Below are 201548 nucleotides of genomic sequence, written 5' to 3'. Positions count from 1 at the left end.
ATTGATCCACTGGATCAATCGCTTAACGTCTTCACCTCGTCAGGCTCATAACCTGAAGGTCAGAGGGTCAAAGCCTAACACCAAAACCAAAATCCAAACAGCCCGCTCGATCTACAAACAGTCCACTGGACCGTTTGCCTCACGATCTCACCTCCTCAGGCTCATAACCCAAAGCGCACAGGGTCAAAGCCTAACAACGTAATCAATTTTTTATCGGTGCGTTCGATCTGCAAATAGTCCGCTGGTGTCTTGCCACCTGCCGCTGGGGCACTGATATGACATTTCTCAAACAGAGTTTCCGGCACTAGTGGATTCTACCGGCTGCATCCGTTAGCCGCTCAGTACTTCCTCCCAACAAGGAATTATCTCTACATAGCTGTCGTTTGTTTTTCGGATGAAATTTTGAGAATTAGTGAAGCTCGCTGAGCTGCTGAACCCGCCCAATTGGTCAACTTACTATCGGAATCGTAAAAATTCGGATAATTTGAAAACACGTGCCCCATCTCGATCAAACCTATTTCTGAAGGAAAGGGAGCATAGTTTTGTCTATTGATTTTCCAAATTGGCCACCGAAACCTTACAGCTCGGACAGTTGGCCGCCATATTGGCTTCGATTTGAAACGGAATACCCTGGTTCGCAACGGCGCTCACGATTGGTGTCGCATAGTGTTGCCCCTTACATCATTAACGTAACGGGTGAACTGCCTGATCGTGAAACCCTAGGGGCCATTGCGTCGAACTACCTTGAACGAGTCGAGGAGTATTTAAAGCGGCAAGAGGAGTCTCTGGGCTGGCCTGACGGTTGGGGCGGAACGCAGATTATCGAGAACGCTAGATCTGAAAGCTGGGACCTGGTGCATTGGCTTGACGTCTGGCCTCCTGTGGGCAGTAAGAAGAAAGAGAACCCTCCACAAATTGCCTCTTGGAACCTGTCCAGGACGGCAGATCACAAGCTACCTGCGACTATTGTTATGGTTGCTACAGAGTTCCTGAACGATCAGGGTAAACCTGCTGAATTTTCCATCGGCGTCAGTGTTCCCATGCTGGTGACAGCGCCGTCAGACGGTGTGTTCAAGGTGATTATTCGTTCGTTCACGGCCGAATACCCTGATAGATCCAAAAAAAGCTGGTCGACTGTAGACGCCAAGGCGAATTTCCCAAGCAGAGATGAACGCCAAAAAATGCTGGGTGCCCTTACCAACGAACTCACAAATTACCCCTCTGAAATTTTGGGTAAAATCGCAGCTTCGGCAGAAGTTCTTCCACGTTCAATACAACTGGAGCAAATCTTTGTTTTGTCCGACTTGGCGCCGGGCTTTTTAGCCCAACCGTTCGTGATCGAGACGGTCTCAAAGGCGCGTGGAGCGGTCGACCGCTTTCCGAATTCACTGAGCTATCTGGTGGTCAACAAGATTAAGGCGACACCGAGAGAAGGGGGCCAGCAAGCTCAATATGATTTCAAGCTCCTGACCACGGAAACCTGTTCTTTGATCACGCATGTTGGTGAAGGAGAGGCCCGAGTTTGGTCTCAAACACCGCCCGCTTCAAAGATTCCTTTTGACCCTGCCCAACCTGACTTGCCTTACAATTGGAAGCTGCGTCGGCCAACACGCACAGATGACATGCTTAACCGATTCAGAGAGTTGCGGGACTTTGCGAACAATAGGGATTTTTCGCTGGAAAACACCGGATTTAGGGTTCGCCTGTGTCCTGAATTTGTACCGGAAGATAAAGTGCCGGGGAATCCTGGTCCGACAAAGAAGATAGATTTACCTGCAAACAGGGAAATCCAACTTCGCAGCAACGCGTATTCGGCGTTGCTTGCCTATGCGAACTCCCACGACTTTTTCAGGATGCTGGATGCGTTTGATGTCGTCCTCGACGATTTTGTCGTGCGCGCGGAAAGGAACATTCAGATTTTCTACCGCTACGGCATTGCACCCGGTCCGGGAAAAGACGGGCGCACAGTGAACGCGCAGGTTGCCTATGATTGCAAAGACGACTCTGCGACGCTGCCAACCATTCGCATGAATCTGGCCCTGGCAGAGCTGACACGCTGGGATCGACCCCTGAACAACGCCGGCGAACGCACTTGGGCGCAACCTTTGGGGATCGCGACAGACAGGCGGTGGATGTTGCACGAATTTGGCCATTATCTGCTGGCTGCGCGCCTTGGGAAGCTTGAATTTGATTTTGCCCACAGCGCGGGTGATGCAATGGCCGCGATTATATGCGATCCGGAGTCCCAGCTGGCAGACCCACGCAACGGGGTCGCCGAAAGCTTTCGCGGGATCACCTTTCCATTCGTATTTTCAACACGTCGCCATGACAGATCACCCACATTGGGATGGGCCTGGTACGGAGAGTTGAACCGGTCTGTCATTGAATCGCCGCCCACCGGTTGCGACGACTTGAAGGGGTATCTGACCGAACAAATCCTTTCGACGACCCTCTTCCGGTTATATCGCGCATTGGGTGGAGACTCGATGGATGCAGATGCACCGGATGTGTACCTGCGCCAGCGTGCTTCCTTTTTGACGATGTATTTGTTGGTACGGGCCATTCAGTCCTTTGGTCAATCGCCGTCGACTGCAGAAATGCTGGAGCTGGCCATGGAGCAGATCGATCGAACTCAGGCGGGTAGGCTGGAGGTGGATTGGACCTATTATTTTGATGCTACACCTCCACCCGTTGGAATGCCGCAATCCGATGGCTGGAAGGGCGGGGTAGCCCACAAAGTGGTGCGTTGGGCGTTTGAAACGCAGGGTATGTTCGTTGAGGATCGCGAAAAGACACATAACGGTATGGGCAAGCCTCCCGATGTTGACGTCTTTATCACCGATCGGCGCCCTCTGCGCGAAATGGTCAATGGCAGCTGGTTCGACTATGGCCCCGGTAGCTATTGCCCCGTCTCGCTGGGCTGGAGTGATGACGCTTTGTGGCTGATGTCAGATCAGATGACGGTTGGGAATCGAGGCTCTGAAGTTGCAGAGGATTGCGCCCTGCGTAAATGGTTTGGGTTTGTCTTTGATGCCGACGAGAATTGGGGCCTTACGTCTTCGATTACCTGGCTGCCGGGATTTACAACGCAAGAAGTTATCCCAAACATTGGTCCTGGTGAATCCCAGAACCTCTCGTTCGACGACACCGATCCGGCTTTGGCAGATGCGGTGCAAGAGGCACTTGTAAACCTACCGACAAACAGCACCGGATATGTTTTGGTGCTTCTTGAGCTTACATGCCCGGACGATCGAGCCAACACAGACCCTTTACAGGCTCTGGGCGTAGCGGTCGGGACGAGTGTCAACGACCTGCCCAGGACACCCCGCGAACTGACGGATCTGGTTGCCAACGACAACAACCTTGGATTGTGGGTTGTTAAGGTCCCGTGACTTCAGGCACCGGGTCGGTGCCCCAGGGTGTGGGCCATTCTGGTTTGGATGCTTCCAGCACAGTTTGAAGCGTTGGACAATCAATCCCCGCGATTGGATTTGAGTCCGAGTCCGTATGGTTGTTTCTGTCGAACAGAGCATCCCAGATACCGGCCGCGAGGTGACGGCTGGCTGTGCTATCTGATGGGTAGTGCACTCCGATACGTTCGCGGTTCACGGCAATTCGATGCGCAATTGACAGGAGCGGCGACGGGATCGGATTGGTTCCATTCAGATCACTCCATCTTGGTTTGCGCAGCAGATGTCCATCTTCCGGGCTTGGTATGACGTCCACGCCATCAATCTGAACTTCGTCTTTCAGGACGCCATACCGATAATAGATCCCTGGTATCTCTAACAGCAGCAGCGAAATGAAATGCCCAAGAAAGGAATGCCCGCTGGGAAAAGCCGGATGGGCTGGCGGGCCGAAAGGCACGGTCAGGCCGGGGCGCAAGATTGACGGCCGCACTCTTTTATAGTGTGCCTTGTATGACATGTAGACCACATTCCCGATTGCCAGACCAACTTCGATCAGCTTCAGCGTATTGGGGTGATCAAACGAGTTAGCTCCCAGAAAATGGATCAGGTAATCCGGTAAGCCGTCGGCCTGAACATCGGACTCAACAAGGTAATTCAGACGATCATCCTGCATATAGTATTTTAGCTTTTCCAACTCACCTTTGATGAAATTGAAAGCCGCTACTTTCTGAGCAGGTGTGCTTCCCGGTTGCCATTCCAGGTCACCTGGTTCCAACCAACCCCGTGTTTCCGGATTGATCCCTACCAGACTGCTGCCGGTGGAGGTGGGCAACCACTTTTCATATTGCCCCGCAATTTCCAGCGCTGCCAACGTTCCCGGTTCCTCCCGGTCGGCAGCGCGCAACCATTCGCCAAGATGCGGGTCAAACGGAAGCGTCCAAAACCGCAATTCGGGATCCCAGTCGGCGGTTGTCCAGACCAAAGGGTCCCTGTCCGGTTGATAAGGGTTGATGATAAATTCCAGCGGGAACGGAGATACGCCGGAATTGTCGGGTGTAAACTCAAGTGCCCAGGGCAGCAGCGCCAATTCGATTGGGGTGGCGTAGTAACTGCGAATGAAGCCGATTCCGCCATCTGCACCAACCGGGATCGCGCCCATGCCCATGCCGTTACCCATGCCCATGCCCATGCCGTTACCCATGCCCATGCCCATGCCATTACCCATGCCCATGCCCATGCCATTACCCATGCCCATGCCCATGCCGTTACCCATGCCCATGCCCATGCCGTTACCCATGCCCATGCCGTTACCCATGCCCATGCCGTTACCCATGCCCATGCCCATACCGTTACCCATGCCCATGCCCATACCGTTACCCATGCCCATGCCACTACCCATACCCATGCCGTTGCTTGTGCTCTTTCCCGACGTCATCAAAAATCTCCTTATCGTGTGTAATGGGCTTGAAAATTCGTCAGTCAAAAGTCCTTCAACGCGGCAAGCCCGCTATAAATAACCCACTTTTTAAGGCCAATTTGTCTTCTTTACGTACAAAAGGATACCACGAAACAAAGCGATCTACTGAGAAATCTTTGTCGAGCTGCAATATCTCGGTCCCCACAGACCGCGCTTTATTCTCCTGGCCATTCATTGCCAGACTGGCGGCCAATATCCTTAGGGTTGCAATAAAGCGAGGATTGACCTGCCGTGCCTTTTGCAGCCATGAAACGGCTTCGGCGTAGTTGCCGGCTACAAATTCGGCAATGCCGACACCTGTCCACCAGGTGAAATTCAACGTGTCAAAAGGACTGAGCTTAAAGGCGTTTTGAAACCGCGGTATCGCTTCGTCCCTGCGGCCCAGATAGGACAGAGTCACGCCGCTGGTAGCCCAACCCAAGGCGTTGTTCTGATCCAGTGACAGCGCCAGATCAAACATCGACATTGCGTGATACGGGTCACCTTCGATCAGGCTGGTCAGGTGCCCCGCAACCACCAGGCAAAATGGATCGTCAGGATCCAGCGTGATGGAATGACGGGCATGTTCAACAGCCAGCTTCTTGTCGCGTTCAGGGTCGTCAGAGCGTTCTTCGCCAAAGAGATAATTCAATCGCCAGGCAGAATAGGCATAGGCCCGGGCATAAGTCGGGTCGAGTTCGATGGCTCGCTGCAACGCGATACCGGATTGCAAATACCCGTTATCGGTGAATCGATACAGTTCCGACGCTGCTTTGAGAACGCAATCATAGGCGTCAAGACTGTCAGTTGAACGATTTCGCACGCGCTCGATCCCATGCGCATTCAAGCGTGGCTCGAACGAGCCGACAACAGAGGCCACAATCGTATCCTGGAAATCGAACAGGTCTTCGGCGGTACCGTCAAAAGACTCGGACCAGATTGACCGATTTAGGGCAACATCGACCAATTCCGCCGTAATGCGAAGCCGGTCGCCCTGGCGGCGGACGCTTCCGTCCATTACGTAATTGACACCCAGTTGCGATGCTATTTCCTGAAGGTCTATCGAACGTTTGGCAAATCGCAGCGTCGATGCGCGCGCGATTACGTGAAAGGCGTGGCTGCGGGATAGGCCGCTGATTATGTCTTCTGTGATCCCCGACCCAAAATATTCTTCCATTTCATGGCCCGAAGACGCGCGAAACGGCAGGACGGCAACTGTGGGCCGCGATGTCCATTCAATAAACGGTTGATGCAAAGTTGCGTTCTCTTCCGAGGACTCCTTCAAAGGCACAACCTGGAACAAGTGGATGATGCGGTTGATGTTCTTCAGCCGCGGCGTTCCCAGATCTCTGAAGCGAACGTTGACCTTGCTTCCTGCCAGTTCTCTTATCAGCCCAGTTGCCACGATCTGGCCGGGCGCGGCAGCGTCATGAATACGTGACGCTATGTTTACGCCATCTCCTAAAATGTTCTCTTGGTTCACCAGGACATCTTCGACATTCAAGGCTATCCGCAGTTGCAGATCTTTTTGGTCGTTTGTGGTAACGAGATCGCGTGGCTCGGTTTGGGCGTCAACGGCCCATTTTAACGCCGCTACAACACTGCCGAACTCAACGAGGATCGCGTCACCCACTGTTTCAACCAACCGACCTTTGTGCCGTTCAAGCAGTGGCAGCAACAATTCTTCTCTGAGTGATTTCCACTGGTTGCTGGTCCGAACGTCGTCTTCTGCCATAAGGCGCGAGAACCCTGCCACGTCTGCAAAAGCAACTACTGCAAGCCTGCGGGTTTCAGAAACCAGAGGTTCGTTTTCATCCACCATTGAAGGTCTTTCTGAAGAATCTCGTTCGTATTCGGTAAGTATAGAACTGAAAGCAGATTAGCGGCACAAAGGTCGTCGGTCTATTCCCCCGCCTGGTATTAGCGGAAATCTTGCGGCTTGGACTTTCGCTTGTTGTCCAGTCGATCAGCAACGCGTCTTTGGTTCTGGGGCTTTGTGCCGGGCCAATGAGATCTTACAGCGAAATTAAGCGGACAGTTCATAGATCTCGCATGTGACCCGTTCTTGTGTGACTGGCCCGAGGTCGAAAAAAAACGACTCAAAACATATTAATGTGATAATTTGTTGAGACGACGAATGAAGAGGGCGCCATTTCGCGTGTTTTGAGGGGGATCTGATGAAAGTTTTCCAAGTTCTGGCAATAGTGAGCGGGTTTTGCGCCACAGCTGTGAATGCACAAGAAAACCCAATCCAACATGATGCGGAGTTTTACATCCTGATGGCCCAACATGCCGACCAATGGGCGCAGGATGACGCGGATGTCGACGATGCCCTCGCGGCTTTCCGAGAGGGCAACGGAGGGAAACCGCCGAATATCATCAGCGTTTTGATTGATGACATGGGCTTTGGTGACATGGGCATCCCTGAACTGAACGCGGTGCGCGGGTATGAGACGCCTAACATCAACGACTTTTCTGATCAGGCCATGCGGATGGTTCGGATGTATACCGAACCCTCATGTACTCCGACCCGCGTCGCGCAAATGACCGGGCGGTTGCCGGTGCGTATGGGGATGGGTGACACAACAGTCGACATTGCCGGTTTTGGTCTGCCGGATGAAGAGGTGACGCTTGCAGAGGTATTGAAGCAGGCCGGTTACGCGACAAGCCATGTTGGAAAGTGGCACATGGGGGATATCGCCGAAAGCTGGGCCATGAACCAAGGCTTCGACTATGCCCAGCACGCCATCCACCAGCAGGGTCAGCTGACCATCTTCAATGACGATGCGATCAAGGAACAGGTCTCGGTCGCGATTAAAGACTATGATGACAAATACACTCTGGATAGCTGGTTCCGTCCCGATGCTGCCGCGATGATGACAGTGATCGAAGGCGAGACCGGCGGCCCGATCCGCGAGATCCGAATGGAGTCCGGTGAGCGCTGGAACGCGGCGAAGTATGACGAGATGAACCAAGCCTTTCAGGACAAAACACTGGAGGAGCTGGACCGTCTGGCAGCTGGCGATGCGCCTTTCTTTCTTCAGTATTGGCCGATGATCCCGCTGGATAACACACGCGCCGGTCGGTCCGGCCCCGAAAGTGTGAATGGCGGCCTCTATGTGGACAAGATGCAGCTGTTGGATGAATGGCTCGGCGATTTGTTTGCGCGGCTGAACGAGCTTGAGTTGACCGACAACACTGTTGTGGTCGTCATGGGCGATAACGGACATTTCACCAAATACGCGCCGCAGTCAGGTTTTACACCGCTGATCTATGCGGGTGGCAAAGGCGACACGACAGAAGGTGGCGTCCGCGTGGATGCCTTCATCCGCTGGCCCGGTATGATCGAGGCCGACGGGCTGCTTAACAGCATCATCCATGTCTCGGACCTTTATACGACACTTTCCCGTTTTGCCGGGGCGGAGTCATTTATACCTCGGGATCGGTTGGTGGACGGTGTGGATCAATCCGCAGCGCTGCTGTTTGCCGATGAGACCAAAGCTCGCCGCGACCACGTCATCATCTATTCGGTAAACAAGCCCGAGGCGATCGTGAAGGATCAGCTTAAGTTGAAGCTGCCGGGACCAGGCGAAAGCGCAATTCTGGCGAAGTTCTTCGATCTCTATCGGGACACACGCGAAGAGTATTCAGTTTCGACCGAAGTCGGTGCATGGGGCGGACAGGAATTTGCGAGAATTCTGGGACGTCACATGGCCCGAAAAGAGAAATTCCCCGACACGCCCCCGGCATATGGCGTGCCGTACGAAGGTATCGAAAACATCCGCCCGGAAACCCAGAAAGCCGTTGAGGCGTTTCTGATCAAAAGCCAATCGCCGAAGCAATAGAATTTAGCCGTGCGTGGTCGAACTGCGCTCGGCGGGATGCCTGAAGTTAAGGATTGCGCCATGTTTGGAACGATAATCTATTTCCTGGGTTTGATCGGATCCTTGGGTATTGGGTTCGTCTATTTCCGTGACCTGGGTGACGTTTCTCAGATGCTTCTCAAGGTAAAGCGCGAAAACATGGTGCGCTTTATCCGTAACGAATACCGGTTTATTGCCATCGGGTTGGGCGCGTTTGCCGTTGCGACCCTTGCGCATTTCGCTTTGGGTTCCGGGCCTTTCTGGCTCTGGCTTGTCAGTGCGCTGCTGGTGTTGTTTCTTTACGGGTTTCCCTATGTCTGGGTGCATCTTGGACTCAGAAATCAGCTTAACACGGCGAAATACTTCCCGATTGATATCGCCAGCGACTACGTTGGGCCGACAGCACCCGTCATAGTGATCGAGAACGACGGCCATGCCCGAGCCCATCCGGATGCGCAGATCATGCGGCCACATCTGGCGGGAGATGAAATAGGGCTTGGAGGCAAGGACATCGTCATGACCTACTGCGCCATGGCCAATCTGGGGCAAGGCTACTCGCCCAGCATTGACGGCAAACGCCTGAACCTTGAGGTGCTGGCTCAGCACGGCAACAACCTGATCCTGCGCGACAACGACACGGGCGAGCCGATCCAGCATATCTATGGTTTTCGCGAAGCCGACCGTGATCCGAACACTGAAGGCCCGGCATGCCCCATGCGCCCTGAGGCGCAGATGAAACCCTGGCCCACATATCGGATGACCTTCCGAGGGTTCCGCAAAGTCTTTCCTGACGGACAGGTCTATTTGAACAAACCTTCCTCGAATCCGCTTCTGCGGCTGCTGGATACGGTCACCGAAATCACGTTCGGATGGGGCATCAGTCGCCAGCATCAGGAAGACGCTCCGGTAATGGACAACATGGATCGTTCAGATGATCGACTGCCCAACAAGACCTATGTTTGGGGCATCACGATAGGGCAGGACGCGGCGTGCTGGACTGACGACTTCGTTGTCGAAAACGACTGGATTGTAAACGCCACTGTCGGGGGTCGGGATGTCGTGGTCAGCCTTGATCCCCGATTTGAGAGCCTGGGCGTTTGGTACAACGACAGCGGTAAACCCGTGACCCGTTGCGACTTTTGGGGTGTTTCGGATCAGGGCCAACTGAATCGGGTCGAAACCCTTCGGGCCGGTGTGTTCTGGCATGTTTGGTCCGAGTTCTTTCCAAACACTGACATCAACCGCGTTGGTACGCCCGTGGCGCAGACAGAAGAAACAGCAGCCTGAGGACATCAATTGAGACCTAGGGAACACCGGATTTAAGGAGAGAAGAAATGGCAAGGAAAATAAGAAATCTGGTAACCCTCCTGGGGATCGCCTTGGCAGGATCAACGGCCACGAGCGTTTCAGCACAGCAATCGGATTGGTCCTATCAAGCAACGATTTACCTGTTCATGCCTGAAACGGAACTGTCCCTCGCCACTCCAAGCGGCACGCTGGACGGTACTTTGAGTTTCTCGGATGCGCTTGAAAATCTGGATTTTGCGTTCATGGGAGCTTTCGCCGCGTCCAATGAGCGTTGGTCGTTACTGGCAGACTACAATTACACCAATCTATCGTTCGGCAACGCCACATCCGGTCCGGCGTTTTCAGGTTTGGATACGTCTACAACAATCAAGTTTTTCAGCGGCTATGTCGGCTATCGGGTCTTCCAAGCCCCAACGATCAGCGTAGATGTCACTGGTGGATTTCGATGGTTCAGCACGAATACAACCTTCACACTACAGCCAGGGGCAGTCGCAGGACGAAGCGTGACAGCCGACGACAACTGGACCGACCCGATCGTCGGAGCCCGCGCGCGGGTGCAGTTTTCGGACAGGTGGTCCGGGACCGGGTTTGTCGATTATGGGGGTTTCAGAAGTGGTAGCGAAACCTGGCAGGTTTTGTTGACTGCTGACTATGCAATAAATGACCGTTGGCAGATACGGGGCGGTTACCGCTATATTTCATTTAGCCACGACATCAACGGCAATGATTTCGATTTCGATCAATCAGGCCCACTGCTGGGCGCGACCTACAGGTTCTGACCACCTTAAGTTAACGCAGCCTTCTATGCTTCCAACATTGCTCGGTCTCTCGAGACCGACAATGAAGCTATGTCAAAAGCCGAGCAAAGAATGATGGCGGAGACGAAGGGATTCGAACCCTCGAGACGGTTTCCCGCCTACTCCCTTAGCAGGGGAGCGCCTTCGACCACTCGGCCACGTCTCCGCCGACGGGTATATCCGTGCAAGCGACGGAAATACAAGGTCAATTCTGGAGCGTTTGGCACTTTTCTTTTAAATCACGGAAATCCTTGAATTTGCTGCAATTCACGATGAGTGACCGGACAGTCAGACCGATGTTGGCCAATGGCCATGCTCTGCGAGCACGTCTAGGTATGGTGCAGATCACCATCCGGTCACGATCCGGTAACGCCCCGATGCGAATCGTTCTCCAGCCCAATAGGAGAACAACATGCCGCAACCTACTGTTCCGTCTGAACCGTGGCAGCGCCTTGGAAAACCCGATCATGAACTTAGCCGTGATCAGCGCCGTTCGAGTGTTCTGATTACTACCGCAGAGAAGGCGATCAAGGATCACAACGGTGAATCGGACCTGTTTGCAGGGGTATGGCCCACGAATTTCTCGAAGGGTCTGCGGCATGATGAAAACGGGATTGTCGATGCGCAGGTTTACACTGAGTTTCTGGAAGAAGTGGCCGACCCTACCTGCACCGACAATCATGGAAACAGGCTGGCGCTGTTTGATACACCAGCCTATTCCGGGCCCTTCCGCACCACGCCATCAGAGGGTGGTGAATTTAGATGGCGTGCGTGGGAAGGGCCCATCCTGGGCCACCGATTGGGCCTTAACGGCTCGGATGCCGGCGGTTTAGGTATCGCTCCGGCGCCGGAGCTTGGGTCGGATGAACTGGCGGCTGAGATGGCAGAAGTTTACGCGATGGCCTATCTGCGGGACGTGCCATTTGAAACCCTTCGGAACCGTGGGGATGACGTGGACAAAGTGGTTGGCGCACTTGGTCAGCTGGAATGGTTTCGTCGTGACGGGCGCCCTACGGATGCCAATGGCGCGGAAATCGGGAAAGTTTCAGCAGCCCGGCGGGTTCGGGATGGCGAAGGTCTGTCACCTCAGACCTTGTTCCGTGGCTCCAGCCAGGGCTGCGCGCAGGGGCCGTACCTGTCGCAATTCCTGGTTCAGGGGCATGACCCGCTGACAACAGAAAATGCGAGTTCGCAGGGGCAGCAGATGGTACAATCTGCGCCCGCCGGAGCGATGCCGTTCGGCGCGTTGCGGATCGATCAGAGGATCGCACCTCAGGCCATGGGTGTGGACTATCTGCGCGATTGGGCGGAATGGCTGGATGTTCAAAACGGGGCCGACACAACCGGCGAACAGGCTTTTGAAAGCGGTGGTCCGAAATTCATTGAAACTCCGCGAGATCTTGCAACTTACGTGCATTTCGACACGATTTATCAGGCCTTTTTCAACGCCTGCCTGCTGATGCTGGGTCGGGACACCAAAACGGACGCAGGATTGCCCAAGGCAAGACATGCCTGCACGCGCGATCCCGGAGCATCGTGGGATGGTGCGCATGTGCTGTCGTTGCTGGCGGAAACCGCAACCCGTGCCTTGCGGGCCGTAAAAAGCCAGACCTTTCAGGTGCACAACCGTGCCCGCCCGGAAAAGCTGGGCAGCATCGCCAGTCTGATAGCGAATGGCCATGGTTCCATGCTTGGGACGTCTGAACCTCTTGCTGCCGCCCATCTTGCAAAGCTGGAAAACGCGGTTTGCGAGGGTTTCAGCCTGATGGGCGCGATTGCAGCCGCACCTTCCAACAGGCGGTTCGCGCATAACGCGATATCCCATAAGGGTCTGCCGCAAAACGATCGCAACTTGTTGCTGCCCATTGCCTATCCCGAAGGCTCCCCGATGCACCCGTCATATGGGGCCGGGCACGGCGCGGTTGCCGGGGCTTGCGCCACTGTGCTCAAGGCGTTTTTCAGGACCCATGCACCGGACGGGTCGCGGGTTTCATTGGCAGAAGCGGCCATGCCGCGGGTTCTTGTTCCTACTGCGGGAGGCAAAACGCTGACCGAGTCCGCCCGGCCGGAAGACAGTGCCGCCAACCTGACACTGAATGGTGAGCTGAACAAGCTGGCTGCGAATGTTGCGATAGGGCGCATTCTGGCAGGGGTTCATTTCTACAGCGACTATTTCGACAGTGTCCGGATGGGTGAGCGTGTTGCTGTCGGCATTCTGGCCGAGCACATGGCGAAATCGCCGGGTTCGGCGAAAGTGTCGCTTGAGACGTTTGACGGAGATCGCCTCAGCATCGTCGGAAATCGCGCGTCAGACAGCGAGATTCATATTGTGAACAGCACGCCCGAAAGATGGTGGACTCGCCATCTGCCTGAACAGGCAGGCTGGGAAGGGTGAAGGTGCCTGACACCGTGAAAGGCAGTTCTTCATGATGTTCCCACACTCGTCACCCGTTGCGATGCCCCGAATGGAAGCGAAACCACCGGGTTCTTGGTGCCCGACCTTTCATCCCTTTGTTTCCAAACCTCAGCGGTGTTCATCAATGTCTGTTTTCTATTCACCGGGCCTTGCTGATCAAGGCGTGAACAATGCCGCCCTGTCAGCGTGGAATTCAAGTATTCAGGACATTTTTGACAGGCGTGGCGTCAGCCCGTTTCTGGTCATGGATCCACGTGACATAGAGTTGGGCCAACGCATGATTGGGTTCAGATGGCCCGCCAATCCGCGTGAACCTCGGGATTGTTTGGGCGCGGATCTGGCTGCACGCCTGTCTGACCAGGGCTGGTCCGGCAGAGTGGAATTGCACAATGAATACCTGGAATACGCGCTGGTGATGCGGCGCGATGCCGACGGGAGAATGCGTCCGAAGCGCTTTGTGGCCACGACCGAGTTGATGGAATGGTGGCGAACCATGGCGGTGTTCGACATGAATCATTTCCTGTCGGCGGTCGCCTCCGTTACGGGGCGTTATTACTCCTGCGAGGACCTGTTTGAAGCTTCGCCGACGAACTGGAATGCGATGGACGTGCCGCAACGCGAGGCCCGTTTCCACAAGAGACTGGTTGGTGCAGGTCACGCTCACCCGCCGGAACATACGCTGAATATCCGGCATGCTCTGTTTCTGTCGAATGACACGAACAGCCTGAGCGATCTGATCCATACCATGCATCTCTCTTCCTTCCCGTATCTTGTAAATAACGGCGAAAACAGGCGACGGGCACGGCTGGAGGAAGTGCTTGATTTCGCCAATCGGCGGGATCTGCATTGCCGACATGCCGGGGCTCGATTGGCGAGAGAGACATTTGATCTGGCTTACTGGAAGGGCGGAGGGGCTCCAACTGGCCGCGCCATGGCATTCTCTGATCCGTTGGGCCTCTATATTCGGGCGTTCCACGTATCCGAGTTGTGCGTTGGTGAGGTCAATGTGCCTATGGATTGGGTGCGGTTTGCGCGCGGTGAACACGGAATGCCCATGCGTCTGGAGTTCGGTCCTGCTGACGATGATCCGCGATTTCTGGATGATGTTACATTGGGGTCAGGCGCCTCGGCGCGGCCAGTCTCGGGCTATACATTGGCCAGCTTGATCGAGGTCGGCCCCCTGATTACGGTTGCTGCCAACCCACGCCCGATCACCCGCGTTGAGTTCATTGAAATTCCGGGCGTTGATCCCGGGCAGTTCGTGTGTGGCTTGCCCGAGACCCGACGTTGCAAGCAGATTTCGGAATTTGCGGACCGGAGCGAAGCAGAAGGTTTTGCCGACCCGGCATACATAGGTGAAATCAAGAGTTGACGGGTGTCTAGACCAGCACGGCTTTGACCACTGGCAGAGGGATTTCGGGCGCAGTCATGTCAAATATCGCAACCGGGCGGCCAGCTGCCGTGCTGGCTGCGGTCAAAACGGCCATCAATGTCGGGTCGGGTTTGTCCCACCTCTTTACGTCGAACAGGGTTGTCGGATCTGTGGGGCGGTCAGTTAATGCCCCGCGATACCGCCAGAACAGACGCGCCTGTTCGGCATCCATGCCGTCAACCGTCACACCGTTAAATTCAAGCATCACCATGTTGCGCCAGGAGACCACGGCCTCGGATGCCGCGTGCCAGACACCCTGCACCAGATCGGTGGAAAACGCTGTGCCATAGGTCGGCCGCCCGCCATCTGCATCTTCACAGATCGCGCGCAGCAAAAGGCCGATTCCCGGAACTTCGCGGATGTGAACGCTCAGATGCCGCAAGTGGGTACCCAGCCAACGGGTCAGATCGTCGGGCAGCGCTGTTTCCGGCAGCAGATGTTCAAATCTATGTGATCCAAGGGCGTGCTCCAGACACTCCAGCGCCGCCCACAAGGCAGCCGCCTCATGTGTTGGACCAGCAGCAGCCCCCTTGGACGTAATCGTCCCTGTACTGCCCGGAGCCCCCAATGCAAGCGCTTCAATCGGCATCACGTGGATGTCTCCATCCGACGCGATAAGGCTTTCGCGGATTTCCGGCCCATCGGCGCTGTATTGCAAAGCATAGCGTTCTATTGCCTCAAAACCGGCCAGGCGTGCTGCCTCTTCTTCGGTGCGTGCAGTCCCAAAAGAAACCCGGTGTTTCATAGCACCCGCAGGCGTCAGGGCCCCATTGCGCAATTCGACCATACGGAAGGCTGCATGGATCGGTGCGCCTTTGGGAAATTCGGCAAACGAGGGTTTGGAAATTAGTCGTGCAGTTTCAGCACTTTCAATCAACGCATCAGTCATTTTCGTTTCCGGATAAACATATAACAGGTTATACAAATGGGCATTGTTAATAGAGAAGGAGATTTTACATGGCTCGTTTGACAATCAATCCGAATTATTCTTTGAAAGATTTGGGATGTGAAGTTCTGAACGCCGCGCGTGGCAGCGCGCTTGGGTCGCAAGATGACAAGGATGCCGCAGAACAGAAGATACAGGACATTCTGGCAGATAGCGGAAACCCGGCGGTCAAGTTTGTCTATGACACCAAAGATCTGGTTCATATCGTCATTCCGGATCTGAGCGACAAGAAGCCGGACCCGAACCCCGATCACGATTCATGGTGCTGCAGGCTGGCCTACGAAGCGATGGGCGGCATTGTTGTTTATGGGTGCGGATCCTGACCGCGGCATCGGCGTTCGCCTGAGGACATTTTGTGACTAAGGCAAAAGACAAGATCTTCCTGACCGGTCCGTTTCAGGTGATATGTAATGACGGTCAGGATGCTACACCGCGTAGCACCAAGGCAAAGGCGCTTCTCGCCTTGGTGTTACTGTCCAAAAACGCAGTGCGCAGCAGGGCGTGGTTGCAGGACAAACTATGGAGCCAAAGCTCTCCTTCCCAAGGAGCAGCTTCGCTTCGAAAAGAACTGAGTGTTCTAAGCAAACATCTAGCCAGATTTGATCTCGGTTTTCTTGAGGTTGGGCGCGAGAAGGTGTCAATCGATCTAAAAACGCTTGAAGTTGATCTGTTCGACGAACCGCTTCAACCAGATCGAGCCGAACTTTTGGAAGGTTTGGATGTTGCTGACCCCGAGTTCGAAGATTGGCTTACCGTTGAACGGCAGGCGTATTGGGAGATTTCCTTCGATGAAAACACCGCTGCTCCGCTAGGCGGACGTGGACCATCCCATTGGGCGCACCATCGACCGGCTATTGTTGTCGAACCCTTGGAGGTTGTTGGTGATAACCATGAGGTTGCCGTGGCTGCGGCTTCAATACGGGACGAGTTGCTTTTCTTGCTGGGGACACTTTCTGATGTGATCGAATTGCGCGATGCGCGTAGACAGGAAGGCCCTATAGATGGCTATGTTCTCAGCGGCAGCGTGGTCGGCGCAGAAGGCTTGCGGGTGGCAGCTCAACTGACTTCAACTGCGGATCAGGTTTGTCTGTGGACGCAACGATTCCGGTTTCGTGGGCAGGACACTTTTGACGCCGTCGAAGAGATTGCGATGAAAGTCGTCGAGGCTTTGCAATTGCGTCTGCGGGATGGCCACTGGTCCGAAATCTGGTCGGTGCGTTCAACATCAACCGAAGTTTGGACAGCGTTTCAAAACGGGCGAATTCAAGAAAGCTTCACGACCAAGGATGGTCTGTTTCGCGCCATTCGGCAATACGAAGCCTGTTTGCAGCGGGACCCGGATTATCTGCCAGCGCGTATCGCGATTGGCTTCTGCCGGTTGGACTTAATCCGTCTGGGCATGGACGATACACCCGTCCAAACCCTGGCCATTGTTGAAGCCGATAGCGCCTTGCTGCGGGAAAAGCACCCTACAGATCCCTATTGCGCCGCGCTGGAAGCCTTTACACACAACGTCGCGAGCCGAACAGGAAAGGCGTGCCAGTTGATGCGCACGGTGCTCGAGCGGTTTCACAGCAGTCCTGAACTGTTGGGGTATTACGGCGTGTTGCTGATGTATGATAACCGATTGAAAGAGGGAGTGTCAGTGTATCAGCAAGCGCTTGCGCTGACGCCGCACCCGCCGATTTGGATAGAGGCAAACCTTTCCATGACCTTGGCTTTGTCCGGAGACAATGCAGCGTGGCAGCATGCGCATAACGTCCTGCGGGTAGATCCCGGCAGCGTGCGTGCGCGGGTTGTGCTGTGTATGTTGTCGGCAGCCGCCGGGAACCAGTCCCTGGCCCGTCGACATGCCCGGCGCATTCTGGAATTGCAGCCGGGTTTCACCGCCGAGCGCTGGGCCTGGCCCGGCTGTTTCAAAAACAAGAAACACTACAATGAAGGCGCGCGGCTTTTGGCAACCGCCGGTTTGTGACCGGATTCAGCTTTCTTCCAGCACCTTGCGGGCCACGCGAAAACACTCCAGCGCCTGTGGAACACCGCAATAGATTCCGACCACGTGGATGATGGCGCGAATTTCTTCCTTGGTCACACCGTTGTTGATGGCACCCCGGCAGTGGATTTCCCATTCGTGCATTTTCCCCAGCGCGCCGATCATGGACAGGTTCATCATCGAACGCGTTTTGGCGTCGATCACGTCATCGCCCCAGCCAAAACCCCAGCACCAGGCCGTCATCGCCTCTTGAAAGGGGCGGGTGAAGTCATCGGCGGCGGCGAGATTCTTTTCCACATATTCCGCGCCCAGCGTTCCCTTGCGTTGTTCCAAACCTTTGAGGAACAGGTCTTCGTCAAAAATATCGGCCATTGCGGGTCTCCGGTGTGTCAGCGTGTCAGGCGGTGTTTGTAAAGGTGATCATAGTGGGGTTTCATCCGGCGGTGTACCTGCTTCACCCGGTCAGGCGCTTCCGTGATGTCGATATGCTTGCGCGGCTGCGGGGCAAGACCGGTCGATTTCGCAAGGTTGCCGTGGAACGATCCTCCGTCCCACCAACTGTGGGCGGATGGATTCCCGCCTGCTTCCCAGGTCAGGGCCTCTTCTATGAAGGGGACACCCACCGCCTCGCAGAATGCTTCGGTCATGCCATGGGGGTCTTCCAGCAAGTCATCGCTGTCAATCACCGGTGGTGGCGCGCCGTTCAGGGCTGTCAAAAGATCAAACAGCGCGCGCTGTTCCGGAAAGCCAACCTCGCCTTCGGCAAAATCCGGCCATTGCTTGTACATGGACGTGATGGTCTTGGCCGGATCACGGATCAGAAACGCATGGGTGAAATGAGACAGGAACCCGGCATCCCACATGTGGTTGATGTAATGCGGGAAGTCTTTGAGAAAGACCGGACCCTTTTCCGCCCGCGCCTGAACATCCTGCCAGACACTGTCCAGCGTCAGCCCCGGTGTCGTCACGTCCCCCGGCTGAAACCGGTGCCATAGCGGGTCTTCGCCCTGATACCACGCCTCGCCGAAGGGTTCGTGCAGACAGTCCAGATCTCCGCGTTGCCGCATCATCCACTCAAACGCCGTCGAGGTGGATCGGGGCACAGCCCATAGCGCGAGGATTTTGTGCATAGTGATGGCCTTTCGTTTCGTCACAAACGTTTCAGCAATTGCCCATGCGGCGTGTCGGGGGCGATGCCGAGGGATTTGAAGATGCGCCAGTACAGCGCGATGTCATGGCCAATCACCGGTTTGCCCAGCGCCGCCTCAAGCGTACCCGCCAGATGCAGCGGGCGTTGCGGCAGGCCACCAGGACCGGTGCGGAAATTGCACATGCCATTGATCAGGATCGCATCGGCTTGGGGCGCTTTATCGGCGACGTATTCAAAGCTCTTCAGTGCCAGATCGCCGTCAAATACCCAGCGGTAGGAATTGACCTCGTCCTGACTGTCGAACCATTCCTGATCGTGGAAATTGCCTGCCCAAACCACATCAAATCCGGCCTCTTGCAGAAACCCGACAGTGCCTTTCCACCATTCAGGCCAGTGATAGGCCGCGTTCAGCGCCACCTTTTCGATGTTCATCTCGCGCAGAGCCTCGACCATGGCATAGCCAGCCATGTGGAAACGGGTGCCATGCTTGTCGGACAGGTCTTCGCAATGCAGTCGCACGCCCTCGACCCCCAAACCGCAGGCGTGCACCCAGTTCGAGCCGACCTGACCGCAAACATCGACGCCGTTGCGGGACATACAATGCACGAAATCCTCAAGCATGCCGAAGTTTTGTTTCCGCTGATCCAACCCGTGCACATAGTCGGGCACATGCAGCATCCATCCATGCACGCCGACGGTTTCGGGGCACATGCGCAGAAAGTCCGTTGGTGCAGCATCGAAATCGAACGGGGGCGAGGTGAAACCAACCTGATGGGGGAACAGCTTGTGTTCGGGGTGCCAGTCTTCGGGCATCAACATCAGGACGCTCCCGGACTGCCGCTGTCATATTTGGGCAGATCGTCAGCAATGGTTAACCAGGGCAAACGTTCGGACCAGAAGACATGCGCCTGCGGGACATATGTTTGAGGATGATCCAGTGTAGCCGCGTATAGATGTGTTTCGATAGGCCAGCGGTGGCTTTCAAAACTGAGCGGAGTTCCGCATGTGGCGCAGAAGCCTCGTAACACGCCCGGCGAAGATTCCCTTATGGCGCGTTGCCCTGTCCACGCCACATCGTCACGTTTCATCCCAAAAAAACTAGTCATCGGGGACCCGGTGGTGCGCCGACAACTTTCGCAATGGCAATGTGCCCCCCATAACGGATCACCGCTTGCACTGTATCGTATCGCGCCGCAATGGCAGCCTCCTGTGAACTCAGCCATCTACAGCCTCCCGCATCCATTGCTGCAGTCTTGCGATCGAGTGTTCCGACATCACGCCGCAACTGGGATCCAGCACCAGCGGCCCGGGGCGGTAGCCGCGGGATTTCAGGCCGCGGTGAACGCTTTCGACAAGCTGTATGTCCTCCTCGACCGTGGTTTCGCGGTCCTGCACCGCCAGTTGCCGGATCACCGCGCTTTCCGATCCGCCCTCGGTGTACCAGCCACGCCAGACGGTGCAGTGGTCCGAGTCCACGGCGCGCCAGTGATAGGTGTTCAGCACATTGCCCGGGTAGCACTGGAACGAGAACATCGGCCACAGGAACCATGACTGATAATCGCCCGCGTGCGGCACTGACAGATCGATGGGATAGGTCATCTTGTCGAGGCTCTGACACTCGGTCGTATGGCGCAGGACGTAGCCACCGCCTGCGTCGGGTTGAATGTCATAGGTCTCGGGCTTGACCACGCCTTCGGCAAAGGTCGGGTGGTTGGTCGGGCAGTGGTAGCATTCCGAGTAGTTCTCGATGCTGACCTTCCAGTTGCAGTTTTCCGGAATCTCAACCCATTCCAGCGGTTCCAGATCGTCGATATGCGGGACGAAGGCGCGGATTTCCTCGCGCACACCGGGATACCACTCGTCCATCGGCGCGGCGTCGTCGTCGAGGTTGACGAAGATGAAACCGTTGAACACTTCGGTACGGACCGAGGTCAGGCAGATGGCGCTGCGGTCGAAACCGGGGACAGATTTGATGTTGGGACCGGCGCGCAGCTGACCGGACAGCTCATAGGTCCAGGCGTGGTAGGGGCAGACGACGACTCGGGTGTTGCCCGCACCGGTCACCATCTCATGCGCGCGGTGCTGGCAGACGTTATAGAAGGTGCGGATTTCCCCGTCGCGGCCACGGATGCAGAACAGGTTTTGCCCGGCGATCTCAAAGGCGAAATAGTCCCCCGATTCCCGCACCTGAGCCACATGGCCTGCAAACTGCCATGTACGGGCCAGAAGTCCCTGCATCTCCTGCTCGAAAACCGCAGGGTCGGTATAGTATCGGGCATCCAATGAGTGGGTCAGGGGTGCGTTCATTCGGGCTCCTCCGCGTAGAGGCCAAGTTGGTGTCTGCGTTGGTGAAACCGTTCCACCCGCTCGACGATCTCATCACTTGAAACGGTGATCACAAAGGACAGTAACGTTTCCAGCAAGGCGATGGTCGAAACGGATGACGGGAAGAATTGTGGGGTATCGGCAGCAACGACAAAGCCGTGCTGCGCGTTCAGGATGACTGGGCTGGCCGGGCTGTCCGAGATGCCAATGACTGTCAGCCCCTGCTGGCGCGCCAGCTTGATCGCGTCGATCACTTCGGTTCGATAGGGGTGGCAGGTGATCGCGATCAATACGTCCTGCTGGTCCGCCCATGCCAGATCATCCACCGGAGTTGATCCGGGGCGGGGAATCGCGTGGAACTGCTTCATGCCCGTCGAGGCCAGATAGGTGAAGTTGCGCGCGTTGGAATTGTTGACGCCCACGCCCAGAGTGAAAATCTGGCGGCAGTTCCAGATATCCTCGGCGGCGGATTTCAGGCTTTCAGCGCCGATCCCTGCGAAAGTTTCCTCGATATTGCGGATCGCGGCGCCGATCATATCGGCATAGAGCCCGCCAAGCTCCCCGGATTTGCCAATGTCCTGCAACCAGCGGGCGCGGTCCGGAAACGACACTGTGCCTCGTCGAATCGCGTCGCGGAACGGTGCGCGGAAATCCTCGTACCCTTCAAACCCCACCTGCCGCGCCATGCGCACGAACGTGTTGGGTTTGACATTGGCGGCTTCTGCAATCTCGCGCACGGTCGAAACCCCAACATCCGTGGGGTTTTCCAGCACGTAGCGCGCCGCCTTCTGCGCTTCGGGAGTAAGGGCGTCCCACTCCTGGCTCAGCCGGTCAAGTACGATGGATGATACATTTGTGTCATTCATGATTGACGATGGTACAAATGTGGAATTAGCCTGTCGAGCAGAAAAGCGACTCGGTAAGAGGAAAAATCATGTCCGAGAAGAATCTGCCGTCACATGCCCGCGTGGTCATCGTGGGCGGAGGTGTCATGGGGGTCGGTCTGGCCTATCATCTGGCGCATGAAGGGTGGGGCGATGACACCGTCCTGTTGGAAAAGGCTGAGCTGACCAGCGGCAGCACCTGGCACGCGGCGGGCCAGATCACGCATTCGACCTCGAGCTTTGGGCTGGGCAAATGCGTGGATTACAATATCGGTCTGTATTCCGGTCAGCTTGAGGCCGAAACGGGCCAGCCTGTGACATGGCATGGCTGCGGGTCCTTCCGTCTGGCCTATACCGAAGATGAGATGGACTGGCTGCGCCACACCCTGTCTGTGGGCCGGTCGCTGGGCTTCAACATCGAACTGGTCGGGCCGGAAAAGGTGGCCGAGTTGCATCCGTTCTATAACCTCGAAGGCGTGTTGGGCGCGCTGCATACCCCGGATGACGGCCATGTAGACCCAACCAACGTGACCATGGCGATGGCAACGGGCGCGCGACAGAAGGGCGTCCGCATCTTCCGCAACTGCCGCGCGACCAACATCACGCAGGCCGACAACGGCGAGTGGGTGGTTGAGACCGAGCAGGGCACCATCACCTGCGAGCATGTGGTGAACGCAGGCGGCACCTATGCCCGTCAGATGGGCGAATGGTCCGGGCTGCAACTGCCCATGACCTCGATGACGCACCACTATTTTGTGACCGAGCCGGTGCCCGAGTTCCAGAATCTGGACAAAGAACTGCCAGTGATCCGTGACGACCGCAAAGTCTCGGGCTACATCCGGATGGAGCAGCAGCGGGGATTGATCGGGATTTACGAGAAAGAGAACCCGAACTCGGTCTGGCACGATCACTGCCCCTGGGAATACGAGAACTGGTTGTTCGACGCGGATTACGACCGGGTGATGCCGTGGCTCGAGGAAAGCCTGAACCGGATGCCGATCTTTGCAGAGCTGGGCATTCAGCGTGACGTGCATGGCGCGATCTCACACCCGCCCGATGGCAACCCTCTGATCGGGCCTGCGCCGGGTGTTAGGAACTACTGGTGCTGCTGCGGGACGCAGATCGGCATCGGTTGGGGGCCAGGTCTAACCCGTGAGCTGGCGCGCTGGATGGTGCATGGCGCCGCCGATATCTCGATGCGCGAATATGACCCGCGCCGCTTTGGCAGCTATGCCACCAAGGACTGGCAGGTGATCAAGGCCGAGGAAGACTACTGCCTGCGCCACGAGATCCCGTTCCCGCATTTCAACCGTCTTGAGGGGCGTCCGATCAAGCCGTCGCCGCTGTATGAACTGCTGAAATCCAAGGGCGCGGTGCATGAAGAAGTCTATGGTTTCGAACGCCCCCGCTGGTTCGCGCGGGACGGTGTGGAGCAGCGCGACCACTATTCCTTCCGCCGGACACCAGCCGACGACATGGTCGCGGCTGAGGTCAAAGCGGTGCGCGAGAGCGTCGGCATCATGGATGTAACCGCCTTCACTAAGGTTGAGGTCTCGGGACCGGACGCTTATGCGATGCTGGACCGGCTGACCGCCAACCGGATGCCGCAAAAGGTCGGATCGATCACGCTGACACACATGCTGAACCGGCGCGGCCGGATCGAGCTGGAGACCACGATTGTCCGTATGGCCGAAGATCGCTTCTATCTGGTCTGCGCCGCCTTCTTCGAACAGCGCCTGCTGGATCATCTGACGCAGCAGCGCGCGGATGAGGATGTGCAGATCACCGCGCTGTCCGCCGACTGGTCGGCCCTGTCGCTGAACGGCCCCCGCTCGAGGGACGTGCTGGCGCGCTGCACCGATGCTGACCTGACCAATGCCGGGTTCCGATGGCTGTCGGCGCAGGAAGTCACCGTCGCGGGCCATAAGGTCTGGGCCTTCCGCATGTCCTATGCCGGTGAGCTGGGCTGGGAGCTGCACATGCCCAACGCCGCCTGCCTCGATGTCTACAATGCACTTTGGACAGCGGGTGAGCCGCATGGCATCACTGACTATGGCAGCTTCGCGATGAACGTGATGCGGATGGAGAAGGGCTTTAAGGGCGCGGGTGAATTGACCAACGAGGTCACTCTGGCCGAGGCCGACGTGCTGCGCTTTGCCCGCACCGACAAGGAGTATCTGGGTAAGGACAAGACCCTGAACACCGACCTGCCCTGGGTCTGTGCCTATCTGGAAATCGAACCGGATGGTGAGATTGACGGCCACGGTGGCGAAGCGGTCATGTTGAACGGTAAGGTCGTGGGCTCGACCGCTTCAGTGGCTTACGGGCACACGGTCGGCAAGATTCTGGCCTTTGCCTATGTCAAACCCGAAGCAGCCGAAGCCGGAACCGAGTTGGAAGTCGTGATCCATGGCAAGCCCCGCGCCGCGCGCGTTCTGGGTGAACCGGCCTATGACTCCGAAAGCCTGCTGCCCCGAACAGATGCAATTCTGGAGACCGCATAATGAACCTGCCCGATACAATGAAAGCCATGGTCACAATGGGCCATGGCGGTCTGGAACAAATGGTGCTGCACAAGGACTGGCCGCGCCCGCAACCCGCGGCCGGAGAAGTGCTGATCAAGGTCGCCGCCTGCGGCCTGAACAACACAGACGTCAACACGCGCTCGGGCTGGTATTCAAAGACCGTCACCGACGCGACGACCGGCGGCGCGTTCGAAGAAGTGGGTGAGGACGACCCCACATGGGGCGGCGCGCCGATCACCTTCCCGCGCATTCAGGGCGCCGATATCTGCGGTGAAATCGTGGCTGTTGGCGAAGGCGTCGACAGCGCGCGGGTTGGAGAGCGTGTCATCACCGACGGTTGGCTGCGCGACCCTGCCGACCTCTGCAACATGGACAAGACCGGCTATTTCGGTTCGGAACGCGATGGCGGTTTTGCGGAATACGCCACCACGCTGGCGGTAAACGCGGTACCGATCAACTCGGACCTGTCGGATGCGGAACTGGCGACGTTCTCCTGCTCCTATTCCACCGCCGAAGGGATGCTGACCCGCGCCAACGTCACCGACAAGGACACAGTGCTGGTGCCCGGCGCTTCGGGCGGCGTCGGCGGCGCTTTGGTGCAGCTGGCGAAACGGCGCGGGGCGCGCGTGATCGCAATGGCGTCAGAGGCGAAGCATGCCGATGTGGCCGAGCTTGGCCCCGACATGATCCTGCCCCGCGCGCCGGATAACCTGCGGGCCGCGTTGGGCGATGAAAAGATCACCGTGGTTGCCGATGTCGTCGGCGGCCCTTACTGGCCGAACCTGATCGACATTCTGGAGCGCGGTGGGCGGTATACCTGCTCGGGCGCAATTGCCGGGCCGATGGTCGAGTTTGACCTGCGCACCTTCTACCTGCGCGATCTGACCTTCACCGGCTCGACCGTGATCGACCCTCAGGTCATGCAGAATCTCGTGAAGTACATCGAGGCCGGTGAGATCAGGCCCGCGCTTGCGGCGACCTATCCGCTGGAGGAATTGCGTGAGGCGCAGGCGGCGTTCATCGCCAAGAAACACACCGGTAATATCGTGGTGACCCCATGACGCTGGATGACGTGCTGGAGGCCGCTCGGCAAATTCATAAGGCGTATCCCGATCTTGCGGATTTTGGCGCGTGGCCAACCGATCTTGCAAAATCCGAGTTGCAGCCGAACCACATCCCAGCAGCAGAGCTGGTACGGGAGACCGATCCCGTAGGCAACAACCTGACCGACGCGCTTATCGATGCGATCAAGGCGACCACACATCTGGCCCAATGGAAACATACCTATACCGAGGACGAGGTCGGTGCCGATTTCCTGAACCGGTATGGGTATTATGAGTTGTTCGGGCCCACCGGACACTATCACTCGACGCAGTTGCGGGGGTATGTCGGCTATTGGGGCGCGGGGCTGAACTATGGCTGGCACAGCCACCAGGCCGAAGAGATCTATCTGACCCTTGCAGGTGGTGCCCTCTTCAAGGTCGATGGCAACGAAGAATTCGTCGGCCCGGGCCAAACCCGCCAGCATGGCAGTTGGCAAAGCCACGCGATGACCACAACCGACCAGCCAATTCTGACCTTTGTCCTGTGGCGCGGGGCAGGAATGGGCGATTTACCACAGATGGATGCCGCATGAAGATCACCCGTATTCGCGTCTACCAGACCGGCCTGCCTTATGTGGGTGGGGCCTATGTCTGGGGTGCAGGCAACGCGATTGAGACCGCGATAGCCTCGGTCGTCGTGATCGATACGGATGCTGGCTTGCAAGGCTGTGGAGAGTTCACGCCCTGCGGCGAAAACTATATGGTGGCCCATTCCGAAGGCGTGGCGGCGCTGGCCCGACTGGTTGCACCGAAACTGCTGGGGGAAGACCCGCGGCAGGTGGGGCGCATCGAACAGCTCATGGACCATCTGGTGCAGGGGCACGGCTATGCCAAGGCCCCTTTCGATGCAGCCTGCTGGGATATTCTTGGCAAAGCCTGCAATCAGCCGGTCTGGATGTTGCTGGGCGGCAAGCTGACGGACGGTGCGCCGATGTATCGGGTGGCCCCGCAAAAAGCGGTGGATGAGACCGTGGCCGAGATGAACCGCTATCGCGATCAGGGCTATCGGCAGTTTCAGGTCAAGGTCGGTGGTGACTGGGCCACTGATATTGATCGTATCCGCACCACGGTGCCCCTGCTCAATCCGGGCGAAAAGGCGATGGCCGATGCCAATCAGGGCTGGCGCGTCGACAACGCCATCCTGGTGGCCCGCGCGACCCGCGATCTGGACTTCATTCTGGAACAACCCTGTCGCACCTACGAGGAATGCCAGCAAGTGCGCCGCGTGGCGGAACAGCCCATGAAGCTGGATGAATGCCTGACCGGCATGCAGATGGCGCAGCGCATCGTTGCGGATCGCGGAGCCGAGATCTGCTGCCTCAAAATCTCGAACCTTGGCGGACTCAGCAAGGCGCGGAGGGTGCGGGATTATCTGGTCGAAAACCGCATTCCCGTGGTCAGCGAAGATACCTGGGGCGGAGAGATCACCACCTCGGTCGTGGCGCATTTCGCCGCCTCGACACCGCCTGATTACCTACAGAACACGACGGATCTGATGAACTACAACACTCGGTCAACCGGGGTCGGCGGCCCGGTGGCACGGGACGGCAACCTCTACGCGCCCGACACGCCGGGATTGGGTGTGATCCCGGATTTCGAAAGCCTTGGTGCCCCGGTCGAGGAGTTCCGCCTATGAGGACGCAAGCCGCAGCAACCCAGATGATCGACGATGCCCGTGTGCGGGTGACACGGTTTGATTTCGTCCCAGGTGCAGAAACCGGCTGGCACCGTCACGCGATGGACTACGTCATTACCGCGATCACCGATTGCCACATGCGGCTGGAACTGCCCGACGGTTCAGTCAACGAGGTGACGGTTCCTGCCGGAACCGCCTATCGCCGCGACGAGGGTGTCGAACACAACGTAATCAATGCCGGGGACGCCCCAATGTCCTTTGTAGAAGTGGAACTGAAATGAAAATCACCCGAATCTCGGTCTATCACGTCGATCTGCCGCTGGAACATCCGTACTGGCTGTCCGGCGGGCGGCTGAAGTTCGAAGTGCTGGACGCGACGCTGGTCAAGATCGAAACCGATAGCGGCCTTATTGGCTGGGGCGAGGGCACGCCATGGGGGCATACCTACGTCCCCGCACACGGGCCGGGTATCCGCGCCGGGATTGAGACGATGGCGCCGTTTGTTCTGGGCCTCGATCCACGCCGGGTGCTGGATGTCGAACGGGCGATGGACACCGCGCTGCCCGGGCATCTCTATGCCAAAAGCCCGATCGATATGGCCTGCTGGGACATCGCCGGACAGGCGGCAAGCCTGCCTATTGCCGATCTGATGGGCGGCGGATCGCGGACACCGCGCCCGATTGCCTCTTCGGTCGGGGCCAAGACGGTGGATGAAACCCGCGAGGTGATGGAACGCTATCGCAGCCGCGGCTACGTCGCGCATTCGGTCAAGATCGGTGGCGATGTGGAACGCGACATTGCCCGCGTCCGTGACGTGGAAAGCATCCGGCGGCCGGGTGAGATTGTCTTATATGACGTCAACCGGGGTTGGACCCGGCAGCAGGCTCTGCGCGTGATGAGCGCCTGCGAGGACCTAAACGTCATTTTCGAACAGCCCGGCGAGTCGCTGGACGACATCGCGGCAATCTCGGGCCGCCATGCCTCGCCCGTATCGGTGGACGAAAGCCTTGTCACTTTGCAGGACGCCGCCCGCATCGCCCGCGACGGCCTGGCCGAGGTGTTCGGGATCAAGCTCAACCGTGTCGGCGGCCTGACCAAAGCGGCGCGGATGCGGGATATTGCGCTTGCTCACGGGATCGACATGTTCGTGATGGCCACCGGCGGCTCGGTTCTGGCCGATACCGAGGCGCTGCATCTGGCCGCCACCATCCCCGATGACAACTGCCATGCCGTCTGGGCCTGTCAGGACATGATCACCGTCGATATCGCCGACGGACGAGGACCGCGCAACATCGACGGCCATCTTCACCTGCCGGAAACCCCGGGACTTGGCGTTTCGCCTGACGAGGATGCCCTCGGACTCCCTGTCGCAACCTATGAGGCCCCGCAATGATCCGCCTCTTCATCTGGCCAAAAATATCCCGGGGGGTGAATTGGCTGCAGGCCAAGAGGGGGGCTGGCCCCCTTGCCAACCCAACTGCCACGCGCGACATTTCCAGAAGGCGACCGGAATGAAGATCACCAAGATAACGCTCTGGTCCGTCGATCTGACCAGCCACGAAACCTATCACATGGCCGAAGGCAAGACATGCGCCACGGTGAAATCCCATATCCTGTGCCTTGAAACGGATACCGGCTTGAAAGGCTGGGGCGAGGTCTGCCCGATCCCTCACTATCTGCCCGCCTATGCCGACGGTGTTCCGGCGGCTGTGACTGAAATGGGGCCGGAAATCCTGGGCATGGAACCGTTCGGTGTCGACGCTCCGATGCGCAAGCTGGACGGCTTCTTGCAAGGCCATCGCTATGCCAAGTCCCTGATCGACATTGCACTGTGGGACCTGTTCGGACAGGCCACGGGCCAGCCGGTCTACGCGCTGCTGGGTGGCCGCACGCGGAAGGACATGCCGCTTTACCATTCGATCACCTGCGTCGCCCCCGATGACATGGCACGGATCGCCAAGGTCGCGTTCCAGACCGGCATCCGCCAGTTTCAGGTGAAGCTGGGGGTCGAGGCCGATTGGCAGGCCGATACCGAACGCCTGATCAAAGTGCGCGAGGCCGTGGGGCCGGGGCCGCTGGTCTATGGCGACTGGAATTGCGGTGCATCGCGTCTGCAATCCACCCGGACGGGCCGGGCGGTGGCGCAACACGACGTCATGCTGGAGCAGCCCTGCAAAACGCTGGAAGACTGCGCTGCCGTGCGGCAGGCGACCGGCCTGCCGATGAAGATCGACGAAAACGCCCATGACCTGACCTCGCTGATACGCGCGCATGAGTTGGGCTGCATGGATGCGGTGGCGCTGAAGCTGTCCAAGTTCGGCGGGTTGTCGGCGATGCGCCGGGCGCGGGACCTGACAGTACATCTGGGGGCCGAGATTTGCGCCGAATGCACCTGGGGGTCGGATATCGTCACCGCCGCCTCGCTGCATTTCGCGGCCTCGACCCCGCACGGGTCGCTGATGAACACCTGTGATTTGTCCTCCTACGTGTCGCCGCGCCTCTGCCCCGATGCGCCCAACCGCGAAAACGGTCGGATTACCCCGCCCGAAGGACCGGGCCTTGGCGTGACCCCTGACCCGGATATCCTTGGCTCCCCAATATTGGAGATCGTGTAAAATGCTGAAAATCAACACACAATCCGAATGGATCGCTCGCGCAAATGACGTGCTGCCCGCCGGAGGTTTCGGCAATTTCGACCCCGGTATCATCATTGCCCACGGCGAAGGCAGCCGCGTCTGGGATGAAGATGGCAAGGAATATATCGACTATCTGATCGGCTCCGGCCCGATGCTGCTGGGCCATGGTCACCCCGAGGTGATGGAGGCCGTGCTGGAGCAATTGCCCAAGGGCATGACCTTTTTTGCTAACAATGCCAAAGGTATCGAACTGGCCGAGGCAATCATCAACGCAGTGCCTTGCTGTGAACAGGTTCGTTTTGTCGCTTCGGGCGGTGAGGCGGACATGTATGCGATCCGCCTTGCCCGCGCCTATACCGGGCGCAACAAGATCCTGAAATTCGAAGGCGGTTATCACGGCATGAGTGCCGAGGCGCAGATGAGCCTGGCCCCCAGCCGCCGGGTCAATTTTCCGCAGGCGGTGCCGGACAGTGCCGGTATTCCCGACAGCGTGGCCGAACAGATGCTGATCGCCCCGTTCAACGACCTAGGCGCCGTCGCGGCCCTGCTGGACGAAAATGACGACATCGCCGCGATCATGGTCGAGCCGCTGCAGCGGATCATTCCGCCCCTGCCCGGATATCTTCAGGGGTTGCGTGATCTGTGCGACAAACACAGCGTCCTGCTGATTTTCGACGAGATCGTCACCGGCTTCCGCCTCGCCTATGGCGGCGCGCAGGAGAAATACGGTGTCACGCCCGATATCTGCACTTTGGGCAAGATCACCGGCGGCGGCTTCCCTCTGGCTGCGCTGGGGGCCAGTGCCGAGATCATGAAGCACTTCAACAAGGCGCAGGTCGGGGAAGACGGCTGGCTGATGCAGCTGGGAACCCTGTCCGGCAACCCGGTGGCCTCGGTCGCGGGATTGAAGACCATGGAGATTCTGCGGCGTGATGGTGTGTATGACCAGCTACGCGCAACCGGGGCGGCGTTGCAGAAAATGCAGGTAGATGAACTGACCAAGGCTGGTATCCCGCATCAGGTTTGCGGGGACGAAACACTGTTCGACATCTACTTTACCCAAGCCGCCTGCCGGGATTATCGCAGTGCCAAGCATGACGATCCGAGCCGCAATGCACTCTACAACGATACGTTGCGCGCGCATGGGATATTCAAGTCCCCGGGCAAGCTGTACCCGTCGCTGGCGGTGACCGAAGCGGATCTGGAGCAGACCAGAGAGGCCGTGCGCCACGCCGTTGCTGCAATTTCCTGACTGCGGGTTGTGTGAAAGGTAAACGGGTCGCTGTTGAACCCAACAGCGACCCGCTACCTTTGGAAGCCGGGGGTCAGTCTCGCCCCCTCGAATACTGATTAAAACACCGGCAATCTGAAAACTTTCGATACTTTCGAGACTGACCCGACTTCCTTATCGGTATGTCACTTTAATGCACGACTGCGACACCTTCTACAGTGACCCAGTTCACATTCGGCAAATTTATTTTGAATTTTTCCAATCGAATAGATCAGGGCCTGCTTGTTCCAGCAGCTCCGCAGCCATCGCGCGGGCTATCTCGGGTCCGTCTTCGACCGCGCCCGTCATATCCCTGTTCGCGGTTTCTGTTCCGTCGGGGCGCAAGACTTCGCCGCGCAGCCTGATTGTGCCACCGTCCAGCTCGGCCAGACCTGCGATCGGGGTTTCACATGATCCGTCCAGCGCCGCCAGCAGAGTGCGTTCTGTCGCCAGGCGCTGACCTGTTTCCAAATGATGAATCGCTTCAAGCATTTCTGCCGCGCGCATGTCATCGCCGCGTCGTTCGATACTGATTGTGCCCTGCGCAATGGCAGGCAACATGTCATCGGGTGAAATTGCGCTGGCCGGAACGTCATCCATACCCAGCCGGCGAATGCCGGCCATGGCCAGAAAAGTGCAATCCGCAACCCCGTCTTCCAGCTTTTTCAAACGTGTCTGCACATTTCCGCGAAACTCGACCACTTTCAGATCGGGCCGCCGGTTCAACAACTGCGCCCTCCGCCGCAGAGAGGACGTTCCTACCACGGCTCCCTCGGGCAGATCGTGGATCGAGCCCAGACGCGGTGAGATGAAGGCGTCGCGCACGTCCTCTCGCGGCAGGAACGTGTCCAGAACCAACCCGTCTGGCTGTGCGACGGGCATGTCTTTGGTTGAATGCACGGCGATATCGATCTCGGCGCGCAGCATCGCCTCTTCGATTTCTTTGGTGAACAGACCTTTGTTGCCGATTTCCTTCAGCGGGCGATCCGCATCGATCATGGCCCGATTGTCGCCGGTGGTTTTGATAACCACAATCTCGAACGCGTCCTGAGGCAAGTCAAACGCATCGCTCAGGCGCTGGCGGGTTTCATAGGCCTGAGCCAAGGCCAGTGGCGAACCACGGGTGCCGATTCTGAGGGGCGATGCGGGTGTGGGCAGGTTCAAAGTCATGGGCACAGCTTTAGTCGCGTCACATTGCCCTGACAATGGGGGCCAAGCTTGACAAATTGCCGCCGAAGGACGACCCGTTGCCAAAACCGGAATGCTGGGGACAAACATGGCCGAGACAAAGAAACTGCTGCGGGCGCTGGCGGGCGAGGTGCAGGATGTGCCGCCGATCTGGATGATGCGTCAGGCAGGCCGGTATCTGCCCGAGTATCGCGCCACCCGCGCACAGGCCGGGGATTTTCTGTCTCTGTGCTATAACCCGGAATTGGCCGCCGAAGTCACTTTGCAGCCGATCCGGCGTTACGGGTTTGATGCGGCGATCCTGTTTGCCGATATCTTGCTGGTGCCACAGGCGCTGGGTGCCGATCTTTGGTTCGTGACCGGTGAAGGCCCGCGCTTGTCCACCATCACGCAGCAATCCGAATTCGATGCGTTGAAACCGGTCGACGCGATTCATGAAACGCTGTCGCCCGTCTATGAAACGGTGCGCATTCTGTCGCGGGAATTGCCGTCGGAAACCACTTTGATCGGGTTTGCTGGCGCTCCATGGACGGTGGCCACCTACATGATCGCCGGGCGTGGTACGCCGGATCAGGGTCCTGCTCATGCGTTGCGCGAAGGCGACACGGCTTTGTTCGAGGCGTTGTTGGATCGTATCACCGCAGCAACGATCGAGTATCTTTCTGCTCAGATCGAAGCCGGGGCCGAAGTGGTCAAAATCTTTGACAGCTGGGCGGGGTCTTTGAAAGGTGAGGCTTTCCGCAAATACGCGGTTGAACCGTGCCGGGTGATCACTCAGGCCATAAAAGAACGCCATCCCGGTATCCCTGTGATCGGTTTTCCGCGTGAGGCAGGCGACGGGTATATCGGGTTTGCAAGGGCGACCGGCGTGGATTGCGTGGCGCTGGACAATTCCGTGTCGCCCGACTGGGGTGCTGAGCATGTGCAGGTTGACGGTTGCGTGCAGGGAAACCTGGCCTCATCGCATATGGTGACGGGCGGGCAGGCATTGGTGGACGAAACGCGGCGGATCGTCGAGGCTTTTTCAAAGGGGCCACATATCTTCAATCTGGGGCATGGGATCACGCCGGACGCGGATCCTGAAAATGTTCAGTTGATGATCGATACGGTGCGCAGCCGGTAAGCGGGGAAAGGGGGCCAGCCCCCTTCTTGGCCTGCGGCCAATTCATCCCCCGGGATATTTTTGGCCAGATGAAGAGCGGATCAGCGCGGAGTGTCGAGCTCGGCCAGGATTTCTGCTGTGTGCTCTCCGCGCATGGGGCTCGGCTTGGGGTGCCAGTCATGGTTCGAAAACCGTGGGGCGGCGGTGGCTTGCAGGGTGCCTTCGATTGTTTGCCAGCTGTTTCTGTATGTGTTCATGAGATGAGATTGCGCCTCATCCGGGCTGAGAACAGGGGCGACGCAGGCGTCGGATCCGCGAAACAGTGCATCCCAGTGATCGCGAGGTTTGCTTGCGAAAATGCCAGCCAGGCGACGTGTGAGAGCAGGCCAGAGGGTTTTGTCGTATTGTCGCTGGAACTCCGAATCGTCTGAGAGACCGAGTAAACTCAGAAACTGCGCGTAGAATTTGGGTTCGAGGCATTGAACCGTGATGAAACCGCCGTCGGCGCAGGGATAGGTGCGGCTCCAATGCGGGCCGTCCAGCAGGCTGTGGCCGCGGGTTTCCGACAGGTTGCCGGTTTGGCGCATGGTCATCAGAAGGTTCATCATATGGGCTGAGCCGTCATAGATTGCGGCGTCGACGACGGTGCCCTGACCGGTTCTTTGCGCGTTGATCAGCCCGGCGAGAATGCCCGTGACGAGATACATTGCCCCACCGCCAATGTCGCCAACCAGCGTTGACGGGGTTTGCGGCGGCTGATCGGGGTGAGAGGCATACCAGAGCGCACCGGACAGGGCGATATAGTTCAGGTCATGCCCTGCCGTATCAGCCAGTGGGCTATCCTGCCCCCAGCCTGTCATGCGCCCATAGATGAGTTTTGGGTTGCGGGTCAGGCAAAGGTCAGGGCTGAGGCCCAGCTTCTCCATCACGCCGGGACGGAAACCTTCGATCAGCGCATCTGCTGTATCGATCAGGCGGCGTGCGGCCTCCAGATCGCCGGCATTCTTCAGGTCAAGCGCGATGGATCGTTTGCCGCGGTCGAGAAGCGAGCGTTCCGGCATACCCGGGGTTGCGGCACCGTCTTTACGGTGGATGGTGATGACGTCCGCGCCCAGATCGGCCAGCTGCATGGCGGCAAACGGGCCGGGGCCCAGCCCTTCGATTTCGACAACACGTATTCCGTTCAGCATCGGCGCCCTCCATTGTGGGCAAAGTTTGCGGGTGGGTCAGTGGATTGCAAGGCAGATTAAGCCACAGCGCTGGCGACTTTTGAAAAAACGCGCAGAGTATTGTGCGAAATTGACCTGTTACACGCTGGTCTTGCGCGATAGGGTCTCGGTTGGAACGGGGAACAGATATGACGACCATTTTGTCCATCGGGGATCTGCGAAAATCTTACGCCGACGGGTTCGAGGCGCTGAAAGGCGTGTCACTGGACATTGAAGAGGGCGAGATACTTGCACTTTTGGGACCGAACGGCGCGGGAAAGACGACCCTGATTTCCACGATTTGCGGGATCACGACCCCGACCTCTGGTGCGGTGACTGTCGGAGGGCACGATATCCAATCCGACTATCGCGCGGCGCGCAAGATGATCGGGCTTGTGCCGCAAGAGATCGCGCTGGAACCGTTTGAAAAGGTCTGGAACACGGTTCGGCTGTCACGAGGGTTGTTCGGGCTGGGAAAGGACAATGCCCGGATAGATGAGATTCTGCGCAAGCTGTCGCTTTGGGATAAGCGCAAGAACGCAATCAAAGAACTGTCCGGCGGCATGAAGCGCCGGGTGCTGATCGCCAAGGCTTTGGCTCATGAACCTCGGGTGCTGTTTCTGGACGAACCCACCGCCGGTGTGGACGTCGAGCTGCGCAAGGACATGTGGGAGATCGTGGCGGAACTGAAACGGGACGGTGTCACCATCATTCTGACCACCCATTACATCGAAGAGGCCGAAGCCATTGCTGATCGCGTCGGTGTCATAGACAAGGGCGAGTTGCTGCTGGTGCAGGACAAAGACACGCTTATGGCGCAGATGGGCAAAAAACAGATCGAGGTCATGCTGACCGAACCGATCACCCGGATTCCCGAATGCCTGGCTGACCATAACCTGACCTTAAACGGCGCGGGTGATTGCCTGATCTACACTTACGACACGCATGCGGACCGTACAGGTATCACAACGCTGCTGAATGACGTGTCGCAAGCCGGGTTGGTGTTGCGGGACGTACAGACGCGGCAATCAAGTCTGGAAGAGATTTTCGTTAACCTGGTATCCGGAGAAGCGGCATGAACTGGACCGCCATCGCTGCAATATACCGGTTTGAAATGGCCCGGTTTTTTCGCACCCTGGCGCAGAGCTTTCTGTCACCGGTTTTGTCCACTTCGCTGTATTTCGTGGTGTTTGGCACCGCCATTGGCAGCCGCATTCAAGAGGTCGAGGGCGTCTCCTACGGGGCGTTCATCGTGCCGGGGCTGATCATGTTGTCGGTGGTGATGCTGTCGATCTCGAACGCGTCTTTCGCGATCTATTTCCCGAAGTTTCTGGGCACCATCTACGAACTGCTGTCTGCACCGGTCAATTTCATTGAAATTGTGATCGGATATGTCGGTGCTGCCGCGACCAAATCTCTTTTCGTCGGGCTGGTGATATTGGTTACGGCGACCTTTTTTGTGGACATTCAGATCGAACATCCTTTTGCGATGGCGGCGTTTTTGATCCTGTCTTGTCTCAGCTTTTCGCTATTGGGGTTCATTATTGGCATCTGGGCCAGCAATTTTGAGCAGATGTCGCTGGTGCCGCAGCTTGTCGTCACGCCGCTGATCTTCCTTGGTGGTACGTTTTATTCGATCTCGATGCTGCCGCCTCTGTGGCAGACCATCACCTTGTTCAATCCCGTGGTCTACCTGATTTCGGGGTTTCGCTGGTCATTCTACGGGCTGGCCGACGTCCCGATAGTCTTCAGCCTGCTGGCCATTGTCGCCTTTACAGTGATCTGTCTGGCGATCATCGGATGGATCTTCAAAACCGGCTGGCGCATTCGCAGCTAACCCCGGTTCAGGCGTTGCATTTTTGCCCATCGACTGTGGGAATTTGGTTCACGTCGCGTTTAAGGCTCGCAGAGTCCCTTGTTTACGAGTTGGGGGCACTCTACATCGGCACCCATGAAACTCAGCCTGCCGTTTGTCAAAAAGCACCCCTGTGTTGCCGTTGTCCGCTTGTCCGGCGCCATTGGTATGGCCGGGCGTGGGTCTTTGAACGACACCGCTCTGGCCCCGGTCCTTGAGAAGGCGTTTCGCAAAGGAAAGCCCGTGGCTGTCGCGCTCGAGATCAATTCTCCGGGCGGGTCCCCTGTGCAAAGCTCTTTGATTGGCGCGCGTATCCGGCGTTTGTCGGACGAGTTGGACGTGCCGGTTATCGGCTTTGTCGAGGACGTTGCGGCGTCCGGCGGCTATTGGTTGGCTGCCGCCGCGGATGAGATCTGGGCCGATGACAGCTCGGTTCTTGGATCGATCGGTGTGATCTCGGCCGGGTTCGGTGCGCATGTCTTTCTGGCGCGGCAAGGGTTTGAGCGGCGTGTGCACACGGCCGGCAAATCGAAATCGATGCTGGACCCTTTCGCACCTGAAAAGAAAGAGGATGTGGCGCGCTTGCAAGGGCTGTTGGGTGACATCCACGAAAACTTCATTGCATATGTCAAAGCCCGCCGGGGCGACAAGCTGGATCACAGTGCGGAATTGTTCACGGGTGAGGTCTGGTTGGCGCGTCGTGCGCAGGAACTGGGCCTGATAGACGGTATCGCCCATCTGAAACCCAAGATGCAGGAACGTTTCGGCGACAAGGTAAAATTCCGCCGCTATGGCGTGCGCAAACCGATCTGGTCGCGCTTTGGGGCCAGCATGGCGCAGGACGCCATCGCTGGGCTAGAGGAGCGGGCGGCCTACGCGCGTTTCGGTTTGTGACGTGATTATCAAGGCAGTCACCCTTTTCCTGATCGCCATGGGTGTTTTGGCAATGTTCGGCAAGCTGCGCTTTCCGGGGCAGAAGAAACTGAGTTCGGCAAAGTGTCCGCGCTGCGGACGTTATCGCATCGGCAAAGGCCCCTGTGCCTGCGAAAAAGGAGGCCGGACTTGATTACCACATGGCTGTTGTCTGGTCTTGGTCTGTTGATCCTGCTGCTGGCTGGCGATGCACTGGTGCGCGGTGCGGTGAACCTGAGCTTGCGTTTGGGCGTTCCGGCGCTGATCGTCAGTCTGACGATTGTGGCGTTCGGCACATCGGCACCCGAGTTGCTGATTGCGATCAGCGCTTTGAAAGAGAACGCTCCGGGTATCGCGCTGGGCAATGTCGTCGGATCGAACACGGCCAATATCCTGCTGGTTCTTGGTCTTCCCGCGCTTTTGGCAACGCTCCACACCAGCGAATGCGATAGCCGCAGGAACTATGTTTTCATGCTGATGGCGTCCGTGCTGTTCATCGGGCTGGCCTTTTGCGGAACCTTCACCTTCTTCAGTGGTTTGATTCTGCTGGCGGCTTTGGGCCTTGTTCTTATGAATGCCTTTCGTGAGGCAAAGGCGCATCGCAAGGCCTGTGGCGCAGCCTGTGCCGATGATGAAGAGCTTGAAGGTCTCGAAGAAGCCGACCCTGACATGCCCTATTGGAAGGTATCGATCTACCTGATCCTCGGGCTGGTGGGGCTTCCGATGGGGGCGCATTTGCTGGTGGACAATGCGACCATCATTGCACGGACCTATGGCGTCAGTGAAACGGTCATTGGCCTGACCCTGATCGCGGTCGGAACGTCTTTGCCCGAACTGGCCACGACCGTTATGGCCGCTCTGCGTCGGCAGGCCGATGTGGCGCTGGGCAATGTGATCGGCTCGAACATGTTCAACCTTCTGGCCATTATCGGGATCGCAACCTGGTTCGGCCGCATTCCGGTCGATCCCGAGTTCCTGCAATTCGACCTGTGGGTCATGCTGGGCGCATCGCTGCTGTTGGTTCCGTTTGTGTTTTTCAAACAGGACATCTCGCGCATATGGGGGTTGGTGTTGACTTTCCTTTATGTGCTTTATGTCACCGTATTGCTGGTGTGATCTGACAAAACGAGGTGAAGCATGACCCGAGCTTTAGTGACCGGTGCCGGTATTCGTCTGGGCCGGGCCATGGCGCTTTATCTGGCGGGTCGTGGGTACGACGTGGCCGTGCACTACGCCACATCAGAAGGTCCTGCGCAGGAGACCGTGGCAGAGGTTCAGGCTTTGGGTCGTCAAGCAGTGGCTTTGCAGGCTGACCTGCTGGACGAAGCTCAGGTCCGGGCTCTGCTGCCCAAGGCGGCCGAGGCGCTGGGCGGTCCGATCACCTGTCTGGTGAATAACGCGTCAATCTTCGAGTACGACAATATCCATACCGCGACCCGGCAAAGCTGGGATCGCCACCTCGACAGCAACCTGCGCGCGCCATTTGTTCTGACACAGGCCATGGCGGATCAGGGGCTGACCGCTGGCACCGACGAAAACGAAGAGCCGCAAGCCGCTGGCCTTATCGTCAACATGGTGGATATGCGGGTGCGCAAACTGACGCCCGAGTTCATGTCTTACACCATCGCTAAAATGGGGCTGTGGACGCTGACCCAAACGTCGGCACAAGCGTTGTCCCCGACGATCCGCGTCAACGCGATCGGTCCCGGCCCGACGATGCAGGGACACCGCCAGAGCGAAAAGCACTTTCAGGCACAGCGATCCAATACCGTATTAGAGCGTGGTTCGAATCCGTCGGATATCACCGCTGCACTTGGGTATTTTCTGGATGCACACGCGGTTACCGGGCAGCTTCTGTGTGTGGATGGGGGTCAGCATCTGGGATGGAAAACACCGGATGTCCTGGGCGTAGAATAAACAATTTTGCCGCAAGTTTTGCACCGCTCTCATTCACGTTACCTGCACGTTACAAAAATGTCTTTTTTTTCATACACTTGCTAAGTACCAGAAAAAATATCCACTAATAACAATGAGTTGCGATATTGCCTATTTTTTGTGCAAGTAGAGGAAAAGGCAAGGAAACAAGGGGATTTCCGATCCTCCGAAAACTTATCTTCACACTTATCCACAGAAACCGTGGATTTGTTTTCTCTTGATCTGAAAGGCCTGAGATTGCAGCCATTGTCAGAGAATCATATCTCAGGGTCATGACCACCGACAGCGAATCGTCCTCCACCGGCTATGCCTGCATTCAGCGTTATGTGAAAACGCTGGACAGCTCGCCCGGCGTTTACCGCATGCTTGATGCGGATAGTCGGGTTTTGTACGTGGGCAAAGCGCGAAACCTTAAGGCGCGGGTGTCAAATTACACAAGGCCGGGTCATTCGGGGCGGATCGAGAAGATGATTGCTTCGACCGCGTCGATGATGTTTCTGACCACCCGAACCGAGACCGAAGCGCTGCTGCTTGAGCAGAACCTGATCAAGCAGCTCAAGCCGAAGTACAATGTGCTGCTGCGGGACGACAAAAGCTTTCCGAACATCCTGGTTGCCAAAGATCACGCCTTTCCGCAGATCAAGAAACATCGCGGGGCGAAGAAGGAAAAGGGTGCCTATTTCGGCCCCTTTGCCAGCGCTGGTGCGGTGAACCGGACACTGAACCAGCTGCAGAAAGCATTTCTGCTGCGCAACTGCTCGGATTCGATGTTTGACAGCAGAACGCGGCCTTGCCTGCTCTATCAGATCAAGCGGTGTTCAGGGCCGTGTGTCGATCTGATTTCGGAACGGGATTACCGCGAAAGCGTCAAGGATGCGGAACGCTTCCTGTCAGGCCGTTCAACTAAGGTGCAGGAGGATTTGGCCGAGCAGATGATGGCCGCGTCCGAGGCGATGGAGTTCGAGCGCGCCGCTGGTCTGCGTGACCGCATCCGGGCGCTGACGCAGGTCCAGACCTCGCAAGGCATCAATCCGCGTGGCGTGACTGAGGCGGATGTAATCGGTCTTTATATGGACAGCGGGCAAGCCTGTGTTCAGGTGTTCTTCATCCGCGCCAACCAGAATTGGGGCAACAAGGATTTCTATCCACGCGTAGGGCCGGATGTTTCACCAGCCGAAGTGATGGAGGCCTTTCTGGGCCAGTTTTACGACAACAAGGAACCGCCACGGCAGTTGATCCTGTCGGACGGGATCGAAAATGCGGATTTGATGCAGGACGCCCTGACTGAAAAAGCTGGGCGTAAGGTTGCAATTCTGGTCCCGCAGCGCGGTGAGAAGCAGGAACTGGTTGCAGGCGCGTTGCGCAACGCGCGAGAGTCTCTGGCCCGCCGAATGTCGGAAAGCGCCACGCAGGCCAAGTTGCTGCGCGGTGTGGCCGAAGCGTTTGATCTCGACGGCTCGCCGGACCGGATCGAGGTCTACGACAACTCCCATATTCAGGGCACCAACGCGGTGGGCGGCATGATCGTCGCTGGCCCCGAAGGCTTCATGAAAAATGCCTATCGCAAGTTCAACATTCGCGGTGATGACCTGACACCAGGTGACGATTTCGGCATGATGAAAGAGGTGCTGAACCGCCGCTTTACCCGTCTGCAAAAGGAAGACCCGGATCGGGGTAAAGGGCTCTGGCCCGATCTGTTGTTAATTGATGGCGGTGCGGGGCAGGTGAGCGCCGTGCACGAGATCATGCAGGCCCATGGCGTTGAAGATATTCCCATGGTCGGCGTCGCCAAAGGGGTCGACCGGGACCATGGCAAGGAAGAGTTCCACCGGATCGGCCAGCGCCCCTTTGCCTTGAAACGAAACGACCCAGTTCTGTACTTCATCCAACGCTTACGGGACGAGGCGCACCGGTTTGCCATCGGCACCCATCGCGCGAAACGGGCCAAGGCCGTGGGTGCAACGCCGCTGGATGAAATCCCGGGTGTTGGGGCCGCACGCAAACGTGCTTTGCTGACCCATTTTGGAAGCGCCAAGGCGGTCAGCCGGGCCAATCTGGCGGACCTGAAAGCCGTTGAGGGGATTTCGGCGGGGCTGGCGCAGAAGGTCTATGACTTCTTCCACGACAAGGGCTAGGTTTGCCGCCCACGCCACAGGATATAGAGGCCCGACGCAACGATCAGCGCGCTGCCGATCCACATCGTACGGTCCAGGCTCTCGCCAAACATGACCACGCCCAGCCCGATGCCGAACAATAGCCGGGTATAGCGGAACGGGGTCACGGCGGACACTTCGCCTGTGCGCATGGCTTTCATCAGAGACGCATAGGCCATAACCCCCATCAGCACTGCGCCGATCAGATGCAGGCTGGTGTGGACGCTAACTGGCTCCATCGGTACACCCTCCCAAAACCTGTAGGCGAGGCCAGCCACGATGATGCTGAGGAACCCGTAGAACCCCAGAACCTCGGTGCCCAGCGTGGCAGGAGCTGCGCGGCTGGCCAGATCACGTCCGGCAAATCCCAACATCCCCAACACGGCCAGTATCGACAGTATCGAAAAGCTGTCCCCGGTTGGTTGCAGGATGACGACAACGCCGATCATCCCGACGAAAATGGCGCCCCATCGCCGCCAACCTACCGTCTCGCCAAAGAACAGCGCAGCACCGGCAACCACAACCAAAGGCGTTGCTTGCAGGATCACGGTGGCTGAGGACAAAGGCGTCAATGCAATGGCCAGCACATAAAACAGCCGCCCGAAAACCTCGAACAACACCCGAACTTTCATCGGACGGGAAAGAACGTCGGGATGCAGTAATCGTAGCCCGCGAGACAATGCCACCGAAGCAAAGATCACGGACCCGCCCGCGCCGAACAGAACCAGCACCTGCCAGATCGGAAGCACGGCTGACGCCGCTTTCAGCAACGCATCCTCAAGCGCAAAGCCCGCCATCGCGGCGATCATCCAAAGGCTGCCGACCATGTTTGATCGGGCGTCGGTTCGAATATGCGCTGTCATCCGGCACTTTCGGGCTTGCGTTCAACCGGCAATCTGAACGCAAAGCCGGAAAAGGCCAAGAGGTACAACTCTGAGACGTCAAACCTGCGGCGCTTTGACCAAGCGTTTATGCACGATGCAGTTTTTTGTCTGTTTGGCTTTTCTGTCCCGAACCAGCGATATAGGGTCCAAGCCATGAAGTGGAACTTGCCCAATATCCTGACTGTCCTGCGCCTGCTGGCGGCACCCGGTCTGGCCGTGATGTTTTTGTATTTTACCCGTCCGTACGCGGACTGGTTCGCTTTGCTCCTGTTCCTGTCGGCGGCGATCACGGATTGGTTCGATGGCTATCTGGCGCGTGCGTGGAAGCAGGAAACCAAGATCGGCGCGATGCTGGACCCGATTGCCGACAAGGCGATGGTGGTGATTGCGCTTATGATTCTGGTGGGCTACTCGCAAGATAGCTGGACGCCGTGGCTGGTGCTGCCCGCCACCGTGATCCTGTTTCGCGAGGTGTTCGTCTCGGGCCTGCGTGAATATCTGGGCGATGTGGCCGGGACGCTGAAGGTCACGAAACTGGCCAAGTGGAAGACCACAGCGCAGATGATCGCCATCGCGGTTCTGTTTTCGCAGGGTATCTTTGAACACTATGCCGTGATGGCGAGTTTCGGCATGGATGCTGAGCTTGTGGAGCAGATCATCACAGGTCAGGTCGAAGACGTGAACCACCTGCGCTGGAATGTCGAAGGCATGTATTGGGCTGGTCAGATTGGGCTGTGGTTGTTGTGGATTGCCGCCACGCTGACATTGATCACGGGCTATGACTACCTACGTAAAGCCATGCCACATCTGAAAGAGGGCTAAGCGATGGATGTACTGTATTTCGCATGGGTGCGCGAACGCATCGGCCTGCCGAAGGAAAAGGTCGAAACACAGGCCGCCACGGTCAGCGATCTGGTGGCGGAGCTGAGCGCGCGGGAAGACCGCTATGCCGCGGCTTTTGCCGACCTGTCTGCCCTGCGCGTTGCGCTGGATCAGGAGCTGTCGGATTTCGATGCGTCCCTTGCAGGTGTTCGGGAAGTGGCGTTTTTTCCACCGATGACAGGCGGTTAAGCGATGCGGATCGCGGTTCAGGAAGAAGCATTCGATCTGGGGGCTGAGGCCAACGCCTTTGCTGCCGGGGACGGTGCCAACGGTGCCATCGTCACCTTCACCGGGGTGGTGCGCAACCTTGCGAGCGGTGATCTGGATGTGATGGAGATCGAACACTATCCGGGCATGACCGAACGCGCCCTGACAAGAATCGCCGAAGAGGCGCAGACGCGCTGGTCCCTTGGCGACGTTCTGGTGATTCACCGCCATGGGCGTCTGGCCCCGGGCGACAAGATCATGATGGTGGCCACCGCTGCACGGCATCGCAAGGATGCGTTTGAGGCGGCGGAGTACCTGATGGATTACCTGAAATCTCGTGCGCCCTTCTGGAAGAAAGAAATCACCCGGTCGGGTGCGGAATGGGTTGCCGCCAAGGATGAAGATGAAGACGCGCTGACCCGGTGGTGATCAGATCAGCCGTGTTCACTTCATCAGATTGCTGAGCTCGGTGTCAGGGATCGCATCTTTTGAATAGCTGAATGTGCCTTTGGATTTCACTTCTTCCGCAGCCCGTCTCAGCGCCCCAAACGCCGCACGTGCGAAAGACCCGCCAACACTGATGCGCCGCACGCCTGCGTCAGACAAGTCAGAGACGGTATAGGTCGGTCCGCTTAATCCCATCAGAACATTCACCGGCTTGTCGACCTCGCGGCATACGGTCTTGATTGCGTCCAGATTCGGCAGGCCGGGGGCATAAAGCACGCCTGCCCCTGCGTCGGAGAACAATTGCAATCGTTTGATCGTATCGCCCAAATCGGGGCGTCCCCATAGGTAGTTCTCCGCCCGTGCGGTCAACAGGAATGGTAAGTCCGCAGCCGTTTCCGCAGCGGCTTGAATGCGATCAACCGCTTCGTGCAGATCATAGATCGGTGCTTCGGGATCGCCCGTGGCATCTTCGATCGATCCACCAACGAGGCCGATCTCTGCCGCCCTGCGGATTGTTTCAGCGCAGTCTTCGGGAGCGTACCCAAACCCGCCCTCAAGGTCGGCAGAGACGGGCAGGGCGACCGCGTTGACGATATCCGACGCATTGGCCAACACTTCATCCTGGTCCAGTTCCGCGCAAGAATCGCGTTTGCCTTGGGAATAGGCGTATCCTGCGCTGGTAGTGGCTAGGGCGTCAAAGCCCAAACCGGCCAGCAGCTTCGCTGAGCCTGCATCCCAGACATTGGGCATCACGAAAGCCTTTTGTCCGAAATGCAGGTTTTTGAAATGGTCGAACTGAATCTGTTGTCGTGACATTGGTCGCCCCCAGGTTTCGGTACGACCTTATCGAGATGAGAACGTAATGAGAACAAGAAAGCGCAAGCGCTCGGTTAGGACACTTAGTCGGCGTTGTTGATCCGTCCGCGCAGCTCCTCTGCCTCTTGCCGAGCGGCGCGCAGGCCGTCCATGGCGGCGGCAAGCTCGGCTTCGGTCTGGGTCAGCTGGTTCGTCAGCTCGGCCTCGCGCTGCTGCAGATAGGTGATGGCCTGATCGCGGGTTTCCTCGGCCTCGTGGAGTTCCTGACTCATCCGGTCCAGATCGGCCACGTCGCTTTGACGCACGCGGGACAGGCGATGCGCCAGCCAGTTGGCAAACCAGCCCATGCAGAAGGCTGCGAACAGGATGATGGCCGTGGCAATTATGAATTCGGTTCTGTTCAAGTTACTGGTCCCCTGCATCCGCATCAGATGCGGTCGTATCGGTTTGGTCCGCATCGGACGCTTCCACCTCTGTCTCAAGCGCTTCAAGCCCGGTTTCGGTGTTCTCGACAGGCTCGGGGCGGATCAGGCGGAATTCAATGCGGCGGTTTTCTTCGCGACCTTCTTCGGTGTCGTTATCCGCGATGGGCTGTGTCTCGCCATATCCGACCGCAGTGTAACTGCTGGTGGGAATGCGCCGCCCACGCAACTCGTTCAGGATGGATTGCGCCCGTGCCTGGCTGAGCTGCTGGTTCATCTCTTCGCGGCCCTGACTGTCCGTATGGCCCTGAATCTCCATACGGATCGGACCACAGTCGCGCAGGATATCCGCGATCTGGTTCACCGTATCGCGCGAGTCGGAGGCAATCGTGGCCGAGCCGGGTTCGAAAGCGATTTTGCTGACGCCCTGAACTTCGGCAATCTGCGCTTCACAGATTTCAGGATCGGGCAAGGCATCTTCTGGCTCTGGCGGCGGTTGATAAGTGATCATCAGGGTGAATTCCTGCCCCTCACCCAGTTTATCCGACAACTGACCCGCAATGCGGGCATTGGCGTCTTCTTCGTGGCTGAGGCCGGACAGCTCGACCGTGTCGGGTGTCACGGTCAGCGAGCCGTTGTGAAGCTGTGCCAAAGCCTCCAAACCGGTCAGAACACGCACAGGCCAATCGGCAGGAAGCCCCGGCACAATGCGGGTTGCGGTATAGACCTGGTCCGACCCAAAGGCCGCACGGGCATAGCTGTCGACCATATCGCGCAGGGTTTCATCGCCCAAACGCCCGCGCAATTGCACCAGCCCTTCGGGACTGCGGGTTGCCGAGAATTCTATGGGTCCGGTCTGTTCGCTGGTATCAGGTTCCTGCAATACGGCGTGCAGCGCAAAGACCTGAGGCAGCGCTGTTTCAAGTTCCCCCACGATCCGATCGAACTTGGCCGGATCAGTGCCTTGTGCCGCAATCAATGTGATATCCGCATCCGAAATCGTGACCGAACCCTTGCCGATTCTGGCCAGCGCCTGAATGCTTTGTTCGGCGGCCTCGGGCCAGCGTGGTGAAGGCTCACCCAGGCCAATAGTGCAGGTATAAGTGCCCGACAATCCTGCCTCGCGCGCGGCGGCCACGATCTGATCGCGGGCTTTCTCATCCTGTGCCGAGCAGGCATCAAATCGCCCGCCTTCATCATTGATCACATAGCGCAGCGTAAATGGCGTGATGACGGGGCGAGGTGCCGAAATCGCCAACCCGATCCGCAAACTTGGCGGCGCGGCGCGGGTCAGATCCCGTTCAAGGCGCTGTTTTTCCTGCAAGCTGTCGGCAATGGCGGTAATCCTGACCAGATCAGGGCTGGCGGAAATCTTGGCGCGGGGCAGGCTGGCCAAGGCTTCAATCGCGTAGGATATCGCCGCATCCCAGCCGTTGGGCTTGGGGTAATCGGCCGTTTCCATCAGGTCTGACACCGCAACGTCGCGGTCCAGATTGCTCAGACGTTGGATCAGTTCAGCCCTGTCTTCGCTGGCGGGGATCAGGCCGATGATCGAGATACCGCTGTCGTTACGCAGGATTTCCGCCGAGAATCGCGGAGGGGCCAGGGCAGAGGTGGCCGCAACCTCCATTTCATCAATCACGCGGGATGTATCGACTTCGGTTCCGGCTGCGGTCAGCGCGTTAAAGCGGGTTGCCTCGTCCGGTGCAGTGCCCGTCAGAACCACGCGCAGGCCATCGGATTCGACCTCGGCCCAGTCGTGTCCTTTCAGGTCCAACGACCGGCGCACGGCGAATTCCGATGTCTCCTCGATCTTGGTAACGGCATAGCTGGCTGCCAAAAGAGACACCCCGGCTGATACAAGAAAGATCAGGGAAACAGCGATAAAATACGGCAGACGCATGTTTGGGTTTGACACTCCTCAGGCGTTTGGGGCGATCTTTACAGGCCCCGGTCAGCAGGTGCAATCAGAGCAGCAATGCGACGCAAAGGAAGATCAGCGGAATAAAGCCGGTATCCCGATTGGCGCGGAACAATTGCAGCAGCTTGGCGTTGTCTTCGATGTCCAGCGCGCGCAATTGCCAGACCATGTGCCAGCCCATTGCCCAAGGGCCGCTCAGCGCTATGACCATTGCCAGAAATGACGCGTTTGGCACCCCTGCATCGATGATGGCCAGCCCCATCAGCGACACGGTCGCGACCAGAAAGTACTTCAGCCATTTCGCCGTATCGTTTCCGAATAGCCGCGCGGTGGATTTGACGCCTATCAGTTCATCGTCATCAGCATCCTGATGGGCGTAGATCGTGTCATAGAACAGGGTCCACGCGATGCCCGACAGGTACAGCGTCACCGCCGGCCATCCCACTGAGCCGCTGTGCGCTGCCCAGGCCAGAAGCGCCCCCCAGTTAAAGGCCAGTCCGAGAAACACCTGAGGCCACCACGTGAACCGTTTCGCAAACGGGTAAATCGTGACCGGCAGCAGGGACAGAACGCCCATGGCAATGGCCGCCTGATTGAAGCTGAGCAGGATGCCCAACGCCAAAAGGCATTGCAGGATCATCCAGGCCGCAGCCTGCCGGACGCTGACCTGACCCGAAGGAATCGGGCGCGAGCGTGTGCGTTCAACCTGCCCGTCGAATTCCCGGTCCGTGATATCGTTCCAGGTGCAACCGGCACCGCGCATCAGAAACGCGCCCAGAGCGCACCCAATGGCAATCCACAGGTCTTCCAATCGAGGCTGGCCGTCATTCAGGATGGCAAGTGCCAATCCCCACCAGCACGGAATCAGCAGCAACCATGTCCCGATAGGTCGGTCCGCACGGCTGAGGCGCAGATAGGGCCGAGCAAAGGCCGGGGCATGGGTGTCGACCCAGTTGCCGCTGACGGCATCGGAGACTTGACCATCTGGTGTTGGGGCATTGCCTTGCATATGTAAGGTCTCATGAGTGCGAAGATCAGACTGTATGTAGAGCAGCCCTTGGGTCAGGGGCAATCGGTTCCTTTGACGCGCGACCAGGCGCATTACCTGTTTGGCGTTATGCGGCTGTCGGTTGGCGGGACTGTGGCGCTGTTCAACGGCCAGGATGGCGAATGGCTGGCCGAGGTGGCCGAGGCCAGAAAACGTGGCGGCGTTCTGACCTGCACCGCGCAGACGAAACCTCTGCAATTGCCGCCCGATCTTTGGTTTTTGTTTGCACCGATCAAAAAGGCGCGCACCGATTTCATCGTTGAAAAAGCCGCCGAGATGGGCGCGGCCCGCATCCTACCGGTGCAGACCGAATTCACCAATTCCGAACGTATCCGGCAGGACCGGCTTCAGGCGCACGCAGTAGAAGCGGCTGAGCAATGTGGCGGAACCTTCGTGCCCGAGGTCGCGGATTTGCAACGGCTGGACCGTGTATTGGAAAGTTGGCCGGAAGACCGTCAGTTGATGTTCTGCAACGAGGCCGAAGTTGGCTCGGCCCTGCGTTTGGCCGCCAATGAAAAGGGGCACCCGTGGGCGATTCTCATCGGCCCGGAGGGGGGCTTTTCCGATAAGGAGCGTGCCCGCCTGACGGCGCTGCCGTATGCGCATGTTGTCAGCCTTGGTCCGCGTATCCTGCGGGCGGATACGGCGGCCGTTGCGGCGTTGACTATGTGGCAACAGGCGTTGGGGGATTGGTCGTGATGTGGCGCGCAGCGCTACAGAAGGACATTCCAAAAGTTCAACGGTTTTTACGTCTGCACATCCAAAGCTCGATGTTTCCATTGGGTAACTTGCGAGACTACGGTCTGAGTGGTTCCCATCCTCGTAGCATGTCGTTTTGGTTGCTGGGGGATCCGTTGCGAGGTGTCTTGGGTATTACCAATGAAGGAATGGTTTTCCCGCAATGTCCCAGCCCGTTGCATGCAGAGCTCGCTGAGATCTGCGATCTGATCGGCAGTCGAGAGGTCTCGGGAATCATTGGCGAATCAGAACAGGTTCGAAAAATCATCGACGTAGCAGGCTGGCGAGACAGGTCGACAGGTCTCAATGACGATGAACCGGCATTCTCGCTAAATCTAGCGGAGCTTGTTGTTCCGCAGATGGAAGACGTGAGCCTTGTTGCTTTGTCAGAAGTGGATCGCGATCAAGCGATTGCATGGCGGAAGGAATACCTAAGGGAGACCCCGGGATTGCTGTATAAGGAACCGTACAAGCAGGCCCTGGAGGATATTGAACGCTATCTTTTGCGCGACAGTCATAGAGCCATGATTCACAACGGCAAGCCTGTTGCGATGACAGGATTTAACTCTGCGCTTTCGGATGTCGTTCAGATAGGTGGGGTGTTTACACCTCCTGATCTGCGAAGACGAGGGTACGCGCGCACCGCAGTCGCTTTGCATTTGAAAGAGGCGCGCGAGGCAGGAGTGGGCCGAGCCGTACTGTTCGCCGCTTCAAATGCAGCCGCTCGTGCTTACATTGCTATTGGCTTCGTGCCAGCCGGTTCATTCTCACTGGTTCTGTTCAATGATCAAACGGAGTCCGCGTTATGAGTTTCATCCGACCCGAGGCAAAACTGGCGCTGTGGCGCTGGCGCGAAGTTTTGGTCGCGGCCTTTGTCCTGATCCTTGGCCTCAGCTGGGTCAGCGGGCCGGGCGGGTTGCTGGCATGGTTGGGCTGGTTCCTGATCCTGGTGTCGGCGGCTTTGACCGTGATCGGCGTACAGCGCGCGCGTTTCAGAACCGGTGCGGGTGGGCAGGGTGTGGTGACGGTTGATGAAGGCCAGATCACCTATCTGGGCCCGCTGGATGGTGGCATCGTTGCGACCCGAGAAATCGAACGGCTTGCGCTCGACCCAACCTCCAGCCCGGCACATTGGGTTCTGGATCAACCGGGACAACCGACGCTTCACATTCCTGTGAATGCTGAAGGGGCCGAGGCCTTGTTCGATGTGTTTTCCAGCCTGCCGGGCCTGAAAACCGAGCAAATGCTGTCGGAACTCAACGGCAAGTCGCGGCATCCGGTCGTCATCTGGGAACGTATACCTTCGCGCCCGGCACATATCCGGTTGCATTGACACTGGCGTCATTTGCGACCACGAGTGACTTTCAAGACAGACACATCAGGATCGGAGCACGGTTCATGTCCATCCCTCAGTCCGGCGGCGGGCCGATCGAACGCCATGAGCAACTGGCCGAATATCTGGAATCGGGCTGCAAGCCCAAGGCAGATTGGCGAATCGGAACCGAGCATGAGAAGTTCGGCTATTGCAAGGACACGCTGAAACCGCTGCCATTCGAAGGCACAAGGTCCATCGTTGCGGTTCTGGAAGGGTTGCGCGACCGTCACGGCTGGGATGAGGTGCGTGAAGGCGGCAAGCTGATCGGTCTGGAAAAGGACGGCGCCAATGTCAGCCTGGAACCTGGTGGCGCATTGGAGCTGTCGGGCGCTCCGCTAGAAACCATCCACGAGACCTGCGATGAGGTGAACACTCATTTGCGTGAAGTCAAGGATATCGCCGATGAGATCGGCGTGGGCTTCATCGGTCTGGGTGCAGCCCCGATCTGGACGCATGAGGAAATGCCGCTGATGCCCAAGGGGCGCTATCGGCTGATGAACGACTACATGGAGGAAGTCGGCACCATGGGCCGCGCCATGATGCGCCGGACCTGTACCGTTCAGGTTAATATCGACTTCGGGTCCGAGGCCGACATGGTGCAGAAACTGCGCGTGGCGCTGGCGTTGCAGCCGGTGGCGACGGCGCTGTTTGCCAATTCGCCCTTCTTCGAGGGTAAACCCAACGGCCAGAAAAGCTGGCGCAGCCACATCTGGCGGCATCTGGACGATGCGCGCACTGGTATGCTGCCCTTCGTGTTCGAAGAGGGGTTCGGGTTCGAACGCTACGTGCAATACGCGCTCGATGTGCCGATGTATTTCGTCTACCGCGACGGTGAATATATCAACGCTCTGGGCATGTCCTTCCGCGACTTTCTGCAAGGCAAACTGCCCGCGCTGCCTGGTGAAACGCCGACCCTCAGCGATTGGGCCGATCATCTGACCACAGCCTTCCCCGAGGCGCGGATCAAGAAATTCATGGAAATGCGGGGTGCCGATGGTGGCCCGTGGCGTCGCCTCTGTGCGCTGCCTGCCTTCTGGGTCGGCCTGACTTACGATCAGGGTGCGCTGGATGCGGCCTGGGATCTGGTCAAGGGCTGGGACGCTGAAACGCGCGAGGAACTGCGCGTTCAGGCCGCGGTTCATGGCCTTCAGGCACAGGTCGGCGACATCAACATGCACGATCTGGCGCGTGAGGTCGTGGCGATTTCCGAGGTTGGTCTGAAATCCCGTGCCTTCCCCGGCGCGGGCGGGCTGGTCCCGGATGAGACGCATTTCCTCAACGCGCTCAAGGAAAGCATCGATACCGGTAAGGTTCCTGCCGATGAGTTGCTGGATCACTACAATGGCGACTGGAATGGCGACCTGACCCGGATTTTCCCCGAATACAGCTATTGATCCGCACCGTCCCGCTTGCATTCACGGGGCGGGGCCGATAGCAGGTTGGCGACCAAATTCAGAGGGCGTCATGGACGATCTTAAGGCAAAATATCTGGGGCAGATCGCCGAGGCGGGCGACGAAAACGCGCTTGAGGCGATCCGCGTCGCCGCCGTCGGCAAAAAGGGCGAAGTCGCGCTGAAGATGCGCGAGCTGGGCAAGATGACGCCCGAGGAACGCCAGATTGCAGGCCCCGCGCTGAACGCCCTGAAGGATGAGATCAACTCGGCGCTTTCCGCGAAAAAGGCCGCGCTGGCCGATGCCGCGCTGGATGAGCGTCTGCGCACCGAATGGCTGGACGTCACCCTGCCGACCCGCGCGCGTCGTCAGGGCTCGATCCACCCGATCAGCCAGGCGACCGAGGAACTGACTGCGATCTTTGCCGAACTGGGCTTCTCGGTGGCCGAAGGGCCGCGGATCGAGGACGACTGGTACAACTTCGACGCCCTGAACATCCCCGGCCACCACCCCGCACGGGCCGAGATGGATACGTTCTACATGCACCGCGCCGAGGGCGACAATCGCCCGCCGCACGTGCTGCGAACGCACACATCTCCGGTGCAAATCCGTTCGATGGAGAAGCAGGGCGCGCCAATTCGTGTGATCTGTCCGGGCGGCGTGTACCGCGCCGACTATGACCAGACCCACACGCCGATGTTCCATCAGGTCGAAGGTCTGGCCATCGACAAGGATATCTCTATGGCGAACCTGAAATGGGTTCTGGAAGAGTTCGTGAAGGCGTTCTTCGAGGTCGACGATGTCGAACTGCGCTTCCGCGCCTCGCACTTCCCCTTCACCGAGCCGTCGGCCGAGGTCGATATCCGCTGTTCCTGGGATAACGGCCAGCTGAAGATCGGCGAGGGCGACGACTGGATGGAGATTCTGGGCTCCGGCATGGTCCACCCCAAGGTGATCGCTGCGGGTGGGATTGATCCTGAGGTCTATCAGGGCTTTGCCTTTGGCATCGGCATCGACCGTCTGGCGATGCTGAAATACGGGATTCCGGATTTGCGGGCGTTCTTTGATAGCGACCTGCGCTGGCTGCGCCACTATGGGTTTGCGGCGCTGGATATGCCGAACCTGCATGGTGGTTTGAGTAGGTAAGGTGTTTTGGGAGGAAATTTCTCCCGAGGCCTGGTCTCGAATTGCGGTGCTATTGCAAGCGTTGGTTACAGTATTTGTTGCTGTGATCGCAGCACTACTTGCGATGTGGCAAAAGTCCAAAGTTCAACACATGGAGAGGCATTTCCAGTTCCGAGATGAGCGAATGCAGCAATATAGTAAGTTCATCGGTGAGATGAATGCTGCTTTGTTTTGGTATTTTGACTACATTGAGAGAAGTCGTAGCGTCCTGCCTGACTTGGAGATGCGAAGTAACCTAGAAAAGGTGTGTAGCTCTCTAGATACAGAAGCTATGCAGATTCAGGTTAACTGCCCAAGTTTTGTGGTTCACTCTGTTCTGAACGTGAACGGACGGCTTCAAGCAATGTCAATTGGTGCGTTGAGGGGAATAGAAAACCCGATTTCAAGCGAAGACTTCGAAGCTGCAAAGAGTAATATGCTTAAGTCAATGCGTACCGATTTACTGTTGATTGAGACTGTAACGAACAGAAGTCGATATAACCAACGGATACCTAAGCAGAATAGGCGATATGAGAAACAAACTGGTTTCCCTTTAAGTTACTAGGCGCGGAGTAAAGGCCGATAGGCCGCCGCGCTATCGCCAGACCGCCCGCACGGGCTGGCGATTTGTCTCCGCCAGAGCCCCGCTCGAACAGCGTGCGGATTTGGCTGGAAAAAAGTGCCCGACACAACCCGAGGATCGCCATCCCGCGGTCTGGCGATGGCGCGGCTTGTCACAATATCCCACAGGGTTGTTAAGTGACTTCGGTCGCGGGCCGAGTAGGGTCACCAGCATGATCTATCGACTGCTCTGCCTTCTGTTGCTGACCGCCTCACCCACCTTCGCCATGGGGCCTTGGAACACCGAATGCCACGGCGATACGGCCTGTGAGGTCGGCGACCGCTCGTACCATGTGCTGGAACCCGATGGCTGGGACGGTGAAACGCCTCTGCCCGTGCTGCTGCATTTCCACGGCTGGGCGCGGCAGGGGACTGTGGTGGTCAATCACGAACGCATCGCCGGGGCCACGAAACGGCGTGGCGTGTTGCTGGTGGCCCCTAACGGGCTGGGCAAAAGTTGGGATTTCTGGACCTCGGACACTGGCGACGTGCCCTTTGCCGACCGGGTGTTAGAGGACGTGGCCAGACGCTATCCGATTGACCCGGAGCGCATCTATGTCTCGGGCTATTCCTTCGGCGGCGCGATGGCTTGGCGCTTTGCTTGCGAGTCGGGGGATGACATCGGCGCGCTGCTGGGCGTGGCCGGAACCATCCGCCAGACCGAGGATTGCCCTGAGGCCCCGCGCGAAGTGCGCCATGTACACGGGCTCAGCGATACGGTGATGGATTTTCCTTACGGCGCGAATGGCGACACCACCTATCCGGTGGCGCTGTGGCGGCAGAAATATGGTTGCGACACCGCCACCCCGGCCGGGGATTGGAGCGTGGTGCCGATCCTGACCCTCAGCCGGGTGGAATGGGCCGATTGCGCGCAGGGGCAGGTCACGCTCGATACCCATCCCGGCGGGCATTTCATCCCGCATGGTTGGATCGGGCGGCAGTTGGATGAGCTTTTGGGCCGCACCCCCACCTATCCGTGACGCGCAGCGCTTGCACCCCGGCGCAATCTTTGCCATTGCCTGTGCCAAACGGATGTTTGCCCAAGAAGGCCGCTTGCAATGAAATTCACTCTGTCCTGGCTGAAAGACCACCTCGATACGGATGCGTCGGTTGACGAGATCGCCGAGGCGCTGACCGATCTCGGGCTCGAGGTCGAAGAGATCGTGAACCCGGCGGACCGGCTGTCGGGCTTTACCCTGGGCTATGTGAAACATGCCGAGAAACACCCCGACGCCGACAAGCTGCGCGTCTGCAAGGTCGACACCGATGAGGGTGAGCTGCAGATCATCTGCGGTGCGCCGAACGCGCGCGAAGGGATCACCGTCGTGGTCTGCAAGCCGGGCATGTATATCCCCGGTCTGGATCTGACCATCAGCGTCGGCAAGATCCGTGGCGTCGAGAGCTTTGGCATGATGGCATCTGAGCGCGAACTGGAGCTGTCGGACGAACATGACGGCATCATCGAGCTGCCTTCGGGTGAGGTCGGTGACCGCTTTGTCGATTGGCTGGCCGAGAATGAGCCGTCGAAAGTTGATCCGATGATCGAGATTGCGATCACGCCGAACCGTCCGGATGCGCTGGGTGTCGCAGGTATTGCCCGCGATCTGGCGGCGCGGGGCGTCGGCACGCTGAAGGAACGCGATTACGTGCCGGTCCCGGGCGATTTCGAAAGCCCAATCAAGGTAACGATCGACGAGGATACGCTGGACGGTGCACCGCATTTTACCGGACGCTTGATCACTGGTGTCAAGAACGGCCCTAGCCCGCAATGGCTGCAGGATCAGTTGAAGGCGATTGGTTTGCGCCCGATCTCGGCTCTGGTCGATATCACCAACTACATGACATTCGACCACAACCGCCCTCTGCACGTGTTCGACGCCGACAAGGTGCAAGGCAACCTGCGTGTACATCGCGCCAAAGGTGGCGAGAAACTGGTGGCGCTGGATGAGAAGGAATACACCCTGCAGCCCGGCATGATGGTGATTTCGGATGACAAAGGTACTGAATCCATCGCGGGCATCATGGGTGGTGAGGAAACCGGCTGTACCGAAGAGACTGTGAATGTCTTCCTCGAAAGTGCGTTCTGGGATCATGTGCAGATCGCGCTGACGGGCCGTGCGTTGAAGATCAACTCGGACGCGCGCTATCGCTTTGAACGTGGTGTAGACCCCGAATACACGCTGGAAGGGCTGGAGCACGCGACACAGATGATCCTGGATATCTGCGGCGGTGAGGCGTCCAAGGTTGTCGATGCAGGCAAAGCGCCAAACCATGCACGTGCCTATAAGCTGGATGCCGAACGTGTGCAGTCTCTGGTCGGTATGGACATTCCCGAAAGCGAACAACGTCAGACCCTGACCCGGCTGGGCTTTCGTCTGGAAGGCGAGATGGCTCATGTACCAAGCTGGCGCCCCGATATCATGGGCGAAGCCGATCTGGTGGAAGAGGTGGCGCGGATTGCGTCCCTGACCAAGCTGCAGGGCAAACCTCTGCCGCGTATTACCGATGGTATTCCGAAACCGGTGATGACTCCGACGCAGCGTCGTCAGTCCATGGCGCGGCGCACCTGTGCGGCGTTGGGGTATAACGAATGCGTTTCCTATACGTTCATCGATCAGGCCTCGGCGGCGCTGTTCGGCGGTGGCGATGAGGCGACGCAGCTGGAAAACCCGATATCGTCCGAGATGAGCCATATGCGCCCCGATCTGCTGCCCGGCCTGTTGCAGGCCGCAGCCCGCAACCAGGCGCGTGGCTACGCCGATGTTGCCCTGTTCGAGGTTGGCCCGGTATTTCATGACGGCGAGCCCGGTGATCAGCAAACGCAGATCACAGGTTTGCTGGTCGGACGCGACGGACCCAAGGATGTACATGGCGCATCCCGCCCGGTTGATCTGTACGACGCCAAGGCGGATGCCGAGGCTGTACTGGCTGCCATTGGAGCTCCGGCAAAGGTTCAGATCATGCGCGATGGCGACGCCTGGTGGCATCCGGGCCGCCACGGCAAGATCTGTCTGGGACCGAAAAAGGTATTGGGCGTGTTCGGTGAGCTGCATCCGCGTATCCTGCAGGCGATGGACATCAAAGGCCCGGCGATGGCTTTCACCATCTGGCCGGATCAAGTGCCGATGCCGCGCAAATCCGGAGCGACCCGCGCCGCGCTGGAGTTGCGCGATCTGCAAGCGGTTGAGCGTGACTTTGCCTTTGTCGTCGATGCCGATGTCGAGGCGCTGACGCTGGTAAATGCAGCCGCAGGGGCGGATAAGGCTTTGATCGAAGATGTGCGCGTCTTTGACGAATTCATCGGTGGCAGCTTGGGTGAAGGTAAGAAATCCCTGGCCATCACAGTGCGTCTGCAGCCAACGGACGCCACGCTGAAGGAAAAAGACATCGAGGCTGTGGCCGAAAAGATCATCACCAAGGTCACCAAGGCGACCGGCGGCGTTCTGCGCGGCTGATGTCGGACCGCCTCCGGCGGGAGTATTTTTGAAAAGATGAAGGGGCGGTTGCGCCCTTTCCGTTTTTGCGGAGGACGAAAGATGCTGAACGTTTACCTCTCTGGTGAAATCCATACTGACTGGCGTGAACAGATCATCGACGGCGCGCAGGGGCTGGATGTGACCTTCAACAGCCCAGTGACCGATCACGCAGCCAGCGACGATTGCGGCATTGCCATTCTGGGGGATGAACCGAACAAGTACTGGCATGACCATAAGGGTGCGATGGTCAATGCGATCCGCACCCGCAAGGGCATTTCGGATGCCGATGTGGTGGTTGTTCGGTTTGGCGACAAGTACAAACAGTGGAACGCAGCTTTTGACGCGGGCTATGCTGCGGCACTGGGTAAATCCATCATCGTGCTGCATGGCCCCGATCATCAGCACGCGCTGAAAGAGGTGGACGCGGCCGCGTTGGCCGTGGCCGAGGAGCCCGCTCAGGTGGTCGAAATCCTGCGATACGTGCTGACGGGTACGCTACCAGGCTGAACTGTGGAAAGAGGGGCCCGAATGGGCACCCTTCCAATGGCGATATGATTAGGGGCGCGGGGGTATGTTTTTACCGCGTAGCACCGCCGGGCGCTGCATGAAGCGGTCGACATAGGCGACGACGTTGGCGTAGTCGTGCCAGCCAACAATCTCTTTCGCACCGTAGAAGTCCAAGGCATTCAGCCACGGCGCAAGGGCGATATCCGCGATGGAGTAATCGCCCGCGATCCAGTCCTGCCCGTCCAGTTGAGTGTCGACCACGTTCAGCAGGCGCTTTGCTTCGTTGATATAGCGTTCGCGGGGGCGGGGGTCTTCGATTTCGCTGCCTGCGAATTTGTAGAAAAAGCCAAGCTGGCCGAGCATGGGGCCAACCCCGCCCATCTGAAACATCAGCCACTGGGTGACGCGATGTTTGTCTGAGGCGTTCTGACCCAGCAGCATGCCTGACTTCTCGGCCAGATACAGTAGGATCGCGCCGCTTTCGAACAGGGCAAGCGGTTCACCATCCGGCCCATTGGGGTCGATGATCGCCGGGATTTTGTTGTTTGGATTCAGCGACAGAAACTCAGGGCTTTTGACATCCGCGTCTGCCAGCGTCACCAGATGCGCCTCATAGGGCAGGCCGGTTTCTTCCAACATGATTGACGCCTTCACGCCGTTTGGAGTCGGATAGGAGTACAGTTGGATCTTTTCAGGGGATTGCGCGGGCCAGCGGGCCATGATCGGATGTGGTTCGGTGTCCAGCATTGAAGGCTCCTGTTTGGATGTCCTGTCAAAACTAAGGATCATTCCCCGAGCATGTAAGCCCTCGGGATGTGTATTTCCGGTCAGGCTGTGTTTTCTGGCGAACAACGGGGAAAACCAAGGAAACTCGCACCTAGACCTGCAGGTAAACTTGGCTCACTATTTGCCGACCCCCGCGAAAACTTCGCGGGTTTCTTGCTGTTGAAAGGAGATGCGCGTGGATGAGGTCGTAACACAGGTGGGAGCATATGCCCCGCTGATCATGAATGCGGTCAAAGCGCTTGTCGTTCTGATCCTGGGCTGGATCGTAGCTGGCGCCATCGGGGGCATGGTGCGCCGCCGGATCAACTCGACCCCGCATATCGATCCCACACTTGGGAACTTTATGGCAAGCCTCGTCAAATGGGCCATTTTGGCCATGGTGTTGGTTGCCGTTCTGGGAATCTTCGGGATCGAGGCCACCAGTATCGTCGCCATTCTGGGTGCTGCGTCACTGGCCATCGGTCTGGCGCTGCAAGGCACGCTCAGCGATTTGGCGGCCGGTGTGATGCTGGTTGTGTTCCGCCCTTACAAGCTGGGCCAATATGTAGATATCGGTGGCACGGCGGGGACGGTTAAGGACCTGAACCTGTTCACGACCGAACTGGTCACGCCCGACAATGTGCAGATCATCGTGCCGAACGGTCAGTCCTGGGGCTCGATCATCACAAACTACTCCGCCCATGACACGCGCCGCGTCGATCTCGTGTTTGGTATCGACTACGGGGACAGTGCGGATGATGCCATGAAGATCATTCTGGATGTGGCCAAAGCGGACAGCCGTATTCACAGCGATCCCGAGCCATGGGTTCGGGTCACAAATCTGGGCGACAGTTCGGTGGACCTGACGGCTCGGCTCTGGTGCGCGGCGGCTGATTACTGGGACGTCAAGTTCGAGCTTACGAAAACGATCAAGGAAGCCTTCGACGCCAAGGGTGTTTCGATCCCTTATCCACATTCGGTGGAAATACAGAAACAGGGGTGAGGGCTCCCGCCCGTCGAGCGGGTATTGGAAATGCCCTCCTCCGGTTGGGCCGGGCACCGCGCAGAGGCGCGGTGCCTTTTTCTTTGTCCGACCCTCTGGCTTTGAACCAACCGCGCCACGCCTTTGGCGTGGCGCTGCGCCCAACGCTGTAAATCGCTTTTTTCAAAAGCGATTTCAGGGGCGAGAGGTTTTACGACTTGACGACCACGTTGGGCGAAACCACGTCGATGCCCAGAGCTTTGCCGACAGCGTAGTATGTCAGCTTGCCGGCATGGACGTTCAGGCCTTCCAACAGGTGCGGGTCGTCCTGACACGCTTGTTTCCAGCCTTTGTCCGCCAGCGACAGCATGAAGGGCATTGTCGCGTTGCCCAAGGCGATGGTCGAGGTGCGCGCCACGGCACCCGGCATATTGGCCACACAATAATGCATGATGCCATCGACATCATAGATCGGGTCGGCGTGGGTGGTGGCTTTCGACGTCTCGAAACACCCGCCCTGGTCGATGGCAACGTCGACCAATACGGCACCGGCTTTCATCGTCGACAACTGAGCACGCGAGACAAGTTTCGGAGCCTCAGCGCCGGGGATCAGAACCGCACCGATGACCATATCGGCATCCTGGATCAGCTCGGCCGTGGCACCCGCTGTCGAATACTGGTTCTTGAAGGTTCCGCCAAAGACGTCATCCAGATAGCGCAGCCGCGGCAAGGACCGATCCAGAACGGTGACGTCAGCGCCCATGCCGGCCGCGATCTTTGCCGCGTGCGTACCGACGACGCCGCCGCCGATCACCACCACTTTGGCCGGTCCGACACCGGGTACGCCGCCCATCAGAACCCCGCGCCCACCGTTGGCCTTCTGCAAGGTCCACGAGCCGACCTGAGGCGCCAGACGACCGGCGACTTCGGACATCGGGGCCAGCAGGGGCAGGCCTCCGTTCGCGTCGGTCACGGTCTCATAGGCGATCGCGGTACAGCCCGATTCCAGCAGGTCATGCGTCTGATCTGGGTCTGGAGCCAGGTGCAGATAAGTGAACAGCAACTGCCCTTCGCGCAGCATCTTGCGTTCCACTGCCTGAGGTTCCTTGACCTTGACGATCATGTCAGCGGTGGCGAACACCTCTTCTGCTGTGTCGATGATCTGGGCACCGGCCGCGACATAGGCGTCATTGTCGAAACCCGCGCCGATGCCTGCACCGGATTCGATCAGGACTTCGTGACCGCGCGCAATCGCTTCCTGAGCGGCGTTGGGCGTCATCCCGACGCGGAATTCCTGAGGTTTGATTTCCTTGGGGCAACCGATTTTCATGGGGCTCTCCGTTTATAAACTGCCTAAATTATGTGCAGTTTTCAGTGCAATTTCTGTGAAAGAAAACGTGCCAATGGACTTTTCTTTGGAATAATTTCCCGTATTTTTAAAAAACTTTGCAAAGGAGTTGCACGAATGAGCTTGGATACGACTGATCGCAAGATTCTGACCGCGCTTCAGAAAAACGGCCGAATGTCGAATTCGGAGTTGTCGGAGCAGGTCAATCTATCTCCGTCTGCCTGCCACCGGCGCGTTCAACGGCTGGAGAGTGATGGCTATATCCGCAACTATGTGGCCCTGCTCGATGCACGGAAAATGAACGTACCCACAACGGTGTTTGTGGAGATCACGTTGCAAGGTCAGGCCGAAGAGGTTCTGGATGCATTCGAAAAGGCGGTGGCCCGGATACCGGATGTGCTGGAGTGTCACCTTATGGCGGGCACTGCGGATTACATCCTGAAAGTGGTCGCGGAAAACACCGAAGACTTCGCCCGTATCCATCGGCAGTACCTGTCCCGGCTGCCGGGCGTGGCGCAAATGCAGAGCTCGTTTGCGCTGCGCACCGTGTTCAAGACCACGGCTTTGCCGGTCTGATCTTCAGGCGGGGCTGGGATAGGTGAATATCAGCAGATGGGTCAGATTGAACCCGAAATGCATTGCCACCGGCACCCAGAGGCGCCCGGTCGCGTAGTATCCCAAGCCACACGCCAACCCCAGAATGGAGGCAAAGATCACAAGCGCCGGACCCCCGCCGAAATGTGCCAGTCCGAACAGCAGGCTGGCTGCGATCACACCACCAGTGGCCCCAAGGCGCGTGGCGATAGCGGATTGCAGATATCCGCGAAAGAACGCCTCTTCCGTCAGGCAGGTCAGGAACAGGTTGGACAGGGCGAACACCAGCCACCAGTTGGGCACTGAAAACTCCGGGTGCACCGCCCCCAGGGACAGACCCAAAATAAACAGACCGGGCAGGAGCAGCAAACCAGCCAGCAACGGCATGGGTTTGACCTGAATTGCGCCGCGCAGAATGCCGGCCCACGCCAGAAGAACGGCAAAGAAGACCATGGGTTTGTCCAGATTCAGATGCATGGTGAAGCTTGTACCGCCGACACCCGCCTGAACCTGATCCAGCACCTTCAAATTATGGAAGCCGGGCAGCAGATGTGCCCCCATGGCCAGACACCAGAGGATCAATACTACGTGCCCAGTGACAGCAGGCCAACCTTTCAGGTGCGGAAGCAGTGAGGCCCCGACCAAACCCAAAACCACCGCAGCGATCGCCACAGGTGACATCAACCCTGTTACTGAGGCGATGCTGACAAACAAAGCCAGCAGCGACAAAGCGATGCCAGTTCGCCGGGTCAGGGCTGTCACTTGCGCAGAGATCAGGATCAGCCAGGGCCAGATCGCAGGCATCAGGGAAAGAAAGAAGGTCACAGCGGTCTCATCAGTTAATCGCACCCCGTCTTGCCGCACAAAAACAGGGCAATGCAAGCAGCGAACCGGAAGCCGGATGCCTTGCGTCAATTCTGACGCTTGTATCCCGTGGGTCAGACGTACAAGTTTAAGTTAAAGGCTGTATACCCGCGCTGGACCTGTTTTTCAGATGAGCACCAGTTGCAGGCGTCGTAGCATTAGGCATCAATTTATCTGATGACATTAGGTGGTTACACTAGCTCGATATGGTCCGGACCCGAAGAATAAGAAGGAGCTGACTTTGGCATACGAAAACAATGGCGCCCCCAAAGATTGGTTAGAAGCCGAGTTGGAGGACACGCTGGACGAAGATTTCGAGATTGAATTCAGCGAGCCGATGCTGTCAATGGAAGTCCGGAAAATCTATCGGGAGCAGCATCCCGACATGCTGGATCGTAAGGTTTATTTCCGCAATCTGCTACGCCTGCAAGCCGAACTGATCAAGGTTCAGGACTGGGTTCAGCATACCGGGGCCAAGGTTTGTATTCTGTTCGAAGGCCGTGACAGCGCGGGCAAGGGGGGCGTGATCAAACGGATCACGCAGCGTCTGAACCCACGTGTCGCACGTGTTGTCGCTTTGCCTGCCCCAAGCCGTCGCGAACAAAGCCAGTGGTATTTCCAGCGCTACGTGCCGCATCTGCCCGCCGCGGGAGAGATCGTTCTGTTCGACCGCTCATGGTACAATCGGGCCGGGGTCGAGCGGGTAATGGGTTTTGCGTCCGAGGATCAGGTTGAACAGTTCTTTCAGGACGTTCCCGAATTCGAACGGATGCTGGTGCGGTCGGGGATCATATTGTTGAAATATTGGTTCTCGATCACGGATGAAGAGCAGCAATTGCGATTCCTCATGCGAATTCACGACCCGATGAAACAGTGGAAACTGTCGCCGATGGATCTGGAATCCCGCATCCGCTGGGAATCCTATACCAAGGCGAAAGAGGATATGCTTTTCCGCACCAACATTCCCGAGGCCCCTTGGTACATTGTCGAAGGCAACGACAAAAAACGCGAGCGGCTGAACTGTATCGAGCACCTATTGACCAAGGTTCCTTATACGGACGTTCCGCAGGAAAAGGTCAATCTGCCGGACCGGCGGTATAACCCGGAATACGAGCGCCGCGTTTTGCCGGACGAGCTGTACGTTCCGAAGATTTACTGAAACGGACGAAGCGAGGCAGCGTGACTGCCCCGCTCCAGAACCTTGTCAGGCTGCTTCCATCATGCAGCCCCAATCGAAGACGTTAAACATGTCGGTATCTCCGTCGTCTTCTCCTGCTGCGCCAGAGCAGGCGCCAACCGTATCTTCAACCGGGTCCGTGTCTTCACCCGAAACGATGTCCATGTCGTCGCCGGCCGTATCGGCCGTGGTCATGTCATCGTCATTCCAGTCAAACTGATCGAAACGCGCCTGAAGAGCATCGATGAAGGCGTCCAATTCGGCGAGGAAGGCAGCCACGTCGAAACATCCGCTGTCCGGCTCTTCAACGCCCGGAGTTTCGGTTCCCGGTTCTTCCGTTTCGACAACGTCGGTGTCGGGTGTTTCGGTTCCGGGTGCCTCCGGCTCGGAAACCTCAGTATCCGGCGTTTCCGCTACAGGTTCTTCCGGTTGAGTCACACCAGTGTCCGGCGTTTCAGGTGCCGGTTGTTCTGGCTCTGCGACCTCGTCAACAGGTGGGGTCGGTGCCGGTGGAACCGGAGCATTGCCGTTGTCCAGCATCACTGCCGCGTCGGTAGTCGCAAAGTTCTGCGTGACCATCACGGCGTTGAAGCCTTGCATGTCTCCCGTTTCAACACCGATGCCGATGTATTTGAAATCAGGGTTCAGGATATTCGCACGGTGCCCCGGGCTGTTCATCAGGTTCTGGTGCAGTTGGGCAACGTCGTCGCTGATACCGGGTGCGCCGCGTTCCGATTGCCAGGCTATGTTTTCGCCAGTGCGCCAGCTGCCTTCCAGATCAAAGCCCGCTGCTTGCATCCGTTGCGTTGCGGTGGAACCGCCCGAACCGGTGTGGCTGAACGTGTCCGTGTTCAGCATCCAACTGCTGTGGTCTTCGGATGATTGGTTCAGCTGTCTTTCCAGCTGCAACGGGTTCAGCCCGCGGGATGTGCGCTCGGCATTGATAAGCGCCAGCATTTCTTGCTCGATTGTACTTGCAGTCGACATGGTAGCCTCCGTTATAGGTGTCGTCTGATTGGACGAGGCCAGTTACAGGCGCCTTGCGGAGGTCAGATAGTGGTGCGGAAATTTTAGGCGAATTCTGGCAGGGCAATGCTACCGATGCGGGATTCGCTGCGCTGCAAAATGCCGGGCAAAATGTTGCTGGTGGGAAAACGGCGGCTTGCCGCACATCCAAAAGCAGGTGTCGGCGGAATAAAACCGAACCCTGAAACGACAAACCCCCGGGCGGTGCCTCGGGGGTCGTCAAATAGTGTCATCCAAAGCTGGACGAGCGAGGTTTTAGAGCAAACCCTCGCGCTGGGCTTTCTTGCGCGCCAGTTTACGGGCACGGCGAATCGCTTCAGCTTTCTCGCGCGCTTTTTTCTCGGACGGTTTCTCGAAATGTTGCTTCAGCTTCATTTCACGGAACACGCCTTCGCGCTGCAGCTTTTTCTTCAGGGCACGAAGCGCCTGATCGACGTTATTGTCGCGAACACTAACCTGCATGTGGTTGTCACCACCTTTCTAGATAGAGTTGCAAGGAAATTGCAGGAGTTGGCCGTATAGCAAAGCCGCTCTAACTTGTCTAGTACTGGGTCCGACAACCGGAGAACTGCCATGACGACCACCTATGAAGATGCAAAACAGCAGCTTTTGGACGCGATGCTGACCCATGTTCCCTTCGATGGGTGGTCAGAAACCAGCTTTCGCGCCTCCATTTCCGATTGTGGTCTCGATGACGGTTTGGCCCGCGCGATTTGTCCGCGTGGGGCGGTTGATCTGGCACTGGCCTATCACGCGCTCGGGGATCAGGCGATGCTGGATCGCATCAAGTCAGAGGACCTGGGCGGGCTGAAATTCCGCGATAGGATTGCCGCTGCTGTTCGGTTCCGGTTGCAGGCCGTTGAAGACAAAGAACTGGTGCGCAGGGGTATGACGCTGTTTTCCCTGCCGACCCATGCGGCCGACGGTGCCAAGGCGGTTTGGCAGACCTGTGATCTGATCTGGGACGCGCTGGGCGATACCTCGGATGATGTGAACTGGTACACGAAGCGGGCCACTTTGTCGGGGGTCTATTCCTCGACTCTGTTGTTCTGGCTGGGGGATGACAGCCCCGATCATCAGCGCACGTGGGAATTTCTGGACCGCCGGATTGAAAATGTCATGGAGTTTGAGAAACTCAAAGCTCAGGTGCGCGACAACCCGGTGTTGAATCCGTTTCTGGCGGTTCCGAACTGGTTGGCAGGTCAGGTCAAGGCGCCGGTGAAAATGCGCGCTGACCTGCCGGGCATGCTGAACCCCCGAAAGTAGTGCGTCTTGGCGCTGGGCCTTGGCGCTGATGCCTGCTAGGCATTGCGCAAAGGAGGTGCCTATGACCCAGATGATGCGCGCTGTTGAGATCACCGAACCGGGTGGCCCTGACGTATTGCAAATGACCGAGCGTCCTGTCCCAGAACCGGGTGACGGGCAGGTGGTGTTGAAAGTGGCCTATGCCGGGGTGAACCGCCCCGATGCGTTGCAGCGCGCAGGCGCTTATGATCCGCCGCCGGGTGCCAGCGATCTGCCGGGGCTTGAGGCGTCGGGCGAGGTTGTGTCGGTGGGTGCGGGGATCGAAGGGTTGTCCGTCGGCGATCAGGTCTGCGCATTGCTGCCGGGCGGAGGTTATGCCGAATACGTCACCACCCCTGCCGCCCATTGCCTGCCGGTGCCTGCAGGCATGGGAATGAAAGAGGCGGCGTGCCTGCCCGAGACCTTTTTCACCGTCTGGTCCAACGTTTTCACGCGCGGAGGGCTGAAGGCGGGCGAACGGTTTTTGGTTCATGGGGGCTCTAGCGGAATCGGCACAACGGCTATCCAACTGGCCAATGCCTTTGGTGCTCGGGTCTTTGCCACCGCAGGGTCGGACGAGAAATGCGAGGCTTGCGTCAAGCTGGGTGCGGAAAAGGCGATCAACTATCGCGACGAGGACTTCGTGGCCGTCATGCGGGCCGAAGGCGGGGCGAACCTGATCCTCGATATGGTGGGTGGCGATTACATCCCGCGCAACGTCAAAGCCCTGACCGAGGATGGGCGTCTGGTTCAGATCGCGTTCCTGCAAGGTCCGAAGGTCGAGCTGAATTTTGCCCTGATGATGGTCAAGCGCCTGACCCTGACCGGCAGCACGCTGCGCCCGCAAAGCGATCTGGTCAAGGCTCAGATCGCGCAAGATTTGCGCGAGGCCGTATGGCCGCTGCTAGAGGCTGGCAAGGTTGCACCTGTTATGGATAGCGAATTTGATCTGGCCGAGGCCGCCGCTGCCCATGCACGCATGGAAAGCTCGGGCCATATTGGCAAGATCGTCCTGAAAGTCGCGGGTTGAAAACCGGGCGCGCGGGTCCGTCCTGCGCGCTCACGCAACCGCGCGGCGGTACAGGTGCCACGTGGCATGGCCTAGAACCGGCATTACCACGATCAGGCCCAACAACATCGGCAGGGCACCCAGAAACAAAAGAGCCGCCACGATGAAACCCCAGGTCAGGACGACGCCGGGATTGTGACGCAACACGCGAAACGATGTCACGACCGCCACGGGCAGACCCACTTTCCGGTCCAGAAGCAACGGAAAACTGACCACACTGATGGCCAGTGCGCAAAGCGCAAACACGAAACCAACAGCGATTCCGACGATCATCATCGTCCAGCCTGCAGTCGTCGTGAAGGCCTGCTGAGCAAATGCGCCAAGCGATGCGGGGGCTTCAGGGCCCATTGTGTGCGTATAGATGCTCTGTGCGACCATCAACCAGATTAGCAACAGCATCACAAGATAGAACCCCAAAACCAGAATTGCGCCGAATGACGGTGATCGGAACACACCGAATGCATCCAGCCAATGCGCCGCGCTGCCCTGCTCGCGTTTCCGGCTGATTTCGTAAAGGCCCACGGCGGCAACAGGTCCGATCAGGGCAAAGCCAGCGACCAGAGGCGCCAAAAGCGGGACCATGTTCATGTTCAGGGCAAAGCCGAACATCAAAAGTCCGGCGATCGGGTAGATCAACACAATGAAAACGGCGTCCGCCCGTGTTTCAATAAAGTCCTGATATCCCGCCCTCAGACAGGCGCGCAGGTCTTGCATCGTCAAGGTCTGCACCATTGGCAGATGCTTGGTGTCCGCACTGCCGAGTTGCGAGACGCTTTCCGAGACGTGATCACCGGCCGCCCCCAGATTCTGGGCGGCCCAGCTGATCGGATTTCCGATTGTTTTAGCCATTTTCATCCCCTTCCCTGGCGAGAGTCGCGCCGCGGAGCGGATCCGGCAATTCGTTGTCCGTGGCCGGACCAGCCGACAACGCCTGACCCAGTATAGCACAGTTTGGCGAAATCCCGATAAACACTGCGGCACCGGACGGATTGCCCTGCCTCGCAGGCATGTTAGCTTGATGTCAGCAACAGGAGGTCAGGATGCAGACAACAGCAAAGACAGTTGTAATTCACGAATTCGGCGGGCCCGAGGTGTTGCGGATCGAGGACAGGCCATTGGGCGATCCCGGACCGGGTGAGGTGCGTATTCGTCATCAGGCCTGTGGTTTGAATTTTATTGATGTTTATCAACGTACTGGCCTCTATTCCCTTGATCTTCCCCATGCTTTGGGCATGGAAGCCGCAGGTATCGTCGAGGTGGTTGGGGAAGGGGTGACACATCTGCAACCGGGTCAGCGGGCGGCGTATGCGGCAGTCCCCCCAGGTGCGTATTGCGAGGCCCGCGTGATGCCTGCGGCACAGGTATGCCCGCTGCCGGATGACATCACATTCGAAGCCGCCGCGGCAATGATGCTGAAGGGATTGACCGTTGAATACCTGTTTCATCGAACCACGCCGCTGAAACGAGGGGATACGGTGCTGTTTCACGCGGCGGCTGGTGGGGTAGGGCTGATCGCCTGCCAATGGGCGAAATCCGAGGGGATCACCCTGATCGGGACGGCAGGGACAGACGAGAAATGCAGCCTGGCCCGGTTCAACGGGGCCGCGCATTGCATCAATTACCGGACAGAAAACTTTGCCGAACGCGTGGCTGAGATCACCAAAGGTCAAGGTGTGGACGTGGTGATGGACTCGGTCGGGGCTGACACGTTCGAAGGATCGCTGGATTGCCTGAAGCCGTTGGGGATGATGATTTCCTTTGGCAACGCCTCTGGTCCGGTGCCACCCGTCGACATCAGTGTTCTGGCTCAGAAAGGGTCGCTCAAGATCACCCGGCCCACCTTGCTCACGCATATCGCGGATCACACCGTATGTCAGGCAATGGCGCGCCGTTTGTTTGGCAAGGTCGAGGGCAGAGAGGTCAAGATCCACATTGATCAGCGTTTTGCGCTTGACCAGATCGCCGATGCCCACCGTGCGCTTGAGGCACGACAGACGACCGGCAGCACAATTCTGGACCTCTGAACTGAGACCCGGCTAGAAAAGCCGGGTCCAAAAGCAGGTCAGAACCGATAGGCGACCCGGACTTGCAGTGTGGTTGCGTCCACATCCACCGTGCTTCCATTGAAGTTATCGAATTCGTGGTACAGCAACTCTCCACCGACGCTCACGTTCGGTGCCACGATTTGCTCGTACCCAGCGCCGATGAACCAGCCATCATCGCTGCCGAGGTTGTCTGTTCCTGCTTCGGCGTATCCGGCAATTCCGTACAGCAGGCCTTGCGGGTTCACCTTGTATCCTGCGCGCGCTTTCAGGCGCCATACATCTTCTACGGTCACCGCGACGTTAGACAAGTCCACGTCTGTCCAGTCGTAGTCAAAACCGCCGCCAACGACCCAGTCGCCTAGGTCATAATCATAACCCAGGATAATACCGCCAATCGCACCATCGCCATCGACGCCGGCCACATTGGTGTCCACATCAAGATAACCCAATTGCAGACCGCCGTAGAATCCGGTCCAGTTGCCCGAGGATTGCGCCATGGCCGATCCCGCAACCACGGTCGCGACAGTGGTGATGAGAGCCAGTTTCAAAGTCATCTCATTTCCTTTCGATTGTCACTCTGCTTCGGTGAAGTTCAGCTCACTTATGCAGACAATTACGATCCGACCGCGTGACCGGATCAGTGTTACCTACGAATTCCAGCCCAAATTCTGGCGCTAAACCCCGAAAGGCCACGCCGGTGCCCTGTGAATCCGGGCACTTCTGATACAGAAAAGGTAGGAAGGATTGAGAAGTCTTCAAACGACATGCGGCGACGGAACACTCCGCCGCCGACACGTCCGATTTTTTCAGCGGATTATTGCGCTTGCAGTTCCGCCGGGGTCTTGTCGGCAATGGTTTCCCAGTTTGCGCTTGCGCTTTCGATGAAGCCCGGGATGTCGCCTTCCCAGCGTTCCTGGATGTCTTGCGACAGGTTCAGGTACAGCTTGTTGTCAACGATTTTCCAGTGGTTCGGGTCACCGTCGAATTTGAAGCCCATGGCCGCACCGAAGGCACAGTAGCCACCGTATGCGGGCAGGTATGCTTCCGGGTTGGCTTCGAATGCAGCTTTGTTTTCTTCCGACGAGAAACGGTACATCGCGTCGTCATGCAGCGTGGTGATGCGATAGTCGCCCTTGGTTGCTTCGCCATCGGTGAAATAGGCAACCGGGTCATAGCCCTGCATCGCCAGACCGGTCGAGCTTGCGTTGATTTCCACACCAGCGGCCAAAGCCGAAGTTGCCAGTGCAACAGACAGAGCGACGCCGCCGACCAGAGATTTAAACTTGTTCATTGCTTCACCTTTCGTGAAAGGAGCCTGTTCAGTGAGTTCCCGAAGGCCCCGGTTGTTGTCCTGTGTGGCCCGTAATTGACCGTCACGACAGCGATTTGGGGAGCGGTTCGATCACGTTCAAAGCAATGAATTGTGATTGTGCGTCAGAGAATAACACCTGTTCAATTATGCAGGGTCAGCATTCGGCGTCCGGTTTTAGGTTCAGGACAAACGCAATGACTTTGCTGGCCGGCATTTCACACGGTTTCAGCAACGCACCGCTGGCGTGCGTCTGATACATGTTCAAGCTGACATAGTCGGTCCCGCCCAGTTCATGCGCGACCAGCTTGTGGGATTTTCCCCCAGCCATCTGTTGACGCACGACGACATAACGTTGGTTACCGGACGTACCTGTGAAACTGCCTTCGGGCAGTGCAAAGAAGGCGGAAACGAAACTGTCCGGCGCGGTCACGACTTTCCGATTTTCGGCTCGGTTCCGGCCTTGATCCGCGCAACGTTGGTGCTGTGGCGCCAATAAATCAAAAGTGTCAGGATAATCCCCAAGATAAAGGGTTGCCCGTTTGTCAGCACCAGCACCCATGCGGTCGAGAGCGCGGCAGCGGCCAGCGCTCCGACCGATGATATTCGCCAGATCAATGCCGCGACCAGCCAGGTGAGGCAACAAGCGATCCCGACACGCCAATCCAGTGCCAGCCAAAGACCCAGAAAAGTGGCCACTCCTTTTCCACCCTTGAAACCCAACCAGATGGGATAGCAATGACCTAGAAAGGCCATAAGGGCCGCGACCTGCGCGGCGTCTTCTCCGGCATAGGCGCGGGCAATCAAAACGGCGACCGCGCCTTTGGCCGCGTCAAACAGCAAGGTCAGTGCGGCAGCGGCCTTGTTCCCGGTGCGCAGAACGTTCGTCGCCCCGATGTTACCCGACCCGATTTCACGCAGGTTGCCCAGCCCCATGACCTTGGCCAGGAGCAGGCCAAAGGGGATAGAACCCATCAGATATCCAGTCACCGCCCATTGGAACAGTTCACTCGTCGAGTTGTCGAAAGGGGGCATCAGGAACTCCGAAACACTTCTTTACCTGCGACATAGGTCGAAATGACCTTACCTTGCATCCGCTGGCCGTCAAACGGCGTGTTCTGCGATTTGGATTTTAGGGCAAAACGATCAAGCACAAATGGCACATCCGGGTCGAACAGAACCAGATCTGCCGGGGTGCCTTCCGCCAATCGACCGCTTGTCAGACCAAGCCGTTTGGCCGGGTTGAACGCCATCGCCCGGAACAAGGTCGGCAGGTCCAGTTGTTCGGCGTGATACAGACGCAGCGCTGCGGGCAGTAACGTTTCCAGAGCCACGGCCCCTGACGCCGCCTCTTCAAACGGCAGGCGTTTGCTTTCTTCGTCCTGCGGTGTGTGCATTGAACTGATGATGTCGATCAGCCCTGATCGTACCGCCTCGATCACCGCTTGCCGGTCGTCCTCAGACCGCAGGGGCGGTTTGACCTTGAAGAAGGTGCGATAGTCGGCCACGTCCAGCTCGTTCAGAGTCAAATGATGGATCGAGGTGCCAGCGGTGATGTCCAGCCCGTTGCGCTTGGCCCGTTCCAACGCGGGCAGCGCGCGCGCGGTGGTGATCTGGTCAGCGTGATACGCGGCTCCGGTCATCTCCAGCAGGGCGATGTCGCGGTCCAACCCCATACGTTCGGCCATGGGGGAAACGGCAGGCAGTCCGCGCAGGGCTGCAAACTTGCCGCTGGTCGCCGCCGCCCCGGCGCTGAGCCCCGGTTCCTGAGGATGGGCAATCACCAGCGCACCGCAGGATTTTGCATAGGTCAGGGCGCGGGAAAATACCTTGGTATTGGTGATGACGTGGTCGCAATCGGTAAAGGCCACCGCGCCTGCATCCTGAAGGAACCCGATCTCGGTCATCTCACGCCCTTCGCGCCCTTTGGTCAAGGCGGCCATCGGCAGCATATTGACCGGTGTATCGGCTTGTGCCCGGCGGGTGACGAATTCCAGTGTCTCGGGTGTGTCGATTGCGGGGGTGGTGTCGGGGCGGGTCACGATGGTGGTCACACCCCCGGCCGCAGCGGCGAGGCCCGCCGATTTATAACTTTCCTTGTGGCGTTCGCCGGGTTCACAAACCTTGACGCCGATATCGATGATGCCGGGGGCGAGGCACTTACCGTTGCAGTCGATGATCTGGCCTGCAGACTTCGGCGCGCTTCCTTCGCCTCGGGCGACAATCCGGCCATCGTCCACCTGCAACCAGCCAGTTGTGTCCGTCCCGGCCTCGGGGTCGATCAGGCGGGCGTTGGCGAAAATGAGATCAGTCATGTCGAGGCCTCTCGGGCTTGGGTCAACGCCTTCAAAGCGGCATCGGGGTCGGAAAGGTTGTTAAATGAGAAAAACGGGTGACGGTCAAAAGTCACTCGTGTTCGATGGCTTGAAAAGTCCAGAAATCGGTCGATTTCAAGGTCTTTGGACTTCAGGTCCTTGTTGAACTCCCACGCTTTTCGCGACGTGACAACATAGACACGTCGTGTGCGAACCAACCGATCTCCGTAGATTAAGAACGGAAAAGCAATTGTTGAGATAAAGATTTTCCAGAAGTCCCAAGCGCTGTCGATGATCCAAGGGCTTCCTGCCCAAACCCCTATGAGAAGAATGATAGAGACTTTGTAGGCCCAGCCATACTGAAGTGGAAATAAACCCTGATCCGGTTGCCCAACCCACAAAACATCTTCGCCGTCAGGAATTTGTTCTTGCCACCATTCGCCGTTCATACCATCGCCCTTTCGATAGCAGCTTTGGTGGTGGCGGGATCGGCCTGGTATTTGATCAGGTGCTTGTCGCCGCCCTTGGTGACGATCTGGACGAAACTGCCCATGGTGTTGACCGCTTGGATCTGGTTCAGCGGCACCTTGCGCGGACCCGGGCCTGTCAAAGTGGTGTCCGACATCTCCCAATTGGCAACCAGCTCTTCCGAGGCCAGATACCACGCGCGAAAGCCGATGGCCGCCAGACCTGCGGGGGCTCCGGTCCAGATGTACGGGTTTCCGATCAGCCACAGAACGAGCATGGCACCGGCCATAGCAACGGCAGCCAGCCATGCATTTGTGCGGATATAGGCCCCTTTGTCCGGGGCGAAGGTCACAAGATCAGCCATATGACGCCTCCGATGACCAAAAACGCGGCCAGTGCCAGAATGGCCGACCCAACGCGGTGGGGTTTGTCATCGGCTGGAGTGGCTTGCGGGGCCGAGAAGGGCTTGGCGCTTTCGGTATCGATGACCCCTCCGGTCCAGTTTGTGGCTTCTTCCGTGAACAGGCCGATCATGCGCAGGCGCGGATCGGGCTTCAATGTCGCGGGGCGTCCCCGGAAGGCCGCGCTGCGCAAGACAATGACCCAACCGTCGATCGCGGCCAAAGCATCCCGGTCCAACTGGTCAGCGGGTACGCCGCAGCCCTCGGTCAGATAGCCGTACAGCCCGAGATCTTCGAGGTCGGATACCGGGAAAACATCGATCTGCTCAGGATCCAGACCGTTGACCCCAAGTACCTGATCGGCGGCACCCGGTTCACGCAGGAACTTCGCCTCTTCCGGGCGCATGTCCAACGCGAACAGGCGCAAGACGCCGCGTTCATGGGGGGCGATGGTCAGATCGCTCATGCGGCTTCGCGCAGGTTGCGGGCCAACAGGTCCATCGCGGCCATGCGGACGGCGACGCCCATTTCCACCTGTTCCTGAATGACGGATCGGTTGATGTCATCGGCCAGCGTACCGTCGATTTCGACCCCGCGGTTCATCGGGCCGGGATGCATGACGATGGCATCGGGTTTGGCCTGTGCTAGCTTGGCAGCGTCCAGACCATAGCGGTGGTAGTATTCGCGCTCCGAGGGGATGAACCCGCCATCCATCCGCTCTTTCTGAAGGCGCAGCATCATGACGACGTCGACGTCTTTGAGGCCTTCGTTCATGTCGTCGTAGATCTCGGCCCCGAATTCGGCGAACTGGCCGGGCACCAACGTTGGTGGCCCGATCAGGCGGATGCGGTTTTCCATCTTGCCCAGCAGGATCAGGTTCGAGCGCGCAACGCGGGAATGCGCGACATCGCCGCAAATGGCGATGTTCAGCCGGTGCAGCCGCCCTTTGGCGCGACGGATGGTTAGCGCGTCCAGCAGGGCCTGTGTGGGGTGCTCATGTTTGCCATCGCCCGCGTTCAGAACGGCGCAGTTGACCTTTTGCGCCAGCAGGTCCACAGCGCCGGAATGCGGGTGCCGGACCACCAGAAGGTCAGGATGCATCGCGTTCAATGTCATCGCGGTATCGATCAGGGTTTCACCCTTTTTGATCGAGCTCGCCTGCATCGCCATGTTCATAACGTCTGCGCCCAGTCGTTTGCCCGCCAGTTCGAAACTGGCCTGTGTCCGGGTCGAGTTTTCAAAGAACATGTTGATCTGGGTCAGCCCCGACAGCACGTCCGAATGTTTGGTCGACTGGCGGTTCATGGCGACATAGGTCTCGGCCAGATCCAGAATTTCGGTGATATCGGATTGGGACAGATGCTCGATGCCAAGAAGGTGACGATGGGCGAAACGCATGGGCGGGCTCCTGTCTGACAATCGGGCCGCTTATAGAAAGCTGCGCGGCCCAAGGCAACCTAAGGTTCCGTGCCCTCTGGCAGTTTTTCGCAGCCGCCCTCGGGCAGGCATAGTTCGCCCGGTTTGCACCATTTGCCATAGCCGCAGTCGACGGCCTTGATCGGAACACAGCCCTGATGCGCCGAGCATTTGAAGCCGGGGCGGCACTGCGATCCGGTTTCTTCGCACAAAAACCATCCCGGACGGGAACAACCGCCGCCGGGCAAGCAGAAGGAGCCGCGCGCGCAGGTGCGGCCGTCGTCGCAAGTTTTGGGTGGTGTGGTGTCCAGCTCGGGTGCGATCCGTTCGCACTCGCCACGTCCGTTGCAGAAACTGCCGCCCGGACAATCCAAGCGTGATGTGCATTTGTTCGCGCCTGCCGGCGCACATCTGGTTCCGCCCGCGACGCAGCGTTCGAATGGTCCGCAGGTGCGCCCGCCGCCGCAATAGGTGCCGCCCAGCGGAATGCAGTGGCCATCGAAGCTACATCTTTGGCCCCCCGAACAACAGGTGCTGCCGCATTTGAATTGGCCCGCACGGCATTGTCCTTGGGTGTTGTGGAACGTCGCCATCGCGGGATCGCCGGCAATAGCCAGCACAAGCCCGATCAGGAGGAATTGCAGAATTCTGAGCATCGCCCCCGGATGGTCGGCGCGACAGAGCGACCGATCAAGCCCTATTCGCTTTCCCTCAGCCCTCAGGCAGGTAAATTATCCGTATGGAATCGGGCTTGGACTATTATTCTGCGCGGGCGCTGCTGGAATGGCAGATCGAACTGGGCGCGACCGAGGCAATCGGAGATGCGCCGGTTGATCGCTATGCGTTGCCCGATACCACCCCCAAAACCAAGAAAACAGAAGCGGCCCCCGCGCCCCCTGCCAAACCCAAGCAGGTTGACCCGGTTTCGATCGCCCAGACGGCAGCTCAGGGGGCGGCCTCTTTGGATCAATTGCGCGCTACGATGGAAGCTTTCGACCATTGTGAGCTTAAACGCGGGGCGCGGCAGTTGGTTTTTGCCGACGGCACCCCCGGCGCGAAGGTGATGATTATTGGCGAGGCCCCCGGGCGCGACGAAGACCGCGAAGGCAAGCCCTTTGTCGGTCGCGCCGGTCAATTGCTGGATCGAATGCTGGCGGCGATTGATATGGATCGCCATGAGAACGTCTATATCACCAATGTGCTGCCATGGCGGCCCCCGCAGAACCGTGACCCCAAGCCCGAGGAAATCGGGATGATGAAACCCTTCCTGGAACGCCATGTAACGTTGGCCAAGCCCGAGGTTCTGGTGGTGATGGGAAATATCAGTTGTCAGGCGGTGCTGGGGAAACGCGGCATCACCCGTCTGCGTGGCAAATGGGATCAGGCGATGAACCTGCCTGTGATCCCGATGTTCCACCCTGCATACCTGTTGCGTCAGCCGCAGATGAAACGGCAGGCCTGGGCGGATTTGCTGGAGTTGAAGGCACGGTTGAGAGGTGGCGCATGAAAATTCTGGCATTCTCCGACCTGCACATGGCGCGCAACCGGGCAGCCGATCTGGTTGCCGCCAGCGCCGAGGCGGATCTGGTCATCGGAGCCGGAGATTATTGCAACATGCGGCAAGGGCTGGACGAGGCGATGCAGATGCTGTCAGGCATTTCGGCACCATTGGTCCTGATCCCCGGCAATGCCGAAAGCGCTGGTGAACTGGCTGACGCTGCACCCGAAGGCGTACACGTCCTGCACGGGACCGGCATGAGCGTAGATGGGCTGCGTCTTTTCGGTCTGGGATACGGCGTACCGCCGACACCTTTTGGAGACTGGTCCTGTGACCTGACCGAGGGGGCTGCTGCCGAGATGCTCGATAGGTGCGACGCGGCGGACATCCTTGTCGTTCATTCACCGCCCAAAGGGTACGGCGATCAGACCTCGCAAGGCCTGTCGGTCGGATCGACAGCCGTGCGGGATGCGATAGAACGTCTTCAGCCCGGATATGCAGTCTTCGGCCATGTGCATGAAAGCTGGGGTTATCGCGGGACATTGGGCCGGACACATTTGGCCAATCTGGGTCCGACTCTGAATTGGTTTGAGGTGGGTACGTGATCGAATTCCAGACCTTGCTGGTCTTTATTCCGGCTGCCCTGGCACTGAATCTGACACCGGGTGCCGATATGATGTTCTGCTTTGGGCAGGGGCTGCGGTCCGGGGCGTGGCCCTCGGTATCGGCAAGTGCCGGGGTGTCTGTGGGCTCGATGATACATGTGCTGCTGGCCGGGCTGGGTTTGGGCGCGGCGGTGTCAGCGCTGCCTTGGCTGTTTGAAGTGATCCGCTGGATGGGTGCAGCTTATCTTATGTATCTGGCTTGGGGTGCTATCCGAAACGGTGCTGCGACGGGGGATGCGCCTATGCGGTCGACGCGTATGGCTTTTCGGGACGGAATGTTGGTCAACCTGACCAACCCAAAGGTCATTCTGTTCGTACTTGCTTTTATTCCGCAATTCGTCGACCCGACTTTGGGCTCTGTCCTGCTGCAATTCCTGATCTTCGGGCTGATCATCGCGTTTGGCGGGTTTTTGGTGAACGGGCTGGTCGGTATCTTTGCCGGGGGTGCAGGCAAAGTGTTGATCGGCAATCCGCGCGCCTCTCGCATCATTGGTTGGATCACGGGCGGTATTTTTGCGGCCCTCGCGATCCGGCTTGCCATTATGGAAAGGGCCTGACGCAAGATGTCACGCATTGACGAAACCAAGGAGTTCATTCCGGTCAGAATTGCCGTCCTGACGATCTCGGACACCAGATCAATGGAAGAGGATCGCTCGGGCCAGACATTGGTGGACCGGATCGAAAAGGCGGGCCATGTGGTTGCGGATCGCAAGATCATCCGGGATGAGCGTTCTCAGATCGCCGATCAGCTGCGTGTCTGGGTGGCGGATGATCAGATTGACGTCGTGATTTCGACCGGAGGCACCGGACTGACCGGGCGCGATGTGACCGTCGAAGCGCATCGGGACGTCTATGAGAAAGAGATCGACGCTTTTGGCACCGTCTTTACCATCGTCTCGATGGAGAAAATCGGCACCTCCGCGGTTCAGTCGCGCGCAACCGGGGGTGTTGCAAGTGGGACATACCTGTTTGCGCTGCCCGGCAGCCCGGGGGCGTGCAAGGATGCGTGGGACGGTATTCTGGAAAAACAGTTCGATTACCGGCATCGCCCCTGCAATTTTGTGGAAATAATGCCCAGATTGGACGAACATCTGCGACGGAAGTAGACTGGTCGTACGTTCAAATCCGTATAACCGCTTTGTGGCTTGGCATAATTCGTGATCCAGCTACATTTTGTGGACGGCAGCTTGGTGCAACCGGGGTAACTGATTTATGCGATTTCTACGGCAAAGTCTTGTCGGTATCTTTCTGGCGTTTCTGACGCTGGCATTGCTGTTTGTCGCCGCCCAGACCATCGTGGGTGCGGTGCAGGATGTCCTGACGCGGGAAGATGCAACGCCCCCTGCGCGTGAACGTGAATTTGCGGTTGCGGTGCGATCGGCTGAGGCGGAAACCGTCATTCCTTATCTAGAGGCTTTCGGAGAGGTTCAGAGCCGTCGCAGGCTGGAACTGCGGGCGGCACTGGGTGGCCGCGTTATCGCGCTGGCGGAAGATTTTGAAGATGGGGGAACGGTAACGGCAGGCGAAGTTCTGGTTGAACTGGACCCGGCAGATGCCCAATCCGCGCTGGATCGGGCCAAGTCTGATCTTTTGGACGCCCAATTCGAAGAGCGTGACGCGGAACGGTCATTGTTGCTGGCGCAGGACGAATTGAAAGCCGCCGAAGCGCAGGCGGACTTGCGGGAACGGGCGTTGCAGCGGCAACGCGACCTGGAATCCCGGGGCGTAGGAGCCGCGGCCAGCGTGGAAGAGGCCGAACTGGCGGCTACATCTGCTCAACAGGCGGTTCTGGCGCGTCGCATTGCACTTGCGCAGGCGGAATCCCGCGTCGATCAGGCAACGACATTGCAGGCCCGGGCGGTGATCGCTCTGGAAGCGGCGGAACGCGACCTTGACGATATGACGGTGCGGGCCGGTTTCAGCGGTACCCTGACCGATGTGACACTTGTGGAAGGACGGCTGGTGTCGGCCAATGAAAAGCTGGCGGAACTGGTTGATCCCAACGCTCTTGAGGTGGCGTTTCGGGTATCGACTGCACAATATGTGCGGCTGTTGGATGAGAACGACAGGTTGATCAATGCGCCGGTCACCATATCGCTTGAGGTAACCGGCACCGATCTGACCGCCACGGGCCATATCAGCCGCGACAGCGGGTCAGCTGGTGAAGGCCAGACCGGACGCTTGATCTATGCGCGCCTGCAAGAGGCATCGGGTTTCAAACCCGGAGATTTTGTTACGGTATCCGTTCAGGAACAGCCGCTTGCCGGTGTGTTCCGCTTCCCGTCCTCGGCTTTGGATGCGTCGGGAACGGTTTTGGTGCTTGGGCCGGATGACCGTCTGGAAAGCCTGCCGGTGCAGTTGGTCCGCAGGCAGGGTGACGAGGTTTTGTTGCGCGGCGATGGGCTGGAAGGGCGCGAAGTTGTGACCGGACGTACGCCGTTGCTTGGGCCGGGCGTGCGGGTGCGCCCACAAAGGCTCGAAGCTGTGGCCGACCCCGGCATGGTTGAGCTGTCCGATGCAAAACGTGCCGAACTTATGGCCCGGGTCGAGGCCAACGATGCTATGCCGCAGGACGAAAAAGCGCAGGTTTTGGGTCAGTTGCAGGAAGCACGCGTGCCAGCGTCTCTGGTACACAGCATTGAAACCAGGGCCGGAGGTTGAGCGCCATGATGCGCGAGATACCCGGCGCGGCGGGCGGCCTACTCAGTTACTTCACCCGGCATAAGACAATTGCCAATCTGTTGCTGCTTGTGATGCTGGTTCTCGGCGCAGCAGCAATACCGAACATGCGGGCGCAGTTCTTTCCGGATGTTGTTTTGGAACGTGTCGATGTGAGCGTCACATGGGATGGTGCCGGTCCCGAGGATATGGACGCCGGAATCGTGCAGCTACTGGAACCTGCACTTTTGGCCGTCGAAGGCGTGACCAGTACCGAGGCCAGCTCGCATCCCGGCTGGACGCAGGTCAGATTGGAGTTCGAACCCAACTGGGACATGTCCCGCGCTGTTGAAGAGGTCCGGACAGCGATAGACAGCGTAACGGATTTGCCGGAAGGGTCCGAAGAGCCCGAAATCAAACGCGGCGCGTGGCGGGACCGGGTGACGGATGTTGTAGTCAGTGGACCCACCGATACCAACCAACTGGCGAAAATGACGGATGAGCTCATCAACCGTTTGTTCACTGCCGGTGTTACCCGTACGACCATCCGGGGCATAGCGGCACCGCAGATCATTGTCGAAGTCGCTACGGCGCAACTGATCGCTAACGACATCTCCATGGCAGATATTGCAGCAGCGATCGGATCCGAAGTGAATACCGATCCGGCTGGTGAGGTGGAAGGCGCAGGCGCACGCATTCGGGCCGGGATAGAAAAACGCACCCCTGAGCAGATTGAAGGCATCGCGCTTCGGACCAATGCCGATGGATCGAAGCTGACGGTTGGTGATATCGCAACGATCCGGGTCGAAGGTGTGACCCGGCATCGCAGTTACTTTGTGGACGAACACCCGGCCATGTCCATAAGGGTGGACCGGTCAAATCTGGGCGATGCGATAGCCATCCAGCGCTCGGTTGAAGATGTTGCCCGCGCCATGCAGGCCAGCGTACCTGAAGGTGTAAAGATCGAGCTGATCCGCACCCGGGCGCAGGCGATCACCGACCGGCTGAACATCCTTGTCGATAACGGGCTGATGGGCCTTGGCCTTGTCGTCTGCCTGTTGTTTCTGTTCCTGAATGCGCGCATCGCCTTCTGGGTCGCTGCAGGAATTCCAGTGGCGATGTCGGCGGCCATTGCGCTGATGTATCTGGGGGGCCTGTCGCTGAACATGGTCTCTCTGTTCGGCCTGATCATCACTTTGGGTATCGTGGTCGATGACGCCATCGTGGTGGGTGAACACGCAGATTTCCGCGCCCGTCGTCTGGGCGAAGCGCCTGTGGTGGCCGCTGAACGTGCGGCCCGGCGTATGGCGATGCCAGTACTGGCTGCGACGGTAACGACGGTGATTGCGTTTTTTGGTTTGACGCTGGTTGGCGGAAGGTTCGGAGAGCTGATCCGCGATATTCCGTTCACGGTGATTGCGGTTCTGATCGCGTCGCTGATCGAGTGTTTTCTGATCCTGCCCAATCACATGGCGCACGCGATTGCCCATTCAGCCAAGGAACACTGGTACGATCTGCCAAATCGTGTCGTCAACCGCGGTTTCCGCTGGGTTCGGGACAACCTGTTCCGCCCCCTTGTCGCTTGGGTGATATGGGCGCGTTATGTCGTTGTTGCGCTGATGATCGCCATCTTGGCCAGCCAGGTCGCTCTGTTCATTCGTGGTGACGTCAACTGGCGCTTTTTCAACGCACCTGAACGCAGTTCGGTGACTGGCGGCTTTATCATGCGCGAAGGGTCGGTGCGGTCTGATACGCTTGAAATGATGCACATGTTGCAGGACGCAACCAACGAATTGGGCCAGATCTATGAAGAGCGCTATGGCCGCAACCCGATTGACTATGTCCTGGCCGAGGTCGGCGGTACCGCTGGTCGTGGCCTTGCTGCGGCAGACGGAAAAGATGGCAGTGTCCTTGGGGGCATTTCAATCGAGTTGATCGACGCCGACCTGCGCCCCTATTCCAGTTTTGAATTTGTGGGCGAGTTGCAGGATTTCGTGCCGCGTCATCCAAAGCTCGAAGTGATCAGTTTCCGCGGTTGGCGATCCGGCCCCGGCGGCGACGCCATTGATGTGCAGTTCTATGGCTCGGACGTGAACGTGTTGAAGGCGGCTTCGGAAGATCTGCAAACCGCACTGTCGAAATTCCCCGAAGTGTCGGCGCTTGAAGACAATCTGGCCTATGACAAGGAAGAGTTCCTTCTGGACCTGACCGCGCAGGGGCAGGCGCTGGGTTTCCGGATCGAAACATTGGGGCGTGTCCTGCGCAACCGCCTGAACGGAATCGAAGCGGCAACCTTCCCGGACGGGCCCCGCAGTGCCGAAATCCGGGTGGAACTGCCCGAAGGTGAACTGACGGCGGATTTCCTTGAACGTACTCTCATGCGCTCTCCGGACGGGGTCTATGTCCCGTTGGCCGACATTGTTTCGGTCGAGCGCAAGTCAGGTTTCTCGACCGTCCGGCGCGAAAATGGCCTCAGGGTTGTTTCGGTATATGGCGACATCTCGGAAGACGATCCGGCGCGCGCGGCTGAAATCGAACGGGCGATGCAGGACGAGATTCTGCCCAATATCGCGGCGGAACGACAGGTCGAATGGCGCATGTCGGGTCTGAGTGAGCAGGAAAACGAATTCCTGGCCGAGGCGCGCACCGGTCTGATCTTGTGCCTGACCGGGATCTACCTTGTACTGGCATGGGTATTCGCCAGCTGGACAAGACCGCTGGTGGTTATGGCGATTATCCCATTCGGTCTCGTTGGTGCGATCTGGGGTCACTACATCTGGGAGGTGCCGCTGAGTATGTTCACCGTGGTCGGATTGCTTGGTATGACGGGGATCATCATCAACGACTCGATCGTTCTGGTGACCACGATAGATGCCTATCAACAGGATCGCGGGCTGGTTCCGTCGATTGTCGAAGGCACGGCAGACAGGTTGCGGCCGGTGATGCTGACCACGCTGACCACCGTTCTGGGACTTGCGCCATTGCTGTACGAAGGCTCGCAGCAGGCGCAGTTCCTGAAGCCCACCGTGATCACGCTGGTTTACGGTCTTGGGTTCGGGATGCTGTTGGTGCTGATTCTGGTGCCTGCTCTGCTGGCGATCCTCAATGACGTGGCGCGGCCGATGACGGCCATGCGCCGCGCGGCGCGGGCACCTGACAAGGTGGTTCGTGGCGCGCTGGCGGTGACCGGAGGCGCATTGGCGCTCTGGTTCGGCCTGACGATGGTCTGGCCCGCCGCAACCGGCGCGCCGATTGGCGCATTGCAGAGCCTCTATGCAGGTGGAGACGGTGTGGCGGTGCTGCAAATGGGGCTGGGCGCGTTTCTGGCCGGGGCGATACTGATCGTGGTCCTGAGTGTCTTGCTGTCAGGATTGCTCTATGGTCGGCTCACAAGATCGGCAGATGCTTAACCCGCGCGCAATGCGTACTCTAAAAGTTCAATGACCCGAGCGCTCATCGGCAGTTCGCCCTGACGTATTTGGTCAATCGGAAACCAGCGGGCATCCAACGCGTCGTCACCGGCTTTTGGCGCACCGGATTGATAGTGACAGGCGACACCCACCAGCAGGTAATGGGATACGACCTGCCCATCGTCATCCTGCCGAAGCAGATCCAGGTTGTTAAGGTAATGCGAGGGCTGCGCGATGACCGAAGTTTCCTCCTGCAACTCACGCTGCGCTGCCTGCAAAACGGTTTCCCCCCATTCCACATGGCCGCCGGGGAAGCCCCAAAGTCCCTGATCCGGCTGTTTGCTGCGCTGAACCAGCAGAACCTGATCCTGATGCAAAACAACCGCCAAGGCGCCGATCTTCGGAGTTTGGCTCATGCAATCAGCCTGCGCTGCAGCCCTGAATATCGACCGCGTGATTTGCCCCCAGAACAGTGATCCGAACCTCGGACCGGTTCAGCGCAAACGGCTCGCCGGACGCGTTGATAATCTCGGCCTTGGCCACCAATGTATCCCCCTGCCGCTCGGAAACGGGTTGCGAGGCCCAAAGGACGGGATTGCCGGGCTCGATTACGGCGACTTCACGGCCACCCGCCGACGGCATCGTCACCCGCGCCTCGATCCGCATACCGTCTTTTGTTGGTGTCAGATTGCAGGTGGCATTGGAGACGCGTGCCTCGCGCGCAGAATAGGGCCTTTGCGCCAGCGCCGCGGCAATCGCCGGGTTGCGGTCCGCATCGGCGTCGAGCGTATGGTCAAAACCCAGACGCTCCGGGATGCAAACGTCCTTGCAGACCCCCAGATCCATTTCACCTTGCAGGCGGACCGGTTTGGCGGGATTGCGCGGTGTGATCTCGATCGGCAGAACCAGTTGGTTTTCATAGCCGATGGACTGCAAGCCGTTTTGGTCGAAAATTGCAGGCGCAGGCCAGGTGATTTCCACGTGACCGACATTGCTGGAACGTTTCCAGTCGAACTCGGGCGGGATGCCGGCATCTCCGGGCGCGCGCCAATAGGTTTTCCAGCCGTCCTTGAGCGTCAGTTTCAAAGCGGTCAGATAGGTGCCGTTTGCAGTCCGGCCACCGTCCAGAACATCCAGTTGAACCACGCCGTCCAGACCCTGCGCAGCTACTGGAGCGGACAGACTCAGACACGCGAATGCGGCGACAGCGGTGGATTTCATTGACGTCTTCATAACCACATACATGCGCGGGCCAGGGCCGGATTCCAAGTCACGATCGGGTCACTGCGATGAAATCTGTCGAAATATCCGTTGTTCTCTTGCAAACAGAGGTTCGGGGGGGCCATTGTTGAAGTGAGCTGAGAAAGAGATGGCGGCATATGGACCTGACCGGAAAACTGTTGATTGCGATGCCCGGCATGGGCGATCCGCGATTCGACCATTCGGTACTGTATATGTGCAGCCATGGCGACGATGGCGCCATGGGTTTGATCGTAAACAAGCCGTCGGATTTGCGAATCAAGACCTTGCTGGGGCAGCTGAACATTGCCTGTCGTATACCGGTGATCGGAGAACGCCTTGTGCATTTCGGCGGCCCGGTTGAGATGTCGCGTGGCTTTGTCCTGCACAGCGCCGATTATGAGGCCAACCTGCATTCCATGCATATTTCCGAGGATTTCAGCATGACCGCGACGCTGGATGTGCTCGAAGACCTCGCCTCGGGCACCGGGCCGCTGAATTCGATGCTGGCGCTGGGTTATTCAGGCTGGGGCCCCGGCCAGCTTGAGGATGAGATTGCCATGAACGGCTGGCTGACCACTGAGGCGACATCGAAGCTGGTTTTTGATGTGCCTGATGACGAGAAGTGGGAAGCAGCATTGGCAACGCTGGGCGTGGATCCTTTGACTTTGTCGGCCAGCGCAGGCCGCGCCTGATCAGCTGTCGCGGGGAGCAGCGGCGCGGCGTAACCGGTCGTTGATTGCGGCCCCCAGTCCGGTGTCAGGAATCGCAGATACGGCTATCGGTCGGCCGCTCTCGTTCAGCTGATGTAGCGCGGCAAAGAGGTTCGCGGCCGCCTCGGTCAGGTTTCCGTCGACAGACAGGTTCAGGTCGCACTCGACCGGCCCGAAGCCCAGCAAGACCTCTTCCCCTTGGCGCGCCGTGGCGTTCAACCGGACCGGTGCATCCGGTGCATAATGCGACTGCAACTGCCCCGGCGCGGTTAGCAGATCACCGGATTGATGGAATTGCAGGCGTAGGTTCAGCAGGTCTTCGATCTGCTCCAACGCAACACCGCCCGGGCGCAGCAATGTGGGCTTTCCGGCAAGACCCACGATAGTGGATTCAAGTCCGACGCCGCAGGGACCGTCATCCAGAACACCTGCTATTTTGCCCCCAAGACCCGACCACACGTGGGCTGCCGTTGTCGGGCTGATCTGACCCGAAGGATTTGCTGACGGGGCCGCGACCGGTCCGTCAAAATCGGACAACAAAGCGCGCGCTGTCGGATGTGCGGGCACGCGTACCGCCAACGTGTCCAGCCCGGCGGTGACCAGTGAGGAAATCCCATGCCCGTCGCGCAAAGGCAGAACCAATGTCAGTGGGCCGGGCCAGAAGGCCTGCGCCAGTTGCTCGGCCTGATCCGACCATTGCACAAATCGCTGCGCGGAGCTGACCGAGGCGACATGGGCGATCAGCGGATTGAAACTGGGCCGCCCCTTGGCCTCGTATATCGATGCAACGGCCTGCCCATCGCGGGCATCGCCGCCCAGCCCATAGACCGTTTCGGTCGGAAAGGCGACCAGAAGGCCTTGACGCAACAGATCGGCGGCCCGGGCAATGCCGTCGGGATCTGCCGTCAGTTCCTGAGTGCCGGATGAGATCATATCTGATGACGCCGCGTTTTGGTTGCCTGAAACATGAGGAAGAGTACGTAATCTGTCCAAGCCCATACGCTTACCGGTGCTTGCACATGATTCCAAGCCCGCCGATGTATTCTGACCCGTTAGACCCCGAGAGAAGCCATGCCATATCGCGCCCCAATCTCAGATTATCAATTTCTGCTGGACCATGTGGTCGGGTTCGACCAGGTCGCCGCCACAGAAACATTCGCAGATGCCAGCCCGGACGTCGTCAGCGCCATCCTGACCGAGGCGGGCAAGATGTGCGAAGAGGTTCTGGCCCCGTTGCAGCGCGCCGGTGATCTGGAACCTGCGCGGCTTGAGAATGGTGTGCTGCGCAGCTCTCCGGGGTTTGGTGATGGCTGGAAGGCGGTTGCCGAAGGCGGCTGGGTTGGGATCAGCGCTGATCCTGAATATGGCGGCATGGGATTGCCGATGACCATCACCACTGCCGTGAACGAAATGATGAGCGCCTCGTGCCTTTCCTTGCAACTGGCGCCACTGATGGCGCAGGGTCAGATCGAGGCGTTGGAGCATCACGCAAGCGACGCATTGAAGGCGTTGTACCTGCCCAAGATGATTTCCGGCGAATGGTCTGCCACCATGAACCTGACCGAGGCTCAGGCAGGATCGGACGTAGGGGCGTTAACCTCAAAGGCTGAACCAAATGGCGACGGCACATACTCGGTGACCGGGCAGAAGATTTTCATTTCCTGGGGTGACAACGACTTTGCCGAAAACATCTGCCATCTGGTTCTGGCCCGCCTGCCGGATGGCGTGCCGGGCACCAAGGGGATTTCGTTGTTCCTGGTGCCGAAATACATCCCTGATGCGGATGGCAATCCGGGAGTGGCCAATGACCTGAAAGTGGTTTCAGTGGAACATAAGATGGGTCTGCACGGCTCACCCACTTGCGTGATGCAGTACGACGGGGCCAAGGGATGGCTTGTCGGCGCGGAACATGGTGGTATGGCGGCCATGTTTACCATGATGAACAACGCACGTCTGGGTGTGGGCGGTCAGGGCGTAGGTGTCGCGGAAGGCGCCTATCAGCACGCCTTGGCCTATGCGCTGGAACGCAAACAGGGCAGGACGCCGTCCGGTGCGATCATCGATCATGCGGATGTGCGCCGCATGATCATGGATATGCGCGCTGATATCTTCGCGGCGCGTGCGATTTTGCTGGCCAATGCGACCGCAATTGACATGGCGAAGGCCACGGGCGACGCCGATTGGGCTGCGCGGGCCGCGTTGTTGACCCCTATCGGAAAGTCTTTTGGGGCACGTACTGGGATTCGTGTGGCTGAAACCGGAGTTCAGGTGCACGGTGGCATGGGATTTGTCGAGGAAACCGGCGCGGCGCAATATTCCCGCGATGTGCGCGTCACCGCGATTTACGAAGGAACCGATGGCATTCAGGCCATGGATCTTGTTGCACGCAAGATGATGGACGGGGGTGAGGCCGCTTCGAACCTTCTGGACGAGATCGAAGACCATGCCGAGCGGGCCCGTGCCACGATGCCCGATCTGGCCGGTCCCGTGTGGGAGGCCAGCGAAACCCTGCGCGAAGCGACCGAGTGGCTGGTGGCGCAAGACGACGTGAACGACCGCTTTGCAGGTGCGACAGCCTATCTGCAGGCTTTTGCCCGGGTGTTGGGTGGGCATTACCACCTGACCGCCGCTCTGGCCGATCCGGATGGACCACGGGCGAAGTTGGCGCGCTATTATATCAATGCTTTGTTGCCCGAACATTCGGGCCTGTTGGCGCGGGTGCAAAGCGGGGCGGATGACCTCTTTGCGCTCAGCCCGGAGGAGTTGGCAGCCTGATGGACGGGGATTGCGTTTTGGGGATCAGATATCCGTGGGCTGAACCGCCCGCGCCGGGTGAAGCCACCCGGATTGCCGAGGGTGTCCTGTGGATGCGCCTGCCTCTGCCGATGGCGCTGGATCATGTCAATATCTATGCTCTGGACGATGGCGACGGATGGACGGTGATCGACACGGGGCTGTCCTCGAACAAAACACGGCGCATCTGGGAAAATCTGATGGATGGCCCCTTGAAAGGGAAACCCATCAAACGGGTGGTCGTGACCCATCACCATCCCGATCACGTCGGCAATGCCGGGTGGTTTCAGTCGGAACACGGGGCCGAGCTGATCACAAGCCGCACCTCATGGCTGTTTGCACGGATGCTGACGCTGGACGTTCAGGAAACATGGCCGGAAGAGACGCTTGATTTCTATCGCAGCGCTGGCATGGCACCCGAGGTTCTGAAGGCGCGGATGAAAGACCGCCCCTTCAACTTTGCCGATACGGTCTATCCCATGCCGCTGGGCTTTACCCGGATCAAGCAGGGCGATGTGATCCGCATGGGTGGGCGCGACTGGGATGTGCATATGGGCAACGGCCACGCCCCGGAACATGCCACCTTCTGGAGCCGAGACGACAACCTGGTGCTGAGCGGGGATCAGATCCTCAGTTCAATCAGCCCAAATCTGGGTGTCTATGCGACTGAACCCATGGCCGATCCGGTTTCGGCGTGGCTTGAGACGTGCGAGCGGTTGCAAGCACTGGCCCGCCCCGATCATCTCGTCCTTGGTGGGCACAAACTGCCCTTTACCGGCCTGCCGCTGCGCATGAAGCAGTTGATCGATAACCACCATGGTGCACTGGATCGCCTGCTGGATCATCTGGATCAGCCCAAAGCGGCTGCGGAGTGTTTTCTGCCACTTTTCAAGCGTACGATCCGCGAAGGGGAATACGGCCTCGCGCTGGTCGAGGCGGTTGCACATGTGAATCATCTTTACCACATTGGAGCAGTAACCCGGACGCAACATGCGGACGGGGCTTGGCTGTATCAGCGCAAAGGGTAGAAGAATGCAGGACCAGATCGAAACCTCGGCCGAGGCCGCCGAAGCCGCCGCTTTGCCACGATGCTATGAGGTACACGCTGATCCAAAGGCTGAATCGGGAAAGAAAAACCTGCCTGAGCCCTTGAACAAGCCGGTGGAAAGCAAAAGCCCGGCGCAATGGGCCTATGAGCGGCTGATCATGTATATCCAGAATTTCGAAAAGACGCTGGACGGCGATCACGAGGTCGCAATGGGCTTTACCGGTGGTGATGCTGGCGTGATGCGGATCGAAGGGATGGGGTATTTCGACCCCGATATGATCACCTTCTACGGCTCGGACGGGGCCGGAGCCCGCACGCAGCTGGTGCAGCATGTCAGCCAGTTGAACGTGATGCTGAGGGCGTTGCCCAAATCGGTCGAAGATAAACCCGCCAACCGCATCGGGTTCCGTCTGGCGGCGGATCTGGAAGACAGCTGACTTGCAATTCACGCTTGCGCGCCTTTGAATGACTGCATCAGTCCGGAGGCCGTCGCGTGACCAGATTTTTCCAAGCAGTAACACATGCCTACGCCGGGGCCTGGGCCCGGCGCCGGGTCTTTGTGCCCATCTATATCGCCGTGCGCCTGCTGCTGGTGGCACTGATCGCGCCGGGGGTTGCGGTGGCGGTCAATCTGGCGGTTTCTCTGTCAGATCAGACGGCACTGACCGATCAGGACATTGCGATGTTCCTGCTGTCACCGGCGGGGTTTATCGCAGGTATCGCGGCGCTGAGCCTGTTTCTGCTGGCCGAGGTCTTTGTGTTCTCGGTCATGGCCGGGTCGCTGCGGATGGGCGAAAGCGATCCGTGGCGCGCGGGCAGCGCGGCGCTGGCGTTGAACCTGTCCCGCTTTCCGGCGTTGTTCGGCTTTGCCGTGCGCTTCATCCTGCGTGTCCTGTTGCTTGCCCTGCCGTTTGTGGCAGTTGCAGGGCTGATCGCGTGGTGGACGCTGACCGAATATGACATCAACTACTACCTGACCTTTCACCCGCCCGCGTTTCAGGTGGCCGTCATTTTGATCGGGCTGGTCGTTCTTGCGTTGGCCTGGGTCTTGATCCGGCGTCTGTCCGGTTGGGCGCTGGCCCTGCATCTTGTTCTGTTCGACGGGGCTTCACCACGCGTGGCCTTCGCCCAAAGCGACCAGAAGATGGAAGGCAAGCGCGGGCGGTTGAAGATCGAACTTGTCTTGTGGTTGGGGATGCGCCTTGCGATTGCCGCTCTGATCGCAGCGGTGGCCGGTCTGTTGTTTGCGATTGTGCCAGTTCAAGGCGGCGATAGCCTCAGGCTTGCCCTGATCCTGAGCCTGATCATTGCAGGGCTGTGGTCCTTGGCGGGTTTGGTTCTGGCGGCAACGGCGCTGGGCGCTCTGGCGGTCTTGCTGGACGGTTTTTTCGACACAGACCTCAAAGAGGTCCCTCACCCCGAGCCGAGAAAGATCCGCGCCCCTGTCTTTGTGACCGTCGCGGCGGCTCTGGCTGCGTTGGGCATTGGCCTTTGGTTCGGTCAAAGCCTGCTGGAACGGGTACAAGCACCGGATCATGCCGAAGTCATCGGCCACCGGGGTGCCGCCGCCATACGGCCTGAAAACACCATGGCCGCTGTTCTGAAAGCGATCGAGGATGGCGCGGATTGGGTCGAAATAGACGTTCAGGAAACAGCTGATGATGTGGTCATCGTCGCCCATGACAGCGATTTCATGAAGCTGGCCGGGGTAAACCTGAAGGTCTGGGATGCGACGATGGAGGATGTGGCAGATATCGATATCGGCAGCTGGTTTGGGCCGGAATATGCCTCGGAGCGTACACCGACTCTGCGCGAGGTGTTGGAAGCGGCCAAGGGCAGGTCCAAGGTCCTGATTGAGCTGAAATACTATGGTCACGATGTTGATCTCGAAAACCGGGTGATCAATCTGGTGGAAGAGTTAGAGATGCAGGACGACATTGCCACCATGTCCCTGAAGTATCCGGCGGTGCAAAAGATGAAAAAACTGCGACCTGACTGGCGGTCCGGCGTGCTGGCCGCCACGGCCGTAGGAGACTTGTCGGGGCTGGAAGGCGAATTCGTCGCGGTCAATGCGGGGATGGTGACACCGGGGTTGATCCGGCAAGTGCAGGATGCGGGCAAGGATATCTACGTCTGGACGGTGAATGATCCTTTGCAGATGTCGCGAATGGCCTCGATGGGAGTGGATGGCCTGATCACCGATCGCCCGGCCATGGCCAATGAGGTTCTGCGCGTGCGTGCTGAAATGGGGCCGGGTGAGAGGCTGTTGCTGTGGTTGGCCACAACGTTTGGATTGCAGGTCGATACCGAGGCGATGCGCGATGAAAGCCCTTAACCTGACGTTGCTTTTGTCGGTGTTGCCGATGTCTGCTATGGCTCAGGACCTGATGCGCGGGTTTGAACTGCCCAGCCACCGCGCACTGATCGAGCAAAGCGACGGTGCCGAACTGACCGCGTTTGAAACCGACGGCTGTTCCGGCGGGTTGTCAGCCAGCTGGCGTTGGGTGGCAAAGCAATTCCCGCAGGTCGGCGAGTTGTATGAAGAGCACCCGCCATGGGAATATTGCTGCGTGACCCATGACCGGGCGTATCATAACGCTGGCGGTGCGATGTCTACCGAGGAAAGCTATGACGCGCGTCTGGCCGCAGATAATGCCCTGCACGCCTGCGTGGAGGCGCACGGAGACAGCCATGCAGACGACTATGCCGTTCGATACGGCATGACACCGGAACAGATTCGCAGCGTGCACGCGATCACTGCGGATGCCATGTACGGGGCGGTGCGATTCGGTGGTGGGCCATGCAGTGGCCTGCCGTGGCGCTGGGGGTTCGGGTATCCTGGCTGTTCGGTTTTCAAGTAAGCACGCCCTGCGCGCGAATGACGTGGTGACAGGCGTTTTGTTTTCTATTATCCAACAGATCAAACACGTGAATTGGGAATCTGAGACTCATGGCTGAACACAAGCACGGCGAAATGGACATCACGGTCCAAACCAAAACTTTCAATGGTTTCATCAAAGCCACCACATGGTGTGTGGTGGCCATTGCCTTCCTGTGCCTGTTCCTGGCAGTTTTCGCCGCCTAAGCGTTTCGGTGGCTATCTTGCTCAGGTTTTTGATCGCCTGCCTTCTGGTCGCTACGGTCGCGGGCTGTGCGGGTTCAAACCGTCCGCAGGCGGATCAGGCCGAAATCGTCTCGAGATCTTATCGCGATCCCGGGCCGTCTACTCTGACGCTCTATACAATGATCAATACGCGCACCGGTTCGGGGGCGCATACATCTTTGATGATTGGTGCAAGTGAACGTGTGATCTTTGATCCTGCGGGTTCGTTTCGGGCCGATGTCGTCCCTTTGAAGGATGATGTCCTTTACGGCATAACACCCGCCGTTGAGCGCGCATATCGCAGCGCACATGCGCGTGAGAGCCATTATGCGCGTATCCAGACACTGGTCGTCACCCCGCAACAGGCAGAGATAGCCTATCAGCTTGCAAAGCAGACTGGTCCTGTTGCCGGTGCGTTCTGCGCGAATTCCACGGCTCGGCTGCTGCAGCAAGTCCCCGGATTTGAACAGATCGACGTCACTTTCAGCCCAGTAAAACTGTCCGACCAGTTCGGGCAGATTCCCGGTGTCGTAACGCAGGAATACCGTGAAAGTGACGATGCCGATCTGCAAAAAGGGTTGGCTGCAAACAATGCGCTTCTCAATCAGATAGACGCAACCTCAACCCAATAGATACAGCAGTCCATAGAGCGTGGCGGCCCCGGAAAAGATGGCCGCCAATACGTTCTTGCTGACCACTCCCACTGCCAATGCAACCGCTGCCGCTGACATGCGGGGCAGGTCCGGCTGCCCCTCGGTGGCCGAAGGCCAGACCACCAAAGGTGCAATCAATGCGGGCAGGATGGCCACGGCTGTGTAACGCAGATGGCGGAGCAGCCAGGCGGGCATCGGACGATCCCCCACAAGCCCAATAAAGGTGAAACGCAGTGCATAGCTGCCCACTGCCAATCCCACGATAATGATCCACATGGTGGTTGGGTCGATCTGGGTCATGACCTTCTGCGCTCCAACATCAATTCCGCCTGTGCGCCTGCTATCATCCCGGCAGCGCCTGCAATCAAAAGGCCCAGATTGTAGGGCACACCTACGGCCAGCAGAGCTACGACAATCGCAACCAAAGCGGCGATCACATGAGCCAGTGTGCGCATCATCGGTCCGATCATGGCCAGAAACGTGATCGGCAACGCAAAATCCAGTGCCCAGCTTTCCGGGATCTGGGTGCCAAGAACAGCCCCAAGACAGGTTGCCAAAATCCAGAGCGGCGTGATCGGCGTAACCGAGCCGACAAAATACGCCATGCGCTGGGGAATTGTCAGGTCAGGCTCTCTCTCGAATCGCACAATGGAACAGGCATAAGACTGATCGACGATCAGATAGGCGGCGCAGGCGCGCTGCCAAAGAGGGGCCGCACCCAGATAGGGCGTGAGCGATGCGGAATACATCGCCACGCGCAGGTTCACAGCCAGTGCCGAGACTAAGACGATGATCGTTGGTGTCTGGTCCTGCAAAAGTTGCAGCGCCGTGAATTGGGCCGCTCCGGCAAATACTGTGGCCGAAAAGGCGATGGTTTGTACGATATTCAGCCCGGCTTCGGTTGCAAAAACACCGAACAACAGGCCAAAGGGGACGGCGACGAAGATAAAGGGCGTTCCGTCCCGAAAACCTTTCCAGAAGTATGACTTGGATGTGGCAGAGGCCATGGCTAAATCCTATGGTAATGCTGCAGAAGTAACTGTCTTGGGAAGGGGTTGCAATTGGCCACGGAATTCGACCTGTCGGACTATCTTATCGCCCCCGATCCGGGTGCAGCCCGCCTGACGCGCGCGGTCGAGGGCGTGGACCAGAATGGCGAGGCCAGCCAGATCTCGGTGGTCGAAGAGCGTCCCCTGACGATCTTCCTCAATTCGCAGGAAATCGTGACGGCGATGACAATTGGCGACTATCCTGAATATCTGGCGCTGGGCTTTCTGCGCAATCAGGGCATGTTGCTGGCCGATGATCAGATTACCCGCGTGGATTATGATGACGATCTGGAGACCGTGGTTGTCCGCACGGCGCGCGAGACGTCGTATGAAGACAAGCTGAAGAAAAAGACCCGTACCAGCGGGTGTGCCGTGGGAACGGTGTTCGGCGATATGATGGAAGGTCTTGAGGATGTGCGCCTGCCACAGGTGCAGGTGCGGACCTCTTGGCTGTACGATCTGGCTTCCAAGATCAACCGCACACCGTCGCTGTATCTTGAGGCCGGGGCAATCCACGGCACGGTCCTGTGCCGTGAAAACCGTCCGTTGGTCTATATGGAGGACGTGGGTCGCCACAACGCCGTCGACAAGATCGCAGGCTGGATGCTGTCCGAAGGTGAGAGTGCTGGGGACAAGATCCTCTATACCACCGGTCGCCTGACATCCGAGATGGTGATCAAAACAGCGATGATGGGCATCCCTGTTCTGGCGTCCCGCTCAGGCTTCACCGCCTGGGGCGTCGAAATCGCGCGCGAGGTTGGTCTGACCCTGATCGGCCGGATGCGCGGACAACGTTTTGTTTGCCTGTCGGGTGAGGATCGCCTGCTGCGCGACGTGGACCCGGCGACCGTCGCGGTCGAGGACAGGAAACATCGTCGGAAGAGTGCCAATGAGTGACATTGTAAAGAAGCCTCTCGGCATTATCCTCGCAGGTGGGTTGGCCACCCGGATGGGGGGTGGCGACAAGGGCCTGCTGCAGATCGGAGGGCAGAGTCTGCTGTCGCATGTCGTTGACCGCTTGTCTCCGCAAGTGAGTGGACTGGCGCTAAATGCCAATGGCGATCCGTCTCGCTTCTGCGATCTGAACATGCCCATTTTACCTGATACAATCGAAGGTTTCGCCGGGCCTCTGGCCGGTGTTCTGGCCGGGCTCGACTGGGCGGCAAAGCAGGGGGCTGACAGCATCGTGACCGCCGCCGCAGACACACCGTTCTTCCCGCGAGATTTGGTGGCGCGCTTGCAAGAGGCTGCGGAAGGACAGGCGCACCCTCTGGTCTTGGCCACTACGCCGCGTACAAGCGATGAAGCGCTGAAATCGGGCGGCGGTAAACGGGTCAACCGGCACCCGACCTTTGGGCTCTGGCCCGTGGCGCTGCGTGATGACTTGCGGGCGGCTCTGACAAACGGGCTGCGTAAGGTCGTGCTGTGGACCGACCAGCATGACGGGCGCGAGGCGTTGTTCGAGGCTGACCCGTTCGACCCGTTCTTCAACGTCAACACGCCGGAAGACCTGGACCGCGCCCGGACATTGTTGGAGCAGATATGAGGGTCTATGGCGTCACCGGCTGGAAGAACGCCGGCAAAACCGGGCTGATGGAACGGCTGGTGGCCGAGATCACAGGGCGGGGCTTTACGGTCTCGACGGTCAAACATGCGCATCACAACGTCGATGTGGATCAACCCGGCACTGACAGTCACCGTCATCGCGTCGCGGGGGCCAGCGAGGTTCTGCTTGCCTCGGGCCAACGCATTGCGCTGATGCAGGAATTGCGCGGCGCGCCGGAGCCTCCATTGGACGAACTGCTGGCGCGGCTTTCGCCGGTTGACCTGGTGCTGATTGAAGGCTTCAAGCGAGAAGATCACCCCAAGATCGAAGCGTTCCGTGCTGAGGCAGGCAACGAACTGATGGCGCCAGAAAACAGCACCATCCACGCCGTGGCCAGCGATACGCCCTTGGATTTGGGCCGCCCGGTTTTCGACCTGAACGACACCGCCGGGATTGCGGATTTCATACTGAAAGAGGTCGGTTTGTGAGCCAGTTCCAGACCTTTGCGATGGTGGATTGGTCTGGTGGAAACGATACCGGTCCGACCCCGCGCAAAGATGCGATCTGGGCGTGCGTTGTGCGCGAAGGGCGTTTGCTGGAACCCGAATACCTGCGCAATAGGGTGGTTGCAGAACAGTGGTTGGAGGCCCTGATCCGAACCGAGCTCGAAGCCGGCCGCCACCTGTTTCTGGGGTTCGATTTTCCCTTTGGCTATCCCGCAGGGTTTGCCCGGGCGATGACCGGCACGGACGATCCGCTGGCTCTGTGGGACTGGTTCGGGCAACATATCGAAGACACCCCCAATGCCAACAATCGGTTCGATCTGGCAGGCCGGATCAATTTGAAGTTCGGGGGTAAAGGCCCGTTCTGGATGAATGGTCTGCGCCGCGATATTGACGGTTTGCCACGTACCAAAGCGAACTATGCCAATCCTTTTCCTGAGCGTCGTGCGGTTGAAGCCTTGGCGAAAGGCAGCTTCACCTGTTGGCAAATGGCCGGTGCAGGTGCAGTTGGTGGGCAGGTGATGATGGGTCTTCCGGTTCTGAACCGGCTACGTCATCGCTTTGCCGGACAAGTCGCGATCTGGCCGTTCCAGCCGCTGGATCAACCCGTCGCCTTTGTGGAAATCTGGCCTTCTCTGACCTTGGGCGCACCACCTGACGGGCGGATCAAGGATGCTTGGCAGGTCGAACAGGTCGTCTTGACTCTGTCGCGTTTGACAGAGCAGGAGTTGGATGCGCAATTGAATGTCTCAGCGGCAGAGGAAGGTTGGATATTGGGTGTACCTCAGGACAAGCCGAACATAGCCCCACCCCCCTTACGCAATGATTGTTTTGCGCTTCCGGCGGGTGTGGAGTGGACCCCGGTGGATGACGCGCTGGCCTATTTGCGGGACAGGTTGCATCCGATTACGCCTGCCGAAACGGTGGTACTTACGCGTGCGACCGGACGGATTCTGGCCGAGGATGTGATCGCCCAACGCTCGAACCCGCCGCAGCCGAACACGGCGGTGGACGGGTACGGATTCGCGGGCCCCGCCCCCAATGGCCCGCAGGTGATGCCGCTGACTGAGGGACGTGCGGCGGCGGGTATTCCTTTTGACGGTGACGTACCAGAAGGTGAGGCTTTGCGTGTGCTGACGGGTGCAGCGCTGCCCGATGGGGTGGACACCGTTATTCTGGAAGAGGATGTTACGGTCAAAGACGGGCATATTGCGTTCCGCGGTCCGCTGAAAAAAGGGGCCAATACGCGGCGCGCGGGTGAGGATGTGGCCACAGGAGACATGGCTCTGCCCGCCGGACGCCGATTGACGCCCGCCGACCTTGCGTTGTTGTCAGCCGTGGGGATCGCGGAAGTGAAGGTGCGCAAGCCGCTGCGCGTGGCCGTCCTCTCGACCGGTGACGAACTGATCGAAGCCGGAGAGCGTGCCGGTCCGGGTCAGATCTTCGATGCCAACCGCCCGATGCTGTTGTCCTTGATCGAACGTATGGGGTTTGTGCCCGTGGATATGGGGCGTGTTTCGGATGACCGTGACGCCCTTCGGGATCGGTTGGATCGGGCGGCTGAACAGGCTGATGTGATTTTGACCAGCGGCGGGGCATCCGCGGGCGACGAAGATCACGTGTCCGCCCTGTTGCGTCAGGCCGGGGCAATGCAACACTGGCGTATTGCGTTGAAGCCCGGGCGGCCGCTGGCGCTGGGTCTTTGGTCCGGCGCGCCGGTGTTTGGGTTGCCGGGAAACCCGGTTGCCGCCATGGTCTGCACCCTGATCTTCGCGCGCCCGGCTTTGGGCCTGATGTCCGGCGAGGGCTGGGCCGAGCCACAGGGTTTCGACGTGCCTTCCGCCTTTGAAAAGCGAAAAAAACCCGGCCGCCGCGAATATCTGCGTGCAAGAATACGGGATGGGCGGGCCGAGGTATTCCACTCGGAAGGCTCGGGCCGGATCAGTGGGCTCAGCTGGGCCGAGGGGCTGGTCGAAATCGAGGATGGCGCGCGGCATATCAAGCCCGGTGATATGGTTCGTTTCTTGCCTTACGGGAGTTTCGGGGTGTGACCGTCAGAATTTCGCGCGGGTTTGCTGACGAAGAACGCGCGGAGGTGGCGGCTTTGTTCTGGCAGGCATTTGCAGCCAAGCTAAACAAGGTCATGGGCCCGGATGAAAAAGGTCTGGCCTTCTTTGAAGTTGTATTGAACCCGGATTTTGCGCTGGTCGCGCGGGATGAAACAGGTCGGATGCTGGGTCTGGCGGGGTTCAAGACCCGCGACGGTGCCTTAGCCGGTGGCAGCATGTCGGACCTGGCAGGGATCTACGGCTGGTTTGGAGCCATATGGCGCGCGCTCGTTCTGAGCGTGATGGAGCGCGAATTGAAACCGGGAGTGTTTCAGATGGATGGTATCTTTGTTGCCGCCGAGGCACGCGGCAAAGGGGTGGGCACTGCTTTGCTGAATGCGATCAAGTGTGAAGCCCGCGACCAGAACATGTCGGAGGTTCAGCTTGATGTCATCAACACAAACCCCCGCGCCCGAGCCTTGTATGAACGCGAAGGGTTCCGACCTGTGGGTGAAGAAAAAACCGGGCCACTGAAGTACCTGTTCGGTTTCAGCAGCGCGACAAAGATGTCCTGGGCTGTGACCGAGGACTAATCAAACGTCCCGGCCACGCGCCCCAACAACATGAACGCGCGCGCCGTGCGGGTTTCCCCCAGTGCGCTCAGGTCTGCATCGCTTGCCGTGGGTTCGAACTCGGCCATCATCTTGTCGAAACGGCGCAGAAAGTGGTGAGCGGCGTCACGGAAAATCGGATCCTGCTTCATACGTGCAGCAGTTAGCGCGAGCGAAGACCTGTCGCGCACGCCACCCAGCGCCGCAACGGCGCGCCCGCGTGTGCCTTGTGCGAACTGGCGCCAGATTTCAGGCCGGGCCATGTCGGGGCGCAAGTCATCCATGTAGATGCCTTCCTGGCTGAGCAGCGTCAGAACATCTTGCGAGGCCTGCACAAGCTGTGCCGTTTTGCGGTCCTTCAATGCCACGCGCAGCGCATTGAACCCTTCGGTGTCGTCCTGCGTTTCCGGGAAATTCAGGGCGCGAATGAAAATCTCAGTGCTCAGTGGTGGCGCGATTTCTTCTGCGGGTGTGCCAAGCTCAAGCGAGGTCTGGCCGCCCGGTGTGGAGACCCGTTCCGGGGCAGAGGACGGAGCAGTTCGCTTTGTCGAGAACGTCGCCAAAGCATCCTCGGTCTTCCGGGTGGCAGCTGCAATCTCATCCAGCTTTTTCGTCACCGCAGGTTCATAGGTGCTGGAGGCACGCTGCTGCTGTGCCACATAGGCCTGTCGGATCGCGTCAATCGCAGTTTGCAGACGCGCGCTTTCTTCGCGCATCACGCGGCTGGCGCGCATCGCTGTGGCCGCAACCCAGATCATCGCAACGGGCATGAAAACGGCTAGAAACGTGACGACAAAGCCACCGCTTTGCGCCTGATCTGGCAGCACCAGAAAGACAACCGATACCACCAGCCAGATCAGGCTGAGCACCAGTGCGGCAATCTCAATTTCGGTCACAGACGGTGTCTTTGGGCGATCGTAGATTCCCAGCGACGTCGGTCTTTCGGTTTCCGGGTCAGGTTTGGGCCCCGACATTATATGCGCTCCGGTCAGGCGTACTCGATACTCAGGATTTCGTATGAGCGCACACCGCCGGGCGTGCGCACCTCGACACTGTCCCCTTCGTCCTTGCCGATAAGGGCGCGGGCGATGGGGGATTTGATGTTCAGCAGGCCGTTTTCGATATTGGCCTCGTATTCGCCAACGATCTGCCAGGTCTTTTCTTCATCGGTATCTTCGTCGACCAATGTAACTTTTGCGCCAAACTTTACCGCGCCCGACAGTTTTGCTGGGTCGATGACGTCGGCCAAAGACAGGATACCTTCCAGTTCCTTGATGCGGCCTTCGATGAAACCCTGCTTTTCGCGGGCAGAGTGGTATTCTGCGTTTTCCTTCAGGTCGCCCAGTTCCCGCGCCGATGCGATGGCTTCGATGATCGCCGGGCGTTCGACGGATTTGAGGTTTTTCAGCTCTGCCTCGAGTGCGGCATTGCCCGCAGGCGTCATCGGGATCTTTTCCATACTCTCTACGTCCACGCAAAAATTGAGTCGCCCCGCCGCACGGAAGCGTCGGGGCGAATGTTGGGTCAACGAGTACCTGACCCAAATGCCACGTGAATTGCAAGAGGTGACAACGGTTACAGCGATCAATTCGCGACTTCGCGCCGGTTTGATTTGGGATGCGGCCGGTGGCGATGATCCGGATGCTTTGATTTAAGCCACCGCTGGGACGGGGTGCAGAGCCACAACATTTCAATCATATTGCACCACTTCGAACTCGATGCCGTTGTCGTCGCGGAAATAGAACCGACGTCCCGGTTCGTAATCGGCGTGGTTGTGGGGTTCGAACCCGGCCTTGCGCACCTTGGCTTCGGTTTCGTCGATATCTTCGACCAGAACACCCACATGGTTCAGCCCGCCAATGACGTCATAGCTGCTTTCGCCCGACTGTTTCGGTTTGTCAGGTGTGTACAGCGCAAGGTAGGTGTGGGCCGAGCCGACATGCACCGTGTATCCACCAGCAATCGCGGGGCCTTCCCACCGGGTTTTCCAGCCAAAGACATTCTCCATCCACGCGGCCGAGGCCTGCGGGTCGCGGACAGTGAAATTGGTATGTTCAAGCGTCGCCATCATGGAATCTCCTGTTTTTTAGGCTTGTCCCGACTCACCGTAATTTCTAAACCTAACTTTAGGTCAAGGTATTTTTGAGGTTGCGATGGCGGTATCGGAAGGGCTGGCAATTGGCGCTTTGGCCCGGCGCACCGGGTTGGCCGTGTCAGCGATCCGGTATTACGAAGCCCAAGGATTGATCTCGCCCTGGCGCAACGCTGGTGGGCAGAGGCGCTATCAGCGGGCTGACATTCGGCGATTGAGTTTCGTCATGATCGCACAGCAATTCGGTCTCACATTGCCTGAAATCCGCGAAGTGTTGTCGGGTCTTCCGGGAAATCGAACGCCTACACCGCAGGATTGGAAGGCGATAAGCCTGCAACTTCGCGCTCATCTGGACCAGCGAATCGATACCCTGACGCGGTTGCGCGACAATCTGGACGGCTGCATTGGATGCGGGTGCCTCAGCCTACCGAAATGTGCGCTTTACAACCCCGATGACCGCGCAAAATCCAATGGTAGCGGTCCCAGATACCTGATGGGGGACAAGCCGGATGCCTGAAGTGTCGAATAGCGGCACTGTTACGCCGTGTTTCGATTGACCAAGGTCTTTCGGACCATGTAATCAGCCGTGAAACAAAATTGCGCCGACCGCACGAAGAAAGCGCTAATTCGGAAAGTTAGCTAAGGAGCCCGCGATGGCCGAGATTGAACGCGAAGCGATGGAATACGATGTGGTGATCGTGGGTGCAGGCCCCGCGGGCCTGTCGGCGGCCATCCGTCTGAAACAGCTGGATGCCGACCTGAACGTTGTCGTTCTGGAAAAGGGTTCCGAAGTAGGCGCGCATATCCTGTCGGGCGCGGTTCTGGACCCTTGCGGCCTGGACGCTCTGATCCCGGACTGGAAAGAAAAGGGCGCGCCGCTGAACGTGCCGGTGCACGAAGACAATTTCTATATGCTGGGTGAGGCGGGCAAGATTCGCATCCCCAACTTCCCGATGCCGCCGCTGATGAACAACCATGGCAACTACATCGTGTCGATGGGCAACGTCTGCCGCTGGATGGCCGAGCAAGCCGAAGAACTGGGCGTTGAAATCTTCCCCGGTATGGCTTGTTCCGAGCTGGTTTACGGCGACAATGGCGAAGTCAAAGGCGTTGTTGCCGGTGTCTTTGGTCTGGAGCCCGATGGGTCTTATGGTCCGGGAACTGAGCCTGGTATGGAGCTGCACGGCAAATATGTCTTCCTGTCGGAAGGTGTTCGCGGCTCGCTATCCAAGGAAGTCATCGCCAAATACGATCTGTCTGCTGGCAAAGAGCCGCAGAAATACGGCGTTGGCATGAAAGAGATCTGGGAGATCGACCCGGCCAAGCACAAAGAAGGCAGCGTCACGCACACCATGGGCTGGCCTCTGGGCAGCAACGCGGGTGGCGGGTCGTTCATTTATCACCTTGAAAACAATCAGGTCTATGTCGGTTTCGTGGTTCACCTGAACTACAAGAACCCGCACCTGTACCCCTACATGGAGTTCCAGCGCTTCAAGCATCACCCGATGGTGGCCGAACTGCTGAAAGGCGGCAAGCGCGTCGCTTACGGCGCCCGTGCAATCACCGAAGGCGGTTACCAGTCGATGCCCAAGCTGGTGGCTCCGGGTGTGGCGCTGCTGGGTTGTTCGGCGGGCATGGTCAACGTGCCGCGCATCAAGGGCAACCACAACGCGATGCTGTCGGGCAAGGCTGCCGCCGAGGCCGCGTTTGACGCCATCAAGGCCGAGCGTTCGGGTGATGAGCTGACCGCTTATGAGGCCGACGTGCGCGATGGCGCAATTGGCGCGGACCTGAAGAAAGTGCGTAACGTCAAGCCGCTGTGGTCGAAATACGGCCTGACCGCCAGCCTGATGCTGGGTGGCATGGATATGTGGACCAACACGCTGGGCTTTTCTCTGCTGGGCACGCTGGGCCACGGCAAGAACGACGCGGAATCCACCGAAGAGGCCAGCAAGCATCAGCCCATCGACTATCCCAAACCCGATGGCACGCTGTCCTTTGACCGTCTGACCAACGTGTCCTTTGCGGCAACCAACCACGAGGAAAGCCAGCCTTGCCACCTGCGCCTGACGGACCCGGATATTCCGGTCAAGGTCAACCTGCCCAAGTTCGACGAACCAGCGCAGCGTTACTGCCCCGCAGGCGTGTATGAAATGGTCGAGGATGAGGACGGGCCGCGATTCGTCATTAACTTCCAGAACTGCGTCCACTGCAAAACCTGCGATATCAAGGACCCCAGCCAGAACATCACCTGGACCACACCGCAGGGTGGGGATGGTCCGAACTATCCCAACATGTAAGCAAAAACATGGACAATGGCAGGGTCGTGAAGGCTCTGCCATTGCCTCTTTCCGACCGAAGCCCTAGCTTGTTTGACAGTCAACGATAGCAAGGCAGGATTTCGGTGGTTTCCCTGGTTCGTCGCGCGGCATTGTCCGTGCTTCTCATGTCGTCGGTCGCAGTACCGGCTTTTTCGGATTCGGGTGCCGGGTCATATCTGGCCGGGCGGCAGGCGATTTACGAAAGCGACTATTCTGCTGCTGAACGGTATTACGCGCAGGCCCTCAGGTTTGATCCTCAAAATGCGCTGTTGCTGGAAAGCGTTGTTGTCGCCCGCATCGCTCTGGGCGAAGTTGCCCGCGCCCTGCCCATCGCAGAACAAATCGAAGAAGCCAATTTGCCCAGTCAGGCCGCGCGCATGGCGATTTCGGCCAACCTGATTGCAGATGGAAAATTGGACGAACTTCTGGCTCGCGACCCTGAAACGCAGGGTATCGGTCCTCTGGTTGACGGTTTGATGACCGCCTGGGCCTATCTGGGTCAGGGTGAGATGACCAAAGCGATGGAGCAGTTCGATTCTGTCGCCACGCAGGATGGCCTCAAGGAATTCGCGCTGTATCACAAGGCCATGGCCTTGGCGTCCATCGGTGATTTCGAAGCTGCCGAGGCGGTTTTTGGTATCGACGACGGCACGGTTGCCCGGTTCTCGCGCCGGGCTGCGCTGGCCCGCACCGAAGTTTTGTCTCAGCTGGATCGAAACGAAGACGCCATTCAGTTTCTGGAAGATGTGTTCGTCGCAGGCAGCGACCCGACCATTGAAGCGTACACCAGCCAATTGGCGGTGGGTGAGACTTTGCCGTTTACGCACGCCCGCTCGGCCACGGACGGAATGGCAGAGATATTCTTTACCGTGGGTGCTGCCCTGAACAGCGAAGCCTCGGCGGATTATGTCCTGCTCTACACGCGGTTAGCCAATTTTCTGCGCCCTGACCACGTCGACGCCATTCTGCTGAGCGCAGAGTTGCTGGACAAGTTGCAGCAATATGATCTGGCCGTTGCGGCCTATCGTACTGTCCCGACAGACAGCAACGACCATCACGCGGCTGAATTGGGCCGGGCCGAAGTATTGGACCGGTCGGGAAAAACCGACGCGGCAATTGAAGTTTTGCAGAATCTGGCAGCGCAAGACCCCGATCTGCCCAGCGTGCATGTTTCTCTGGCGGATTTGCAGCGGCGACAGGAGAACTATGCGGCTGCGGTAGCCTCCTATGACACTGCGATTGCCCTGACGGATAGCGCGGCGGGCGGAAACTGGTTCCTGCACTATGCGCGCGGCATTAGCCATGAACGCCTGAAGCAGTGGGATCAGGCCGAAGCCGATTTCCGTCGGGCGCTGGAGCTGAACCCCGATCAGCCTCAGGTTTTGAACTATCTGGGCTATTCTCTGGTGGAACGTAAAGAGAAGCTGGATGAGGCGCTGGACATGATCCAACGCGCCGTCGCGGCCCGCCCGGACAGCGGCTATATCGTTGACAGCCTGGGCTGGGTGCTGTTCCGTCTGGGTCGCTACGACGAGGCGGTTGAACACATGGAGCGAGCGGTCGAGCTGATGCCCGTCGATCCTGTGGTCAATGATCATCTGGGTGATGTCTATTGGGCCGTCGGACGCGCGCGAGAGGCCGAGTTCCAGTGGAGCCGTGCCCTGTCTTTCATTGATCCGGAAGATACCGATGGCGAGGCGGATCCGGGTCGCATTCGGCGCAAGATCGAGGTCGGGCTGGATACCGTTCTGGCCGAAGAAGGTGCCGAGCCCTTGAAAGTCGCCAATGGAAATTAAGGCGTTTGCGCCCGCCAAGATCAACCTGACCCTGCATGTGACTGGCCGTCGAGACGACGGCTATCATCTGTTGGATTCATTGGTGGTTTTTGCCGATCTGGGCGATCAGCTGACATTCAGACCCGGTCCCGAGCTGTCCATGGATGTGCTTGGCGAGTTTGCCGATGGCGTGCCCACGGACAGCCGAAATTTGGTCTGGAAAGCGGCTGAGGGCGTCGGTTGGACTGGGCATATCGATCTGAGCAAATCTCTGCCTCACGGGGCCGGCATCGGTGGTGGATCGTCGGATGCGGCGGCCACGCTTCGGGCTTTGTCAGGGCAGGGTCACGACGTTCCGGCGGACCTGCCGTTGTCATTGGGGGCTGACGTGCCCGTTTGCCTGGAAGGCCGCGCGATCAGGATGCAAGGTATTGGCGATCAATTGACTGCGGTGAACCTTCCGCACCTGCCAGCGGTTCTGGTCAACCCGAACGTGCCGGTGCCGACAGGCTCCGTTTTCAATGCGCTGGCGTCCAGTGACAATCCGCCGATGCCTGACGGTATCCCGCAGTTTGTAAGCGCAGACGATTGCGCCCAGTGGCTGCGTGAACAGCGCAATGACCTGCAGGTGCCAGCCACGAGCGTCGCGCCCGAGATTGAGCAGGTTCTGGATGAACTGAACACGACAAATCGCGCGCTGGTGGCGCGCATGTCGGGCTCGGGCTCGACCTGTTTCGCGCTGTATCCGACGATGAAAGACGCGCATTTTGCGGCTTATGAGATCGGCGCAGCCCATCCCGATTGGTGGTGTCGCGCCACTCAGCTTAATTGAGGCGCGAAACCACGTAATCGGCCAGTTCGCGTAACAGGCTGCGAATCTCATGATCTGGCAGCACGTCCAGCGATGCCTTGGCTTTGTTGGCCCAGCCCAGTGCGTCTTGCCGGGTTTCTTCGAGCGTGGCGTACTTGTCCATCAAACCCAGCGCATGTTCCAGATCACCATCCTGCTGGCGGCCCTTTTCGATCGTGCGTTCCCAAAAGGCGCGCTCCCCAGCCGTGGATTGCGCCACCGCCTTGATGACAGGCAGAGTCAGCTTGCGCTCACGGAAATCATCGCCGACGTTCTTGCCGGTAGCCTTGCTGTCGCCCTGATAGTCCAGCAGGTCGTCCGCTATCTGGAACGCGATCCCCAAAGAGTCACCATAGTCGAACAATGCTTTCACTTGCTCTTCCGAGGCACCGGCGATCACGCCGCCCACCTCGGTTGCGGCCGAGAACAATGCGGCTGTCTTGCCACGCACGACCTGCAAATAGACGCTTTCATCGGTTCGCAGATCGGTTGCCGCGGTCATTTGCAGCACCTCGCCTTCGGCAATAGTGGCCGAGGCGTTGGCCAGAATGTCCAGAACCCGAAGGGATCCGGTTTCGACCATCAGTTGGAAGCTGCGGGAAAACAGGTAGTCACCAACCAGAACGCTGGATTTGTTATCCCACAGCAGGTTTGCGGTTGGACGACCGCGCCGCTGCGCGCTCTCATCCACAACGTCGTCATGCAACAGGGTGGCGGTGTGGATAAACTCGACCGTCGCAGCAAGGCGCACGTGGTGGTCACCCGGATAGCCGAACAGACGCGCGGCTGCCAATGTCAGCATTGGGCGCAGACGCTTTCCACCCGCTTCCACCAGATGCTGAGTCACTTCCGGGATACGCGGCGCATGGTCCGACGCCATCCGAGTGCGGATCAGCCCGTTCACGGCCTCCATCTCACCCGCCAGAATTTCAGCGAGGCGCTCATGCGGTTTCGAGATCATGTCGACGGTCATCACACTCCTGATACAAGGCTCGACTTCCGCCTCGCCTTGCCCTTACATCCATCCCCATGAAAGAACTTCTGCGCAGCACCGATCCCACCATTCTGGCCTTTGCATCCGCTCTCCTTGAAGGCGAGGATATAGACTGCTTTCAGATGGACGTAAATATGAGCATCCTCGAAGGCGGCATTGGAATCTTTCCCCGCCGCCTTATGGTGCGGGCCGAAGACCTGAGCCGGGCCGAGCGAGTGATGCGCGATAACGAGATCCCGCTGGGCCGATGACGCGCTTTGCCGACAATGAATTGACGAGCAACGATTTCCTGGGTGGCCGGGTGCGATTGCTGCAACCTGCGTCAGGATATCGCGCCGGGGTAGACCCGGTTTTGCTGGCCGCGTCCGTGCCTGCCAGGGCCGGGCAGTCCGTGCTGGAACTGGGATGCGGCGCTGGCGCTGCCATTCTGTGCCTGTCCGCGCGGGTGCCCGGGCTGCAACTGACCGGTGTTGAATTGCAGCCAGCCTATGCCGATCTGGCCCGCCGGAACGCCGAAATCAACGGTGCCAAGCTGGATGTCGTCGAGGCGGACCTGACAGCCTTGCCCGATGAGTTCCGACAGCGTCACTTCGATCACATTATTGCGAACCCGCCTTACTACCGTGCCGGGGCGCATAGTCCCGCCAGCGACACGGGGCGCAGTATAGCGCTGGGCGAAGATACCCCACTGAGTGACTGGATCATCGTCGCGGCCAAACGCCTTGCCCCGCGCGGGTACCTGCACATGATCCAGAAAGCCGATCGTCTGCCCGATATGCTGACAGCCTGTCAGGAAAAGCTGGGTTCAATCGAGGTCCTGCCGCTCAGCGCGCGGGTGGGCCGCGAGGCGGAACTGATCATCCTGAGCGCCCGCAAAGCGGGGCGTGCGGCTTTTCGCCTTCACGCGCCATTGATTCTGCACGCAGGTGAACGGCACGAAAAAGACGGCGAAAGCTATACAAAGGCGGTCTCGGCAGTGCTTCGGCAGGCCGCCGCGCTGCCCCGGTTCTGACGCCCATCGGCAATGACCAGCCGAATTTGTCGGATTTATTACAGAATCTGTGCGTCTGCAGCGTGACAGGGTGGAAACGATGTGATCAACTTCTTACGTGACATACAGACACGTAAACAAGGAGGATCGCAATGAGCGTGAGCGCACATCTGACGGAACTGAAGAAAAAGCACGAATCTCTCGGTCTAGAAGTGGAACAAGCCCAACGCTCGCCAGGCATCGATGATCTCCATATTGCTCAGCTGAAAAAACAGAAGCTCAAGCTGAAAGAAGAGATCGAACGCCTGTCTGCTTAAGTTTTCAGGCTGGCGCGGGCCGCTATCAATGCCCCGCCGGTGATCAAAACGGCCGCGATCGCAAGCCCCCAGGATGGGGCGGCGATCCCGGCCACAACCAAAGCAAGGGTCGACAGTAACGGGGCCGCGTATGATGAGGTTCCGAGCATCTGGATGTCCCCTTGCTTGACCCCAATGTCCCACACATAAAACGCCAGTCCGACGGGTCCGAGGCCAAGTGCCATAACCGACATCCAGCCAAGGGTCGTTTCTGGTAGTATCGTGTCTTCTAGGGCCAGATGCAGCAAACCGGACGCCAGCGCCGCTGCCAGACAAAACACCGCGACAGAGCTTGTTGGTGTGTCACCCAGTTTGCGCGACAGAACGGAATAGCCCGACCACGTCAGGGCGCAGAGCAGGGCCAACGCGTATCCCGGCAGATGTTGCGCCTGAAAGCCTGCGCTGCCGCCTCCGGTGATGATTACGGCGGCACCGGCAAAGCCAAGACAGGCTCCGATCAGGTGGCCAGCGCGCAAATGCTCACCCGGCAACAGGCCAGACAGCAGAACGATCAGCAAAGGCCAGAGATAGGCGATCAGCCCAGCCTCGGCGGCAGGGGCCATGCGCAGGGCTGAAAAATACAGCGCGTGATAGCCGAACAGGCCCAATGCGCCAAACAGATAGGTCGTCCAGGGAACCTGCCGTAACCCGTTCAGCCCGCCCGTAGACGCCGCCCAGATCAGCCCAAGCGTGCCGCCAATCGTGAAACAGATGGTGTTCAGCAGCAGCGGTGGTGTGGGTGCTGACCCGACTGTGAACAGCGCAAGCAAAGCCCACAGCAAAACTGCGACGAAACCGATAACGGTGGCGCGGGATCGGGTCATGAATCTCTGAGTTCCTTTTCGGAGATGATCTCAAAATCATCCCACATATGCGCGGTCTTTTCGATTTCCGCAAAGAACCATTCCCGAAAGGCGGCGATTTGCGGGCGGTTCTTGATTTCAGGCAAGCACAAAAAGCGGAACCGCGCCTGGGTCTGGACAGCCACCTTGAAGGGCGCGACCAGCCGACCTTCGCGCACGTCTTTGATGATCAGAGGCCGCCGCCCCAGTGCAACACCCAGGCCGGCACAGGCCGCATCGATCGCATGATCAGGTTGCGAGAAGTGCGTGCCGGTGGACGGAGAATAGGGTACGCCGACCGCACGAAACCATGATGGCCAGTCGCAGCCGGGCGCGACCTGAACAAGCGAGTCGTCGAATATCAATGGCGCATCGCTAAGCGACCCGGGGGACTGAAATCGCTCATGCAGTTCCGGTGTCATGACCGGTGTTACCCAATCAGGACGGGCGGCATAGGAGGCCAGACCGGTGTCGTCCGAAATCCCGAAACGGATCGCGACGTCCACGTCATCACGCCGCAGATCGACGACCTTTAGGGATGCGGACAGCCGAAGTTCGATTTCGGGATGGATTCGGGCAAATTCGAACAGGCGCGGGGCCAGCCATTTCGCGGTCAATGCGGGGCCTGCGGTTACGGTAAGACTGGTTTCATCATTTTGCCTCCGCACAGCACGCCACGCGGCTTGCAAGGCGGCAAACCCTTCTGCTGCGCCGGGGGCAAGGGACCGGCCCGCCTCGGTCAGTTCGACGGCGCGGTTCAGGCGGCGAAACAGCGGTCGCCCCAGGTGTTCCTCAAGTGATTTGATTTGAAAGGACAGCGCAGCCGGTGTCACATGCAGCTCTTCTGCCGCCTTCGCGAAAGACATGTGCCGGGCTGCGGCATCAAAAGCGCGCAGTGCGGTCAGCGGGGGCAGGTAATCGCTCATAGTGAAGTAAAACTTAACTGAAGATCCAAAAAGCTCGTTTGTCGACTTCTTTCTTAGCCTTCATATTCAATTCAGGTCAAACAAAACTGATTTGAAAGGAGACCGCCATGATCGAGATGACAGCAAATCCCGCCACCCAGATGGCGATCCTGCGCGCCCATCAAGAGCGTAGCCGGGTGGTCTGGCAGTTTTGGGGATGGATTTTCGGTTCCCGCTGATCGCAGCGCGCGCGATCTTACGGGATAAGAAAGGGCCGGTCCAAAAGGACCGGCCCGCTTTTTCTTCTAAAACCTGGATCAGACGAAAAACTGCGCACCGTTGGCCGAAATGGTCGAGCCGTTGATGAACTGCGAGTCGTCCGAAGCGAGGAAGGCCACGCAGCGCGCGATTTCCTCAGGCTCACCCAGGCGACCGGCCGGAATCTGACCGATGATGGATTCGCGTACCTTTTCAGGCACGGCCATAACCATTTCGGTTGCGATGTAGCCGGGGCAGATGGCGTTGGCGGTGATGCCGGCGCGCGCACCTTCCTGCGCCAGAGACTTCACGATGCCCAGGTCGCCAGCCTTGGTCGCAGCATAGTTCACCTGAGCGAACTGACCTTTCTGACCGTTGATCGAGCTGATGACGATGACGCGACCAAATTTGCGTTCACGCATACCGGGCCAGACGGGGTGCACGGTGTTGAACACGCCGGTCAGGTTGGTGTCGATCACGTCTTTCCACTGATCGGGTGTCATTTTGTGGAACGGCGCGTCGCGGGTGATGCCCGCGTTGGCGACGACGATATCGATGGGGCCAACCTCAGCCTCAACTTTTTCGATGCCTGCTTTGGATTCGTCGTAATCGGCGACGTTCCATTTGTAAGTCTTGATACCGGTTTCTTCGGTGAACTTGGCCGCGGCTTCGTCGTTCCCCGCGTAGGTGGCCGCAACGTTGTACCCTTCGGCTTTGAGCGCCTTGGAAATTGCTGCGCCGATGCCGCGAGAGCCGCCGGTAACGAGTGCTGTACGTGCCATTTAGGAATCCTCCAATTTAAGTCGTCTTGGTAATGCTGTTACTTTGAGAGGTGATCGTGCGCAATATTGTTTCGTCATGAATATCAGAATTCCGGGTGGCAATATCGTCGCATCTAAGGGGTAGGGTCTCAATGTAACAAAAAAGGGCGCCCAGCGGACGCCCGTTTCTATTTGGCTATCAACGCAATTAGTCGCGCTCCACGCACAGGGCGACACCCATGCCGCCACCGATGCAGAGGGTCGCGAGACCTTTCTTCGCGTCGCGACGCTTCATTTCAAACAGAAGCGTGTTCAGAACGCGGCAGCCCGAAGCGCCGATTGGGTGACCGATGGCAATTGCGCCGCCGTTGACGTTCACGATCGACGGGTCCCAACCCATGTCCTTGTTGACGGCGCAGGCTTGCGCGGCAAAGGCTTCGTTGGCTTCGACCAGGTCCAGATCGTCAACCGACCAGCCAGCCTTTTCCAGCGCCTTGCGCGAGGCGTAGATCGGACCGACGCCCATGATCGACGGGTCCAGACCAGCTGTCGCGTAAGATGCGATGCGGGCCAGAGGCTCAATCCCGCGCTTTTCGGCGTTTTCAGCCGACATCAGCAGGGTGGCGGCCGCGCCGTCGTTCAGGCCCGAAGCGTTGGCCGCAGTGACCGAGCCGTCCTTGGTGAAGGCCGGGCGCAGTTTGGCCATCGCTTCCATTGTTGCGCCGTGACGGATGTACTCGTCCTTGTCCATCACGATGTCGCCCTTGCGGGTCTTGATGGTAAACGGGACGATCTCGTCGGCGAATTTGCCAGCGTTCTGCGCGGCTTCAGCTTTGTTCTGCGAAGCAACGGCGAATTCGTCCTGCATATCGCGGCTGATCTGCCATTTCTCGGCAACATTTTCAGCGGTCTGACCCATGTGATAGCCGTTGAACGCATCCCACAGACCATCGCGGATCATCGTGTCGATGTATTTCATATCGCCCATCTTGTGACCGGCGCGCAGCGCGGCGGCGTGGGGCGACAGGGTCATGTTTTCTTGACCGCCAGCAGCAACGATTTCGGCGTCACCCAACTGAATGTGCTGAGCACCCAGCGCAACGGCACGCAGACCCGAGCCGCACACCTGGTTGATGCCCCAGGCTGCGCTTTCCTGCGGCAGACCGGCATTGATGTGCGCTTGACGTGCGGGGTTCTGTCCCTGGGCTGCGGTCAGAACCTGTCCCATGATGGTTTCGCTAACCTCGCCTTTTTCAACTCCGGCGCGCTCGACAACTGCTTCTAGGACGGCAGCGCCCAGATCATGTGCAGGGGTGTTCGCAAACGAACCACTGAAGCTGCCGACACCTGTGCGTGCGGCGGATGCGATTACTACGTTGGTCATATGATCAGTCCTTTACCGTCATGGGCCAGCGGAATTTCTGACGGCGCAGGCCGAGAGTTGCCCTCTCGAAACAAGAGCGCCCCGTGATCCCCCGCTCAAGTACTCTTGCAATAGCGTAATGCTGCACATGCAGCAACGGGCAGCTTGTCTCACTGTCGGAAAAAGCAAGAATATGTAGATCAGCAGGTGCTCAACTTCCTGTTTTTGATCTATTTTCAGGCTTCCAGGGCTCCGAGACACTGGGTGCGCCGTAAAGGAAGCCCTGCAGGCAATCCACACCGCTGGCGACAAGAAAGGCGGCGTCCTCCTGTGTTTCGACCGATTCGGCCGTGACCAGAATTTCAAATTCGCGCGCCACAGCGATCAGGGCGCGGACCAGTGTCTGGTTGTCAGGATTGGTGCTTATGCCCCGCACAAACTGCCCATCGATCTTGGCTGCGTCGAACAAAAATTCGCGAAAATGGCGGAAACTGAAATTGCTGGCGCCGAAATCGTCCAAAGCAAAGGCGATACCGCGATCCTGCAATCGATCCATGAAATCGACGACCAATTCCGGCACCTGCATGGCCGAGTTTTCGGAAATCTCGAGAATCAACCGCTCTCCCAAGCTGGCATCCCGTTTTAGGAATCTGTCCAGTATGCTGGACCAGTTGGAATAGCCGATTGAGCGGGCAGACATGTTGATCGACAGGCGAATGTCGGGATTTTTTACCAATATGCGCAGCCCGAGCTCTAACGCGACGCAGTCCAGTTCGCGACCGATGGGGGTATTTTCAACCTGTGGCATGAATTCGCGCGCGGGGATGACGCGTCCGGTTTCATCCAGAACGCGTATGAACCCTTCGTAAAACGCAACGCCATGCGGCGCGCGCGCTTGGATCACCGGCTGAAAGGCCAGTTTGCATTGTTTGTGGTTCACCGCGTCGGTTGCCATCTGAACAACCGAGTGATCCCGCGTCGAAACCGCCGCGTTCAGCGGGCTGTCCGATCCTGCGGGCAGGTTCGCCAATTTCTTGTTTCCCATAATCGCGAGTTCCCATGTGTCCGGGATAGGTGTCTGGACACAATCTCGGGGTAAAGAGATGAATCTGCGGTTAAGGGATCAGAAGAATTTTGGAAGGTGGCTTCAGCGGGCCGATTGCCATGCGCGCGCCAGTGACGTCGCTGCTCCGAGTATCGCCCCCATGGCCCCCAAAGCCATCATCGCAAAACCCAGCGCGATCAGAGATGCGACAGCACCAACAAGGGCAGCAAACATTGCAAGCAGTACCCCGAACAACCCAACAAAGGTTGAGATGATTGCTAGACGATTCATGCCGACCCTCGCTCACTCTTACGCCAAACCTGACTTCCGATATGGCGTGGACAGAGAGAATTTCAAGGAGCCGGGAGGTCTTAGTAGGCAGGTTCAGGCCCGTTTTGCCTGTCCGCTGGGCAGGTTTTTGTCGAATTGCTCAAATCCGGGCGTTCCGCGATCCTCTGGGTGGCGGGCCAGATGCTTGGCCTTGATCTGCTCGGAATTGTCTCGGCTGCCATCATGGCTGTAGCCCGGCGGTGCAAAGCAATAGGCCAGCCTCTGGCGCAGGGACAGGCCAGGTTGTGTGGCGTCTTGCCATATGCCGACCCATTCATGGAACGCCACGCGCAACGGGTTGAAGGTGCCGATATTGTGAACCAACCCGTAATCGACCCGGTCGCTTTCCTGTTCAGGCACAAACGTTCCGAACATCTTGTCCCAGATGATGAAGACCCCGGCGTAGTTGCAATCCAGATAGCGGGCGTTTCGCCCATGATGAGCGCGGTGATGGCTGGGGGTGTTCATCACGGCCTCGAACCAGCGCGGCATTTTGCCGATCGCCTCGGTGTGGATCCAGAACTGATAGATCAGGTTCAGGCCGCCGACGAACAGAACCATCGCGGGGTGAAACCCCAGCAGGATCAGCGGCGCACGCACCACCATCATGAAGGTGAACGTATAGGTCCATGTCTGCCGCAACGCGGTGGTCAGGTTGTAATGCTGTGAGCTGTGGTGATTCACATGGCTGGCCCAGACCCAGCGGATGCGGTGCCCAAACCGATGCACCCAATAATAGCGCAGATCATCCAGCACAAAGCACAGGATGATTATGGGAATCGAGGTGCCCAGATTCAGCGGCGTGATCTGCCACAACCACATGAAAAACGCGTAGGCGATGAAGCCCAGCAAAAAGCCGGACGCGATGTTTCCGGCCCCCATGATCAGCGAGGTCACCGCATCACGCGTTTCATACCGCCCGCCTTTGCCTTTGACCGCGATCCACAGGAATTCGGCCAGAATCGCAGCAATGAAAAAGGGGACGGCCCATTGCACCGCATCGGGAAAACTTATGTGGTCTGTCATGCGGGCTCCATCAGGTCACGCCAAAGGCGGCGTTCGAATTCGTCCAGGCGGATGAGTGTTTTGGGCACCGAGAATTCGTGAAACTGAATCTCAAAGCCTTCGGAATGTTCCAGAAGATCAAAACCCTGCAGATGCCGGGCGACGGTGTCAGCCCCAAAAGACCAGAGCAGTCCGTTACCGGTACTGGTGCGGATCACTGCGGCGTGGCCATCATGGGCTACCGTCACGTCGACCACTTCGTCGTCCGGAAAATGCCGCGCCCATTGCGTGCGTGCGATGTCCGGCGTCAGCATCACCTGCCGCGATCTGCCAGACAGATGCAGCAACAGGGTGATACCGGCTATGCCGCCGACCACCAGCACCAATAGAATTTCGAGTGGCATTCCATCCTCCTGAGCGCAGAGTGCAAAGGAGTTGAAACTGTGTCAAAGGTGGCGTGACGTCAGCTTTTTTCCAGCCGTTCCAGTATCTCGTGCTGCACCACACGTTCGACGAAGGGCACCAGCCCATCAGGGCCGGATGCCCGATCCTTGAGGTGGATGCAGATATCGGGTCTGCGCGCAGCGATCATGCCGACCATTTGACCGCGCACGGTATCATCCAGACCTGCGCCCATAATCGCGCAGACAATACGCGGCTCAGCTTCCAACTGCCTGCGAACTTCATCGGGATCATGCGCACCCAGCCATTGGATCGGCAGATGATCCAATTGCCGTGCCACATCACCGATCACATTTGGCAACCGTCCGATCAGCAGTACGACGGGTTTCATCATTGCCTCCATTTCAACTATAACACCGGCCCTGCCCGGCAGGGCAGAGACAGTATATCACGAGATTGAAATGGGCTGATGTCTTTAGTTGTTGATCGAATAAACGGTTGTTTTGCCCTTGCCTTTTTCACGTGTCATTCGGGCTGTGGTCCCGTCAATTTCCCAAAGCTGACAATCGGTGCCCAGTGCTTTGCCTTCCAGCACGCCGTTCCGGCACCAGAATTTTTTGTTCCAAACCCAGGTTCCGCTAAATTTTTTGCCACTTTTCAGTTTGGCTGAAATCGTGCCATCCGCATTTGCAACAAACACATTGCCTTGTTCGTCGATCAGCTTCTTGCCAACCAACTCAGCATTGAACTGTTTCGCTGTTTTGATCCGTTTGTAGTCGGCGTGTGCAGTGCCAGCCATGGCCAGTGCACCTGCAACAGCGACGAAGAAAAAAACATGCTTCATATTGAACCTCCTACTCATAACGCGTGGGAGGGTACCACGATTCCGCAAATTTTTCTAAACGCGTTAACTTTCTGCGCCAACAAGCGTCGAGATGATCGCTTTCGCACTGTCCGAGTTCCATTCGGCGTCACCGATCAGGCGGGCGATTTCCTGACCTTCCGGGTTCAGAATCACCGTAATCGGCAGCGCAATCACTCCGAACTCGCGCGCAGCGGCCGAACTGGGATCCTGATGGCGGGGCAGGTTGGTGATGCCGTTCTCTTCAAAGAACTTATTGATGCCAGCGGGTGAGTTGCGCCCCGTAGCCAGTGTCAGCACCTGAAACTTGTCGCCGCCAAACTCGTCCTGAAGTTCAGCGATCTGAGGCATTTCTTTGCGGCAGGGCGCGCACCAAGTGGCCCAGAAATTCAGCAGCACATACTTGCCCTCGTAATCCGCAAGCGTACCGACGCCCCCGTCATCTTCCAGCTGGAACTCGATCGACTTGGCGGGTTTGGGTTCCTTGTGCAGGATCAGGCGTTTCAGGCTGTCTTCGCGCAGCGGGGCGAGTGTCTCGGCATCGGTCGCCAAAGCGGCATTTGCACCCAGCGCAAGGGCCATATAAAGGGGGATCAGACGAAATAGGCGCATATCAACTCCGGGTTTTCCAACATGACCGATCAATCCTCGAACCAGATGTGGGGCGGCCGCTTTGCCGCTGGACCAGACGCGATCATGGAGGCGATCAACGCCTCGATCGGGTTCGATCAGCGGATGGCAGCCCAGGACATCGCAGGCTCGCGCGCCCATGCCGCCATGCTCGCGGCCACAGGCGTTATAACTGATAGTGACGCCAACGCCATTCGGGAAGGGCTGCTCACCGTTTTGTCAGAAATTCAGAACGGAGAATTTCAGTTTTCGACCGCGCTGGAAGACATCCACATGAATGTCGAGGCACGGCTGAAAGAGGTGATCGGAGAGCCTGCGGGCCGTTTGCACACGGGCCGCAGCCGTAACGATCAGGTGGCGACCGATTTCAAACTCTGGGTCCGTGATCAACTGGATGCGGCAGAAACCGGGTTGCTGGCCCTGATCCGCGCGCTTTTGGCACAGGCCGAAGCCGGGGCGGATTGGGTCATGCCCGGGTTCACCCACCTGCAAACCGCGCAGCCGGTGACGTGGGGCCATCACATGATGGCCTATGTCGAGATGTTTGGCCGTGATCTGTCCCGCGTTCGCGATGCCCGCGCCCGGATGAACGAATCCCCGCTGGGTGCCGCCGCGCTGGCCGGAACATCTTTCCCCATCGACCGTCACATGACGGCTGAGGCGCTGGGCTTTGATCGCCCTTCTGCCAACTCTCTGGATGCTGTCAGCGACCGGGATTTCGCGTTGGAATTCCTGTCGACCGCGTCGATCTGCGCCGTGCATCTGTCGCGTTTTGCCGAAGAATTGGTCATCTGGTCCTCGGCCCAGTTTCGCTTTGTGACGCTGTCTGACCGCTTCTCGACCGGCTCGTCGATCATGCCACAGAAGAAAAACCCCGATGCGGCAGAACTGATCCGCGCCAAGGTTGGGCGCATCTATGGCGCCAACACCGCGCTGATGATGGTGATGAAGGGTCTGCCGCTGGCCTATTCCAAGGACATGCAGGAAGACAAGGAACAGGTCTTTGATGCTGCCGACAACTGGATGCTGGCGCTGGCGGCAATGGAGGGCATGGTCAAGGATATGACCGCCAACCGCGTGAGCCTTGCCGCGGCTGCCGGTTCGGGTTTCTCGACCGCGACCGATCTGGCCGACTGGCTGGTCCGCGTTCTCGGCCTGCCGTTCCGCGATGCACACCACGTCACCGGTTCGCTGGTTGCGATGGCTGAAAGCAAGGGCTGCGACCTGCCTGATCTGACGTTGGAGGACATGCAGTCGGTCCATGCCGAGATCACAAATGACGTCTACACTGTCCTTGGTGTCGATAATTCAGTAAACTCACGCCAGTCCTATGGCGGCACAGCGCCGGATCAGGTGCGTGCTCAGGTAGAAAGATGGAAGGCAATAGTGTGATGACTGCGCTGCGTGCAATCCTTATTGCGGTTTCCGGTCTGATACTGGCCGGGTGCGGTGCTGATGGTGAGCCTGTTCCACCCGCGCCCGCTCAGCCCACGGTCAGTGCAACCGTCGGGGTTGGCTCGAGCGGTGCGTATGTTGGCGGCGGCGTAGGTTTGAGCCGCGGGCCGCTGGGCATCTATCTGGGGTTCTGACCCAAACCTACATTGCGCATCGGTACCGCAAGCCTCATGTTGGGGAAGGGTACAGGTGTGGCAGGCTTATAAAGAAAAGGCGCTGAGTATGAGAACGTTGGGACTGCTTTTTGCATTAACAGCCTTGATGGCGTGCGAACCCTCTTCCGCAAGGCGTTCTGAACCGGTGGCAGAACCCAAGCAATCGGGCAGCGGCATATCGATCTCGGGTTACGGCCGGGTTGGCGTTTCGACCCGAAAATAACCGGGCCGAAGGGCTCGGAATCCATTGATCCGAGGCAGCCTTCTGGTCTAAGCGCGCAGATATGGATCACTTTCTCTACCGCGACGGCGCGCTTTACGCCGAGGATGTCCCTGTCTCCGAAATCGCAGCCGCGGTCGGAACGCCGTTCTATGTCTATTCCACGGCGACGTTGCTGCGGCATTTCCAGCTGTTCGATGATGCGCTTGAAGGTACGGATCACCTCGTTTGCTATGCGATGAAAGCGGCCAGCAATCAGGCGATCTTGAAGACGCTGGCACAGGCAGGTGCGGGGATGGACGTTGTTTCGGGCGGAGAATACCTGCGGGCCAAGGCGGCAGGCGTTCCGGGCGACAAGATCGTGTTTTCGGGTGTTGGCAAGACAGCGGATGAGATTCGCACGGCACTCACCGGTGGCATTCGCCAGTTCAACGTCGAATCCGAGCCTGAAATGGAAGTGATCAATGCCGTTGCACTGGAACTGGGCGTCGTGGCACCGATCACCGTTCGGGTGAATCCGGATGTGGACGCCAAGACCCATGCCAAGATCGCCACCGGCAAATCCGAGAACAAGTTCGGTATCCCAATTGCACGCGCGTCAGAAGTTTACGCCCACGCCGCCAGCTTGCCGGGGTTGGAGGTCATCGGGATCGACGTCCATATCGGCTCGCAACTGACCGAGCTTGAACCGTTTGAGCTGGCCTACACCAAGGTCGCTGAGTTGACGGAACAGTTGCGTGCCGAAGGGCACAACATCCGCCGTCTCGATCTGGGCGGCGGCCTGGGCATCCCCTACACCCGTTCGAATGATTCGCCGCCCTTGCCGATGGAGTACGGCGCGTTGATCAAGAAAACACTGGGCCATCTGGACTGTGAGATCGAGATCGAGCCGGGCCGTCTGATCGCGGGCAATGCGGGGCTGATGGTTAGCAAGGTCATCTATGTGAAATCGGGTGAAGGTCGCGATTTCCTGATTGTCGACGGGGCCATGAACGACCTGATCCGCCCAGCTATGTATGAGGCGCATCACGATATCGTCGCGGTGCAGGAACCTGCGGCAGGTGTCGAACAGCAACCCTATGACATCGTGGGCCCGGTTTGCGAATCCGGTGATACCTTTGCCAAACAGCGCAATATGCCACCGCTGATGTCTGGCGACCTGATCGCCTTCCGCAGCGCAGGGGCCTATGGCGCGGTTATGGCCAGCGAGTACAACACGCGCCCTCTGATCCCCGAGGTTCTGGTCAATGGCGATCAATTTGCAGTCATTCGTGAACGGCCAAGCTTTGACGAAATCATAAACCGCGATACCATACCTTCGTGGCTTTGACGCGATAACCGCTCGGGCCCAACCCGGAGGCCCGCCTTGACCGACAGATCAAACCTGCCCATTCCGCCCCTGTCCCTGTGGCTGACCCATCTCGGCATGGTGGCCGAGCAGGTTTTGCGCGCATTCTGGCCGGTGTTCTCGATTGTTCTGGTTTTGCTTGCGGCACTGATGCTGGGGCTTCAGGACCACGTTTCGGTGGAAATCGTCTGGGGAATTGGCGCGCTGTCTTTGGTGTCTTTTGTCGTGGCGGTCGTGCTTGGCCTGAAAAGGGTCAGTTTGCCATCGCGCGCAGACGCTCTGATGCGCCTGGATGAGACGCTGCCGGGTCGCCCGCTTCAGGCCTTGATGGATGATCAGGCTATCGGCGCTACGGACCGGGACTCAGTTGCCCTGTGGCAAGCGCACAAAGACCGGATGGCGCAACGTGCCGCGATGGCCGAGGCCGTGAAACCAGACCTGCGGTTGGCGTCACGGGACCCGTATGCGCTACGCTATGCGGCGTTGCTGGCTTTTTTTGTTGCGCTGATCTTTGGCTCGCTGTGGCGCGTGGGGTCGGTGGCGGATATGGCCCCGGGATCCGCGATCGCCGGGCAAGGCCCGACCTGGGAAGGGTGGGTTGAGCCGCCCCGCTACACGGGCCTTCCAACGCTGTATCTGGCGGATCAAACGGATGCCGAACTTTCCGTTCCCAAGGGCAGTCGGATCACCTTACGGCTCTATGGCGAGGTTGGTGCGCATAGCTTGACCGAAAACAGTTCAGTCTTGGGGGCCGAGGCTGTGACTGACCCGGAACAGGAATTCGTGGCCGAACGCTCGGGTCAGCTGCGCATTGACGGACCGGCAGGGCGGGAGTGGGCACTGCAGATCATTGACGACACCGCCCCACAGATCGCGGTTGACGGAGCGGCAGAGTCCGAGGCGGGCGGGCAGATGAAACTGCCATTCGTCGCCGCTGATGATTATGGCGTGGTTTCAGGTTCTGCCCTGATCGAACTTGATCTGGCAGCGGTTGATCGCCGCTATGGTCTGACGACAGAGCCAGAGCCGCGCGACGTGATTGAGATTGAACTGCCGATGCCCATCACCGGTGATCGGGCGGATTTTTCCGAGGATCTGATCGAGGATTTCTCGCAACATCCCTGGGCGCATTTACCCGTTCGGATTACTTTGATGGCTAAGGACGCGGCGGATCAGCAGTCGTCGTCCGAACCATATCTGACCGACCTGCCTGCTCGTCGTTTCTTTGATCCGCTGGCGGCGGCTGTCATCGAACAGCGCCGTGATCTGCTCTGGTCGCGCTCCAACGCGCCGCGCATTGCGCAGCTGCTGCGGGCTGTGTCGCACCTGCCTGAGGACCTGTTCCGTTCGGAGACAGCCTATCTGCGTCTGAGAGTCGTGCTGCGGCGGCTTGAGGCATTTGACCAATACGGTTTGAAACCCGAACAGCAGGCTGAGATCGCTCAGGCCCTCTGGGACCTTGCTGTGTTGATCGAGGACGGCACCTTGGCAGATGCGCTGGAACGGATGCGGCGCGCGCAGGAACGTTTGACCGAGGCGATGCAGAACGGGGCCAGCGACGAGGAAATTGCGGAACTCATGCAGGAGTTGCGCGAGGCGACGCAGGATTACCTTCAACAGCTGCAACGGCTAGCTCAGCAAAATGGTGAGGAAGGCGAACGTCAATCCGGCCAGAACGGCGAATCCCTGCAGATGACGCAGGATGACCTGCAACGCATGATGGACCGTATTCAGGAACTGATGGAACAAGGCCGTATGGCCGAAGCCCAGCAAGCGCTGGAAGAGTTCCAGCAGATGATGGAAAACATGCGCGTGACCCAAGGCCAGGGCGGAGGTCAACAGTCCGAAGGTCAGCAGGCCATGGAAGGTCTGGCAGAAACCCTGCGCGAACAACAAGGTCTGAGCGATCAGGCCTTCCGTGATTTGCAGGAACAGTTCAACCCGGGGGCTCAAACCGGTGAGAGCCAGGGCAACGAGGGCCGCAGCGGTGGGCTGGGCCGGGGACAAAGCCACGAAGGCCAGGGCGGTCAGGGTGAAGGTTCGGATCAGGCCGGAGAAGGCCAGCAGGGTCAGGGCTCACTTGCGGATCGTCAGCAGGCGCTGAGAGATGAACTGGGCCGTCAGCAGCAGGGTCTGCCCGGCGCAGGTACGCCTGAAGGCGACGCCGCGCGTGAGGCGTTGGATCGGGCCGGGCGTGCAATGGACGAGGCGGAACAGGCCCTGCGTGGGGATGATCTGGCCGAAGCGATCGACCGGCAATCTGAGGCTATGGAAGCCCTGCGTGAAGGCATGCGGTCACTGGGCGAAGCTATGGCGCAGAATCAGCAAAACCAGCCGGGGCAGGGAACGCAGGATGGCGACATGCAAGCCAACAACCGTGATCCTCTGGGCCGGAATCCGGGCGCTGCCGGGTCGATCTCGACGGATGAGAATTTGCTACAGGGTGAAGACGTTTATCGCCGCGCGCGTGAATTGCTGGACGAAATCCGCCGCCGCACCGGAGAATCGGACCGCCCCCAGATCGAGTTGGAATACCTCAAACGGCTGTTGGAGCGGTTCTAGACCTCAGTTCTGCGCGCCAGACCCTGCCTGAGCCTCAAGCCAGATGCGGGCCTGATCTACCAGCGAAACATAAGAGCTGAGTATCGGGTCGGCCTGAGGTACGGCCTCACCGATTTGCTGGGCGTTTCCGTAGATCAGATACAGCACCACGCCAATGATCAGCATCAGCGCAAAACCGCGCAGAAATCCACCCGATTTGCGGGGTGTCGGCACAGCCTCGTCCGCTTCGTCCGATCGCATGGTGGAATTGATCGCCTCAACATCCGGCAAGGCATCCTTTTGGCCGGCATCGACAGCCGTTTCCGAAGCCGAAGGCCGTTTTGGCCGCACCTTGGGTTCCGGCGGCGGATCAAGCCCAAGATCGGGCTGGCTTTCCAGGCTGCTGCCTTCTTGCGCGCGCAGTTCTGCCTCTCGGGCGGCTTCTTCTTTGAGGATGTTGGCAACGGAAGGATCGACATTGCCCGTGGACTCAGCAGGTTCTTCAACCTCTGGCTTGTCCTCTGATACCGGCTGTTCCACTGCGTCTGGCTCGGTATCTGGCTGAACTTCGGCTGCGTCAGCAGGTGCGTCTTCTTGTTCCGGTGTTTCTGCTTCGTCAGCCGGTGCATCTGCTGGTTCCGTGGGATGCTTGGCCTGAAACCAGGTCTGATCGCAGTTGGAACACTGCACGTCGCGGCCTTCCTCGGGGATGACCTCGTCAGGTACCTCGTACTGCGCACTGCAATTCGGACATGTAAGACGCATGCTGCCTCCTCGGCCGGGCGATGGGCCGATAATAGTTTTTTCAGTGATGATATTCCGTTAAGACCCAACAGCAAAGGGCGATTTCGGTTTCACGGGTCAAGTGTCACCAATTGGACTCGGTAGAGCCATTGAAACCGCCACAATGCTCGGGCAAGAAGAGCTGCAAAATAATGGGGGCACGAGTGATCGAGCTGGAAAATGTCAGCTATACCTATGGTGGCGGCGAATTGCTGAGTGATGTCTCAGTGCAATTGCAGCCGGGTTCGTTCCATTTTCTGACCGGGCCTTCCGGGGCGGGCAAAACGACGCTGCTCAAGCTGTGCTATGGGGCTTTGTTGCCAACATCAGGCCGTCTGAGCGTGTTTGATCAGGACGTTTCAGCCCTTGATCGGGATCAACTGGCCCTGCTGCGTCGCCGCGTGGGTGTTGTGCATCAGGATTGCCAGTTCTTGGACCATATGACTCTTGCCGAAAACGTCGCCTTGCCGCTGATGGTGTCGGGACGGTCTGAATCGTCAGAACAGGACAATCTGACCGAACTGCTAAGCTGGGTGGGGCTGGGCGCACGACTTGAAGCGCGACCACCTGAATTATCGGGTGGCGAACGCCAAAGGGCCGCTTTGGCCCGCGCCGTCATCCTGTCGCCTGACGTGGTTTTGGCGGATGAACCGACAGGCAACGTTGATTGGGAGATGTCGCAACGCCTGTTGCGCCTGCTGATAGAACTGAACCGGATGGGCAAAACCGTTCTGATCGCCACGCATGACCTGAGCCTGATCCGTGCGGCCAAAAGCCAGGTGCAGGCACGTGTCCTGCGTATCTCGCAGCGCAAGCTGCAACTGGCGGGGGCAGATTTATGATCAGCCCTGACCTTCAAAATCTGTTGCGTGGAGATAAACGGGCCGACCGCGTTGTTCCCCCAACCGGATACACGGCCCACCTGACTTTGTTTGTCGCCGGTGCCATGGCGTTTTTGGCCGTGTTTGCTTTGTCCTTGTCGCTGGCGTCAGGTCGGATCGCGGATCGTTGGGCTTCGGAACTGGCTGGCGCCGCGACCCTGCGCATCAACGCGCCCGCCGAGCAACGGGCAGCCCAGACCGAGGCCGCACTGAGCGTTCTAAGCCAGACACCCGGCGTGGCTTCGGCCCGTGCTTTGACGCAGGAGGAGCAGGCAGCTTTGCTTTCCCCCTGGTTCGGATCGGATCTGCCGCTGGATACGTTGCCCGTTCCGCAACTCATTGAAATCATTGAGGCCGAACCCGGCATGGACGTTGCAGGGTTGCGTTTGCGTTTGGGCGCCGAAGTGCCGGGCGCGGTGCTGGACGATCACACACGTTGGCGAGAGCCTTTGGTTGAGGCGGCGATGTCTTTGCGTCGACTAGGGTGGATTTCGATCCTGCTGATCGGTGGCGCGACCGCTGCGATGATCACACTTGCCGCCAATGCCTCGCTTGCCGCCAATGCGCAGATCATCGAAGTGCTGCGCCTGGTCGGCGCGCGCGACGGTTTCATCGCCGGGGCGTTCGTAAGGCGGTTCACCTATCGCGCGTTTTTCGGGGCCTCTGTGGGTACATTGCTGGGGATGACAGGTGTATTGCTGTTGCCCGAAGCTTCGGATGCGGGTGGTTTCCTGACCGGGGTGGGTTTTCAGGGCAAAGATTGGGTGTTGCCGGTTCTCATTCCAATCCTCGGTGCCTCCGTCGCCTTTTTCGCCACCTGGGCTGCGGCCCGACGCAAGTTGAAGGAGCTTTCCTGATGTCGATGGCTTTTCAATGGGTCCGTTCGTTGATCTTCATGATCGTGATCTACGCCTGGATGCTGATCCTGGGTATCGTTTTCCTGCCTTATGCGCTGTTTTCCAAGCGCGGGGCCCTGAAGGCGTGCAAGACCTATGCACGCAGCACCATGTGGCTGGCCCGTTGGATGGTTGGTATTCGGTGCGAAGTGCGCGGTACAGCCCCGACAAACGAAGTGGTCATTGGGGCAAAGCATCAGTCTTTCCTTGATATCATTATAATTTTCGACGCCATTCCGCACGGCAAATTCATCATGAAGCGCGAGCTGTTGTTTACGCCCGTCATTGGAATGTATGCACGGCGTTTGGGCTGTATTCCCGTCAATCGCGGCAAGCGCGGTGCAGCTGTGGCCAAGATGGTCAAGGATGTCTCGAAAGAGTTTTCGGAACCCGGTCAGTTGGTGATCTACCCGCAGGGGACGCGCGTGGCACCCGGAGCGAAGAAACCTTACAAGGTTGGCACGGCTGTCTTGTATGAAGGCCTCGGGTTTCCCTGCGTGCCAGTTGCGACGAATGCGGGGGTTTTTTGGCCCCGCACCGGCGTCATGCGCAAACCCGGGCTTGCGGTCGTTGATTTTCTTGAGCCGATCGAGCCAGGTGTTGCACGTGACGATTTTCTTGGCCGGTTGGAGAATGTGATCGAAACACGCTCGAATGAGCTGATGCGCGAAGTGGGGTTTGATCCGGATGGAGTACGTTGACGACATAGCCGCGCTGGAAGCGTTGTATGGCACGCCCGGCGCGCCATCCTTGCGCAAGGTTGTGCATCATCTGACGCCGTTTTACCGTCAGTGGATCATGGCCTCTCGGCTCTGTGTGCTCAGCACAGTTGGTCCGGAAGGCGTGGATGGCAGCCCTCGGGGCGATGATGGCCCGGTTGTGATTGAGCTGGATGCAAAGACGTTGGCCTTGCCGGACTGGCGCGGCAATAACCGTCTGGACAGTCTGCGCAACATCGTACGCGATCCGCGTGTCTCGCTGATGTTCTTTGTACCGGGATCCAATAACGTTATCCGGCTGAACGGATTGGCCCGCGTAACGGCGGATGAGGGTCTGAGGCATCGATTTGAACGCGGCGGTAAACGCCCTGCGACGGTTATCGTTATTGAAATCGCCGAGATCTACAGCCAATGCGCCCGTGCGCTGATACGTGCCCGCACATGGGCCAGCGGCGATGAAAGCGAAAGCCTGCCTACAGTTGGGCAGCTTTTGTCTGAAGCATCAGAGGGGGAAGAAGGCGGCGCGCAATACGATAGTGAATGGGCTGGGCGCGCCGCCAAAACGATGTGGTAGGCTGCGGGCTCAAGCTGCGATTGCTCCGATCCTGGACACCTTTTCGATCCAGCGATCCACGCTGCCTGGCTTGGGGTAACTTGCGCCTGCGAAATAGGTGAAGCGGGTCGGTTTGAAGCCGACGAAGCCGAGGATTTGATCCCGAACCTGACGGATAAGCGCCTGCCGATAGATCAGCCGCATGAACCATCCCGGCGTATCCGAGGTCAGGATGACGCGTGCGGTGCGCCCGGTCAGCATCGGGGCAGGGAAGCCGATCTTTGTAGTATTCCGCGTGTCGAAAGTTCGCCCGGGGATAAATGTCCGGTCGATCAATCCCTTCAATTTCGCCGGAAGGCCGCCCCACCACATCGGTGTGGTCAGTACCAGATGATCACTCCACTCAAAGTCTTGCAGCACTTGTTCCAGAACCGGCTCAAGCGGTTTGAAGTCGTGATAATTGCCCTGACCGAAATCAAAATCGAACTGTAGATCGCTCAGATGGACCATCCGGACATCGTGCCCGTTTTTGCGGGCCGCGTCCCGATACGTTTCGGCGAATACACGTGACAGACTGCTTTCCGCGGGATGCCCGTCAAGGATGAGGATTTTCTTGGGTTGCATCATGATTCTCCTAAAAATGACCACGGTCAATTAGTAGGATCAAAAAGTGACCACGGTCAATATAAAATTTGACCACGGTCAAAAACTGTGCGATTGAGCATTATGCAAAAGACGGTTCAAAAACGTACGATCAAGACCCGCGCCAAGCTTCTTTCGGCAGCCGAAGGGGTTATCCAAAATGACGGCTATCAAGCCTTGCGGGTGGAAGAAGTGGTAAAGGCGGCAGGCGTCGCCAAGGGCACCTTCTTTGCGCATTTCCACGACAAGGATGCGCTTATGGAAATTCTGATCGCTGACAGATTGAATGCGTGCCTTGATCAGGCCGAGGCAGGACCGCCGCCCAAAACGGTTCCTGAGATCATCGCGGCACTCGAACCGGTCCACAGTTTCATGACGTCCGAGCGATATGTGTTCGATCTGTTGATCAGGTATTCCGGCGCGACCGCCATCGCAGACATTGGCCCGATCGCCTATTGTTTCGAGCGATACTTTCGGGTCGTGATGATGTGGCTAGAAGCTGCGGAGATGCGCAAGGACGTGCCATCCGAACTTTTGGCCGAAGGTGTGCAGGCCTTTGCCATTCAGGCCATGTCGTTACGATTCTGCGCGTTGCATTCAGCGACGACATTCACCGACCGGCTCGAGACCTATCTGGATGCATGGCTGACCCCGACAGGCTGATTGCTGCCGGGGTCAAAGCTCTTAGCTGTGGATCGGGCCGTCGCCACAGGCCAGTGCCGCCTCACGTACCGCTTCGGAATAGGTCGGGTGTGCATGGCAGGTCAGTGCCAGATCCTCGGCGGACGCGCCGAATTCCATTGCAACACAGACTTCATGGATCAGATCACCGGCAGCCGGGCCGATGATATGAGCACCCAGAATGCGGTCGGTTTCCTTGTCAGCCAGAATCTTGACGAACCCGTCGCTTGCAAAATTTGCCTTGGCACGACCATTGCCCATGAACATGAATTTACCAACCTTATAGGCGCGGCCCTGTTCTTTGAGTGTCGCCTCGGTCTCGCCAACATTGGCGACTTCGGGCCACGTATAGATCACTCCCGGAATCACGCCGTAATTTACATGGCCATGCTTGCCCGCAACCTGTTCGGCTGCGGCCATGCCTTCGTCTTCGGCTTTGTGCGCCAGCATCGGACCTTCGGTCACGTCGCCAATTGCGTAAATACCCGGCACGTTGGTCTGCCAATCGGCACCAACCTTGATCTGCCCACGCTGCGTCAACTCAACGCCTAGAGCGTCCAGCCCCAAACCGTCCGAGTAAGGCTTGCGCCCGGTCGCAACCAGCACGGCATCAGCGTCGATGACATGCTCGCTGTCATCCTTGAGCAGTTTGTAGGTTACCTTGGCCTTCGTCTTGGTCGCTTCGGTCTTCTGCACCGCTGCGCCCATGATAAAGCTCAGGCCCTGTTTCTTGAGAATACGTTGGAAGGTCTTTTGCACCTCAGGGTCCATGCCCGGGGTGATTTCCTTGAGGAATTCGATGACCGTCACCTCGGCGCCCAATCGGCTGTAGACCGAGCCCAGCTCCAGCCCGATCACACCCGCGCCGATCACCACCATCTTCTTGGGTATCTTGCCCAGCGACAGCGCGCCGGTTGAGGTCACGACAACCTTCTCGTCCACCTCGACACCGGGCAATGAGGACGGCTCGGACCCCGATGCGATGATGATGTTCTTGGCCTCGTGGACCTCATCACCGACCTTGACCTGACCAGCGGCGGGGATGGATCCCCAGCCCTTCAGCCAATCGATCTTGTTCTTCTTGAACAGGAATTCGATGCCCTTGGTGTTGCCCTCGATAACTTCGTCCTTATAGGCCTGCATCTGTTTCCAATCGACCGACGGGCTTTTGCCCTTCAGGCCCATCTTGGCAAAGTTATGCTCGGCTTCGTGTAATTGATGGCTGGCATGCAGCAACGCCTTCGATGGGATACACCCGACGTTCAGACAGGTTCCGCCCAAAGTCTCACGCCCTTCGACCACGGCGGTTTTCAGGCCCAGTTGTGCACAACGGATCGCACAAACATACCCGCCGGGACCGGCACCGATTACAATAACGTCATAGTTAGCCATGGAAGATCTCCTTGAGAATTCGGGCTGTCACAGGGCGTTGACCTCTGAACAGTTTGTACATCAGCGGCATCACAATAACACCGCCAAAAGCATGAAGGTGGTGGCCAGAAACCCGATGAACCAGACGACGGTGCGCCAGGGTTTCAGCCCGTAGTAGTAAGCTGGAATGTAGAGGATGCGAGACACCAGATAGGTCCACGCACAGGTTGCAGTGAAACCGGTGGCCGAACCGCTGAGGGTGACAACCACACAGGCGATGCCGAACAGGATCAACCCTTCGAAGTGGTTGTTCAGGGCCCGGTACAGTCGGGCCGTTCCTTCGGACAGCTGATCCTCCAGTGCCCCGCCCAGACGGGCGCGATCACGCGCTGACGTTGTTTTTCCCGGACCCAGTTCCAGGTTCGCGGGTATTGCCATCAGCGCGTATTGAAAAACCTGCAGCAGTGCGGCCAATGTCAGGACTGTAAGTTCGGGTGTCATGAACGCTGGCCTTGGGGACGCTTCGTCAAAGGGCTTTGTTTCAGGCGCGCCACGTTGGTCGCAATCAGGATCATGGCAGCCTGCGTACCGCCACAATCCCATTTCGACATATCACGACCCGTCATCTGAATCACACGGGCGTCAACACTTTGGTCTGAATATGCGCCACACCGCCACGTTCATGGTGCATGGCCAACTCTTCGGACTCGATAAAGTTCTGCGCACGTTCCAAATCCGTGATCTCGAACAACGCTACCGCGTGGTCTTTCTGGTCCGGGTCGCGCCAGATGTGGAGGTCGCGGATACCCGCAGCCTCGCGCATCTTGCGATCTTCTTTGAACACTTTCAGCCAGACGTCGAAATCGGCCACATCGGCCTGCCAGAGTACATGTGTCGCCATGATTACAGATCCATCAGCAGACGGCGCGGGTCTTCCAGCGCCTCTTTCACGCGAACAAGGAAGGTCACGGCCCCTTTGCCGTCAACGATCCGGTGATCGTAGGACAGGGCCAGATACATCATCGGGCGGATCTTGATCTCACCATTGATGACCATCGGGCGGTCCTGGATCTTGTGCATGCCCAGGATACCAGATTGCGGAGGGTTCAGGATCGGCGAGGACATCAGCGAGCCATAGACACCACCGTTCGAGATGGTGAAGGTTCCGCCCTGCATCTCTTCCATGCTCAGCTTGCCGTCACGGGCGCGTTTGCCTTTCTCAGCAATGGCCTTTTCGATCGCAGCAAACGACATGCTGTCGGCGTCACGAATGACAGGAACGACCAGACCCTGAGGCGTGCCTGCGGCGACACCCATGTGGACGAAGTTCTTGTAGACGATGTCCGTGCCGTCGATCTCGGCATTCACTTCGGGCACTTCTTTCAGCGCGTGGCAGCAGGCCTTGGTGAAGAAGGACATAAAGCCCAGTTTGACGCCGTGTTTCTTCTGAAACAGCTCCTTGTATTCGTTGCGCAGGGCCATCACCTCGGTCATGTCCACCTCGTTATAGGTGGTCAGGATCGCGGCGGTGTTCTGCGCATCTTTCAGGCGCTTGGCGATGGTCTGGCGCAAACGGGTCATGCGTACGCGTTCTTCGCGGGCTGCATCCTGGGCCGCGACCGGCGCACGTGGTGCTTGGGCAGCGGGGGCAGGTGCAGCCGCGGCAGGCGCTGGGGCCGAAGCCGTCGCAACAGCCTTTGCCACGTCTTCCTTCATGATCCGGCCATCTCGGCCCGAGCCGGTGACTTGATCCGGCGACAAGCCCGCTTCGGCCATGGCTTTTTCGGCCGAAGGCGCGTTGGCCACGTCCTTGCCGGCGCTTGCCGCGGCAGGGGCTGCCGCTGCAGCAGCGGTTGGTGCCTGTGCAGCACCTGCGGCCGCGCCAGAGATCACCGCCAGCTTTGCGGCCGCATCCACTGTTGCCCCTTCGGGGGCTACGATCTCCGCAAGAACGCCTGCCGCGGGGGACGGAACCTCGACCGAGACCTTGTCGGTTTCCAACTCACACAGCATCTCATCCTGCGCGACGCTATCGCCAACCTGTTTGAACCAGGTCGAAACGGTGGCTTCGGTGACAGATTCACCAAGTGTCGGCACCATCACATCAACCGATCCGCCCGTGGCAGCAGGCGCTGCGGCCGGTGCCGCTGCTGCCGCCGGAGCAGGGGCCGCTCCTTCACCAGCCGTAATGGTTGCCAGCAGCGCATCGACACCAACGGTTTCACCTTCGGCGGCGACAATCTCACCCATCACACCGGCAGAAGGAGAAGGCACTTCGACAGTGACCTTGTCAGTCTCCAGCTCACACAGCATCTCATCCACGGCAACGGCATCGCCGGGCTTTTTGAACCATGTGGCAACAGTGGCTTCGGTGACCGACTCGCCAAGCGTGGGAACACGAACTTCAATCGTCATCGCTTACTTTCCTTTGATGCTCAGCGCTTCGTTAACCAGCGCTTCTTGTTGGGCTTTGTGTTGGCTGGCCAGACCCGTCGCAGGCGAGGCCGAGGTTGCGCGACCGGCATAAACCGGGCGGGTATGTTTGGCTTTGATGCGGGTGAGCACCCATTCGATATTGGGTTCGATAAAGGTCCAGGCCCCCTGATTCTTGGGCTCTTCCTGACACCAGACCATTTCGGCCCCCTTGAACCGTTCCAACTCGTTGATCAGCGAATGGGCGGGGAAGGGATAATATTGTTCGATCCGCATCAGGTAGACGTCGTCGATGCCACGTGCATCCCGTTCTTCCAGCAGGTCAAAATAGACTTTGCCGGAACACATCACGACGCGCTTGATCTTGTCATCCGCCACCAGCTTGGTGTCCGAATTGCCCTTTTGCGCATCATCCCACAGCACCCGGTGGAAGCTGGAACCGGTGGTGAAATCCTCAGCCGTGCTGACCGCCAGTTTGTGGCGCAGCAGCGACTTCGGTGTCACCAGGATCAGCGGCTTTCGGAAGGTGCGGTGCAACTGACGGCGCAGGATGTGGAAATAGTTCGCAGGCGTCGTGCAGTTCGCCACGATCCAGTTGTCCTGGCCGCACATCTGCAGGAAACGCTCCAGACGCGCCGATGAGTGTTCAGGGCCTTGCCCTTCGAACCCGTGCGGCAGCAGTGTGACCAGACCGGACATCCGCAGCCATTTCGACTCACCCGAGCTGATGAACTGGTCGAACATGATCTGCGCACCGTTGGCGAAGTCGCCAAACTGCGCCTCCCACAGAACAAGCGCATTTGGTTCGGCCAGCGAGTAACCGTATTCAAACCCAAGCACCGCGTATTCGGACAGCATCGAATCGATCACTTCGTAATGCGACTGTCCTGGGCGAATGTTGTTCAGCGGATAGTACCGCTCTTCGGTTTCCTGATGGACGAAGCCCGAATGGCGTTGGCTGAATGTGCCGCGTGTGGCGTCCTGACCGGCAAGGCGTACCGGGTATCCTTCGGTCAGTAGCGATCCGTAGGCCAGCGCCTCACCAGTGGCCCAGTCAAAGCCGGTGCCGGTTTCAAACATCTGTTTCTTATGGTCAAGCAGGCGCGCGACTGTCTTGTGCATCGCAAACCCGGCAGGGGCGCGGGTCAGGGCACCACCAACCTCGGCCAGAGTCTCGGGCGAGATTGCCGTCTCGCCGCGCATGTACTCGTCCTTGTTTTTGTCCAGATGCGACCAGCGCCCATCCAGCCAGTCGGCCTTGTTGGGTTTGTAGTCTTTGCCGGCCTCGAACTCATCGTTCAGATGGGCCTGGAAGGCGGCTTTCATATCCTCGATTTCGCCTTCGGGGATCAGGCCGTCCTTGACCAGACGCTCGGTGTACAGAGACAGCGTTGTCTTGTGCGTCTTGATCTTCTTGTACATGATCGGGTTGGTGAACATGGGCTCATCGCCCTCGTTATGTCCAAACCGGCGATAGCAGAAGATGTCGATCACCACGTCCTTGTGGAATTTCTGACGGAACTCGGTCGCCACCTTCGCCGCATGAACCACTGCCTCTGGGTCGTCGCCGTTCACGTGGAAGATCGGAGCCTCGACCATCAGCGCAATATCAGTCGGATAGGGACTGGAGCGTGAGAAATGCGGCGCGGTGGTAAAGCCGATCTGGTTGTTCACAACGATATGCATCGTTCCACCGGTTCTGTGACCACGCAGACCGGACAGGCCGAACCCTTCGGCCACAACACCCTGACCTGCAAAGGCTGCGTCCCCGTGCAGAAGAATGCCCATGACCTTGGTGCGGTCGGTGTCGCCCATCTGGTCCTGCTTGGCGCGGACCTTGCCCAGAACCACCGGGTTCACCGCTTCAAGGTGCGAGGGGTTCGCGGTGAGCGACAAATGCACACTGTTGCCGTCAAATTCACGGTCACTGGAGGCACCGAGGTGATACTTCACATCGCCCGATCCATCCACATCCTCGGGTTTGAAGCTGCCGCCCTGGAACTCGTTGAAGATCGCGCGGTAAGGCTTGCGCATCACGTTGGCCAGAATGTTCAGGCGGCCACGGTGCGGCATCCCGATGACGATATCGCTGACGCCCAAAGCACCACCGCGCTTGATGATCTGCTCCATCGCAGGGATCAGCGCTTCACCGCCGTCCAGACCAAAGCGCTTGGTGCCCATGTATTTGACGTGCAGGAACTTCTCAAAGCCCTCGGCCTCGACCATCTTGTTCAGGATCGCTTTGCGGCCTTCCTTGGTGAAGGCGATTTCCTTGCCGTACCCCTCGATCCGTTCCTTCAGCCAGGCGGCTTCTTCCGGGTTCGAGATATGCATGTATTGCAGCGCGAACGTGCCACAATACGTCCGCTTCACGATCTCAACGATCTGCCGCATCGAGGCGACCTGAAGCCCAAGCACATTGTCGATGAAAATCGGACGGTCCATGTCGGCATCGGTGAACCCGTAAGTCTTGGGGTCCAGTTCGGGATGCGTACTGGCGGCACGCATGCCCAGCGGGTCCAGATCGGCGGCCAGATGGCCCCGGATGCGGTAGGCCCGGATCAGCATCAGCGCCCGCAGACTGTCCAGAACGGCGCGCTTGATCTGGTCTTCGCTGACGTCGACGCCTTTGGCCTCGGCCTTGTCCTTGATCTTTTTGCCCGCCGCCTTGGCGTCAATCTCGGCCCATTCCCCGGTCAGGGCGCCGGTCAGATCGTCGGCTGGCATCGGGGGCCAATCCGTCCGTGCCCAGGACGGCCCCTCGGCCTCGCGCTGCACATCCGGTGCAGCATCGCCCATGGCCCTGAAGAACTCGACCCAGGCAGCGTCTACTGCACCGGGGTTCTTGGTGTATTGGGCATATAACTGCTCCAGATATTCGGCATTATGCCCCTGCATGAAGCTTGAGGCATGAAAGGCAGTGTTGGGCGTATGTTCGGTCATTGGGCTACCTCATGTGGGTTGGGACCGTATTGATTGGTGCCTGGCTGGCTGGGGCGGGTCAGCCACCACAGAACCAGGAGGGGCGACACCACCAGAACGATAAGTGTCGGAATGACGATAAGCAAAGTGGCGCGTGTGAACAGGATGTCCAATGTGCCGCCATGGAATTGGCTGGCCAGTCCGATACCAAAGATCAGAACCGCAAAAGCCCCAAGGATCAGCAGGATCGGCAGCAGAGCGTACAGCCCGCTGCGCCCCGTATCGTGCATCCGCCGGAAAGCCGCTGCCAGATGCGGAAAGAAGACGATCAGGCCGACGATGCTCTGGACAGGCTGAGAGGAAGTTGCGGTGACGGATTTGACTTCATCGCTTTCACTGACCGAGACCTGCGTGAAGAACTGCCAGTCGATGATCCCGGCGATGATGTTCCAAATCACAATGAACAGGAAAAAGAACCAGTATTCGGGCCGCGAGGCTCTCCCTGAGAAGGTGAAGAACTTGGAAAAACAGGTGCGGATGGCGTCGGAAAAGGTCATGAAGCTACAGCCCCGCAGAGTTGGATTTATCGACAATTCTTGAATGCGCTTTATCCGTCGCATCTTCGAAAGCAATGAATGCAATTCTTAGTGCATGCGCTTCCGTCGATTTGTACGCATTCAATTCTGCGCGTAGCGCATAGTAAGCTAGAACTGACGCGATTGCTCCTTGCGCCTCTCCCTCTATTCCGTTCTTGAGTTTCGCATCCGAATGGACGCTTCGCGCATTTCCGTCGAGTTCCTTGGATAGCTCCAGCCACTCGGTCGTTGAACGTCCAGACGGGTTCCGAAAATCCAACTGGGTATCCTTGGGGAAATCTTTCAAACCGCCCGCAAAGGTATGCAACTCTAGTACATTCATGTGTTTGGTTGCAATTTGTTGAACAGCGTCAAAAGCGGCCCAAAGGTTCTCAACCTTCTTTTTTTCGCCCTTGAAGAGTCCGAACATACCGACGATCCTAACTAACAATGCGTGCGCCCGCGTCCACCACGGGCGCACGGGGAAAATTACCCAATCGCTTCCAGCACAGCCTCACCCAGCTGCGCCGGGCTTTCGGCCACGACGATTCCGGCACTGCGCATGGCTTCAATCTTGTCCTCGGCTCCGCCCTTGCCACCGGCGACAATGGCACCTGCGTGGCCCATGCGGCGGCCCGGAGGGGCTGTGCGGCCTGCGATGAAACCGGCTGTCGGCTTCTTGCGGCCCTTTTTGGCCTCATCCGCGAGGAACTGCGCGGCTTCTTCTTCGGCGGAGCCACCGATCTCACCGATCATAATGATCGACTCGGTCTCGTCATCGGCCAGGAACCATTCCAGCACGTCGATATGCTCGGTGCCTTTGATCGGGTCGCCGCCGATGCCCACGCAGGTGGACTGGCCCAGGCCAACATCGGTGGTCTGCTTGACGGCCTCGTAGGTCAAGGTGCCCGAGCGCGACACAACACCGACCGAGCCGCGCTTGTGGATGTGGCCGGGCATGATGCCGATCTTGCAGGCGTCAGGTGTGATGACACCGGGGCAGTTCGGGCCGATCAGGCGCGAGCTTGAGCCTTCCAGCGCGCGCTTCACCTTCATCATGTCCAGAACCGGGATGCCTTCGGTGATGCAGACGATCACTTCCATCTCGGCGTCAATCGCCTCAAGGATCGAGTCGGCAGCAAACGGCGGCGGTACATAGATCACGCTGGCGTTGGCTTCGGTCACGTGCTTGGCTTCGTGGACCGAGTTGAACACGGGCAGGCCCAGATGCTCCATCCCGCCTTTGCCGGGGGTCACGCCGCCGACCATCTTGGTGCCATAGGCGATGGCCTGTTCGCTGTGGAATGTACCCTGCGAGCCGGTAAAGCCCTGACAGATCACTTTGGTGTTTTCGTCAATGAGGACTGCCATGTTGTCCCTTTCTCTAGGCGGTATTGGATTGATTGGGTTCAGTCGCCGGCAGAACCTGCGGCGCATAGGTAATTTTCTCAAGCGTGGCGCGACCCAGGGCCAGATTGACCACCGTGTGGAGCCCGCTGGTGATTTCGGCGATGCCGCGCCTTACTTTTTGGCGGACCAGTGGCCAGCCCGTGGGCCGGGCGCGGGGGGCACCCATCTGGATTTCCCCGGCAGCTTCATTGCCCTGTTCAACCATCGCAGGGATCACCTGATAGACATTGACCTGCCGCGCCGCAGCCGAGGCTGACGGGTTGAACAGCAGGCCATCCAGCGTGATGTCAAAGGGTTTACGGGCCAGAAAATGCTGCGCGGCCTCGCGCGTCAGCGCGTAGGCAGCTCCACCGGGATGGCGCGAGCGCATCAGGCGCACCTCACGCCCCAGATGGAACAGCCGCTTGCGTTCCAGCGCCACATAGAGCTTGGTGCTGCGCCAGCGTTCAAACCGGACGATGTCCGCATCCTCTGGCCACCAGGACGGGTCGTTCAGCCAATCGGCCAGTTCCGGGGTCAGGAACACATCATCCTCAAGGATCAATGCCTGCTTGGCGCCCGAGGCAATCACCGCCTCCCACGCTTTGGCGTGGCTGAGGGTGCAGGCCATGTCCTTGGTGTGGAAAAAGCCCCACGGTCCTTCTGCCCGACACTCACGCAGGAAATCCTCACGGGTGGCAGCAGCGCAATCAACAGCGTTGACGCGCGTTGCTGTCAGGCCTGCCTTTTGCAGCTCCTGCTCCATCAAACGCGCCCGCCCTGTGGCGCGTTCGAGACCTATGAGGAAGATGGGGATGGTCATTTGAACAATTGTTTCTTTCAGATTCGCGCAGCAAAAATCGACTTGGTTCTTGCCGGAGAGGGGCGGGCTGTAAGCCCGCCCCACCGCAACCAGCTTACCCCTTAACCGCCTTAACGATCTTTTCGGCGCCGTCCTTCAGGTTGTCCGCCGCGATCACGTCCAGGCCCGAAGTGTTGATGATCTCTTTGCCTTTCTCGACATTGGTGCCTTCCAGACGCACGACCAGCGGCACTTTCAGACCGACCTCTTTCACCGCGGCGACAACGCCCTCGGCGATGACGTCACAACGCATGATGCCGCCGAAGATGTTGACCAGAATGCCTTTGACCTGCGGATCGCTGGTGATGATCTTGAACGCCTCGGTCACTTTTTCCTTGGTCGCACCACCACCCACGTCGAGGAAGTTGGCGGGCTCGGCACCATACAGCTTGATGATGTCCATAGTCGCCATTGCCAGACCGGCACCGTTCACCATGCAGCCGATTTCACCATCCAGCGCGATGTAGTTCAGGTCGTACTTGGAGGCTTCCAGTTCCTTGGGGTCTTCTTCGGTCGTGTCGCGCAGTTCGGCGATGTCCGGGTGGCGGTAGACCGCGTTGCCGTCAAAGCCGACCTTGGCATCCAGCACCTTAAGATCGCCGCTGTCCGAGACGATCAGCGGGTTGATTTCCAGCATCTCCATGTCCTTCTCGACGAAGGCGTTGTACAGCTGGTTCATCAGTTTGACGCATTGCTTGACCTGCGCGCCTTGCAGACCCAGCGAGAACGCGATGCGGCGGCCGTGATAGGGCTGATAGCCGGTCGCAGGGTCGACTGAGAAGGACAGGATTTTCTCGGGCGTGGCCGCGGCCACTTCTTCGATGTCCATTCCGCCCTCGGTCGAGCAGACGAACGAGATGCGGCTGGTTTGGCGATCCACCAGAAGGGCCAGATACAGTTCACGTTCGATGCCGGACCCGGCTTCGATATAGATGCGGTTGACTTGTTTGCCTGCGGGGCCGGTCTGATGCGTGACCAGCGTGCGGCCCAGCATCCTCTTGGCTTCTTCAGCAGCTTCCTCGACCGATTTGGTCAGACGGACACCGCCCTTTTCACCGGCGTCGGCCTCTTTGAAGGAACCCTTGCCGCGTCCGCCTGCGTGGATTTGAGCTTTGACAACCCAAAGCGGGCCATCCAGTTCACCGGCTGCGGTTTTGGCTTCCTCGGCGCGCAGAACCGCGCGACCGTCGGAGACCGGGGCGCCGTAGCTGCGCAAAAGAGCTTTGGCCTGATATTCGTGAATGTTCATCGAAACTGTCCCGTCTGACTGCGTTTAACCGTTATAGGGGTGTCTAGCGGGCAAGTATAAAGGGTTTTTTGACGTAGAACGGGAATTTCACGAAGATTTTCAGTATTTGTGATCACAGGTTTTTGGGGTGTGATCACAAATTTTCCGAAGTTATGAATTGATTCGAGAAACTTGCGCAGCCTTAGGAAATCACATTCAAAAAAGGGATTTGCGACGTTTGCGCCAACAATTGCGATCGGATTCAGTAGGGGCAAAAAAACCGGCCCAGAATTGGGCCGGTCTCAATATCGGGTTGTGTGATGGTTTTAGGCCAGCGAGCTGTCGATGCCCTTGCAGGCGTCGATCAGGCCCTTTACGGCGTTCACCGAGTTGTCGAAACCGGCCTGCTCGTCTTCGTTCAACTTGATGTCTACGATGCGCTCAACACCACCTGCACCGATGACGGTCGGAACACCAACATAGAGCCCATCTACACCCAGTTCGCCATTGCAGTAGGCGGCGCAGGGCAGAACGCGTTTCTGATCTTTCAGATAGGCTTCGGCCATTTCAATCGCCGAAGTCGCCGGCGCGTAATAAGCAGAACCGGTTTTCAGCAGGCCAACGATTTCGGCGCCGCCGTCGCGGGTGCGCTGCACGATGGCGTCCAGCTTGTCCTGTGTGGTCCAGCCCATCTCAACCAGATCGGGCAGCGGGATACCGGCAACGGTCGAGTAACGGACCGAAGGCACCATGGTGTCGCCGTGGCCGCCCAGCACGAATGCGGTGACGTCGCGCATCGAGACGTTGAACTCTTCCGACAGGAAGTGTGCAAAGCGGGCCGAATCTAGAACGCCAGCCATGCCGCAGACCTTGTTGTGGGGCAGGCCCGAGAATTCGCGCAGGGCCCAGACCATCGCGTCCAGCGGGTTGGTGATGCAGATCACGAACGCGTCGGGCGCGTGGGCGGCGATGCCTTCGCCAACCGATTTCATGACTTTCAGGTTGATGCCCAGCAGGTCATCGCGGCTCATCCCAGGTTTACGAGCGACACCTGCGGTGACGATGCACACATCCGCGCCGGCGATATCGGCATAGTCGCTGGTGCCTTTCATCGAGGCGTCGAACCCTTCCGAGGGGCCGGACTCGGCAATGTCGAGCGCTTTGCCCTGCGGCAGCCCGTCAGCGATGTCAAACAGGACAACGTCACCCAGTTCTTTGACAGCTGCGAGATGTGCGAGCGTGCCGCCGATGTTCCCCGCGCCGATCAGCGCAATCTTGGGTCTGGCCATTTGGAATATCTCCGGTCGGTATTGAAATCGCGGTTGTGCTAGTCGCTAAAGCGGCAATAAGCAAGAGTTCTGCGGCGTGGCATACAACCGCATACCGTTTGCATGCCCCGGTGTGGTTGCGCTAAACGGCCTGTGAGACAAGCCAATTCAAGGGCCACCGCATGTTCGAATTGAACCTGATGTTTTTTGCTGTGGCGATCCCTGCGGTGATCTTTGCGGGTATTTCAAAGGGCGGCTTTGGCTCGGGCGTGGCCTTTGCATCTTCGTCGATTCTGGCGTTGATACTGGAACCCGGACAGGCGCTGGCGCTTATGCTGCCGATCCTGATGGTGATCGACGTGACCACGTTGGGCCCTTATTGGAAACGGTGGAGCTGGCCGGATTCCCGTCTGCTGATCCTTGGTGCAGTGCCGGGCGTGGTATTGGGCGCGTGGCTTTACCGGGTGACCGATGACGATCTTCTGCGGCTATTGATCGGCGGCATCTCTGTCGGGTTTGTGGTCTGGCACATTGCGCAGACCAAAGGTTTGGTGCGTGGGTTTGCCAAACGTTTGCCACCCTCAGCCGGGTTGTTTGCAGGGCTGGTCGCAGGCTTCACCAGTTTCGTCAGCCACGCCGGAGGCCCCCCTGCGGCCGTTTATTTGCTGTCACAACGTCTGACGAAAACCGAGTTTCAGGCAAGTACGGTGCTTACTTTTTGGGTAATCAATATCGCGAAATTCGTACCCTACGCGTATCTGGGCATGTTCACGTGGCATACGGCGTGGGCCGATCTGCTTCTGACGCCCTTCGCCATTCTTGGGGCGTGGTTGGGTGTCCGGGCACATTTCATGTTGTCCGAACGCCTGTTCTTTGGAATTGCCTATGTGTTGCTTACGATCACCGGCAGCAAGCTGATCTGGGACGCGCTGACCTGATCAGGCATTCGGGGGAAGCGCCTCGGCCAGGTCTTCGTAGGACTGACCCGAGGCCACAAGGCAGGTGATCCCATTGGGCAAGGTCACCGTGATGGTCCAGCTGCCGCTTTGGCTCGAAGCGAAAAGCTCCATAACTGCGCCTTGTCGAGCGAGGCCCACCCCCTGACGCGTTTCACCATAGGTTTCTGCCAATCGCTCCAACACGTCTTCGCGTGGCGCACAGTTCTGACCCTGGGCCTGAGCGTGTTGAGCGGCCAGAACCATAATCCCGAGGCCCATCGTCATATTGAAGAACGTCTTTCGCATCCCGCACCCTATTTTTGATTCCATCTGCCGATCAGGGTGGGGCGCAGGGGGCGAAATTCGGTTAAGGCAAAGCACGTTGCGTCGTTTTCGCTGCAGTGCGGCGATTTTGCGCTTGAACTTTCCGGAAAAAAATGCCCCATTTCGCGCAACTTTATTTCTCTCGGAGAAGCCAATGGACCCGCGTCAGCGCCCTTATCGTTCCGTTCTCTATATTCCCGGCTCAAGAGAGCGGGCGTTGGAAAAGGCGCGCACCTTGCCGGTCGATGCGGTGATTTTCGACCTTGAAGATGCAGTTGCAGCAGACGAGAAACCGGCTGGGCGCGAAACGCTCAGGGCTGCGTTGGCCGCTGGCGGCTATGGCGCACGGGTCAAAATCGTTCGAATCAACGGGCTGGACACCGAATGGGGCCGCGCCGATGCCGAAGCCGTGTGTGACATGGACGCCGATGCGGTTCTGTTGCCCAAGGTGAGTTCGGCCGCCGATGTCGATGCTTTGGCAGCGATTACCGGTGACTTGCCGATCTGGGCGATGATGGAGACCCCGCGTGGCATGCTGAATGCCGCCGAAATTGCCGCGCATCCGCTGATGGCCGGTTTTGTCATGGGCACCAACGATTTGGGCAAGGAATTGCAGACCCGTTTTCGCCCCGACCGCTTGCCCATGATGGCTTCGCTGGGCCTGTGCCTGCTGGCCGCCAAAGCCGAAGGGCTGGTCATCATCGACGGCGTCTATAATGCGTTCAAGGATGTCGAAGGTCTGGCTGCGGAATGCGAACAGGGCCGCGACATGGGTTTCGACGGCAAGACTCTGATCCACCCTGCGCAGGTCGAGGTCGCCAACGCCGTTTTCGCCCCGTCGGATTCGGATATCGACCTGGCCCGCCGTCAGATCTCGGCTTTTGAAGAGGTTAAGGCGCAAGGGCAGGGCGTCGCTGTTGTCGACGGCAAGATCGTGGAAAACCTGCACGTTGCAACCGCCCGCGAAATTCTGGCAAAAGCGGAGGCGATTTCGGCTTTGCAAGCGGGGTAAGCCAGCATGGGCTTTGTTCTTCTGATCCTAGGTGTGGCGCTATGGTGGGCCGCGCATCTGTTAAAGCGGGTGATGCCCGAACGGCGCGCTGCGCTCGGCAATGCGGGTAAGGGCGCTGTCGCGCTGGCTCTGGTCGCGGCGATTCTGTTGATGATCTTCGGCTATCGCATGACCGATTTCATCTATGTCTGGGCTCCGCCGACATTCCTGATTCATGTCAACAATCTGTTGGTGCTGATCGCGATCTTCATGATGAGCCCTGCGGGAACCAAAGGCCGATTGCTGAACAAACTGCGCCATCCGATGTTGGGCGGGTTCAAACTGTGGGCCTTTGCGCATTTGCTGGTGAACGGCGATCTGGCCTCGATCGTCCTGTTCGGTGGGTTGCTGGCCTGGGCTGTGGTCGAGGTGATCGTGATCAACAAATCCGAACCTGACTGGACCCCCGGTGAAGCCGGAACCTACGGCAAGGACGCGATGTTCTTCGTGGCCTCGATCGTGCTGATGGGCATCATCGGATATATTCACGGGCTGGTCGGCCCGTCCCCGTTTGGATCGTAAGGAAAAGATACAATGGCGAAACTCTACCGGCTGCTGACCGAGGAAGACAATTCGGCCTTCTGCCACAAAGTCTCGGATGCACTTGCGAAAGGGTGGGAGCTGCATGGCGACCCGTCCTATGCCTATGACGTCGCAAACAGCGTCATGCGTTGCGCGCAGGCCGTGACCAAAGAGGTCGAGGCCGAGTATTCATCCGAAATGAAACTGGGGCAGCAATAATGGCAAAAACAAATCCGGGCCGCTTTTTCGAGGACTACTCTGTCGGGCAGGTGCTGCAACACGCGGTTCCACGCACGGTGACTGAGGGAGAGCGCGGACTGTATCATGCGCTTTATCCGGCACGTCACGCGCTTTATTCCTCGGACGAATTTGCCCGGGATTGCGGTCTGCCGGAAAGCCCGATCGACGATCTGGCCGCGTTCCACCTGGTGTTCGGCAAGACCGTACCGGATGTTTCGCTGAATGCGGTCGCCAATCTTGGCTATGGTGAAGGCCGCTGGCTGAAACCCGTCTACGCCGGGGATACGTTGCGGTCGGTGTCCGAGGTGATCGGGGTCAAGCAGAACTCCAATGGAAAAACCGGTGTTGTCTGGGTCCGTACCCGTGGGTTGAACCAACTGGACGAAGTGGTCATCGAATACGTTCGCTGGGTCATGGTACGCAAGGCAAACGCGGATGCGCCAGCGCCCGAGACGGTTGTGCCGGACTTGAAAAAAGCGCTTGATCCTAAGGATCTGATTGTGCCTGAAGGACTTGATTTCTCGAACTACGATTTTGCTTTGGCCGGTGAGCCGCATCGTTGGGGCGATTATGAAATCGGCGAGACCATCGACCACGTGGACGGGGTAACCGTGGAAGAGGCCGAGCATATGCTGGCCACCCGTCTGTGGCAGAACACCGCCAAAGTGCATTTCGACCTCACGTTCCGCCCGGAAGGCAGGCTGATCTACGGCGGGCACGTCATTTCGATGGCGCGGACCTTGTCGTTCAACGGGTTGGCGAATGCGCAGATGATTGTCGGCCTGAACGGCGGTTCTCATGCAAACCCGTGTTTCGCGGGTGATACCATCAAGGCCTGGTCCGAAGTTCTGGATAAAGCGGAAACCGGTGTTCCCGGTGTGGGCGCGATCCGTCTGAGGCTGGTGGCGACCAAAGGGGGGGCTCCGTTCGAGTTGAAAAACAATGAGGGGCGGTACCTGCCGGATGTGCTATTGGACCTCGATTACTGGGCACTGATGCCGCAATAGGTGCACTGACGGTTATGTGAACCATTCGCGTGAAAGCCGTGCTAGGTTTGCACCATGCACTTTCTGCGCGCGATATTGGCCAGCGTCTGTCTGGCCCCGGCGGCTCAGGCTTGTGATCTGGCCTTGGCCCTGGCGGTGGATGTTTCCGGCTCAGTCGATAGCCGCGAGTATCGCATACAGATGGACGGGCTGGCTGCCGGTCTGCGCGACCCGATCGTGTCCGAGGCTCTGGTGCGGGGTCAGGCACAATTGATGCTGGTGCAATGGACCGGATCGTCGCGTCAGCGAGTCACGATCCCCTGGACCCGGATCGACAGCTTCGCCGCCTTGGAACAGTTTGCCGATCAGGTTGCCGCTGATCAGCGCGTCTGGCGGAACTTCTCGACCGCGATTGGCGAGGCTCTCCACACGACCCTCGATGCGTTCGACACCGTTTCCGATTGCAGGCGGCATCTGATCGATCTGTCTGGTGATGGCATATCCAATGAAGGGGTCGAGCCGACGCAGGTCCATGCGGCTTTGCGGGATCGCGGAGTTGTCGTTAACGCGCTGGCTATTGAAGAAAGTGAACCGGACCTGACAGCATATTTCTTTGAGAACGTAATCGTGGGTGAAGGTGCCTTTGTCGTATCTGCCGCGGGGTTTGCCGATTACCCGGAAAGAATTCGCCGCAAACTGCTGCGCGAGGTGACGCAACAAACGGCGGGCCTTGAATGACATGTTAAGAGATTCGTGATCACACCCTTTTGGCGTTGAAAACGCTAACATTGATGAGGGGGAATGTGAAATGTGATCACGAGAATATTTTGTGTGATCACATAGCTGAATAATCCGTCAATTTGTGCCGAATTTAGTGGTTTTTGCAGACGCAGCACGTGACAGTGTCGCAAAAACCAGTAAAACGTTCGGTAGCCAACCGAAAAGGAGCCGCCATGGCCGATGTAAATCGGGGCAACCGCCCGCTTTCGCCGCACCTGTCGATCTATCGTCCGCAGCTGACGTCGGTCACGTCCATCCTGACACGTATCACTGGCAACGCCCTTCTCCTGGCCGGGCTGCTGATCGTCTGGTGGTTTCTGGCCGCAGCAACCTCGCCCGAGGCATTCGCCGTTGCGAACGGGGTGATTACTTCGGTGCTTGGCGATCTCGTGATGGCATTGTCTGTTTGGGGTCTTTGGTATCACACGCTGGCGGGTGTACGACACCTGATCTGGGACAATGCGATTGGGCTGGATCTTCCCACAGCGACCAAGCTGGGCTGGGCCGTTGTTATCGGGTCGGTCGTTCTGACCCTTTTGACTCTTGTCATCGTCGCATGATTGGAGGCCTGACATGCGTTATCTGACCGACCGTAAGCGCGCCGCTGGCCTTGGCTCGGCGAAATCCGGCACAGCTCATTTCTGGGCGATGAAAGTCAGCTCGGTGGCTCTGCTGATCCTTGTGCCGTTATTTGTCTTCACATTTGGCCCGGTTCTGGGTCAGCCGTTCGATGTGGTGCTTGAGTATTACTCGCGTCCCTTCCCAGCGATCGTTGCGGCGCTGACGCTTGCGGTTGGCTTCAAGCACTTCGCAGACGGCGCGCAGGTGATGCTGGAAGACTACGTGCATGGCACGCTTGAAAAAGTCCTGATCATTCTGGTGATCTGCCTGTCTTACGGCGCGGCTGCGGCTGGTATCTTCGCCATCGCACGTATTGCCCTTTAATTCCCGGAGCTGAAAGAAATGGCTGCATACGAATACGAAACGCATGAATATGACGTGGTCGTTGTCGGCGCCGGTGGTGCAGGTCTGCGGGCCACACTGGGCATGGCGGAACAGGGGTTGCGCACGGCCTGTGTGACCAAGGTTTTCCCGACACGCTCACACACGGTCGCGGCGCAGGGCGGAATTGCCGCTTCGCTGTCGAACATGGGGCCGGACCATTGGCAGTGGCACATGTATGACACCGTCAAGGGCTCGGACTGGCTGGGTGATACCGACGCGATGGAGTATCTGGCGCGCGAGGCTCCCAAGGCGGTTTATGAATTGGAGCATTACGGCGTTCCCTTCAGCCGGACCGAGGAGGGCAAGATCTATCAGCGCCCCTTTGGTGGCCACACCACCGAATTCGGCGAAGGCCCCGCGGTGCAGCGCACCTGCGCTGCGGCTGACCGGACCGGGCACGCGATCCTTCATACGCTTTATGGCCAGTCGCTGAAAAACAACGCCGAATTCTATATTGAATACTTCGCCATCGACCTGATCATGTCCGACGACGGACAATGTCAGGGTGTCGTCTGCTGGAAGCTGGACGATGGCACGATGCACGTCTTCAACGCCAAGATGGTGGTGCTGGCAACCGGCGGCTATGGCCGGGCCTATTTCAGCGCCACCTCGGCCCATACCTGCACCGGTGACGGTGGCGGCATGGTCGCCCGCGCGGGCCTGGCCCTGCAGGATATGGAGTTCGTTCAGTTCCACCCGACCGGCATCTATGGCTCGGGCTGTCTGATCACCGAAGGCGCACGTGGTGAGGGCGGATATCTGACCAACTCGGAAGGCGAGCGGTTCATGGAGCGCTACGCGCCCCAGTACAAGGATCTGGCACCACGCGATTACGTCTCGCGTTCGATGACCATGGAAATCCGCGAAGGCCGGGGCCATGGCGAGAATGGCGACCACATTCACCTGAACCTCAGCCACCTGCCCGCCGAGGCGCTGGCCGAGCGACTGCCGGGTATTTCGGAATCGGCGCGCGTATTTGCCGGGGTGGACGTGACCCGTGAACCGATCCCGGTTCTGCCGACCGTGCACTATAACATGGGCGGTATCCCGACGAACTATTGGGGTGAGGTTCTGAATCCCACCGCCGACGATCCGACTGCAGTTGTTCCGGGCCTGATGGCCGTCGGCGAAGCCGGTTGCGCCTCGGTCCATGGGGCGAACCGTCTGGGATCGAACTCGTTGATCGACCTTGTGGTGTTTGGCCGCGCGGCCGCGATCCGCGCCGGTAAGGTTGTCGATGCCGAAGCGTCGAACCCGGTTCTGAACCAGGCATCGGTTGACAAAGCCTTTGATCGGTTTGATGCCGTTCGCAATGCCAGCGGCTCGGTCCCGACCGCGGACCTGCGGCTTGAGATGCAGAAAACCATGCAGGCCGACGCAGCTGTGTTCCGGACCGCCAAGACAATGGCAGAAGGCGTCGAAAAGATGACCGCGATTGCCGCCAAGATGGACGATCTGAAAGTCACCGACCGTTCGCTGGTCTGGAACAGCGACCTGATGGAGACGCTGGAACTGACCAACCTGATGCCCAACGCGCTGGCCACCATTGTCGGCGCCGAGGCGCGCAAGGAATCCCGTGGCGCCCACGCGCATGAGGATTTCTCAGAGCGTGATGACGAAAACTGGCGTGTTCACACGGTCAGCCGGGTTGAGGGCAACGAGGTCGAGCTTAGCTATCGTCCAGTCATCGTGGATCCTCTGACTACCGAGGAGCAAGGCGGTATCAGCCTGCAGAAAATCGCGCCCAAGGCGCGGACGTTCTAAGGGGCTGGGACGTCAGGCAATGGTGTGTAGGCGCCCGATATCCACGGACTTCACCTGGGCCTTAGGCCAGCAGGCAGCGCGTATCTGGTGCTTGCCATGACGGTTGAGGTTTTGAGTTCAGGGAAAAGCGATCCCAAGATCATTCTGATTGGCCTCAATCGGTGCGCGACGACTTCGTTCCACAAGCTGTTTCAGAACAGCGGAATCCCGTCATTGCATTGGAAAGATGAGCAGGGTCAGAACCTGGCACAGCGCATGATGACCAACATCGCCATGGGGCGCAAACCGCTGAGCGGATTTGGAGCGGTAAGAGCGTTCACGGACATTGCCTTCGTCAATGCGCGCTTCATGCTGGACGGTGCGCGATTATTCCGGGATCTGCACGCCGCTTACCCGGATGCCTACTTTCTTCTGAATACGCGAAACCGGGATGACTGGATTGCGTCGCGTGCCAACCATACCAAGGGCGGTTATCTGGAACGCTGCTGCGCGGCCAATGGCCAAACAGCTGAAGAGGTGAAACAAGGCTGGGCGCATATGTACGATGTGCACCATGCCGAGGTTGAGACCTATTTTGACGGCAACCCGCACTTTCTGCGTTTTGACATCGACCGGGATGACCCGCAGGCTGTCGCCGATTGGTTGTCTTCGGATTTTGACGTGAACATTGCCCATTGGGGGCACTATAATCGAGGCGCGGCTGATCGCGCCCGGACAGGCTGAATGGAGAATTGACATGGTTCAACTGACCCTGCCCAAGAATTCCCGGATCACCACCGGTAAGACCTGGCCCAAGCCAGAAGGCGCCACCAACGTGCGCAAGTTCCAGATCTATCGCTGGAACCCAGATGACGGTCAGAACCCCCGTGTCGATACGTATTTCGTTGACATGGATACGTGCGGGCCGATGATTTTGGATGCGCTGATCAAGATCAAGAACGAGATTGATCCAACCCTGACATTCCGCCGGTCGTGCCGCGAAGGCATCTGTGGTTCCTGCGCGATGAACATCGACGGGATCAACACGCTGGCCTGTATATATGGCATGGATGAGATCAAGGGCGACGTAAAGATTTACCCGCTGCCGCATATGCCGGTGGTCAAGGACCTGATCCCCGATCTGACCCATTTCTACGCGCAGCATGCCTCGATCATGCCGTGGCTGGAAACCAAGACCAACCGCCCCGCGAAGGAATGGAAGCAGTCCATCGAAGATCGCAAAAAGCTGGATGGCCTATATGAATGCGTGATGTGCGCCAGCTGCTCGACCTCGTGCCCCAGCTATTGGTGGAACGGCGATCGCTATCTTGGCCCGGCCGCGTTGCTTCACGCTTATCGCTGGATCATCGACAGTCGGGACGAAGCGACAGGAGAGCGTTTGGACGAGCTGGAAGATCCCTTCAAGCTTTATCGTTGCCACACCATCATGAACTGCGCCAAGACTTGTCCGAAGGGATTGAACCCGGCACAGGCGATTGCCGAAATCAAGAAAATGATGGTCGAGCGCGCGGTCTGAGCGCGCGGACGGTTTGCAATAACCGCATGGCAAACTTGCAAAATCAGGCGATGCGGCCCGTGCTGCGTTGCCTTATTTTTTGGGCAGGGAGGAGTGATGAGATTGAATCAGGATCACTCCAATGAAATCAGAAACCTCCAATCAAAAAGTCGACGCCCAAGAGGCGTTGGAACTGCTTGAACAGGCATGGGCCTACTACATGCCGGAGCCCGTGAAAGCGGACAAAGAACCCGACCTGTTCGAATACGCAAATGCGGCCTGATACGAGGACGCAAGGCTTGAAATACGACGGTTAATCAGCAAAGCAGAGGAATGCCTGTTCTTCTGCTTCTTCTGGCGGCCGGTGTGTTTGCCTATTTTGTCTGGCGCTCGCGCCATTCAGGGCTGACGCGCGATTGCCGGTGGCGGCAAGACAAAAGCCATGGCGTCTGGCGGTGCAGCTTCTGCGGGGCGGAAATCGCAGGTCAAGATCAACCGCTGCGATGTGCGAAGACGCGTGATCTCTGAAGGTTCCGACTTTTCAGGGCCAGAGTAATGCGCCACTCTGCGGACCATGACCGGTTCCGAAAACCCCATCCGCCCACCCGAAGACGCCGACGCACGCCGTGCGGTTGCCCCTGTCATTTGTTATCCTAACGACGCATTGCCGCGACCAGATGTGACGTGGATGAGATCCCTGCGCCAACGTGCGGTCAAAACAGGTGAGGTGCTGGTTCCTCCGCGCGATGCGCGTTGTTTCGAAGTTCCGGCGGGGCACTTCTTTCGCATTACTTCAATCGAAGGTCCGCAGGTTGGCGATCTGAACCTGTGGAACCGCAATGATCTGTCCGAGCGGTTTTATTCCGGAAAAACCCGAGCGCTGCATGGCACACATCTGACCACAGGAGAGCGGATGTGGTCCAGTTTCCCTCACCTGCGCCCGATGGCCACGATCATTGCAGACACGCTGGAATGGTACGGGATCGACGCTTATGGCGGCTCGGTTCATGACGTGATCGGTACGCGGTGCGATCCGTATACAGGCAACCTGTTGTCGGGCACGCAGTACCACCATTGTTGCCACTCCAACCTGACCCGCGCATTGGCGGATCATTTGAAGATTCCTCTGCCCGAAGCCGAAAAAGCGGTGCACGACGTTCTGAATGTCTTCATGTGCACGGGCTTTACCCGGGACACGGGTCAGTACTTCATGAAAGCCTCACCTGTGCGTCCCGGCGACTATCTTGAGTTCTTTGCCGAGATTGATCTGCTTGGCAACCTGAGCGCCTGTCCGGGTGGGGATTGTTCGTCCGAGCATTCCTCGGACACGGCCGCCTGCTTCCCGTTGCTGGTCGAGGTTTTTGCCCCGATTGACGGCGATTTGAACGGGTGGGAAAGCCCGGCGCGCAACGGGTATGATCGCACGCACGGGCGGTAATACTGGCGGGCACCGTATGGTGCCCTCGTCCCATTAGCTGGTCGGGAACGCAGCCTGAAGCGCGATTTCCACCATCTCGCCAAAGCTGCTTTCGCGCTCGGACGAAGGCAGGGCCTCGCCTGTCAGCAGGTGATCGGACACGGTAAGTACGGCCAAGGCCCGGCACTTGTGACGCGCGGCAAGTATGTACAGCTCGGCCGCTTCCATCTCGACCCCCAGAATACCGTGACGCACCATCTGTTCGTTCAGGTCCGGGCGCTCGTCATAGAAAACATCTGACGAATAGATCCCGCCAACATGGGTCGGCGTTCCCTTTGCCGCCGCTGCAATCGCCGCGGCCTGCAACAAATCCCAGTCGGCGCAGGGTGCAAAGTTGAGCTCTTTCATGATCCCGCGCGACGGGGTGCTTAGCGTGGTTGACGTCATGGCAAGAATAACGTCGCGAATTTTAACGCTTTCCTGCATTCCACCGCATGATCCAATGCGGATCAGGGTCTTCGCACCGTAATCTCGAATCAACTCGTTTACGTAAATTGAAAGAGAAGGCATTCCCATGCCACTTCCCTGTATCGTCACAGGGTTTCCCTTCCAGTTTCCGGTAAAGCCAAGCATTCCCCGAACGTTATTGACCAGTTTGACGTCATCCAAAAACGTCTCGGCTGCCCATTTTGCCCGGTAGGGATCACCCGGCAACAGAACGGTTTCTGCTATTTCGCCTTTTTCAGCGCCAATATGAATTGTCATTTTTTCCGAAACGCTCTGATTAGATTTCCAAATCAGAAATATCTGCACCTGCAGTCAATGCGTCATGCACCCATTGAGGCTTGCGACCACGGCCGGTCCAGGTTTGTTCTGGGTTTGCCGGGTTGCGATATTTTGCCTTTGTTTTCGATGATTTAGCGCTTCTCGATCCATCGCCAGACAGCTCGGACAGAGAGAAGCCGAATTCCGCGGCTGCTTTTTCGGCCGCTTTCAAAGCTGCTTGACGTTCGCGCTTTTCGGCACTTTCCAGTGCTTTTTCTACGTCACTTCGCAGAGCCAAAAGGTCTTTGCGGGACATTTGTTCAAGATTGATCCCCATCATTCATCTCCATTAAATTTGAATTACGGTGCACATGATCGCGCACCGTAATTCCAAAACACGGTTTATTCCATCCCAAATATGTAAGGGGCAGAAACGGGGAAAAAGCGTTTTAAAACCTCAGTTATTCTGCTGCGAGGTTTTTGGGGTCCACCAAGGTCACAATATCGCCCATGATCGCGTTAAGCTCAAAGTTTTTCGGGGTATAGACCTTAGCCACGCCCATATTTTTGAGTTTTTCGGCATCCTCGTCCGGGATGATTCCACCGACCACTACAGGAATATGCAGCAGGCCCGCCTTTTTCAGACGATCCAGAACGTCTTCTACCAACGGCAGGTGGCTGCCGGACAGGATCGACAGCCCAATGACATGCGCGTCATCTTCGCGGGCAGCGGCAACGATTTCCTCGGGCGTAAGGCGAATGCCCTCATAGCTGATGTCCATGCCGCAATCGCGGGCGCGGAAGGCAATCTGTTCGGCGCCGTTGGAATGGCCGTCCAACCCGGGTTTGCCCACCAGGAACTTCAAACGGCGCCCCAGCTTGTCGCTGACGGCGTCAACGGCTGCGCGTAGATCGTCCAGCCCTTCGGTCTTATTGGAGACGGACCCCGAGACACCGGTCGGACCGCGATAGGTGCCATAGACCTTGCGCATCTCTTCGGCCCATTCACCCGTTGTTACGCCTGCCTTGGCAGCGGCAATGGACGGTTCCATGACGTTTGCCCCGGTCTGTGCCGCTTCGCGCAACGCTGCCAAGGTGGCTGCCACTGCGGCTTCGTCCCGCTCGGTGCGCCACGCGTTCAGGCGGTCGATTTGCTCCTGTTCCACCGCTGGGTCAACGACCATGATGCCACCGTCTTCGGTTTGCAGCGGGGAGGCTTCACCTTCCATCCATTTGTTTACACCGACAACAACTGTTTCGTTGCGTTCGATCCGGTTCAGGCGTTCGGCGTTGGAATCCACAAGGCGGGATTTCATGTATTCAATTGATGCAACCGCGCCACCCATCGAATCCAGGTTGGCCAGTTCTGCCCGCGCACCTGTCTTCAGTTCTTCGACTTTGGCATCAACGGCCGGGTTGCCATCGAACAGGTCATCAAACTCCAGCAAATCGGTTTCATAGGCCAGAATCTGCTGCATCCGCATCGACCATTGCTGGTCCCAGGGGCGCGGCAGGCCAAGCGCCTCGTTCCAGGCGGGCAATTGCACGGCGCGCGCGCGTGCGTTTTTCGAGAGGGTCACAGCCAGCATCTCGATCAGAATGCGGTAGACGTTGTTTTCAGGCTGTTGCTCGGTCAGGCCAAGCGAGTTCACCTGCACGCCATAGCGGAATCGGCGGAACTTCGGGTTCTCAACGCCATAGCGCTGTTGCAGAATCTCATCCCAAAGGTCGACGAATGCGCGCATTTTGCACATTTCGGTGACAAAGCGGATGCCTGCGTTCACAAAGAACGAAATTCGACCGCACAGGGCCGGGAAATCCTCGGCCGGAACGCGGGGGCGCAACTCGTCCAACACGGCAATGGCTGTGGCCAGCGCATATGCGAGCTCCTGTTCCGGTGTCGCCCCTGCCTCTTGCAGGTGGTACGAGCACACATTCATCGGGTTCCACTTTGGGACGTTGGTATAGCAATACTCGGCCACATCCGCGATCATCTTCAGCGACGGTTTGGGCGGGCACACATAAGTACCGCGGCTCAGATATTCCTTGATCAGATCGTTCTGAACCGTGCCCTGCAGTTTCGAGACATCCGCGCCCTGTTCCTCGGCCACTGCGATATAAAGGGCAAGCAACCAAGGCGCTGTCGCATTGATCGTCATCGACGTGTTCATTTGCTCCAGCGGGATTTGGTCGAACAAAACCCGCATGTCACCCAGATGGCAGACCGGTACGCCGACTTTGCCGACTTCGCCGCGCGCCAGCGTGTGGTCGCTGTCATATCCGGTTTGCGTTGGCAGATCGAAGGCAACCGAAAGGCCGGTTTGTCCCTTTGCAAGGTTGCCGCGATACAGCGCGTTCGAGGCCTTGGCGGTGGAATGACCGGCATAGGTTCGGATGAGCCAGGGGCGATCTTTCTGCGTCTGCGTCATAGCGGGGCCTCGCGTTTCGGTGGGCAATAAAATTACGTCTTGGGGTTCTAAAGCGCAATTTTCGGGACATGTCAATTCGCTGCGTTGCGGCATCCTGCAATTGTTCAGATTGTGAGTGGCCGCGATTGGTGGCAATGTGCGGCCATGATGCAAACCGTGGAACTTCCGCTTTGGCTTTTCATGCTGATCGTGGTCTTTGCCATGGTCACTTTCGCATCGCATTTCCTGTTCCCGTCTGTTCGCTGGTTCTTTCGCCGTCGGCTAGAGCGCGCGGTGGTGCGGCTGAACCAGCGCCTGCAACGCCCGATCCAACCTTTCAAGCTGGCCGGTCGACATGACATGATTCAGCGGCTGATTTATGATCCGCAGGTGGGGCAAGCGGTTCAGCAGCACGCCCGCGAAACCGGTATACCCGAAGCCGTCGCGTCTGAGCAGGCGCGCCGTTATGCCCGCGAGATCGTGCCTTCCTTTTCGGCCTTCGCCTATTTCAGCTTTGCGATCCGACTGGCCCGGCTGCTAAGCAACACGTTCTACGAGGTACGGCTTAGCTACGAAGACGAAGAGGCGATCCAGAATATCGACCCTGATGCAACGGTCGTTTTCGTCATGAACCACCGAAGCAACATGGATTACGTGCTGGTTACCTATCTGGCAGCCCGGCATTCAGCATTGTCCTATGCGGTGGGAGAGTGGGCACGGGTCTGGCCGCTGAGCCGATTGATCCGGGCAATGGGCGCCTACTTCATCCGCCGCAAGTCCGGCAGCGAGCTCTATCGCCAGGTTCTGTCCACCTATGTGCGCCATGCGACCGAAGCTGGTGTGACACAGGCCATGTTTCCAGAAGGCGGGTTGAGCCTGACGGGCGCGCTCGCCCGCCCAAAGCTTGGATTGCTCAAGTACATTATGGACGGGACGTCGCCTCAGGGCCGTGATGTGGTCTTTGTACCGGTTGCACTGAATTACGACCGCGTTCTGGAAGACACCATCCTGACCCGAGCCGCACTTGGGACAGAGCGGCGATTCCGGGCCCGGATCGGTGTAATCACGCGCTGGATTCTCAAGCAGCTTTGGCGACGTTTAATCGGGCGATACAAACGGTTTGGTCTGGCGTCGGTTCGCTACGGGCAGCCAATTTCTCTGAAAGAATTCCGGGCTAGTGGTAGTGACGACATGATGACCGATCTGGCGCGGGCACTGATGCAGCGTATCCAGAACGCTATCCCGCTGGTACCGGCCCCTGCGGCCTGTTTGCTGGTCCGGGACAATGGGCCGATGCCTGAAAAGGAAGTGTTGTCACACATTCAACAGATGATGGAGCGTGATAACCAGCAATCCAAAGACAACGCGCAGGCCATATCAAACGCCTTGGATCAGTTGGTTGAACGCCGGATTCTGGGCCGCCAGGGGCATATGCTGACGGTATCGGGTGAGCGAAGCGATCTATTAGACTATTATGCGGCTTCTGCGCCAGTTGGGTCCGGCAGTGAAAATTCTGCAGTCGCAAAATGACTTTCTGCATCCGCTGGGTCATAAAATTACAAATCAACGCCAAAAACGGTTGCAATATTACGCGATGGTCAATATTTCAGTCCGTGAAGCGCGCGATTCTGCGTCGCGGCAAAGGTATTGATAGAGGAGGCCAGCATGGCTTTGGACACCGAAAGTGGTATCGCGTCGTACGAGGCACCCGAAAAAGATCTCTATGAAATGGGCGAAATCCCCCCGATGGGATATGTCCCAAAGCAAATGTACGCCTGGGCCATCCGCAAGGAGCGCCATGGCGAGCCGAACACGGCCATGCAGCAGGAAGTCGTTGATATCCCGACTCTGGACAGCAACGAAGTGCTGGTTCTGGTTATGGCTGCCGGCGTGAACTACAACGGTGTCTGGGCCGCTCTGGGTCAGCCGATCAGCCCGTTTGATGGCCACAAGGCCCCTTATCACATCGCCGGTTCGGACGCATCGGGCATCGTTTGGGCGGTTGGCGACAAGGTAAAGCGCTGGAAAGTGGGCGATGAGGTTGTCATCCATTGCAACCAGGACGATGGCGATGACGAAGAATGCAACGGCGGCGATCCGATGTATTCAACCAGCCAGCGGATCTGGGGATATGAGACTCCGGACGGTTCGTTCAGCCAGTTTACCCGCGTGCAGGCTCAGCAGCTGATGCCGCGTCCCAAGCACCTGACATGGGAAGAAGCCGCGTGCTACACTCTGACGCTGGCCACTGCGTACCGGATGCTGTTTGGCCACGAGCCGCACGATCTGAAACCGGGCCAGAACGTTTTGGTCTGGGGCGCGTCGGGCGGTCTCGGTTCCTATGCGATCCAGCTGATCAACACCGCCGGAGCAAATGCGATCGGTGTGATCTCGGACGAAAGCAAACGTGATTTCGTGATGGGGCTGGGTGCCAAAGGCGTACTAAACCGCCGCGACTTTAACTGCTGGGGTCAGCTGCCTACAGTGAACACGCCGGAATATGCCGAATGGTTCAAAGAGGCCCGCAAATTCGGCAAGGCGATCTGGGACATCACCGGCAAAGGCAACAATGTCGATATGGTGTTCGAGCACCCGGGTGAAAGCACCTTCCCGGTATCGACCTTCGTGGTGAAAAAAGGCGGCATGGTGGTGATTTGCGCCGGAACCTCGGGTTTCAACTGCACGTTCGATGTGCGTTACATGTGGATGCACCAGAAGCGCCTGCAGGGTTCGCATTTTGCTCATTTGAAACAGGCGGCCGCTGCGAACAAGCTGATGGTCGAACGCCGACTGGACCCCTGCATGTCCGAGGTATTCGCCTGGAACGACCTGCCGGAAGCGCATATGAAAATGCTGCGGAACGAACACAAGCCGGGCAACATGTCCGTTCTGGTTCAGGCGCCCCGCACCGGATTGCGCACCCTTGAAGAAGTCCTGGACGCAGGCTGATCGCCTTTAGGGGATTTAGACAAAAAACACCCGCGAATCGCCTTGCCGCTTCGCGGGTGTTTTGCGTTCTTCAGACCTCTGATGATCTTTCAAATGCTTGCGTTTTCGCCCATCGCTATTTTTGGGGAGTAGAAACCGGTGAATAGGACGAAAAAGATCATACATGTTATGGTTGTGTTAACCCTTCGTTAACTGTTTCAGAGAGACCCTGATGGCGCAAAATGAGTGGATATTGGACGTATTGTCGGACCTCAACGCTTTCGCCGTTGCGAACGGGTTGAGCGCGCTTGCAGAACAGCTTGATGACACAAGACTGATCGCCGCGGCCGAGATTGCGTCCTTGAAGAACGAGGCACGGGCGCCCGCGGATGGGAAAGAAGGTCGATTTGGGTCAAATCCTGCAGGATTTGGAAAACACCAACACGCTTGAAGAACTCAGCATCGTTGCCGAGCGTCTGCGCGGCACATTGAAGGTTGAACACCTGACGTATCACTGGGTCGACGGTGCCGGAGACCAGTACGGCTATACCACCTATTCCGACGCATGGGATGAGCGGTACAGGGAAAAAAACTACCACCGCATAGATCCTGTCATCCTGGGGTGTTTCCAACGATTTCACCCGGTTGACTGGAAGTCTCTGGATTGGTCCGGCAAAGTGGCCAAAGCCTTCCTTCAGGATGCGCAGAGCCATGGTGTTGGCAATCAGGGGTATTCCATCCCGATCCGGGGGCCGAATGGTCAGTTCGCTTTGTTTACGGTGAACCACAGTTGCGACGATCACAGCTGGCAAGACTTCATCTCGACCTATGGGCGCGAATTGATCCTTGTTGCGCACTACATAAATCGCAAAGCGCTGGAATTTGAAAAAGACAGGCAACCGGACTCAACCCGCAGCTTGTCCCCGAGGGAAATTGACGCGATCACCCTTTTGGCATTGGGTTACAGTCGCGCCCAGGTGGCGCATTCCCTGTCGATTTCCGAGCACACGTTGCGCGTGTATATCGAGAGCGCACGGTCCAAATTGGGCGCCCATAACACCACCCATGCAATCGCCACGGCGCTTAGCCGAGGATTAATAGTGGTTTAAGGACCGGGCGGCCTCCACACGCTATATTAACCACGACTCTGTACCCCCTTCGTTCCTGCACAGGACGACAAGGGGAACAAGTCATGTTGCGTTATTTGTATGCCGATGAGTTACATAGATTTCCGAATCTGGCAGAGGGGATGTTCAGGGATCGTGCGGATCAGTTCAAAACCCGGCTGGGGTGGGATGTCCACATCAACAAAAAGGGGGAAGAGCGGGATGAATACGACGATCTCAATCCGCTCTACGTGATTTGGGAAGAGCCGGATGGAAGCCACGGGGGGTCGATGCGGGTTCTTCCGACAACGGGCCGCGTGATGATCAATGAAGTGTTCGGACACCTGAATGTCGGCAAGCCGATTTGCAGCCCGCTGATCTGGGAGGTGACGCGGTTTTGCCTGTCCCGTACAGCCAGCCCGCACACGGCCGGTGCCATAATGCTGAGCGGCGGTGAAATGATGGAAGGATTTGGCCTGACCCATATCGCGGGCGTGTTCGACGCGCGCATGATCAGGATCTATCGCCTGATTGGATCCTCGCCCGAGGTTCTGGGAACCCAAGGCAGTGGGCGGGATCAGATCTCGGTCGGGTTGTGGCCATATTCTGCAGACGACTGCAACCGTGTGGCTGAACGTGCGGGCATCCCGCGCGAGCTCTCGCGGATGTGGTTCAAGACCGCATTCGGGCCCAAAAAACAGCACCGGTTCGCCCTGTCAGCCTAAGTGCCGTAAAACGCAAATCCACATCTGGTGGTGGCTGGCGCGGCCCTGTAGGGTCGCGCCATGTCTTTGCCAAATGTGACTTTCTCGGACGATCAGGCCGCCGCATATGACAGCATCGCCGAGATGCTGCGGTCGGCGGGTGTCGATCTGGAAGATGATGCCCTTCTGAAGCTGCCAGGGGCAGGAAAATCCGGCGTGATGGCCGTGATCGGCAAGGCGGGTTCGGGTAAAACCCTGCTGTTGGCCGAGTTATACAAAGCGCTGGCGGAGACGGGTGTTCAGATCGTGTCCGGCGATTACGAAAGCCGCAAATCGAGAGATAAGCGCAGCCTTGCTATTCTGGCCCCCACGAACAAAGCTGCAAGCGTTCTGCGTTTGCGCGGCGTGCCCGCCACCACGATACACCGCATCCTGTACACGCCGGTTTATGACCCGGAATATGAGCGTATCGCCGAATGGCTGGCAGGCAATGACGAACGCCCCGAAATCGAAGGCCTGACGGATGAAGCGCTGGATCGGGCTGCAGCGTTTTACGAGAACAACAAATCGATCCCTGGTGCGCTGGCCGCAGCCGGTTTGCGTGGGTCGGATTTCATCACTGGTTGGAAGCGTCGTGATGAACCGCTGGATATCGGGTTCGTCGATGAGGCGTCGATGCTGGATGATCGTCAGTTCGAAGACCTGAAAGAGATTTTCCCGACCCTTCTGCTGTTTGGCGACCCGGCCCAGTTGGCACCGGTAAACCAGTCTGGAAGCATGGTGTTTGAGGCCTTGCCTGAACCACGGAAGCTGACGCTTCAACGGGTCCACCGGCAGGACGCGGATAACCCAATCCTCGATCTGGCTCATGCGCTTGCCGATCCTTCGATGGGTTTTGAGGATTTCGAACGGCTTGTCGAAGAAACCTCCCGCCGGGATGACCGGGTTGTCTGGGGTCAACGGGTTGAGGTCGACCTGATGGCGCGCAGCCCGGTTCTGGTCTGGCGCAATGCAACGCGTATTCGTTTGATTCAGGCTTTCAGGCAAGTCCATGGCGCGCCGGATACGGAACTTTTGGAAGGCGAACCATTGATCTGCGACGGGATCGAATTGCCGTTGAAGCACCGCAAGAAACGGCTGGATCTTGAGGCCCGCGGCCTGATCAAGGGGGCTCAGGTCGTTTATCTTGGGCCGGGGCGGAAGCCCGGGTTTTCTCGCTTGCATGTGATGGGGGCCGAAGACCCGCAGGTCAGTGCCGCGTCGATTGTTCAGATCGAAAAGCCCGATGAAGAGGAACCGTTCATTCCGTACGCCGCCCGAATGGGCGCGACCTTTCTGCACGGTGCTGCCGTAACGATCCACAAGGCGCAGGGGTCTCAGTGGGATACGGTGCAGGTGTTTGCCCCCGACATCTACGCCGCTGCGCGCATGGGGCGGACAGAAGCTGGTCAACCATTGTGGAAACGTTTGGCCTATGTCGCGATCACACGTGCGCAAGAGCGGTTGATCTGGGTGGTGCGCAACCGCCTGTCGAAACCAACCCACCCCCTGCGAGTGGACGATTTGCGGGCAATCCCGGCAGCGTCGCTGACATTGGAGGCGGAAGAGACATGAAATCCATCATAGTAACAGGTGCGAGTTCTGGTATCGGCCGCGCAACGACCGAGCTATTTCTGTCCGAAGGGTGGACAGTCGGATTACTGGCGCGCAGTGAGGATAAGCTGAATGCGCTGGCGAAACAGCATCAGGCGGCCATCGTTCTGCCTGCGGATGTGACTGATCCAGAGGCCGTCAAGAAGGCGTTCCGGTCCTTCACGGACAAGGTGGGGCGGTTGGATGTTGTCTTCAACAACGCCGGTATCTTTGCGCCAGGCGGCACGATTGACGAGATTGCGTTGGACGATTGGTTCCACAGCGTCAACGTCAACCTGAACGGCATGTTCCTATGCGCGCGCGAAGCATTCGGGATCATGCGCCACCAAGATCCGCAGGGCGGGCGGCTCATCAATAACGGCTCGATTGCCGCCCATGTTCCACGCCCGAATTCGGTGCATTACTCGGCGACGAAACATGCCATTACGGGGCTGACGCGCAGCCTGTCCCTTGATGGACGGCCTTTTGGAATAGCCTGCGGTCAGATCGATATCGGCAATGCGCGGACGCAGATGGTTCAGGGGCTTGTCGACGCCGCGCAGGCAGCGGGCGAGACGCCTGATCCGACCATGGCCGTCGATGACGCCGCGCGTTCGGTTTTGCATATGGCGACCCTGCCGCCCGAGGCGAACGTGCAGTTCATGACCGTCATGGCCACGACCATGCCCTATATAGGCAGAGGTTGACCGTTACTTCTCACGCAACAGACGGAAAGCGGTCGAAGCACCCCAGCCCGCAGCAATTGCGATGACCAGTGACATCAGACCGTACCAGACGGGCTGCTGGCGGGACATATTGTACAAAAAGCGCTCCAGCCCGACTTTGCGGACATCAATGACGGTTTCGTATTGCGAGACGACCTCTCCACCACGGGTCAGAAAAATCCGGGCGGCATAGTCGCCTTCCGTCAGGTCCGCTGGCATATCTATCGAGGTGCGGAACAAGGTCTGTTCGTCGACGGCAACAGTGTCTTCCCGGATGGAATACAGGTCTTCAGACTCACGGATGCGTATCACGGCATCCGCAAAATCCTGAGCGCCCCGAATGTGCATCGCGGCCCCAACCGAACGGATCGCACGTTCAATCGAAACCCGGTAACGCAGGTCCTCGGTATCGGACAGTATTTCATTGAAAGGCCCGCTGGTGGCGACGGCATAGAAACTGGGCGCGAGATCGACCAAAACGCTGTCGATGTTCACCCAAATCCCCAATTTGCGTTCTTTGCGGCGGACGGTGACGGGTTCGGAAGGTCCGGCAATCGCAACAATGACTTCAACCGGCGGGCCCGGTGGGATCGGGGTTTCACGTTTGATGGCCCCAAAAATGAGGATCTCGGACCCGTCGAACGTGGCAGTGATGGCAACGCGATCCTGGCTGAGACCAAGAACAACCTGCTCTTCCGCTGCCACAGCAGGCAGGCAAAACAGGCACAATGCGGCGATGAACGAACGCAGCATCCTTAGTGTCCCCCGCCGTTGCCGAGCGAATAAAGCTCGGAAGGTTCAATAAGCAGATCAAGCGCCAATTTGCCGCAAACGGCCAGAACCAAAGCCGCCAGCAACACGCGCAGTTGCTCGGCTGGCATCCGTGCACCAATCACGGTTCCGATCTGAGCGCCAATGACGCCGCCCACCAGCAACAGAACCGCCAGGACAACATCGACCGTATAGTTGGTCGTGGCGTGCAGCATCGTGGTGAAGGCCGTGACAAAGATGATCTGAAACAGTGATGTTCCGACAACAACCTTGGTAGGCATACCCAGCAGGTAGATCATGGCCGGAACCATGATAAAGCCGCCGCCCACGCCCATGATCGCAGACAATACCCCGACACACAGGCCGACCAAAGCCGGTGGAATGACCGAGATATAAAGACCCGAAGTGCGGAACCGTGTCTTGAACGGCATGGCATGGACCCAGCCGCGCTGGCGCCGTTTTGCCGGTGCTGCGCCACCTTTCTTGGCCTTGCGCAACGCCCTGAGGCTTTCGACAAACATCAGACTGCCGATGATACCAAGGAAGACAACATAGCAGAGCGTCACCAGCAGATCGACCTGCCCCAGGCTTTTGAGGTAGTTGAAAACAACCACACCCAAGGCTGCCCCTGTCAGGCCGCCTATCAGCAGCACCGTTCCCATCTTGAAGTCTACGGTCTTTCGTCTGAAATGCGCCAGAACACCGGAAAAAGACGATGCCACGATCTGGTTGGCTTCGGTCGCAACGGCAACTGCCGGGGGAATGCCGATGAAAAACAGCAGGGGCGTCATCAAAAAGCCGCCGCCGACACCGAACATTCCGGACAGGACGCCGACCATGCCACCCAGCCCCAACAGAAGGAAGGCATTCACTGAGACTTCGGCGATGGGAAGGTAAATCTGCATGGGCTCTTCTAGTCGCACTGAGTTAGGAGGCGCAACGCCATAGCGCCGCATATGCCTAAATATTTCAAAAGCAGAATGTGACTAACGGCATATAGGACCAGGCCGGTCTGCGCGTATAGACCGGGACGCGGGCATCTGCCGGTTTGCAGGAAAGTACACACTCATACCCCTTTAAGCCGTTGCGGCCTGCAAAATCAACTCTGCATGCCGCTCTGCAGCGAACAGGACCGAAACTCAGTTTCAACTGGCCTTATCATCGCTCTTTCACATAGGGCTCTCCACCCGCCCGCGGCGGAATGGCCTTGCCGACAAACCCGGCCAGAATCACCACTGTCAGGATATAGGGCAGGGCGTCCATCATCTGCACCGGAATCACCACGCCGCCCAGATCGATATTCTGGAATCGCAGCGCGATGGCCTGCAGCAGACCAAACAGCAAACAGGCCCACATGGCATGCCACGGGCGCCATTTGGCAAAGATCAGGGCCGCCAGAGCGATAAAGCCGCGACCGGCAGTCATTTCCTTGACGAAACCCGCCTGCAAGGCCGTGGCCAGATAGGCTCCGGCAATTCCACACAGCACGCCGCAGATGGCGACAGCTGCGAATCGCAGGCCGACCACGGATACACCTGCCGTGTCCACTGCCGCAGGATTTTCACCGACAGCCCGCAGGCGCAGGCCAAACCGGGTGCGATACAGAATCCACCAGGTCGCCGGCACCATCAGGAACGCCACATAGACCAGGATCGAATGGCCTGAGAGCAGTTCGGAGTAGATGGGACCAACAATAGGCACACCACTGAGAGACTCGGCAAACGGAAAGTTAATGGGCTCGAACCTCCCGCCGCCAAAAAGCGACGGCGTCCGGCCGCCTTGCTGAAACCAGCTTTGTGCGATCAGAACGGTCAGCCCCGAGGCGAGAAAGTTGATGGCCACACCCGAGATCAACTGGTTGCCCCGGAAGGTGATCGACGCCAACCCATGCAGACCCGACAGCATCAATGAGGATGCGATACCAGCCAGCAGGCCCAGCCAGACCGACCCTGTAACCGCCGCAACTGCCGCCGAAAAGAAGGCTGCCATCAGCATTTTACCTTCCAGGCCGATGTCGAAGATGCCGGCCCGTTCCGAAAACAGACCGGCCAGACAGGCCAGCAGCAGCGGCGTGGACAGGCGGATCGTCGAATCCAGAACCTGGATGAGGGTTACGAAAAACTCCATCACTCAGCCCTCTTCCGCATACCAAGGAACAGTTTTTCAAGCGGCATACGAACCATGTTGTCCAGCGCCCCGGTGAACAGGATGACCAGCGCCTGAATAACCACGATCAGTTCACGCGGGATTTGAGTCCAGAGCGCTAGTTCCGCGCCGCCCTGATAGAGAAACCCGAACAGCAGCGCCGCAAGGAAAACCCCAAACGGGTGCGACCGACCCATCAGGGCGACGGCGATACCGATGAAACCAGCGCCTTCGGTTGGGTTCAGCACCAGACGCTCGGCCTCGCCCATGACGTTGTTGATGGCCATCATTCCGGCCAATCCACCCGAAATCAGCATCGCAATGATCGTGATCCGTACAGGCGAGATACCGGCATAAACGGCCCCGGTTTCGGAATGGCCGTAAGCCCGAATCTCATAGCCCAGCCGCGTCCGCCAGATCAGCGCCCAGACCACAAAGCAGGCCAGGACCGCCACAAAGAACGAGATATTTGCCGGCGCGCCTCGGAACACGACATTTTCGGCGGTCGAGAACATCGACTGGAAGCTCGGCAAGTGCGTGGCTTCGGGGAAGCGCGCCGTTGCCGGGTCTTGCGAACCGGCCGGTTTCATCACATTTACCAGCATGTAGTTCAGGAAGGCGGCAGCGATGAAGTTGAACATGATCGTGGTGATCACGATATGGCTGCCACGTTTGGCTTGCAGATAAGCCGGGATCGCAGCCCAGGCCGCGCCGAACAGGGCCGAGGCGGCGCATGCGGCGAGCAAGGCGATGCTCCAGTGCGGCCACGGGACCGTAAGGCAGATAATCGCGACGCCCAGCCCGCCCAGCATGGCCTGACCTTCACCGCCGATATTGAACAGCCGGGCGTGAAAGGCGACGGCGACCGCGAGGCCGGTGAACATGAAATTGGTCGCGTAATAGAGCGTATAGCCCCAGCCATAGGTTGACCCCAGCGCGCCGGTTACCATCAGGTTCACAGCGTCGATCGGGTTCTCGCCAATGGCCAGGATCACAAGCGCCGACAGAATGGCCGCCAACAGCAAACTGATCAGTGGGATCAGGACTACATCGGCCCATTTGGGCATTTTTTCCATGTTACGCGGCCTCCCCCGCAACACCGGCCATCAACAGGCCCAGTTCTTTTTCATCTGTTTCGTGGGGTAGGCGTTCGCCCATGATGTGACCGTCAAACATCACTGCAATCCGGTCGGAGAGCGAGAAGATCTCTTCCAGTTCGACCGAGACCAGCAGGATTGCTTTGCCCTGATCGCGCAGGGCAACGATCTGCTTGTGAATGAACTCAATCGCACCGATGTCGACGCCACGCGTGGGTTGACCGACCAGCAGCAGGTCAGGGTTGCGTTCAATCTCGCGCGCAACAACGATTTTCTGCTGGTTGCCGCCTGAGAAACTTTTGGCGGCCAGCCACGGGTTGGGCGGACGGACGTCGAATTTCTCGATCTTGGCTTCGGTATCGGCCCGCAACGCGGCGTTGTCCATGAAGATACCGCGTTTATAAGCCGGATCGCGGTGATAACCGAAAGCCACGTTTTCCCAGGCGTGGAAGTCCATGATCAGGCCTTCACGCTGCCGGTCTTCGGGCACATGCGCGATGTGCTGGGCGCGACGGGCCTGACCGTCCGATCCTGCACCGCTCAGCGCCAATGGCTGCCCGTTCAGTTTGATCGTGCCGCGACCCGGACGCATTCCGCCCAGAACCTCAAGCAGTTCGGATTGTCCATTGCCGGCCACGCCGGCGATGCCGAGGATTTCACCGGCGCGGACCGTCAGATCAATACCTTTGACCCGCTCGACACCAGCCGAGTCGAAAACACTCAACTTTTCTACCTCGAGAATAGGCTTGCCCGGTTGTGCGGGAACCTTATCGACCTGAAGCAGAACCTTGCGGCCCACCATAAGTTCGGCCAATTCCTCGGGGTTGGTCTCGGATGTCTTGACGGTCGCCGTCATCTGCCCGCGCCGCATGACCGATACGGTGTCGGTGTTTTCCATGATTTCACGCAGCTTGTGCGTGATCACGATGATTGTTTTCCCCTCGGCCCGCAGACGGTCGAGAATGCGGAACAACTGATCGGCTTCAGCCGGGGTCAGCACACCCGTCGGTTCGTCCAGAATCAGAATCTCGGCCTTGCGGTACAGCGCCTTGAGAATCTCGACACGCTGCTGCATCCCTACACCGATTTCATCGATGCGTTTGTCTGGGTCAACGAACAGTTCGTATTCTTCTTCCAGCTCTTTCAGCTCTTTGCGGGCTTTGGCCAAAGACGGGGCAAGCAGCCCGCCATCCTCGGCACCCAGAACGATGTTTTCCAGAACAGTAAAGTTTTCCACCAGCTTGAAATGCTGGAACACCATCCCGATGCCCGAAGCGATGGCCGCCTGGCTATCCGGGATATCGGTCTTGGTTCCGTTGATCCAAATCTCACCTTTGTCGGCCTTGTAGAAGCCGAAGAGGATGCTCATCAGCGTGGATTTGCCCGCACCGTTTTCACCGATGATCCCATGGATCGTACCGGGGGCGACGCTGATCGAGATGTCTTTGTTGGCCTGAACCGGCCCAAAGGCTTTGGAAATCCCTTTGAGCTCAATGGCGGGGACGGTCATGTCTTGCCCTCAACTGCCGAAAAGGCCACCCGGCCACTGGCTCGGATGGCGAAGTGGGTGACGAGGCGGAAGGTGCCCTCCCGCCCCGCGCATTATCAGAACTGCAGTGCCGGGCAGCTATCGTTCTCGTAGTAGCTCACGACGTTGATGTCGCCATTGATGATACCCTTGCGGGCTTCGTCGACGGCATCACTCATGCGAACCGAAACAAGTTCCTTGTTGTTTTCGTCCATGGCGACGCCAACACCGTCTTCGGCCAGACCCATGGTGAATACGCCGGTTTCGACATCATCACCCGCTTTCATCGCTTCATAAACAGCGACATCCACGCGTTTCAGCATCGAAGTCAGGACTTTACCGGGATGCAGGTGATTCTGGTTGCTGTCCACACCGATCGACAGAATGCCTTCGTCAGCCGCGGTCTGCAGGACGCCAACGCCGGTTCCGCCCGCGGCGGCATAAATCACGTCAGCGCCCTGGCTGATCTGTGCTTTGGTGAGTTCCGAACCTTTAACCGGGTCGTTCCACGCAGCCGGAGTCGTTCCGGTCATGTTTGCAATCACGTTCACGTCCGGATTAACGGCTTTGGCGCCCTGGGCATAGCCGCACCCAAAGTGGCGGATAAGCGGTACATCCATGCCACCGATGAAGCCAACCGTGCCGGACTCAGAAGCCATGGCGGCCATCATGCCGACAAGATACGACCCTTCATGCTCGGCAAAGCCGACTTGGCGAAGGTTTGGTGCATCCAGCCAGGTCACATCAACAACAACGAATTTGGTGTCAGGATAGTCCGGTGCGACCGTGCTGAGAGGGTCTGCCATGGCAAATCCCATGGTGATGATCGGGTTCGCGCCTGCTTCGGCAAAACGACGGAGGGCCTGCTCGCGCTGGGCTTCCGATTGCAGTTCGATCTCGCGATACTTGCCGCCGGTCTCGTTCGCCCAACGCTGCGCGCCGTTATGCGCCGCTTCATTGAAGGACTTGTCGAACTTGCCGCCCAGATCAAAGATCAGCGCCGGTTCGGCCAGAGCGGCACCCGCAGTCAGTGCGACGGCAGCGGCAGCACCCATCAAGGATTTCATCAGGGTCATTTCATTCTCCCAAATTATTATGTTGGCACAGGGTCAGATTAGCCCCGTTTACCCACTTTTAGCGAGCATAACTGTTGTGATGGCGGGTATTAAGGGGGTTTGCAACCGTCATGGTCAACTGATTTCTGACCAAATGGTCTAAAAAAGCCAAATTGCCGCTAGGGCAAGCGGCATTCCATCACGAGCGCATCGATTTTTGGGCCTGTTTCGCGTGTATAATACCCTTTGCGCAGGCCAAACTGCCGATATCCGCATCTTTTGTAGAGAGCGATGGCGGCAAAGTTGTCTGCCGCGACGTCCAGAAAAGCACGGGTCGCCTGCAACGCGACTGCCTGCCTATGCCAATCATGCATTGTTTGCAGCGCAAGACCTTGCCGCTGCTTCGAGGGGTGAGTCGCAATTGTCAGCAACTCAGCTTCGCCTGCGATCACCTGAATCAGTGCAAAGCATCGGGCATCGCCGATGACATGAGTAAAGCGATTTTCCAGAAGGCCGGCAAACTCATCAGCTGTCCAAGGGCGCGACTGCGTAAACGCAGCAGCATGAGTCGATGCCATCTCGTCCGGTGTCATTCGTCCAGCAAAACCGGGGGCAGATCGCGCGACGGCGCGGCGTCCGCAGGTCTGACATACAAAGGCGCCGGAGGTGCACTGACACTGCGCCAGCGCCGTGCGGCCAACCGGGCGATGGCTTGTGCCTGCAAAGAAGGGTCAGAGCAGGAAAACAAGGGTCCAAGCAATTCGGCATCGGCTCGAGGGATCAGGCAGGGGTCGGACTGGGGGGCTTGCACATAAACCTGATCGCGGGGGGCAGGAATGGCGGCAATCTGACCTTCTTCTGCCAGTTCGCCCAGAGCATCGAACCCCGATACGCCAACCGCAGGGACATCAAGACCCAAGGCGAGACCTCGTGCGGCAGAGACCGAGATGCGGATGCCGGTGAAATTGCCCGGGCCGATTCCAACGCCGATCGCGTCCAGATCGGCCCAGGCGCATCCGGCTTCTGCCAGGACCTCTTCCAGCAGGGGCATCAACCGCTCGGCCTGACCGCGTGACATCGGCTCAGCACGAGACGCGACAATCACACCGTCACGCAACAAAGCGGCCGCGCAATGCGCGGCCGATGTATCAAATGCCAGAATTGTCGGGTCAGACGGCAACAGGGCGAACCTCGGTCACTTCGGGAATGTAGTGGCGCAGCAGGTTTTCGATGCCCATCTTCAGGGTCAGCGTCGAAGACGGGCAGCCTGCGCAGGCACCTTGCATGTGCAGATAGACCACGCCGCGATCAAACCCGTGGAACGTGATGTCACCGCCATCCTGAGCCACTGCAGGGCGTACCCGGCTGTCCAGCAAATCTTTGATCTGATTGACGATCTCGGCATCTTCTCCGGTATGTTCGGCGTGACCCGAGGCTGCGACGGCCTCTGCGCCCATGACCGGTTGCCCGGACTGGTAATGCTCCATCACCGCGCCCAGAATGGCGGGTTTGATGTGATCCCACTGAACGTCATCCGTTTTGGTGACAGTGACAAAATCATTGCCAAAGAACACGCCGGTCACGCCATTTACTGCAAAGATGCGCTTGGCCAGCGGAGATTTCTCACCCGCCTCTGCCGATGGGAAATCTGCTGTTCCAGCCTCAAGCACCGTCTGGCCGGGCAGAAACTTCAATGTGGCCGGGTTCGGGGTGGATTCGGTCTGGATGAACATGGGGCAGCTCCGTCTGATGTGCCTCTGATATGCGCGCAGGGGCACGGGAAGTCAAGATTTGGAACGATTCTAAATTGTCGAGGCGTAGTCTATTGCATCATCCAGACGGTCGTCGCCCCAAAACAACTCTTCTCCGGCAAGAAAACTTGGTGCGCCGAACAGATCAAGTGCCTTGGCGCGGGCTGTTTGCTCGAACAGCGCCTCTTTTACATCCGGGTCCTGCGCACGGTTCAGCAGGTTGGACGGTATCCCTGCCGTTTTCAGGCAGGCCACAAGCACGTTATCGTCAGAGATATCTTGCCCCGAACCGAATTCAGCGCTGTAGACTGCCCGAACAAATGCCGCGCGTTCCGCGTGGTTCTCAATAGCCAAGGCCAGCCGCGCTGCAATAAGCGAGTTTTGCGGGAACGGATCTGGCCGCACAAACGGAAGCCCGCGCGCCTTGCATAGGCGTTCCATGTCGCGCCACATGTAGCGCCCCTTGGCAGGATAAATGTTGAACGGTGAGTTGCGCCATCCCTGATCTGCGAATATCGGCCCCAGCAGAAAAGGGTGCCATTCGACGGAAACACCCTTTTCCTGCGCGGCCAGTTCGATCCGCATGGCGCTGAGATAGGAATAGGTCGAGGCGAATTCGAACCAGAATTGTATGGTCTTCGCCATCGACGATCCTCAGGTAATTTCTTCCAGTTTTTCCTTGCTCAGGTCGCCGGGAACAATCGTGATCGGGATTGGCAGGCTGCCTGAGTTCTTAGTCAGCTGAGTCACCAACGGGCCAGGCCCCTTCTTGTCGGTGCCCGCGCCAAGGACAAGAACGCCGATTTCGGGGTCGGCCTGAACATGTTCGATGATTTGCGGCACCGGATCGCCTTCGCGAACGGCCAGTTCGGGTTCCACATTCTGTTTGTCCCGCATCCACTTGGCAAATACTTCGAAATGCGCGTGGATGCGCTCGCGGGCTTCTTCACGCATAGTTTCGGCCACACCGATCCAGTGATTGAACTCGTCTGGCGGGATGACGGACAGGACGGTCACGCCACCACCGGTATGGGCAGCCCGCATCGCGGCAAACCGCATTGCGTTCAGGCATTCGCGGCTGTCATCCAGAACGACTAGGAACTTACGCATGGGTATCCTCTTTAGGTTTCAGGGATCATGCCCGACCGATAGCGCGCTGGCAACTCGGGCAAACCACTGGTGTCGAGCTAGCGTTCGCTTGCAGCCCAATCCCAATAAAGCGCGCGGGCACGGCGGGCAATAGGGCCAACCTGAAATTGCGTATCTTCCAGCGCGGTTACGGGTGTGACCTTGCTCATATTGCCGGACATGAACACCTCGTCAGCCTCGTGAAAATCTTCGAAACTCAGAACGGCTTCGTGGACTGTCACACCATCTTCGCGCAGGTTTTTGATGTGTCGCGCCCGGGTAATCCCTGCAAGGAAAGTGCCGTTTGGGATCGGGGTAAAGACTTCGCCATCCTTGACCATAAAGATATTGGCGGTTGCCGTTTCGGCCACATGGCCCATCGCATCGGCGACCAAAGCGTTTGAAAACCCTTTGGCGCGCGCTTCTTGCAACATGCGGGCGTTGTTGGGATAAAGGCACCCGGCCTTGGCGTTCACCACCGCGCTTTCCAGAACCGGGCGACGGAAACGCGTGGTCGACAGCGTGACCGAGGCTGTGTCCGGTGCCATCGGGATTTCCTCCAGACAGATTGCAAAGCCGGTGCTGTTTTCCTGCGGGATGATTGCGGTATGATCCCCGTCGATGCCCCAATACATCGGGCGGATGTAAACGGCTGTGTCTGGGTTGTAGCCCTGCAACCCCTCACGCACCAGATCGACCATTTGTTCGGTGGTCACGGTCGGAGTCAGCATCAAGGCTTCGGCTGACCGGTTCACCCGTGCGCAGTGGGCATGCAAATCGGGTGCGACGCCGTCGAAATACCGTGCTCCGTCAAACACCGAAGATCCCAACCAAGCACCGTGATCGGCGGCACGCATGATGGGTGCATCCCCGTCATGCCATTGGCCTTGAAAATAGGTCCGGATGTTCTTGCCGGTTGCCATGACGCCCTCCTCTTATTCAGGCAAACCCTAGGAGGGCGTCAGGCGAAGGTCCAGTGCAATCAGCGAGCTGCTGATCCAACCATGCCCACGATTTCGTAGGTCTTTTGCAAGATCGGAGCCGAAATCTCGCGGGCGCGTTCAGCTCCACGGGCAAGAATACGATCAATCTCGGCCTGATCCGCCATCAGACGCGACATCTCGGACGAAATCGGGGCCAGTTTTGCCACCGCCAAATCGGCCAACAACGGTTTGAAGTCCCCGAACTGCTTGCCGCCTACCTCGGCCAGAACCTGTTCGACGCTCTGATCGTTCAGGGCCGCGTAGATATTGACCAGGTTGCGCGCCTCGGGGCGGTCCTCAAGCCCGTCAACCTCCGACGGCAATGCATCTGGATCAGTCTTGGCCTTGCGGATTTTCTTGGCGATTGCGTCAGCATCATCGGTCAGGTTGATCCGGCTCATATCCGAGGGATCTGATTTCGACATCTTCTTGGATCCGTCCCGCAGGCTCATGACGCGCGTCGCCGCGCCCTCGATCACCGGCTCGGTTACGGGGAAGAAATCGACACCAAAATCGTTGTTGAACTTGATGGCGATATCACGGGTCAGTTCCAGATGCTGCTTCTGGTCTTCACCGACCGGCACATGGGTAGCGTGATAGATCAGAATGTCGGCTGCCATCAGGGCAGGATAGGCGAACAGGCCCAGCGATGCGTTCTGCTGGTTCTTTCCCGCCTTGTCCTTCCACTGGGTCATCCGCTGCATCCAGCCCATGCGGGCGACACAGTTGAAGATCCACGCCAATTGCGCGTGTTCCGGCACCTGGCTTTGATTGATCAAGATCGACTGTTCGGGATCAATGCCTGCGGCGATGAATCCAGCGCACAGTTCACGGGTGTTGTGCGTCAGCGCAGCGGGGTCTTGCCAGACAGTGATCGCGTGCAGGTCGACCATGCAATAGATGGTTTCGAACTCTGCACCCTGCATATCCACAAAGCGCTTCATCGCGCCCAGATAGTTGCCCAGGGTCAGTCCGCCAGAAGGCTGGATGCCGGAAAACACGCGCGGCGTGAACTGGTTCTCGGTCATCGAAGGGAACTCCCGTCTGGAAAAATCAACCCCCGTCGCTTACCCATGAGGCACAGGGACGTCAACAGCCGCGAAAGGCCAGCCCAATGAGCAGTGAGCATTACACACCCGCCGTGAACCCGTTGCCGCCCGTTGTCGTGGCACTGGTTCTGTTCATTATGGGTATTGAACTGGCCTTCACGCTGGGATCGCGCGGCCTGATCGGAGGGCCAGCAGCTGTGGGCTGGCGGCTGGATGCGATCGACAGCTATGGGTTTTTTGTCAGCCAGTTTGATCGGATGCTGGCAACCGGCGACTGGCAGATTGCCTATTTGAAACGCCTGCTGACATATCCTTTTGTTTCGGTCAATTTCACACAGGCGGTGTTTGTCTGTGTCTTCGTGCTGGCCATGGGCAAGATGGTTGGCGAAGTGTTTGGCGGCTTTCCGATGTTGCTGATTTTTGTCCTGTCCGGCGTGGGCGGGGCGGTGATCTATGCCCTGATTTTGGGGCCGGGCACCTATCTGATCGGTGGCTTTCCGTCCGTCTATGGCTTGATCGGGGCGTTCACATGGTTGCTGTGGCGCAAGCTTTCACTTGTTGGCGAAAATCAGGCACGGGCGTTCAGCCTTATTGCCGTTTTGATGGGCATTCAGTTTCTGTTCCGCCTGCTCTTCGGAGGCGCCCCGGATTGGATCGCCGATCTGGGCGGGTTCGCCACAGGTTTCGCTTTGTCTTTCCTGGTGGCGCCGGGGGCCTGGGCCCGGATCGTCGGGCGCATCCGGCGCGACTGATCAGGAACGCCGCAAGGCGCGTTTGAACTCTGACAGTTTGAATGCGTTCAGAACATGACCCAGGCAGAAATACGAAGTCGCCGCGACACTGATCAGGAGCAGCAGCGCCAGATAGCGCCAGCCGGGAATGTCCAGCGTCCATCCGAACAGATGAATGGCCACATACAAAATCGCGCCCATGCCGATCGAGGACAGCACGATCCGGCCCGCGCGCCTTTTGAACCGGTCATCGAAACGCGCCTCTTCCCCCATGTTCCGCGCCCCGAGGGCCAGCAGTACGACCATGGCCCAGCCCGCTGTTGACGCGGCAATCGCTGGGGCGATCCAGCCCACCAGAGGGAAAAGACCAAACGCAAGGGCTGCGTTCACGACCATTGCCACAACGGCATAGCGGAACGGTGAGCGTGTATCCTCACGCGCGAAATACAGAGGTTGCAGCAGTTTTTGCAGCATGAAGGCGGGCAGGCCGATGCCATAGACCGCAACAGCCAGTGCCGTTGCAGCCGTATCTTCTGCGCTGAACTGCCCACGTTCGAACAGGACTGAAACCAATGGGTTGGGGATGATCAGGAACGCCACGGTTGACGGCAGGGTCAGCAGCAACATGAATTCCCCGGCACGGGAAAAGGCGTTGCGAGCCCCCTCTTTGTCGTCCGCGCGCAGGCGGCGGGACAGGTCCGGCAGCAGAACAATGCCGATGGCGATCCCGACGACACCCAGCGGAAGTTGGTACAGGCGATCTGCGGCAAACAGCCAGCTCACGGCTTTTTCGGTCTTTGACGCCACCAACTGCCCGACCACAAGATTGACCTGTGTGACCCCCATGGCCAAAGCGGCCGGTACGGCGATGCGGACCATCCGGCGCATTTCGGGCGTCAGGTGGGGGCGGCTGGGGCGGATGCGGATACCGGCGCGCTCGGTCGCCACCCAGACCAGCGCCAATTGCGCGACACCTGCGACCGGAATAACCGAGATCAGCCAACGGATCACCTCGCCGCCAGACATGGCCCCGACGATCAGAGCAGTGCAAGCAAAGATGTTCAACAATACAGGCGCTGCTGCCGCCGCCGCAAACCTTCCAGTAGCGTTCAGAACTCCGGAGAACAGGGCCGCCAGAGACATGAACAGGATGTAAGGGAACACGACGTACCCATAATCCACGGCCAGATCGAACCGCTCATCACCATAAAACCCTTCGGCCGTTAGCCACACTAATCCCGGCATGAAAACCATGGCCAGTCCGACAAGCGCCAGAACGGCCACCGCCAGAAGGTTGAACGCATCCTGTGCGAACCCTTGGGGGTTCTCGTCCGCCTCCAGCCTTTTGGAGAACATGGGCACAAAGGCCGCGTTGAAAGCCCCTTCGGCGAAAAAGCGGCGGAACATGTTGGGCAGTCTGAAGGCCGCGACAAAGGCGTCCATCACCGGCCCGGGGCCGATGAAAGCGGTCAGCAGAATTTCCCGCAGGAAGCCAAGAATTCGGCTGGCCAATGTCCAAAAGCCAACCGTGAACAGGCCCGAAAACAACCGGATTTGCTTCATGAGGCAGCACGCTCGGCACCTTCGGTTATCGCCTTGCGCAGCCTCGCCTCAAGACTGCGCTGCTTGCTTTCCGAATGGTATTTCAGGCCGAACATGTCCTTGACGTAAAACGTATCCACCACCTGCTCGCCATAGGTCGCAATCACGGCATTGGCGATATAGACATTCGCTGCGGCCAGGGTCCGTGCCAGATCGAATAGCAGGCCAGGGCGGTCACGGGTGTCCACCTCGATGATCGTGTAGATTTCAGAGCCGTCATTGTCGAAAGTAATATGCGTCGGCACGTTGAATGCGCGTTCGCGTTTCTTGATCTTGTCGCGCGATTTCAGCGCGTCCCTGGCCACCACCTCGCCGCGCAGCGTCTTGTGGATCATCTGGGTCAGGCGGGGCAGTCGAGAAGCTTCGAACGGGTGTCCTTCGGCGTCCTGAATCCAGAACGCATCCGTTACATAACCATCTTTCGTTGTATAGCTGCGGGCATCCACCACATTGGCACCCACAAGGGCCAGCGCACCGGCGATGCGGGAGAAAATTCCGGGGTGATCGCCCATCGCGAAACAGGCCCGGGTCGCGTCACGATCCTCGTCCGGTTCCAGGCGGATCTCAGTTGCCCCGGGGTCGCCGCTTTGTTCCAGCGCGCGCAGCATATCCGCAAATTCGACATGCGTTGCCAGATTCAGACCCTGCCAATAGGGGTCATAGTGACGTCCGGTCTCGGTCTTGAGATCGGCCTTGGACCAGGTCGACAATTCGGCGCGCAAGGCTTTCTTGGCCTCGGCCCCGCGATTGGCGCGGTTGAGGTCTTCCATCCCGGTTTCCAGCGCTCGTTTGGTTTCCGCGTGAAGGGCGCGCAACAGCGTGGCTTTCCAGTTGTTCCAGGTGTTCGGCCCAACGCCGCGAATGTCGCAGACGGTCAGTACGGTCAACAAATCCAGCCGTTTGACCGTTTGAACGGCTTTGGCGAAATCACGGACGGTGCGGGGGTCTGAAATGTCGCGTTTCTGCGCCATGTCGGACATGAGCAGGTGATAGCGCACCAGCCATTCCACCGTTTCCGAATCCGTTTTGTTCAGGCCCAACCGTGGGGCCACTTTACGCGCGATCTGTGCGCCCAGAATCGAGTGATCCTCGGGGCGGCCTTTTGCTATGTCATGCAGCAGCAGCGCGACATACAAAACCTTGCGGTTGACCCCGCGTTCGAGGATCGAGGACGCAAGGGGCAGGGATTCAATCAACTCTCCGCGTTCGATCTGGGCCAGGTTGACGATGCACTGAATGGTGTGCTCGTCCACCGTATAGCTGTGATACATGTTGAACTGCATCATCGCCACGATGTGCTCGAACTCGGGCAGGAAAGCGGAAAGAACACCCAGTTCGTTCATCCGGCGTAATGCACGCTCCGGGTTGCCGTGTTTCAGCATCAGATCCAGAAAGATGCGCTGAGCCTCTTTGTCGTTGCGCATTCCGTCGTCGATCAAATGCAGATTTGCCGTCACCAGACGCATGGCATCCGGGTGGATCAGCATCCCTGTGCGCAAACCTTCCTCGAACAGACGCAGAAGGTTCACTTTGTCCGACAAGAATTTATCCGGGTCACCCACGTCCAGTCGACCGTGAACAACCTTGTAACCCGCTTTGACCCGTGGGCGACTGCGGAAAATGCGCTCCAGTAGGGGCGCGCCTTTCATGTGCAGCGCTTCAAGCTTGGTCAGAAAGATCCGCGTCAGTTCACCCACTCGGGTGGCTTCACGGAAATAGCGTTGCATGAACACCTCGACCGCGCGGCGACCGGCGCGATCTTCGTAACCCATGCGCGCCGCAACCTCGACCTGCATGTCAAATGTCAGCTGTTCCGTGGCGCGACCCGTCACCAGATGCAGATGCGAGCGCACGGCCCAAAGGAACTCTTCGGCCTGAACGAAGGTCTTGAACTCTTCCGGAGTGAACAGGCCCAAAGGCACAAGTTCGGCCACGTCCTGAACGCCATAGACATATTTTGCGATCCAGTAGAGCGATTGGAGGTCGCGCAAGCCGCCCTTGCCCTCTTTCACATTGGGCTCGACCATGTAGCGTTCACCTTGTTTCAGGTGCCGCTCGTCCCGTTCTTTCAGTTTGGCCTCGATGAATTCGCGTTCGGTTCCTTTGAACAGCTCAGTCTTCAGGCGTTGGTCCAACTCGTCCGCCAGTGCCTTGTCGCCTGCCAGATAGCGCTGCTCCAACATGGCCGTGCGGATCGTGAAATCATCGGTGCCCAATCGAAGGCAGTCTTTGATTGTGCGCGAGGCATGCCCAACCTTCAGGCGCAGGTCCCAAAGAATGTAGAGCATCGATTCAATGACGCTCTCGGCCCAAGCCGTGATTTTGTAGGGGGTGAGAAACAGCAGATCGACATCCGAAGACGGTGCCATTTCCCCGCGTCCGTATCCGCCAACGGCCAAAACGGCGATCTTTTCGCCTTGCGTTGGTGTCGCCAATGGATGCAGACGCGTGCTGGAGACCAACATGGCCGTCCCGACCAGTTGATCCGTCAAATACGTATAAGAACGGGTCAGTGCGCGTGAGTCGAACGGGCGTTCTCCGAACGCATCGGCAATGGCCTTGCGACCGGCCTTTTGAGCGTCGCGCAGAATACGCACGGTTTCCGAGCGCATTTTACTGTTGTCAGGGCAGATTTCGAACGCTTCAGCCAACGCATCATTGACGCTGGCGCCGTCAAATATGTCCTCGGCAGGGCAGATCAGGGCACCTTCAGGCGCCGTCGTCACGCCCGGCCGCTCAGAAACCGGCACCAGAGAAGCTTTGTGGGGCAGGGTCAATCACAACCACCTGTTTGTTCTGGATCGTGGCAACGGCCAGACCGCGTTCGTTGGTGCCGTCCGGACGCAGGCGGAAGATACCACCAACCCCCTGGAAACCGGCGTTCTGTGTCAGGGCTGCGGCTGTCAGGGCGTCGGACTTGCCCTGGCTGACCAAAGCGCCGATCGCCGCTATGCCGTCATAGGCCAAACCGCTGATCGGATGAGGCGCTTCGCCATACGTCGCGTTATAGCGTTGACGGTAGGCTTGCGCCTTGGACGGGTCGGGCAAAGCGAACCACCCCCCCTGCACACCCGGCAGTTCCAGCGTCTGCGGTGGGATATCCCAACGTGTCAGGCCGATGAACTGCGTGGTCGCCGGCGAAACTCCGGCCTCAGGTAGCAATTGCGTGAACAGCGGCAAAGCACCTGCCGTGGTTGCCGTCATGAAGATCGAGTCTGCGCCGGTCGAGTCCACAGTGGCTTTGACGGTGGGCACCGAGTTGATAACGCCCTGTTGTGACCGGTCGTAGGCGACGGTCCCCGCGTTGTTGACCCGGCTGTTTGCCAGCGCATTGGCGATTGCCGCTTGGCCCAGTTGCCCCGCAGCGTCATTGCTGTGCAGGATCACCATGTTGGATTTGCCCTGTTTGCCCGCATAGTTGACCAGCCGGTTCGCCGTATTATCAAAGGTCGGTCCCAGCACAAACACGTTGCCACCTGCAATGCTTGTATTGTTCGAGAACGACAGGACGTTGACGTTTTTATTCAGAACCGCCAACCCGGCTGCATTTGCTGCCTGGGCGTAGACCGGACCGACAATGATTTTCGCCCCTTCTGCGACGGCTTGTTGGGCCACCGCTGTCGCGGTGCCCGGATTGCCCGCCGTATCATAGACGCGCAGGTCAATCTGGACGTTCGGCAGATCGGACATTGCCAGACGTGCCGCATTCTCAAGGCTCTGCGCTAGTGCGGCGTCGCCCGAACGGGGCACCAGCAGTGCGACCGGAACCGGATTGGCCGTGTTGATCGAGGGTCCACCCCCAAGGCCGCCGGGTTCACAGGCGGCCAGAAACGCGGCGGTTGTCAGGGCTGCGACGGCTTTCGCCAGCTTGCTTACGGGCTTGCAAACGGTAAACATCTAAATGAAAACTCCCTGGTCCGGCGGCTGTGAATGCTTCTGTTCTGTCGAGCCGCGATAATAAACGTCACGCTGTGAGGGTCCAGCTTTGAATTTCCAAAAGATCAGATTGGCTGCGGGCCTGTATTTTGTTGCCACTCCGATCGGAACCGCGCGCGATATTACGCTCAGAGCGCTGGATGTTCTGGCTTCGGCCGACGTGATTGCGGCAGAAGACACCCGGAGTTTGCGCCGGTTGATGGAGATTCACGGCATCCCGCTGGAGGGCCGCCGTATCCAGGCCTACCATGACCACAGTGGAGCGGGCGCACGTGGCAAGCTCATGGATGCGTTGGCGCAGGGACAATCGGTTGCCTATGCTTCCGAGGCGGGTATGCCGCTCATTGCTGATCCGGGCTATGATCTGGGCAAGCAAGCGGCAGAAGCCGGGCATATGGTGACATGCGCCCCTGGTGCCTCCGCCGCCGTGACGGCCCTGACATTGGCGGGCCTGCCGACGGATGCTTTCTTTTTTGCGGGTTTTCTTCCCAATGCATCCGGCGCGCGTCGGGCCCGGATCGAGGCTTTGAAAGACATTCCCGGCACTTTGGTTTTTTACGAATCTCCGAAACGGGTTTCCGCCAGCCTTTCTGATCTGGCCGATGGCTTGGGGGCTGACAGGCAAGCCGCGCTGTGTCGGGAACTGACCAAAAAATTTGAAGAAATCCGTCGTGGACGTCTGGGTGATCTGGCTTCGGAAATTCAGGACAAGTCGGTCAAAGGCGAAATCGTCCTGTTGGTGGACCGCAGTCATTCGCAAAGCGTTAACGAATCCGACGTAGAAGAGGCTTTGAAACGAGCTTTGGAAACCCACTCGGTTCGGGACGCAGCGGATCTTGTTTCGGAAATGTATGATCTGCCGCGCCGACCGATTTATCAGAAAGCTCTGAAACTGGGAAAGGGATGACATGGGTCGGCGGGTAAATCAGGGATCGGTTTCCTATCATGCCGGGCAAGCGGCAGAGCTTCGGGTTGCCACGGATTATGAACGCCGGGGTTATTCCATTGCGCATCGGCGCTGGCGCGGCGTGGGTGGCGAAATCGATCTGATCGCACGGGACGGTGAGGGGCTTATCTTCATCGAAGTCAAGAAAAGCAGCAGTTTCGACAGGGCCGCTGCCCGGATCAGCCGCAGGCAAATTGATCGAATCTATGCGTCAGCCGCGCAGTTTCTGGAAAACGAGCCAAACGGGCAATTGACCGATGTCCGCTTTGATGCAGCGCTTGTGGATGGTTCAGGTTCTGTTCAAATCCTCGAAAACGCCTTCTGTGACGTCTAAGCCCCATTGAACCCAAGGACCTGCTGGGCCATGTATCTGGCGTGAAACTGAGGGACACGTCATGAAAATCGCCTTTCAAATGGACCCGATCGGGGCCGTGGACATCAATGCCGACAGCTCATTCCGTTTGGCGGAAGAGGCGCAGGCGCGCGGGCATTCGTTGTTTTTCTACGGACCGGATCAACTGGCCTATCAGGAAGGTCGCATCACGGCACGTGGCCATGACATGACGGTGCAGCGGGTTGCAGGCGATCCGGCGATACTGGGTCCGGAGCGTGAAGTTGATCTGGCCGATTTCGACGTGGTTTGGCTGCGTCAGGACCCTCCGTTCGACATGCATTACATTACATCGACGCATTTGCTCGATCGTCTCAAGGGGCAGGCGCTTGTGGTGAATGATCCGTTCTGGGTGCGCAACTATCCTGAAAAACTGCTGGTGCTGGATTTTCCCGACCTGACCCCGCCGACGACGATCGCGCGCGATCTGCAAACGATCAAGGCGTTCAAGGAAAAACACGACGATATCATTCTCAAGCCGCTTTATGGCAATGGCGGTGCAGGTGTGTTCCGTCTGGATGCCAGTGATCGCAACCTGACGTCTCTGCATGAGCTGTTCACGGGATTCTCGCGCGAGCCTCTGATCGTGCAAAAATTCCTGCCGGATGTCAGCAATGGCGACAAGCGGGTGATCCTGGTGGATGGTGAGCCTGTTGGTGCGATCAACCGGGTTCCTGCCGCAGGCGAAACGCGGTCCAACATGCATGTCGGGGGCCGCCCGGAAAAGATCGGGCTGTCAGAGCGTGATCTTGAGATCTGTGCTGCGATCGGACCCTTGCTGAAAGAAAAAGGTCAGATCTTTGTCGGGATCGACGTTATCGGCGACTATCTGACCGAAATCAACGTGACCTCGCCCACCGGTATTCAGGAGCTGGAAAGGTTCGACGGCGTCAACATTGCCGAGAAGATCTGGCTGGCGATCGAAGCCAAGGCCTAAGCCATGACCCGGGCGCTGATCCGAAAGCTCAGCGCTTCGGCCACATGTGGTTTGCGAATGTCGGGCGCACCGTCCAGATCGGCGATGGTGCGCGCCACCCTGAGGATGCGGTGGAAAGCGCGAGCCGACAGGCCAAACCGGTCCGCTGCCTTCAGCAAGACCTCTTTCCCTTCGGAATCGGGTGTTGCGATCTCTTCCAGAACCTTACCTTCTGCGTCTGCATTTTGACGCAGGTTTGGGGTGTCCCGAAACCGGTCCGCCTGAATGGCACGGGCGTTTTCAACACGCGCCGCGACCGTCGCCGAACTGTCGCCGGAAGGGGGCAGATCCAGATCGGTGAAACCTACGGGCGGCACTTCTATCCGCAAATCAAACCTGTCCATCAACGGCCCTGAGATGCGGTTCAGATAGTCTTCGCCACAACCCGGAGCACGCGAACAGGCGCGCGAGGGGTCGGTCAGGTAGCCACATTTACAAGGGTTTGCGGCGGCCACCAGCATGAAGCGGCAGGGGTATTTCACGTGGGCATTGGCGCGCGCCACCATGACCTCTCCGGTTTCAATTGGCTGACGCAGGGTCTCCAGAACGGTGCGTGGAAATTCCGGGAACTCATCCATGAACAGCACACCGTTATGGGCCAATGAGATTTCACCAGGTTTGGCGCCTTTGCCGCCGCCGACTATGGCAGCCATCGAGGCGGTATGATGTGGCTCGCGAAACGGGCGTGTGCGATTGATTCCGCCTTCGTCCAGCAACCCGCACAGAGACTGGATCATCGACGTTTCCAAAGCCTCGACAGCCGTCAAAGGCGGCAAGATGCCCGGCAGTCGCGCCGCCAGCATGGATTTGCCAGAGCCCGGAGTGCCGATCATGATAAGGTGGTGACGCCCCGCCGCGGCAATTTCCAAAGCGCGTTTGGCGCGTTCCTGCCCTTTTACATCGCGCAGATCCCGCGCGTTGGGGGCCAGGTTCACCTCACCGGGTTGCGCCGCCGGAAGGGGGGATTGACCCGAGAAATGGCGAACAACATCGCCCAGAGATCCCGCGCCAATCACTTGCGTGGCATCGACCCAGGCCGCTTCGGCGCTGGAGGCTTTGGGGCAAAGCAACATGCGATCATCAGAGGCCGCTGTCATGGCTGCAGGCAGGGCACCGACCACGGGCACGAGAGAGCCGTCGAGCGATAACTCCCCCAATGCTACGGTGCCCTCGGCGGCATCGGCGGGAATGATCTCGAGCGCTGACAAGAGCGCAACAGCGATGGGCAGGTCGAAATGGCTGCCTTCCTTCGGCAGATCGGCAGGGGACAGGTTGATGGTAATCCGCTTTGAGGGCAAAGCGATGGCCATTGCGCTCAGCGCGCTTCGTACACGATCGCGCGCCTCGGACACGGCCTTGTCGGGAAGGCCAACAATGGAAAAGGCTGGCAAGCCGGGAGAGACGGCACATTGCACTTCGACCGGGCGGGCATCGACCCCTTGAAAAGCAACGGTGTGGGCACGGGCGACCATGGCAGTCCTGTTCTTGGTTAACAGAACGTTGCTGCCATGGTTGTGGTTTAAGAGTCGTTAACGGCCGCGCGCAATGCAGCAAATTTGGGCCACGCCCCCGGGTCGGCGACGGTTTTGTCGCGGCAAAATGGGTTACAAAACCCCCAGAGTTGGCCGTCCAGCTTCAGGAAATCTGTCACCGGGTCGCCGGAATAGGGGCAAGCTTCGTTCAGGGATGGTCCATTGGGGACCGGTTTGGCGGTTGATGTCCCCCCGACAGGCCAGGGTTCGGTCGGCAAGCCTTGCGGATAGGGAAAGGGATCGTATTGAACGGTCAATCCCATGGCGCGCCATTGTCTGACGATCGGGTCTGACAGCAATTCCATGCAATAGGCCCGGTTCGTCTCTGACACCGGCAGCCCATATCCGATGATCCGTGCTGCGACTGGCGTGTAGAAAACATCTGCCAGTGAATAAGCGCCAAACAAGGGGCCGTGATTTGCGCCGGATACTGTCCGTGCATGGGCCCAGAGAGTCTCAATCCGGGCGAGATCTGCCAAAATCTCATCTGAAGGTTTGAAGCCTTGCCAAACGTGCAGCAATTGCATTGGGCATGCGCCGCGCAGGGCACCAAACCCTGCAACCATCTCGGCACAGAGCCAGCGGGCGGTTGCCCGGGCAGCAGGGTCTGACGGCCACAGCCCGGCACCGGGGTGGCGTTCGGCCAGTGTTTCGGCCATGGCCAGGCTTTCGCCGACAACTGTTCCATCTGGCAGGCGCAATGCGGGAACCAGTCGGGCCGGAGCAAGCGGCTCCATGTCCTGTGACATGGTGCCCGAATACAGGCCGATCATGTGGCTGCGATAGGGCAGGTTGAACTTGTTGAGCATCAACCAGCCGCGCATCGACCAGCTGGAGAAGAGGCGGTCGCCGATATACAAATCATAAGTCATACGCGGACGATGCAGAAGTTTTGCGGCCTGGTAAAACAGTGATTTGTGCGGGGCCTGTTCACGGAAGGTGATTGATCGTGCCGACCGACCAGGTGTCACCTTCTAAAGCGATGTCTGTCACCGACAGGTTGTCGATCCTGTGCGAGAAAGTCTGTTGCCCATCCAGATCAAGAGCGCGTTGTACCTGAGTAAGGATCACACCGAAATGCACAACGATCACCAGATCGCGGCCCGTGTGCGCGCCCACAAGCGCGTCAATTGCGGAATCGACCCGATTGCGGACGTCGTTCCAGCTTTCGCCTTGCGGCGGTCGAACATCGCCGGGGTTGTCCCAATAGGCAAAGGCCAACTCCGGATCCTCGGCTTCGATTTCGGCAAATCCGCGCAGCTCCCAGCTGCCAAAATGGATCTCCCGCAGGTTCGGGTTGTGCGGCAGGCGGCGGCGTTGGCCCTGTATGGCCGAGGCCGTGTCGACTGCACGCGACAGGTCGGACGAGATCACAAGCGCTTCGGACGGCAAATGGTCGTGCAATCGTCGAAGGGCGGCAGTGTCGCTAAGGTCGGCAGGCAGATCGGACCAGCCGACCATGGTTTTTGCATGGGTCGGCCCGTGCCGGACAAGGTGCAGGCGGGTCACGGCAATTGTCCTTTCAGAACCAGCGGCAGCCCGGCGGTGACCTGCACCACACGATCTGCCTGCGCCGCAAGCGCAATGTTCAACCGGCCCTGCGCCTCGCGGAACCGGCGGGCGAGGGCGTTGTCCGGAACGATGCCATGGCCTACCTCGTTCGACACGATCACGATCTGGGCCGGGCACGCGCGCAGCGCGTCGAGCAGGGCCGTTTGTGCCGTCTCAAGGTCGTTTTCTGCCAGCAAGTGATTGCTTAGCCACATGGTGGCGCAGTCTATCAGGCAGATCTGATCGGGGGATAGCCCGGCCAGAGCCGGTCCCAGATCCAAAGGCTCTTCAACCGTGGTCCAGCCGCCGCCACGTTGTTTCAGGTGGCGGTCGATTTTCTGTCGCATCTCGTCATCAAACACTTGTGATGTCGCAAGGTAAACTCGGCTTTTTTCTGCAGAAACAACAAGTTCTTCGGCGAAAACCGACTTGCCCGACGCGGCCCCGCCCAGAATCAAGGTTAAATCTGGCGACACAATTCTTACCTATAGTTGATCCGATTGGTGCTGTTTTGCGTAAAGGTCATAGGTCGGCAAAGCAAGTCCGACCAGCGCCGGCAAACAGGGGAGAGTTTTATGGCACTGGACAATGCGACGGACTTTTCGATGTCCCGGCAAGCGATGAAGGCCGAGCTGCTGGATGCGGAAACCGAACTGAAACTGGCATACGCCTGGCGTGATGAGCGTGATGAAAAGGCTCTGCACCGGCTGATTACAGCCTATATGCGATTGGCCATCTCGATGGCGGCCAAATTCAAACGCTATGGCGCGCCGATGAACGACCTCATTCAAGAGGCCGGTCTGGGCCTGATGAAGGCAGCAGACAAGTTTGATCCGGATCGGGGTGTGCGCTTTTCGACCTATGCGGTTTGGTGGATCAAGGCGAGCATTCAGGATTATGTGATGCGGAACTGGTCCATGGTTCGGACGGGGTCCACGTCTGCTCAGAAGTCGTTGTTCTTCAACATGCGGCGTGTTCAGGCCCGGCTGGAACGCGAAGCTGCCACCGAAGGCCTGGATTTGGACCGCCATCAGTTGCATCAGATGATTGCTACGGAAATTGGCGTGCCACTGCGTGATGTCGAGATGATGGAAGGGCGTCTGTCTGGTTCGGACTTTTCCCTCAACGCGGTTCAGTCGGCGGATGAAGACGGTCGCGAATGGATCGACGCCTTGGAGGATGATCGCGAACAGGCCGCCGAAGCGGTCGAGCACAGCCACGATACCGAACAATTGCGCGAATGGTTGCTGACAGCGATGAACGCGCTGAATGATCGTGAGCGGTTCATTGTGCGCGAACGCAAGTTGCGGGAACCTGCGCGGACATTGGAAAGCCTTGGCGTGGAGCTGGGTCTGTCCAAGGAACGCGTACGACAGCTTGAGGCCGCTGCCTTTGTGAAAATGCGCAAAAACCTTGAAGCCCAATCGCGTGAGGTGCAACACTTCATCGCATGAAACATCTTGCGATTCTTGTGTGTGTTCTGGGCCTTACGGTTGCGGCAGCGCGACCGGGACAGGCGGCAGATCCTATTCCTGACGATGCGATATCCGCGATGCAGGGTGCGGACGTGGTGATTCTGGGCGAAGTCCACGACAACCCAGCGCATCATCTTGTGCAGGCCGAAGCGCTTGAGGCAATCTCGCCCTCGGCCGTCGTCTGGGAAATGGTCACCGAAGAGGGTGCGCAACGGCTTGCACAAAAAGCCGTGTCCAACCCGGAAGAGCTGAGCCGTATTTTGAAATGGGCTGAAAGCGGATGGCCGCCACTCAGTATGTATTACCCTGTTTTTGAAGCTTCTAGCGCACCGGTTTACGGGGCCATGGTTCCGCGTGCTGCCGCGCGGGCTGCGATGGAACGCGGGGCTGCCACGGCGCTGGGTGCGGATGCGGCGCGTTACGGTCTGACCGTGCCTTTACCGGCTGAGGAGCAGGCCGCGCGTGAGGCCGACCAGATGGCCGCGCATTGCGATGCCATCCCGGCTGAGATGTTGCCACAGATGGTTGCAATCCAACGCTTGCGCGATGCCGTTCTGGCCCGCGCGGTGTTGCGGGCGATGGAGGAAACCGGCGGGCCGGTATCGGTGATCACCGGAAACGGCCATGCGCGTAAGGATCGGGGTATCCCAACCTATCTTGCGCGCCTGGAACCGGGGTGGAAGGTGTTGGCGGTTGGGCAGTCCGAAGACGGCATCATCGACGGCGAATTCGATATCGTTATCGACAGTCCCATGATCGAACGCGAAGACCCCTGCGCGGCGTTTCAGGTTCAGAATTAATGGCTGGAACAACCCGCTGGCCTTGCCTAATGTCGGGGCCGACCGGGACAGGAAGGGCTGAACATGCTGTCATCCAAACGCATTCTGCTGATCATCGGTGGCGGGATCGCGGCCTACAAGTCGCTGGACCTGATCCGCAGGTTACGTGAACGTGGCGCGGCCGTGACCCCTGTAATGACGCGCGCAGCGGAAGAATTTGTAACGCCTCTGTCCGTGTCTGCCCTGGCCGGGGAAAAGGTCTTTCGCGATCTTTTCGATCTGACCGATGAGGCCGAGATGGGGCATATTCAGCTTTCACGCTCTGCTGATCTGATTGTCGTGGCCCCTGCAACGGCGGATCTGATGGGCAAGATGGCCGGCGGGCTGGCCAACGATCTTGCATCGACCCTTCTTATGGCCACGGACACGCCCGTTCTGTGTGCGCCCGCGATGAATGTCCGGATGTGGGATCACCCGGCAACGCAACGCAACCTCGCCCAACTTCAAGCGGATGGTGTGCAGTTTATCGGCCCAAACGAAGGCGACATGGCTTGTGGTGAATACGGGCCGGGCCGCATGTCCGAGCCACTGGAAATTGTCGCGGCGGTTGAGGCTCAACTGACGGCAGGCCCGTTGATGGGCAAACGTGTATTGGTGACTTCCGGCCCGACGCATGAGCCGATTGACCCGGTGCGGTACATTGCGAACCGATCCTCCGGGGCGCAGGGTGCCGCCGTGGCGCGGGCGCTGGCGGATTTGGGGGCCGAGGTGATCTTTGTAACAGGTCCTGCTGACGTTCCTCCCCCCTCAGGTGTGCAGGTCGTACCGGTTGAGACGGCGCAACAGATGTCGGACGCGGTCGTTGCCGCTCTGCCCGTTGACGCGGGTGTGTTCGCTGCCGCAGTCGCGGATTGGCGTGTGGCCAGTGCATCGGACAAGAAACTGAAGAAAAGCCGGGATGGACTGCCGGTTCTGGAATTTGCGGAAAACCCGGACATTCTGAAACGCGTATCCCGGATGGACGAAGGCCGCCCGCCGCTGGTGGTTGGCTTTGCCGCCGAGACGGACAATGTGGTCGAACATGCCACGGCCAAGCGCCTTCGCAAAGGCTGTGACTGGATCGTCGCCAATGACGTGAGCCCGGCAACAGGCATCATGGGCGGGTCCGAGAATGCGGTGATACTGATCTCGGACAGCGGAGCCGAGGAATGGCCCCGTCTGAGCAAGGATGAGGTGGCCCGGCGACTGGCGGCAAAGATCGCAGACGCGTTGACAGGCTGAAGGAAAGGCAAAGGCATGGTTGCAATTCGAGTGATCCGTGAAGACGGGGCAGACCCCGCCGTGGCGCTTCCGTCTTATGAAACATCCGGAGCCGCTGGCGCGGACGTGCGCGCCAACCTGCCCGGTGGCACCCCGATCGTGTTGGAACCCGGACAGCGGGCGCTTGTGCCGACCGGTCTGCGCATCGAAATTCCGCAGGGGTATGAGGTGCAGGTCCGCCCTCGGTCCGGTCTTGCGCTGAAACACGGGATCACGCTGCCCAACGCGCCGGGCACCATCGACAGCGATTATCGCGGGCCCTTGGGCGTGATCGTGATGAATGCCGGTCAGGACCGGTTCGAGATTACCCATGGCGAGCGTATTGCACAGCTGGTGGTCGCACCGGTCGTGCAAGCCACTTTTGAACTGGCCGAGCAATTGGGCGAGACCGGTCGCGGTGCTGGCGGTTTTGGCTCAACCGGTCGCGGCTGATGCTGCTGGTTCTCATTCTGGCTGCTGGACTTTGGGGGGTAGGTTATATCGCCGGCACGTCCAAAACAGCGCGTGTGGTTTCGGTGAGTGTGCTGTTGGCGGGGGTGATCCTTTCTCATCTGATCTTGCCGGACGGACATTCGCTGCGACAGGCGACAGGTGGCTCGGCTGCCATGTGGTTGATCCTTGTGGGTTTCGCAGCCATCGTTTTGATGTATGGCAGAGTGCTGAAAGCCCTGCGCAATCGCGCAGGGTCAGCTTCAGACCAGGAACCCGCCATGTCCACCGACCGATTTACCGAGACCGAGCTGGACCGTTACGCCCGTCATATCGTTTTGCGCGAACTGGGCGGACCGGGTCAGAAAAAGCTGAAACAGGCGCGGGTTCTGGTGATTGGTGCGGGTGGTTTGGGTGCCCCGGCCTTGCAATATCTGGCAGCTGCGGGTGTGGGCACGATCGGTGTCATCGACGATGACGTCGTCGAGAACGCCAACTTGCAGCGGCAGGTTATTCACCGCGATGCGGATATCGAAATGCCCAAGGTCTTTTCTGCCCAGCAAGCGATGGAGGCACAAAACCCGCATGTCGTGGTTCTGCCCTATCACCGCCGGTTGAACGATGAGATCGCGACCGATCTGTTTGCCGATTTCGATCTGATCCTTGATGGAACCGATAATTTTGAGACCCGCTATCTGGCTAATCGAACCGCCGTCGCGCTGGGCAAACCCCTGATCTCGGGGGCCTTGTCGCAGTGGGAAGGGCAGCTGAGTGTGTTTGACCCGGCCAATGGCAGCCCCTGCTATCAGTGCATATTCCCCGAGGCCCCAGCCCCCGGTCTGGCCCCGTCCTGTTCCGAGGCCGGAGTGATCGGCCCGCTGCCGGGCGTTGTCGGGTCGATGATGGCGGTTGAAGCGATCAAGGTGATCACGGGCGCAGGCATGGCGCTGCGCGGCGAGATGCTGATCTATGACGCGCTGTATGGTGAAAGCCGCAAGATTACACTGACTCGTCGCGACGATTGCCCTGTCTGCGGTACAGCAAAAGATTAACCTTTCTTTACGCCGGTTGGGGGTTCTGGAACATCCGGCCATGGCGACATAGCTATTGGGTCAAAGGAGATCCGCATGACCAACCCGATCCTGACCAACTGGACCACCCCGTTCGAAATCGCGCCTTTTGCCGATATTTTGGATGATGATTTCTTGCCCGCTTTGGAACAGGCGATGACGGCGCATAACGCTCAGATCGACGCGATTGCGGTAAATCCCGAGGCAGCGACATTCGCCAACACGGTTGAAGCGCTTGAGGCCGCAGGTGAGCAACTGGACAAGGTGATGTCGGTCTTTTTCACCGTTGCAGGTGCGGACAGCAATCCCAAGCGGGAAGAGCTACAGCGGGAGTTTTCACCCAAGCTATCGGCACATTTTTCGGGCATTTCCTCGAACAAGGCGCTGTTCAAACGTGTGGCCGACCTTTGGGCACGGCGCGATGATCTGAACCTGACCGAAGAACAAGCCCGCGTGCTGATGCTGACCCATCGCGGTTTCGTGCGCGCTGGCGCGGCGCTGGAAGGGGGTTCTGACGCCCGGATGCAAGAGATCAAGTCGCGGCTCGCCTCGTTGGGCACGTCCTTCACTCAGAATCTTTTGGCGGATGAGCGGAACTGGTTCATGGACCTGACCGAAGAGGATCTGCAGGGCTTGCCGGGTTTTGTCGTGGATGCAGCCCGCGCTGCGGGGCAGGAAAAACAGGCCGAGGGGCCGGTGGTCACCCTGTCGCGGTCGCTGATTGTGCCGTTTTTGCAATTCTCGCCTCGTCGGGATCTGCGCGAAAAGGCCTATCGCGCCTGGGCTGCGCGCGGTGCCAATGGGGGCGAGACCGACAACCGTGACATCGCGGCTGAAATTTTGGCCCTCCGCGAGGAACGTGCCAAGCTGTTGGGCTATGACAATTTCGCCGACTACAAGCTGGAAACCGAAATGGCGCGCACGCCGGACCGTGTGCGAGAGTTGTTGATGCAGGTGTGGGAACCGGCCAAATCCCGCGCAGATGCCGACGCGGAAATCCTGACGCAGATGATGCAGGAGGACGGCATCAACGGCCCGCTGGAAGCCTGGGATTGGCGTTACTACGCCGAAAAGCGGCGCAAGGCTGAACATGATCTGGATGAGGCTGCCCTGAAACCCTACCTGCAATTGAACCGTATGATCGACGCGTCTTTTGCCTGCGCAAACCGCCTGTTCGGTTTGGAGTTCAAGCCATTGGACGTGCCTCTCTATCACCCTGATTGTCGGGCTTGGGAGGTCACGCGCAACGGGCAGCACATTGCCGTTTTCATCGGTGACTACTTTGCACGGGGGTCTAAGCGGTCTGGTGCGTGGTGCAGCGCGATGCGGTCGCAGGCGCAGTTCCCGAAAGATCAGGCGCCGGTTGTTATCAATGTCTGCAATTTTGCCAAGGGTGATCCGGCGCTGCTGTCTTATGATGATGCGCGGACATTGTTCCATGAGTTCGGCCACGCCCTGCACCAGATGCTGTCCAACGTGACATATGAAAGCATCTCCGGCACCTCGGTTGCGCGCGATTTCGTCGAACTGCCCAGCCAGCTTTATGAACACTGGCTGGAAGTGCCCGAGGTTTTGGCCGAGTTTGCCACACATGCCGAAACGGGCGAGGCGATGCCGCAGGAAATGCTGCAAAAGGTGCTGAATGCCGCCAATTTCGATCAGGGGTTTCAGACGGTGGAATATGTCGCCTCGGCCCTCGTTGATTTGGCCTTCCACGACGGTGAGGCACCGGCAGATCCGATGGTTAAACAAGCCGAGGTTCTGGCCGACTTGGGGATGCCGCAGGCCATCGGAATGCGCCATGCCACGCCCCACTTTGCCCATGTCTTTGCAGGTGATGGCTATAGTTCGGGTTACTACAGCTATATGTGGTCCGAGGTGATGGATGCCGACGCCTTCGCCGCCTTTGAAGAGGCGGGCGGAGCCTTTGATCCTGAACGGGCCAAGGCGCTGGAGGATAACATCCTGTCCACTGGCGGTTCGCGCGAGGCCGAGGACCTGTATCTGGCGTTCCGGGGTCGATTGCCGGGTGTGGAAGCCTTGTTGAAAGGCCGTGGCCTGATCGCAGCCTGAATTCAGTAGCCCAATTTGCGATCCACCAGGTGAACAAAGGGCTCACCAGCCTCACCCCGTCGGATGTTTTCGCAAATGACCTGCGCGGCTGTAACCGGGCGGGTCTCGGACGCGATGTGAGGCGTCACAGTCACGTTTGGATGCGCCCAGTATGGATGGTCTTCGGGCAGGGGCTCGACGCGAAACACATCCAGAGTAGCGTGACCGACTTGCCCAGCGTTCAGCGCATCCAGCAGCGCGTCGTCATCGATCAGCGGCCCGCGCCCCGGGTTGATGATCTGCGCACCTTTGGGCAGCACAGCCAGCGTTTCGGCATTCAGTGCGTTTACCGTAGCAGGCGTATCAGGCAGTAACAGCACGACGATCTCAGCCTGAGAAAGCGCATCGCGCAGCCCGTCGGGACCATGCAAACAAGTCACACCGGGAATTTCCTTGGCGGTGCGGCTCCAACCCGTGACCTGAAAATTCAGCGCTGCCAAAGCGCGGGCCGAGGCTTCGCCCAAGGCGCCAAGACCTAGGATGCAGACCTTGCGCTCAGTAGCGAGTGGAGGCGCGTCCGGGGTCCAGACACCATCCTGCACAGTGATATGTTGGTCCATCCCCAGATGATAGCGAAGCACGTGGCCCACCACCCATTCAGTCATGCCTTGCGTCAGCCCGTGATCCACCATCCGCGCCAGCGGGACAGTCAGTGTTTCGTTATCCGCGATTTTTTCGACTCCGGCCCAAAGGCTTAGCACCGCCTTCAGGCGCGTATAGGGTGAGAAATCCAGCAACCCGCCATTTGGGGCATAGATAACGTAATCGACCTCATCCGGTTCAAACTCGGTTCCAAGCTGCACGTCCACACCTGCCTCATCAAGATATTGCGTCAGCAGCGGTTGATACACAGGCCAAAGGGCAGGGCGCGCGGAAAACAGGACGTTTACGGGCATCGAAGACCTTTCAGATTAACGGGGACGGTGGATATGGGCGCTTTGAACGATGCCGAACGCGGCCATCAGAACCAACATGGCCGAACCGCCATAGCTTACCATGGGCAGTGGCACGCCGACAACTGGGGCCATGCCCATCACCATCGACATGTTGACTGCAAAAAACAGGAAGAAGTTCAGCGCGATGCCCATTGTGACCAGCGACGAAAACCGGTCCTTGGTTGCCAGCGCCGTCACCATGCAGAACAAGAGGATCAAGGCATAAAGCACCAACAGCGTGATGCCACCGACAAATCCGAACTCTTCCGCGAGGGTCGTGAAAATGAAATCGGTGTGTTTCTCGGGCAGGAAGTTCAGCCGGGATTGCGTGCCTTGCATGAACCCACGCCCGTTCCACCCTCCGGAGCCAAGGGCGATCTTGGACTGGGTAATATGATACCCGGCCCCCAGAGGATCGGTTGAGGGGTCCAGAAACGTGTCGATCCGGCGGAACTGATAGTCCTTGAGCAATTGCCACTCGGTCCCGCGGCTGTTGAACACGGCGGCAATCAGGCCCACGACGGCTGCAATGACGGCAGCAAAATAGGCCCAGTGGACCCCCGCCAGAAACATCAACCCGCCACCAGCGGCCAACAGCAGGATCGACGTGCCCAAATCCGGTTGTTTCAGAACCAGAAGGGTGGGCAGGATGATCAGAGCCACCGGAATAAAGACCCATAGCGGCCGGGAAGTCTTATGCGATGGCAGCCAGTCGTAATAAGCCGCCAGAACCATGACGAGCGCGACCTTCATGACTTCTGAGGGTTGCAGGCGCATGAAACCAAGGTCGATCCAGCGTTGCGCCCCCATGCCGATGGTGCCGAACAGTTCAACAAACACCAGCAAAGCGACCGAGCCCAGATAGGCCAGTACGGACATGTTGCGCCAGAACCAGATCGGAACCAGTGCAATGATGAACATCGCCGTCAGCCCTAGCCCGAAACGCTCCATCTGTGGTTCGGCCCAGGGTGTCCACGACCCGCCCGCGACCGAATACAGCATCAGAAACCCTGCGCTGGCCGTGCTGATCAGCAGCAGGGTCAGCGGCCAGTTCATATACAGAAATTTACGAAACCCCGACGGCGTGGATTTGACAGCGTATTCAAGATAGCTCATGCGCGGTCCTTTCCGTCAGGACGCGCTTTTGGACGCCGGTCGCCCTCGAGCCGTTTTTGCTGTTCCTTGATCCGGTCGCGGTCGCCGGTGGGGTACGCCTCGAGCGGCGGGGTGCCGTTGTAAAGCGCCTGAAGCATGATGTCCCGCGCGACAGGGGCCGCAGCTTTGGAGCCGCCGCCTCCATGTTCAACGACGACAGCAATTGCGTATTTTGGCTTGTCATATGGTGCAAAGCTGACAAACAGCGCGTGGTCGCGGCGTTCCCAGGGCAGGTCCTCGTTGCGGATCACACCGGCTGCGCGTTCGGCTTTGGTGATGTTTCGCACCTGACTGGTGCCGGTTTTTCCTGCCATGCGGAAATCATCCGCGATGATCCGGCTGCGATAGGCCGTGCCACGACGATCGTTTGAAACGGCCCACATCGCCTCGCGGATGTGTTTGAGGTTGGTCGGGCTGATTTCAAGCGGGTCGCCCGCACCGCTGGGCTGTTCAATACCGTTGATAGACCGTACCAGCCGAGGCGCGACAGCGCGTCCGGTGGCGATCCGCGCGGTCATCACAGCCAGTTGCATGGGTGAGGCGAGCATGAATCCCTGCCCGATGGACGCGTTGGCAGTGTCACCAATAAGCCATTCCTCGCCATGGACCCGTTGCTTCCATGCCTGATTGGGCGCCAGTCCGGCGCGCACGGCGGACATGGGGATGTCATGCTTGATTCCCAGACCAAGCGTGTTGGCCATCGCAGAGATTTTGTCGATGCCGACCTTGATCGCCACATCGTAGTAATACACGTCGCAGCTGCGTTTCAGCGATGTATTGAGGTCCACCATGCCATGGCCACCGCGCTTCCAGCAGTGGAAGCGGCGGCTGCCAACCTTCAGGTGGCCCGGGCAATAGACGGTGTTGCCGGGACCTATGACACCCGCCTCAAGCGCGGCCAATGCAGTAACCATCTTGAAGGTCGAACCCGGCGGGTAAGTGCCCTGCACCGTTTTGTTGGCCAGAGGGCGGTACTTGTCCTGCGTCAGGAATTGGTAATCCGCGACCGAGATTCCGCGCACGAACAGATTGGGGTCGAAACTGGGGGCCGAGGCCATCGCGCGCAAATCGCCGGTTTCGCAATCGATGACAACGGCAGCAGCGCTTTCTCCGGCCAGACGGGCCTGTGCATATTGTTGCAGGTCCGCGTCGACGGACAATTGCAGGTCGGCTCCGGGCTGGCCTTCCTGCCGGTCCAACTCGCGCATGACACGACCGGTTGCGTTAACCTCGACGCGTTTCGCACCGGCTTTGCCGCGCAATGAGATTTCCTGTTTCGCCTCAAGACCCACCTTACCGATCTGAAACCGGGGAATTCGCAAAACAGGCTCGGGGTCTTCGATCTGGCTGAGGTCGTAATCACTGACCGGGCCGACATAACCAACGATATGCGCGAAATCCTCATAGCGCGGGTATTGCCGTGTCAGGCCCACCTCGGGCGTTACACCCGGCAGGGCCGGTGCGTTCACGGCGACTTTCGATATATCTTCCCATGTGACCTGATCCGCCAGCGTGACCGGCAGGAATGGGGCCGAGCGGCGCATCTCGGTCTGGGCGCGCTCAATCTCGTCGTCATTTAATGGGATCAGTTCCGACAGTTTGGCGATCACTTTGTCCACATCGCCTGCGTCTTCGCGCACGATGACGATGCGGTATGAGGGTGAGTTCTGACCGATGATCTGCCCGTTGCGGTCATAGATGCGTCCACGGGTCGGCGGGATCAGGCGTATATTGATGCGGTTTTCTTCGGCCAGCAAGCGGTATTCATCAGCCTGATCCACCTGCATGAACCGCATCCGTGCGGCCAACCCGCCAATGAAAGCCGCCTGCAATCCGCCCAGCAGCAGAGCTCTGCGTGGCAGACGTTTGTAGGCAAGGCCTTGCGATTTGGGTTTGCGCTGCTTCATGCCCGGCTCCCGACGGCACCGGCATCCGCAGCAGTCATGCGACGGACGCCGAATACGCTTTGGCTCAGCAGAACGATGGCCGGGTAGAACGCAATTGTCAGTACAAGTTGAATCACAACTGGCAACAATGCGGTCTGTGGTACGGACAAGACCGACAGAACAACTCGGTTCATCAAAAAGACCGCAATGATCACCACGCCGACGGACATCCATTCCCCAGCAAAACCCGAATCCCGCATTCCCGGGGCGGCCGAACGCAGATAGGCGGCGCCGAACACAACCAGCGCAGCCAAAAGACCGGGCGGGCGCTGCAACAGAAGGTCTGCCATCAGCATGACTAGGGCAATCAACAGGGTCGGGACATAGTCGGGCCGACGCAACACCCAGGCAAAGGTCAGCACGATCAGAACGTCAGGAAATGGCCAGCGATCCGGCTGAGCATCCAGCGGCAGCAAATGCAGAAACAAAACGACGAAAGCCAGCGCCACATAGAGGCCGCGCATGGCCCAGATATGCGAGGTGGGCTTATCCATCGCTCACCTCATCCGGGACAAGGGCTGCCTCGGGGCGAGTGGGTCCAACGATCCCACCCGGATCCTGAATGACTGGGGCCGAATGGAATCGCAGAACGCGTAGAAACTCGAGCCGTTCAAAATCCGCCGACAAGCGGACGCGCAGGCGACCGCCCGGGTCCGCGGCAATCTGGCCGATCAGCAGACCGGCCGGAAACACGCCACCGTCGCCGGATGTGATCACACGGTCGCCGGGGCGAACCAGTTCCCGGTTCTCAAGGAATTCGACAACCGGAGCTGGATTGTTGTCCCCTTTGATCAGCGCGGTCTGACCAGAGGGTTGAATGGTCGCGGGAATGGCGCTGGTGGCATCCGTCACCAGGATCACCCGGGCAGTGTCGGGGCCGACGCCCGATATCCGCCCGACCAGCCCGATGCCATCCATCGTGGCCCATCCGTCGACGATTCCGTCACGCTCGCCCACATTCAGCAAAACGGACTGCCGGAAAGGCGATCCGCTGTCTGCCATCACAACACCGGTGATATAGGTGAGGCGTGGATCAAGGCGGACATTGTTCAGGTCCAGCAGCCGCGCGTTTTCCTGCTCCAATTGCAGCGCAGCCTCTTTCCAGGCGCGCATCAGGCGCAACTCGCTGCGCAACTCGCGATTTTGTTCACTCAGGCGCTGATAGCTTTGGAAATCGCGCACAAGGTTCACAGTGGCGGTCACAGGGACCATGGCCCATTCCATTGAGGGAACGACTGCGTCCACCACCTGGGCGCGGAACCGTTCCACGCGGGGGCTGTCAATTCGCCAGACCAGAAAGATCCCCAACAAGCACAGGATAACGATCCCCAGCAGCAAGCGCCGCAAGGGGGTAGTATAGTCATCGCGCTGTGATCGGTCTTTTGCCACAGGTTACCTTCCCGTGCTGCTCGTGCCGAAGTTACCCTATTTTCAAAGGGTGCGCGCCTTAGCTTTCGTAGTCAATCGCGTGGCGCAGCTGTTTTTCGTATTCTAGCGCCTTGCCGGTGCCCAAAGCCACACAATTCAGGCTTTCATCGGCAATCGACACGGCCAGACCTGTCTGTTCGCGCAGAGCCAGATCCAGATCACCCAGCAACGCCCCACCGCCGGTCAGCATCACGCCCCGGTCCACGATGTCCGCCGCCAGATCGGGCGGGGTTGTTTCCAGAGCGGTCATCACCGCCTCGCAAATCTGCTGGACGGGTTCGGACAGCGCTTCGGCGACCTGAGCCTGGCTAATCTCGATTTCCTTGGGCACGCCGTTCAACAGGTCGCGACCCCGGATATGCATCGACTGACCACGGCCATCGTCAGGCATACGGGCGGTGCCGATGGTGGTCTTGATCCGCTCGGCGGTGGACTCACCGACCAGCAGGTTCTGCTGACGGCGCAAGTAAGAGATAATCGCTTCGTCCATCCGGTCACCACCCACGCGGACAGAGCGGGCGTAAACGATGTCACCCAGCGACAGAACGGCGACCTCGGTTGTACCGCCACCGATATCAACGACCATGTTGCCGGTCGGGTCGGTGATCGGCATACCGGCTCCAATCGCGGCAGCAATCGGCTCGGCAATCAAACCGGCGCGGCGTGCACCAGCGGACAGAACGGACTGACGGATCGCGCGTTTCTCAACAGGTGTCGCGCCATGAGGGACGCAGACAATGATTTTCGGTTTCGAAAAGGACGAGCGTTTATGCACCTTGCGGATGAAGTGCTTGATCATTTCCTCGGCGGTGTCGAAGTCGGCGATAACGCCTTCGCGCATCGGGCGGATGGCTTCGATCGATCCGGGGGTCCGGCCCAACATCAGTTTGGCGTCTTCGCCAACGGCCAGAACCTTTTTCACGCCGTCCTTGACGTGATAGGCAACAACCGACGGTTCAGACAGGATAACACCGCGCCCCTTGACGTAAACCAGCGTGTTCGCCGTTCCAAGGTCGATGGCCATGTCCGCTGTGAACAGGCCGCCCAGATTGCCAAAGATCCCCATGTTTCCCCTGATCCTGTATGTCGGTTTTTCTACTGCCCGCGACTCGACGGTTCCGGGACGGATGACTTATAGGGTGCCAACACGCCCGGTAAAAGGGCTGATTCCGCGACAATCAGCACCTTTCCGCCTTATTGATTGGGACTTTAGAAGGCAAAATGCTCTCTTATCAACACATTTACCACGCGGGTAATCTGGCTGATGTACAAAAGCACGCTTTGTTGGCGTGGATGCTGAATTATCTGACCCAGAAGGAAAAGCCGCTCAGCTACATCGAAACGCATTCCGGGCGTGGGTTGTATCGGTTGGATGCGACCGAGGCCGTGCGAACCGGCGAGGCGGCTGCCGGAATCGAAAGGGCCGAGCGAGAGGTTTGGTTCGCGCCGCAACATCCTCTGTCACGCGCCCTGAACGCGGTACGGGCGCAGCATGGCGATGCGGCTTATCCCGGCTCACCCATGATCGCGACCAGTTTGCTGCGGCCTCAGGACAGTCTGCATCTGGCGGAACTCCATCCGCAGGAACACGCCGCTCTGACGGCCACAGTTTCCAAGCTTGGGGCGAAGGTTTACCGGCAGGACGGGTACGAGCTGGCACAGTCTCTGCTGCCGCCGACGCCACGACGGGGAATGCTGTTGATCGATCCCAGCTATGAGGTGAAGACGGACTATGATCGCATTCCGAAGCTGATCGCCAAGCTGCATCGCAAGTGGAATGTCGGGGTCATCGCCCTGTGGTATCCGGTGCTGACGGATGGGCGGCATGAGCCGATGGTGCGGGCTTTTGCAGCGCTGGGTTTGCCGAAAACCGTGTGCCATGAGGTTCGGTTTCCATCCGCGCGCGAGGGGCATCGGATGATCGGATCGGGTATGTTTATTCTGAACGCTCCGTTTGGGATCGAAGCGGAAACCGAACGTCTTTCAGCGTTGTTTGCCAAACTTTAGGGTCAGGCCCTGACAGGACCGTTTCTCCCGCCCCGATTGCCCGCATCAAAGATGCCGTCAATCGAGTTGGGCCCGGCACCGCGCCATGCGCGGTGCCGGGCCCAAAGCCGCCAGGCGGTTCGGCAAAGCCGGACCGCCGCGGGTGCAGTAGCGTTTGCCCGGCCCTTTGATCAGGTCAGGTCTTTGTAGCTGATCTCGCGCGCGTCTGCGCCCGGACCGGCCTTTTCGCGGCGCATGATCAGACGGTTCAGCGCATGGATATAAGCTTTAGCTGATGCAACGACCGTGTCTGTGTTGGCCGATTGCCCGGTTGCGATCATGCCGTCCTCTTCCAGACGGACCGAAACGGTTGCCTGCGCATCGGTGCCTTCGGTCACCGCGTGGACCTGATACAGCTGCAACCGCGCTGTGTTGGGATGGATCGCGCGGATCGCCTTGAAAGTTGCATCCACCGGTCCGTCACCGTGCTCGGTGGCGATGATGTCCTGGCCGTCCACTTCAAGTTCCACCGTCGATTCCGCCTGACCGCCGGTGCCACAGGTTACTTTCATGGACACCAGTTGCAGATGGTCATCGGCATCGTCCAGCGTCATCAACGCGATCAGGTCGTCGTCGAACACCTCTTTCTTGCGGTCGGCCAGATCCTTGAACCGCACGAAGATGTCCTTGAGCTGGTTGTCACCGACCTCATACCCCAGTGTTTCGAGCTTGTCGCGCAGCGCCGCGCGGCCAGAATGCTTGCCGAGGGGCAGGGACGTCCCCGAGAGGCCGATATCCTCAGGGCGCATGATCTCAAAGTTTTCGCGGTTCTTCAACATGCCGTCCTGATGGATGCCGCTTTCATGGGCAAAAGCGTTCTTGCCGACGATGGCCTTGTTGAACTGCACGTTGAAGCCCGACACGGTCGCCACCCGGCGCGAGATATGCATGATCTTGGTGGTGTCGATGCCCGTGTTCCATGGCATGATGTCGTTGCGTGTGCGCAGAGCCATCACCACTTCTTCCAAGGCCGTGTTGCCCGCGCGTTCGCCCAGACCGTTGATGGTGCATTCGATCTGGCGCGCACCGCCCGCGACAGCGGCCAGTGAGTTCGCGGTCGCCATGCCAAGGTCATTGTGGCAATGGGTGGCGAAGATCACCTCATCCGCGCCCGGTACGGTCTCGATCAGGCGTTTGATCAGGTCGGCAGATTCCAACGGAGCGGTGTAGCCCACGGTGTCAGGGATGTTGATCGTGGTTGCGCCCGCTTTGATCGCGATCTCGATCACGCGGCAGAGATAGTCCCACTCGGTCCGGGTTGCGTCCATCGGCGACCATTGCACGTTTTCACACAGGTTGCGGGCGTGGCTGACGGTTTCGTGGATCTTCTCGGCCATCTCGTCTTGCGTCAGGTTCGGAATGGCGCGGTGGAGCGGCGAGGTGCCGATGAAAGTATGAATCCGGTTCTTCTCGGCGTGTTTGACGGCCTCCCAACAGCGGTCGATATCGGCAAAGTTGGCGCGGGCCAGACCGCAGATGCGGCTGTTCTTAGACCGTTGTGCGATCTCGCTTACGGCCTTGAAATCACCCTCGGACGCGATAGGGAAACCGGCTTCGATGATGTCGACGCCCATTTCGTCCAGCAGTTCGGCAATTTCGAGCTTTTCGTCATGAGTCATGGTGGCGCCGGGGCTCTGTTCGCCGTCGCGCAAAGTGGTATCGAAGATCAAGACGCGGTCTTGGTCGGTCACGTTGGTCATGGGGTTCTCTTTCTTCTTCTGTCCTAAAGCCTTTTGGCGCGCTGGCGTCCTCCTCTGAGCGGGCGCGCCGGATGGCACGCTCAGAGGCGGATTAGGATCAGTAGGCCACGCAGCGACGCACCACGAAGGGCGGTGTCGGCAAAAGGGATATCTGCGCGGTTGATCATGGGATTGAGGTTATACAGACGATGCCGGGAATGAAAAGAAGGAATTTTGGCGAGTTGAGGCACAGGGGGCTCCGTAATCCGTTTCTCTTGATTGATCCGCTATTGCCGCTAGCTGATCGCTGATGGATACAGCTTTGATCATTGGCGCTTCCGGCGGGATTGGCACTGCGGTAAGCGAGAAGTTGGAGGCACAGGGCGTTTCGGTAACACGATTGTCCCGCTCGGTTGATGGGTTTGATCTGACGGATGCAAGTCGGGCGCTTCAGAAGCTGGACGATCTTTCAGGGCCGTTCGATCTGGTTCTGGTCGCTTCGGGGGCGCTGGAAATTGATGGTGCGACGCCGGAAAAGACCATTCGATCTGTTTCAGCCGATGCAATGATGGACCAATTTGCGCTGAATGCCGTAGGTCCGGCGCTTGTGCTGAGCCGCGCGCATAAGCTGTTGCCGCGGCAGGGGCGTTCGGTCTTTGTGGTTCTGTCGGCGCGGGTCGGGTCAATAGGCGATAACCGCATGGGAGGCTGGATCAGCTACCGCGCGGCCAAGGCGGCGGTCAATCAGGTTGTTCATACCTCGGCAATCGAGCTGGCGCGGACACATAAACAGGCGATTTGCGTTGCGCTGCATCCCGGTACGGTCAAGACACAGTTCACGCAGAAGTATCTGAGCCGACGTCCCGCCGTTGAGCCAGAAGAAGCCGCCGACAACCTGTTGTCGGTGATCCGTGGGCTCACCCCGGCGGAAACCGGTGGGTTCTATGATTGGGCGGGAAAACCTGTTCCTTGGTGAGTGATCAACCGTCGGAGGAACCAGGTTCCGTGGATTCTGAGTCCGATTCAGTTTGTTGTGCTGGGGTGTCTGCCTCGCTCGGTTGATCCGAGGTTTGGTTTGGAAGAACACCGTTTTCCCAGATACCTGTTTCTTCCTGCCCGTTGGCATAGCGCATGGTGCCGCTGCCCTGGCGCTTGTTGTCGACAAAATTGCCTTCGTAAACATCGCCGTTCGAATAGGTCGCGATGCCCTCGCCGTTGATTTTACCTTCGGACCAGTCGCCGTTGTATTTGAACCCGGCTGGCGTCACGATTTCCCCTTTGCCGTGCCGTTTTCCGTTCTGGAAATCTCCGGTGTATACTGTGCCGTCAGAATAGGTTGCTTTGCCTTTGCCCTGGCGGACCCCATCGACCCAGTCACCGTCATAGACTGAACCGTCTGCGCGGGTCACCACGCCCTTGCCATGGCTTTGCGCGTTTTTGAACTGACCTTTGTAGATCATTCCAGTGGCATAGGTTGCGGTGCCCTGACCTTCGATCACACCTGCGATCCATTCACCTTCGTAAGTTGAACCGTCTGGATAGGTGATACGGCCGTTTCCTTCTGCCAGATCGGCCACGAAATCACCGACGTAAACAGAACCGTCGGGATAGGTCAGCTCTCCCAGGCCTTCGATCTGACCCTGTTTCCAGTCGCCGGTATACATAAAGCCATCCGTTCCGGTAAACGTACCTTTGCCGTGGCGACGGTCATCGACGAAATCGCCCTCGTACACGTCGCTGGCAGCGTGAGTCACTTTACCTTTGCCCTGACGGCGCCCTTCAACCAGTTCACCTTCGTAGACGTCGCCATTGGCATAGGTCAGGCGCCCTGTCCCGGTGATCTGGTCCTGCGCCCACTCGCCCGCATATATCATTCCGTCGGGCATGGTCTGGGTGCCTGTGCCGTCGCGCAATCCTGCGCTGACATCGCCTTCGTACATGCTGCCGTCTGCGTAGGTAATCTTCGCCTTGCCTTGACGCCGACCATCCACCCAATCGCCGTCATAAATATATCCGTCGGCAAAGGTCAGAACGCCCTTGCCGTGCCGTTGCGCATCTTTGAACGCGCCTTCATAACGTGATCCGTTGGCAAATTCTGCCACGCCTGTGCCGTTGATGGAACCGCTGGACCATTCGCCGTCATAGCTGCTGCCATTTGCATAGACGATCTTGCCGCGCCCTTCCGGCTGTCCTTTGGCGAATGAGCCTTCGTAGACCGACCCATCCGGATACCGGGTTACGCCCTGTCCCTGAATTTCGCCCTCGACCCACTGGCCGGTGTATTCGAACCCGTTGGGCAGCCGGTACGTTCCTGTCCCGTGACGCAGGCCGTTTTCGTAGGTGCCTTCATAGACGCCACCGACTTCGTCATCCTTGACGATAACCGTTCCGTCCTGCGCGAATGCGGTCGCGGCGGCCAGACTGATCCCCGCTGCCAGAATTGAGTTTCGGATCACGTTCATTTTTGGTCCTGCCTGCCCGGTCATCTTTGGTTGCATCCTTTGG

At 58.6% G+C, this 201548-nt stretch carries 205 protein-coding genes and 1 tRNA gene; 107 read left to right on the top strand and 99 right to left on the bottom strand.

Annotated elements, in window-relative coordinates; translation table 11 throughout:
- The first annotated feature begins 542 nt into the window (after window positions 1–542).
- A complete protein-coding gene (locus ACR0LF_RS08390; RefSeq protein WP_480627508.1) occupies window positions 543–3392 on the top strand; it encodes a hypothetical protein in 2850 nt (949 codons plus the stop codon).
- Here ACR0LF_RS08390 and ACR0LF_RS08385 read toward each other — a convergent pair.
- Both ACR0LF_RS08385 and ACR0LF_RS08380 read right to left on the bottom strand, forming a co-directional pair.
- On the bottom strand, window positions 3379–4845 hold the full coding sequence (locus ACR0LF_RS08385) for a phosphatase PAP2 family protein (RefSeq protein WP_480579572.1): 1467 nt from the start codon (window positions 4843–4845) through the stop codon (window positions 3379–3381). The genes ACR0LF_RS08390 and ACR0LF_RS08385 overlap by 14 nt on opposite strands.
- A 55-nt stretch (window positions 4846–4900) precedes the next feature.
- Window positions 4901–6688 (bottom strand): adenylate/guanylate cyclase domain-containing protein, encoded by a 1788-nt coding sequence (locus ACR0LF_RS08380; protein ID WP_480579570.1) that lies wholly within the window; start codon window positions 6686–6688, stop codon window positions 4901–4903.
- A gap of 355 nt (window positions 6689–7043) precedes the next feature.
- Here ACR0LF_RS08380 and ACR0LF_RS08375 point away from each other — a divergent pair, with 355 nt between their 5' ends.
- From ACR0LF_RS08375 to ACR0LF_RS08365, 3 genes are read left to right on the top strand one after another with little or no spacing between them, the layout of a single operon-like run.
- Window positions 7044–8711 (top strand): sulfatase-like hydrolase/transferase, encoded by a 1668-nt coding sequence (locus tag ACR0LF_RS08375; RefSeq protein ID WP_480579568.1) that lies wholly within the window; start codon window positions 7044–7046, stop codon window positions 8709–8711.
- 60 nt (window positions 8712–8771) lie between these two features.
- Complete coding sequence (locus ACR0LF_RS08370; RefSeq protein WP_480579566.1) at window positions 8772–10016, top strand: DUF3179 domain-containing (seleno)protein; 1245 nt, start codon at window positions 8772–8774, stop codon at window positions 10014–10016.
- A gap of 47 nt (window positions 10017–10063) precedes the next feature.
- Window positions 10064–10816, top strand: a complete 753-nt coding sequence (locus tag ACR0LF_RS08365) for an outer membrane protein (RefSeq protein ID WP_480579564.1) — start codon at window positions 10064–10066, stop codon at window positions 10814–10816.
- A gap of 94 nt (window positions 10817–10910) precedes the next feature.
- Here ACR0LF_RS08365 and ACR0LF_RS08360 read toward each other — a convergent pair.
- Window positions 10911–11000: transfer RNA gene (locus ACR0LF_RS08360), tRNA-Ser, on the bottom strand.
- 246 nt (window positions 11001–11246) lie between these two features.
- On the opposite strand from ACR0LF_RS08360, the gene ACR0LF_RS08355 reads away from it, so the two are divergent.
- Together ACR0LF_RS08355 and ACR0LF_RS08350 are read left to right on the top strand one after the other, a co-directional pair.
- The gene (locus ACR0LF_RS08355) at window positions 11247–13229 is read left to right on the top strand and encodes a phosphatase PAP2 family protein (protein ID WP_480579562.1); all 1983 of its coding nucleotides are present in this window, start codon (window positions 11247–11249) and stop codon (window positions 13227–13229) included.
- A 145-nt stretch (window positions 13230–13374) separates the two neighbouring features.
- A complete protein-coding gene (locus tag ACR0LF_RS08350; RefSeq protein ID WP_480579560.1) occupies window positions 13375–14622 on the top strand; it encodes a hypothetical protein in 1248 nt (415 codons plus the stop codon).
- A gap of 7 nt (window positions 14623–14629) precedes the next feature.
- Here the strand turns inward: ACR0LF_RS08350 and ACR0LF_RS08345 are convergent, their stop codons facing one another.
- Window positions 14630–15571, bottom strand: coding sequence for a YcaO-like family protein (locus ACR0LF_RS08345; RefSeq protein ID WP_480579558.1), 942 nt, complete (start codon window positions 15569–15571; stop codon window positions 14630–14632).
- 68 nt (window positions 15572–15639) lie between these two features.
- On the opposite strand from ACR0LF_RS08345, the gene ACR0LF_RS08340 reads away from it, so the two are divergent.
- Window positions 15640–15951 (top strand): hypothetical protein, encoded by a 312-nt coding sequence (locus ACR0LF_RS08340; RefSeq protein ID WP_480579556.1) that lies wholly within the window; start codon window positions 15640–15642, stop codon window positions 15949–15951.
- A gap of 311 nt (window positions 15952–16262) precedes the next feature.
- On the top strand, window positions 16263–17603 hold the full coding sequence (locus ACR0LF_RS08335) for a hypothetical protein (RefSeq protein ID WP_480579554.1): 1341 nt from the start codon (window positions 16263–16265) through the stop codon (window positions 17601–17603).
- A 6-nt stretch (window positions 17604–17609) separates the two neighbouring features.
- Here ACR0LF_RS08335 and ACR0LF_RS08330 read toward each other — a convergent pair whose 3' ends face one another.
- The 6 genes from ACR0LF_RS08330 to ACR0LF_RS08305 are packed head-to-tail and all read right to left on the bottom strand — an operon-like array spanning window position 17610 to window position 21962.
- Entirely contained in the window at window positions 17610–17993 is a 384-nt protein-coding gene (locus ACR0LF_RS08330) for a carboxymuconolactone decarboxylase family protein (protein ID WP_480579552.1), read from the bottom strand.
- 17 nt (window positions 17994–18010) lie between these two features.
- On the bottom strand, window positions 18011–18751 hold the full coding sequence (locus ACR0LF_RS08325; RefSeq protein WP_480579550.1) for a sulfotransferase-like domain-containing protein: 741 nt from the start codon (window positions 18749–18751) through the stop codon (window positions 18011–18013).
- A gap of 20 nt (window positions 18752–18771) precedes the next feature.
- Window positions 18772–19590: an aspartate racemase/maleate isomerase family protein gene (locus tag ACR0LF_RS08320; RefSeq protein ID WP_480579548.1), complete on the bottom strand. Its 819-nt coding sequence runs from the start codon at window positions 19588–19590 to the stop codon at window positions 18772–18774.
- Complete coding sequence (locus ACR0LF_RS08315) at window positions 19590–19994, bottom strand: GFA family protein (RefSeq protein ID WP_480579546.1); 405 nt, start codon at window positions 19992–19994, stop codon at window positions 19590–19592. The genes ACR0LF_RS08320 and ACR0LF_RS08315 overlap by 1 nt, the downstream gene beginning before the upstream one ends.
- A complete protein-coding gene (locus tag ACR0LF_RS08310; RefSeq protein WP_480579544.1) occupies window positions 19987–21078 on the bottom strand; it encodes an aromatic ring-hydroxylating oxygenase subunit alpha in 1092 nt (363 codons plus the stop codon). Before ACR0LF_RS08310 ends, ACR0LF_RS08315 begins: the two co-directional genes overlap by 8 nt.
- Window positions 21075–21962 (bottom strand): MurR/RpiR family transcriptional regulator, encoded by an 888-nt coding sequence (locus ACR0LF_RS08305; RefSeq protein WP_480579542.1) that lies wholly within the window; start codon window positions 21960–21962, stop codon window positions 21075–21077. The genes ACR0LF_RS08310 and ACR0LF_RS08305 overlap by 4 nt, the downstream gene beginning before the upstream one ends.
- Before the next feature lie 68 nt (window positions 21963–22030).
- On the opposite strand from ACR0LF_RS08305, the gene ACR0LF_RS08300 reads away from it, so the two are divergent.
- From ACR0LF_RS08300 to ACR0LF_RS08265, 8 genes are all read left to right on the top strand, one after another.
- Complete coding sequence (locus tag ACR0LF_RS08300) at window positions 22031–24484, top strand: FAD-dependent oxidoreductase (RefSeq protein ID WP_480579540.1); 2454 nt, start codon at window positions 22031–22033, stop codon at window positions 24482–24484.
- Window positions 24484–25566 carry an alcohol dehydrogenase family protein gene (locus ACR0LF_RS08295; protein ID WP_480579538.1) on the top strand — a complete coding sequence of 361 codons (1083 nt, stop codon included), beginning with the start codon at window positions 24484–24486 and terminating at the stop codon, window positions 25564–25566. Before ACR0LF_RS08300 ends, ACR0LF_RS08295 begins: the two co-directional genes overlap by 1 nt.
- A complete protein-coding gene (locus ACR0LF_RS08290; protein ID WP_480579536.1) occupies window positions 25563–26141 on the top strand; it encodes a dimethylsulfonioproprionate lyase family protein in 579 nt (192 codons plus the stop codon). The genes ACR0LF_RS08295 and ACR0LF_RS08290 overlap by 4 nt, the downstream gene beginning before the upstream one ends.
- On the top strand, window positions 26138–27244 hold the full coding sequence (locus ACR0LF_RS08285; protein WP_480579534.1) for a mandelate racemase/muconate lactonizing enzyme family protein: 1107 nt from the start codon (window positions 26138–26140) through the stop codon (window positions 27242–27244). The genes ACR0LF_RS08290 and ACR0LF_RS08285 overlap by 4 nt, the downstream gene beginning before the upstream one ends.
- Window positions 27241–27525: a cupin domain-containing protein gene (locus tag ACR0LF_RS08280; protein ID WP_480579532.1), complete on the top strand. Its 285-nt coding sequence runs from the start codon at window positions 27241–27243 to the stop codon at window positions 27523–27525. The genes ACR0LF_RS08285 and ACR0LF_RS08280 overlap by 4 nt, the downstream gene beginning before the upstream one ends.
- Window positions 27522–28637, top strand: a complete 1116-nt coding sequence (locus tag ACR0LF_RS08275) for a mandelate racemase/muconate lactonizing enzyme family protein (protein ID WP_480579530.1) — start codon at window positions 27522–27524, stop codon at window positions 28635–28637. The genes ACR0LF_RS08280 and ACR0LF_RS08275 overlap by 4 nt, the downstream gene beginning before the upstream one ends.
- A gap of 118 nt (window positions 28638–28755) precedes the next feature.
- A complete protein-coding gene (locus ACR0LF_RS08270) occupies window positions 28756–29859 on the top strand; it encodes a mandelate racemase/muconate lactonizing enzyme family protein (protein ID WP_480579528.1) in 1104 nt (367 codons plus the stop codon).
- Window position 29860: 1 nt separating this feature from the next.
- Complete coding sequence (locus ACR0LF_RS08265; RefSeq protein ID WP_480579526.1) at window positions 29861–31132, top strand: aspartate aminotransferase family protein; 1272 nt, start codon at window positions 29861–29863, stop codon at window positions 31130–31132.
- A gap of 222 nt (window positions 31133–31354) precedes the next feature.
- On the opposite strand, the gene hemC is transcribed toward ACR0LF_RS08265, so the two are convergent.
- Window positions 31355–32320, bottom strand: a complete 966-nt coding sequence (gene hemC / locus ACR0LF_RS08260; protein ID WP_480579524.1) for a hydroxymethylbilane synthase — start codon at window positions 32318–32320, stop codon at window positions 31355–31357.
- A 106-nt stretch (window positions 32321–32426) separates the two neighbouring features.
- On the opposite strand from hemC, the gene hemE reads away from it, so the two are divergent.
- Window positions 32427–33461, top strand: coding sequence for a uroporphyrinogen decarboxylase (hemE, locus tag ACR0LF_RS08255; RefSeq protein WP_480579522.1), 1035 nt, complete (start codon window positions 32427–32429; stop codon window positions 33459–33461).
- An 80-nt stretch (window positions 33462–33541) separates the two neighbouring features.
- Here hemE and ACR0LF_RS08250 read toward each other — a convergent pair whose 3' ends face one another.
- Complete coding sequence (locus tag ACR0LF_RS08250; protein WP_480579520.1) at window positions 33542–34630, bottom strand: CaiB/BaiF CoA transferase family protein; 1089 nt, start codon at window positions 34628–34630, stop codon at window positions 33542–33544.
- Between the two features lie 167 nt (window positions 34631–34797).
- On the opposite strand from ACR0LF_RS08250, the gene ACR0LF_RS08245 reads away from it, so the two are divergent.
- The 6 genes from ACR0LF_RS08245 to uvrC all read left to right on the top strand — a co-directional run bounded on the left by ACR0LF_RS08245 (window position 34798) and on the right by uvrC (window position 41485).
- The gene (locus tag ACR0LF_RS08245) at window positions 34798–35727 is read left to right on the top strand and encodes an ABC transporter ATP-binding protein (RefSeq protein WP_480579518.1); all 930 of its coding nucleotides are present in this window, start codon (window positions 34798–34800) and stop codon (window positions 35725–35727) included.
- Window positions 35724–36485 (top strand): ABC transporter permease, encoded by a 762-nt coding sequence (locus ACR0LF_RS08240; RefSeq protein ID WP_480579516.1) that lies wholly within the window; start codon window positions 35724–35726, stop codon window positions 36483–36485. The genes ACR0LF_RS08245 and ACR0LF_RS08240 overlap by 4 nt, the downstream gene beginning before the upstream one ends.
- 114 nt (window positions 36486–36599) lie before the next feature.
- Window positions 36600–37397: a S49 family peptidase gene (locus ACR0LF_RS08235; RefSeq protein WP_480579514.1), complete on the top strand. Its 798-nt coding sequence runs from the start codon at window positions 36600–36602 to the stop codon at window positions 37395–37397.
- A 171-nt stretch (window positions 37398–37568) separates the two neighbouring features.
- Entirely contained in the window at window positions 37569–38531 is a 963-nt protein-coding gene (locus ACR0LF_RS08230) for a calcium/sodium antiporter (RefSeq protein ID WP_480579580.1), read from the top strand.
- A 21-nt stretch (window positions 38532–38552) separates the two neighbouring features.
- Entirely contained in the window at window positions 38553–39332 is a 780-nt protein-coding gene (locus ACR0LF_RS08225) for an SDR family oxidoreductase (RefSeq protein ID WP_480579512.1), read from the top strand.
- Between the two features lie 290 nt (window positions 39333–39622).
- Window positions 39623–41485, top strand: a complete 1863-nt coding sequence (gene uvrC / locus ACR0LF_RS08220) for an excinuclease ABC subunit UvrC (protein WP_480579510.1) — start codon at window positions 39623–39625, stop codon at window positions 41483–41485.
- On the opposite strand, the gene ACR0LF_RS08215 is transcribed toward uvrC, so the two are convergent.
- Entirely contained in the window at window positions 41482–42366 is an 885-nt protein-coding gene (locus ACR0LF_RS08215) for a DMT family transporter (RefSeq protein WP_480579508.1), read from the bottom strand. The two genes, uvrC and ACR0LF_RS08215, sit on opposite strands and share 4 nt — an antisense overlap.
- Window positions 42367–42540: 174 nt before the next feature.
- Here ACR0LF_RS08215 and pgsA point away from each other — a divergent pair, with 174 nt between their 5' ends.
- The 3 genes from pgsA to ACR0LF_RS08200 are packed head-to-tail and all read left to right on the top strand — an operon-like array spanning window position 42541 to window position 43905.
- On the top strand, window positions 42541–43209 hold the full coding sequence (pgsA, locus tag ACR0LF_RS08210; protein ID WP_480579506.1) for a CDP-diacylglycerol--glycerol-3-phosphate 3-phosphatidyltransferase: 669 nt from the start codon (window positions 42541–42543) through the stop codon (window positions 43207–43209).
- Between the two features lie 3 nt (window positions 43210–43212).
- Complete coding sequence (gene moaD / locus ACR0LF_RS08205) at window positions 43213–43458, top strand: molybdopterin converting factor subunit 1 (RefSeq protein WP_010443581.1); 246 nt, start codon at window positions 43213–43215, stop codon at window positions 43456–43458.
- A 3-nt stretch (window positions 43459–43461) separates the two neighbouring features.
- The gene (locus tag ACR0LF_RS08200; RefSeq protein ID WP_480579504.1) at window positions 43462–43905 is read left to right on the top strand and encodes a molybdenum cofactor biosynthesis protein MoaE; all 444 of its coding nucleotides are present in this window, start codon (window positions 43462–43464) and stop codon (window positions 43903–43905) included.
- A gap of 15 nt (window positions 43906–43920) precedes the next feature.
- On the opposite strand, the gene ACR0LF_RS08195 is transcribed toward ACR0LF_RS08200, so the two are convergent.
- From ACR0LF_RS08195 to ubiA, 4 genes are all read right to left on the bottom strand, one after another.
- Entirely contained in the window at window positions 43921–44739 is an 819-nt protein-coding gene (locus tag ACR0LF_RS08195) for an isocitrate lyase/PEP mutase family protein (protein WP_480579502.1), read from the bottom strand.
- Window positions 44740–44822: 83 nt separating this feature from the next.
- Complete coding sequence (locus ACR0LF_RS08190) at window positions 44823–45143, bottom strand: hypothetical protein (RefSeq protein WP_050603973.1); 321 nt, start codon at window positions 45141–45143, stop codon at window positions 44823–44825.
- 1 nt (window position 45144) lies between these two features.
- A complete protein-coding gene (locus ACR0LF_RS08185; protein WP_480579500.1) occupies window positions 45145–47064 on the bottom strand; it encodes an OmpA family protein in 1920 nt (639 codons plus the stop codon).
- A 64-nt stretch (window positions 47065–47128) separates the two neighbouring features.
- Complete coding sequence (ubiA, locus tag ACR0LF_RS08180) at window positions 47129–48091, bottom strand: 4-hydroxybenzoate octaprenyltransferase (RefSeq protein ID WP_480579498.1); 963 nt, start codon at window positions 48089–48091, stop codon at window positions 47129–47131.
- 12 nt (window positions 48092–48103) lie between these two features.
- On the opposite strand from ubiA, the gene ACR0LF_RS08175 reads away from it, so the two are divergent.
- The 9 genes from ACR0LF_RS08175 to ACR0LF_RS08135 all read left to right on the top strand — a co-directional run bounded on the left by ACR0LF_RS08175 (window position 48104) and on the right by ACR0LF_RS08135 (window position 57403).
- Window positions 48104–48829: a 16S rRNA (uracil(1498)-N(3))-methyltransferase gene (locus ACR0LF_RS08175; RefSeq protein ID WP_480579496.1), complete on the top strand. Its 726-nt coding sequence runs from the start codon at window positions 48104–48106 to the stop codon at window positions 48827–48829.
- On the top strand, window positions 48829–49677 hold the full coding sequence (locus ACR0LF_RS08170; protein WP_480579494.1) for a GNAT family N-acetyltransferase: 849 nt from the start codon (window positions 48829–48831) through the stop codon (window positions 49675–49677). The genes ACR0LF_RS08175 and ACR0LF_RS08170 overlap by 1 nt, the downstream gene beginning before the upstream one ends.
- Window positions 49674–50201, top strand: coding sequence for a hypothetical protein (locus ACR0LF_RS08165; RefSeq protein WP_480579492.1), 528 nt, complete (start codon window positions 49674–49676; stop codon window positions 50199–50201). Before ACR0LF_RS08170 ends, ACR0LF_RS08165 begins: the two co-directional genes overlap by 4 nt.
- Before the next feature lie 65 nt (window positions 50202–50266).
- A complete protein-coding gene (locus ACR0LF_RS08160) occupies window positions 50267–51637 on the top strand; it encodes a glutamate--cysteine ligase (protein WP_480579490.1) in 1371 nt (456 codons plus the stop codon).
- Window positions 51638–51707: 70 nt separating this feature from the next.
- Window positions 51708–52781 carry a phenylalanine--tRNA ligase subunit alpha gene (gene pheS, locus ACR0LF_RS08155; RefSeq protein ID WP_480579488.1) on the top strand — a complete coding sequence of 358 codons (1074 nt, stop codon included), beginning with the start codon at window positions 51708–51710 and terminating at the stop codon, window positions 52779–52781.
- Between the two features lies 1 nt (window position 52782).
- Window positions 52783–53364, top strand: a complete 582-nt coding sequence (locus ACR0LF_RS08150; RefSeq protein WP_480579486.1) for a hypothetical protein — start codon at window positions 52783–52785, stop codon at window positions 53362–53364.
- Between the two features lie 229 nt (window positions 53365–53593).
- Window positions 53594–54400 carry a CE1 family esterase gene (locus tag ACR0LF_RS08145; RefSeq protein ID WP_480579484.1) on the top strand — a complete coding sequence of 269 codons (807 nt, stop codon included), beginning with the start codon at window positions 53594–53596 and terminating at the stop codon, window positions 54398–54400.
- Between the two features lie 78 nt (window positions 54401–54478).
- Window positions 54479–56875, top strand: a complete 2397-nt coding sequence (gene pheT, locus ACR0LF_RS08140) for a phenylalanine--tRNA ligase subunit beta (RefSeq protein ID WP_480579482.1) — start codon at window positions 54479–54481, stop codon at window positions 56873–56875.
- An 81-nt stretch (window positions 56876–56956) separates the two neighbouring features.
- On the top strand, window positions 56957–57403 hold the full coding sequence (locus tag ACR0LF_RS08135; protein ID WP_480579480.1) for a YtoQ family protein: 447 nt from the start codon (window positions 56957–56959) through the stop codon (window positions 57401–57403).
- 48 nt (window positions 57404–57451) lie between these two features.
- Here ACR0LF_RS08135 and ACR0LF_RS08130 read toward each other — a convergent pair whose 3' ends face one another.
- Window positions 57452–58150, bottom strand: a complete 699-nt coding sequence (locus ACR0LF_RS08130; RefSeq protein WP_480579478.1) for a glutathione S-transferase N-terminal domain-containing protein — start codon at window positions 58148–58150, stop codon at window positions 57452–57454.
- Between the two features lie 214 nt (window positions 58151–58364).
- On the opposite strand from ACR0LF_RS08130, the gene ACR0LF_RS08125 reads away from it, so the two are divergent.
- The gene (locus ACR0LF_RS08125; RefSeq protein WP_480579476.1) at window positions 58365–59171 is read left to right on the top strand and encodes a mechanosensitive ion channel family protein; all 807 of its coding nucleotides are present in this window, start codon (window positions 58365–58367) and stop codon (window positions 59169–59171) included.
- A 190-nt stretch (window positions 59172–59361) separates the two neighbouring features.
- Here the strand turns inward: ACR0LF_RS08125 and ald are convergent, their stop codons facing one another.
- Window positions 59362–60480: an alanine dehydrogenase gene (gene ald, locus ACR0LF_RS08120; protein WP_480579474.1), complete on the bottom strand. Its 1119-nt coding sequence runs from the start codon at window positions 60478–60480 to the stop codon at window positions 59362–59364.
- 135 nt (window positions 60481–60615) lie between these two features.
- Between ald and ACR0LF_RS08115 the strand changes: the two genes are divergently transcribed.
- The gene (locus ACR0LF_RS08115) at window positions 60616–61074 is read left to right on the top strand and encodes an Lrp/AsnC family transcriptional regulator (protein WP_480579472.1); all 459 of its coding nucleotides are present in this window, start codon (window positions 60616–60618) and stop codon (window positions 61072–61074) included.
- A gap of 3 nt (window positions 61075–61077) precedes the next feature.
- On the opposite strand, the gene ACR0LF_RS08110 is transcribed toward ACR0LF_RS08115, so the two are convergent.
- Window positions 61078–61917, bottom strand: coding sequence for a CPBP family intramembrane glutamic endopeptidase (locus ACR0LF_RS08110; RefSeq protein ID WP_480579470.1), 840 nt, complete (start codon window positions 61915–61917; stop codon window positions 61078–61080).
- A 280-nt stretch (window positions 61918–62197) separates the two neighbouring features.
- Between ACR0LF_RS08110 and ppk2 the strand changes: the two genes are divergently transcribed.
- Window positions 62198–63115, top strand: coding sequence for a polyphosphate kinase 2 (gene ppk2, locus ACR0LF_RS08105; RefSeq protein WP_480579468.1), 918 nt, complete (start codon window positions 62198–62200; stop codon window positions 63113–63115).
- 45 nt (window positions 63116–63160) lie between these two features.
- Here ppk2 and ACR0LF_RS08100 read toward each other — a convergent pair whose 3' ends face one another.
- A complete protein-coding gene (locus ACR0LF_RS08100; protein ID WP_480579466.1) occupies window positions 63161–64120 on the bottom strand; it encodes a CAP domain-containing protein in 960 nt (319 codons plus the stop codon).
- A 294-nt stretch (window positions 64121–64414) separates the two neighbouring features.
- The gene (gene rpsU / locus ACR0LF_RS08095) at window positions 64415–64621 is read right to left on the bottom strand and encodes a 30S ribosomal protein S21 (RefSeq protein ID WP_005614280.1); all 207 of its coding nucleotides are present in this window, start codon (window positions 64619–64621) and stop codon (window positions 64415–64417) included.
- A 111-nt stretch (window positions 64622–64732) separates the two neighbouring features.
- Between rpsU and ACR0LF_RS08090 the strand changes: the two genes are divergently transcribed.
- Together ACR0LF_RS08090 and ACR0LF_RS08085 are read left to right on the top strand one after the other, a co-directional pair.
- Window positions 64733–65425 carry a COQ9 family protein gene (locus ACR0LF_RS08090; protein WP_480579464.1) on the top strand — a complete coding sequence of 231 codons (693 nt, stop codon included), beginning with the start codon at window positions 64733–64735 and terminating at the stop codon, window positions 65423–65425.
- A gap of 61 nt (window positions 65426–65486) precedes the next feature.
- Window positions 65487–66473, top strand: a complete 987-nt coding sequence (locus ACR0LF_RS08085; RefSeq protein ID WP_480579462.1) for an NAD(P)H-quinone oxidoreductase — start codon at window positions 65487–65489, stop codon at window positions 66471–66473.
- 30 nt (window positions 66474–66503) lie between these two features.
- Here ACR0LF_RS08085 and ACR0LF_RS08080 read toward each other — a convergent pair whose 3' ends face one another.
- Window positions 66504–67361 (bottom strand): DUF2189 domain-containing protein, encoded by an 858-nt coding sequence (locus ACR0LF_RS08080; protein ID WP_480579460.1) that lies wholly within the window; start codon window positions 67359–67361, stop codon window positions 66504–66506.
- Between the two features lie 191 nt (window positions 67362–67552).
- On the opposite strand from ACR0LF_RS08080, the gene ACR0LF_RS08075 reads away from it, so the two are divergent.
- On the top strand, window positions 67553–68536 hold the full coding sequence (locus ACR0LF_RS08075; protein WP_480579458.1) for a quinone oxidoreductase family protein: 984 nt from the start codon (window positions 67553–67555) through the stop codon (window positions 68534–68536).
- 38 nt (window positions 68537–68574) lie between these two features.
- Here ACR0LF_RS08075 and ACR0LF_RS08070 read toward each other — a convergent pair whose 3' ends face one another.
- The 10 genes from ACR0LF_RS08070 to ACR0LF_RS08025 form a co-directional block, all read right to left on the bottom strand.
- Complete coding sequence (locus ACR0LF_RS08070) at window positions 68575–69111, bottom strand: outer membrane protein (RefSeq protein WP_480579456.1); 537 nt, start codon at window positions 69109–69111, stop codon at window positions 68575–68577.
- Window positions 69112–69371: 260 nt separating this feature from the next.
- Window positions 69372–69848 carry a YHS domain-containing (seleno)protein gene (locus tag ACR0LF_RS08065; protein ID WP_480579454.1) on the bottom strand — a complete coding sequence of 159 codons (477 nt, stop codon included), beginning with the start codon at window positions 69846–69848 and terminating at the stop codon, window positions 69372–69374.
- Between the two features lie 175 nt (window positions 69849–70023).
- Window positions 70024–70299, bottom strand: coding sequence for a hypothetical protein (locus tag ACR0LF_RS08060; RefSeq protein ID WP_480579452.1), 276 nt, complete (start codon window positions 70297–70299; stop codon window positions 70024–70026).
- Entirely contained in the window at window positions 70296–70901 is a 606-nt protein-coding gene (plsY, locus tag ACR0LF_RS08055) for a glycerol-3-phosphate 1-O-acyltransferase PlsY (RefSeq protein ID WP_480579450.1), read from the bottom strand. Before plsY ends, ACR0LF_RS08060 begins: the two co-directional genes overlap by 4 nt.
- On the bottom strand, window positions 70901–72181 hold the full coding sequence (pyrC, locus tag ACR0LF_RS08050; RefSeq protein ID WP_480579448.1) for a dihydroorotase: 1281 nt from the start codon (window positions 72179–72181) through the stop codon (window positions 70901–70903). Before pyrC ends, plsY begins: the two co-directional genes overlap by 1 nt.
- The gene (locus tag ACR0LF_RS08045; protein WP_480579446.1) at window positions 72178–72399 is read right to left on the bottom strand and encodes a hypothetical protein; all 222 of its coding nucleotides are present in this window, start codon (window positions 72397–72399) and stop codon (window positions 72178–72180) included. Before ACR0LF_RS08045 ends, pyrC begins: the two co-directional genes overlap by 4 nt.
- Before the next feature lie 227 nt (window positions 72400–72626).
- Window positions 72627–73013 carry a hypothetical protein gene (locus tag ACR0LF_RS08040; RefSeq protein ID WP_480579444.1) on the bottom strand — a complete coding sequence of 129 codons (387 nt, stop codon included), beginning with the start codon at window positions 73011–73013 and terminating at the stop codon, window positions 72627–72629.
- Entirely contained in the window at window positions 72998–73516 is a 519-nt protein-coding gene (locus tag ACR0LF_RS08035) for a hypothetical protein (RefSeq protein WP_480579442.1), read from the bottom strand. The genes ACR0LF_RS08040 and ACR0LF_RS08035 overlap by 16 nt, the downstream gene beginning before the upstream one ends.
- Window positions 73513–74448, bottom strand: coding sequence for an aspartate carbamoyltransferase catalytic subunit (locus tag ACR0LF_RS08030; RefSeq protein WP_480579440.1), 936 nt, complete (start codon window positions 74446–74448; stop codon window positions 73513–73515). Before ACR0LF_RS08030 ends, ACR0LF_RS08035 begins: the two co-directional genes overlap by 4 nt.
- A 59-nt stretch (window positions 74449–74507) precedes the next feature.
- Window positions 74508–75122: a scavenger receptor class F, member 2 gene (locus ACR0LF_RS08025; RefSeq protein ID WP_480579438.1), complete on the bottom strand. Its 615-nt coding sequence runs from the start codon at window positions 75120–75122 to the stop codon at window positions 74508–74510.
- 83 nt (window positions 75123–75205) lie between these two features.
- Here ACR0LF_RS08025 and ACR0LF_RS08020 point away from each other — a divergent pair, with 83 nt between their 5' ends.
- The 6 genes from ACR0LF_RS08020 (at window position 75206) to ACR0LF_RS07995 (ending at window position 82697) form a co-directional block, all read left to right on the top strand.
- Window positions 75206–75973 carry a uracil-DNA glycosylase gene (locus ACR0LF_RS08020; protein ID WP_480579436.1) on the top strand — a complete coding sequence of 256 codons (768 nt, stop codon included), beginning with the start codon at window positions 75206–75208 and terminating at the stop codon, window positions 75971–75973.
- The gene (locus tag ACR0LF_RS08015; protein WP_480579434.1) at window positions 75970–76569 is read left to right on the top strand and encodes a metallophosphoesterase family protein; all 600 of its coding nucleotides are present in this window, start codon (window positions 75970–75972) and stop codon (window positions 76567–76569) included. Before ACR0LF_RS08020 ends, ACR0LF_RS08015 begins: the two co-directional genes overlap by 4 nt.
- Window positions 76566–77186, top strand: a complete 621-nt coding sequence (locus tag ACR0LF_RS08010; RefSeq protein WP_480579432.1) for a LysE family translocator — start codon at window positions 76566–76568, stop codon at window positions 77184–77186. The genes ACR0LF_RS08015 and ACR0LF_RS08010 overlap by 4 nt, the downstream gene beginning before the upstream one ends.
- A 6-nt stretch (window positions 77187–77192) precedes the next feature.
- Entirely contained in the window at window positions 77193–77735 is a 543-nt protein-coding gene (gene moaB, locus ACR0LF_RS08005) for a molybdenum cofactor biosynthesis protein B (RefSeq protein ID WP_480579430.1), read from the top strand.
- A 106-nt stretch (window positions 77736–77841) separates the two neighbouring features.
- Window positions 77842–79290 carry an efflux RND transporter periplasmic adaptor subunit gene (locus ACR0LF_RS08000; RefSeq protein WP_480579428.1) on the top strand — a complete coding sequence of 483 codons (1449 nt, stop codon included), beginning with the start codon at window positions 77842–77844 and terminating at the stop codon, window positions 79288–79290.
- Window positions 79291–79295: 5 nt separating this feature from the next.
- Window positions 79296–82697 carry an efflux RND transporter permease subunit gene (locus tag ACR0LF_RS07995; protein WP_480579426.1) on the top strand — a complete coding sequence of 1134 codons (3402 nt, stop codon included), beginning with the start codon at window positions 79296–79298 and terminating at the stop codon, window positions 82695–82697.
- On the opposite strand, the gene ACR0LF_RS07990 is transcribed toward ACR0LF_RS07995, so the two are convergent.
- Window positions 82694–83113 (bottom strand): NUDIX hydrolase, encoded by a 420-nt coding sequence (locus ACR0LF_RS07990; protein ID WP_480579424.1) that lies wholly within the window; start codon window positions 83111–83113, stop codon window positions 82694–82696. The genes ACR0LF_RS07995 and ACR0LF_RS07990 overlap by 4 nt on opposite strands.
- A gap of 4 nt (window positions 83114–83117) precedes the next feature.
- On the bottom strand, window positions 83118–83918 hold the full coding sequence (locus ACR0LF_RS07985) for a protein-disulfide reductase DsbD domain-containing protein (RefSeq protein WP_480579422.1): 801 nt from the start codon (window positions 83916–83918) through the stop codon (window positions 83118–83120).
- Between the two features lie 158 nt (window positions 83919–84076).
- Between ACR0LF_RS07985 and ACR0LF_RS07980 the strand changes: the two genes are divergently transcribed.
- A complete protein-coding gene (locus tag ACR0LF_RS07980; protein ID WP_480579420.1) occupies window positions 84077–84631 on the top strand; it encodes a YqgE/AlgH family protein in 555 nt (184 codons plus the stop codon).
- Here the strand turns inward: ACR0LF_RS07980 and ACR0LF_RS07975 are convergent, their stop codons facing one another.
- Window positions 84632–85582 (bottom strand): L-threonylcarbamoyladenylate synthase, encoded by a 951-nt coding sequence (locus tag ACR0LF_RS07975; RefSeq protein WP_480579418.1) that lies wholly within the window; start codon window positions 85580–85582, stop codon window positions 84632–84634. It lies immediately after the preceding gene.
- A gap of 138 nt (window positions 85583–85720) precedes the next feature.
- Between ACR0LF_RS07975 and ACR0LF_RS07970 the strand changes: the two genes are divergently transcribed.
- From ACR0LF_RS07970 to ACR0LF_RS07940, 7 genes are all read left to right on the top strand, one after another.
- Window positions 85721–87424: an acyl-CoA dehydrogenase gene (locus ACR0LF_RS07970; RefSeq protein ID WP_480579416.1), complete on the top strand. Its 1704-nt coding sequence runs from the start codon at window positions 85721–85723 to the stop codon at window positions 87422–87424.
- A complete protein-coding gene (locus ACR0LF_RS07965) occupies window positions 87424–88470 on the top strand; it encodes an MBL fold metallo-hydrolase (RefSeq protein ID WP_480579414.1) in 1047 nt (348 codons plus the stop codon). The genes ACR0LF_RS07970 and ACR0LF_RS07965 overlap by 1 nt, the downstream gene beginning before the upstream one ends.
- 4 nt (window positions 88471–88474) lie before the next feature.
- Complete coding sequence (locus tag ACR0LF_RS07960) at window positions 88475–88927, top strand: DUF6173 family protein (RefSeq protein WP_480579412.1); 453 nt, start codon at window positions 88475–88477, stop codon at window positions 88925–88927.
- 56 nt (window positions 88928–88983) lie between these two features.
- Window positions 88984–90825 (top strand): glycerophosphodiester phosphodiesterase family protein, encoded by a 1842-nt coding sequence (locus tag ACR0LF_RS07955; RefSeq protein WP_480579410.1) that lies wholly within the window; start codon window positions 88984–88986, stop codon window positions 90823–90825.
- The gene (locus ACR0LF_RS07950) at window positions 90812–91351 is read left to right on the top strand and encodes a hypothetical protein (protein ID WP_480579408.1); all 540 of its coding nucleotides are present in this window, start codon (window positions 90812–90814) and stop codon (window positions 91349–91351) included. Before ACR0LF_RS07955 ends, ACR0LF_RS07950 begins: the two co-directional genes overlap by 14 nt.
- Before the next feature lie 89 nt (window positions 91352–91440).
- Complete coding sequence (locus tag ACR0LF_RS07945) at window positions 91441–91575, top strand: aa3-type cytochrome c oxidase subunit IV (RefSeq protein WP_171122663.1); 135 nt, start codon at window positions 91441–91443, stop codon at window positions 91573–91575.
- Between the two features lie 17 nt (window positions 91576–91592).
- Entirely contained in the window at window positions 91593–92225 is a 633-nt protein-coding gene (locus ACR0LF_RS07940) for a hypothetical protein (protein WP_480579406.1), read from the top strand.
- On the opposite strand, the gene ACR0LF_RS07935 is transcribed toward ACR0LF_RS07940, so the two are convergent.
- Window positions 92214–92546, bottom strand: coding sequence for an AzlD domain-containing protein (locus tag ACR0LF_RS07935; protein WP_480579404.1), 333 nt, complete (start codon window positions 92544–92546; stop codon window positions 92214–92216). The two genes, ACR0LF_RS07940 and ACR0LF_RS07935, sit on opposite strands and share 12 nt — an antisense overlap.
- Complete coding sequence (locus ACR0LF_RS07930) at window positions 92543–93253, bottom strand: AzlC family ABC transporter permease (RefSeq protein ID WP_480579402.1); 711 nt, start codon at window positions 93251–93253, stop codon at window positions 92543–92545. The genes ACR0LF_RS07935 and ACR0LF_RS07930 overlap by 4 nt, the downstream gene beginning before the upstream one ends.
- Window positions 93254–93301: 48 nt before the next feature.
- Here ACR0LF_RS07930 and ACR0LF_RS07925 point away from each other — a divergent pair, with 48 nt between their 5' ends.
- Genes ACR0LF_RS07925 through ACR0LF_RS07905 form a run of 5 tightly spaced genes read left to right on the top strand, consistent with a single transcriptional unit; the run spans window position 93302 to window position 97985 of the window.
- Window positions 93302–94192 carry a formate dehydrogenase accessory sulfurtransferase FdhD gene (locus ACR0LF_RS07925; RefSeq protein WP_480579400.1) on the top strand — a complete coding sequence of 297 codons (891 nt, stop codon included), beginning with the start codon at window positions 93302–93304 and terminating at the stop codon, window positions 94190–94192.
- Window positions 94185–94841, top strand: coding sequence for a molybdenum cofactor guanylyltransferase MobA (gene mobA, locus ACR0LF_RS07920; RefSeq protein WP_480579398.1), 657 nt, complete (start codon window positions 94185–94187; stop codon window positions 94839–94841). The genes ACR0LF_RS07925 and mobA overlap by 8 nt, the downstream gene beginning before the upstream one ends.
- On the top strand, window positions 94838–95329 hold the full coding sequence (gene mobB, locus ACR0LF_RS07915) for a molybdopterin-guanine dinucleotide biosynthesis protein B (RefSeq protein ID WP_480579396.1): 492 nt from the start codon (window positions 94838–94840) through the stop codon (window positions 95327–95329). Before mobA ends, mobB begins: the two co-directional genes overlap by 4 nt.
- Entirely contained in the window at window positions 95326–97395 is a 2070-nt protein-coding gene (locus ACR0LF_RS07910) for a molybdopterin-binding protein (RefSeq protein WP_480579394.1), read from the top strand. The genes mobB and ACR0LF_RS07910 overlap by 4 nt, the downstream gene beginning before the upstream one ends.
- On the top strand, window positions 97392–97985 hold the full coding sequence (locus ACR0LF_RS07905) for a GNAT family N-acetyltransferase (RefSeq protein ID WP_480579392.1): 594 nt from the start codon (window positions 97392–97394) through the stop codon (window positions 97983–97985). Before ACR0LF_RS07910 ends, ACR0LF_RS07905 begins: the two co-directional genes overlap by 4 nt.
- Here ACR0LF_RS07905 and ACR0LF_RS07900 read toward each other — a convergent pair.
- The 3 genes from ACR0LF_RS07900 to ACR0LF_RS07890 all read right to left on the bottom strand — a co-directional run bounded on the left by ACR0LF_RS07900 (window position 97982) and on the right by ACR0LF_RS07890 (window position 100074).
- Window positions 97982–98977 (bottom strand): hypothetical protein, encoded by a 996-nt coding sequence (locus ACR0LF_RS07900; RefSeq protein ID WP_480579390.1) that lies wholly within the window; start codon window positions 98975–98977, stop codon window positions 97982–97984. The genes ACR0LF_RS07905 and ACR0LF_RS07900 overlap by 4 nt on opposite strands.
- Window positions 98978–98991: 14 nt before the next feature.
- Window positions 98992–99462, bottom strand: coding sequence for a transcription elongation factor GreA (gene greA / locus ACR0LF_RS07895; RefSeq protein WP_170346321.1), 471 nt, complete (start codon window positions 99460–99462; stop codon window positions 98992–98994).
- A gap of 231 nt (window positions 99463–99693) precedes the next feature.
- The gene (locus ACR0LF_RS07890; RefSeq protein WP_480579388.1) at window positions 99694–100074 is read right to left on the bottom strand and encodes a VOC family protein; all 381 of its coding nucleotides are present in this window, start codon (window positions 100072–100074) and stop codon (window positions 99694–99696) included.
- A gap of 82 nt (window positions 100075–100156) precedes the next feature.
- On the opposite strand from ACR0LF_RS07890, the gene soxR reads away from it, so the two are divergent.
- From soxR to ACR0LF_RS07870, 4 genes are all read left to right on the top strand, one after another.
- A complete protein-coding gene (soxR, locus tag ACR0LF_RS07885) occupies window positions 100157–100612 on the top strand; it encodes a redox-sensitive transcriptional activator SoxR (RefSeq protein ID WP_480579386.1) in 456 nt (151 codons plus the stop codon).
- Between the two features lie 136 nt (window positions 100613–100748).
- Window positions 100749–102395, top strand: coding sequence for an electron transfer flavoprotein-ubiquinone oxidoreductase (locus tag ACR0LF_RS07880; RefSeq protein ID WP_480579384.1), 1647 nt, complete (start codon window positions 100749–100751; stop codon window positions 102393–102395).
- A 146-nt stretch (window positions 102396–102541) separates the two neighbouring features.
- Window positions 102542–104212, top strand: a complete 1671-nt coding sequence (locus ACR0LF_RS07875; protein ID WP_480579578.1) for a tetratricopeptide repeat protein — start codon at window positions 102542–102544, stop codon at window positions 104210–104212.
- Window positions 104202–105023: a 4-(cytidine 5'-diphospho)-2-C-methyl-D-erythritol kinase gene (locus tag ACR0LF_RS07870; RefSeq protein WP_480579382.1), complete on the top strand. Its 822-nt coding sequence runs from the start codon at window positions 104202–104204 to the stop codon at window positions 105021–105023. Before ACR0LF_RS07875 ends, ACR0LF_RS07870 begins: the two co-directional genes overlap by 11 nt.
- Here the strand turns inward: ACR0LF_RS07870 and ACR0LF_RS07865 are convergent.
- Window positions 105016–106014 carry a polyprenyl synthetase family protein gene (locus ACR0LF_RS07865; protein ID WP_480579380.1) on the bottom strand — a complete coding sequence of 333 codons (999 nt, stop codon included), beginning with the start codon at window positions 106012–106014 and terminating at the stop codon, window positions 105016–105018. The genes ACR0LF_RS07870 and ACR0LF_RS07865 overlap by 8 nt on opposite strands.
- A 56-nt stretch (window positions 106015–106070) precedes the next feature.
- Here ACR0LF_RS07865 and ACR0LF_RS07860 point away from each other — a divergent pair, with 56 nt between their 5' ends.
- From ACR0LF_RS07860 to ACR0LF_RS07850, 3 genes are all read left to right on the top strand, one after another.
- Window positions 106071–106286: a putative signal transducing protein gene (locus ACR0LF_RS07860; RefSeq protein ID WP_480579378.1), complete on the top strand. Its 216-nt coding sequence runs from the start codon at window positions 106071–106073 to the stop codon at window positions 106284–106286.
- On the top strand, window positions 106283–107047 hold the full coding sequence (locus ACR0LF_RS07855; RefSeq protein WP_480579376.1) for a tRNA1(Val) (adenine(37)-N6)-methyltransferase: 765 nt from the start codon (window positions 106283–106285) through the stop codon (window positions 107045–107047). The genes ACR0LF_RS07860 and ACR0LF_RS07855 overlap by 4 nt, the downstream gene beginning before the upstream one ends.
- A gap of 131 nt (window positions 107048–107178) precedes the next feature.
- Window positions 107179–107343, top strand: coding sequence for a YdcH family protein (locus tag ACR0LF_RS07850; RefSeq protein ID WP_083445267.1), 165 nt, complete (start codon window positions 107179–107181; stop codon window positions 107341–107343).
- On the opposite strand, the gene yddG is transcribed toward ACR0LF_RS07850, so the two are convergent.
- The 11 genes from yddG to ACR0LF_RS07795 form a co-directional block, all read right to left on the bottom strand.
- A complete protein-coding gene (yddG, locus tag ACR0LF_RS07845) occupies window positions 107340–108206 on the bottom strand; it encodes an aromatic amino acid exporter YddG (RefSeq protein WP_480579374.1) in 867 nt (288 codons plus the stop codon). The two genes, ACR0LF_RS07850 and yddG, sit on opposite strands and share 4 nt — an antisense overlap.
- Window positions 108203–109150 (bottom strand): transcriptional regulator GcvA, encoded by a 948-nt coding sequence (locus tag ACR0LF_RS07840; protein ID WP_480579372.1) that lies wholly within the window; start codon window positions 109148–109150, stop codon window positions 108203–108205. Before ACR0LF_RS07840 ends, yddG begins: the two co-directional genes overlap by 4 nt.
- 296 nt (window positions 109151–109446) lie before the next feature.
- The gene (phbB, locus tag ACR0LF_RS07835; RefSeq protein ID WP_171093728.1) at window positions 109447–110169 is read right to left on the bottom strand and encodes an acetoacetyl-CoA reductase; all 723 of its coding nucleotides are present in this window, start codon (window positions 110167–110169) and stop codon (window positions 109447–109449) included.
- Window positions 110170–110356: 187 nt separating this feature from the next.
- Window positions 110357–111532: an acetyl-CoA C-acetyltransferase gene (locus tag ACR0LF_RS07830; RefSeq protein WP_480579370.1), complete on the bottom strand. Its 1176-nt coding sequence runs from the start codon at window positions 111530–111532 to the stop codon at window positions 110357–110359.
- Between the two features lie 190 nt (window positions 111533–111722).
- Window positions 111723–112556, bottom strand: a complete 834-nt coding sequence (locus tag ACR0LF_RS07825; RefSeq protein ID WP_480579368.1) for an EAL domain-containing protein — start codon at window positions 112554–112556, stop codon at window positions 111723–111725.
- Between the two features lie 102 nt (window positions 112557–112658).
- A complete protein-coding gene (locus ACR0LF_RS07820; RefSeq protein ID WP_480579366.1) occupies window positions 112659–112847 on the bottom strand; it encodes a hypothetical protein in 189 nt (62 codons plus the stop codon).
- Between the two features lie 93 nt (window positions 112848–112940).
- Window positions 112941–113912 (bottom strand): sterol desaturase family protein, encoded by a 972-nt coding sequence (locus tag ACR0LF_RS07815; protein WP_480579364.1) that lies wholly within the window; start codon window positions 113910–113912, stop codon window positions 112941–112943.
- The gene (locus tag ACR0LF_RS07810; protein ID WP_480579362.1) at window positions 113909–114295 is read right to left on the bottom strand and encodes a hypothetical protein; all 387 of its coding nucleotides are present in this window, start codon (window positions 114293–114295) and stop codon (window positions 113909–113911) included. Before ACR0LF_RS07810 ends, ACR0LF_RS07815 begins: the two co-directional genes overlap by 4 nt.
- 59 nt (window positions 114296–114354) lie before the next feature.
- Window positions 114355–114684, bottom strand: coding sequence for a hypothetical protein (locus ACR0LF_RS07805; protein ID WP_480579360.1), 330 nt, complete (start codon window positions 114682–114684; stop codon window positions 114355–114357).
- A gap of 84 nt (window positions 114685–114768) precedes the next feature.
- Entirely contained in the window at window positions 114769–115137 is a 369-nt protein-coding gene (locus ACR0LF_RS07800; RefSeq protein WP_480579358.1) for a hypothetical protein, read from the bottom strand.
- Between the two features lie 63 nt (window positions 115138–115200).
- Complete coding sequence (locus ACR0LF_RS07795; RefSeq protein ID WP_480579356.1) at window positions 115201–115767, bottom strand: TlpA disulfide reductase family protein; 567 nt, start codon at window positions 115765–115767, stop codon at window positions 115201–115203.
- A gap of 21 nt (window positions 115768–115788) precedes the next feature.
- On the opposite strand from ACR0LF_RS07795, the gene argH reads away from it, so the two are divergent.
- The 4 genes from argH to ACR0LF_RS07775 all read left to right on the top strand — a co-directional run bounded on the left by argH (window position 115789) and on the right by ACR0LF_RS07775 (window position 121525).
- On the top strand, window positions 115789–117177 hold the full coding sequence (argH, locus tag ACR0LF_RS07790; protein ID WP_480579354.1) for an argininosuccinate lyase: 1389 nt from the start codon (window positions 115789–115791) through the stop codon (window positions 117175–117177).
- Complete coding sequence (locus tag ACR0LF_RS07785; protein WP_480579352.1) at window positions 117177–117374, top strand: argininosuccinate lyase; 198 nt, start codon at window positions 117177–117179, stop codon at window positions 117372–117374. The genes argH and ACR0LF_RS07785 overlap by 1 nt, the downstream gene beginning before the upstream one ends.
- 305 nt (window positions 117375–117679) lie before the next feature.
- On the top strand, window positions 117680–118945 hold the full coding sequence (gene lysA, locus ACR0LF_RS07780) for a diaminopimelate decarboxylase (protein ID WP_480579350.1): 1266 nt from the start codon (window positions 117680–117682) through the stop codon (window positions 118943–118945).
- A 36-nt stretch (window positions 118946–118981) separates the two neighbouring features.
- The gene (locus ACR0LF_RS07775; protein WP_480579348.1) at window positions 118982–121525 is read left to right on the top strand and encodes a TIGR02302 family protein; all 2544 of its coding nucleotides are present in this window, start codon (window positions 118982–118984) and stop codon (window positions 121523–121525) included.
- A 3-nt stretch (window positions 121526–121528) separates the two neighbouring features.
- Here ACR0LF_RS07775 and ACR0LF_RS07770 read toward each other — a convergent pair whose 3' ends face one another.
- Window positions 121529–122269 (bottom strand): zinc-ribbon domain-containing protein, encoded by a 741-nt coding sequence (locus ACR0LF_RS07770; protein ID WP_480579346.1) that lies wholly within the window; start codon window positions 122267–122269, stop codon window positions 121529–121531.
- Window positions 122270–122451: 182 nt separating this feature from the next.
- Between ACR0LF_RS07770 and ACR0LF_RS07765 the strand changes: the two genes are divergently transcribed.
- From ACR0LF_RS07765 to ACR0LF_RS07750, 4 genes are read left to right on the top strand one after another with little or no spacing between them, the layout of a single operon-like run.
- Window positions 122452–123129, top strand: a complete 678-nt coding sequence (locus ACR0LF_RS07765) for a cell division ATP-binding protein FtsE (protein ID WP_480453316.1) — start codon at window positions 122452–122454, stop codon at window positions 123127–123129.
- Window positions 123126–124025: a cell division protein FtsX gene (locus ACR0LF_RS07760; RefSeq protein WP_480579344.1), complete on the top strand. Its 900-nt coding sequence runs from the start codon at window positions 123126–123128 to the stop codon at window positions 124023–124025. Before ACR0LF_RS07765 ends, ACR0LF_RS07760 begins: the two co-directional genes overlap by 4 nt.
- Complete coding sequence (locus ACR0LF_RS07755; protein WP_480579342.1) at window positions 124025–124765, top strand: lysophospholipid acyltransferase family protein; 741 nt, start codon at window positions 124025–124027, stop codon at window positions 124763–124765. The genes ACR0LF_RS07760 and ACR0LF_RS07755 overlap by 1 nt, the downstream gene beginning before the upstream one ends.
- On the top strand, window positions 124752–125357 hold the full coding sequence (locus ACR0LF_RS07750) for a pyridoxamine 5'-phosphate oxidase family protein (protein WP_480579340.1): 606 nt from the start codon (window positions 124752–124754) through the stop codon (window positions 125355–125357). The genes ACR0LF_RS07755 and ACR0LF_RS07750 overlap by 14 nt, the downstream gene beginning before the upstream one ends.
- Window positions 125358–125366: 9 nt before the next feature.
- Here the strand turns inward: ACR0LF_RS07750 and ACR0LF_RS07745 are convergent, their stop codons facing one another.
- Window positions 125367–125960 carry an NAD(P)H-dependent oxidoreductase gene (locus tag ACR0LF_RS07745; protein WP_480579338.1) on the bottom strand — a complete coding sequence of 198 codons (594 nt, stop codon included), beginning with the start codon at window positions 125958–125960 and terminating at the stop codon, window positions 125367–125369.
- Between the two features lie 102 nt (window positions 125961–126062).
- Between ACR0LF_RS07745 and ACR0LF_RS07740 the strand changes: the two genes are divergently transcribed.
- Window positions 126063–126641, top strand: coding sequence for a TetR/AcrR family transcriptional regulator (locus ACR0LF_RS07740; RefSeq protein WP_480579336.1), 579 nt, complete (start codon window positions 126063–126065; stop codon window positions 126639–126641).
- A 21-nt stretch (window positions 126642–126662) separates the two neighbouring features.
- Here ACR0LF_RS07740 and lpdA read toward each other — a convergent pair whose 3' ends face one another.
- From lpdA to mdh, 11 genes are all read right to left on the bottom strand, one after another.
- Window positions 126663–128051 (bottom strand): dihydrolipoyl dehydrogenase, encoded by a 1389-nt coding sequence (lpdA, locus tag ACR0LF_RS07735; RefSeq protein ID WP_480579334.1) that lies wholly within the window; start codon window positions 128049–128051, stop codon window positions 126663–126665.
- A 69-nt stretch (window positions 128052–128120) separates the two neighbouring features.
- Window positions 128121–128531 (bottom strand): MAPEG family protein, encoded by a 411-nt coding sequence (locus tag ACR0LF_RS07730; protein WP_480579332.1) that lies wholly within the window; start codon window positions 128529–128531, stop codon window positions 128121–128123.
- A gap of 130 nt (window positions 128532–128661) precedes the next feature.
- Entirely contained in the window at window positions 128662–128931 is a 270-nt protein-coding gene (locus tag ACR0LF_RS07725; RefSeq protein WP_480579330.1) for a hypothetical protein, read from the bottom strand.
- A 2-nt stretch (window positions 128932–128933) separates the two neighbouring features.
- Window positions 128934–130445, bottom strand: coding sequence for a 2-oxoglutarate dehydrogenase complex dihydrolipoyllysine-residue succinyltransferase (odhB, locus tag ACR0LF_RS07720; protein WP_480579328.1), 1512 nt, complete (start codon window positions 130443–130445; stop codon window positions 128934–128936).
- Between the two features lie 3 nt (window positions 130446–130448).
- Window positions 130449–133406: a 2-oxoglutarate dehydrogenase E1 component gene (locus tag ACR0LF_RS07715; protein ID WP_480579326.1), complete on the bottom strand. Its 2958-nt coding sequence runs from the start codon at window positions 133404–133406 to the stop codon at window positions 130449–130451.
- Complete coding sequence (locus ACR0LF_RS07710) at window positions 133403–133942, bottom strand: DUF805 domain-containing protein (protein ID WP_480579324.1); 540 nt, start codon at window positions 133940–133942, stop codon at window positions 133403–133405. The genes ACR0LF_RS07715 and ACR0LF_RS07710 overlap by 4 nt, the downstream gene beginning before the upstream one ends.
- A 4-nt stretch (window positions 133943–133946) precedes the next feature.
- Entirely contained in the window at window positions 133947–134390 is a 444-nt protein-coding gene (locus ACR0LF_RS07705; protein WP_480579322.1) for a hypothetical protein, read from the bottom strand.
- A 59-nt stretch (window positions 134391–134449) separates the two neighbouring features.
- Entirely contained in the window at window positions 134450–135331 is an 882-nt protein-coding gene (gene sucD / locus ACR0LF_RS07700; RefSeq protein ID WP_117870362.1) for a succinate--CoA ligase subunit alpha, read from the bottom strand.
- 13 nt (window positions 135332–135344) lie between these two features.
- A complete protein-coding gene (locus ACR0LF_RS07695; protein WP_480579320.1) occupies window positions 135345–136172 on the bottom strand; it encodes a glycosyltransferase family 25 protein in 828 nt (275 codons plus the stop codon).
- Window positions 136173–136266: 94 nt separating this feature from the next.
- Complete coding sequence (sucC, locus tag ACR0LF_RS07690; RefSeq protein ID WP_480579318.1) at window positions 136267–137460, bottom strand: ADP-forming succinate--CoA ligase subunit beta; 1194 nt, start codon at window positions 137458–137460, stop codon at window positions 136267–136269.
- Window positions 137461–137765: 305 nt separating this feature from the next.
- A complete protein-coding gene (gene mdh, locus ACR0LF_RS07685) occupies window positions 137766–138728 on the bottom strand; it encodes a malate dehydrogenase (protein ID WP_480579316.1) in 963 nt (320 codons plus the stop codon).
- 161 nt (window positions 138729–138889) lie between these two features.
- Between mdh and ACR0LF_RS07680 the strand changes: the two genes are divergently transcribed.
- A complete protein-coding gene (locus ACR0LF_RS07680) occupies window positions 138890–139645 on the top strand; it encodes a sulfite exporter TauE/SafE family protein (protein ID WP_480579314.1) in 756 nt (251 codons plus the stop codon).
- Here the strand turns inward: ACR0LF_RS07680 and ACR0LF_RS07675 are convergent, their stop codons facing one another.
- The gene (locus ACR0LF_RS07675) at window positions 139646–139951 is read right to left on the bottom strand and encodes a hypothetical protein (protein WP_480579312.1); all 306 of its coding nucleotides are present in this window, start codon (window positions 139949–139951) and stop codon (window positions 139646–139648) included.
- Window positions 139952–140123: 172 nt separating this feature from the next.
- Here ACR0LF_RS07675 and ACR0LF_RS07670 point away from each other — a divergent pair, with 172 nt between their 5' ends.
- The 11 genes from ACR0LF_RS07670 to ACR0LF_RS07620 all read left to right on the top strand — a co-directional run bounded on the left by ACR0LF_RS07670 (window position 140124) and on the right by ACR0LF_RS07620 (window position 148095).
- Complete coding sequence (locus ACR0LF_RS07670) at window positions 140124–140981, top strand: HpcH/HpaI aldolase/citrate lyase family protein (protein ID WP_480579310.1); 858 nt, start codon at window positions 140124–140126, stop codon at window positions 140979–140981.
- A 6-nt stretch (window positions 140982–140987) separates the two neighbouring features.
- Window positions 140988–141542: an NnrU family protein gene (locus ACR0LF_RS07665; protein WP_480579308.1), complete on the top strand. Its 555-nt coding sequence runs from the start codon at window positions 140988–140990 to the stop codon at window positions 141540–141542.
- A 12-nt stretch (window positions 141543–141554) separates the two neighbouring features.
- Window positions 141555–141761: a DUF1737 domain-containing protein gene (locus ACR0LF_RS07660; protein ID WP_480579306.1), complete on the top strand. Its 207-nt coding sequence runs from the start codon at window positions 141555–141557 to the stop codon at window positions 141759–141761.
- Window positions 141761–142789 carry a MaoC family dehydratase gene (locus ACR0LF_RS07655; protein WP_480579304.1) on the top strand — a complete coding sequence of 343 codons (1029 nt, stop codon included), beginning with the start codon at window positions 141761–141763 and terminating at the stop codon, window positions 142787–142789. The genes ACR0LF_RS07660 and ACR0LF_RS07655 overlap by 1 nt, the downstream gene beginning before the upstream one ends.
- Window positions 142790–142843: 54 nt before the next feature.
- On the top strand, window positions 142844–143506 hold the full coding sequence (locus ACR0LF_RS07650; protein WP_480579302.1) for a DUF1194 domain-containing protein: 663 nt from the start codon (window positions 142844–142846) through the stop codon (window positions 143504–143506).
- A gap of 215 nt (window positions 143507–143721) precedes the next feature.
- On the top strand, window positions 143722–144108 hold the full coding sequence (gene sdhC, locus ACR0LF_RS07645; protein WP_480579300.1) for a succinate dehydrogenase, cytochrome b556 subunit: 387 nt from the start codon (window positions 143722–143724) through the stop codon (window positions 144106–144108).
- A 13-nt stretch (window positions 144109–144121) separates the two neighbouring features.
- On the top strand, window positions 144122–144493 hold the full coding sequence (gene sdhD / locus ACR0LF_RS07640; RefSeq protein ID WP_480579298.1) for a succinate dehydrogenase, hydrophobic membrane anchor protein: 372 nt from the start codon (window positions 144122–144124) through the stop codon (window positions 144491–144493).
- An 18-nt stretch (window positions 144494–144511) separates the two neighbouring features.
- On the top strand, window positions 144512–146317 hold the full coding sequence (gene sdhA / locus ACR0LF_RS07635; protein WP_480579296.1) for a succinate dehydrogenase flavoprotein subunit: 1806 nt from the start codon (window positions 144512–144514) through the stop codon (window positions 146315–146317).
- A 96-nt stretch (window positions 146318–146413) separates the two neighbouring features.
- On the top strand, window positions 146414–147040 hold the full coding sequence (locus ACR0LF_RS07630) for a sulfotransferase (protein WP_480579294.1): 627 nt from the start codon (window positions 146414–146416) through the stop codon (window positions 147038–147040).
- Window positions 147041–147053: 13 nt separating this feature from the next.
- Window positions 147054–147833 (top strand): succinate dehydrogenase iron-sulfur subunit, encoded by a 780-nt coding sequence (locus ACR0LF_RS07625; RefSeq protein ID WP_480579292.1) that lies wholly within the window; start codon window positions 147054–147056, stop codon window positions 147831–147833.
- Between the two features lie 121 nt (window positions 147834–147954).
- Window positions 147955–148095 (top strand): hypothetical protein, encoded by a 141-nt coding sequence (locus ACR0LF_RS07620; protein ID WP_480579290.1) that lies wholly within the window; start codon window positions 147955–147957, stop codon window positions 148093–148095.
- Window positions 148096–148211: 116 nt separating this feature from the next.
- On the opposite strand, the gene ACR0LF_RS07615 is transcribed toward ACR0LF_RS07620, so the two are convergent.
- Window positions 148212–148457, bottom strand: coding sequence for a hypothetical protein (locus ACR0LF_RS07615; RefSeq protein WP_480579582.1), 246 nt, complete (start codon window positions 148455–148457; stop codon window positions 148212–148214).
- Here ACR0LF_RS07615 and ACR0LF_RS07610 point away from each other — a divergent pair.
- Window positions 148387–149250: an urea carboxylase-associated family protein gene (locus ACR0LF_RS07610; RefSeq protein ID WP_480579288.1), complete on the top strand. Its 864-nt coding sequence runs from the start codon at window positions 148387–148389 to the stop codon at window positions 149248–149250. The two genes, ACR0LF_RS07615 and ACR0LF_RS07610, sit on opposite strands and share 71 nt — an antisense overlap.
- A gap of 33 nt (window positions 149251–149283) precedes the next feature.
- Here the strand turns inward: ACR0LF_RS07610 and deoD are convergent, their stop codons facing one another.
- The 3 genes from deoD to ACR0LF_RS07595 form a co-directional block, all read right to left on the bottom strand.
- Entirely contained in the window at window positions 149284–149994 is a 711-nt protein-coding gene (deoD, locus tag ACR0LF_RS07605) for a purine-nucleoside phosphorylase (protein WP_480579286.1), read from the bottom strand.
- A gap of 19 nt (window positions 149995–150013) precedes the next feature.
- Window positions 150014–150331 (bottom strand): H-NS histone family protein, encoded by a 318-nt coding sequence (locus ACR0LF_RS07600; protein ID WP_480579284.1) that lies wholly within the window; start codon window positions 150329–150331, stop codon window positions 150014–150016.
- Window positions 150332–150455: 124 nt separating this feature from the next.
- Complete coding sequence (locus ACR0LF_RS07595) at window positions 150456–152516, bottom strand: methylmalonyl-CoA mutase family protein (protein ID WP_480579282.1); 2061 nt, start codon at window positions 152514–152516, stop codon at window positions 150456–150458.
- 51 nt (window positions 152517–152567) lie between these two features.
- Between ACR0LF_RS07595 and ACR0LF_RS07590 the strand changes: the two genes are divergently transcribed.
- From ACR0LF_RS07590 to ACR0LF_RS07565, 6 genes are all read left to right on the top strand, one after another.
- Window positions 152568–153932, top strand: a complete 1365-nt coding sequence (locus ACR0LF_RS07590; protein WP_480579576.1) for a 1-acyl-sn-glycerol-3-phosphate acyltransferase — start codon at window positions 152568–152570, stop codon at window positions 153930–153932.
- A 135-nt stretch (window positions 153933–154067) separates the two neighbouring features.
- The gene (gene ccrA / locus ACR0LF_RS07585) at window positions 154068–155351 is read left to right on the top strand and encodes a crotonyl-CoA carboxylase/reductase (protein WP_480579280.1); all 1284 of its coding nucleotides are present in this window, start codon (window positions 154068–154070) and stop codon (window positions 155349–155351) included.
- Window positions 155352–155719: 368 nt separating this feature from the next.
- Entirely contained in the window at window positions 155720–156439 is a 720-nt protein-coding gene (locus tag ACR0LF_RS07580) for a helix-turn-helix transcriptional regulator (RefSeq protein ID WP_480579278.1), read from the top strand.
- An 83-nt stretch (window positions 156440–156522) separates the two neighbouring features.
- On the top strand, window positions 156523–157161 hold the full coding sequence (locus ACR0LF_RS07575; protein WP_480579276.1) for an acyl-homoserine-lactone synthase: 639 nt from the start codon (window positions 156523–156525) through the stop codon (window positions 157159–157161).
- A 60-nt stretch (window positions 157162–157221) separates the two neighbouring features.
- Window positions 157222–158754 (top strand): ATP-dependent DNA helicase, encoded by a 1533-nt coding sequence (locus tag ACR0LF_RS07570; RefSeq protein ID WP_480579274.1) that lies wholly within the window; start codon window positions 157222–157224, stop codon window positions 158752–158754.
- Window positions 158751–159479, top strand: coding sequence for an SDR family oxidoreductase (locus ACR0LF_RS07565; protein WP_480579272.1), 729 nt, complete (start codon window positions 158751–158753; stop codon window positions 159477–159479). The genes ACR0LF_RS07570 and ACR0LF_RS07565 overlap by 4 nt, the downstream gene beginning before the upstream one ends.
- A gap of 3 nt (window positions 159480–159482) precedes the next feature.
- Here ACR0LF_RS07565 and ACR0LF_RS07560 read toward each other — a convergent pair whose 3' ends face one another.
- From ACR0LF_RS07560 to trpS, 13 genes are all read right to left on the bottom strand, one after another.
- Window positions 159483–160250 carry a TIGR02186 family protein gene (locus ACR0LF_RS07560; protein ID WP_480579270.1) on the bottom strand — a complete coding sequence of 256 codons (768 nt, stop codon included), beginning with the start codon at window positions 160248–160250 and terminating at the stop codon, window positions 159483–159485.
- A 2-nt stretch (window positions 160251–160252) separates the two neighbouring features.
- On the bottom strand, window positions 160253–161173 hold the full coding sequence (locus tag ACR0LF_RS07555; RefSeq protein WP_480579268.1) for a sulfite exporter TauE/SafE family protein: 921 nt from the start codon (window positions 161171–161173) through the stop codon (window positions 160253–160255).
- Between the two features lie 253 nt (window positions 161174–161426).
- The gene (locus ACR0LF_RS07550; RefSeq protein ID WP_480579266.1) at window positions 161427–162395 is read right to left on the bottom strand and encodes an ABC transporter permease; all 969 of its coding nucleotides are present in this window, start codon (window positions 162393–162395) and stop codon (window positions 161427–161429) included.
- Window positions 162395–163489, bottom strand: coding sequence for an ABC transporter permease (locus ACR0LF_RS07545; protein ID WP_480579264.1), 1095 nt, complete (start codon window positions 163487–163489; stop codon window positions 162395–162397). The genes ACR0LF_RS07550 and ACR0LF_RS07545 overlap by 1 nt, the downstream gene beginning before the upstream one ends.
- Window position 163490: 1 nt before the next feature.
- Window positions 163491–165020 (bottom strand): ABC transporter ATP-binding protein, encoded by a 1530-nt coding sequence (locus tag ACR0LF_RS07540; protein ID WP_480579262.1) that lies wholly within the window; start codon window positions 165018–165020, stop codon window positions 163491–163493.
- Between the two features lie 95 nt (window positions 165021–165115).
- Window positions 165116–166114, bottom strand: coding sequence for a BMP family lipoprotein (locus tag ACR0LF_RS07535; RefSeq protein ID WP_480579260.1), 999 nt, complete (start codon window positions 166112–166114; stop codon window positions 165116–165118).
- 158 nt (window positions 166115–166272) lie between these two features.
- Entirely contained in the window at window positions 166273–166686 is a 414-nt protein-coding gene (locus ACR0LF_RS07530; RefSeq protein ID WP_480579258.1) for a GNAT family N-acetyltransferase, read from the bottom strand.
- The gene (tsaB, locus tag ACR0LF_RS07525; protein ID WP_480579256.1) at window positions 166683–167273 is read right to left on the bottom strand and encodes a tRNA (adenosine(37)-N6)-threonylcarbamoyltransferase complex dimerization subunit type 1 TsaB; all 591 of its coding nucleotides are present in this window, start codon (window positions 167271–167273) and stop codon (window positions 166683–166685) included. The genes ACR0LF_RS07530 and tsaB overlap by 4 nt, the downstream gene beginning before the upstream one ends.
- A complete protein-coding gene (locus ACR0LF_RS07520) occupies window positions 167263–167826 on the bottom strand; it encodes a NifU family protein (RefSeq protein ID WP_480579254.1) in 564 nt (187 codons plus the stop codon). The genes tsaB and ACR0LF_RS07520 overlap by 11 nt, the downstream gene beginning before the upstream one ends.
- A 69-nt stretch (window positions 167827–167895) precedes the next feature.
- Window positions 167896–168489: a DsbA family protein gene (locus tag ACR0LF_RS07515; protein ID WP_480579252.1), complete on the bottom strand. Its 594-nt coding sequence runs from the start codon at window positions 168487–168489 to the stop codon at window positions 167896–167898.
- 9 nt (window positions 168490–168498) lie between these two features.
- Window positions 168499–168954 (bottom strand): universal stress protein, encoded by a 456-nt coding sequence (locus tag ACR0LF_RS07510; protein WP_480579250.1) that lies wholly within the window; start codon window positions 168952–168954, stop codon window positions 168499–168501.
- Between the two features lie 77 nt (window positions 168955–169031).
- Window positions 169032–169895, bottom strand: a complete 864-nt coding sequence (locus ACR0LF_RS07505) for a branched-chain amino acid aminotransferase (protein ID WP_480579248.1) — start codon at window positions 169893–169895, stop codon at window positions 169032–169034.
- Window positions 169896–169954: 59 nt separating this feature from the next.
- The gene (gene trpS / locus ACR0LF_RS07500; RefSeq protein WP_480579246.1) at window positions 169955–170983 is read right to left on the bottom strand and encodes a tryptophan--tRNA ligase; all 1029 of its coding nucleotides are present in this window, start codon (window positions 170981–170983) and stop codon (window positions 169955–169957) included.
- A gap of 86 nt (window positions 170984–171069) precedes the next feature.
- On the opposite strand from trpS, the gene ACR0LF_RS07495 reads away from it, so the two are divergent.
- Window positions 171070–171756 carry a rhomboid family intramembrane serine protease gene (locus ACR0LF_RS07495; protein ID WP_480579244.1) on the top strand — a complete coding sequence of 229 codons (687 nt, stop codon included), beginning with the start codon at window positions 171070–171072 and terminating at the stop codon, window positions 171754–171756.
- Here ACR0LF_RS07495 and murJ read toward each other — a convergent pair whose 3' ends face one another.
- Genes murJ through ACR0LF_RS07480 form a run of 3 tightly spaced genes read right to left on the bottom strand, consistent with a single transcriptional unit; the run spans window position 171757 to window position 177234 of the window.
- Window positions 171757–173298 (bottom strand): murein biosynthesis integral membrane protein MurJ, encoded by a 1542-nt coding sequence (murJ, locus tag ACR0LF_RS07490; protein ID WP_480579242.1) that lies wholly within the window; start codon window positions 173296–173298, stop codon window positions 171757–171759. It abuts the gene before it with no gap.
- The gene (locus ACR0LF_RS07485) at window positions 173295–176114 is read right to left on the bottom strand and encodes a [protein-PII] uridylyltransferase (RefSeq protein ID WP_480579240.1); all 2820 of its coding nucleotides are present in this window, start codon (window positions 176112–176114) and stop codon (window positions 173295–173297) included. Before ACR0LF_RS07485 ends, murJ begins: the two co-directional genes overlap by 4 nt.
- Window positions 176074–177234 (bottom strand): penicillin-binding protein activator, encoded by a 1161-nt coding sequence (locus ACR0LF_RS07480; RefSeq protein ID WP_480579238.1) that lies wholly within the window; start codon window positions 177232–177234, stop codon window positions 176074–176076. Before ACR0LF_RS07480 ends, ACR0LF_RS07485 begins: the two co-directional genes overlap by 41 nt.
- Window positions 177235–177322: 88 nt before the next feature.
- On the opposite strand from ACR0LF_RS07480, the gene rsmI reads away from it, so the two are divergent.
- From rsmI to gshB, 3 genes are all read left to right on the top strand, one after another.
- The gene (rsmI, locus tag ACR0LF_RS07475; RefSeq protein WP_480579236.1) at window positions 177323–178180 is read left to right on the top strand and encodes a 16S rRNA (cytidine(1402)-2'-O)-methyltransferase; all 858 of its coding nucleotides are present in this window, start codon (window positions 177323–177325) and stop codon (window positions 178178–178180) included.
- Between the two features lies 1 nt (window position 178181).
- A complete protein-coding gene (locus ACR0LF_RS07470) occupies window positions 178182–178553 on the top strand; it encodes a YraN family protein (protein ID WP_480579234.1) in 372 nt (123 codons plus the stop codon).
- Between the two features lie 61 nt (window positions 178554–178614).
- Window positions 178615–179547, top strand: a complete 933-nt coding sequence (gene gshB, locus ACR0LF_RS07465) for a glutathione synthase (protein WP_480579232.1) — start codon at window positions 178615–178617, stop codon at window positions 179545–179547.
- On the opposite strand, the gene ACR0LF_RS07460 is transcribed toward gshB, so the two are convergent.
- From ACR0LF_RS07460 to cobU, 4 genes are read right to left on the bottom strand one after another with little or no spacing between them, the layout of a single operon-like run.
- Window positions 179544–181058 carry a YifB family Mg chelatase-like AAA ATPase gene (locus ACR0LF_RS07460; protein WP_480579230.1) on the bottom strand — a complete coding sequence of 505 codons (1515 nt, stop codon included), beginning with the start codon at window positions 181056–181058 and terminating at the stop codon, window positions 179544–179546. The two genes, gshB and ACR0LF_RS07460, sit on opposite strands and share 4 nt — an antisense overlap.
- Window positions 181059–181105: 47 nt before the next feature.
- Window positions 181106–181990 (bottom strand): glutathione S-transferase, encoded by an 885-nt coding sequence (locus ACR0LF_RS07455; RefSeq protein ID WP_480579228.1) that lies wholly within the window; start codon window positions 181988–181990, stop codon window positions 181106–181108.
- Window positions 181991–182048: 58 nt separating this feature from the next.
- Window positions 182049–182627 carry a histidine phosphatase family protein gene (locus ACR0LF_RS07450; RefSeq protein WP_480579226.1) on the bottom strand — a complete coding sequence of 193 codons (579 nt, stop codon included), beginning with the start codon at window positions 182625–182627 and terminating at the stop codon, window positions 182049–182051.
- Window positions 182624–183145 carry a bifunctional adenosylcobinamide kinase/adenosylcobinamide-phosphate guanylyltransferase gene (cobU, locus tag ACR0LF_RS07445; protein ID WP_480579224.1) on the bottom strand — a complete coding sequence of 174 codons (522 nt, stop codon included), beginning with the start codon at window positions 183143–183145 and terminating at the stop codon, window positions 182624–182626. The genes ACR0LF_RS07450 and cobU overlap by 4 nt, the downstream gene beginning before the upstream one ends.
- 99 nt (window positions 183146–183244) lie before the next feature.
- Between cobU and ACR0LF_RS07440 the strand changes: the two genes are divergently transcribed.
- From ACR0LF_RS07440 to ACR0LF_RS07415, 6 genes are all read left to right on the top strand, one after another.
- The gene (locus ACR0LF_RS07440; RefSeq protein WP_480579222.1) at window positions 183245–184123 is read left to right on the top strand and encodes an RNA polymerase factor sigma-32; all 879 of its coding nucleotides are present in this window, start codon (window positions 183245–183247) and stop codon (window positions 184121–184123) included.
- Entirely contained in the window at window positions 184120–184944 is an 825-nt protein-coding gene (locus ACR0LF_RS07435) for a ChaN family lipoprotein (protein WP_480579220.1), read from the top strand. The genes ACR0LF_RS07440 and ACR0LF_RS07435 overlap by 4 nt, the downstream gene beginning before the upstream one ends.
- 63 nt (window positions 184945–185007) lie before the next feature.
- Complete coding sequence (coaBC, locus tag ACR0LF_RS07430) at window positions 185008–186204, top strand: bifunctional phosphopantothenoylcysteine decarboxylase/phosphopantothenate--cysteine ligase CoaBC (RefSeq protein ID WP_480579218.1); 1197 nt, start codon at window positions 185008–185010, stop codon at window positions 186202–186204.
- A 15-nt stretch (window positions 186205–186219) separates the two neighbouring features.
- Window positions 186220–186675 (top strand): dUTP diphosphatase, encoded by a 456-nt coding sequence (gene dut / locus ACR0LF_RS07425; RefSeq protein ID WP_480579216.1) that lies wholly within the window; start codon window positions 186220–186222, stop codon window positions 186673–186675.
- A complete protein-coding gene (locus ACR0LF_RS07420; protein WP_480579214.1) occupies window positions 186675–187724 on the top strand; it encodes a HesA/MoeB/ThiF family protein in 1050 nt (349 codons plus the stop codon). Before dut ends, ACR0LF_RS07420 begins: the two co-directional genes overlap by 1 nt.
- 75 nt (window positions 187725–187799) lie before the next feature.
- Window positions 187800–189815, top strand: a complete 2016-nt coding sequence (locus ACR0LF_RS07415; RefSeq protein ID WP_480579212.1) for a M3 family metallopeptidase — start codon at window positions 187800–187802, stop codon at window positions 189813–189815.
- A gap of 2 nt (window positions 189816–189817) precedes the next feature.
- Here the strand turns inward: ACR0LF_RS07415 and ACR0LF_RS07410 are convergent, their stop codons facing one another.
- Genes ACR0LF_RS07410 through ACR0LF_RS07385 form a run of 6 tightly spaced genes read right to left on the bottom strand, consistent with a single transcriptional unit; the run spans window position 189818 to window position 196384 of the window.
- Complete coding sequence (locus tag ACR0LF_RS07410) at window positions 189818–190750, bottom strand: 2-hydroxyacid dehydrogenase (RefSeq protein WP_480579210.1); 933 nt, start codon at window positions 190748–190750, stop codon at window positions 189818–189820.
- 15 nt (window positions 190751–190765) lie between these two features.
- A complete protein-coding gene (rodA, locus tag ACR0LF_RS07405) occupies window positions 190766–191905 on the bottom strand; it encodes a rod shape-determining protein RodA (protein WP_480579208.1) in 1140 nt (379 codons plus the stop codon).
- The gene (gene mrdA, locus ACR0LF_RS07400) at window positions 191902–193851 is read right to left on the bottom strand and encodes a penicillin-binding protein 2 (protein ID WP_480579206.1); all 1950 of its coding nucleotides are present in this window, start codon (window positions 193849–193851) and stop codon (window positions 191902–191904) included. Before mrdA ends, rodA begins: the two co-directional genes overlap by 4 nt.
- Window positions 193848–194384, bottom strand: a complete 537-nt coding sequence (locus ACR0LF_RS07395) for a rod shape-determining protein MreD (RefSeq protein WP_480579203.1) — start codon at window positions 194382–194384, stop codon at window positions 193848–193850. Before ACR0LF_RS07395 ends, mrdA begins: the two co-directional genes overlap by 4 nt.
- Entirely contained in the window at window positions 194377–195279 is a 903-nt protein-coding gene (mreC, locus tag ACR0LF_RS07390) for a rod shape-determining protein MreC (RefSeq protein ID WP_480579200.1), read from the bottom strand. Before mreC ends, ACR0LF_RS07395 begins: the two co-directional genes overlap by 8 nt.
- A 58-nt stretch (window positions 195280–195337) precedes the next feature.
- Window positions 195338–196384 carry a rod shape-determining protein gene (locus tag ACR0LF_RS07385; protein ID WP_480579197.1) on the bottom strand — a complete coding sequence of 349 codons (1047 nt, stop codon included), beginning with the start codon at window positions 196382–196384 and terminating at the stop codon, window positions 195338–195340.
- 155 nt (window positions 196385–196539) lie between these two features.
- On the opposite strand from ACR0LF_RS07385, the gene ACR0LF_RS07380 reads away from it, so the two are divergent.
- On the top strand, window positions 196540–197325 hold the full coding sequence (locus ACR0LF_RS07380; RefSeq protein ID WP_480579194.1) for a 23S rRNA (adenine(2030)-N(6))-methyltransferase RlmJ: 786 nt from the start codon (window positions 196540–196542) through the stop codon (window positions 197323–197325).
- A gap of 170 nt (window positions 197326–197495) precedes the next feature.
- On the opposite strand, the gene ACR0LF_RS07375 is transcribed toward ACR0LF_RS07380, so the two are convergent.
- Window positions 197496–199064 (bottom strand): 2-isopropylmalate synthase, encoded by a 1569-nt coding sequence (locus ACR0LF_RS07375; RefSeq protein ID WP_480582372.1) that lies wholly within the window; start codon window positions 199062–199064, stop codon window positions 197496–197498.
- Window positions 199065–199353: 289 nt separating this feature from the next.
- On the opposite strand from ACR0LF_RS07375, the gene ACR0LF_RS07370 reads away from it, so the two are divergent.
- Window positions 199354–200019 (top strand): SDR family NAD(P)-dependent oxidoreductase, encoded by a 666-nt coding sequence (locus ACR0LF_RS07370; RefSeq protein ID WP_480582370.1) that lies wholly within the window; start codon window positions 199354–199356, stop codon window positions 200017–200019.
- A gap of 4 nt (window positions 200020–200023) precedes the next feature.
- On the opposite strand, the gene ACR0LF_RS07365 is transcribed toward ACR0LF_RS07370, so the two are convergent.
- Entirely contained in the window at window positions 200024–201505 is a 1482-nt protein-coding gene (locus ACR0LF_RS07365; RefSeq protein WP_480582368.1) for an MORN repeat-containing protein, read from the bottom strand.
- Window positions 201506–201548 lie beyond the last annotated feature (43 nt).

Source organism: Ruegeria sp. E8 (genome assembly GCF_056533985.1).
Note: the sequence above shows the minus strand (reverse complement) of the source record. Positions and strands in the feature narration are given on the sequence as shown.

Coding starts and splice junctions, on each gene's coding strand:
- ACR0LF_RS08385 (WP_480579572.1), bottom strand. CDS start 4,845: ATGACGTCGGGAAAGAGCACAAGCAACGGCATGGGTATGGGTAGTGGC.
- ACR0LF_RS08380 (WP_480579570.1), bottom strand. CDS start 6,688: ATGGTGGATGAAAACGAACCTCTGGTTTCTGAAACCCGCAGGCTTGCA.
- ACR0LF_RS08375 (WP_480579568.1), top strand. CDS start 7,044: ATGAAAGTTTTCCAAGTTCTGGCAATAGTGAGCGGGTTTTGCGCCACA.
- ACR0LF_RS08370 (WP_480579566.1), top strand. CDS start 8,772: ATGTTTGGAACGATAATCTATTTCCTGGGTTTGATCGGATCCTTGGGT.
- ACR0LF_RS08365 (WP_480579564.1), top strand. CDS start 10,064: ATGGCAAGGAAAATAAGAAATCTGGTAACCCTCCTGGGGATCGCCTTG.
- ACR0LF_RS08355 (WP_480579562.1), top strand. CDS start 11,247: ATGCCGCAACCTACTGTTCCGTCTGAACCGTGGCAGCGCCTTGGAAAA.
- ACR0LF_RS08350 (WP_480579560.1), top strand. CDS start 13,375: ATGTCTGTTTTCTATTCACCGGGCCTTGCTGATCAAGGCGTGAACAAT.
- ACR0LF_RS08345 (WP_480579558.1), bottom strand. CDS start 15,571: ATGACTGATGCGTTGATTGAAAGTGCTGAAACTGCACGACTAATTTCC.
- ACR0LF_RS08340 (WP_480579556.1), top strand. CDS start 15,640: ATGGCTCGTTTGACAATCAATCCGAATTATTCTTTGAAAGATTTGGGA.
- ACR0LF_RS08330 (WP_480579552.1), bottom strand. CDS start 17,993: ATGGCCGATATTTTTGACGAAGACCTGTTCCTCAAAGGTTTGGAACAA.
- ACR0LF_RS08325 (WP_480579550.1), bottom strand. CDS start 18,751: ATGCACAAAATCCTCGCGCTATGGGCTGTGCCCCGATCCACCTCGACG.
- ACR0LF_RS08320 (WP_480579548.1), bottom strand. CDS start 19,590: ATGTTGATGCCCGAAGACTGGCACCCCGAACACAAGCTGTTCCCCCAT.
- ACR0LF_RS08315 (WP_480579546.1), bottom strand. CDS start 19,994: ATGGCTGAGTTCACAGGAGGCTGCCATTGCGGCGCGATACGATACAGT.
- ACR0LF_RS08310 (WP_480579544.1), bottom strand. CDS start 21,078: ATGAACGCACCCCTGACCCACTCATTGGATGCCCGATACTATACCGAC.
- ACR0LF_RS08305 (WP_480579542.1), bottom strand. CDS start 21,962: ATGAATGACACAAATGTATCATCCATCGTACTTGACCGGCTGAGCCAG.
- ACR0LF_RS08300 (WP_480579540.1), top strand. CDS start 22,031: ATGTCCGAGAAGAATCTGCCGTCACATGCCCGCGTGGTCATCGTGGGC.
- ACR0LF_RS08295 (WP_480579538.1), top strand. CDS start 24,484: ATGAACCTGCCCGATACAATGAAAGCCATGGTCACAATGGGCCATGGC.
- ACR0LF_RS08290 (WP_480579536.1), top strand. CDS start 25,563: ATGACGCTGGATGACGTGCTGGAGGCCGCTCGGCAAATTCATAAGGCG.
- ACR0LF_RS08285 (WP_480579534.1), top strand. CDS start 26,138: ATGAAGATCACCCGTATTCGCGTCTACCAGACCGGCCTGCCTTATGTG.
- ACR0LF_RS08280 (WP_480579532.1), top strand. CDS start 27,241: ATGAGGACGCAAGCCGCAGCAACCCAGATGATCGACGATGCCCGTGTG.
- ACR0LF_RS08275 (WP_480579530.1), top strand. CDS start 27,522: ATGAAAATCACCCGAATCTCGGTCTATCACGTCGATCTGCCGCTGGAA.
- ACR0LF_RS08270 (WP_480579528.1), top strand. CDS start 28,756: ATGAAGATCACCAAGATAACGCTCTGGTCCGTCGATCTGACCAGCCAC.
- ACR0LF_RS08265 (WP_480579526.1), top strand. CDS start 29,861: ATGCTGAAAATCAACACACAATCCGAATGGATCGCTCGCGCAAATGAC.
- hemC (WP_480579524.1), bottom strand. CDS start 32,320: ATGACTTTGAACCTGCCCACACCCGCATCGCCCCTCAGAATCGGCACC.
- hemE (WP_480579522.1), top strand. CDS start 32,427: ATGGCCGAGACAAAGAAACTGCTGCGGGCGCTGGCGGGCGAGGTGCAG.
- ACR0LF_RS08250 (WP_480579520.1), bottom strand. CDS start 34,630: ATGCTGAACGGAATACGTGTTGTCGAAATCGAAGGGCTGGGCCCCGGC.
- ACR0LF_RS08245 (WP_480579518.1), top strand. CDS start 34,798: ATGACGACCATTTTGTCCATCGGGGATCTGCGAAAATCTTACGCCGAC.
- ACR0LF_RS08240 (WP_480579516.1), top strand. CDS start 35,724: ATGAACTGGACCGCCATCGCTGCAATATACCGGTTTGAAATGGCCCGG.
- ACR0LF_RS08235 (WP_480579514.1), top strand. CDS start 36,600: ATGAAACTCAGCCTGCCGTTTGTCAAAAAGCACCCCTGTGTTGCCGTT.
- ACR0LF_RS08225 (WP_480579512.1), top strand. CDS start 38,553: ATGACCCGAGCTTTAGTGACCGGTGCCGGTATTCGTCTGGGCCGGGCC.
- uvrC (WP_480579510.1), top strand. CDS start 39,623: ATGACCACCGACAGCGAATCGTCCTCCACCGGCTATGCCTGCATTCAG.
- ACR0LF_RS08215 (WP_480579508.1), bottom strand. CDS start 42,366: ATGACAGCGCATATTCGAACCGACGCCCGATCAAACATGGTCGGCAGC.
- pgsA (WP_480579506.1), top strand. CDS start 42,541: ATGAAGTGGAACTTGCCCAATATCCTGACTGTCCTGCGCCTGCTGGCG.
- moaD (WP_010443581.1), top strand. CDS start 43,213: ATGGATGTACTGTATTTCGCATGGGTGCGCGAACGCATCGGCCTGCCG.
- ACR0LF_RS08200 (WP_480579504.1), top strand. CDS start 43,462: ATGCGGATCGCGGTTCAGGAAGAAGCATTCGATCTGGGGGCTGAGGCC.
- ACR0LF_RS08195 (WP_480579502.1), bottom strand. CDS start 44,739: ATGTCACGACAACAGATTCAGTTCGACCATTTCAAAAACCTGCATTTC.
- ACR0LF_RS08185 (WP_480579500.1), bottom strand. CDS start 47,064: ATGCGTCTGCCGTATTTTATCGCTGTTTCCCTGATCTTTCTTGTATCA.
- ubiA (WP_480579498.1), bottom strand. CDS start 48,091: ATGCAAGGCAATGCCCCAACACCAGATGGTCAAGTCTCCGATGCCGTC.
- ACR0LF_RS08175 (WP_480579496.1), top strand. CDS start 48,104: ATGAGTGCGAAGATCAGACTGTATGTAGAGCAGCCCTTGGGTCAGGGG.
- ACR0LF_RS08170 (WP_480579494.1), top strand. CDS start 48,829: ATGTGGCGCGCAGCGCTACAGAAGGACATTCCAAAAGTTCAACGGTTT.
- ACR0LF_RS08165 (WP_480579492.1), top strand. CDS start 49,674: ATGAGTTTCATCCGACCCGAGGCAAAACTGGCGCTGTGGCGCTGGCGC.
- ACR0LF_RS08160 (WP_480579490.1), top strand. CDS start 50,267: ATGTCCATCCCTCAGTCCGGCGGCGGGCCGATCGAACGCCATGAGCAA.
- pheS (WP_480579488.1), top strand. CDS start 51,708: ATGGACGATCTTAAGGCAAAATATCTGGGGCAGATCGCCGAGGCGGGC.
- ACR0LF_RS08145 (WP_480579484.1), top strand. CDS start 53,594: ATGATCTATCGACTGCTCTGCCTTCTGTTGCTGACCGCCTCACCCACC.
- pheT (WP_480579482.1), top strand. CDS start 54,479: ATGAAATTCACTCTGTCCTGGCTGAAAGACCACCTCGATACGGATGCG.
- ACR0LF_RS08135 (WP_480579480.1), top strand. CDS start 56,957: ATGCTGAACGTTTACCTCTCTGGTGAAATCCATACTGACTGGCGTGAA.
- ACR0LF_RS08130 (WP_480579478.1), bottom strand. CDS start 58,150: ATGCTGGACACCGAACCACATCCGATCATGGCCCGCTGGCCCGCGCAA.
- ald (WP_480579474.1), bottom strand. CDS start 60,480: ATGAAAATCGGTTGCCCCAAGGAAATCAAACCTCAGGAATTCCGCGTC.
- ACR0LF_RS08115 (WP_480579472.1), top strand. CDS start 60,616: ATGAGCTTGGATACGACTGATCGCAAGATTCTGACCGCGCTTCAGAAA.
- ACR0LF_RS08100 (WP_480579466.1), bottom strand. CDS start 64,120: ATGTCGACTGCAAGTACAATCGAGCAAGAAATGCTGGCGCTTATCAAT.
- rpsU (WP_005614280.1), bottom strand. CDS start 64,621: ATGCAGGTTAGTGTTCGCGACAATAACGTCGATCAGGCGCTTCGTGCC.
- ACR0LF_RS08090 (WP_480579464.1), top strand. CDS start 64,733: ATGACGACCACCTATGAAGATGCAAAACAGCAGCTTTTGGACGCGATG.
- ACR0LF_RS08085 (WP_480579462.1), top strand. CDS start 65,487: ATGACCCAGATGATGCGCGCTGTTGAGATCACCGAACCGGGTGGCCCT.
- ACR0LF_RS08080 (WP_480579460.1), bottom strand. CDS start 67,361: ATGGCTAAAACAATCGGAAATCCGATCAGCTGGGCCGCCCAGAATCTG.
- ACR0LF_RS08075 (WP_480579458.1), top strand. CDS start 67,553: ATGCAGACAACAGCAAAGACAGTTGTAATTCACGAATTCGGCGGGCCC.
- ACR0LF_RS08070 (WP_480579456.1), bottom strand. CDS start 69,111: ATGACTTTGAAACTGGCTCTCATCACCACTGTCGCGACCGTGGTTGCG.
- ACR0LF_RS08065 (WP_480579454.1), bottom strand. CDS start 69,848: ATGAACAAGTTTAAATCTCTGGTCGGCGGCGTCGCTCTGTCTGTTGCA.
- plsY (WP_480579450.1), bottom strand. CDS start 70,901: ATGCCCCCTTTCGACAACTCGACGAGTGAACTGTTCCAATGGGCGGTG.
- pyrC (WP_480579448.1), bottom strand. CDS start 72,181: ATGACTGATCTCATTTTCGCCAACGCCCGCCTGATCGACCCCGAGGCC.
- ACR0LF_RS08040 (WP_480579444.1), bottom strand. CDS start 73,013: ATGGCTGATCTTGTGACCTTCGCCCCGGACAAAGGGGCCTATATCCGC.
- ACR0LF_RS08035 (WP_480579442.1), bottom strand. CDS start 73,516: ATGAGCGATCTGACCATCGCCCCCCATGAACGCGGCGTCTTGCGCCTG.
- ACR0LF_RS08030 (WP_480579440.1), bottom strand. CDS start 74,448: ATGCGTTTCGCCCATCGTCACCTTCTTGGCATCGAGCATCTGTCCCAA.
- ACR0LF_RS08025 (WP_480579438.1), bottom strand. CDS start 75,122: ATGCTCAGAATTCTGCAATTCCTCCTGATCGGGCTTGTGCTGGCTATT.
- ACR0LF_RS08020 (WP_480579436.1), top strand. CDS start 75,206: ATGGAATCGGGCTTGGACTATTATTCTGCGCGGGCGCTGCTGGAATGG.
- ACR0LF_RS08015 (WP_480579434.1), top strand. CDS start 75,970: ATGAAAATTCTGGCATTCTCCGACCTGCACATGGCGCGCAACCGGGCA.
- moaB (WP_480579430.1), top strand. CDS start 77,193: ATGTCACGCATTGACGAAACCAAGGAGTTCATTCCGGTCAGAATTGCC.
- ACR0LF_RS08000 (WP_480579428.1), top strand. CDS start 77,842: ATGCGATTTCTACGGCAAAGTCTTGTCGGTATCTTTCTGGCGTTTCTG.
- ACR0LF_RS07995 (WP_480579426.1), top strand. CDS start 79,296: ATGATGCGCGAGATACCCGGCGCGGCGGGCGGCCTACTCAGTTACTTC.
- ACR0LF_RS07990 (WP_480579424.1), bottom strand. CDS start 83,113: ATGAGCCAAACTCCGAAGATCGGCGCCTTGGCGGTTGTTTTGCATCAG.
- ACR0LF_RS07985 (WP_480579422.1), bottom strand. CDS start 83,918: ATGAAATCCACCGCTGTCGCCGCATTCGCGTGTCTGAGTCTGTCCGCT.
- ACR0LF_RS07980 (WP_480579420.1), top strand. CDS start 84,077: ATGGACCTGACCGGAAAACTGTTGATTGCGATGCCCGGCATGGGCGAT.
- ACR0LF_RS07975 (WP_480579418.1), bottom strand. CDS start 85,582: ATGATCTCATCCGGCACTCAGGAACTGACGGCAGATCCCGACGGCATT.
- ACR0LF_RS07970 (WP_480579416.1), top strand. CDS start 85,721: ATGCCATATCGCGCCCCAATCTCAGATTATCAATTTCTGCTGGACCAT.
- ACR0LF_RS07965 (WP_480579414.1), top strand. CDS start 87,424: ATGGACGGGGATTGCGTTTTGGGGATCAGATATCCGTGGGCTGAACCG.
- ACR0LF_RS07960 (WP_480579412.1), top strand. CDS start 88,475: ATGCAGGACCAGATCGAAACCTCGGCCGAGGCCGCCGAAGCCGCCGCT.
- ACR0LF_RS07950 (WP_480579408.1), top strand. CDS start 90,812: ATGAAAGCCCTTAACCTGACGTTGCTTTTGTCGGTGTTGCCGATGTCT.
- ACR0LF_RS07945 (WP_171122663.1), top strand. CDS start 91,441: ATGGCTGAACACAAGCACGGCGAAATGGACATCACGGTCCAAACCAAA.
- ACR0LF_RS07935 (WP_480579404.1), bottom strand. CDS start 92,546: ATGACCCAGATCGACCCAACCACCATGTGGATCATTATCGTGGGATTG.
- ACR0LF_RS07930 (WP_480579402.1), bottom strand. CDS start 93,253: ATGGCCTCTGCCACATCCAAGTCATACTTCTGGAAAGGTTTTCGGGAC.
- mobA (WP_480579398.1), top strand. CDS start 94,185: ATGAGTGACATTGTAAAGAAGCCTCTCGGCATTATCCTCGCAGGTGGG.
- mobB (WP_480579396.1), top strand. CDS start 94,838: ATGAGGGTCTATGGCGTCACCGGCTGGAAGAACGCCGGCAAAACCGGG.
- ACR0LF_RS07900 (WP_480579390.1), bottom strand. CDS start 98,977: ATGTCGGGGCCCAAACCTGACCCGGAAACCGAAAGACCGACGTCGCTG.
- greA (WP_170346321.1), bottom strand. CDS start 99,462: ATGGAAAAGATCCCGATGACGCCTGCGGGCAATGCCGCACTCGAGGCA.
- ACR0LF_RS07890 (WP_480579388.1), bottom strand. CDS start 100,074: ATGATGGCGACGCTTGAACATACCAATTTCACTGTCCGCGACCCGCAG.
- soxR (WP_480579386.1), top strand. CDS start 100,157: ATGGCGGTATCGGAAGGGCTGGCAATTGGCGCTTTGGCCCGGCGCACC.
- ACR0LF_RS07880 (WP_480579384.1), top strand. CDS start 100,749: ATGGCCGAGATTGAACGCGAAGCGATGGAATACGATGTGGTGATCGTG.
- ACR0LF_RS07875 (WP_480579578.1), top strand. CDS start 102,542: ATGTCGTCGGTCGCAGTACCGGCTTTTTCGGATTCGGGTGCCGGGTCA.
- ACR0LF_RS07870 (WP_480579382.1), top strand. CDS start 104,202: ATGGAAATTAAGGCGTTTGCGCCCGCCAAGATCAACCTGACCCTGCAT.
- ACR0LF_RS07865 (WP_480579380.1), bottom strand. CDS start 106,014: ATGACCGTCGACATGATCTCGAAACCGCATGAGCGCCTCGCTGAAATT.
- ACR0LF_RS07860 (WP_480579378.1), top strand. CDS start 106,071: ATGAAAGAACTTCTGCGCAGCACCGATCCCACCATTCTGGCCTTTGCA.
- ACR0LF_RS07855 (WP_480579376.1), top strand. CDS start 106,283: ATGACGCGCTTTGCCGACAATGAATTGACGAGCAACGATTTCCTGGGT.
- ACR0LF_RS07850 (WP_083445267.1), top strand. CDS start 107,179: ATGAGCGTGAGCGCACATCTGACGGAACTGAAGAAAAAGCACGAATCT.
- yddG (WP_480579374.1), bottom strand. CDS start 108,206: ATGACCCGATCCCGCGCCACCGTTATCGGTTTCGTCGCAGTTTTGCTG.
- ACR0LF_RS07840 (WP_480579372.1), bottom strand. CDS start 109,150: ATGAGCGATTACCTGCCCCCGCTGACCGCACTGCGCGCTTTTGATGCC.
- phbB (WP_171093728.1), bottom strand. CDS start 110,169: ATGGCACGTACAGCACTCGTTACCGGCGGCTCTCGCGGCATCGGCGCA.
- ACR0LF_RS07830 (WP_480579370.1), bottom strand. CDS start 111,532: ATGACCAACGTAGTAATCGCATCCGCCGCACGCACAGGTGTCGGCAGC.
- ACR0LF_RS07825 (WP_480579368.1), bottom strand. CDS start 112,556: ATGGGAAACAAGAAATTGGCGAACCTGCCCGCAGGATCGGACAGCCCG.
- ACR0LF_RS07820 (WP_480579366.1), bottom strand. CDS start 112,847: ATGAATCGTCTAGCAATCATCTCAACCTTTGTTGGGTTGTTCGGGGTA.
- ACR0LF_RS07815 (WP_480579364.1), bottom strand. CDS start 113,912: ATGACAGACCACATAAGTTTTCCCGATGCGGTGCAATGGGCCGTCCCC.
- ACR0LF_RS07810 (WP_480579362.1), bottom strand. CDS start 114,295: ATGCCACTCGAAATTCTATTGGTGCTGGTGGTCGGCGGCATAGCCGGT.
- ACR0LF_RS07805 (WP_480579360.1), bottom strand. CDS start 114,684: ATGAAACCCGTCGTACTGCTGATCGGACGGTTGCCAAATGTGATCGGT.
- ACR0LF_RS07800 (WP_480579358.1), bottom strand. CDS start 115,137: ATGAAGCATGTTTTTTTCTTCGTCGCTGTTGCAGGTGCACTGGCCATG.
- ACR0LF_RS07795 (WP_480579356.1), bottom strand. CDS start 115,767: ATGCGCCTATTTCGTCTGATCCCCCTTTATATGGCCCTTGCGCTGGGT.
- argH (WP_480579354.1), top strand. CDS start 115,789: ATGACCGATCAATCCTCGAACCAGATGTGGGGCGGCCGCTTTGCCGCT.
- ACR0LF_RS07785 (WP_480579352.1), top strand. CDS start 117,177: ATGACTGCGCTGCGTGCAATCCTTATTGCGGTTTCCGGTCTGATACTG.
- lysA (WP_480579350.1), top strand. CDS start 117,680: ATGGATCACTTTCTCTACCGCGACGGCGCGCTTTACGCCGAGGATGTC.
- ACR0LF_RS07770 (WP_480579346.1), bottom strand. CDS start 122,269: ATGCGTCTTACATGTCCGAATTGCAGTGCGCAGTACGAGGTACCTGAC.
- ACR0LF_RS07760 (WP_480579344.1), top strand. CDS start 123,126: ATGATCAGCCCTGACCTTCAAAATCTGTTGCGTGGAGATAAACGGGCC.
- ACR0LF_RS07755 (WP_480579342.1), top strand. CDS start 124,025: ATGTCGATGGCTTTTCAATGGGTCCGTTCGTTGATCTTCATGATCGTG.
- ACR0LF_RS07750 (WP_480579340.1), top strand. CDS start 124,752: ATGGAGTACGTTGACGACATAGCCGCGCTGGAAGCGTTGTATGGCACG.
- ACR0LF_RS07745 (WP_480579338.1), bottom strand. CDS start 125,960: ATGCAACCCAAGAAAATCCTCATCCTTGACGGGCATCCCGCGGAAAGC.
- ACR0LF_RS07740 (WP_480579336.1), top strand. CDS start 126,063: ATGCAAAAGACGGTTCAAAAACGTACGATCAAGACCCGCGCCAAGCTT.
- lpdA (WP_480579334.1), bottom strand. CDS start 128,051: ATGGCTAACTATGACGTTATTGTAATCGGTGCCGGTCCCGGCGGGTAT.
- ACR0LF_RS07730 (WP_480579332.1), bottom strand. CDS start 128,531: ATGACACCCGAACTTACAGTCCTGACATTGGCCGCACTGCTGCAGGTT.
- ACR0LF_RS07725 (WP_480579330.1), bottom strand. CDS start 128,931: ATGGCGACACATGTACTCTGGCAGGCCGATGTGGCCGATTTCGACGTC.
- odhB (WP_480579328.1), bottom strand. CDS start 130,445: ATGACGATTGAAGTTCGTGTTCCCACGCTTGGCGAGTCGGTCACCGAA.
- ACR0LF_RS07715 (WP_480579326.1), bottom strand. CDS start 133,406: ATGACCGAACATACGCCCAACACTGCCTTTCATGCCTCAAGCTTCATG.
- ACR0LF_RS07710 (WP_480579324.1), bottom strand. CDS start 133,942: ATGACCTTTTCCGACGCCATCCGCACCTGTTTTTCCAAGTTCTTCACC.
- ACR0LF_RS07705 (WP_480579322.1), bottom strand. CDS start 134,390: ATGTTCGGACTCTTCAAGGGCGAAAAAAAGAAGGTTGAGAACCTTTGG.
- sucD (WP_117870362.1), bottom strand. CDS start 135,331: ATGGCAGTCCTCATTGACGAAAACACCAAAGTGATCTGTCAGGGCTTT.
- ACR0LF_RS07695 (WP_480579320.1), bottom strand. CDS start 136,172: ATGACCATCCCCATCTTCCTCATAGGTCTCGAACGCGCCACAGGGCGG.
- sucC (WP_480579318.1), bottom strand. CDS start 137,460: ATGAACATTCACGAATATCAGGCCAAAGCTCTTTTGCGCAGCTACGGC.
- mdh (WP_480579316.1), bottom strand. CDS start 138,728: ATGGCCAGACCCAAGATTGCGCTGATCGGCGCGGGGAACATCGGCGGC.
- ACR0LF_RS07680 (WP_480579314.1), top strand. CDS start 138,890: ATGTTCGAATTGAACCTGATGTTTTTTGCTGTGGCGATCCCTGCGGTG.
- ACR0LF_RS07675 (WP_480579312.1), bottom strand. CDS start 139,951: ATGCGAAAGACGTTCTTCAATATGACGATGGGCCTCGGGATTATGGTT.
- ACR0LF_RS07670 (WP_480579310.1), top strand. CDS start 140,124: ATGGACCCGCGTCAGCGCCCTTATCGTTCCGTTCTCTATATTCCCGGC.
- ACR0LF_RS07665 (WP_480579308.1), top strand. CDS start 140,988: ATGGGCTTTGTTCTTCTGATCCTAGGTGTGGCGCTATGGTGGGCCGCG.
- ACR0LF_RS07660 (WP_480579306.1), top strand. CDS start 141,555: ATGGCGAAACTCTACCGGCTGCTGACCGAGGAAGACAATTCGGCCTTC.
- ACR0LF_RS07655 (WP_480579304.1), top strand. CDS start 141,761: ATGGCAAAAACAAATCCGGGCCGCTTTTTCGAGGACTACTCTGTCGGG.
- ACR0LF_RS07650 (WP_480579302.1), top strand. CDS start 142,844: ATGCACTTTCTGCGCGCGATATTGGCCAGCGTCTGTCTGGCCCCGGCG.
- sdhC (WP_480579300.1), top strand. CDS start 143,722: ATGGCCGATGTAAATCGGGGCAACCGCCCGCTTTCGCCGCACCTGTCG.
- sdhD (WP_480579298.1), top strand. CDS start 144,122: ATGCGTTATCTGACCGACCGTAAGCGCGCCGCTGGCCTTGGCTCGGCG.
- sdhA (WP_480579296.1), top strand. CDS start 144,512: ATGGCTGCATACGAATACGAAACGCATGAATATGACGTGGTCGTTGTC.
- ACR0LF_RS07630 (WP_480579294.1), top strand. CDS start 146,414: ATGACGGTTGAGGTTTTGAGTTCAGGGAAAAGCGATCCCAAGATCATT.
- ACR0LF_RS07625 (WP_480579292.1), top strand. CDS start 147,054: ATGGTTCAACTGACCCTGCCCAAGAATTCCCGGATCACCACCGGTAAG.
- ACR0LF_RS07620 (WP_480579290.1), top strand. CDS start 147,955: ATGAAATCAGAAACCTCCAATCAAAAAGTCGACGCCCAAGAGGCGTTG.
- ACR0LF_RS07610 (WP_480579288.1), top strand. CDS start 148,387: ATGACCGGTTCCGAAAACCCCATCCGCCCACCCGAAGACGCCGACGCA.
- ACR0LF_RS07615 (WP_480579582.1), bottom strand. CDS start 148,457: ATGACAGGGGCAACCGCACGGCGTGCGTCGGCGTCTTCGGGTGGGCGG.
- deoD (WP_480579286.1), bottom strand. CDS start 149,994: ATGACAATTCATATTGGCGCTGAAAAAGGCGAAATAGCAGAAACCGTT.
- ACR0LF_RS07600 (WP_480579284.1), bottom strand. CDS start 150,331: ATGGGGATCAATCTTGAACAAATGTCCCGCAAAGACCTTTTGGCTCTG.
- ACR0LF_RS07595 (WP_480579282.1), bottom strand. CDS start 152,516: ATGCCGCAACGCAGCGAATTGACATGTCCCGAAAATTGCGCTTTAGAA.
- ACR0LF_RS07590 (WP_480579576.1), top strand. CDS start 152,568: ATGATGCAAACCGTGGAACTTCCGCTTTGGCTTTTCATGCTGATCGTG.
- ccrA (WP_480579280.1), top strand. CDS start 154,068: ATGGCTTTGGACACCGAAAGTGGTATCGCGTCGTACGAGGCACCCGAA.
- ACR0LF_RS07580 (WP_480579278.1), top strand. CDS start 155,720: ATGGGAAAGAAGGTCGATTTGGGTCAAATCCTGCAGGATTTGGAAAAC.
- ACR0LF_RS07575 (WP_480579276.1), top strand. CDS start 156,523: ATGTTGCGTTATTTGTATGCCGATGAGTTACATAGATTTCCGAATCTG.
- ACR0LF_RS07570 (WP_480579274.1), top strand. CDS start 157,222: ATGTCTTTGCCAAATGTGACTTTCTCGGACGATCAGGCCGCCGCATAT.
- ACR0LF_RS07565 (WP_480579272.1), top strand. CDS start 158,751: ATGAAATCCATCATAGTAACAGGTGCGAGTTCTGGTATCGGCCGCGCA.
- ACR0LF_RS07560 (WP_480579270.1), bottom strand. CDS start 160,250: ATGCTGCGTTCGTTCATCGCCGCATTGTGCCTGTTTTGCCTGCCTGCT.
- ACR0LF_RS07555 (WP_480579268.1), bottom strand. CDS start 161,173: ATGCAGATTTACCTTCCCATCGCCGAAGTCTCAGTGAATGCCTTCCTT.
- ACR0LF_RS07550 (WP_480579266.1), bottom strand. CDS start 162,395: ATGGAGTTTTTCGTAACCCTCATCCAGGTTCTGGATTCGACGATCCGC.
- ACR0LF_RS07545 (WP_480579264.1), bottom strand. CDS start 163,489: ATGGAAAAAATGCCCAAATGGGCCGATGTAGTCCTGATCCCACTGATC.
- ACR0LF_RS07540 (WP_480579262.1), bottom strand. CDS start 165,020: ATGACCGTCCCCGCCATTGAGCTCAAAGGGATTTCCAAAGCCTTTGGG.
- ACR0LF_RS07535 (WP_480579260.1), bottom strand. CDS start 166,114: ATGACCCTGATGAAATCCTTGATGGGTGCTGCCGCTGCCGTCGCACTG.
- ACR0LF_RS07530 (WP_480579258.1), bottom strand. CDS start 166,686: ATGACACCGGACGAGATGGCATCGACTCATGCTGCTGCGTTTACGCAG.
- ACR0LF_RS07520 (WP_480579254.1), bottom strand. CDS start 167,826: ATGTTCATCCAGACCGAATCCACCCCGAACCCGGCCACATTGAAGTTT.
- ACR0LF_RS07515 (WP_480579252.1), bottom strand. CDS start 168,489: ATGGCGAAGACCATACAATTCTGGTTCGAATTCGCCTCGACCTATTCC.
- ACR0LF_RS07510 (WP_480579250.1), bottom strand. CDS start 168,954: ATGCGTAAGTTCCTAGTCGTTCTGGATGACAGCCGCGAATGCCTGAAC.
- ACR0LF_RS07505 (WP_480579248.1), bottom strand. CDS start 169,895: ATGGCAACCGGCAAGAACATCCGGACCTATTTTCAAGGCCAATGGCAT.
- trpS (WP_480579246.1), bottom strand. CDS start 170,983: ATGACCGAGAACCAGTTCACGCCGCGCGTGTTTTCCGGCATCCAGCCT.
- ACR0LF_RS07495 (WP_480579244.1), top strand. CDS start 171,070: ATGAGCAGTGAGCATTACACACCCGCCGTGAACCCGTTGCCGCCCGTT.
- murJ (WP_480579242.1), bottom strand. CDS start 173,298: ATGAAGCAAATCCGGTTGTTTTCGGGCCTGTTCACGGTTGGCTTTTGG.
- ACR0LF_RS07480 (WP_480579238.1), bottom strand. CDS start 177,234: ATGTTTACCGTTTGCAAGCCCGTAAGCAAGCTGGCGAAAGCCGTCGCA.
- ACR0LF_RS07470 (WP_480579234.1), top strand. CDS start 178,182: ATGGGTCGGCGGGTAAATCAGGGATCGGTTTCCTATCATGCCGGGCAA.
- gshB (WP_480579232.1), top strand. CDS start 178,615: ATGAAAATCGCCTTTCAAATGGACCCGATCGGGGCCGTGGACATCAAT.
- ACR0LF_RS07460 (WP_480579230.1), bottom strand. CDS start 181,058: ATGGTCGCCCGTGCCCACACCGTTGCTTTTCAAGGGGTCGATGCCCGC.
- ACR0LF_RS07455 (WP_480579228.1), bottom strand. CDS start 181,990: ATGACTTATGATTTGTATATCGGCGACCGCCTCTTCTCCAGCTGGTCG.
- ACR0LF_RS07440 (WP_480579222.1), top strand. CDS start 183,245: ATGGCACTGGACAATGCGACGGACTTTTCGATGTCCCGGCAAGCGATG.
- ACR0LF_RS07435 (WP_480579220.1), top strand. CDS start 184,120: ATGAAACATCTTGCGATTCTTGTGTGTGTTCTGGGCCTTACGGTTGCG.
- coaBC (WP_480579218.1), top strand. CDS start 185,008: ATGCTGTCATCCAAACGCATTCTGCTGATCATCGGTGGCGGGATCGCG.
- dut (WP_480579216.1), top strand. CDS start 186,220: ATGGTTGCAATTCGAGTGATCCGTGAAGACGGGGCAGACCCCGCCGTG.
- ACR0LF_RS07420 (WP_480579214.1), top strand. CDS start 186,675: ATGCTGCTGGTTCTCATTCTGGCTGCTGGACTTTGGGGGGTAGGTTAT.
- ACR0LF_RS07415 (WP_480579212.1), top strand. CDS start 187,800: ATGACCAACCCGATCCTGACCAACTGGACCACCCCGTTCGAAATCGCG.
- ACR0LF_RS07410 (WP_480579210.1), bottom strand. CDS start 190,750: ATGCCCGTAAACGTCCTGTTTTCCGCGCGCCCTGCCCTTTGGCCTGTG.
- rodA (WP_480579208.1), bottom strand. CDS start 191,905: ATGAGCTATCTTGAATACGCTGTCAAATCCACGCCGTCGGGGTTTCGT.
- mrdA (WP_480579206.1), bottom strand. CDS start 193,851: ATGAAGCAGCGCAAACCCAAATCGCAAGGCCTTGCCTACAAACGTCTG.
- ACR0LF_RS07395 (WP_480579203.1), bottom strand. CDS start 194,384: ATGGATAAGCCCACCTCGCATATCTGGGCCATGCGCGGCCTCTATGTG.
- ACR0LF_RS07385 (WP_480579197.1), bottom strand. CDS start 196,384: ATGGGGATCTTTGGCAATCTGGGCGGCCTGTTCACAGCGGACATGGCC.
- ACR0LF_RS07380 (WP_480579194.1), top strand. CDS start 196,540: ATGCTCTCTTATCAACACATTTACCACGCGGGTAATCTGGCTGATGTA.
- ACR0LF_RS07375 (WP_480582372.1), bottom strand. CDS start 199,064: ATGACCAACGTGACCGACCAAGACCGCGTCTTGATCTTCGATACCACT.
- ACR0LF_RS07370 (WP_480582370.1), top strand. CDS start 199,354: ATGGATACAGCTTTGATCATTGGCGCTTCCGGCGGGATTGGCACTGCG.
- ACR0LF_RS07365 (WP_480582368.1), bottom strand. CDS start 201,505: ATGAACGTGATCCGAAACTCAATTCTGGCAGCGGGGATCAGTCTGGCC.